The following is a 230686-nucleotide window of genomic DNA, read 5'->3' as shown; positions in this document are numbered from 1 at the left end:
GTCGGCGAGCTGCTGGAACGCGTCGGCCTTCCGGCGGTGGCCGCCACCCGGTACCCCCACGAGTTCTCCGGAGGGCAGCGGCAGCGCATCGCGATCGCCCGCGCCTTGGCCGCTGAGCCGGAACTGGTGGTCTGCGACGAACCCACCAGCGCTCTCGACCTGTCCACCCAGGCTCAGATGCTGAACCTCCTGAGCGATCTGCGCCGAGAGCAGGAGCTGTCCTACCTGTTCATCAGCCATGACCTCGCGGTCGTCCGGCACATCGCCGACCGCATTGCCGTTCTCTACCAAGGACGTGTCATGGAATGCGGCCCAGCCGACCAGGTGGGGCTCAGGCCGGCGCACCCCTATACCCAGGCTCTGCACGCCGCCGCGCCGATCGCCGACGTCGCCGCACAGCGCACCCGCCGGGCCGCCCGTACCGCAGCGATGATCCCCGCCGACGCGGCGCGGCGGCCGGGCGGCCGACCCGACAGCTGCCCGTTCACCTCCCGGTGCCCGCGCGCGGCGGACGTGTGCGGCAGCCGTCGGCCCCGCGAGGTCGTCCACGACGGGGTGACGCTGGCCTGCCACCTGTTCGATCCGGAGTCCGGACACCCCGACAGCGCCGTCCCCTCCAGCATCGCCCACGAGGAGATGAAGAAGTGACTCCAAAGGCGGCCGGACGGAAAGGATGGAGCGTGCCAGGCCCTTCGGGGCTGCGCGTCGAGCATCTCGATGCGCCGCTGGGCATCGGTGACCGGCAGCCGCGCCTGTCCTGGCGGCTCCCGCCCGAGGCCACCGGCCAGCGCGCCTACCGCATCCGCCTCGACTCGGGCCGAGAAACCGGCTGGCGGGACGGTGACGGCAACGTGCTCGTTCCCTGGCCGTTCTCCCCGCTCAGGTCCCGAGAGCGTGTGCGGTGGCAGGTCCAGGCACGCACCGACAGAGGGGAGTCGCAATGGTCGCCGTGGTGTGCCTTCGAGACCGGACTGCTCGACGCCGCCGACTGGACGGCGCGGTGGATCCACCCCGCCGAAAACGAGCCGCCTCCGGGGCCGGGACGTCCGACCTATGAGCTGGCTAGCACCGTGGTCCTCGACAGGCCGGTGGCTCACGCCCGGCTGTACGCCACCGCTCACGGCCTGTACGAGGCGTTCCTCGGCGGCCGCCGGGTCGGCGATCTGGAGCTGACACCCGGCTTCACCCAGTACACACGGCGTCTCCAGGTGCAGACCTACGACGTCACGGGGTTGCTAGCCGAAGGCGAGCAGGACTTCACGGTGCTGCTGAGCGATGGGTGGTTCCGCGGACAGATCGGTCTCACCCGGGATCAGGACCAGTGGGGCACTCGAACAGCGTTCCTCGCCCAACTCCACATCGAGCATCCCGACGGCGACGTGACCATCACCGGCACCGACACGACCTGGCTCAGCCGTACCTCGCCCATCCTCGCCGCCGACCTCATCGAGGGCCAGCGTGAGGACCGCCGACCGGCCGCCTCGCCCCCCTGGCAGCCCGTGGCCACCTCCGACCTGGGATACGAGCGTCTCGTCGTGTCCTCGGCGCCGCCCGTACGCGTGACCCAGGAGTTGAGGCCGGTCGCGGTGACCCGCCTCGGCGAGGGGCGCCACCTGGTCGACCTCGGCCAGAACATCACCGGACGCGTGCGGCTGTCGAACCTCGGCCCCGAAGGTACCCGCCTCACCCTCGTCCACGGCGAGGCCCTGGACGCGTCGGGTGATGTCACCACCGACCACCTGCGCCCCGAAGGACCGTCTGTTCCCCACCCGCTGCCCGCCGGAATGGTCGACCAGATCATTTCTTCCGGCCGCGACGGCGAGATGTTCGAGCCGCGCCACACCGTCCACGGCTTCCAGTACGTCCGCATCGAAGGCCATCCCGGCGAGCCCTCCCGCGAGGACGTCACCGGAGTCGTCGTGCACACCGACATGCGTCGCACCGGATGGTTCACCTGCAGCGACGACCGGATCAACCGGCTGCACGAGGCCGCGGTGTGGAGCTTCCGCGACAACGCCTGCGACATTCCCACCGACTGCCCGCACCGCGAGCGCGCCGGCTGGACCGGCGACTGGCAACTGTTCGCACCGACCGCTGCCTTCCTCTACGACGTCGCGGGATTCTCGTTGAAATGGCTGCGCGACGTCGCCGTCGACCAGTGGGAGGACGGCACCGTCACCAGCATCTCCCCGTCGGCCCCCGCTCACGGCAAGGACAGCCCCGCCGCGTTCATCCACGGCTCGGCCGGATGGGGCGACGCGATTGTCCTGGTCCCTTGGGAGCTCTACCGCGCCTACGGCGACACCGGCGTCCTCACCGAGATGTGGCCGCACATGGTGCGCTGGCTCGACCGCGCCGAACGCATGGCAGCGCATGGACGCCACCCTTCCCGTACCGGACCGGCAAGGCCCCACGAACGGTATGTGTGGGACACCGGCTTCCACTGGGGCGAGTGGCTCGAACCCGGGGCCGACCTCACCGGCTCCCTGGAGGCGTTCGTCGCCCTCGACAAATCCGATGTCGCCACCGCCTACTTCGCCCGCTCAGCCGACCTGGCGGGCCGCATCGCCGAGATCCTCGGCCTCGCGGAGGACTCCGATCGCTACACCGCTCTGGCCGGGCAGGTGCGGGCAGCATGGCGAGCAGAGTTCCTGGACGCCGACCGAGCCGTCCGCCCGGCGACCCAGGCGAACCTGGTCCGGGCCCTGCGCTTCGGTCTGGTCCCGGACGACCTGCGCGACCGAGTCGCCGCGCAGCTCGTGGCGCTGATCCGGGCGGCCGGGACGCACCTGGGCACCGGATTCCTGGCGACCCCCGACCTGCTGCCCGTTCTCGCCGACACCGGCCACGCCGACGTCGCCTACGAACTGCTGTTCCAAGACACTCCGCCGTCCTGGCTCCACATGATCGACTGCGGCGCCACCACGGTCTGGGAGCACTGGGACGGAATCCGCGACGACGGGACGCCACACGACTCCCTCAACCACTACTCCAAGGGCGCCGTGATCGGCTTCCTCCACCGCTACGTCGCCGGCATCCGTCCGGGAGCCCGTGGCGGATACCGGCATCTCCGGATCGAACCCGTACCCGGCGGGAGCCTCACCTCAGCCTCTGCCGCCCACGATTCTCCGCACGGGCGCATCGAGTCGTCCTGGTCCCTGGACCGGGACGTGCTGCGCCTGTCCGTCCTCATACCTCCCGGCACGACCGCCGACGTCGTGCTACCTGGCCGTCCGCCAGAGCTGGTCGGCCCGGGCCGCCACCACTTCACCACCGCCGAGACCGCCGAAACCGCCGAAACGGAGAGCGAAAGCGCATGATCGACCGCCTGCTGAGCAGCCTCGACCTGGACACCAAACTGCGGCTCATCACCGGAACGGGCCTGTGGTCCACAGCCGAGGCACCTGTGATCGGCCTGCGCGCGATGCACCTGTCCGACGGCCCGGTCGGAGTCCGCGGCTGGTCGGAGAACGAACGGAACACCTCCGCGAACCTGCCTTCTCCCACGGCGCTCGCCGCCAGCTGGGACGACGATCTGCTCCGGCGCGTCGGTGAGCTACTTGCCGCCGAAGCCGCGACCAAGGAAGTCGACGTCGTCCTCGGCCCCACCATCAACCTGCACCGTGCCCCGCGCGGTGGCCGCCACTTCGAATGCTTCTCCGAAGACCCGCTGCTGACCGGACGGCTTGCCGCCGCCTACGTCGACGGCATCCAGCGGCACGGTATCGCGGCCTGCCCCAAGCACTTCGTCGCCAACGACTCTGAAACCGACCGCAACACAGTCGACGCCCGCGTCGACGAGCGCACCTTGCGTGAGCTGTACCTCGCCCCATTCGAACACGTCGTCCGCGAGAGTCGACCGTGGTCGATCATGGCCGCCTACAACGGTGTCAACGGCGCCCCCATGACCGAGAACGCGCTCCTGGAGGACCCCCTGCGCAGCGAATGGGGTTTCGACGGCGTGGTGGTGTCGGACTGGGGCGCGGTGTACTCCACCGAGAAGTCCGCCCGCGCGGGCACCGACCTGGCGATGCCCGGCCCCGAGCCCCTGTGGTGCGAGGCCCTGGCCGAGGCCGTTCGCTCGGGCACGGTGCCCGAGGAGGCGATCGACCGCAAAGTGCGCCACCTGCTGCTCCTCGCCGAGCGGGTCGGAGCCCTCAAGGATTTCCCGGCCGATCGTCCACGCCCCACCGCGGATCCCGCCGCCGCGCTGGCCCGAGAGGCGACCGCCGCGGGCATGGTCCTGCTCCGCAACGAAAGCGACCTGCTGCCCCTCGCCACCGACATGACGGTCGCCCTGATCGGTCCCGGTTCCCGCGACCCGCGCACCCAGGGAGGCGGCAGCGCCGCCGTCACCGCCCCGTACATCGTGACGCCCGAGCAGGGCATGCAAGCCGTCTGGGGCGAGCGGCTGGTGCAGGCCGACGGTCTACGCCTGCACTCGGGTCTGCGCCGGCCCTCCGAGGGCGACATCGTCTCGGGCGCCGTGATCTGGCTGGCGCCCGACGGGTCTGCGCTGCTGACCGAGCCCACCAATGTTCCCGGTGTCTTCCGCAGCAAAGCCACCACACCCCCCGGCAGCACCTCCTGCATACTGCGGGCGACCTTCCGCGCATCTGAATCCGGTACCTGGCAGGTGGGCGGCTTCGGCGTCGGCGACCTGGAACTGCGCCTGAACGACGGGCCCGTCGTCGCCGAACACACCGTCACCGACCCCTGGACGCTGGTCTCACTGTTCTTCGACCCGCCGCAGGCCAGCACGAGCATCGAACTCCAGGCCGGTGAAGAGGTCACCGTGATCGTCCATTACACCTGGCCTCCCGAGCTCCCCATGTTCCGCGCCCGGCTGGGCCTGCGACGCCCGGAACTCCCCGCAGAAGAGGAGTTCACCCGGGCCGTCGAGGCCGCCCGCACGGCCGACGTGGCAGTGGTGGTCATCGGGACGACCGAGGCGATCGAGAGCGAGGGCTTCGACCGCACCGACCTCGCACTGCCCGGGCGCCAGAACGAGCTGGTCGCCGCAGTCGCCGAGGCCAACCCGCGCACCGTGGTCGTCGTCAACTCCGGCGCCCCGGTGGAGATGCCCTGGCGCGATGACGTCGCCGCCGTACTGCTCGGCTGGTTCCCCGGCATGGAGTTCGGCAACGCCCTCGCCGACGTGCTGTCCGGCGCCGTGGAACCCGGCGGGCGGCTGCCCACCACATGGCCCGCCGATGCCGACTCGGTACCGGTCGACGACGTCACACCATCCGACGGAACGCTGGCCTACACCGAAGGACTGCACATCGGACACCGCGCCTACCTCCGCGACGGAGCCACCCCCGCCTACTGGTTCGGCGAGGGGGTCGGCTACACCAACTGGGACCACGAGGAGTTCACGGTCGACGGGACCACCGCCCACATATCGGTCTGCAACACCGGAAACCGACCGGGCAAGCACGTCGTCCAGCTCTACCTCTCCCGTCCCGACTCCGCGATCGAACGCCCAGCCCGCTGGCTCGCCGGCTACGCCACCGTGCACGCCGAACCCGGTGAATGCGTCGACGTGACCATCCCCATCGCCGCACGAGCCTTCCAGCATTGGAACGGGCATGTCTGGGCGACCGAACCCGGCCCGTTCACCCTCCACCTCGCCAGCTCAGCCGGAAACACTCTCGCCGACCTGCCCATACAGCCCTGACCACTGCGCCGGTACCGCCGCACTCCACCACGACCGCCACCAGCAATCCGCCGGGAACGCTCCTCGTCCCATGAGGCCAGCGGGCCAGGCGCTGGCAGCAAGGTTCCAGATCTGCCTATGTCGCTCGTGGGATGTCTGGGCAGTTGCGGTGACCAGCCGATCAGGTGCAGCTTGATCACTTCTATGCATCGGGGCAGGGTTCGGCGCCGGCTGGTGGCCGCACCGCGTCCCATCTCACTAGGAGCTGCCCAGCCATCGAGGGTGGACACAACGGAAAGTTGCGGACAGTGATAGATCAGATACTCTGGGCTCATGGAGGGCTGGGGCCGTGAGAACGCCCGGGAGCTACTTGAAGGCGTGGTGTCTGAGCCGCTCCTGGAGGCGTATCTGCAGCTCGTGGACTGCGGCGGGTGCCTAGATTCTGAGGCTGAGGCACTTTTGGGAGGGGCTGAGGTAGTCCGCGCGCTGACACAGCGCGGCATGGCGCATCACTGGAACGGCCTTCCACCCCGGTTGGAGCCCTCGACTCCGGACCTGGCCTTGCACGGTGCGTTGGCCGAGCTGGAGGGGCGGCTCCTGGAAGATCACCGCCAGGTTTTGGCGGGGCATAAGCGCCTGGGCGAGATACATCAGGTCCGCGCGAGAGCGGGCGGCATCATCGAGGACTTGCTGGTCGAGGTCGTTAGCGACCCGATGGAGATCAAGCGTCGGTCGTACGGGCTGATCAACGAGGCCCGGCGGGACTGGATGACGCTGGAGAACCTGCTGAACGAGATCCCGCTGAGTGAGGCCAGTTCATGTCCGCCGCCTCCGTCGTTCGACGGCATGGTGCGGTGCCGGTCGATCTACGAGCTGAGCTTCATGGAGCAGCCTCTGACGGCGAAGTTGGTCGATGCGTGCGTGGAGGCCGGCGAAGAGGCACGGCTGCTGCCGCACGTCGGCATGAAGATGAAGCTCGCCGACGAGACGGTGGCGATGCTGCCCTTGACCCCGACCGGGATGGAGGGGGCATTGGTGCTGCGGTCGCCGGTGATCGTGCGTGCCCTGAAGCAGCACTTCGAGATGCTCTGGGCCAAGGCGACACCGATCGGGGCGACCGAGGCCGACGAGCTCAGCGAGAGTAAGCAGAAGGTGCTCGAGATGTTGGCCGCCGGGCTCCAGGACGAGACGATCGCGCGGCGAATGAACGTGAGCGTCAACACCGTGCGGCGGCACATCACAGAGATCAAGGGGCAGTTGGACGTCGGCACCCGGTTCGCGATGGGGGCGGCGGCGCTGCGGCGGGGGTGGATCAAATGACGCTGAGCTATCGCGACTTCGTACCGACGCAGCGCTTCCAGCCACGGGCCCTGGCCATCGCGCCCGACGCAGGCCACGTGGCGTACTCCTCCAATCAGTCCGGCCAGTTCAACCTTTGGGTACAACCGGTCACTGGCGGCCCGGCACGGCAACTCACCCGCTACGTCGGCTGTGCGGTACGGAACGTGGCTTGGTCACCCGACGGGCGATGGCTGGTCTACACGGCCGATCGCGACGGTGACGAGCAGGCCCAGCTGTATCGAGTCGAAGCCGAAGGCGGGGAGCCAGAGCCGATCGCTCAGAAGGAGGCGTGCCAGCACGCCCTGGCCAGGTTCCCCTTCGACACCGCAGGCCGACGCCTGGTCTACTCCGTGAACGATCGTGATCCAGCGACCCCGGACATTGTGGTCCGAGATCTCGTTGTGGGGTCTGAGCAACGATTCGTGCCTCCGGCCGGCGTCGTCATCGAGCCGATACAGATCTCACCTGATGGCCGATGGCTACTGGGCTGGGGACTCATATCAGCGGTCGACACCCAGGCATTCCTGATCGATCTAGCTGCGCCCGACGCGCAACCGCGGCAGGTGGGCCCGACGAGCGGCTACTTCGAACCTGTCGTTTGGGCGCCTGACTCCACCGGCTTCTACGTTCGGACCGATACGTGGGACGGCGAGTGGATCGGCGCAGGGTTCTTCGATTTGGGTGAGTCGACCGTGCTGCCACTGGCGCGAGTCGAGGGCGACCTTGAGCACCTGGCGGTCGCGGATGACCTGACCATCTGGTCGGTCAATGAGGGTCACTCGGCGCTTTACGCACAGCGGAATGGCACAGATATAGAGCTGCCCCCGCCCCCGGACGCAGTCATAACCGACATGCGGGTGTCGGACGGCGCGGAGCTGCTCGTCATGCAACTGGACGCGGCAGAGCGCCCGATGGAGATCGCCGTGCTCGATCTGCGCCGGGGAGACCTCCGGTATCTGACGGACAGCCGTCCCGAGGGCCTGCGCATGGTCCAACCGGTAAGCCCGCGCACCGTAACGTTCCCATCGCAGGGCGGACGTACGGTGGCCGCGCTTCAGTACGAGCCGCACGAGCAAGAGCAATGCCCCGTGCTGATATGGGTCCACGGTGGCCCGCACGAGCAGGTCCGGCCCGACTACGGCAGGTTCGGCATGTTCCAGTACCTGGCTGCCAAGGGCGTGCTCGTCATCTGCCCGAACTTCGCCGGTTCGACCGGCTACGGGATCGCGTTCCAGAAACTCATCTACCGCAACTGGGGCGGACCCGACCTGGAAGATCTTCAGGCCACTCTCGACTACCTGAGGTCCCTGCCAGGGATCGACAAGGCCCGTATCGCGACCGCCGGCGGATCGTACGGCGGCTTCGCAACGCTGTCCTGCCTGGCAAGGATCGACTACCCGTGGGCCGCCGGCGTCTCGCTCTGTGGCCCGTCCGACCTGGTGACGCTAGCGGCGAAGTGCCCACCCATCTGGCGCAGCTTCGTCGACACGATCCTGGGCAACCCCGACCGTGACGCGGACCTGCTGCGGTCCAGGTCGCCGATCACCTATGCCGACCGGATCAAGGCTCCGCTCTTTGTGATTCAAGGAGCCACAGATCCTCGGGTGCCTCAGGAAGAGTCCGACCAGATCGTCGGCAAACTGAGAGCCAACGGCAACGAGGTTCGGTACGACATCTATCCCGATGAAGGTCATGGTTTCACCAGCCGCACTAATGAGATCAAGGCCTACTCCGACATCGCGGAGTTCTTGCTCGCCCACCTGGAGCCTGCCGCGCCAAAATGAGTAAGAGTCTCCAATTGGTGAGAACTCACCCCTGACCGCACCCTCGCCCCGCAGGGGCTCAGAAGCCCTTGTCTACTTGCCTATACGGGGGAACGGTCAACCTGTCGATCTTGGCTGGGTTGGTGATTGTTGCCGTTGGCGAGTCCAGCCCTAGTGGAGAAGCACCTCTAGCGGGTTTCCTGAATACCGAATGGTCTCATCGACTCTCGGGGGTGCTCCTCACATGAAGAACAAGCAGAACCGCCTTCTCACGGCCCGGTCTCGCATCATTTCAATCCTCATCAGCGGCATGCTGGTCGCCGGTGGCTTCGTGACCTTGAGTTCAGGGCCCGGGTATGCGGAATCGCAGACGGCGGCAAGGTGCTGGCCTGTAGGGATTTGCTGGACGCCTGGCATGATGCCGTGGCTTAAGCTCCCGAAGAAGCACACCAACATGGGTTGAGCCAACGCCACATCGTGGCTCTCGCCTTGTAGCTGTCGCCCTTGATGCCGGTGCAGGACATCGTTCCTCGCGCCGGCATCGGCTTGCCTGAGGGTGCAGCGGTTCGGCTGAGGTGGACCAGGCGATCTGGCTCTGGCAGCGTCAGCAACAACCGAAGCTGGACCCGCATTTGAAGCTCCTTGGCCCATGCGCGGATCGCTTCGTGCCTGGCTCCTTCGATAGGCCCGAGACAGGCTCAGGCGCCCGGGGGTTTGGGCCATAGTCGCGCGACGTACAGCTCGGTACCCTCAGCTCGTTCCCACTCGGGGTCGCCGGGGCTGATGTCCCGTTCGTACAGGTCGGCCTCTCTCGCGGGCATGATGCTGCGGCGGTAGCCGAGCAGGTCCAGCCAGTACCAGCCCGCGGGCACTTCGAACACGCCTGGTTCGGCCCCGGCTGCGAGCGCCATCAGCCCGATAGACCCCTGGCTGGCATGGAACTCCAGCAGGGCCCGCACTTCCGGGTCGTCACCACCGTCAATGACGTAGGCGGATGGTTCGTTGTCCCACAGTTCGAACCGGATGGCGGGTGAGGGGAGCGTACAGGCTGGACGGACCTCCACCATTTCCGGGGACGCCGAGTACCAGCTTTCTGCAGAAATTGGTGGCTCGGGGCGCTCGGCGTCGATGTCGTTGTAGAAGCCGAACATGCCGTATCCGGTGGTGGTGAGCACCTGGACGGTGGACAGCAGGCGGGAGGGCATCTGCAGGACTCCGTTCGCTCGTGACTCTTCGTCATTTGGGCACAAGTCGCGGCGCGTGAAACGAGGCCTTTCCAGGGGCGGGCATGGTCAATTCTCGCAGGCGGGCAGTAGCGATCTTGTGGAGACTAGCGCTCGGCGCCTTTCATGACAGAAAGCTCCAACCAGTCATGAAGGGTGAATGTCGATGTCAGTCACGACGTCTGTTCCACATCTGCCGGTTCCGGCCGCGGGAAGTTCGGTCGAGGTCCGCGTGCTCGGTCCGGTTGAAGTGGTCCGAGATCCTGCGTGCTCGTCGGAGGGCATGGCGGCACGGGCGAGGGAGTTGGTCGTGTTCCTCGCTTTGGCTCGTTCTCGCAGGGCTTCCCGAGGTCGCATCTGTGAGCAGCTGCGCATCTCCGGCAGTGGTGCGATGGCGAACGGCTACTTTCGGCAGACCTGTACACGCGCACGTGGGTTTCTGGGCGCGGCGGCGGATGGCAGTCCCAGGGTGCTGCGCGATCGCGAGACCTACTACCTGAATCCTGATGTCGGCCTGGATTGGGCGACGTTCCAGGAGCTGGCCGGCAAGGGCCAGGCAAGGGGCAGGGACGGCGTCGAGAAGTTGCGGGCGGCCTTGGATTTGGTCCGTGGGGAGCCGCTGCAGGACTGCCCCTATGAGTGGATCGACCAGGCAATGGTCACCTACATGCGTTCCCGGATCGTGGAAGTGGCCGAGTGCTTGTCCGCGCGAGCCGAGGATCCTGTAGTCGCAGGGTGGGCCGCCTGCCGCGGGTTGTTGGCGGACCCTTACGCCGAGCAGCTGTACCGCGCGCTGATGCGTTCTGCTCATGTCGCTGGGCACACTCGCGCTCTGTTCGGCGCGTACGAGCTGTGCATGGAGGCGCTGAGCGGTCTAGGGCTGAAGCCGGATGAGCAGACCACGGGACTGCTGTACGACCTGACAGGCAGCCGCAGCGTTCCGCGGAGCTTTCGGCGGTGCATCGGGGGCCGGGGGAGCGGGGCATGAAGCGGCCGGTCTCTCTGGCGCAGGTCGCTGATCTGCCGCCGGCACTCGATCTTCTTGCCGCTGCGCGGATCCTCGGCATGGGCCGCACGAAGGCCTACGAGCTGGCGAAGCGCGGCGAGTTTCCGTGCAGGGTGATCCGGGTCGGTGGCAGCTATGTGGTCCCGACCGTTGAGCTTCTGGCTCTCCTCGGCATCCATGTGAATGCGGTGCCACGCCAGCGGAAGCCCGAACGGAACGCTTCATCATGACCGCCCAGCCAGAGTTCCCCGGGCTGGCCGCTGCGCTGGCGGACTCCCGGCGGTTGCGACAGCGCAAACTCGTTCAGCTGCCGTTGCTCGGCTCGCGGGCGGTGTTCACCGATGTGCAGGGGCGAGGTCCAGGCGAGTCGACCGCTCCCTCCGCGCTCGCTGATCTGATTTCGTCGATCAGCGAGATCGGGCTTCTCCAGCCGGTTCTGGTCGAGCAGCTCGACGAGCGGCATCTGCTGGTCGCCGGCGAGCGCAGGCTGCGGGCGATGCGTTGGGGGGCCACCTCGGCACCTGACAACCCGCACTTTCAGGCGCTGCCGGCGGTGGTGTGCCCGGGTCCGCTTGAGGAGGAGGAACGGCGTCGCTGGCAGCTGGTGGAGAACCTCGCCCGCGAACGGCTACAGCCCGGAGAACTCGCTTCCGCGTTGCTGTACGAACGTTGCGCTCTGCTGGCGCAGCGCCTGGCCGCCGCATCCATCTCCATCCCGGAGGCGGTACGGAAGGAACCGGACCCTGTAGCGAGATTCCGGCAGCTCGAGGGCTTGCGGGGGAGTAGCGCCGAGGCCGCGGCGCCATGGAGTGATGTCCTCCGCCGGGTGGGCGTGCAGATGTCCCCACGCAAGGCACGCGCGGTGGTCGCTGCGTTCCGCGCCTTGCCTCGCGAGCTTTCGGCCGAGATGGACGCCCATGAGATCGCGCTCACCACGCGGATGCGCTTCTTGGACTTGGCGGGTGGGAGGGCCGATGCTGCCTCGGAGATTTGGCAGGCGGTTCGTGGCAGGGGACGGGTTGATCTGTTGTCCGCTGCCGTACATGCTGCGGCTCGCGATCCGGCCTTGTCGGCGGAGGCGGCGGTGGAGGCCGCTGAAGAGCTCCATGAGTCAGCTAACACCTCCCGTGCCGCCAAGTTGTCCCGACCGGCAGGCGATGAGGGACATCTGGAGCCGAGGGCGATCGCTTCGAGCCTGGTTGAGCGCACATGCACGGTTCTCGGCGAGTTGGCGGAGCAGTTGCGGGCCGGCTGTCGTGCCGAGGGGTACGAGGCTGGATCGCTGCGGTTGCTTGTGGCTGACCTGCATCGCTTGCTGGAGGAGGCGGGGTCGTGAGCGCCGTGTCGCTTCCCTGGCCGACTTCTGGTCCGGTTCCCCTTCCTGGGAGAGCCTGCTCCTGCCGTGACTGCGCCTTCTGGACGGGCGACGGCGGGCACGGCGGGCCGGCCACGGTGGAGCCCTTGTGCTCGGGATGTAACAGCGATTGTTCGTATTGCGGATGCGCTCATGCAGAAGCGTCCGCGCCCCAAGGCGCGTGTGATCGTTGCCCGATCCGCTGTCCGTCCCGGTCGGACATCGCCGAGTGGATGGCCGACCTAGGCGGGACTCTCACCTTTGACGGCCTTCGGCTGGGCGGTCGCCTGCCGGCGGAGTTGCCGTCGTTCATCCCGCAGGTCGACGGGTCGGTGGTGTCTGAGCTCGACCGAGGCTTGCGCTGGCCCGCCTATGCCGTGGGGCTGCGGCGGGTGTTCTCGTTGGCCAGCCATGTGGTCTATCCGCGGTTTGCGGGCAACGACGTGCACAGAGTCTTGGGGTTGGCGCCCGGCCAGCTGGCGGTGCTCGCCGGGTACGGAGTAGACCCGCTGGTCGAGGCGTTCTGGACGTACCGGCGCCGTGACCGCCTGGTCGAACGGATCGTGGCGCAGGGCTGGGACGTCGTGCTCGCGCCGAACTACTCCATCTACGGCAACTGGCCTCGGATCGAGCATCTGATCAACATGCGCCGGTCGATCATGATGGCCGCCGAGTTCGCCGCCGCCGGTGCCGTGGTGGTGCCGAACGTGTACTGGTTCCGGCTGGAAGACCTGCGTCGATGGGCCGACTGGAGCCTGGAGGCGACTCCGCCGGCGATCGCCGTCAACCTGCAGACCGTGCGAGAAAACTCGAACTGGGAATCGTGGTCGCTGCCTGGCCTGTCCTGGCTGGCCGAAAACCTCCCGGCAACCCTGCCGGTCATCGTGACGGGCCTATCGCGCGCCGACCGTATCGCCGGTCTTGTCGAGCTGTTCGGGACGCGGTTGACGGTCATCTCGCAGAACCCGATGCAGTACGCCCTGCACGGCGCCGTCATGACCCAGGACGGACGGCAAGACCTCCACGCGCGTACACCGGACGCCTTCGCCGCGACTGTGCGGTACATGGCATCGCTGCTACCTGGAGGCGCGCCGTGACCACCTGGCGGGCCTTCGTCATGCTGGCCTGGGAACCGAAGTTCGGCGCCTATGTGTACCCCGTTGGGGTCTTCGGGGTCACAGCTGGCGCCGCTGCCGTCCTCGGCGAGCCGTACGTCTCCTGGGTGCCGATGACCTACGAACGCGGCCTGTCCTGGCGCCGCAGACTGGCCAACCCGATCACTGAGGAACTGGTCCAAGACTGGGCGGATCGTGGGCAGCTCACCGAGGTTCCGCTGCTGGCGGGGAGCGCCGAAGCCGTGCTGGCCGAGACTGTCGAGACGCTCCTGAACGGCCTCCTGATCGAGGTCCTGCCGGTCTTCCACGAGCGACGGGCCAAGTGATGGGTTCCAACTCGGCGACCGCGCACGCCAGCTACGGGGTGTCCCCGTCGGTGGCTGTGACCGTTCCCGCGGTAACGGCCTCCGAGCACCTGGCGGAAGCGAAGAAGCTGACCGCGCTCGCAAAGATCATTGCCCAGGGTGGCGCGGATCCCGACGACCCGCACGGCTCCCCGATCGTCGACCTCGATCCCGATGACCTGATGGGCCAATACGCGGCGTTCAGCCAAGCGATCAACGATTCCCGCGCGGAGTTCAAAGCCCTTCAGGGCAGCGACCTGCTGCACTCGGACGACGCGACCATCGCCTACCAGGACCTGCTGAGCACAGCGGAGGCTTACCTCTGGAATCTGGACAACAAGGACCTGCAGAAGCTTGCGACCGCCCACGGATTCGAACACCCCGAGCTTGCCGGTGGATTCAACGGGCATCCGGCTTTGGAGTACTGGCTGAACCCCGCGGTCCCCGCGGACTCCGACATCAAGGCCAAGATCCAGGCCAAGGCGGCGGAACGCTTCGGAGCTGCGGCGGCATCCGCCGAGGGCGTATGGCAGGCAACTCCACAGGAATTCGCTGCGGCTTGCTCCGACACCCTGGCCCAGGCGGACAGCCTCAAGCATTCAGCAGAAGCTGGCGCTGACAAGCCTGAGCAGATCGAGCAACTGCTGGCCGCAGAGAACAAGGTGTTCACCGCGACGGGTCCGGGCCTCCCCAGCGACGCGGACCAGATCAAAGCTGACGTACGGGAGAAGGTCACCGGTGCCCTGCTGAAGTCTCAGCTGCCCGGTGTCTACGACCTGGCCAAGACCGAGCAGGCCACGGGCAAGCTCACCTTGGACGAGTCCGTTCTGCTCTCACCGATGGAAACCGTGGCCCTCCTCCGCTCCAGCACACCCGCCGTGGAGGCAGAGTCCTTGAAGCACACGGCCGTTCAACGTGGAGCGGACGCCAAGGCCTTGATCCTCAGCCACACCGATCTGGTCTCCTTCACCGGCAGTCCAGTCGGCGGCTTCGTGCCGCCCCCGCTGACCGGGAAGAAGGAGTCTTGGGACGAACTCGGCTGCTACGCCTACGTCGCGGGCAGCTACGCGAACGCTCACAACGCCGTCGAGGCCTGGAAACACCTCAGCCCGAACATCAGCTCTTTGAGCCATCCTCCCGCCAGCGAAATGACAGCTGGGTTCGACGGCTGGGCCACAGCCCAGAAGCTGGCACATCTCCGCAAGGCCGCCGCTCATCTCGGGATGCCCGACGCAGGCACCGCAACACGCGCGCACATCTCGAACTGGATCTCCTCCGGTTGGGGACCGCCCACCGGGCACGCTGTGCCACCGACCGCAACCACGACCAAACCCACCACGACCACCAAGGCCTCGACGACCAAGCCGACCTCACCGGGCGGATTCATCGCCGAGCATCGGGCGCTGGTTGCCGCGCTCAACCAAGCCAAAGCGACGGCAGCGGACGTCCCCTCACGCCCTGCCGTCACCGAGATCGCGTCCTGGACCTTTGGGCCTGGGAAGGCCGCCCATCTGGGTGGTGGCCACTCCAAATTCCTTCACCAGGCCCCCGATGGATCCACGTGGCTCTTCAAACCCGACAAGTCTTTCGGTGGAGCCCGCGCTCACGCCGAGGCAGCAGCATCCCGCGCTTTCCACACGGCCGGGATTCCCTCGGTGCCGGTGTATGTGAAGACGTTGGGCGGAAAGACGGGATCCGTTCAACCGCTGATCAGCAATGCGCATGAGCTGCCGGACGCTCCGGGATCGTGGTCGCAGGCCGATGTGGACGCGATGGTCCGCTTCCACGTGGCTGCATGGATGGTGGGTGACCACGATGGCAAGAGCGACAACGTGTTGCGGACTCCGTCCGGGGGCTTGGTGCCCATCGATCAGGGACAGGCCTTCAAATTCTGGGGGCAGGACCGGCTTGCCCTCGACTACCACCCCAACAAGTCCTACGGCTCGGCGCGCCCGGTGTATCAACGCGCCTACGACGCTCAGCTGAGAGGCAAGCTCGGCGAGGGCGTGAAGATCAACCCAGCGGCCGCACACCCAGTGATCAAGGCGTTCGAAGCGGTCCCCGACGGCGAGTGGCGACGCATGCTGCACGACACCGCTCATTACGGTGCCAAGCAGGGCGTCGCATGGGTTCCAGCCATGCGGAAGCATGCGGCTCAATCTCTTGGCATTCCAGCGCAGAAGGTGAGCAACGAACAGGTCGCCGAGGCGTTCCTGGACCATGCCGTCGAGCGCAAACACGGCCTCCGTCAAGCCTTCGCCGACTTCTTCGCAGAGCAGGTGCACCTGAGCTCCGGGGCGCACTTGAAGGACGGAGCGTAGGTGATGGGCAGCAACTCCAGCGCCGCCCACTCCGCGTACACGATCGGGCCGACCATCCACGTGGCGATCAACCAGGGCCAGAACGACGACCACCAACCTGGAGATCTCCCGCAGGCGGATGGAACCGATCCCGTCCCTACCTCGAAGCCTCCAGACCAGTCATCCGCCGGCACAGGTCCTCAGTTGGAGCCGAAGGGAGTCAGCCGAGCGAGCCCGGAGGCCCTGACGCCCATCCCCGAGACTCCACCCGAGGGTCTTGGCGTCGGAGTGCCGGTACTGGTGGGAGGTGCGGACCTGGCCGACTCCACGGCGACGCTCATCTCCTACGCCTCGCCCAGCGGCCCACGCGAGGTCCTGCTGGCCACCGTGGAGCAGAACGCCGAACCCAAGCTGATGGAAGCCCTGGCCGTCTCCGCCACTGTCATGGTGCCCGTCCAGGTCACCGAGCAGGTCACCGGCCGACTGCCCCTCGACAAAGACAAGCAACTGTACGAACAGCTCGAGAAGGCCGTGATCAGCGTGAACCACAAGATCAAGAGCGGCAAGGAGATCCCTGAGCACACCAAGGACTACGTCACCACCGCGCTCGACGCCGTCACGGCGGTCAGCGGCAACGCCAACGTCTCCGACGCCGAGGTGGCCATGGCCGCCTACTACGGGGACCGCCTGGAGCTGATCCAGTCACACATCGCTGATACCGCACTTGGCAAGGTCCCTTTCATTGCGCCGTACGAGACCACCGGCGAGGTCACCATCACCAAACACGTCCCCGCCCCACTCGGTGACGAGGCTCAAGGCCTGCCCACCACGCTGCGCGACGCACAGCGCATCCGGGCCAAGGTCGATCCCACGACCGGCGTCGCCTCCTGGGACGGCACGTCTCGTACCACGGCGACCGGCAGCGAGTATCTCGTCGGCCTGGGTGACGGTTACACCGCCATCTACCGTCCGTACGCCGCCAACGAAAAGTCCGGCGCGGAATACTCACTTCGAGGCCAGCTGGAGATCCACGCGCCGGCTGGCGCGGGCCACGGTAAGCACCTGGTCCGCAACCTCGGCAACCTTCACCTGGTGAACCGGCCCATGAGCGCAGCCGAAGGCGAATGGACCTACCTGAACAACAACATCACCGCACAAGGCCTCGCGACCGCCCCCAGCGTCAGCAAAGCAGTCGCCCAGGCCAAGCATCTGGAGGAGCTCGAACTACAAGAGATCTTCCACACTCAAGCTCACCTTGCCGTCGGCCTGGACGAGCCCGCCCTCCAAAGTCTGGCTCGCGACTTCCAACTCGAAGCCGCCGCCCGCTGTCTTCCCAAGAAGGTCAAACTCCTACGCGCAGCCGTGGCCACCGCAACCGGCTTCCCTGACGGCGAGGCACTCGCCGCAAGCCCTAGCTACGACCCTGCCCCCAAAGTCAGTGGCGGCTGGCTCACCTGGGGCCGCTTCGACGTCGCCGGTTCCAGCGCCAAACTCACCCACGCGTGGTCCGGCAAGCGCCTTATCCACCACGTCAGTGGGGGCAACCTAGCTTCCATGCTCACCGCGGGCGTGCTGACCTCCACCGAGCGACGTGCCGTCATGGGCGTCAAGCCTGGTAAAGGCATGAGCGAGAGCTCGGACAAGCGCACTGGCGGCGCCAACTCGGTCTTCCTGCGCGCCACCTCAGCCCCCAACCCAACGGGGCCCGCGCTGGTGTGGGATGACCCCACGACCCTTCTGAGCCGCAGCGACTACTACGCCTATGGCAGCGACCACTTCGGCTGTCTCAACCCTAAGAGCGGCCACAGCACCTCCGGGCAGACCCGCGACCCGTACAAGATCGCCCAGTTCAAGGGCTCCAGCAACGAAATCATGTTCAAGCACGGCATCGACCTGCTCGGCACAGAGGCACCCAGCCGCATCGTCTGCTCGTCGCCGGCCCAACGCCAGCAGCTCTTGGACATCTTCGCCGCCAAGGAAATCACCCATTTGGCAGGGAAACCCGTAACGGAGATCGTCACATGAACATCGCAGCTGACAGCTGGCTTCAGCGCTTCCAAACCCTGTTGGAAGGCGGCCACACCGCCACCGGCGACGAACTCGACGCAGGAGCCCAGCTCGTGGTCACCGACCAGGACGGCACCGAATCCTTCCGTGCCTCTCTCGCACGGCACTGGCGGATCGACGACGAAGACGGCCACACCATCTGGGTCCGTCCCATTCTCGCGAGCTACCGCGAGGACGACGGCACCACTGCCTTCAACCTCAGCCTTGCCCGCCGCCGTGCACTCTCCTGGACGAACGCTGTCCTGGACGGTGACGGCCTGGTCTTCCACCTGCGTTCCGGCGAGACCGCCAATGTCCAGCCGGCCACTGATGCCGAGCTCGCCGAGCTCCGCCGCTGGGACGCCTTCTACTTCACGACCCTCGCCCAGGAAGAAGCCGAGGCGCTCGACGAACTGGCCGACGACTCCTGGCACGGACGCTTCGCTTAACGCGGCGGCGCGTGCCGCTTGCACCGTAGCGAGGGCAGTCCCGTCACCCCTGAAAGAGTGATGCTATAATAGCTATACAATGATGTTGGGGGGAGGCTATGACCGAGACTCAGGATCCAGAGAACGGCGCAGACCGTGCAGGGCGATGGCGTCCACCCGAGGCGCGCCAACTCCCCGAACTACGCGGCAAGCTGGCCGCCTGGCTAAAAGACAGCGGTCCGGCCTTCTACTTGGAGATGGCGCTGCGCGGCAGCCAGCAGGTCTTCCCGAAGGCGCCGAATCGCCGGGTGGCGGCGCAACGGCTGGCCAGCGAGGAACGGCAACGGATCCTGGGTGCCGAGCTGTACTGGGTCTCGGCCGAGATGACCGCGTTGGCCAAGCACGCCGGCAGCCAGCTCACCGAACTTGAGCTGTACGAACACGATCTTCCGAGCCGCAGCGGGTTCATGGTGTTCGCCGAGCCGATCGGCACCCTCCACCACGAGGACGTCGCTGTCGACATCGTCGCTGTCGGCTGGGGCGTTCGGCGCTCGGCCATCACTGTCGACACAGGATGGGCAGACATTGAGGTCGGACGGGACTGGGCTGATGGCGCGGTCTGGTTCACCTTCTACAGCGACCCGCTCGGCCCGATTCAGGCGATCTGCGGTGACGACCCGGACTGCCATCGCCAATGGCGTCGCAGCATCGGCCCGTTCATGCCCGACAACGAGCTCATCCTGCGGCTCGGCACGCGAGAGGAACTGCCCACGGAACCGGGCTTAACCACGGCGTGGGGACAAACCGTCTGCGCGGCATGGCTGCTGATGAGCCAACCGTGTGCCGCCCAGACGCTCGAGGACGCGCAGCGGGCCGCGCGCCGGAGATTGGCGAAGGCGGGACTTCCCACGGGCGGGGTCAGAGTCATTCACGTTCGCTCCCCGCAGCGCCGAGCCTCGGCAGAAGAGCGAGACCGACAACGCCGCCCGCGGAAACACCGAAGCTGGGTCACCGGACATTGGCGCCGTTACCACTGCGGCCCAGGCCGTACCCGAGTTGAACGCCGCTGGATCAGCCCCTACCTGTCCGGCCCAGCAGATCGGCCGATTCGCGGCACTACTGAACATGTCCGGGTGTGGGACCGATGAAGAGCCTCGGCCAGGCCCGCGCAGCCCTCCTCCGAACTCAATCGTCTGGCGCAAGGGGCGCCGGACGGCACAACCAGGAGGTTCGCAATGACCGACAACCTGTATCCCGTCGGAGTGAGCATCAAGCGCGATGCCCTCAACGGCAGCGGCTTCATAGCCACAGTCGAAGGTGGACATCCGAAGGTCCGGTATCTGTTCGCCTTCGGCGACAGCCGAAGGGCGGCCGGGAGGGCCTTGGCCAAGCTCATCTACGAGACCCTCGACAACTCCCGCTTCGACCTCTCCAAGGTCGGCTCGATCGCCTTGATCGAGGCACGCGTCATTCCGCTCAGGTCGCTCACCGCCAGCGACGAGGACCAGTCAGGGGACAAACAATGAAGCAGCCAGCCATCGCGCTGAAGACGGGCTGCACCATCTATGCCGGGAAGGACATGGTTCTGACGGTGACGCAGAAGCGCCTTCCGCTCTTCACCGAAGGCATCATCTACATCGTTGTCGAGGAACTGAAGTATCCACTCGTCATGCTCGAAAAGGACGAGGTCGAGGTGGTGGGCACGTGATGGACGCCATCGATTGGAAGGACGACATCCCGGCAAGCACGCCCGCGCACCACATCTCCACCGAAGACGAGGCGACGGCCGGCCGGTATCGCTACACCCTGCGAGGCCACGCGGGCCGCTGGTTCGTGGTGCGCGAACCCGTTTCGGGTGCTCTGCCTAAGCAGCGCACGAAGTTCTACCCGAACAAGCAGGAAGCCAGGGAAGTGTTCGAAGGACTGGTCAACGACTGACCCAAGCTCTCCCTTCTGAGGGGCCGACCAATGCGTCGGCCCCTCATCTTGTGCGTGCAGTTCGACCACTCACGTCATCAAGACGACGCGTGGCCCGGCAGAGCCTCATGCAGCTCGTGAAGCGCTACGGTCGTGCCGGACGGTCGTTCAGCAGGTTGGGGGAGACAGATGCCGCCAAGGTCGGTGCGTGGGTTCCGGCCCTCGGTGGTACGCGATCTGCGAGAACAACGAGGATTGTCGCTGGCGCAGCTGGGGGAGCAGCTGGGAGTCAGCCGGGCCCAGGTATGGCAATGGCAGGACGGACGGTCGGTCCCGACTCCCCACAATCTGGTCGAGTTGGCCAGGGTCCTGGAGGTCGACCCGTACGAGCTTTTCGACGCTGATCCGCAGGCGCCGTCCCTGCATGACCTGCGTGTGCGGCAGGGCCTGAGTGCCAAGGACCTCGCCGAGAAGGCCGGACTCTCGTATGAAGGTCTGGTGCACCGCCTAGACCTCGGGCGTGGCCCCGCGGAGGTCCCAGAAGAGGTCCTGGGAAAGCTGGCCGAGGTGCTGAAGGTCGACGTCAAGGCGGTGCGCGATGCGTGCCTGCGCAGCAGGGAACGGCGCCCCACCTGAGCACATCACCGGTGTGTGCGCGGCGCTGACGCCCAGCTGCTAGCCAGAATGCAGGTAGATCGACACCGACAGGCCGGCGCGCTGCGGCCCCCAGGCCAGGCCGCCGGGAACCGATTCCAACGCGACGCTTTGCCCGCGCCCCACGGCCAGGGCCCGGTTGAGCCCGAGCTCGGCGCACTGCTATGCCAGAGCGGTCGTCAACTCCCCGCGTCTCCTCCACACTCAGCGCGGTCGCGGCGTTGCCGTGCCAGGCGCTGATGGGCCTCTGCCGCCGCGTGGACCAGCTAGCTGGCAGCCTCTGAACGTGCGGGAACGTTGCGCAGCGCGGCGACCTTCTGCATCTCGGTGAGCCGAAGCGCAGCCTCGTCCACGAGGTTGGGCGAATATAGCGTCCGGTGACCAGCCAGGTACCGGCAGATCCGCGCCAGGGCAGCGTCCTCGCCGCCCCGACTGTCATGGTCTGCGGGGATGGGCGCGCTCGCCGATACCTCCTGCGGTCTGCCGGCCGAGTACGGGGCTCAGCCCGGGGTGATATGGGCGACCGCCAGGCGCACTCGTTCGACGAGTGGCAGAGGTGCGAGGTCGGTCCGGAGGTGGCGAAGGTAGGCGACTGGGTTGTTGACCAGGGTGGTTGATCGCTCCCGGCGTCGGATGGCAGTCCGCTACAAGCCGACCTCGCGAAGATAATGTGTCGCGAACTCGCTATCAAGAAGCGTGATGGGTGCTTCAAGTAGCAGCACGCCTACGGGTGTGCGCTCGACCCGCCGAAGGCGGTCGGATGGTGCGCCTCAAAGTTTGCGTAGACCTGCCGGTTCGAACGTGTTGTAATCGCTCGCAAGGAGGAAGTATGGAGCCTTCGAATCCACTGCGAGCTGTCACCTCAAGTGAAGTTCTTGCCATCGCGCACCGCCAATGGATGCGAGCGAACAGAATCAAGAGCTACTTCACTTCGGCGTTGGCTGAGACCGACGAGGCGGTGAGGAGTGACCCGGGGCAGTTCTACGTGAGCGATGCCGGCATCTTCGTGCTCACCTGGTATGGCTTGCTCTTCTCTGTCCTGGAGCGCCTCCGGGAGAAGGGGGTGGATCTTACGGGGCTCGATCCGAATATCAACGAGCTCTACAACGCACTTAGGCGTCTTCGTAACTCAGTCTTCCACGCAGAGAATCACTACTGGGACAACCGCCAGCTTGAACTCATGGCGCTAAGCGATGTGGTCACACGCATCAACTACGTTCATGCCACGCTGGGTGAGTACTTCTTGGATGCCGTGGGGCCCGGTGGCGGCTGATCTGTTCGGCGTGGCCCAACGTAGCGACTGAGCGGCCCCAGTTGACTGACGAGTGTCTCTGGAGCTCCAACCCCTGGTGGGGGGCACCAAATCCTTTGCGTGTGCTCAAGCGAGGCAGGATACTGGCTCTGTGCTACCGCGCATCAACGTTCGCACCATGGATTCTTCGTTCGCGTCTGAGTGGCCAGAGGCGCGGCGGCAGCAGTCAACGACGCTCTTTAGAGGTCGTCACGAGCCACCCCTTCGCAAACTCGTCGTACTGGTAGATGTCGATGTGTTGTCCCAAGAGGGTGAGCTGTCGGCTGGCTGGCAACTGTCCGGCGTCATCGAGCACGGTTACATCAGGTGCTACCGCTATGCGGATCAGGGGCCGCCTGTAGATGCAGACTGGCAGCTTTGCGGTCCCGGTTCAGAAGAGCGCTTCGCTGTGGGCTGGGCCATGCCGCCAGAGCGTGACAATGACGGTGGCTGGTCGTTCATCTACGCGCACGAGGATCGCGCCAGCTACACGGGCTTTAGCGGCAGCGTTGTCGAGACGGCCCGGCGGGATGCTGGCTCGACTTCCTATAGCAATCTCCCGCCAGAGGCGGCAGCCCAGCAGCGCGAAGCTGACACGCTGGCAGTCCTGGTAGCGGACCAGGCGCACGCTGACATCTTCATCACGAATCGCCCGTACCTGTTCGAATCGAAGCGGCACAGCTATAGCAACCTCACGGTCTGCCGGCCAGAAGAAGCCCTGGCGCTCATCGGGCTCTATCTGCGTGCGCAGGGCGAACGGGTCATCCCTCTTGCTCCGGTTGGCGGGCACTACCTCCGCTTGGAAGGTGGTCTGTACTCTTGGGTAGGGGCCCGCGAGTTGCTGCCATCTGCCTGGCGCTGGTACACCGCCTGTGTCCAGCATGCGAGCGCTGCAGGTGACGACAGTCTGCTCTACCTGGGGGGTTCCGCACTACAGCGCGTTCAGCGAGCTCTAGAGCATCGCGACAATGTGCATTGCTCCCTGAACCAAATACAGGACGGGGTTACGCTTGAGGCGGCATTGTCGAGCTTTGAAGTCGCGCTAATCCTTCTTCTGGGTGCAGTAGACGCGACGGCCCGTGTGGCCCACACCGTGCTTGGCATTAGTGGAAAAACCAGAGATGCTGGTTGGCAGAGCCCGGGGTGGCTGTCGAAGGTGGGGACGTCCGCCCCTGCGTTGGCTGCCATTTTCGCTTCCGGTACCGACGAACAGTGCACTCTTACTATCTTGCGACTTCTGCGCAACACTGTCCACGGTGAAGCGCTGCGAGGTATGCGTGTACAAAGTTCCTCCGCTGAGCGAAAGACCCTCTTCGGGATCCCGAGGGATGATGAGAGCATCCTCAGGGCCTCCTTCGCAGCCCTTGGTGGAGAGGAAAGCTGGGGAGTGGAACAGCTTCACCGAGGTTTTCACGCTGACCCTGGTGTGCTGCTGGAGGCTTTGTTTCCACGGGTGATCGCTCTGCTTAATCTGGTGATGGACGAAACGCCTGTCGAGCACCTGAGCCATGTCGTGCTCAAGCCGGCGCATATGCTGCCGCCCGAGGACAGACCCCTGGGTCCCTTTCATGAGCGGACGCGGCGCAGCGTCAGACTGCAGCTCGGAATCTAATCTAGAGCACCAAGGTTTACACGTGCTGAAGCGCCATGCCTGTACCACTTCATCGTCGGTGGATCAGTCCAGGTCAGCGACCCGAAAACCCAAGGCGCCGATAGGGCTTCGCGAGCATACTGGCGGTATGCCGCTTCTAGGGAGCATGCCTGCCGAGCGAGCCGACCTCCTGGTGGGTCATCCGCTGCACCGCCAAGCGTACCTCGATCTTGTGCAGATGATTGGTGACCTGCGTCGGGTCAGAACCCCAGCGGACAGATATGCGTTTCAGCAGGAGCTGCTAAGCAAGATCCTAGAGGTTGAGAACCATCGGGCGGCGTGTAGTCGCGTCGTCAAGCGGCTGTGCAGGGGGAAGGCCGTCCCGGTGGATTCGCCTGCGCTTCACAGCTCTGGCGACACGAACGGTCCAGAGCCCTGGGAGCTTGAACGCGATGTCTGCGAACGGGTTGCCCGCCAACTCCGCTCGATCGGCGATGGCTTGGCGTGGAAGGCGTTTGGCTACGACCGCGGCCCGATCCTGGCGCTCTCCCAGAACGCACCTCCTGGCCCTATGGCAAACAAGGAGGGACTGCTGGCGGAGCTTGCGTTTATGGAACAAGCGTGGAAAGAGCAGGGCCGCTTCGTTCTGCTGCACGACCTCACCTCGTGCCTGCGCATCGGGGACGCAACAGAATTCAGAGCACTGGAAGGCAGCAGCGCTTATGACGTGTTTCTGCACGAGATCAAGACCGATCCGAGCAGGAAGAGCCGTACCCAGCAGCGACGCATGCAGTTGGCTACCGCAGCCCTCTACGGCGAGGGTCACTTGCCGGGCGATGAGACCGCGCAACTGACACCGCTACGCACGCCATACAAAACTCACCTCCACAGCCTTCGCGACGCAGTCAGACTCGCTAGCGAACGAGGTGTTCAGGGGATGAAGATTCCTGGCGGAAGAGCACTGTTCGCTGCCAGCCTCCTCAGGTGTAACAGTCTGTGGAGCGGAGAAGAGCTACCTTCAAGGATTGGATCCGCCTTCGCGAGCACCTTGAGGCGGGTGGGCATCACCCAAGTTGGTAGCCGCGTCACATGCAACAGCAGCGACCAAGTTGGAAGATCACCAATGCTTGCGCCCTGGACGATCTACCCTCTTCCGTCCGAGATGTGTGCTGGTCTCGCCGCGGATACCGTGTTCTTCTCGGTGACGCTTTCGAGCGTACGTCTGGTTGAAGCGCTGGAGGCCGCCGGCCTAAGCGGGCGATGGCTACTGGCGGACAGAGAAGGGATCCTCCAGGCAGGGCAACCCGTTCTTCGGGTCGCTTACAACGGTCGTCGTGTGGAGATGAATCCTTCCGAGCTAGCTCGCCTACTCCTGGAGGTGGTCGACCTAGATACGTGGGTTCAAGGCGTCAAAGAGCTCTTGATCGGGGGCGACGTCGTGGGTAACCGTCCGTGGCCCTACTTCAAGAACGAGGCTCGGGTGTGGACCGGCCAGGAAACCTGACGCTCGGGGATCAGGGGCGACCTAGCCCCAAGGCACCGTTTCGGTGTGCGTTACCCACCGTGACGTGAGTTGCAGTCGCGGGAGGTACATGCCCTTGTAGTCCAAGAGGCGCAGGATCACGAGCTCCAAGTAGTGCATGCTCAGGCGCCAGGCTTCAGCCATCTCATCGCTGGTTGGCCACTCAAGTTGCGTCAGCTTCTTCGGTGGGTGCACGAGGTCGTTACGTATCTTGGCGAGCACGTCGGGTGCTTCCCAATCAGGCTGCCCATGGCTACGTCGACGTGCGTCCAGCGCAGTAAAGACACTCGGGATCTCTACAGGGATGCCTGCCCACTGGAGCAACAGGCGCAGGCTCGATGCCGCGGTGAGCTTGCTGTAGGCGTCGGTGGTGATCCACTGCCGGCTCTGGAGCACTGCCCAAGCCAAGAGTTCAAGCGCGGAACACGCAAGCGGGATGCGAGCGTCTACAGGCTGCGTGCCATTCGCCACCAGGTATAGGTTCATCGCGCGGTCGACGACCTTCTCCATGGTCGTATCTGCTGTAAGAAGCGCGTAACCGCGGGCCAGGTCTGGTAGCGCATCGTCGACAAGGTGATCAGGACACCAACGCCACTGCCCAGTCCCGATACGGGGAGTGCTCCACGTCGCCCACATAACTTCGTCCGAGCCGTCGAGGCCAGCAGTGAGCGCCAGGCCCACTTCGCGACCAGCCACGAAGCCCAGGATGACGAACAGCCGACGCTGCAGCTGCTCAACCGACTCACGGGTAACAGGCAGTGCGTCCGGGATCGCCTCGATGATGAACGGAAAGTCCTCGCCCTCGCGGTACTCATCGACTGCAACCAGACGAAGAGTCCAGTCGGGCAGGGCGAACGGGAGTTGCCCCTGCATTTCAACCTGCGTTGCGCACAGAGGGAAGGGATGGTCCGACAGTCGGCCGTTGAGATGGATCACGAAGCGCTCGACCGTTGCGAGGCTGCCAACAGTCATGTTGTTGATCGGGATCGAGCGATCGATCCAGGGCCGCGAGTCATCTGTGCGGGTCGGTAGCGCAGACGCGACGGGAGGTTTCAATGAGGGGTTCGCTGGCAGCGCCAGCGTTGGCCGACGTCCACCCACCACCATTTCTGCCAACCAGGCTTGGCCACCCGCAATGCGGCCATAGAGCTGAGGTCGAGGAGTCAGTCGGAAGGCAACGTCTCCTGCGAGCTGCTGAGTGTTCGCCTCCACGGATGCGAGAAGGTCACCCGCATACACGCGAAAGACACCGTCGTCCGCAGGCAGATAGATGGGCCGAATGTAGGGACCTGCCGTTGCCGGTGGCTGGCTGCTTTGCGCAGTCACGGAGAAACCTCGCTCAACACCTGTAGCTGGTAGAGCCCCAAACGCTACGCGACCGGCCTGGCGCCGGCGGCGAAGCGGCCGAGGTCGCCCGGCATCCCCGCGGCAAGCCCGGCGTGCCGATCATCGACGAGGCGCACTATCCACCGCGCGAGGATCAATTGGTTCGCCGGGGCCATCGCCTACGCCGCCCTGCGGGACGACCACAACCGTGACCATCCACACCTTCCAGGTGCACGAGTTCGAGACGCCCAAAGAGGCGATGCGCTTTCTACCGGAAGGAACTGGGAGAGCATGACGCCGATCTGGGGAGGAAACCGGATCCGAGTGACCTCCAAGTGGGAGGACATCGAGCCGGGAACCGAGGGCGTGAACCTAGGACAGCGCGAGGGCTGCCTGGCGTCATGACCCTGCTCATCGAGCTGGAGTACGGGCGTATCGAGGAGGAGCACGTGCCCGACGCCGTCACCTGGTTCAAGGACGTCCCGCCCACGATGGACGGCCCTTGGTACAACGGCGTCCAGGACCAAGCCGTGACAGGGGAGCATCGGATACGAGGTCCGAGGTCGATGCGGCCGCTGGTACGTCGTGCGGGCGCCGGCTGGCCCCAGTCCGCTCGACAAAGGGCTGGAGCGGCGGACGAGGTTCTACCCGAACAAGCGCCATGCCTGTGAAGTCTTCGAGCACCTGATCAGCGGCGCCTAAGGCGCGGCTCACGGGGACGGTGTGCGGCTGCTAGCGGGCTTCGCCCGCTTCTTCTTCCTCTTGGCCGCGCCCTGGTAGACAAAGCTGACCACCGCCAGGAAGGAGACGGCCACAGTGAGCCCCAGACCGACATCGCCCTTGCCCACGTGGTGTCCAGGGCTGGCCCATCCGATGGTGCACAAGAACAGCAGTGCGCTGATGGACAGGTAGAAGAATGTATCCTTGCGGCTCACGGCCTCTTTCTCCTTAATTTCTGGCCATAGAGCCTGGAGAGAGAGGCGTGCCTCAGCTCCACCAGGCTTGATCCTGGTTGGGCCGAGACCGCCATCCGGAACGGTCGTTCGGGTCAAAGCATTGTCGATCTGTGAATCGATCTGCAACGAGCGTGTCCCGCTCGTGCCCTCGGGCAATTCAGATCTTGCCCGGTGATCGCGGGTGTTGCCGGATGGCCTAGCCGCGATTCTCCTTAGTCGTCGCCCGAGTCGCTCGATCGGGTTGCCATCAAGTTTACGGCAGGGGACGGGGCGTTGGATGTTGCGATGGCCGGGAGTGACGGGAGCATGTCCCTGGGGTAAGGAACCCACACAATCAATCGAACGACGAAGGCCCCCTCGCACACGGCGAGGGGGCCTCTTTCTTACATAGACGAGAGCACCTGAAGAAGGTCGTCATGGCAGTCACCATGATCGCCCTGGCCGGGGCCTCGGGCTGACAGCCTGCGGCTGTGCCACGCAGCAGGCCACGAACGAGTGCGCGACCAAGCCCGCCATCCAGTCCGCGGAGCAGGGCGTCACCTTGACCGCGACGAACGCCGGTACGGGCAAGGTGAAGGTCTCCGTCACCAACAACCGGGCCAAGACGCTGGACGTGAATGCGGGCTTCTTCAAGGCCGTGGACTCCGCCGGCACCGAGACGCAGTCGTACATCACCAGCGAGCTCGGAGAGCTTCAGCACATCGAGTTGGTCACCGGCCGCACCGCGAAGGGCACCGTGGACTTCCGCATCTCCACCCCGCTCACCAAGGTCGTGTTCACCGACCCGCTGGGCAGAGAGATCGTCACGGCTAATATCAAGTAGTCCAGATACAACGAAGCCCCCGGCTCCTATCCCACTGAGGGGCGTGAGGCCGAGGGCTTTCGTGTTTCAGTAGGGCTACTGAGGCTGCTCCTCGGATCCTTCTTCTTTCTTGCGTACCAAAGACGCGTAGAAGGCGGCGATCGCCATCAAAAGGATCATGGTTGCACTGAACGCTCGAAGCTATAGAGCACGGCCGTTCTGAAGCATGTGATGTGGTGGGGGTCTTGAAGATCAGCGGCCTCCCTCACCCCCGGCCCAGAGGCTTAGTGACGGCTTAGGAATGTTCTCCGAACAGCGTGCCGCTGTCACCTCGATACCGGCGAGGAGGGTGTCAGTGACGGCGCTTTGATCGAGCGTGCTGCCGAGCTCGGCCCAATGACCGTCCAGGTCGTCCAACGACTGCATGACGGGGGTGAGTGGGTGCCGTTCTGTTGGCCGGCCCAGAGCCTGGGTGGTGAAGGCGACCGTGTAAGCGATGACGGCCGGCCACATCTCCTCGATCAGCCGCTGGCCCGCGTTCTCCTCGTCAAGCATGAGCTCGTAGTCGACGGGCGCGGCCTCGGCGAGGGCCCGCCGAGCGCGGTCGCGGAGATCGGGATAGGCGGCATCGATGGCGTCGATGACGGCGGCCAGGTGAGCACCGGGCCCGAAAGCTCTGAGCGCTTCTGGGCGGGCATCGGGGCTCGGCAGCCAGATTCAGATCTTGCCCGGGTCATTCCAATAGCCGAGCGGCACATAGAGGGTGCCGCGGTCATGCCACCACTGTTCGAGCTGGTCTCCCAGACCCGGCCTGGCGCAGGCCAGGAACGCGATGATGGCGGACCACCCGGCGGGCGCCGCAAGGTCGTCGTGCAGCAGCCGATCCACGAAGAAGGTGAGCTGGGCGGTGTCGGCTCCGCCCAGATCCTCGTCGAACGCGCAGGCCGGGTACACCGTGACTCCCTCCCCGCGCGGGGCGAGCAGATGACCGGCGGGATAGCGGTCATCGCAGATCGCGCAGGCACGGTCGTTGCGGAGCACGGCGACCGCGTCGGCGCGCGCGGCGGCCAGGAACCGGGCACCGTGCTCGACCATCGCTGCGGCACCTTCACTGGCCGGCAGCTCGGTCCAGGACGTCTCACCCGTGGCGAGTGCGTTCATGTCGATGCGCAGGGCCGGGTGAGGTCCAGCTCGGGGTCGTCTGGATCCTCCCGGTCCGCTAGGGAAGATCCGCCGACCGGGTGATCATGACGTGTGACGGGCCGGGGAACAGCATGTACATGCCGCCCTCAACGGCGTGCTCGGCCTCGACCGGCCATGCCTTGGCGGTGAACGCCTCGGCCAGAGCGTGCTGTGCGTCTCTGGCCAGGACGACGCCGGTGGCCGGTGTGGCGGTCTTGGTGAACGGCGATCGGGCCACCGCATCGGGGGGAGGAGAACCCATCACCTGCTGCTGTTTGCGCGTTCATCGTGCCGCGACCTCGCAGGCGATCTCGTGTGTCCGGATGATGCCAGTTCCCACCAGTGCGTGAACGACGCGTCACTCTCAGGCGTCCTACCTCGCCGACGGATCATTGGCCGACGCGGTCTGCTCACGACGTCGCCCACGCCCCGGCAGCCTCATCCTTCGCCTCCGGGAGTAGCACATGTCCCAGAACAGCCCCCTTCACAGCGCTGTCGTGTTCAGCGTTCTTCTGCCCGCGCTGGCCCTGGCTGCGGCCTGCGAAGACAGCAACACCGGCCGGACGCCGCCATCCGTTTCTCCGGCTCCGCCCTCCAGTCCAGGGCCGAGCGAGCAGCCGGCCGCCGGTCAACCCACGCCGCCCCAGCCGACCGCCAAACCGCAGTCCTATCGAGGCCATGGCGACAGGGTGCTGCGCATCAAGGACGGAGGTGAGATCTGGCTTGCCGCCATCACTCATTCCGGCTCGTCGAACTTCATCGTGGATACGGTCCAGCCAGGCGGCGAGGATGGTGAGGGGCTGGTCAATGCCATTGGCCGGTACAAGGGGACGATGCTGTTCAACATCGAGCAGGGGTCCACCACCCAGGCCCTCAAGATCAAGGCGGACGGTGCATGGACGGTGAAGCTGAAGCCGCTCGCCGAAGCGCGCCGCTGGGCAGCAACGAAAGTGACCGGGAAAGGCGATGACGTGCTCGCCCTTGACCCGCCGTCATCTGGCTTGGCGACGGCAAAGCTGAGGCATACGGGAGAGTCGAACTTCATCGTGGACGCGTACACACGGGACGGCGACACAGAGAACATGGTCAACGAGATCGGTGCCTACGACGGTGAGGTTCAGCTCCCGGAGGGAGCGTTCCTGTTCACGGTGCACGCTGATGGGCGGTGGACGATGACGAAGTGATCCGCGCCCCCAACGTGGCCGGTGCCACCGAGGGTCTTCCACAAGCGGTGTGGCCTCTCGCAGCGCGGCGGAGTCGGGCCGCCCTTGACCGTACAGAGTCGGCCTCGACGATCTACGCGCTACGCTGCGCTGAGTGAAGGCGCCAGGCACCCTTGGGTGGCTGCCTTCGTGGCCTGCCCAGGGCTTCAGTCGCTTGCAGACTCTGTCGTCTCACTGTCATCGTCAGGCGACACAATAAGCCGGACTCCAAGACCATGACCTCGGCGTTCTCGGTCCGAGAGCCAATCCATCGCACGCTGCTGAACATGGGTCTCTGGCAGGAGATCCACCAGCTGGGCACCACCGAAGAGGTTGCGGCTAGGGGCTTTCCGGTGCAACTCCGGCCGAGCAGTATTGATCGCGTCCCGAATGCGCAGCATCTCGATATCCAGCGCATACAGATCAAGGACTTCATCACCGAAGTAGAGGACGCCACCCGCTGGAAAGAAGACCCGCAGCCCATAGCCCTCCCGCAGCGAGTCTGAGGATGCCCCCGGAGTGACGAGCGCCCTACCCGACGAGATGTACCAGTCAGACAACGAGACAGCATCCGGAGTCATGAGCTGATCGAGACGTTCATCCACATGTTCAAATGGGTCACGAACGCTCCCCACCCGGAGCAGCGCGCTATCAGCACTGACGCCGAGCATCGCTCGAAGACGCTGCCCACGGAGGTCAGCAAAGTCTTGCGATTCTTGCTGACTCTGATGATGTGGGTGCCGGCGAACCCTACCCGGACGCAACACCCGCTGAACCACGATCGCTGCAAACAAGGCAGCCTGCAACGCCGCCCATACTTCCGGATCCGTCGGAGAACAACCACCTATCGCTCGACGCCAGGCAGCAACGATGTTGCTGTTAACGATGACCGCCTGGCGCTCAAGCTCGTCCAGATAGATGCCCTGGCGCACAGCTGCGGTCGCTTCCTCGGTCCGTCCCCTCAATGATCGGATCGGGATGCGTCTCAACTGCAGCTCATCCACTTCCGGGACATCCTCAGTCATGCACCACAGCATCTCGGATCGCCTGACCTAAAGCGACCAAATTCACGGCTGTGATACACCGCGACAAGACGCGCTCATGCGCCGTGGATGCAGACAGTCCTCCCTGCGCATCACCCTGCAAAATGGCTACGCCGCTGGCCCGTTCAGCGGCGTCCAGGCTTTCTGCTACAGCTGATGGCAACCGAGCGCACGGCCAAAGTAGTAGCCGCCAGCGCCAAGTACGGCATGACCCTCGACGAGATGACCGCGTTCGTCCGGGAAGCGATGCGCGCCGAGATCCCCGGCGACACAATCGTCAGGCAGGTCTCGACCTGGCGGTCCACCATCACAGAACTCAAGGCCAACGGTTGAGTCGTCAGCTAGCCTCGCAGCATGGCTGATTGGCTCTCCTTCGGCGCGGCGTGCGTCGCCATCGTCATATCCATGGTCGCCACGATCGTGGCGATTCAGGCACGGCGGGAAAGCCGACGTCAGGCTGACGCCGCAGAGGGCGAAGTTCACGCCATACGCACTCCCATTTTCGACGCTGAGCTCCTGCCAATCCACGGGTCGGCCGATTCCCAGCTGGCGCTCCGGCTCGCTCTCACGACGCAGTGGGCTGTCACCCAAGTGCGCGTGGAGATCCTTGATGAGGACGGCGTTTGGTTCGAGCCTGGCTCCGGTGATTCCCCGCCCTCAGTCTCACGTGAGGGGAAGACCGCCGAGCTTGGATGCCGCAAGATCCAGTCTGGCGAGCAGCTGAAGCTCACCCTGGCCGTCGACTCGGCGAACTATGCCGGGCCCATCAGATTTCGCCTCATCACCTACCCCGACGTGCCCGCCGACGCCTCTGAGATCACCAAGGCTCCTTGGGCACAGGCGCTCGAGCTGCCGCGCCCACCCGCCCTCGAAAGCTTCGTACGCCTACCTCGACGCACCCCACGGACTCAATAGACTGGTGGCTCGGCTTGGGGATACATTTTCCGCCGACCAGCACGAACCCATCGTCTACTGTTCGCCGTTCGGCGACCGGATCAAGATCGGCCGACGATCAACTTAAAGGCACGGTTCGTCCACGACGGGCGGGGGCAATGTGTCGTTGGGGCCGGTCGGCGCTTGGGGCACGCGCCTTTGGCCCGGCACCGCCCACCTTGAGGGCGGGCGCTTCACGGTGGGTGGGTGGGCCGCGCGCGCAGGCCTTCCCGGTGTTCGACTCGGCACCGCTTGGCCAAACTGACGCCGGTGAGTACACCGGGGCGCGGTTTCTGGCGTACACGCTCCGCGCGTTCGCCCTCGTCAGCCTCGGCGAGCTCGCTGCGGCGGCCACGGCGCTCGACACCTGCGTGCGGAATGCGTTGAGTGCGGTGAACGATTGAATTCGGGCTCACGCCCACTACGTGCAGGGGCTGGCGATGTGCGTCCGGGGGACGGCTGGACTAGGTGGAAGCGCACGCCCACACCGCCCTGGAAGACACGGCCCTGCTCGACTACAGCACCGGGTGACGGCGGCCATGAAAAGCTCCCCGCTGGCGGCCACTTAGATCCCCACAGGCGGCCACGGGATTCCCCGAGTACGGCTGGATAGCTCCCCGTTCGTTCACATCAGCACCCGCATGTGAAAGATCGTCCGGGTGAAGAACAGCAGGGAGATCATGGAGATTCTTGAGGCGTATGACCTCACAGGCAGTTACCGGGCCGCGGCGGAGCTGGCCGGGTGCGACCACCACACGGTGGCGCGTTATGTGAAGATGCGGGCGGCTGGGCAGAGCCCGGAGGCTCGCCGGCATCGTGAGCGACCGATCGATGCGTTCCTGCCGAAGATCGAAGAGCTGGTGGTCCGCTCGAACGGCAAGATCCGCGCCGATGTGGTGCACAAGCGAATCGTCGCGATGGGCTTCACCGGCGGGGAGCGCACCACCCGCCGCACTGTCGCCGAGGCCAAGGCCCAGCTGCGGGCCGGTCAGCGGCGTGTTTATAGGCCGTGGGTCACCGAGCCGGGGCTGTGGTTGCAGTGGGACTGGGGAACCGGTCCGGTGATCGGCGGCCGTCAGACCACGTTGTGGTGCGCGTGGCTGGCGTGGTCGCGATTCCGGGTGGTGATCCCGGTCTGGGACAAGACACTGCCGACGGTGGTGGCCTGCTTGGACGCGACGTTGCGGCGGATCGGCGGGGTTCCGGCCTATGCGCTGACCGACAACGAGAAGACGGTGTCGGTCGATCACATCGCTGGGATCGCGGTCCGCAACCCCGAGATCGTCGAGGTCGCTCGGCATTACGGAATGACGATCAAGACGTGTGTCCCGGCCGATCCCGAGTCCAAGGGCGGCAGCGAGGCCACCGTCCGCATCGCCAAGGCCGACCTGGTCCCCACCAGCGTGAATCTGCGCGACAGCTTCCGGAGTTTCGGTGAGCTGGAAACGGCTTGCCGGGATTTCTGCGACGAGGTCAACGGGCGGGTCCATCGCGAGACCCGGCGCAAGCCCGCCGAGATGCTCGCCACCGAGCGGCAGCGGCTGCATCTGCTGCCCAAGCAGGCCTTCACCGTCGCGTTCGGCACGACCAGGCGGGTCAACTGGAACGCCACCATCTCGGTCGAGGGCGTCCGCTACTCGGTCCCGCACGAGCTGATCGATACCCGGGTCTGGGCCCGGTTCCACGGCGACGAGCTCATCGTGACCGCGATCGGGGCCGACGGCGGCGCGGTCGAGGTCGCCCGCCACCTTCGCAGCAAGCCGGGGACACCGGTCATCGACGAGGCACACTACCCGCCGCGCGAGGATAAGGAACTCGACCGCACGCCCAAGGCCCGCTCGGCCGAAGAAGCGGCGTTCTTGATGATCGGACCTGGCGCCGCGTCCTGGCTGGTTGAGGCCGCCAACGCGGGAACACGACGGATGAAGGCCAAGATGGCCCAAGCGGTCTCGCTGGCCAAGCTCTATTCGCCCGAGCAGGTCGACCGGGCGCTGGGCACGGCCGCGATCACCGGCCGGTTCGCCGAGGCCGATCTGATGTCGATCCTGGACTACCAGGCCGCGCGAGAGTCCATCGAGCCCACCCGGGCCAGTGAAGACCACAGCCTGCAACCGGGCACCTCAGCCTGGGCCTCCTTCGGGCAGCCGCCCGTCACCAACTCCACTCCCGATGACGCCGCCGATTCTGTTGAGGACAACGCTTGATGGCCACCCCGCTCCGTTCCGTTCACGGCTCCACTGGCGACCCGCTCGCCGAGGCCATCGAGCTGACCAAACGGCTGAAGCTGCCGCACATGCGCCGCGCCCTGGCCGACCTGATCCCCACTGCCAAGGCCCAGCGCTGGGATCCGGCCGAGGTCGTCCGCGTCCTGCTCGCCGAAGAAGCCGCCGGACGAGACCGCGCCAACCTGCACACCCGCCGCAAGAGGGCCGGGTTCCCTGCCGGCAAGACCTTCGGCGACTGGGACGAGACCGCATCCTCGATCCCGCGGCCAACACAAGACGCCCTCAAGAGCCTGGAATGGGTCCGCCGCCGCGAGAACCTTTGCGTCTGCGGTCCGTCCGGGACCGGCAAGTCGCACTTCAGCGAGGCCCTGGGGCAGAACGCCGTCGAGGCCGGCCTGGCCGTCACCTGGTTCAACATCGAGGACCTGGGCTCGCTGGTCCGCCGTCACCGCGCCGACGACTCCATCGCCCGCGCGCTCACCCGCATCATCCGCTCTGACCTGATCATCGTCGATGACATCGGGCTGCTGCCGGTCTCCCCGGACGCCGCCGAAGGCTTCTATCGCCTGGTCGATGCCGCATACGAGCGCCGCGCGCTGGCGGTCAGCTCAAATCTTCATCCGTCGGGCTTCGACGAGATCATGCCCAAGACCTTGGCCACCGCTACCGTCGACCGGCTCATGCACCACGCCCATATCGTCGTTACACAGGGCGACAGCTTCCGGCTCACCCAAGCCACCTCCGGGCAGGGGGTGAAGCCCTTCACCTGATCCACCCACCAACCAACGACGGGGAAATATCTGGCCGTCGTCGGGGACCGCTAACTGGCCAAGATCGTGCTAACTATCTGGCCGCCAGCGGGGAGAGATAACAGGCCGTTGACAACCGGGATGGCCACGGCCATCGACCTGCTGGCCTCTGTGATCGCCACGACCGACTACGGTGAGGAAGCAGCCCGGTTGCTCGGCATCGGCCAGCAGACCTGGGAAGTCATCCGCCACCTCCAGTTCGGCATCCCCGAACTCCTCGCCGCACGCCAAGCTGCGGAGCATCAGGCCAGACAGATCGCCGGGGACACCGCCTACGAGGCAGTCTTCCGCAAGGGCCTGGAAAGCCGAGGTGACGACGGCATCACCTGGGCCCTGCACCAAGACCTGATCCTCCGCTCACCGGGGTCGGGGAATCGTCGGACGTATCCCCTTCAACGGCGACCGACCGCGCAGACCCGGGGACTCTGGTGTCGGGTGACTGAGGGACTCCGAGACTTCTTGCACGCGCCTTGAGCGCGTGGTGGAGACCCCTGAGGGCAGCAAAGCTGCAGGTCGGATGGTAGGTTCCGAGTAAGTGTCAGGGTTTTGGGTCTTGGTGATCTGGAGCCTGGCGGAGGCGAGGTTGGGCCGGGGACTCATAATCCCTGGGTCGCGGGTTCGAGTCCCGCCCGCCCTACAAACCGCCCTCCCACCAGGGAAAACCCCGGATCACCAGCCCTAAGGCCCCCAAAGGGGCCGTACGACCAGGGGAGTCCGGGACTCAAACCGCTCACCCGGCCGTCCGGATCCCGGAGGGTGATCATGTCGAGCAAGCCGCTGTTCCGCACCGGAACACCCGCGCCGCAGTCCCGGCGCAAGCGAGCGCCCAAGGCCGTGTCGCGGTCGTTGATGATCGAGCACTACGAGCAGCACCTGCGCACATCGAACAGCCGCCCATACGCGCCCGAGACGATCAACGGCTACCTCCGCTGCGCAACCTCTTCAAGCGGCTGGAGAAGGAGACGGGCACTACCAGCCCCTTCACCAGCGAGGACACCGACCGCTACGTAGCCCGCGAGCAGAAACCCCAGACCCTCGCCCGGGAATTCATCAAAGAACTCCTGGGCTCGTGCGACAGCACGTCCTTCACTGGGACGAGGGACGAGGCCATCACTCGTCTGCTGCTGGAAGGGATGCGGGTCGGTGAGGTCGCCGACATCGAGCCCGAAGACGTACCAGCCCTCACCGAGCCGATCTTGCGAGTGACGCCGAAGAAGGGCGAGCTGCGCTACGCCGACGACAGCGGCCGGCGGATCCTGCTGGAACAGGAGACCGTCAAAGCCATCCAGCGCTATCTACGCGTCCGAGCCGAGCATCCGCTCGCCGAATCCCATCTGGCCGAGCACCTCTGGCTAGGCCAGGGCTCAGCACTGCCGTTCGGTGCCAACGGCATCCGCCTGATGCTGATCCGCCGCTGCAAGCGACTCGGCTAAGACGCCCACGCGACACCCAAGATGTTCCGTCACACCTTCGCGCACGACTTCCGCGCCAACGGCGGCTCCATCGACGACCTGGTCCACCACCAGGGCTGGTCAGGCCCGGCCATGGCCTACCGCTACGGCAAGGACCTGGCCGAGGACCGCGCCATCCAGGCCAAACGCAGGCTAGGCAACATGTATTGACCTTGAGCCACGCCTTCCAGCGTTGGAGGCAGCACTCAGCACATGGGATCTCGTACTTCTCGCACACATCCGCGCACACAAAGGCCAACCGGCTGGAGTGACTCCCAACAGAACAGTCCGTGCGGGGCCAGGAGTCCGCCATCAGCACAGTGAAAAGGCCATCGATCACGCCCAGCGAACCGGCGTCTTAGGCGGGCTTGCCCATGTCGATCCATCGCTGGAGCTTCTCCAGGTGGGCCTCGGGCCACGCGCCGTCGCAGGGCATATGCCCGCTCAGCAGGGAGCCGATGATGGCATCGGCGTGCTCGGCGACATCGGCGTGCTCGAACAGATCGAAGCGGGCCAGCATCGCGTCTCGGTCCTTCGTTCGGAACAGGGGCTTGATGTCTTGCTCGAAGCTGAGCTTGCCGCTTTCGGGTGATCGCACGTCTTCCTCCTTCGTAGGGCGGGTGATCGGTCCTTAGAAAAGACAGGCCAGCTCGCTCATCGGTGACAGGTTCTTTGAAATCCCCACCTCTGCTGCACGCGGAACTCAGGTAGACGCTCGCTAGGTGCCCTGAGCAGTGGGTGGTGCGGAGAGCTGCGGAGCGTCCGCGACCAGCGTGTCCCGTTCTGGGGATGCGTCCCTGTTCCGGATGAGGGTGAGGGCGGTCATCGCGACGCAGATGGCCGTGATCGATGCGACGACCGTGACCACTCCGGTCTGGGCGGCCGCCGCGGGCAGGAGGAGGATGGCGGCGGTTCCGCACAGCGCCACGGCGGGATGCAGGATCGACGTGCCGAGGATGGGCATGTGGACTGTCCAGAGCAGCAGGACGAAAAGCGCGGTCGGAATCGCCACGGCGTAGCAGATGGCGAGGGGTGACGCCTTGAGGTCGTGTGCGGTCTGTTCGACTGCGACGTCAAGGCCGGCGCCGAGCGCGGCGAGGCTGGCGAAGATGCCGTAGTGGCCGTAGCCCCAGCGGTAGGAGAGGTGTCGGCGGTCGTTGAGGCCCGAGCCGGCGGGGGCGAGGAAGTAGAGCCACCAGAGGGCGAACAGCAGGACGAGGCCGGAACCGGCGATGACGACGAGCCGGCGGCTGACGTCTGCCTCGTCCAGCCCTCGGGCGACCGCGTTCGACGCGGCGAGGACGCTCTCCCCGAAGAGAATGATCGTGAACAGGCCGTAGCGTTCGGCGATGTGGTGCGGGTGCCAGGCGGTGGGACTGGTCCGCTCCGCCCATCGCGGCACCGCGAGTTCCAGGACGGCGAGGGCGGCGAAGCACGGGACCTGGGCCGCAGAAGGCAGCGCGCCTGCCTCCGCCGAGACCAGCCAGAGGATCCAGGCCGCCTGCGCGACGATGATGCCGAGGGCGTACCGGTGGGCGGTGCGGCGGCCCGCCGGGTCCTCGGCGCTGGCTCGTAGCCATTGCGCGACGAGTGCGGTCCGCATGACGAGGTAGCCGATCGCGACTGCGCGGTAGTCGGAGTGGTCTGCGGCGGCCGGCACGCCCGCGGCGAGGATCAGGACGCCCGCCATCTGCACCATGGTCAGCAGCCGGTAGGGGACGTCGTCGGTGTCGTATGACGAGGCGAACCAGGTGAAGTTCATCCACGCCCACCACACCGCGAAGAAGACCTGGAGGAACGGGACGAGCCCGGCCAGAGCGTGTCCGTCGGCGATGTGGTGCGCGAACTGGGCGGTGACGGCCGCGACCGCCACCACGAAGGTGAGATCGAACAGTAGTTCGAGAGGGCTTGAGGCGCGGTGCGGCTCGTCGATCGCGCGGGCGGTCATCCGGACCCGGATCCGGCAGGCGGCACCTGTTGATGGCACGGTCTTGCTCCCCTCGTCGCATGGGTTCGTCCAGCTGCAAAGACAAGGGAGAGCGCCCGGTTGTGACGGCCGGCGCCCGATCTGGCCTTTTCGGTGAATATTTCGCCGAAGTTGTCACAGCCCGAACGGGTGGCCTGTCTTAGCTGGCGACCGGGCGGTGATCGACGGCCTGGCGAACTGAAGGGGTACTCATGAAGATCGTGGTCATCGGTGGCACCGGCCTGATCGGGTCGAAGGCCGTGGAGATGCTCCGGCAGCACGGGCACGAGGCGGTGCCGGCCTCGCCGAACACCGGTGTGAATACGCTCACCGGTGAGGGGCTCACCGAGGTGCTGGAGGGCGCGTCGGTGGTGATCGACGTGTCCAACTCCCCGTCCTTCGAGGACGAGGCGGTGCTCGACTTCTTCCGGACCTCGACCGGCAATCTGCTGGAGGCGGAAGAGAAGGCCGGGGTGGGCCACCACGTCGCGCTGACGATCGTGAACACCGACCGGCGGCCCGACATCGGCTACTTCCGGGCGAAGCTCGCGCAGGAGAAGCTGATCGAGGAGTCGCCGATCCCGTTCTCGCTCGTGCACGCGACGCAGTTCTTCGAGTTCGGGCGCAGGATCGCCGACGAGGCGGCCGCAGGCGGGGACAAGGTCCCGATGCCGCCGGTGCTCTTCCAGCCCATCGCGGGCGAGGAGGTGTCCCGGACGGTCGCGAGGACCGCGGCGGGCGCGCCGCTGAACGGCCGGATCCAGATCGCCGGCCCCGAGCGGGTCCGGATGGACGAGTTCTTTCGCAAGGCACTGGCCGCGTGGGGCGACCCGCGTGAGGTGGTCACCGACCCGCACGCGCATTACTTCGGCGCCGAGATGCGCGAGCGTGACCTGGTGCCGGACGACGGCGCCGCGACGCTCGGCGAGATCAAGTACGCCGACTGGCTGGCGAGCAACGGCGCCCGCTGACGGCCTTTCGCCCCCGCACCGCACAAGCCAAGGAGGTACATCCATGTCCGTCACCGACCCCGCGGCGACCGGCCCGAAGACCCGATCGACCGCGTGGCAGACGGCGCTCACCACGATTCAGGAGGCTGAGCCGCCCTTCATCCCGACCGGAGCGCATGCGACGACCGTCGTCATCGAGTACCCGCCCGGTGACCACGGCGCGCCGCCGCACCGGCATCCCGGTCCGGCGTTCGGGTACGTGCTCGAGGGCGAGATGCTGCTGGAGCTCGAAGGGCAGGCGCCTCGGCCCGTGCCTGCGGGTGAGGCGTTCTGGGAGCCGGGCGGCGACGTCATCCACTACCAGGACGGCAACAACCGAGACGACATGCCGGTCCGGTTCGTCGTCACGATGCTCTGCGACCCGGGCAAGCCGATGCTGACCCTGGTGGACGAGGCGGAACTCGCCCAGCGCGCGCATCTGCGGGTTTCCGGGGATTCCTGACCGGCGTACGACGACCGCGCTGTCGAGAACATCGGCGCGCTCGACCTTACGGGGGAGATACACCATGACGGCATCGGCGATGGTCGCCGAGTTCGACGACGTCGCCGGGTGGACCGCCGACGCCGTCGAACGACTCGGGGAGCGGTACGCGATCCCGGCGGCCTGCCGCGGCAGCGCGAATCCGGCCGCGCTGGCCTGGCTGGGGGAGGCATGCGAGCTGAGGGCCGGATCGGTCCTGCTGGACGTGGGTGCCGGCGTCGGCGGGCCGGCCGCCTGGGCGGCCGAGCGGTTCGGGGTCCGGCCGATCCTGCTGGAACCGATGCCGGCCGCATGCCGCGCCGCGGCCCGGCTGTTCGGGCTGCCGGTCGTCACGGCGGACGGCGACCGGATCCCGCTGCGGGCGGGGTCGGTCGACGCCGCCTGGTGCCTGGGAGTGCTGGACACCGTCCAGGACAAAGCCGCGGTTCTGCGCGAGATCCACCGAGTCCTGCCGCCTGGGGCGCCCTTGGGCCTCCTGGTCGTCGTCGCCCGGGACCCACGGGCCCTCGCCCCGGAGGGCAACAGCTTTCCGACTCGGCGAGGGCTCGCCGACCTGCTCGACGGCGCAGGGTTCGACCTGGTCGAGCAGGTCGGCTGCCCTGGCGACGCGCCGCTGTCGTGGACACGGCGTGTCGAGCGGGTCGTCGCCGCTGTCGCCGGCAGGCACCGGGCCGACCCCGCTCATGCGCTGGCGCTCCGGCAGGGCGAGACCTTCACCCGCCTGTTCGCCGCTGGGCAGATCTCCATGCAGCTGATCCATGCGACCAGACGCCGGGCCGGGCGGTCATCCGAGCAATTTCTTTGTGGAGGACATATGAGCACGTCGACCGGCGATGAATTCGAGGTCGAGTTCGAGGCGGAGGTCGAGGCCGAACTGACCCTGGCCGAGTCGGGCGATCAGGAGCGGGCCTCCGAGATCCCGGCCTCGGAGTGGCTGTTCGATCCGATCGACGTCGAACGCGAGGAGGTCGAGCTCCGCAACCTTCTCGGCGCGGCTGGGGAACTGGAAGCCGGTTCCCGGCCCCGCAAGCCCTGCGCCGACGAAGGCGCCTGAGCACGCGCACCTGAGCAAGCACCTACGCGAGCGCCTGGTCCCTACCCAGCCGCGGCTGCGGCGCCGATGAACTCACCTCACGAGATCCGAAGCGAGAGACCATGAACCACCCACCCGGGCGGCAGCATGCCCCCGAATCCGTTCCGGCGACGGGGATCGCCACGATCGACGACCTCCGCGAGCACCTCCAATGGGCGATCGAGCTGGAGCACGCGACCCTGCCGCCGTACCTGTGCGCGCTCTACTCGCTCGACGCCGAACGCAATCCCGAGGCCGTCGAGGTGGTGGCGGGCGTCTTCATCGAGGAGATGCTGCACCTGACGCTGGCGGCGAACCTGCTCAACGCCGTCGGGGGTAGCCCGCGGCTGGACACGCCGCAACTGCTGCCGCCGCATCCCCGGCGGTTGCCGCACGGCGATCCGTCGCTGGAGTTGTCGCTGCTTCCGTTCGGTGACGAGGCGCTTGAGATGTTCTTGCGCCTGGAGCGGCCGGCGCCGCCCGGCGCTCCCGCCGAGGGCGACCGCTACGAGACGATCGGGCAGTTCTACGAAGCGATCGAGGACGGGCTGCGCGGCCTGTGTGATCGGCTCGGCGAGGCAGAGGTCTTCGGCGGCGATCCGGCCCGCCAGATCCACGCCGAGCAGTTCCGGCACACGGCCGGACGGATGATCGCGGTCACCGATCTGGCCTCGGCGCTGGCCGCGCTGGAGGAGATCGTCGAGGAGGGCGAGGGCACGTCCCGCGGCGCGGTCTGGGACGGCGACCCGGACGTCCACCATCCCGACCGGGACGAGGTCGCCCACTACTACCGCTTCCAGGAGCTCAGGGCCGGCCGCCGCTACCGCCGCGGCGACACCCCGCGGTCCGGGCCGACCGGCGAGCCGCTCGGCGTGGACTTCGCCGGCGTCCTTCCGATGCGGCCCAACCCGAAGATCACCGACCACCCCCCGGGCAGCGCGATCCGCAACGCCCAGGAGGAGTTCAACCGGACGTACTGCACCCTCCTGCACTTGCTGGAGCAGGCGTTCAACGGCAGCCCGCGGCTGCTCGCGGTCGCCGTCGCCACCATGCACAAGCTCAAGGCGCAGGCCCAGGCTCTGATGCGGACGCCCGACGGCGACGGCACGACGGCCGGCCCCACGTTCGAGTACGTCCCGCCGCCGGAGCGCGGATGGACCGCCGGCGACGAGCCGCAGCGCATCACGGTGCTCCCCGACGGCCCGTACCTCGTCCACGGCGGCGTCCCGCTCCGCCGCAAACGCAAGATCGTCTCCGCCGAGGGCAACGCGCTCACCTGGCAGACCGGTGACACCCTGCAGACCGAGCCCACCTACGCGCTATGCCGCTGCGGCCAGTCGGGGTCCAAGCCGTTCTGCGACGGGACGCACGCCCGGATCGGGTTCGACGGCACCGAGAACGCCGACGTCCGGCCCTACAAGGAACTGCAGCACGTGCACGACGGAGTGGGCATCTCCGGGCAGCGCGTCGGCGAGCTGTGCATCCACGCCGCGTTCTGCATCGGCCGCACCCGGCCGATCGCCGAGATGCTGGCCGACACCGCCGACAGCGACGTCCGCTCCAACATCATGGGGCGCATCGATCACTGCCCCTCCGGCTCCTACAGCTACGCCCTCCAACGCGGGGGCGAGACGATCGAAGCCGACCTCCCGCGGGCCATCTCGGTCCTGGAGGAGGAGGACGGACTGGCCAGTGCCCTGTGGGTCACCGGCGGCGTGCCGGTGCACCGTGCGGACGGCCGGCCGCTGGAGACCCGCAACCGAGTGACCCTGTGCCGCTGCGGCCACTCGGCCGGCAAGCCGCTGTGCGATGGCACGCACCGCAAGATCGACTTCCGTGAAGAGCACGCGGGCGACAGCCGTCTCTCCGGAACGGAGCACGACCGTGCCTGATTCCGAGCGGCGGATCGCGACGCCGGTGCTGGTGATCGGTACCGGCGGAGCGGGGTTGCGTGCCGCGATCGAGCTCGCCGAACGAGGTATGGGCGTCCTTGCGATCGGCAAGCGGCCGAAGGGCGACGCGCACACCACGCTCGCCGCCGGCGGCATCAACGCGGCACTGGCGACGATGGACCCGCAGGACACCTGGCAGCAGCACGCCGCCGACACCCTGCAGGAGAGCTACCTGCTGGCCGACCCGCGCATCGTGCGCATCGTGACCGAGAACGCGGCACGCGGCATCGACGACCTCGTCCACTACGGGATGCCGTTCGCACGCGAGGCCGACGGGCGGATCTCGCAGCGCTTCTTCGGTGCCCACACCTGGCGGCGCACCGCCTTCAGCGGCGACTACACCGGGCTGGAGATCCAGCGCACCCTCGTCAATCGGGCGGCCCAGCTGAAGGTGCCGATCCTCGACACCGTCTGCATCACCCGCCTGCTGGTCCGAGACAACGTCATCTTCGGTGCCTACGGGTTCGATCTGAACGACGGCGCCCGCTACGTCATCCACGCCGACGCGGTCATCCTGGCCACCGGTGGACACACCCGGATCTGGCGCCGCACCTCGTCCCGCCGCGACGAGAACACCGGCGACTCGTTCCGCCTGGCCGTCCTCGCGGGCGCCCGCATCCGCGACCCCGAGCTCGTGCAGTTCCATCCGTCCGGCCTCATCGAGCCCGAGAACGCGGCGGGGACGCTGGTGTCGGAGGCGGCCCGGGGCGAGGGCGGACGGCTGCTGAACGCTCTCGGGGAGCGGTTCATGGCGCGGTACGACCCCGAGCGGATGGAGCTGTCCACCCGTGACCGGGTCGCGCTGGCCGCCTACACCGAGATCAAGGAGGGGCGTGGCACCCCGGCCGGCGGCGTCCTGCTGGACGTCTCGCACCTGCCCCGGGCCACGATCATGACCCGGTTGCCGCGCGTCTACCAGACGCTGCTGGAGCTGCAGATGCTCGACATCACCAAGGACCCCATCGAGGTCGCCCCGACCGCGCACTACTCGATGGGCGGGGTGTGGGTCCGGCCAGAGGACCACGGCACCGACGTCGACGGCCTGTATGCGATCGGGGAGGCCGCCAGCGGCCTGCACGGAGCGAACCGGCTCGGCGGCAACTCCCTCATCGAGCTGCTGGTGTACGGCCGGATCACAGGGGCGGCCGCGGCCGCCTATGCGGCGTCCCGCGACACCCAGCGGCGCGGCGGGTCCGCGCTCGCCGAGGCCCGCCAGGAGGTGGACGACCTGCTTGCGTGCGACGGCCCGGAAAACGTCCGGGCACTGCAGCGCGCGGTCCGGGACATCATGACCGAGCACGGCGGCGTCGTCCGCGATGAGGCGGGGCTGCGCCAGGGACTGGTCGAGCTGGCGGCGGTCGAGGCTCGGATGGGCGACCTGGGCGTCCACCCCGACCTGGCTGGCTACCAGGACCTCGCGCACGCGTTCGACCTGAAGTCCACCGTCCTGGCCGCCCGCGCCACGCTGGAGGCGGCGCTCGAACGCCGCGAGACGCGCGGCTGCCACAACCGCTCCGATCACCCGGAGACCGACACCTCCTTGCGGGTCAACCTGGTGTGGTCGGGGCCCGGCAAGATCGAACGTGAGCCCCTGCCGCCGATCCCCGCCGAGATCGCCGCCCTCATGCGCGAGGTCTCCACCCACGGAAAGCTCGTCGAATAGCAGGCCGCTGCCGGGCGCGGTGGCCCGGCAGCCGCTGGGACCTCCCAGAAAGGCAGCATTATGAACGACATATTGAACGGCAAGGTCGTCCTCGTCACGGGAGCGTCGTCGGGCATCGGCGAGGCCACTGTGCTGGCCCTCTCGGCGGAGGGGACCCGCGTCGCGGCCGGGGCCCGGCGCGGCGACCGGTTGGAGTCCCTGGCCCGCAAGGCGCCCGGAGAGGTCCTGACCCTCGATCTGGACGTGACCGATCAGGAGTCGGTGCGAGCCGCGGTCGCCGCGACCGTCGAGCGCTTCGGCGCCCTGGACGTCCTGGTGAACAACGCCGGGGTGATGCTCAGCGGCCCGATCGCCGGTGCGGACACCACGGAATGGACGCGCATGGTCGAGACCAACCTGCTCGGGTCGATGCACACGGTCCATGCGGCGCTGCCGCATCTGCTGGAGGCCAAGGGCATCGTCGTGCAGGTCTCCTCGACATCGGGCCGGATCGCATCGGCCTACAACGGGGTCTACGCCGCGACGAAGTTCGGCGTCAACGCCTTCTCCGAGGCGCTACGGCAGGAGGTCACCGCCCAGGGCGTACGCGTGGTGATCATCGAACCCGGCTTCGTCGCGACCGAACTGGCCGGGCACATCACCGATCCCACGATGCGGGCGGCGGCGGGGGACATGGCCGCGTCCATGCGCACCCTGCAGCCCGGGGACATCGCCGACGCCGTCGTGTATGCGGTCACTCAGCCCGAGCATGTCGCGGTCAACGAGATCCTCATCCGCCCGACCGATCAGACGCGTTAGCTGAGAGCCATCCGCCCTCCGCGGAGGGCGGATCCGAACACGGGCCGAGTCCCTGGTGCCGCACCAGGGACTCGGCCCGTGTCGTGCTCTGGGGAATGCCCTTTTGCCCGGGGATCGGTGCGGCATACCCAGGGATCGAGAGCCCCCCGTGAATCGGCCAGGGAGCGACCCTGGTGCCTTTCCCTGCCTGGCCCGGCGAGCGTGATCGCTATCGGCGAGACGCCGATCGGGACCCGCGGAGCAGGACGGAAGGGACAACCGCCCATGACCAAGCACATGCCGGAACCCGAGCGGCTGGACGGGACGCTCGAACAGGCCACCTCCGTCTTCACGCGGACGCGCCCGCGCCTGTTCGGCATCGCCTATCGGGTGCTCGGCAGCGTCGCCGAAGCCGAGGACGTCGTCCAGGACACCTGGTTGCGCTGGCAGGGCGCCGACCGCCCGGCCATCGCGAACCCGACGGCCTTCCTGGCATTGATCACCACGCGGCTGGCCATCAACATCTCCAAATCCGCCCGATCACAGCGCGAGACCTCCATCGGCCCCTGGCTGCCCGAGCGCGTCGGCACCGGCACCGACCCCGCCCTCGAAGCCGAACGGGGCGAGGCGCTCGAACTCGCGCTCCTGCTGTTGCTCCAGCGGCTCACCCCGACCGAACGGGCCGCCTACATCCTGCGCGAGGCGTTCGACTATCCGTACGCACAGATCGCGGAGGTCCTGCAGGTCAGCCCGGTCAACACCCGCCAGCTCGTGACCCGCGCCCGCAAGCATCTGACCACGGCGCGACGTGGGCCGATCGACAGGGCCGAGCACCGCCGCCTCGTGGAGATCTTCCTCAGCGCCGCCCAGACAGGGGACACCGCCGCCCTTGAGGACCACTTCGCCGCTAACGCCGCCGGCCCGTTCAAAAGCCGCGGCAGAGGCGCGATGAGGTCGGCCGCCCTGCATGGCGACCGCGTGGCGTGATCCGGAGGCGGCGTACTGGAGCCGCCTGCGCACAGCGCGCGCCTGTGACGCTCGTCGGCGGATCTTGTGCCTGGTTCTCATCGGAGCACCCGCGCTCCCGGGGAGCGCCACGTGCCCAGGGACCCGCCCAGTGACTCACCCGGGTCTCACCCCATACCTGGTCAGACGACCTTTGTTGATGTCGCCCCGAGAACGAAGCAATGACTGGAGGGACAGTGACGACCGACGACGGCACCGGCACAGACCGCGCCGGACGATGGCTCTTGCCCGCGCGGGTACGGCCATGACCAAGACGACCTTGGACTGGGATGAGGCGGCGTCGTGCCGCTCGCTCGATCCCGACCTGTTCTTCCCGGTGGCCGGGGAGACCGTCTACATGACGCAGATCGAGGCGATCCGCCAGGTCTGCGCGGCCTGCCCCGCCGCGAGCCGCTGCCTGGAATGGGCCCTGGCCACCGGCGAGCCGGACGGTATCTGGGCCGGCACCACCCCTGGCGAGCGCCGCCGCCTCCGGGCGGCCCGGAGAAACCCCGGCCCCGCGACCGATCCCGCTCACTCCCGCGCCCGGAAGGCCGATGCCGCATGACCCGTCTACTCGTCGAGGAAGAGGCCCCGCGGCCGGGCGAGTTGCGGATCGATCACCGTGTCCTGCTGAACCGCGTCACGCTGATCGCCATCGCCGGTGAGATCGACATCGCCACCGCGCCGCAACTGCGCGCCTACTGCGAGCGGCACGCCCGGCCCGACCGCGGACGGCACCTCGTCCTCGACCTGACCGAGGTGACCTTCCTGGACTCCAGCGGCGTCAAGATCCTGGTGGACGCCCACCTCGCGGCTGAACAACACGGTACGACCGTACGGGTCGCCGCCCCGTCCCCGCTGGTCACCCGCGTCTTCGACGTGCTGCGGCTGGGCGACCACATCCCCGTCCACACCACGGTGCGGCAGGCGCTCGCCGCCGCCCTGGCCGCGTCGGGCCCGTCACGGGCCCCGCGACGGGCCCCGCTGCCGGACGGGATGCCGGTCGAGGCCATCAGGAAATGCAGGGCCGGAACGGCACCCAAGGAGATGAGAACGTCATGACGGAACAGGCCGATGTGGTGGTCCTGGGGCTAGGGCCGGGCGGCGAGTTCGCCGCGGGCGCGCTGGCCGAGGCGGGACTGGACGTGGTCGGGGTGGAGGCGGAGCTCGTCGGAGGCGAGTGCCCGTACTGGGGATGCATCCCCAGCAAGATGATGATCCGCGCCGGGAACGTGCTCGCCGAGGCCGGCCGCGTCCCCGACCTGGCCGGTGAGGCGAAGGCGGTGCCCGACTGGAGCCGAGTCGCCGAACGCGTCCGCAGGGAGGCCACCGGCGGTTGGGACGACCAGCTGGCCGCCGACCGCCTGGCGGCCAAGGGTGTGCGACTGGTCCGAGGGAAGGGGCGGCTCGCGGGCCCGGGCCGGGTGATCGTGGGCGACCGCACGTTCCGGGCCGGGCGGGGTGTCGTCGTGGCCACCGGGTCCGGCCCACGCATCCCCCCGGTGCCGGGCCTGGCGGAGACGCCCTACTGGACGAACCGGGACGCCATCGCGACCGAGGAGATGCCCGCCTCGATGCTGGTGCTCGGCGGCGGCGCGATCGGTGTGGAACTCGCCCAGGTCTTCGCCCGCTTCGGATGCGCGGTCACCGTCCTGGAGGGCGGGGACCGGCTGCTCGCCCAGGAGGAACCGGAGGCCGGGGAGCTGGCGGCGAAGGCGCTGCGGGCCGATGGCGTCAGCGTGCGCACCGGCGCCCGAGCCGTCCAGATCGAGCACGACGGCGCCGCCTTCGAAGCCCTGCTCGAAGGCGGTCTGGAACCGCTTCGCGCCGAACGCCTACTTGTCGCGACGGGCCGCCGGACGGACCTTGGCGCGCTGGCGGTCGACACGGTGGGCCTCGACCCGACCGCGCCGGCCGTGCACACCGACGGCCAGATGCGAGCGGGGGAAGGGCTATGGGCGATCGGCGACATAACCGGCCGCGGCGCCTTCACCCACGTCTCGATGTACGAGGCACGGATCGCCGTCCGCGACATCCTCGGTCAGCCCGGCCCGGACGCCGACTACCGGGCGCTGCCCCGGGTCACCTTCACCGACCCCGAGATCGGGGCCGTGGGGCTGACCGAGCAGCAGGCCCGCGATCGGGGCATGCGCGTGCGCACCGGCCTGGTGCCGATCGCCTCGTCCTCGCGCGGCCTGGTGCACGGACCCGGCAACGAGGGGTTCGTCAAGCTCGTCGAGGACGCCGGGCGCGGTGTCCTGGTCGGCGCCACCTCGGCCGGTCCCACGGGAGGCGAGGTGCTGTACGGGCTGAACGTCGCCGTCCACACCGAGACGCCCACCGACCGCCTCAAGCACATGATCTACACCTATCCGACCTTCCACCGGGCCGTGGAAGCGGCACTGGACGACCTCCACTGACCCCCGGTGACGGCGCCGCGGTACGGCCACCAGGGGATTTCCACCGCCCCAGGGACTCGCCCAGGGTCCCACCCGGGTGCCCCGGGATCCCCGGTCGGGCGACCGTGATGGACAACGGCCCGGAGAGGCCAATGACGATCAAGAACAGTTTCGGAAAGGAAGCACCGATGAGTGAGCACGTTCTAGAGCCGGCGGCGCAGGAGCTCGCCGACGCCACCTCCAAGCCCCCGTTCCTGTACGAGCTGGGCACCGAGGGGGCCCGCAAGGTCCTGGACGACCTCCAGTCCGCCCCGATCGGCAAGCCTGAGGTCGACGAGAAGTGGATCACCGTGCCGGCCGGGGTCGGCGACGTCCGGGTCCGCATCGTCAGGCCCGCTGGGACGGCCGGTGAGACCCTGCCGGTCGTGCTGTACGTGCACGGCGGCGGCTGGGTGCTCGGCAACGCCGGGACCCACGACCGGTTGGTACGCGAGCTGGCGGCCGGCACTGGCGCGGCGGTCGCCTTCGTCGAGTACGACCGGTCGCCCGAGGCTCGCTATCCGGTGGCGATCGAGCAGGCCTACGCCGCCGCGCAGTGGATCACCCGGCACGGCGCGGACGAGGGGCTGGACGCCTCCCGGCTGGCGGTCGCCGGGGACTCGGTCGGCGGGAACATGACCGCCGCGCTGACCATCCTGGCCAAGCGGCGCGGCGATGTGATCTTCGTCCACCAGTCGCTCTACTACCCCGTCACCGACGCCGCCCAGGACACGGGCAGCTATCGCGAGTTCGCCGACGGCCCCTACCTGACCGCCAAGGCCATGGCCTGGTTCTGGGACGCCTACACCACCGATCCCGCCGAGCGCGCCGAGATCACCGCCTCACCGCTGCGCGCCACCCTCGACGACCTGGCCGGGTTGCCGCCCGCCCTCGTCCTCGTGGACGAGAACGACGTGCTGCGCGACGAGGGCGAGGCCTACGCCCGCCGCCTCACCGAGGCCGGAGTGCCCACCACCAGCGTCCGCTACAACGGCACGCTCCACGACTTCATGATGCTCAACCCCGTCAGCGGCACCCGCGCCGCGCGAGCCGCCACTGCCCAGGCCATCACCGCCCTCACCTTCGCCCTGCACACCCGAAAGGAAGACCGTTGAACACCACAGAGCAGCCCGTCATCGTCCTGGTCCACGGAGCGTTCGCCGAATCGGCGAGCTGGAACCGCGTCATCGAGCGCCTGCACGGCCGCGGCCTGGAGGCCGTCGCCGTGGCCAATCCGCTGCGCAGCGTGGCGGGCGACGCCGCCTACCTGCGCGACGTGATCAGCGGGATCGGCCAGCCGGTCGTCCTCGTCGGCCACTCCTACGGCGGCATGGTGATCACCCAGGCGGCGGCCGGCGACCCCGCCGTCCAGTCCCTGGTCTACGTCGCCGCCTTCGCCCCCGAGACCGGCGAGAGCGCCCTGCAGCTGTCCGGCAAGTTCGAGGGCAGCACCCTGGGGGGAGCCCTGGCCGCCTACCCGGTCACTTCCGGCGGCAACGAGTTCCGGATCGCCGACGACAGGTACCACGCCCAGTTCTGCGCCGATCTGGAGGCCGGTGAGGCCGCCCTGATGGCGGCCACCCAGCGCCCGGTGACGGAGAAGGCGCTGACCGACGGGCTGGAGCCGAACGAGGCGGCCTGGCGCACCAAGCCGTCCTGGTTCGTCTTCGGCGATCAGGACCTCAACATCCCGGCCGAGCTGCAGCGATACATGGCCGAACGGGCCTCTGCGCGGGGGACCCGCGAGATCGCCGGCGCCTCGCACGCGATCGCCGCCTCCCAGCCGGAGGCGGTGGCCGCCTCCATCCTCGACGCAGTCGGCGGCCGGGAGGGCTGAACCAAGCCCTCTCATCGTCCCTCCTCACCGGCCCGCCCGGCGGTTTCTCCGCCGGGCGGGCCGCTGTCACAAACGCGCCGCTAAAAGGCTTCCACCAGGGCTGTTACGGAGGCCGCCGACTCTGGGATCATGGATTCGGAGCGGGCGATCATTCGGGGCACGATGGGGCCGTCCCGACACAAGGTCGACCGCAGTCCGGGCGTGCGACGGAGGCGGTAAGGGTGGAACAACGCAGGCACGGCGCGGGCCACGGGGAGAACGTCGCCTTGCTCGGGCGGGGACCGGAGCGCGCCGTCGTCGATCAGGTGCTCGCGGCCGTCGATACGGGTGAGAGCCGCGTGCTCGTGGTGCACGGCGCGCCGGGCGTCGGGAAGTCGGCGCTGCTCGGGTACGCGGAGAACGCGGCGACGGGCATGCACGTGCTGCGCGCGGTCGGCGTCGAGTCGGAGATGGAGCTGCCGTTCGCCACGCTGCACCAGTTGTGCGCGCCCCTGCTGGACCGGCTGCCGCACCTTCCCGCGCCGCAGCGGGCCGCCCTTGAGACGGTGTTCGGGATCCGGGCCGGGACGCCACCCGAGCGATTCCTGGTCGGGCTGGCGGTGCTCAGCCTCCTGTCGGACGCCTCGCAGGACCGCCCGCTGCTCTGCGTGGTCGATGACGCTCAGTGGGTGGACCAGGCGTCCTTGCAGGTGATCAGCTTCGTGGCCCGGCGGCTGCTGGCGGAGTCGGTCGTTCTTCTCTTCGGCGCACGGGAGCGCTCCCAGGGCCTGCTCGGGCTCCCCGAACTAGAGATCACCGGCCTCCGGGACACCGACGCCCACACCCTGCTGGACTCGGTCACCTACGGCCGTCTCGACCAGCACGTCCGCAATCGGATCGTGACCGAGACCAGGGGCAATCCGCTCGCCCTGCTGGAGTTGCCGCGCGGGCTGACCGTGACCCAGATGGCGGGCGGGTTCGGTCTCCTGCGCTCGGACACGCTGCCGGGCCGGATCGAGGAGAGCTTCCTGTCCCGGATCGGCGGCCTGCCCGAACAGTCCCGGCTGCTCCTGCTGATCGCCGCGGCCGAACCGGTCGGCGACCCCACTCTGGTCTGGGGCGCCGCGGGTCGGCTCGGTGTGACGCCGGAGGAGGCGCTCGCCGACGGCACGCGGGAATGGCTGTCGCTGGAAGCGCGCGTGACGTTCCGTCATCCGCTGGTGCGGTCGGCCGTGTACCGGTCGGCGCCGAAGGAGGACCTCCGGGAGGTGCACCTGGCGCTGGCGGAGGTGACCGACCCGAAGATCGACCCGGACCGCCGGGCCTGGCACCTGGCGTCCGCGGCGGCCGCACCGGACGAGTCCGTCGCCGCGGAACTCGAGCGGTCCGCGGGCCGGGCGCAGGCGCGTGGCGGGCTGGCCGCCGCAGCGGCGTTCCTGCAGCGATGCGTCGCGCTGACCGTCGACTCGTCGCGGCGCGCCGAGCGCGCGGCCGCCGCCGCCGACGCCACCCTTCAGGCCGGCGACCTCGAAGCCGCGCGCCGGTTCGCCGACATCGCCGACCGCAACGCCCAGGACGAGTTCCAGCGCGTCCGGGCGCACCTGGTCCGGAGCCGGATCACCTTCGCGGCCGGCCTCAACCAGGAGGCGCCGCCGCTGCTGCTGACGGCCGCGCAGCGGCTCGAGCCGTTCGACATGGACCTCGCGCGCGAGACCTACCTGATCGCGTGGGGCACCGCGGCGCTGCTCGCCGCACATTCCGACAGCCTCAAGGCGATCTCGGCGGCGATGAAAGCGCTTCCGGCCCCGGCGGGAACCCCGCAGACCCTTGACCTCGTACTCAAGGGCTACGCACTGCTCGTCACAGAGAGCCGGGCCGCCGCAGTCCCGGTGCTGCGGCAAGCGCTGGCCGCGCTCACGGACCTGCCGGTGCGCGAGGTCCTGAAATGGGGCTGGGTCGCCAACGCGGTGAGCGCCGCCGTCTGGGACGACCAGGCGATGCGCGTCCTCGTCGGCCGGGTCGTCGAGGGGGTGCGCGCCGCCGGCGCCCTGACCGAGCTCCCGTTCTGCCTGACCTCGCTCGGGATAGCCATCGCCTGGACTGGGGACTTCGACGCCACCGCCGCGATCATCGCGGAGATCGAGGACGTCTCCGCTGCGACCGGGGTGCCCATCGCCGCGCACGTCGAGCTCCGGCTGAACGCCCTGCGCGGCCGCGAGGCCGAGGCCGAGGCGCTGATCGCCGCCACGATCGAGGAGGCCGGCGCCGGCGGTCAGCTGATGGGAGTCACGGTCGCCCAGTGGGCGGCCGCGGTCCTCTACAACGGCCTCGGCCGCTACCGGCAGGCGCTGTCGGCGGCCCAGGTCTGCACCCGGATGGCCGAGCTCTGGGTGTCGGTCTGGGCGCTCCCCGAACTGGTCGAGGCGGCGGTGCGCGCCGGTGAGGACGATGTCGCCCGCGCGGCGATCGAGGACCTGGCCGAGGCGGCGCGGCCGTGCGGCACGGACTGGGCGCTCGGCGTGCTCGCCCGCTCCCGGGCGCTGCTGAGCGACGGGGCGGCCGCGGCGGAGCTCCATCGCGAGGCGATCGAGCGGCTGGGCCGCACGGAGCTGCGCCCGGAGCTCGCGCGTGCCCATCTGCTGTACGGCGAGTGGCTGCGCCGGAGCAGGCAGCGGGTCGAGGCGCGTGACCAGCTGCGCACGGCCTACGAGATGTTCAAGGCGATCGGGATGGAAGCGTTCGCCGAGCGGGCCCACCGCGAGCTGCTGGCCACGGGCGAGAGCGTTCGCAAACAGGCGGTCGAGGCCGCGTCCGGCGAGGAGCTGACGCCGCAGGAACGGCAGATCGCGCTGCTCGTACGGGAGGGCCTGTCCAACCCGGAGATCGGGACCCGGCTCTTCCTCAGCCCGCGCACGGTCGAGTGGCACCTGCGCAAGATCTTCGCCAAGCTGTCGATCACCTCGCGCAGGCAGCTGCGCGACGTCCTGCCGCCGAGCGAGCACGCCTCGACGCCTAGGTGAGTGCACGGCGGCCCGGTCCGGCTCCCTCATCGAGCACGCATCGGCCACATTTTCGGACATAATTGCACAGACAATAGTAATTAGCTGCAATGGGGGCGGGTGGCGGGTGGGCGTACAGACAGGCGGTGCCTGGCGCGGAGAGAATGCCGAGCTGCTCGGGCGAGGCCCGGAATGCGCCGTCCTCGATGGGACGATCGCGGCCGTCCGCACCGGACAGAGCCGCGTTCTGGCGCTCCACGGCGCGCCGGGCGTCGGGAAGTCGGCGCTGCTGAGGTACGCCGAGGGCGCGGCGACGGGCATGCAGGTGCTGCGTGCGGGCGGGGTCGAGTCCGAGATGGAGCTGGCTTTCGCCACCCTGCACCAGTTGTGCGCGCCGCTGCTGGATCGGCTGGGAGATCTGCCGGGGCCGCAGCGCCATGCGCTCGAGGTCGTGTTCGGGACGCGCGCGGACGCCCCGCCGGAGCGCTTCATGGTCGGGCTGGCGGTATTGAGCCTGCTGTCGGCGGCCTCCGAGAAGGGCCCTCTGCTGTGCGTGGTCGACGACGCGCAGTGGACGGACCGGGCCTCGGCTCAGGTACTCGGCTTCGTCGCCCGCCGGCTGCTGGCCGAGTCGGTCGCCCTCGTCTTCGGATCCCGGGAGCAGCCCCGGGACCTGCTCGGGCTACCGGAGCTGGCGGTCGCGGGGCTGAAGGACGCCGACGCCTACGCCCTGCTGGACTCGGTGACGCCCGTCCGGCTGGACCAGCACATCCGTGAGCGCTTCGTGGCCGAGGCCCAGGGCAACCCGCTCGCCCTGCTGGAGCTGCCGCGCGGGCTGACCATGACGCAGATGGCGGGCGGATTCGGCCTGCTGCACGCCGACACGCTGCCGGGCCGGATCGAGCAGAGCTTCCTGTCCCGGATCGAGGACCTGCCCGAGCAGACCCGGTTGCTCCTCCTGGTCGCCGCCGCAGAGCCGACCGGCGATCCGTCCCTGGTCTGGCAGGCCGCGGAACGGCTTGAGATCTCTCCGTCGGCGGCCCTGGCGAGCGGGACGGACGGGCTATTGGTGTTCGACACGCGCGTCGTCTTCCGCCACCCGCTCGTTCGCTCCGCCGTGTACAGATCTGCGAAGCAGAAGGACCGCCGGGCGGTGCATCTGGCGCTGGCGGAGGTCACCGACCCGAAGGCCGACCCGGACCGCCGCGCCTGGCACCTGGCGTCCGCGACGACCATGCCGGACGAGTCGGTCGCCGAGGAACTGGAGCGGTCCGCGGGCCGGGCGCAGGCGCGCGGCGGGCTGGCGACCGCGGCGGCGTTCCTGCAGCGGTCGGTGGCGCTGACCGCGGACGCCTCGCTGCGGGCCGAGCGCGCCCTGGCGGCCGCCGACGCGAGCCTTCGCGCGGGCGACCTCGACGTCGGACAGAACCTCGCCGAGATCGCCGACCGGGACGCCCAGAGCGAGTTCCAGCGCGTGCGGGCCCAGCTCGTCCGCAGCCACATCACCTTCGCCGCCGGCTTCAACAACCAGGCGCCGCCGATGCTGCTCGCCGCCGCGCAGCGGCTGGAGCCCTTCGACATGGCCCTGGCGCGGGAGACCTACCTCATCGCCTGGGGGAGCGCGTCGTACGGGGCCGCGAACCGGGACAGCCTCATGGCGATCTCCCGGGCGATCAGGAGACTTCCTCCCCCCGACGGCGAGCCGACCGCCGTCGATCTCGCGCTCGAGGGGTTCGCGCTGCTGGTCACCGACGGCCGGAGCGCCGCGCTTCCCACGCTGCGAAGGGGCGCGCGGGCGCTCATTGAGGCTCCGGCGGAGAACCTCATGAAGTGGAGCTGGGCCGCCGGCGCGCTGCCGGCGCTCGTCTGGGAGGACCGGCCCACGACCGAGTGGCCCATCAGGGTGATCGAGGAGCTACGCGCGGTCGGCGCCCTGTACGAGCTGCCCATTTATCTCCACTCGCGAGGGATAACGTCCTCGCTGGCCGGCGATTTCGACACCGCGGCCGCGATGATCGCGGAGGTCGACGCGGTCACCGCCGCGACGGGCGGGCGCATGACCCAGCACACCAGGCTCCTGCTGACGGCGATGCAGGGCCGGGCGGCCGAGGCCGTGACCCTGATCGCCGCCACGATCGAGGAGGACGGCGCCGCCGGCCAGCTGAACGGCGTCGCATCGGCGCACTGGGCGGCCGCGATCCTCCACAACGGCCTCGCCAATCACGAGCGGGCGCTGTCGGAGGCCAGGGCCACCATCGAGAGCGCCAACGCGCTCGTCTCCCAATGGGCGCTGCCCGAGTTCGTCGAGGCGGCGGCGCGCGCCGGGGACGACACGGCCGCCCACGAGGCGTTCGAAGACCTGGCGGACGTGGCGGAACCGTGCGACACCGACTGGGCCCAGGGGGTCCTGGCACGCTGCCGGGCCCTGATGAGCGACGACGCCGCCGCGGACGACCTCTACCGCGAGGCGATCGAGAGGCTGGGCCGGACGATCATGCGCCCCGAACTGGCGCGCGCTCACCTGCTGTACGGCGAGTGGCTGCGGCGGGGCCGGCAGCGGGACGAGGCGCGGGCCCACCTGCGGTCCGCCTACGAGATGTTCACCTCGATCGGGATGGACGCGTTCGCCGAGCGCGCCCGGCGCGAGCTCCTCGCCACCGGCGAGACCGTCCGCAAACGCAGGACCGAGACCCCGGCGAGCGGTGACTTGACCACGCAGGAGCGGCAGATCGCTCTGCTCGTGCGGGACGGCCTGTCCAACCCGGAGGTCGGGGCCCGGCTCTTCCTGAGCCCGCGCACCGTCGAGTGGCACCTCCGCAAGATCTTCGCCAAGCTCGGGATCAGCTCCCGCAAGCAGCTCCCCGAGGCCCTCCCGCGCGACGACTCCACACCCCGGTAGGGTCCCTGGCCCGTGTCGACCAGGGAGACACCCTGGTGCGGTCCGGCGGCGATCCCGGCCAGGCTGATCATGTAGCCGGGCGCAGATCATGGATCCGACTCCGTGATCGGGAAGGGAATGAGGCCGTCATGTCCGATCAGCCGCTGGACGGAGCTATCGCACTCGTCACCGGCGCCAGCAGCGGGATAGGCGCCGCGACCGCGCGCCGCCTGGCCCGGGAGGGCGCGGCGGTCGCCCTGGTCGCCCGCCGCCGCGACCGCCTGGACCAGGTCGCGAGTGGCATCGCGGAGTCGGGCGGACACGCGGTCGCGGTGCCGGCCGACATCACCGACCCCGAACGCGCCGAGGAGGCGGTGCAGGAGACGCTGGACCGGCTCGGGCGCCTGGACATCCTCGTCAACAACGCCGGGATCATGCTGCTCAGCTCGGCCCTGCACACCACCGTCGAGGAGTGGGACCGGATGGTCTCGCTCAACGTGGCGGGACTGCTGCACATCACGCATGCGGCCGTCCCGCACCTGATCTACGCGGCGTCGACCTCGCCCCGGCAGGTGGCGGACCTGGTGAACATCGGCGCGGCGGCCGGACGGGCCGCCCGGCCGGGGAGCAGCGTCTACAGCATGACCAAATCAGGCCTCGGCGCCTTCACCGAGTCGCTTCGCCAGGAGCTGCTCAGTGAACGGGTCCGGGTCAGCATGGTCGAGCCCGGCACCGTCGACACCGAATTGGTGGACCACCTGAACGAGACCGTCCGGGACCTGTCCCGCAGCCGGGTCGCGGGCATCGAGGCACTGCGACCAGAGGACATCGCGGACGCCATCGGCTACGTCGTCACGCGGGAGGGACGGGTCGCCGTCAACCAGATGCTGGTCCGCGCCAGCGACCAGACATGGTGACCGCGACCTGACCCTGCCGGCACCGAACGGTCGACGCGACCAGGCGCGCTAGATGAGGAGATCGAACAGGCTGGTGACGTGCTCCCAGTGGCGGGTCTGTGGGTTCTTCAGCTTGGGGTCGATGATCTTGAACGCCTCGGCGAGCGCGACCGACAGGCCGCCGGCGATCTCCGGGAGCCGGTGCTCGGTCTCCTCGCTCGGCGTCGCGTCCAGCGGGGGACGCCGGGCCAGCCGTTCCAGCAACGGCTCGACCTCGACCTCCTCGTCGAGCCTGCGGAAGCGGTGCACGCACTCCTGCAGGCCTTTGGTGATCGGCAGGTCGTGAGGCTCCAGGACGTCCCGCCGGTTGGCCTTGGCGACGGCGGCGCCCATCAGCAGTAGGTCGTAGAGCTTCTGGTCGATGAAGTCGTTGTAGCGCTTGAGGTCGCTCTTATCGATGTTGAGGCCTGCGGCTGCGCGGAAGAAGCGCTCGAACCGGGCCACTCCCATGACTGTCATGTTCTGAGCCTGATGGGGACCGGTGTCACGCACATCCTCAGCTTTGACAGAACTACGACTACACGGTCTGAGGATGTGGGCCGCGGGAGGACGGCGAAGCATCGGTAATCCGACGTCAGCTGAGGAGGCTTTGAGATGGCGCAGCAACCCGTCCGCCGGACCGGGAGGCAGGTGGCCGCCTACAGCCCGGCCCATCAGTTCGAGGATCTGTACGACCAGATGGGACAGCTCCTGAACTTCGCCTTCGGCGCTCCCGGCCAGGAGGCCCGGCAGGACTTCCCGTGGGTGCCGCCGGCCGACATCTCCGAATCGGAGGACGCCTACACCGTCGAGATCGAGCTGCCCGGGATCAGCAAGGACGACATCGACATCCAGCTCAACGACCGCGAGCTGGTCGTCGGCGGGGAGATCGTGGAAAAGGAGCGCGAGAAGGGCAAGCTCCGCCGCAAGACCCGCCGCGTGGGCCGCTTCGAGTTCCGCGCGATCCTGCCCGGTGACGTGAACTCCGACATGGTCGACGCACGCCTCAGGGACGGCGTGCTCACGCTCAACCTGCCCAAGGCCGAGACCGCCAAGCCGAGGCACATCGAAGTCTCGGCGTGATCCGAATGGCTTCCGGCCGGCCGCGTCCCGTACTCAGCGGCCGGCCGGCGGCTTTCTGGGAGGGGAGCCCATGACGGACGAGAGCAAGATCGTCGAACTCGAGGAGACGCCCGACCTGAACGGCGCGTTCCCCAGAATGAGCGACGCCCAGCTGGCGCTGCTGGCCGCGCACGGGACCAGGCGGACGACCGAACGCGGCGACGTGCTGTTCCGCGAGGGCGACCAGTGCCCGGACTTCTTCGTGATCCTCAGGGGCAAGGTCGCCGTCATCGAGCAGTCCGACGACAACGGCGAGCCCGTCGTGCTCAGGGTGCACGGGGAGCGCCGATTCCTCGGCGAGCTGGGGGTGCTCACCGGCCAGCGGTCGTTCCTCACGACGGTGGTGTACGAACCGGGCGAGGTGCTGGCCGTGCCGGTGGCCCGGCTTCGCGAGCTGCTCGGCCGCGATCCCGGGCTCGCCGACCTGATCCTTCGGGCGTACGTGATGCGCCGGGCGATGCTGATCGACGCCGGCACCGGGTTCCGCATCGTGGGGTCGCGGTTCTCGCCCGACACCCAGCGGCTGCTGGAGTTCGCCGCCCGCAACCGGCTGCCGCACCGCTGGATCGACCTGGAGGACGAACCGTCCGCCGAGTCTCTGCTGCGCCGCCTCGGCGTCACCCCTGAGGAGACCCCGGTGGTGGTCATGGGCGAGGCCGCGGTGCTGCGCAACCCCGGCAACGCCGAGCTGGCCAGGGCGATCGGGCTGCCCGCGCCCGCCGTCTCACCCGACACCGACATCGATCTGGCCGTGGTCGGCGCGGGACCGGCGGGACTCGCCGCCGCCGTCTACGGGGCGTCCGAGGGGCTGACCACTGTCGTGCTGGACGCCGTCGCCACCGGGGGCCAGGCGGGGACCTCGCCACGGATCGAGAACTATCTCGGCTTCCCGGCCGGGGTCTCCGGGTCCGAACTCGCCGAGCGCGCGGCGATCCAGGCGGCCAGGTTCGGCGCCCGGATCGGCGTGCCCGCCGAGGTCACCGGGCTGCGCAGGCGCGAAGGGCTGTTCGAGGTCGCGGTCGAGGGCGGCGAGCCGCTGCTCGCCCGTACCGTCGTCATCGCCACCGGAGCGCGCTACCGCCGCCTCGACGTGTCCGGCCTGGAGCGGTTCGAGGGCACGAGCGTCTTCTACGCGGCCACCATGGTCGAGGCCCGGATGTGCGGGTCCGATCCCGTGGTCGTGGTCGGCGGCGGGAACTCGGCCGGTCAGGCCTCACTCTTCCTCGCCAGGTCCGCGGCCCGGGTCACCTTGATCGTCCGAGGCCCGGACCTCACCGCGAACATGTCGCGCTACCTCGTGGAGCAGATCGAGCGGTCGCCGCTGATCGACGTGCGCCGGTCCACCGAGGTTCGCGAGGTGGTCGGCGACCGCGCGCTCGCGTCCGTCACGGTCGAGAACACCGGGACCGGGGAGAAGAACGAGATCCCCGCCCGGGCGATGTTCGTGTTCATCGGCGCGTCGCCGCACACGGGCTGGCTCGCCGGGAGCGTGGAGCTCGACCGCGCCGGTTTCGTGCGCACCGGCCCGCGCACTCCGCTGGGGACCAGCTGGGACGGGGTCTTCGCTGCCGGGGACGTGCGCAGCGGATCCACCAAGCGGGTCGCCTCAGCGGTCGGTGAAGGCGCCATGGCAGTACAGCTCGTGCACCGTCACCTGGGCGGACGAGTCCGCTAGGGAGGCCGCGCGGAAAGGCCGCGTGGGAAGGCCGCGCGGGACGGCCTACCCGACTTGGGGATGTGGCAGGAACCCCTCCGCGCCGACGGTGGAACTCACCGCAGGATGTGGGAGGTCCATCAATGACCATTTCGCAGTCCGGGCCACCGGTCCGGGACATCACCCGGTACGAACCGGTCGCCGCATTCACCGCCTACGCCGAGGCTCAAGAGGTCGTGGACGCGCTGTCCGACCGGCACTTCCCCGTGGAGAACACCCTGATCGTGGGCGTCGATCTCCGGCTCGTCGAGCGGGTGCTGGGGCGGCTCAACTACGGGCGGGCGGCGGCGATGGGCGCCGCGACGGGCGCCTGGTTCGGCCTCCTGATCGGCCTGTTCTTCGCGATCTTCACTCCCGACCTGAGCAACTCGCTGGGGGTGATCCTGTGGGGGCTGGTCTGGGGCGCGGTCGCCGGGGCGCTGTTCGGCCTGTTCTCGTACGCGCTGACCAGCGGCCGCCGGGACTTCTACTCGCAGAGTGGCCTGGAGGCCGGCCGCTACGAGGTCCTGGTCCATCCCGACCATGTCGCCGAGGCCCGCCGCCTCCTGGAGTCTCGGCGCTCCGATGCGGGCTGAGGCGGGGGAGGGACGACGGAACCGATGATGTTCTCCGAAGGTTTCCGCCCGGGACCCCCGAGATCGTACGGCCCGGTCCCGGGGGTCGCGCCGGCCGCCGGGACCCGGCGCCCGCGCCACTGGCCCCGCGTGTTCCTGGGCGGCCTGACGCTCTGGCTGATCAGCGTCATGGTCACCCTCCTGACCGGGAACCCGAACCTGGTGCCGACGCTGGTGCTGCTGGGCAGCTTCCTGATCCCGGTCACTTTCGTCGCCTGGGCGTTCGAGCGCTGGCGCGACGAGCACATCACGACGGAGCTCGTCGTCACCGCGTTCGTCGCGGGCGGCGTCCTCGGCATTCTCGGCGCGTCACTCCTGGAGACCTACCTCCTCGGTCCTTCCCCGTTCGTCTACCTCGGCGTCGGACTGATCGAGGAAGCGGCCAAGCTCGCCGCTCTGGTCTGGGTCACCCGTCACATGACTCGCAGGCACGCGCGCGACGGCATGCTGCTCGGCGCTGCTGTGGGTTTCGGCTTCGCCGCGTTCGAGAGCGCGGGATACGCCCTCACCGCGGCGCTGACCGTGAAGGGGCTCTCGCTGCGCGCTCTCGTCGAGACCGAGGTGCTGCGCGGCCTGCTCGCCCCGGTGGGGCACGGGCTGTGGACGGCGATTCTCGGCGGGGTGCTCTTCGCGGCGGGCCGGTACACCTGGTCCGTGCTGGGGGCCTACCTGTGGGTCTCCCTCCTGCACGGGCTCTGGGACTCCATGAACTCCATCGCGGTCGTCCTGACCTACCTGCTGACCGGCAGCTCGTGGCAGTACGGGCTCATCGAGTCCGGTTATGTACCCGACCCGACCGAAGAGCAGGTGCACCTGTTCACCGCGCTGTCCGTCGGTGGGCTCGCCTTGGTGTCCCTGCTCGGCATCGGAACGCTCCTGGCTCTCACGAGAGGAAGGCAAAGCCATGGCTAAGGCTGTAGGAATCGATCTCGGAACCACCAACTCGGTGATCGCCGTCAACGAGGGCGGCAAGCCGACGGTGATCCCGAACGCGGAGGGGTCGCGCACGACGCCCTCGGTGGTCGCGTTCACCGACACCGGCGAGCGGATGGTCGGCCAGCTGGCACGGCGTCAGTCGATCCTCAACCCCAAGGGCACCATCACCTCGGCGAAACGGTTCATCGGCCGCAAGTTCGACGAGGTCACCAGCGAGATGACCGCGGTCTCCTTCGATGTCGTCGAGGGGCCGGACGGCGCGGTGCGCTTCAAGGTGCGGGGCAAGCTGTACGCCCCGGAGGAGATCTCCGCACAGGTGCTCCGCAAGCTCGTCGATGACGCGAGCAAGCACCTGGGGGAGAAGGTCACCGAGGCGGTCATCACCGTGCCCGCCTACTTCAACGACGCTCAGCGGCAGGCCACCAAGGACGCCGGACGGATCGCCGGGCTTGAGGTCCTGCGCATCATCAACGAGCCGACCGCGGCGGCGCTGGCCTACGGGCTGGACAAGCGCGCCAACGAGACGGTGCTGGTCTTCGACCTCGGCGGCGGCACGTTCGACGTCAGCCTGCTCACCATCGGCGACGACGTGGTGGAGGTCCGCTCCACCGCCGGAGACGGGCACCTCGGCGGCGACGACTTCGACCGCCGGATCGTCGACCACCTGGCCGACGACTTCAAGCGCGACAACGGCATCGACCTGCGCGGCGACCCGCAGGCGCTGCAGCGGCTGTTCGAGGCCGCCGAGAAGGCCAAGGTCGAGCTGTCGTCGGTCACCCAGACGCAGATCAGCCTGCCGTTCATCACCGCCGACGCCTCGGGTCCCAAGCACCTCAACATGACGCTGATGCGTTCCACCTTCGAGCAGCTCACCGCCGACCTGATCGAGCGGTGCACCGGCCCGGCCGAGCGCGCGATGGCCGACGCCAAGGTCACCGCGAACGACATCGACGAGGTCATCCTGGTCGGCGGCTCGACCCGGATCCCGGCCGTCCAGGCGCTGGTCCGCCGCCTCACCGGCGGCAAGGACCCCAACATGTCGGTCAACCCCGACGAGGTCGTGGCGCTCGGCGCGGCGGTCCAGGCGGCCGTGCTGAAGGGCGAGGTCAAGGACGTGCTGCTGCTGGACGTCACGCCGCTCTCGCTCGGCCTGGAGACGCTCGGCGGCGTGATGACCAAGGTGATCGAGCGCAACACCACGATCCCGACCCGCCGCACCGAGACGTTCAGCACCGCCGAGGACGACCAGTCCGCGGTCGACATCGTGGTGCTGCAGGGCGAGCGTGAGCGCGCCGCCGACAACCGGGTGCTCGGCCGCTTCCGGCTGGAGAACATCCGGCCCGCTCCGCGGGGGGAGCCGCAGATCGAGGTCACGTTCGACATCGACGCGAACGGCATCTTGAACGTCTCCGCGCGCGACAAGGACACCGGCGCCGAGCAGCGGATCACCATCCAGGAGAGCGCCAACCTCGACACCTCCGAGATCGAACGCATGGTCCGCGACGCCGAGGAGCACCGTGGCGAGGACGCCAGGCTGCGCGAGGCGATCGACGCTCGCAACGAACTCGACACGGTGGCGTACCAGGTCGAGAAGCGTCTCGGAGAGCTCGGCGAGGCGGCGCCGACGCACGAGAAGGCACGCGCGGAGATGCTCGTCAACGATGCCCGGCAGGCGATCAAGGAGGAGGCCCCGATCGACCGGCTGCGGTCGCTGACCGGTGAGCTCCAGCAGGTGTACGCCGGCCTCCAGGTCGCCGGCCAGTCGCAGTCCGGGTCCTCGCAATCGGGGTCCTCGCAGTCCGGAGCCTCGCAGTCCGGCCAGGAAGGTGGTGACGACGATGTCATCGACGCCGAATTCACCACCTCCGACTGACCCGGCACAGGGGCGCCCCGACGAGCGCGTCGCCGAGCTGGAGGACCTGTGGCGGCGGACCGCCGCCGACCTGGACAACGCGCGCAAGCGGTTCGCCCGCGACCTGGAGCGCGAGCGCCGCAGGGAACGGGCGCGGGTGGCGGCTGAGTGGCTCCCGCTGCTCGACGATCTCGAACGCGCGCTGGAACATGCCCGTTCCGACCCCGAATCGATCGTGGCGGGCGTCCAGGCGGTCCGGGACCAGGCCGTCAGGCTGCTCGAACGGCTCGGCTTCCCGCGCCGCGACGACATCGGGGCGCCGTTCGACCCCGCCCGCCATGAGGCCGTGGTCGTGCGGGACGACACCGGCGCGGCGCCCGGCACGGTCGTGGAGGTGCTGCGGCCGGGTTATGGCGATGGCGAGGCACAGCTCAGGCCGGCGCTGGTCGCGGTCGCCTCGAAAGACGAGGTCGCCTCGGAGGACGCGAAGGATGACCGCTGATGGCCGTACGGGACCCCTACGAGGTGCTGGGCGTGTCGCGGACCGCGAGCCAGGACGAGATCCAAGGCGCCTACCGCAAACTCGCCCGCAAGCATCATCCCGATATCAACAAGGCCCCCGAGGCCGAGGAGAGGTTCAAGGACATCTCGGAGGCGTACGCGATCCTGTCCGATCCCGAGCAGCGCCGCCGGTACGACGCGTTCGGCGCGGACTTCCGGCAGGTGCCACCGGATGTGGACCCCGAGACGTGGGCGCGTTCGCGGCAGCGCGCGGGCGCGCGCAGTGGAGCCCGGTCCGGCGGGGCGAGCGGGTTCCGGGACGGCGGCGTGGGGGGCGCGGGGTTCCGGGACGGAGGCTTCGAAACACGCTTCGGTGAGGGCGTCGACGTTGATCTTGAGGATCTGCTCGGCGGCATGTTCGGCGGCCGGCGCGGCGGCCGCGGCTGGGGGCCGGTCCCCGGCGCGGACCAGGAGGCCGAACTGGAGCTCACCGTCGAGGATGCCTACCGCGGCGGCCGGCGCACGCTCACCTTCGACGGCCCCGGCGGCGGCCGCACCGTGGAGGTCGACATCCCCGCCGGCGTCACCGACGGCCAGCGCATCAGGCTGGCCGGACAGGGGGGCCGGGGCGACGGAGGAGCCTCGGACGGCGACCTGTATCTGGTCGTGCGGATCGCGCCGCATCCGCGCTACCGGGTCGACGGCCGCGACCTGACCGTCGAGCTGCGGCTGGCCCCGTGGGAGGCCGCGCTCGGCACGTCGGTGCCGATTGAGACGCCGGGCGGGCGGGCCACGCTCCGCGTACCGCCGGGTTCGTCGAGCGGGCGGCGACTGCGACTGCGCGGCCGCGGGCTGCCCAACCCCCGCGGGAAACCGGGTGATCTCTTCGCGGAGATACGAATCATGGTGCCGCCCAAGCCGACCGATGAGGAGCGCCGGCTGTTCGAGGAGCTGGCCAAGGTCTCGACGTTCGACCCGAGGAGGACGTGATGCCGTACGCGCTGATCCCTGTCGCACGCCCGGTGCGACTCGATCTGGATTCGTTCGCCCGGGCCACCGGCACGCATCCCGACCTTGTGAGCAGGCTCGTCGAGCTCGGCGCTCTGGACCCCGAACGCGACACGTACGGAAACCTTCGCTTCCCGCCGGGCCAGCTCGCCGCCATGGCCCGCCTCCAGCGGCTGCGCGCCGCGTTCTCCCTTAATTACGCCGCCCTGGGCCTGGTCGCCGATCTGCTCGACCGCATCGCCCTGCTGGAGGCGGCGCTCCGCGACCGAAACAGCCAGTACCGACCTACCGGAGGCCGAAGGTGGACGCCAACCGACTGACCCAGAAGTCCCAGGAGGCACTGCACGACGCGCAGACCAAGGCACTGCGGTTCGGGCACACGGAGGTGGACGGCGAGCACCTGCTGCTCGCGCTGCTCGATCAGCCCGACGGCCTCGCGCCCAGGCTCCTGTCGGAGGCGTCGGCCGATCCGGACCGGTTGCGCGCGGACCTGGAGGACGAGCTCGGCCGCAGGCCCAAGGTCGGCGGTCCGGGCGCCCAGCCGGGGCAGGTGTTCGTGACCCAGCGCCTGGCACGGCTGCTGGACTCCGCCGAAAGGGAGGCACAGCGGCTCAAGGACGAGTACGTCTCCGTCGAGCATCTGCTCATCGCGCTCCTGGAGGAGGGCTCGCAGACCTCGGCCGGACGGCTGCTGCACGCCCAGGGCCTGACCAGGGATTCGTTCCTGCAAGCGCTCACCAGGATCCGCGGCAACCAGCGGGTCACCTCGGCCATGCCCGAGGTCGCCTACGAAGCGCTGGAGAAGTACGGCCGCGACCTGGTGGCCGACGCTGCGGCGGGCAGGCTCGACCCGGTCATCGGCCGCGACACCGAGATCCGCAGAGTGATCCAGATCCTGTCCCGCAAGTCCAAGAACAACCCAGTGCTGGTCGGCGACCCCGGGGTCGGCAAGACCGCCATCGTGGAGGGCCTCGCGCAGCGCATCCATCACGGCGACGTGCCCGAGGGGCTACGGGACAAGGTCGTCTTCGCCCTCGACATGAGCGCCCTGGTCGCCGGGGCCAAGTACCGCGGCGAGTTCGAGGAGCGGCTGAAGGCCGTGCTCAACGAGGTCAAGGCCGCCGAGGGCCGGATCCTGCTGTTCGTCGACGAGCTGCACACCGTGGTCGGCGCCGGCGCGACTGAGGGCGCCATGGACGCGGGCAACATGCTGAAGCCGATGCTCGCCCGCGGCGAGCTGCACATGATCGGCGCCACCACCCTGGACGAGTACCGCAAGCACATCGAGAAGGACGCCGCGCTGGAGCGCCGGTTCCAGCCGGTGGTGGTCGACGAGCCGACCGTCGAGGACGCGATCTCGATCCTGCGCGGGCTGCGCGAGCGGCTGGAGGTCTTCCACGGCGTCCGGATCCAGGACGCCGCGCTGATCGGGGCGGTCACGCTGAGCCATCGCTACATCTCCGACCGGTTCCTGCCCGACAAGGCCATCGACCTGGTCGACGAGGCCTGCGCGATGCTGCGCACCGAGATCGACTCGATGCCGGCCGAGCTGGACGGGCTCACCCGGCGAGTCATGCGCCTGGAGATCGAGGAGGCCGCGCTCGCCAAGGAGGACGACCAAGCGAGCAAGGCCAGGCTGGAGGACCTGCGCCGCGAGCTGGCCGACCTGCGGGCGGAGGCCGACGCGATGCGGGCGCAATGGGAGTCCGAACGGCAGGCCCTCAAGGCCGTGCAGGCGCTGCGGCAGGAGATCGAGCAGGTCAAGCGGGAGGCCGACCAGGCCGAACGCGACTACGACCTCAACCGCGCGGCCGAGCTGCGCCACGGCACCCTGCCGGAGTTGCAGCGGCGGCTCCAGGCCGAAGAGGAGCGCCTGCTGGGCAAGCAGGGAACCCGCCGGCTGCTGCGCGAGACGGTGACGGAGGACGAGATCGCGCAGATCGTCTCGCGCTGGACCGGCATCCCGGTCAGCCGGCTCCGGGAGGGCGAGCGGGACAAGCTTCTGCGGCTCGACCAGATCCTGCACGAGCGGGTGATCGGCCAGGACGAGGCCGTACAGCTGGTCGCCGACGCCATCATCCGGGCGCGGTCGGGTATCAAGGACCCGCGCCGCCCCATCGGGTCGTTCATCTTCCTTGGGCCCACCGGAGTCGGCAAGACCGAGCTGGCCCGGGCGCTCGCGGCGGCGTTGTTCGACACCGAGGACAACATGGTCCGCATCGACATGAGCGAGTACCAGGAGCGGCACACCGTGAGCCGCCTGGTGGGCGCGCCGCCTGGATACGTCGGATACGAGGAGGGCGGCCAGCTCACCGAGGCTGTCCGCCGCAAGCCCTACTCGGTGGTGCTGTTCGACGAGATCGAGAAGGCGCACACCGACGTCTTCAACACGTTGCTCCAGGTGCTGGACGACGGGCGGCTGACCGACGCGCAGGGCCGCACGGTGGACTTCCGCAACACGATCGTCATCATGACCTCCAACATCGGCTCCGCCTACCTGCTCGAAGGGGTGACCGCCGAGGGCGAGGTCAAGCCCGACGCCCGGGAGAGCGTGATGGCCGAGATGCGACGGCATTTCCGGCCCGAGTTCCTCAACCGGGTCGACGACATCGTGCTGTTCAAGCCGCTCACGGAGCCGCAGATCGAGCGGATCGTCGAGCTGATGTTCAACGACCTCCGGGCGCGGCTGGCCGAGCGGCGGATGACGCTGGAGGTCGCGCCGGAGGCCCGCGCCCTCATCGCCCGCCAGGGCTTCGACCCGGTTTACGGAGCGCGGCCTTTGCGCCGCCATATCGCCCGCGAGGTGGAGACCCGGATCGGCCGGGCGCTGCTGTCGGGCGAGATCCGCGACGGCGCGACCGTCCGCGTGGAGGTCCAGAACGACGACCTGGTCGTCACCCACGACAATCCGCCAGAGGAGTGAACCTCACGGCGAAAGGAGGACGCCATGTCGGCGCAGATCGTGGAGTGCACCAACTGCGGGAAGAAGAACCGCGTGCCCGCCGTGGCGGACGGCGTTCCGCGGTGCGGGAACTGCCATTCGCCGCTGCCGTGGCCCGCGGAGGCGGGCGACGGTGACTTCGCCGAGATCGCGGAGAAGGCGGATCTGCCGGTCCTGGTGGATTTCTGGGCGCCGTGGTGCGGGCCGTGCAGATTCGTCAGCCCGGTGCTCGATCAGATCGCCCGCGAGATGGCCGGACGGATCAAGCTCGTCAAGGTGAACGTCGACGACTCACAGGGGCTCGCCGAACGCTTCACCGTCCGGCACATCCCGACCCTCATGATCATGCGCCGGGGCGAGGTGGTGGACCGCCGCCCGGGCGCGACCTCGGCGGCCGACATGCGGGCCTGGGTGGAGGCGGCGGTGAACCGCTCCGCCACTCCGCGATGAGCCGAGCCTCCGGGACACCTCAGGAAGCGAGCACGGCCCCGGGCGCACCTACGGTTCTACGGCCGGGAGACCTGATGAAGGCGGTCACGTATCTCGTCCGCGTGACCCTCTGTGGTCTCGCCCCTCTTCAGCCGCTCCGCCATCTGCTCGGGTGGCGTGTAGTAGGGGTTCTCGATGATCTCGGCGCCGACCAGTACGAGAGGATGGGTGGCGATGGCGTTCACCAGAGTGCGGCCGCCGAACCGGGTGAGGTCGTACAGGCACAGCACCCCGATCCGCTCGGGGATGCGCCGGGTCAACTCGATCTCGTAGCCGACAATGCTCCCGCCGGTGGCCTGCGGAAGCCACCAACTCGCTTCTCCTCCGAGGCGGATGAAGCCCTCTCCGTGTGGATCTTGGGCCTCGGCCATGGTCTCGTCCCACTGTGCGAGCATCTCGTCGACGTTGAGGCCCGCCGTTCCCCGCCTGGGCGGGACCGCCGTCCGCGTGTCAAGGCGACCGGAGGCCCGCCAGGACGCGACCTGGCTGCCGGTGCCCATTTCGGCGAGGACGGGGGAGGGGTCTTCGTCGTCCACGACGACGACGCAGCTGTCACCGTCCTGAAGGCCTGCGCGGAAGTAGGGGACCATCATCCGGTCCCGCTCGGAGTCCTTGGAGTAGAGGCCGCAGACGTGATGGCCGGGACTGATCGTCACTCCCGGCAGCCCGAATCTCACGCTCGCCGTCATGATGCGACGTTACGTTCTGCTCGCGGGTCGGGCAACAGTCCCGAGCCGGCCTCGGCGGGCTCAATGATCGCCATGGCGAAGCGCCGCCAGAGTGCGCCAGGCGCGCGTGGCGAACTGCAGATTGAACAGCGTGTCCGGATCCGAAAGATCATGACCGGAGATCTCCCTGATGCGCTGCAACCGGTACTTGAGCGTGCTGCGGTGGATCGACAGCGCGGACGCCGTCGGGTCGTACCCACCGCCGGATTCCAGGAACGTGCCAAGTGTGTTGACCAGATCGGCGTTCCGTCGGGCGTCGTACTCCAGCAACGACCCGAGCCAGCCGTCGACAAAGCGTTCCATCGCGCCGGGCGCACCGCTCTCCGCGAGGAGCTGATAGACCCCCAGCCGGTCGAACTCGCTGACCGGCCTGCCACCGGCCGCCGTCTGGATGCGCAGCGCCAGCCTGGCTTGCCCGTAGGAGCGGGAGATCTCGCCGGGGCGGGCGCACGAGCCGCCGACGCCCACGCGGCAGCCGACGATGCCCGCCTCCTCCTCGACGGCAGCGCGGAACCGCGACCAGTCCTCGTCCGCGCCGGCCAGGAGCACCACCTCCCGGCCCCGCCCCGCGAGCAGCGGGTCGGGGCGCGAGACACGGGCCACGCGCTGGACGGCCCGGCAGAGCGCGTCGATGTTTCGCACGCCTCCCGGGCGGTCTATCACCACGACCCGGTGGAAGGCGTTCAGATCGTGGCCGAGGGCTTGGGCGCGGGCGAGGGCGGTGGCCTCGTCGGCGCCCGACAGCAGCTCCTCCACCAGGTCGCGGCCGAGGCGCGACTCCGTCTCCGCGAGGTTCTGCAGATGGGCCAGCTCGACCGACAGGACGGTGGCGGCATGCTCCAGCGCCACCTGCTCCTGGGCGCCTGCCGTCTCGTCGGGGTCGATGAGCGCCAGCACGCCGAGCGCGGCCTCGCGCGGCCCGGCCACGGCGACCAGCCGACCCTGGTGCCGAACGGGGGTCTGTCTCTCGTGCATGTGCTCGAAGAGCCGCTCGCGGGACGTCGCGGACTCCTTCGGATACGGGTGAGGGGGACCGGGCCCGGCCCAGGCCTGCAGGTTGCCGCGCCGATCTTCGACCGCGACCGGCAACCCGGTCAGGTCGTGCAGCACCTCGGCGATCCCCGCCATACCGTCGCCGCCGACCGCGGCCCGGGTCAGCCGGTCGTGGATCGCGGTGCTGCGCTCCAGGGCGGTGACGGTCTCGGCGAGCTTGGTGTTGGTGGTGCGGAGCTGCTCGGCACCGGCCCGCTGCCGTTCGTGCACCCGGGCGTTGTTGACCGCGATCCCGGTCTGCTGGGCGAGCACTCGCAACAGGAACTGGTGGGCGACCTGCGGCTCGTCGTCGGCGGAGACGATCAGATACCCCAGGTCGTCCTCAAGGCTGCGCAGCGGATAGGCCCAGGTCCAGTCCTCGCCGACCATGGCGATCACGCCCCCCGCACTGCCAAGCACGGCGAACTGCGCCTCCAGATCCGCCCGCGAATCGGGCTCGGGCAGGGGGGTCCGGCACTCCTGCCACCCACCATCGGTGAGGTGGACGCCGGCCACCCGGTAGTCACCTAATGCTCCGACCGCGGTGCAGGCCAGCTCGACGATGCCGGCCTCGTCCGAACTCTCGGTCATGACCATGGACAGGGCCAGCAGCGCGCGAAGCTTGGAGAGCTGGTCCCGGAGCCCCGCCTTGGAGGCAGGGTCGGGCAGCCCCGACATCGCCACCGCACTCAGCTCCTCCGGTCGTCTCCCATCACCCTTCCCGCGGCGATCGCCCTGACACGCTCGTACCGACGGGACCAGACCTCGACTCGAATTGGTCCTGTGGGGACCAGATTCGATTGGTGACCGCTCGCTCCATGATAGGGCGAAGGTCCAGATTGGACCCGCCATGACCTGATATAGCGAGCCAGGTCAGCGCATTGTCGGGGCTATGCCGGGAATTCAGGGAAGGGCGCGTACTGCTCCGCTGCCGGGAACGCGGTCCGCGACGAGCCACCGTCAGCGCGGCCGCGAAAACGAATGGTGTTCGGTCCTTGCCTTTCTGGACCGTGTCGCCGCGGGTGAGCAGGGCAGCCTGCTCGTGGAGGGCGGGCGGGGGATGGGCCGGACGACCCTTCACGCCGAGATCGTCCGCGCCGCGAACGAACGTGGGGTTCAGGTCGCGGCCGGGCGGTCGTTCGAGCTGGGTCACCTCATCCCGCTGGAGCCGTTGCTCACGGCACTGGGCGAGGTCTCGGAGCCGGGGGACGAAGCCGGGCTGGTCGAGCGGCTCAGTGATCACCTGGCCGAGCGTGCCGCGGCCCGTCCCGTCCTGATCAATCTGGACGATCTGCAGTGGGCCGATCCGTTCACACTCGCCGTGCTGCGGGCGCTGAACGAACGCCTTGAGGACGCCCGCGTGAGCTGGGTGATCTCCCGCGCCACCCCCCGCGACGACTCCGCTCTCCTGTTCGATGCGCTGGAACGGCGCGGCGGCGAACGGATCACGCTCGGCCCGCTGGGGACGGCGGCACAGGTCGATGTGGTCGTCGACGCCCTGGGGGCCAAGCCGGGCGAAGGGCTCCGGGAGCTCATCGCCACCGCAGGAGGTAATCCATATCTGCTGACCGAACTGCTGGCGGGGCTGATGGAAGAGGACATGGTCGACGTCCACTCCGGACGTGCCGATCTGACTGGCCACGCTTTGCCAGTGCGAGCCCACGTCCTGCCGGCTCGGGCACGCGCCGCGGCGCTGCATGTGCTGGACCACCTGTCGCCGGCCGCCCGCCGGTTGACGAGCGTTGCCGCCGTGTTCGGCCGGTCGTTTAGTTTCGCCGACTTCGCGGACCTGGTCGGCGAGACGCCGAGCTCGCTCCTGCCCGCGCTGGAGGAGGCAAGCGATCTGGGGGTCCTCAGCGCCGATGGCGAGGAGGTCTCCTTCCAATACGAGCTCATGTGGTGGGCGGCCTGCGACGCCGTCCCGGCAGCGACGCGGTGGGCGCTGCATCAGCAGATCGGTGAGCTGTTGCTCAGCCAAGGTGATTCCACGGCGGCGGGCGAGCATCTGGCCGAGGCCGCACGGCAGGGCAACGAGCGGGCCTTGGCCGGCCTTGACCGCGCGGCGGCGCAGGCGAGCATTTCGGCCCCACGAACCGGAGCGAAGCTCGCCATGCGAGCACTGGCGCTCACCCCGCGCGCGCGGCCGAAGCGGGCGGGACGTGTCCTCGCCGCAGCCAAGGCGGTCGCCGCCGCCGGGCGCCTGGACACCGCCGCCGACCTCGCCCACGCGGCGGAGAACGAGCCGATGCCGGTCGCGGCGGCGGCCCGGCTTCGGTGCGCGCGGGCACGGATCCTGAGCCTGTCGGGATGCGCTGAGGAGGCGGAAGGAGCGGTGGAGGCGGTCCTGGCCGACCCGGACATCGGCGGGGAACTTCGCGACGAGGCCGAGCTGTGCCTACTGACACTGGGCTTGGACGGTGCCGATCCGGATGGCGGCATCCGCGCCGAACAGATCCTCGGCGACCGCGCCTCGTACGGTGACGGCCTGGTCGGCGGTGCGCTGCTGAGGCTTGCGCTTGACGCCTGGAACGCCGGGCGGCTGGATGAAGGACTCGCGAAGGCCAAGGAGGCCGTCATGGTCTCAGGCCAAGCCTCGCCGGACGACTGCACCATCCCGCCGAGGCTGGTCCTCGCCATCATGCTGAACGAGGTGGGCCCGGTCCAGGAGGCTCACGCCGCGCCGATCGGGTTCGGGGACGGTGTGTCGGCTCATCGGCTGTGGACGCCGTTCCGCCATCTACTGCAGGCGGGCATGCTCCTGGCTACAGGCAGCCTTGGTCCGGCCAAGGCAGAGGCGACGCTCGCCGTTACCCGTAGCAGAGTGCTTGGCAACCGCCTCCTTGAGGCGGCGGCCCTCCCGCTGCTAGCGACCGCCGGGCTTCGGATGGGCGACTTGGACGGGGCGGCGCTGGAGCTCAGGCCCGGCCTCCCGCTCACCCGCGCCAAGACCATGCTCGCCATGGCCCGTGCCACCGAAGCCAAGGACGGGCCCGCGCAGGCACTGACAGAACACGTCGACGTGTGGGACCGGCTTGAGGAGCACGAGGGCCTGCTCGTCGGTGACGTGACAGCCGCGCCGTGGCTCGCACGCGTAGCGCTCGCCGCAGACGACGCTCAACGGGCCGGCCACGCCGCCGCCGTCGCCGAACGCTTGGCCAAGGGAAACCTCGGTTTTCCCGGGCTGGCCGTGACCGCCACCCATGCCCGCGGTCTTCTGGACAGTGACATGGAAGCGCTCCGGCGAGCCTCTGCGGGGCATCGTGATCCGTGGGCCAAGGCCTCCGCGGAGGAGGACATCGGCGTCCTCATCGGATTCGGTCCGGGGGCCGTCAAGAGCCTGGAGGCCGCGCAAGCCGGTTTCACAGAAGTCGGCGCCGAACGTGACGCCGCCCGGCTGCGACGCCGACTCCGGCGGCTCGGCGTCCGGCACCGGCACTGGAAGCGGGACGACCGGCCGGCCACAGGCTGGGAGAGCCTGACCGAGACCGAGTCCAAGGTGGCCGAGCTGGTCGCCGAGGGTCTCACGAACCAGGAGTCCGCTGACCGGCTGTTCCTCAGCGTGCACACGGTCGCGTTCCATCTCCGGCAGATCTACCGCAAGCTCGGCATCGGCTCCCGCGTCGAACTGGCCCGGCTCGCACCCGAATCGCACGCCCGGTCCCGTAACGGTTCCTGACCCGAAACGTTGGCTCTCATTGAAGAGAGGAAGCTAGGTAGGGCGGAGGACACGCACGCCCCTCCCGAGGACTGCACAACCCTCCCAGGATGTCCTCCGCCCATCCGGATTTCGAGCGGCCGGGGGAGCCGCTCGAAGCCCGGAGCCCCAGTTAACGAGCAGCCGGGACGCCAGGCAAGCGTCCTCCTCGTGGGGCGGACTGTCCCTTCGCGCAATGGACAGTTGACCGCGGAGTCACCGACCGGCCACCCTGGGCATGCAGTCCGAACGTGCATTTAGAGGGTTCTCATGCCAGCAGCGTCAGACTCGGCGATGGTTCGTGCCGAATTCAGCACCACCGATACGGACGTGGCGCACGACTACCTGCGCTCTGAATACGCCGACCACGCCGCACGGCTCTCGGGCGACCGGGAGCGGTTCGAGTTCCGGGCCCATACCGTCCAGGAAGAACGGTTCGGCATAGAATTCGTCTCGCACTCGATGGAGTTGGACACGGTCGTCGAGCCCTACCGGGCGCTCCTCGTTCCGCATGTACTGGCCGGTCACATCCGATTGGCAAGCCGTCGCAACGAGGTGTGCGCAGGCGAGGGAGACGAGTTCCTCATCGCACCCGACGCCCGGCTGAACCTGCGCTGGCGGGGCCCCAAGCTGGGCATCGTCCGGCTCGACACCGAGGCGGTCGCCGGGATCGCGGCGGAGACGATCGGCGACGGTGCCCGTTTCCCACTCGCCCCGCCGGTCTCGGCCGGACGGGCCCGGTACTGGCGGTCGGTGGTCAGACATGTGTCCCGCGACTTCATGTCCGATCCGGTCGCCATGGCCAGCCCGCTGCTGCGCACAGAGCTGTTCCGCCTGCTCGCGACCGCCCTGATCGAGACCTTCCGGGTCACCGTGGACGACACCGCGCCGCACGGCCTCGTCGAGCCGGCCGCAGTACGGCGCGCGGTCGCGTTCATCGACGACAACGCCCACCGAGAGATCGGCCTGACCGAGATCGCCGAGGCCGCCCGGGTCGGCCCGCGTGCGCTCCAGGCGGCCTTCCGCAGGCACCGGGGCACGACCCCGACCGCGTACTTGCGCGAGGTGCGCCTCAACCGCGCGCATCTGGATCTGCAGGCGGCCGACCCGACGGCGGGCGACAGCGTGGCGGCGATCGCGACCGCGTGGGGGTTTCACCATCACGGCCGGTTCGCCGTCGCCTACCGCGAGCGCTACGGCTGCACGCCGCGCCGAACCCTCCACTCCTGAACCGCGTCGCCGCCGATCGAGCCGCTGTCGTGCCCATTCGCGGGCGGCTGCGGTTCCCAGGCGCCGCCGCAGTGACAGCGACTTCACGTGATCGTTGGACAGGTCAGCGAGCGCCGTGCCGATGTCCGCCAGATGGTGGGCGATAGAGCCACACCTCCGTACGACACCGAGACCTCTCTCCGGCTCAAGAGCTGGTCCGCCACGCGAGAGGCGTGGCGGACCGGCATGTACGGGCCGGATGCGGGGGTGAGTATTGCCTGCGCAGGTCGCTGGACGGGGTCGTCTCGCTGCCGCCGGGTCTGGGTGCGGATGCCCCAGGCGGAGGGGAGCGGATATCGCTGCGGTCGTCCGGCGGGCGGCGTGACGGGCGGGGCAGGCGGCCCGGGCCAGGCGGGCGGCGCGCCGCAGTTCGCTGTGATCAGGGCGTTGAATTCTGCGTGCAGCCACTGGTCATCGGCACAGATCAGCTCTGCGAACTCGCGCTCTGCCTGCCGTGGCGTCAAGGTCTGTATCTCGATCACTCCCGAACCGAGCAGCTTCACCAGGTCCGACCGATACACCCAATTCCTCTACCCATGCCCCCAGAAATCTGTCAACCCCAGCTGCAGGTTGCCGATCCCATGCTCACCGGGATCTTGCTCTCGGTCAGGGTAGACGCTCCCCAGGTTGGTCCAGGAAGAACAGTCTTGTAGATGTATTTGCTGTTCAGAGCCTTCTTCCGGTGCCTTTAGAGTCACTGCTTGACATCATGGGGAGGGGCTACCTATAAATTGAGTCGTAGGTTCTCTCAGGTGAACGACCCCGGTCTGGAGGTCCGGGGGATCCTTCGGAGGTGAAGCGACTATGTTGCTGACGTCGATCGACCCGTTCGTGCAGGAGTTCGAGCGCCAGTTCGACCAGGCGGTCCGCCAGCTCAGGAGCCAGTCCGGCGGTTCGGGCATGCCGATGGACGGGATCCGCCGCGCCGACGACGTCGTGCTGCGGTTCGACCTGCCCGGCATCGACCCCGGCTCGATCGAGGTGACCGTCGACCGCGGTGTGCTGTCGGTCAGCGCGCGGCGCGAGGAGGAGTTCGCCGAGGATGAGCGTGTGTTCGTCCGCGAACGGCCGATGGGGACCTTCACCCGCCGCGTTTACCTGTCCGAGCACCTGGATGCCGAAGCGATCGAGGCCGCCTACAACAACGGCGTGCTGGCCGTGCGGATCCCGGTGCTGGAGAAGGCCAAGCCGCGCAAGGTCTCCATCCAGCAGACCGGCGACACCGCCAAGTCCATCAAGGCGTGACAGAGACGTGACAGAGGTGACAGGCGTGGAGGGCGTGCCAGTCCGGCCCCACCCTCATCAGCACGCTCTCCACGCCTGTCACCTCTGTACGCGTGGCTCGTCGGCGCGAGCTGGACACACCGCCATGGCGGGCCGTCGCCGTCACCAGCCGACCGGCGACCCGTCGACCTGCCTGGAAGGTGCCCGTGACGCTTTCGATGGATGATGAGCACGCGGCCCTTTTCACCGTGGGACAGGTCGCCGACATGCTGCACGTGCAGCAGGCTTTCCTGCGCCGCATCGACGACCAGGACGTCGTCACCCCGCAGCGGTCGGCCGGTGGGCAGCGCCGCTACAGTCGCCGCGAGATCGGCCGCATCCAGGAAGTCGTGTCGATGATGAACGACGGCATGACCCTGCCCGGCATCCGCCGCATCTTCCAGCTCCAGCACGAACTCGCCGAGATGACCCGCGAACGCGACGAACTCACCCGCCGCCTGGCGGCCCACACGCAACCCGTTCCGCAGACCGACCCGCGCGAAGGTCCGGAGCACTGATGTCCGCAACCGCGACCCCCTCCCCGACGTCCCAGTCCCGGGCGATGTCCAAGCCGCGCCCTGTCGACTCGTGCACAGGACGGGCCGGTTCGAGCCCGCCGCTGAGGATCGACGGCCACCTGCACCCCGACTATCCCGGTTTGGCGATCGTGACCGTGGCCGGCCTGGTCGACCTCACCACCACCGGTCAGCTCCGGGACCGGATCGCGATCCTGTTCGGTCTCGGCGCCCGCTCTGTGATCCTCGATCTGTCCGCGGTCACCTTCATGGACTCCACCGGTCTGAGCCTGCTGACCGCCACCCACAAACTCCTGCGCAGCGGCCGTCTCACCGCATCCTCCGCCAGCCCGCCGGAGGACTGCGTGACGCTGGTCGGGCTGAACGACCGCATCCGTAAGCTGCTGCGCATCACCGGCATGACCCGGCTCTTCCCCATCTACCGAAGCGTGGACGCGGCCGTCCTCGCACACGCCCACCGGCAGCGCGATCCCAGCGACCACCAGGACCCCGCCCAGTCCAACTGAGGGCCCGCCCGATGCGGACCGCCCCAAGAGTGCGGCGCAGTGAGCGGCCGCGTCCGCGCGGGCCTGGTCGACCACACTGGCCACCGTGGTGGTGCGGTCCTCCGCGCCATGGCGCAGGCGGCTCGACACGAAGCATGGTCTGGTGCATGACGCATGTGTCGCGCGACTGCGGGTAGTCAGTCGTGTGATCTTTCCCGGCTGCCGGTGAGGAGCGTCCATGGCCACCAGTGATCAGCGTCGGCCGGAGATCGTCGTCGGACTCGTGGCCACCCCGCCCGACTATCCGGCCCAGGTGGTCGCGCGGTTCACCGCCGAGCTCGCCGACCTGCTCGCCGAGCGGGTGGACGCGGACGTGCGGTGGACCGTCAGGGAAAGCTGGGGTGAGGTGGCTCCGCGCCGCGACGGCGGCGTTGAGGCGCTACTGGACGATCTTGCCGACCGGCGCGCCGACGCCCGGTGGGACGTCGCGATCTGCCTGACCGACCTGCCGCTGCACACCGAGCGGGTGCCGCTGGTCGCGCAGACGTCCGTCCGGCGCGCAGCCGCGATGGTGTCCTTGCCCGCGCTGGGGCTGCGCCAGCTGCGAGCGGTCCGCGCAGCCGTTCCTGATCTCGTGGGCCGGCTGCTCGCCGACGCTGCCGAGGAGCGGGTGCCGCCGGCCGGCGGGGCACCGATGGACGGCCGGGTTGCCGCCATTCACCGCATGGTCGGCGAGACCGATGCCGGGGAACTGCGCTACGTCGCCTCGCGGCTGATCGGCCGGGTGCGGCTGGTGACCGGAATGGTCCGGGCCAACCGCCCGGGACGCGCCTTCCTGGGATTGTCCAAACTGCTGGTCGGCGCCTTCGGTACGGCCGCGTTCGCGCTCGCCACCAACACCATCTGGAAGCTGGGCGATGCACTCGGCGGACTCCGTCTCACCGCGATCATGCTTCTCGGGCTGACCGCACTGGTGGCCTGGCTGATCATTGCGAACGACCTGTGGGAGAAGCCGGACCGGGAGACCCCGGCTGAGCTGGCCCGGCTGTTCAACCTCGGCACGGTCCTCACCCTTACCCTGGCCACCGCGGTGTCCTATCTGGTGCTGTTCGCCGGAACGGCACTCGCCGCGGCGCTCCTGATCGACACATCGGTGCTGGAGGATACGCTGCAGCGGCCGGTCGATCCCACCGACTATCTGATGCTGGCCTGGATCATCAGCTCGCTGGCCACCGTCGGCGGCGCGATCGGCTCCGGGCTGGAGGACGAGGACACGGTGCGGGCCGCCGCCTACGGCTACCATCCCGAACCCGGCGGCTGGCGGGACGAGAAGGACGCGTAGCCCCCGCCCCGAGCCAGCGCCCGTCCGCACTGCCGAGCGCGGCACCTCAGGCCAGCACCGCTCACCCGCGATCCCGACGCGCTGGGCGCGGTCCTGGTGCTGGTCCACGCCCGGGTGATGCGGCCCTCGTAGAGGTTGCCGGTGGTGTGGTCATTGACTTCGCACCAGTCGAAGGACCCGTGCAACGGCTTGACGAGCTGCAGCATCATCGACGGCGTCGGGGCGCGGTTCAGGGCGCGGTCGATGTGTGGCGGCCTGAGTTCGTTGACCTGGAGGGCGCCGTCAGGGCGCATGCAGACGAACCGCACTCCTTTTCGCGTCCGCGATCGTGTCGCCCGCTGCGGCGACCGCCGCCCCGCCCAACGGACCCGACCAGCATTGGGCCGGGTCGGAGATCGCCAAGCACGAGACCGACCCGCCCGGTGAGGCGCCGCCGTACCATTTCGCGGTCCCCAGCAGCTCCAGCGGAGCGGCGTAGAGGCGAACTACTTCGTCGACCACGGTGGCGGCTGGTACCGCCGGACCTGCTACTCGATGAGCGCCAGCGCCCTGGTCAGCTGGATGCGCCGGTGGTTCGCGACCTACAAGTCGCGCACCGGCCGGGACGCCGTGATCTACACATCTACCAGTTGGTGGGAGACCTGCACGGGCAACTACAGCGGCTTCGGCGCGATCAACCCGCTGTGGATCCCGCGCTACGGCGCCTACGACCGGCTCCAGGCGCTGGCCAACGGCTGAGCCCACGCACCGCACCGCACGCGCCGTGCCCGCGCCCCGCGCAAGCAGGGCGCGGGCACGGCGGTCTGCCCTCTGCCCTTCGTCGCGGCCGGCACGCAGGGCGCACCACGGTCGGTTAGCGAGAGGCTCGGTAACCTGGGGTCAGCGAAGAGAGCGGAATGCGGCTCGTAGCTCGGCTGCGAACAGTTCCGGCTCTTCCCAGGCGGCGAAGTGGCCGCCTTGTTCGGCTTCGCCGAAGTAGGTGAGGGTGGGGTAGGCCTGCTCGGCCCAGCTGCGCGGTGTGCGCCAGATCTCGCCGGGGAAGGTGCTGAAGCCGACCGGGATCCGCGGCGGCGGGAGCGGCTTGCTGCCCGCGGCGGGCGCGTCGGGTCCGTAGGCCTCCCAGTACGAGCGGGCCGCGGAGGCTCCTGTGCCGGTCAGCCAGTAGGCCGTGATGTTGTCGAGGATGTGATCGCGGGTGAGGTTGCCCGAGGGCTTACTGTCGATGAACGCGCTGGCGATCTTGTAGTAGGCGTCGGTGTCGTGGTCGATCATCCAGGCGGCAAGAGCGGACGGCGAGTCCAGCAGCGCGTACCCGATCGTCTGCGGCCGTGTGGCCATCTCGACGAAGTAGCCGTTCCCGCTGGTCTGGAACGTCTTGATCGCCGAGAGCGCCGCGCGTTCGGCCTCCCCGTCGGACGGCAGCGACGCCGGGTCGTTGAGCGCCGGCACGAGCAGGTTGGTATGGATTCCGGCCAGCCCCTCAGGGCCCAGTCGTCCCATCGTGTCGGTGACGCCGGCACCGACGTCGCCGCCTTGGGCCACGTAGCGGTCGTAGCCGAGGCGGCGCATGAGCTCCGACCAGGCCCGCGCGGTCCGGGCCAGGTCCCACCCGACCTCGGCCGGCTGCGCCGAGAAGCCATATCCGGGCAGCGACGGCAGCACGAGGTGGAACGCGTCCGTGGCGGTGCCGCCGTGCGCGGTGGGGTCGGTGAGCGGGCCGACCGAATCGAGCATCTCGATGACCGAGCCGGGCCAGCCGTGAGTCATGATCAGCGGCAGCGCGTCCTGGTGCTCGGACCTGACGTGCACGAAGTGGACGTCCACGCCATCAATCTCAGTGATGAACTGCGGCAGCGCGTTCAACCGGGCTTCGACCCGCCGCTCGTCGTACTCCTTCGCCCAGTACTGCCACAGCGCTTCCATCGTGGCCAGCTGCACGCCCTGCGAGCGGTCGCCGACACGCTCCCTGTTCGGCCAGCGCGTCGTCGCCAGGCGGCGACGCAGATCATCGAGCGCCTCTTCGGGGATCTGCACGGTGAACGGTCGGATGATGCCGGCCTGCTGCTCGGGCGTGGTCATGTCAGGACCTCCCTGTCTTTGGACCCGGCGCGGGCAGCTGAAGCTGCCGCTCGCTCAGTCCACTCCCACAATCAACGGGCCGCAAGACGCAAATCCGACGCTTCTGGTCGAAATGGATCACTATCAGCACATCTCGGGCAATTCGGGGCTGTGTCCGGGACCGGTCCTGGCTCGTCCTGGCGCGGGAGAGGCGGCATCAACCCGCGGACGCCGCCTCTCCCCCGCGCACGGAACCGACGACGCGCAGAGGACCATGGGCGTCATCACGCTCGGCACCTACAGCGTCGGAGGGCGATGAGAAGAGCGCGTCAATCTCGATCGCTCCTGCCCTGGCGAACCTCAGCATGACCGTGCCGTGACGGCTTCACCGCGGGTCTGACCGGCGACTGGCCCGAGGATCCAATGAGCGCGCTACGGCTGGGAGGCGGTGGTGAGGTGGCGGCGGAGGTCGGCGGGGGCTTGGCCGTGCCAGCGGTGGACGGCTCTGCGGAGGGCGCGTAAGTCGGAATAGCCGATGCGGGCGGCGATGGCGTCGAGGTTGAGGCCGGTGCCGCGCAGGAGACGGGTGGCTTCGGCTTGACGGGCGCGTTCCACCTCTTCGCTCCAGGTGGTGCCCTCCTGGTGGAGCCGGCGCTGGAAGGTGCGAGGACTCGTCGCCAGGCGCCGGGCGACCCGATCCAGCGATGGTGATCCATCGGCGAACGCGGCGGCGATCTCGGCGTGGACCTTGTCGAGCCATCCCAGCACCAGCCGGGCGTTGCTGATCGAGTAGGCGGCGTACTCGCGGACGATGGCCACCAGAGCCGGGTCCGTGCCGGGGAGCGGTCCGGTCGAGTCCAGGACGGAGAAGGTGATGGAGGAGACCGGCGCGTCGAACTGAATGTTGTGGGTGCCGAGCGCCTCGACCAGGTAGTCGTGCGATCTGGGTGGCTTTCCGGGGATGTTGATGGCCTGGGGGATGACGGGTCGGCCAAGGGCGGCGGTGGCCTGCTCCAGGAGCAGACCGAGGACGAACTCGGCGATCAGGGAGCCGACCCGGCCGAAGGTCGGGACGGGAAGGGTGGCGACCCTCAGTCGCCCGGCCGGATCCTGGCAGACCTCGAAGGTGCTGTCGGGGTCGGTGATGGCGGGAAGAAGGTCGGTGGCTGACCGGAACGCCTCGGCCAGGTCGGCTGAGGACCGAAGCGCTTACGCCCTGTCCGGCAACGGCATGGTCGTCAGGGCGTGCGGGGTCGAAGTGGCTGTGCGCGGCACGAAATGTGCAGTGCCCTTGCGTGATACAGGTTCCTCTGACCGCGTGGCGAGATCCGTTTCCACGGATGGTGGGGCTGTTCGGGGGTGTTCACGAGCATCCCTGCCCCAGGGGTGACGGGGCGTGTCACAGATCACTTCCCGCGGGTGGGGTGATCGTTTCCCAGCGCTTTCAGCTGCGCGAGTGACACGCCGGTGCCGGGCACGGTGTGTGCCCCATCTCGCCCCGGCATCGGGCCTTCACGCGGGGCTGGGGCTTATTCGATCTCAGTCATGTGGCCGACCTGGCCTGAGCACCCGACATTGCCGGGTTCAGGGTTTGCGGGCCACGGCGCCGTAGGCGTCGATGGCCTTGGTGTTGGGGTCGTCCTGGCGCCAGAGGTTGATGGGCGTGAGGCCTGGTTCGACGAGCTCCAGGCCGGCGAAGCAGGTCGCGAGTTCGTCGGGGCTGCGCAGGATGTAGGGGACGCCGCCGGATTCGGCGAGCCGGTTGGCGCCATCGACGACGGCTTGGCTGGTGTTGGTGCCGTCCCACAGCACCAGGTGGCTGCCGGATGCCGTGTCGGCCAGCATCCGGGTCACGATGGAGCGCACAGCGTCCATGTCGGGTTCGTAGCCGAGCACGCCCATGAACATCACCGCGACGGGCTGGTCGAAGTCCAGCACGGTGCTGGCCTCGGCGAGGATGTTCTCTGGGTCGTGGTAGTCGGCGTGCACGTAGGTCGTGGTGCCCTCGGCGGTGGTGTTGGCCAGCAGGGCCCGCGCGTGCACGAGCACCAGTGGGTCGTTGTCGACATAGACGACCTGTGATTCGGGCGCGATGGCTTGGGCGACCTCGTGAGTGTTCTGCATGGTGGGCAGGCCGGTGCCCACGTCCAGGAACTGCCGGATGCCCACTTCGGCGGCCAGGAACCGCACGGCCTGGATGAGGAACCGCCGCGACTCGCGCGCCATGATCACGATCTCCGGGTACACCTGGGCGACGGCGTCCCCGGCGGCCCGGTCGGACTCGTAGTTGTCCTTGCCGCCCATCCAGTAGTTCCATATCCGCGCGGCGTGCGGCTCACCGAACTTCAGCTGTGCAGCAAGCTGGGGGTCCGAGTCACTCATGTCCGGTCCTGTCGACGAAGGGGAGGGACGGCGCGGCGGAGAGCTGAGCTGATCGTACGCCTACGGGCCGCCTGACTTGCCCTGCGGTGCCGGACCCGTGGGCGGCCACGGCTGATGCCGCGGTGTCGTTCCCGCGCGGTCTCGAGGAACGTCGCTCCCGGTGCGTCGGAAAGCGGATTGAGTAGGTCACCCGCCCCTGGATGAGCGTTGCTACTCATCTGCGCCCGCCCCGCCCCACCTAGCGTGAGGTGCGGGAACGTAAGCCGGGAGAGCCTTACAGATCCCCCAGCGCAACCGAAAATCGTCACCTGGCCGATCTGTGCCTACGTTGGCAACTCACGTACACCGGCGCCTGCCACGCGCGTCCCGCTCGCCGAGTGGTACTCAATGGTGGCGCGGCGGATCGGTAGGAGCGTGCTGTTTTCGTGTCCGCCTCCGGATCGGTTCGATCCCTTTCCGTGGCCGTTCGTTGCCAGGCGACGTGGGTCAGGCCAGGCTCTCGCGGAGGCTGCGTACCGCGGTGACCAGTTTGCGCAGGGACGCCTCGGTCTCGGGGAGGCGCGGTCTTCAGGCCACAGTCGGGGTTGCCCCAGAGCCGGTCGGGCAGACCCGACGGCCATATTTCGGAGGCCATCTAGGACGGTGTCGCTGGCTGCAAGCATCCGCTCGCCGCCGCGAGACCGCCTTTCGTGCGGGGTCAGCTGCGGGATGTCCTGGCAAGGGAGGGGATTAGGACTGTGGCCACGACCAGGTGCATCGAGATCAGGGTGGGGGTTGTGGTGAGGTTGGTGGCTTGGGTGAGCGGGCCGGTCAGTGACAGGAGGAGGGCCGTGGTCGCGGTGATCGTCCGGTTGCGGCGGGGGCGGCTGGTGAAGCGTTCGAGGAGGGTCAGGAGGGCCCAGCCGGCCAGGTCGGCGAAGAGCGCGGACATGACGACCGTGACCGGGCCGATCTCCTGGACGGTGCCGTTCCGGTGGATGGTCAAGTCCAGATGCGCGGTCGCGGCCCAGACCACGAAGGAAGACCGTGGTGGCGGCCAGCACGGCGGAGATGCGGCGGGGGCGGTGGTGGCGGACGCAGGCTGTTGAGGGCGTCATGGGAAGAGCCTCTCCGCCGGAGACGGTCGGAGACGTCGGACGCGTCGCCTTCGCTGGCGACGGTTACTGCTGGTCCAAACCTCGTAGACCGGGGGACTCTGGCGTTGGCCGACTGGGGGACTCCGAGACTTCTTGCACATGCCTAGAGCGCGTGGGGAATCTCCTGTGCTCGGCAAAGCCGCAGGTCCGGTGCTAACTTCGGGGTATATGTGACGGCTTCGGTTATTGGTGATCTGAAGCTTCGCGGAGGCGAGGTTGGGCCGGGGACTCATAATCCCTGGGTCGTGATGAATTGAGGCTCTGCAGCAGTCCCGTTGAGACGTTGTCGGTCAACTGCTGAGGAGCAGCTCCTCCATTGCGGTTGCTGCCGTGAGAAGCTCGGCTGTTTCCACGATGGTGTACCGGCTGTGTGTGTCCGCAGCCTGTCCGAGGAACCTGCGGCGGACGGCTTCTCGGATGCCGAGTTCTCTGTCGGCGAGGGTGGCCCATGTGCGTCGAAGGCCGTGGGGGCCGTCGAGGCAGGGGAGGGCTAGGCGTCCCTGGAGCCTGTTGAAGGCGTTCATGACGGTGTTGGGATGCAAGTGGATCCCAGGCTTAGCCTGTCCTTTGGCGGTTCGCCTGCGATCGAAGACCCAGCCGGCTGGATCCCAGGCCTCGAACCGCTCTCGGTACGCTTCCTGCTCTTTTTGGCGTGCTCGGAGGATGGCGACTGTGTGTTTGCCGAGGTAGATGTCTCGGTGGAGGCCGTTCTTGGGGGAGCCGGTGTTATGGACCTTCCCGGCGTAGGCGAGGTTGTCGGCCACCTTGGCGGTGTTGTGATCCAGTTGAACGTTCGGCCAGGTGAGCCCGATGCCCTCCCCATCGCGTGTCGCGGTGGTGGCGAGGGTCCACCACAGGTCTCGCCGCACGGGATCTTTCTCGGCTTTCCAAAACCGGCGGAACTGCTCGGCCGTCCAGACCTGCTTTGGTCGGCGGTTGTTGCGGGCTTCGAGATCGGCCCGCTTGGTCATCTTCTCGGCCTGCGACCGGCGGTAGAGGTTGCCGGTGGTGTAGTCGTTGACCTCGCACCAGTCGAAGAACCCGTGCAGCGGCTTGGCGAGTTGCAGCATCATCGAGGGTGTCGGGGCGCGGTTCAGGGCGCGGTCGACGTGCAGCGGCTTGAGTTCGTTGACCTGGAGGGCGCCGTCAGGGTGCGTGCAGACGAACCGTACTACCGCGCTTTCGTAGTGATGGCGGGTGGTCTCCTTGATGGCGTAGTCGGCGAGCCACGCGGTGATCAGGCGACTCCAAGGCTCAGTGGCTCCGTTCGCCGAGAGATCCTTGGCCTCAAGGCTGCGGAGGAACCGGACCGCTTCGTTCCAGGTGGCGCAGATCTTGCTGGTTCCAGGACCGCGCTCAGGCCCCTGGGCCCGGAACCGGCCGCCGCGGTGAGGGTAGATCGTCCCTCGGTAGGTATCAGTCATGGCGGTTGCCCCCTGACTACCTACGGCCTCGTGTGCAGTGCGTCTGCACACGGGGTTGTCAGGGACCGCCGCTGAGCTGGGGTTGGTGCCGACGTGAGTGGTTTCTCGTCAGTAACCACTGACCCCGCTACGCCATTGCCCAGGCAACCCCGAATCCCCGCCCCCACCAGCCCAGACGGCGTTCTAGCCACCGTTTCGTTACGTGATTTGACCATCACGATGCGCTGCTCTCCGCGGATTTGCGTAAGCCGTGTGCAGCGAGATTGCACACGGCCCGTCCGCGACCTGCACACAACTGCACACGATCTTCGGACGCCGTTGTGATGCTTGTATATCGATACAAGGTCGTGGCACCGCCTGGCTGCACCGTGACCGTCCGCCGATGACCGGCCGGTCCTGACCTATTGGTGCGCTCGAGTGGGGGTGTGGTGGGCGGGGAGGAGGGCGCGGGGGATGGGGCCCTTGTTGCGTTGGCCACCCTGGGATTCTTCCCATGCGTGGGCGAGGATGCCGATGCTGCGGCTGAGGATGAACAGGCCGCGGGCCAGGGGAGCGGGGAAGCCGAGTTCGGCGTAGATGATGGCGGTGGCGCCGTCGATGTTCATGGGGACGGGCTTGTTGCGGCCGCGGGCGAGGAAGGCTTCGATCGCCTTGCCGGCGCGGAGGTGGTCGCCCGGGACCACTCCGTCGCGTACGGCTTCTTCTACCAGGGAGAGCAGGGGGTCGCGGCGGGGGTCGAGCGGGTGGAAACGGTGGCCGAAACCCGGGAGGTAGCGGGGCCACTCTGCGACTGTCCGTTCGGTTGCCGTTTCCAGGTCGAGGCCGGTGGCCTCGCGGTCGAGGACGTCGTTGAGCAGCTGGACGCATTGCTCGCCGGCGCCGCCGTGGGAGTCGCCGAGGGTGTTCACCGCGCTGGCGACGGCGTTGTTGAGGCCGACACCGCAGGTCGCGGCCATGCGGGCGATGGCGATCGAGGGAGCCTGGGGGCCGTGGTCGACGGCCGCGACCTGGGCCGCTTCGAGGAGCGCGGCCTGGCGGGCGGTGGGGAGGTCCCCGCGCAGCATGAGCCAGATCATCGCGGGCAGGCTGGTGGTGCCGATCAGGTCTTGGACCGGGTGCCCGCGCAGCTCGATGACGCCCGGCTCCATCCGGGAGACCGAGGTCGCCCACCATTCGGCGACGGCGCCCGTCGGGTCGATCTCGCGCTGAGCGTTGGTGTCGTTCATGAGGTGATGACGTCTCCGGCAGGAGTGTTCCAGCGGGCCATGAGGGCGTCGCGTTCCGCGTTCTGCTGTCCGAGGAGCGGGGGCGGGGCGGAGGGACGGAGAGGTTCGCCGTTGTGGAGGACGCCGCTTCCGGCGACCTTCAGGATCCGGTCGGAGCCGTCCGGGAACGGCAGGTCTGTGAAGAAGCCGCGGTGTTCCAGCTGGTCGAGCCGGACGGTCTGCGGGACGTCGGCGACTCTGGCGGCCGGTACGCCTGCGGGAGTGAGGATCTCTTCCCATTCCCTGGTGGTGCGGCGGCGGAGCGCGGCGTTCAGTTCTGTGGTGAGCTGGTCGCGGTGCTGCTTGCGTCGCTCGCGGTCGGCGAACCGCGGATCGTCGATGAGGTCTCGCCGGTCCACGAGGTCGCAGAGCGTCTCGAACTGTTGTTGCCGGTTGGCGGCGATGTTGAGCGGACCGTCGGCGGCCTCGAAGGTGCCCGATGGTGCCGCGGTGGCGTTCTGGGTGCCCATCGGCTGGGGCGGGACCCCGCTGACCAGGTAGTTCGAGATCGCCCATCCCATGGCCGACACTGCCGCCTCGAGCATGGAGACGTCGAGGAAGGTTCCCTTTCCGGTGGTGGATCGGCCGGCGAGGGCCGCGGAGATGTGCAGGGCGGCCGTGAGCCCGCCGATGGTGTCGCATACCGGGAACCCCACCCGCTGCGGGGCGGTCTCGTCGGTGCCGGTGATGCTCATCATCCCGGAGAGTCCCTGGATGATCTGGTCGTAGGCGGGTGCCTGGCTCATGGGGCCGGTCTGGCCGAACCCGGAGATCGCGCAGTAGACCAGGCGCGGGTTGAGCTCGTGCAGCCGGGTCCAGCCGAACCCCAGCCGGTCGAGCACGCCGGCCCGGAAGTTCTCCAGCAGCACGTCCGCGCCCCGGACCATCGCCTCGAAGTCGGCGCGGTCGCCGGCGTCCTTGAGGTCGATCTCGACCGACTTCTTCCCGGCGTTCTGCGCCAGGAAGGACGCGCCCAGCCCGGTGCGGTTCAGCTCGGCCTCCGGGCCGAGGCGCCTGGCGAGATCTCCCTGGCCGGGCACTTCGATCTTGACGACCTCGGCCCCCAGCAGCATCAGCTGGTAGCTGCAGTACGGGCCGGCCAGGACGTTGGTCAGATCGAGTACCCGGATGCCGGTGAGCGGTCGCGTTGGCATGCGCTTGCTCCTTATGTCGCGCCCGTGGATGGGGCGGACGCGCGAGTGGTCAGTGCGTGGGGCTGAGCGGGTGATCGAAGCCGCGCTCTGACATTTCCTTGGCCACCTGCTTCAGGTCCTCGGCGAACCGTTCGACCACGTCATCGGGGAAGCGGACGGTCGGGCCGCTCAGCGACAACGCCGCGACGACGGTGCCGGACCGGCCCAGAACCGGGACGGCGACGGCGGACAGGCCGTTCTCCCGCTCACCGTGACTGGCGGCCCAGCCACGGTGTGCCGCCTCGTCGATCCATTCCTTCAGCCGGTGGACGTGGCCCTCGCCGTAGGGCGAGCTGACCGCGATGCGCCGGAGGAGTGCTTCGGGCGCGTCGCGCAGGAGGACCTTGGACGATGCGCCGGCCCAGAGCGGCAGCTCGTCTCCGATGTGGACGACGTGCCGGAGCGGTTGCGGGCTCTCCTGCTGGGCGACGCAGACACGGTAGATGTCGCGGAGCATGTAGAGGTTCACGGTCTCGCGTCGGCGTGCCCCGAGGTCGCGCATGAACGCACGAGTCTCGGGCGGCAGTTCCCAGCTGCTACGGGCGAGATGCGCCCAGCGCCAAAGGCCGGGGCCGGGCAGGTAGCCGTTGGGGGCGGCCCACAGCAGGCCGTTCTGCTCAAGGGTCTGAACGATCCGGATGACCGTCGTCTTCGCCAGGCCCGTCGCGTCCACGATCTCCCGGATGGAGATGACCGGGCGTTCCTCGCTCAGGAGCGACATGATCTCGAGGGCGCGCTGGACGCTGCGAACGCCCTGCGTGTCCGCCGGTGACTCGGCTCCGGTCTTCTTGGCTGGGCTCACTGGTCCGCCGTCTCCCCGATCTCCGCCTGGTGGCTGCTGACGCCCGTACGTTACACGGAGTCCGCATGGTGGTCTAGGTGGACCGTCAGCCGGTCTAGCTCGCTCGCTTTCGGAGAAGACTCACCTCCCCCTTCCCCTTGTGGGCTGGCTCACTTATAACTAACTCACTGGTTCGAACATTAGGAACGGGGCGGAACTTCCGGGCGGCCGCCCCTTGTCAGCCGTCTGGATGGCCCGTACGTTGACTCGAAGTCCGCACGATGGGACATGAGGTCCACTTAACGGTTCGGAGGGTTCGATGCTAGAAGCGGTACTCGCTGCTGCATCCAAGGATGAGCCCGTGCAAGCTGCCGCGCTGGTCGGCGGCGAATGGGGAACGGAAGGTCCGCAGAGCGGACGGATCGGACCGTACAAGAGGAAGCTGGTCAGCCAGGCACCGGTTGCGGGAGCCGCGGAGATCGACGCTGCCCGGGCCTATGCGCGAGCCTCCGCGCGGCAGATGGCACGGCTCGCACCGGCGGCCCGTGCGGACGTGCTGGAGCGGGCGTCCCTCACCGCCTCGGAGAACCGCGAGGACCTGGCCCGGCTCCTCGCCCTTGAGCTGGGCAAGCCGATCAAGGACGGCGGCGGTGAGATCGATCGCGTGGCCGACACGTTCGCCGTGTGCGCCGCCGAGGCACGGCAGATCGGAGGCGACACCCTTCCGATCGCCGGCTGGGGCCGCGGCGTCGGCAACACCGCGTTCACCTACCGGGCTCCGGCGGGGGTGGCGCTGGCCATCACGCCCTTCAACGCGCCGGCCAACCTGCTCGCGCACAAGCTGGGCGCGTCGTTTGCCGCAGGCAACACCACGATCGTGAAGGCGCCGCCCCAGGCCCCCGCGATCTCGACCGCCATCGTGGCGCTGCTGATCGACGCGGGGATGCCCTACGAGGCGGTCCAGCTCCTGCACGGGGACGGCGCCGTCGGCGCCGCCCTGTGCGCCGCGGACGAGGTGGACGTCATCAGCTTCACCGGTAGCGCCGCCACGGGCGCGGCGGTCGCCAGAGCCGCCGGGGCCAAGCGCCTGGTACTGGAGCTCGGCGGCAACGCCGCGACGATCGTGTGCGAGGACGCCGACATCGCAGAGGCCGCCCGTGTCTGCGCGCGCACCGGATACAGCAACTCCGGCCAGAGCTGCATCTCGGTGCAGCGGGTGTACGTCCAGCGGTCGCGATACGCCCGGTTCCTGGAGCTGTTCACCGACGAGGTCGCGTCATTGACCGTCGGCGACCCGCTCGACCCGCACACCGACGTCGGCTCGATGGTCGACGAGGACGCGGCCGAACGAGTGGTGCGCTGGAGCTCGGAGGCGGCCGCGGCCGGGGCCCGCGTCGTACTCGGCGGGCGCAGGGACGGCGCCACCGCGATGCCGACCGTCGTGGCCGAGCCCCCCGCGGACGCGTCGGTCGTTGTGGAAGAGGTCTTCGGGGCGTTGGTCGCGGTCATGCCGTTCGACGACCTCCCCGAGGTGATCGAATGCTGTAACCAGAGCCGCTACGGCTTGCAGGCCGGACTGTTCACCCGCGACTTCGACCGGATCATCACCGCCTGGCGAGATCTCGAGGTCGGAGGGCTGGTCGTCAACGGATCCTCGAACTTCCGCCTCGACCATGTTCCGTTCGGCGGCGTCAAGGACTCCGGCTTCGGACGGGAATCGCCGCGCTGCATGATCGACGACTACACCGTCATCAAGACGATGATGCTGCGCGGCACCTCCCTGTGGGGCGACCACCGGTGAGGGCCGTCGCGCTCGTCTCGCCGCGGACCGTCGCCGTGATGGACGACTGGCCGGAGCCGTCGTGCGGGCCGGACGAGGTCATCGTCACCATCCAGGGCGTCGGCCTGTGCGGGTCCGACCTGGCGGTCGTCTCCGGCAATCGCGAGGTTCCGGCCTTGCCCTGGGTCCTCGGACATGAGGCCTGCGGCGTCATCGTCGCCACCGGCGACGACGTCGCGCACCGCTTCCCAGGACAGCGCGTGGTCGTCGAGCCCAACTACCCCTGCCTTGCCTGCGGATTCTGCCGCTCCGGCGTCACGGCCGGATGCAGGAACCGCAGAGCCGTCGGCATCTCCGAACCCGGACTGCTCGCCGAACGCGTCGCCGTCCCGGCCCGCTTCACCTGGCCGGTGCCCGAGACATGGGACGTCACCGACGTGGTGTGCGTCGAGCCGTTCACCGTGGCTCTCAACGCGGTCCGCATGAGCGGCCTGACCGCCGGAGACACCTGCCTGGTGGTGGGAGCCGGTTCCCAGGGACTGCTGGTCCTGCTGGCCGTCCTTCATGCGGGGGGAGTGCCGTTCGTGGTGGACCCCCACGTGGGCCGCAGCGAGCTGGCCTTCCAGATGGGCGCGCAGGACCCGGCCGTCCTGCCGCCCGACGCCACCTTCCCGGCGGTGATCGAGACCTCGGGAGCGCCTGAGGCGTTCGAGCATGCTCTGGAACGCACCGCCCCCGGCGGGACGCTGATCGCCGTAGGCCAGAGCACCCGACCGGCCGGCATTTCCACCTTCTTGCTGGTGCAGCGGCGCCTCACCGTGCGCGGCTGCCTCATTTACGACCACCCCGCCGGCTTCGCGCACACGATCGCGACGCTCGGCGAACACGATCTGCGGCCCGGCCGCGTGCTGCGCGAGCGCTTCGACCTGGCGCAGGCACCCAAGGCGTTCGCGCAGGCGGCCGACATCGCCGGCAAGACCTGGATCAGCCTGCCCCGAAACGAGGAGATGGCCCGATGACCGTGGACGCGCCCGCGGGGACGAGGACCGCGGCCGGAGCGAGGACCGCGGCCGAAGCGCTGGTCGGCCAGCTCGAAGGCTACGGCGTCGAATACGTCTTCGGAACCTGCGGTCACACCAACATCGCCTTGCTGGACGCGCTGAGCCGCAGCCCGATCGAGTTCGTCATCGCCAGGCACGAACAGGCGGCCGCGCACGCCGCCGACGGGTACGCCCGCGCCTCCGGCCGTCCGGGAGTCCTGCTGCTGCACGTCGGTCCAGGGATGATGAACGCCGTCACGGGCGTGGCGACGGCCGCCCTGGACTCGGTGCCGCTCATCGCGATCGCCGGTGACGTGCCCTCCTACTATCACGGCAGGCATCCGCACCAGGAGGTCAATCTCCACGCCGACGCCGACCAGACCGCCATCTACCGGCCCTTCGTCAAGCGCGCCTGGCACGTGCACCGGGCCGAGGACCTCGGACGCTTCACCGAGCGCGCCTTCTGGACGGCCCTGTCCGGACGACCCGGGGCGGTGCTGCTGGACGTTCCCATGGATCTGTTCTCCCGGCCGGTCCGGCCGGCCGATCACCCGCTTCCGGCCATCGTGTCAGCGCCCGGGCTCCCCGCCGAGACCGCCGAACGGATCGCGCTCCTGCTCGCCGAGGCGGAACGCCCCCTGATCTACGTCGGAGGTGGTCTGCGCGAGGGGCCGGGCCGCGACGCCCTGCTCTCGCTCGCCGAGCACCTTGACGTCCCCATCGTGCATTCGCTGATGGGGAAAGGGATCGTGCCGGACACGCATCCTCTCCTGCTCGGCATGCCGGGGTTCTGGGGGCTGGAGACCACTAACGACTACACCCGCACCGCCGACGTCGTGCTGGCTCTGGCGACCAGGTTCGCCGAGACCGACGCCAGCTCGTGGGACCCGCGCTACACCTGGAACCTCGGCGGTCATGGCGAGGGCTCACCCGGGCGGCTCATCCAGATCGACATCGACGCGGCCGAGATCGGCCGCAACTACCCGGTCGAGATCGGCGCCGTCGCCGATGTGACGCACGCGGTCCAGGCCATCGCCGAGGCGGTGCGCGCCGTACGGCCCGATCCGGTGAACCGCCCGGCCTTGCGCGAACGGATCCGCGGCGCCCGTTCCGCTCTCTTCTCCGGCAGCCGCGAGCGAGGCCGGAGCGACGCTCTCCCGTTCCGGCCGGAGCGCATCCTGGCCGACCTGCGGGAGGCGCTGCCGGACGACGCGATCCTGGTCACCGACGTCGGCTGGAACAAGAACGGCGTGGCCCAGTGCTACGAGCTCCCCGCCACAGGACGCTTCATCACCCCCGGAGGGGCCTCGACCATGGGCTTTGGTCCAGCCGCCGCGGTCGGGGTCCAGGTCGCGCAGCCGGACCGGGTCGTCGTCGCACTCGTGGGCGACGGCGGGATGAGCGCCCAGCTCCCGGCCGTCCCGATGGCCGTCGAACAGGGCCTTCCGGTGATCTTCGTGGTGATGAACAACCGAGCCCACGGGACCATCGCTGACCTGCAGGCGGCCAACTTCGGCGCCGAGTACGGCTGCGAGTTCCGCGACCCGGACGGGCGCCCCTACAGCCCGGACTTCGCCGCGTTCGCCGAGGCGTGCGGAGCCGACGGATACGGCATTCCCACGACCGAGGCCCTGCTGTCGGCACTGCGGTCGGCGGTCCGCAGGCGGCGGCCCGCCGTTCTGGACGTGCCCATGGTCAACGAGCCGGTGCCGACACCCGGGCACTGGAACATCACCGACATCTACCAGGGTGTATTCCCCGCGGAGGTACAGAGATGATCCGCGTGATCGACCCGTTCGCCCAGGCGCGACCCACCTGGCTCGGCCTCGACGACACCGGCCACCGCCGCAAGGTCTTCAAGGTCGTCGATCAAGATCTGAACACCAGCGAGTTCCTCGTCGGCGGCCTCACCATCTTCGAACCAGGCGAGGCCAGCTCGCTGCACGACCACCCCGACTCCGAAGAGATCAACTACATCGTGCGCGGGTCGGGCGAGGTGGTGGACGAGGACGGCCACCACACCGCGTTCGAGGCGCACACCTTCATGTTCATCCCCAAAGGCGTCAAGCATCAGCACGTCAACACCGGGCGCGAGCCCCTGTGGCTGGTCTTCGTCTACGGCCCGCACAGCGAGCTGCCCAGCACGTAGCCCTGCGCCTTGCCGCCCCGACGCCCCACCCCCCGAGGTGACATCGATGCACACAACTTCCAGAGTCCGCCACTCCGCCGCGGCCGCGGTCACCGTCGTGGCACTGGCCGGAAGCCTCAGCGCCGCCTGCGGAGCCCCCGGTAAGTCGAAGGACGCCGGCTCCGGTGGATCCGGCCCGATCAAGATCGCTCTAGTCGACGCGCAGAGCGGGCAGTTGAGCTCGCTCGGCAAGTGGGAGCACAAAGGCGTCAAGCTGGCCATCGACGAGTGGAACAAGGCCGGCGGGATCAACGGCCGCACCGTGAAGCTCGACGTCTTCGACGACCAGGGCGACCCGACCGTCGGCACCAACATCGCTCGCAAGATCGACAGCCAGAACTACATCGCGATGCTCGGCACCGCCGAGAGCGCGGTCACGATCGCGATGGCCCCGTCGCTGAAGCAGGCCGAGATCCCCAACATCGCCTCGGGGCAGTCGCCGGGGATGGTGGCGCTGAAGAGTCCGTTCCTGTTCCTGAACGGCCCCACCAGCACGACCTACGACGAGACGCTCGCCAAGTACGTCGTCGACACCAAGAAGCTGAAGAAGATCGCGATGATCAGCAACAACGGCGCCTACGGCAAGGGGGAGCACGACGCCTTCCTCAAGGCCCTGACCTCGCGAGGCATCAAGCCGGTCGCCGACGAGGTCGTCACCGCCGACCAGAAGGACTTCAGCGCGCAGCTGACCAAGATCAGGCAGCGGTCGCCGGAGGTCGTCTTCCTCGGCGCCGAGGAGGTCGAGTCCGGTCTGATCGTCAAGCAGGCCCGCGACCTCGGCATCACCGCGCCGTTCGCCGGCGCCGCTCCGCAGGGCACTCCGGTGTACCGGGACACGGCGGGCGTGAAGAACGCCGAGGGCACCATCGTCAGCTCGCCCTACCTCAGCAACGACATCAGCGAGGCGTCCAAGAAGTTCGCCGCCGCGTACAAGGCCGCCTACGGAGAGGAAGCCGAGCTGCACGGCGCCAAGGCCTACGACGGCGCCCAGATCATGCTCACGGCGCTGAAGAACAGCAACGTCGGCACAGGCCAGAAACTGGCCGACGCCATCCGAGCCGTGAAGTACCAGGGACTGCTGGGCGACTTCGCCTACGACGAGACCGGCGTCGGCATCAAGGCCACCACGATCGGGATCGTCAAGGGCGGAAAGCTCGTCAAGGCCTAGGGCGGACCGGAGCACACGGAGGGCACGGAGGACACCGAGAACATGCAGGTCTTCCTACAGACACTGATCGGCGGGATGAGCCTCGGAGCGATCTACGCCCTGGTCGCGATGGGGTTCTCCCTCGTCTACCGCACCATGGGCCTGGTCAACTTCGCGCACGCCGACGTACTCATGATCGGCGCGTACGCCGCGTCGACGTTCTACATGTCGACCAAGCTGCCGTTCGCTCTCTCGATGGCCATGGCGATCGCGGTGACCGGCCTGATCGGCCTGTTCATCGAGCGGGTCCTGCGGCCACTGGAGAACAAGGACTTCACCCTGATGCTGATCGGCACGATCGGCTTCGGGATGGTGCTGCAGGCCGTTGCCGTCCTGATCTGGGGCGCGACGGGACGCGCGGTCCGCTCTCCGGTGGGCGGCGCCCCGCTGGAGTTCTTCGGGCTGCGCGTCCGCACCTACGACCTGGTCGTGCTGCTCATCGCGGCGGTCGCCGTCGTCCTGCTGGTGGGCTTCCTGCAGCGCACCAAGCTGGGGGCGGCGATGCAGGCGGTGGCCATGGATCACGAGGCAGCGACCGCCGTCGGCATCCACGTCGGCCGCAGCAACGCGATCGCGTTCGCCATCGGCGCCGGGCTCGCCGCCCTTGCCGGCGGGCTCGTCGGCCCGTTGCTGTACGTGAACCCGACGATGGGCGGGGCGATCGGGATCAAGGGGTTCGCGGCCGCCATGCTCGGCGGCTGCGGCAACATTCCCGGCGCGATCGTCGGCGGCTTCGCGATCGGTGTCCTGGACTCGTTCGCCGCGGGGCACTTCCAGGGCTACTCCGAGCTGGTCGTCTTCCTGGTGTTCACCGTGGCGATCATGATCCGGCCGACCGGGATCTTCGGTGAGACGACGGTGAGCCGCGCATGAGGGCTCTGCTCAGGAATCCTCGCGTCCCCAGGTTCGGGGTGATCTCGGTCTGCGTCGTCGTCGCCTGGATCCTGCCGTACCAGGTCAGCGGCTATGCCATCCATGTCGTGAACATCTCGCTGGTGTTCGCGCTGCTGGCGATCGGCATGGGCCTGGCCATGGGCATCGCCGGTCAGATCAACCTCGCCCAGGTCGCGTTCTTCGGCGTGAGCGCCTACGCGACCGCGATCCTCACCACGCACAGCGGCCTCGGCTTCTGGCCCGCCGCGGCGCTGGCGATGGTGGCCGCCGCGGCGATCGGGCTGCTGGTCGGAATTCCGGCGCTGCGCATGCAGTCGCACTACCTCGGCATCGTCACGCTGGGCATCGCGCTCGGGTTCATCAACTGGACGACCAACGCCAAGATCGCGGGCGGCGCCGAGGGCATCTCGGCCATTCCCGTTCCGCCCATGTTCGGCATCGATCTGTCCAGCGAATACCTGTACTACTACCTGGAGGTCGTGGTCTTCGCGATCGCGCTGGCGTTCGGGCTCTTCGTCGTCCGGACCGGGCTCGGGCGCCGGATGATGGCGATGCGGGACGACCCCCTGGCCGCGGGCGCCGTCGGCGCGGAGATCCCGCTGCTGAGGATGACCGCGTTCATGCTGTCGAGCGTGTTCGGCGGCATCGCGGGCGTCCTGTACGCGGGTCTCATCCGCTACGTGGCGCCGGACACCTTCAACATCTCCAACATGTTCCTGCTGCTGGCCATGGTCGTGATCGGCGGCCGGCAGAGCCTGGTCGGCTGCATCGTCGGAGCGGTCGGGCTCACGCTGATCCGCGAGCAGCTGGTCGACTACCCCACCTATGCCCAGCTGGGGTTCGGCATCGTGGTCGTGCTCATGGTGGTCTTCGCCCCCACCGGGCTGGCGGGAGTGCCGGCCAGGGCGAAGGCGGTCGTGGACCGGCGGCGCGGCACCTCCGCCGATCGCGCGACGCTGCGCCCCTTCCAGCCGTACGAGCCCGCCCCGCCGGACGCCGAGACCGACGACGAGATCAAGACCGAGACGCTGCCTCCCATGCTGGTCGTGGAGGAGGTCTCCAAGCAGTTTCGGGGCTTGAAGGCGCTCAAGGCCGTCTCCCTCACCGTCGAGCGCGGCGAGATCCGCGGGGTGGTCGGGCCGAACGGCTCCGGCAAGACCACCCTGTTCAATGTCATCAGCGGCTTCTACAAGGCCTCGGGTGGCCGGGTTCTCATGGACGGGCAAGTCATTTCTGGGGGCCGCCCCTACCGGCTCTCTCGGATCGGCCTGGCCCGCACGTTCCAGAACCTTCGCCTGTTCGGGGAGCTGACCGTACGCGACAACCTGCTCGTCGCGCTGGATCGGACGCGGACCTACGCCATCTGGCAGTACGTCCTGTGGCCGGTGGGGATCCTGCGTCAAGAACGCCGGCTCAACCGGCAGGCCGACGAGCTGCTCGAACGCTTCGGGCTGGCCGAGTTCGGTGGAGCGTTGCCCGGCTCGCTGCCGTACGGCATCCAGCGCCGCATCGAGATCGCCCGCGCGATGGCGGGGGAGCCGCGCCTGCTGCTACTGGACGAGCCGGCGGCGGGACTGAACGGCGACGAGGTCCGGAGGCTCTCGGAGATCGTCCGCTCCATCCGTGACAGCGGCGTCACCGTCGTTCTGATCGAGCACAACATGGGCCTGGTGATGTCGCTGTGCGAGCGGGTCACCGTCCTGGCCGGCGGCGAGGTGATCGCCGAAGGAACGCCCGCCGAGGTCGCTCACGACCACGCCGTCATCGAGGCCTACCTCGGCGACTCCGCCATGGCCGACATGCCGCTTCCGAACACCACCGAGGTGAGCCCATGAAGACCGGCACCACCGAACGCACCGCACCGGCCGATCGCCAGGCGGCGGCCCTCACAGTGGAGGACCTTTCGGTCCACTACGGAGGCGTCTGCGCCGTCAGGTCCATCGGGTTCACGGTGGCGCCCGGCCAGTCCGTGGGCATCATCGGCGCCAACGGTGCCGGTAAGACCTCCACGCTCAAGGCGTTGATGGGCCTGGTGCCGCGCAGTGGCGGCCGCATCCGCTTCGGCGACACCGACCTGACACGGGTCAAGGCTCGCGACATCGTCCGGCATGGAATCGGCTACGTCCCCGAGGGGCGGCACGTCTTTCCCGGCCTGACGGTCGAGAAGAACCTCATGCTCGGCGCTTACGCGCGTTCCTGGCGCGGGCCCGGCACGAGGGAGACCCTAGAGGAGGTCTACGACCTGTTTCCGGTGCTGGGAGAGATGCGCTCCAGGTTGGCAGGGGCGCTGTCGGGCGGGCAGCAGCAGATGCTGGCCGTCGGCCGGGCGCTGATGGCCAAACCCCGCCTGATGCTCCTGGACGAACCCTCCATGGGCTTGTCGCCCAAGCTCATCGAGGACATCCTCGCGGTTCTGGTCCGCCTGCGAGAGGAGGGTCTGAGCATGCTGCTGGTGGAGCAGAACGCCAAGCTGACCTTCGAGGCGACCAGCTCCTGCGTGGTCATGGAGAACGGTGAGGTCGCGATGACCGGGACCTCCCGTGAACTACGTGACGACGTTCAGGTTCGACGTATCTACCTCGGCCTTTAGAGAGGCAAGTGTTTTCGCCTCTCTAAAGGCCAAGCCGTCGTTACCGGCAGAAGGGCTTCTTACCCATCGCCGACTCGATACCGCCGAGGAGAAGACTGCGGAATTCCTTCGCGCCGGCGAAGCCCGTTCCGTCGTCGGTGAAGGCCTTGGCGTCGTGGCCGAGCGTGGTGACCCATGACCGGCCCCCGTCGTAGTACTGGCACCAGGCGACCGGATGGAACGAGCCATGACCCGGATGGCCCTGCGACCCTCTGACGCCCTTCGTCAGGGTCTTCTCGTCGACCGCTGCGAGGAACCTGACACTGGAGGGGAACGGGACGAGGTTGTACCACTCGTCGGTGAAGGCCCACCGGCTCGGCAGGCCCGCGGTGGACGTGTCCTTGCGATCCACCGTCTGTACGGTCCCCGGCTGACTCGGGCCGTGGTCGTAGAAGTTGGCGCCGCCGAGGAGCCCTTCGTACCAGGGCCAGTTGTATTCGGTGCCGAACGCGTTGTGCACTCCGACGAACCCGCCGCCACCCCGGATGTACTGGCGCAACGAGGTCTGCGCGGCGTCGTCGAGGGTGTCCCGGGACGTGCTCATGAAGACGATGGCGTTGTAGGCGAAGAGCTTCTGCGGGGTCGCCAGCTGGGCGACGTCCTCGGTCCAGTCGACCGCGAACCCGTTGTCCGCGCCCAGCTTCACCAGGGCTTTCTGCGCGACGTTGGCATCAGTGAGCGGAGGGTTGAGCCCGGCGGGGAGAACGGGGCCGAGGTTGGCGTGACGCGGCCCCGCGGTACGGCTGTAGACCAGGATCTTGTAGCCCTTCGCGGGATCGAAGTTGCCCCAGTCGTGATGGCAGCGGGCGTCGGTGCCGCGGCAGACGCCGTAGTCCGGGTCGCCGAGCTGCTGGGCACCGCCCCCCTTCGGCGCGGCCTGCGCACCTCCGGCGGAGGCCGGAAGCCCGCCGACAAGCGTCAGCGACACCATCGCGGCCGCAGTGGTCACCGACGCCGCGATCGCGCTGAGCAGAGGGGACGAGGGTCTCTTCATGCGCTCTTCCTTCCAGCTGAGGCCACAGGTCCATCTAGCGGACCATTCAAACCGTTCGCAGCTGCCTGAACATCTCATGCCGCGATGCCTCCGGCAATAGTTCTGCACAGGAGATTCGGGCCAAGAGATGGCCACGTGCCTCTTGTCACCGCGATCGTTGCGTCTTACGTTTACGTCCGACAGTTGGACTAAGAAGTCCATCTAGCGGATTGCGAGTCGGAGGGCAGAATGAAGAGACGGGACTTCCTGACCGGCGCTGCGGTCGCCGGCACGGTGGCCTTCAACCCGCTTCGCCAACAGCCCGCCGCCGCCGAGGGGGCCGGCTCCCGGCTCGCGCTGCCCGTGCCGCGCCAGCCCGTCGCGCTCGGCCGGGCAGCGCGGAACTTCCCCAAGGTCGGCGGCGACTACGGGAACCAGAACCACTCCACGCTCCGCACGATCACCCGCGGCAACGTCCGGCACCTCGGCGGTGCCTGGCACATCAACGTGGAAGGCGGCAGCACGACCGGGCGCGCCCAGCAGAGCACGATCGTCGCCCAGGACGGCGTGCTGTACGTCCAGTCCGCCCAGCAGAACGTCTTCGCCGTCGACGGCCGCACCGGCGAGATCAAGTGGAAGACCAACGTCGGCTCACAACAGACCAACATGCGCGGGGTCGGCCTGGGGGAGGGACTGGTCTTCACCACCTCGGGCGCCAACATCGTCTACGCCCTCGACCAGGAGACCGGTGCCGTGGTGTGGCAGCGGGAGCTGCTCATACCCGGCGAGGGCGATCCGGGCTGTGACCCGCAGAACGGCCAGTGCGGCGGCAATCGCGGGGGCCTCGCCGGTGCGATCGTCTACTGGGACGGCCTGATCTACGTCGGCACAGAAGGGAGCACCGCGGGAGCACGCGGCCGTGCCTATGCCCTGAACGCCAAGACGGGCGAGGTCGTCTGGACGTTCTGGGGCGCGCCGGGGCCGGGCGAGTACGGCAACGACACCTGGGAGGGCGAGAGCTGGAAGACCGGGGGCGCGGTGTGCTGGATCCACCCCGCGATCGACCCCGAACTCGGCCTCGTCTACTGGACGTTCGGCAACCCGTACCCGCGGACCAACGGCTCCACCCGGGGCGGCGCCAACCTCTTCTCCAACTGCCTGGTCGCCATCGACGCGAAGACCGGTAAGCGACGCTGGCACTTCCAAGCCGTGCATCACGACATCTGGGACTTCGACAACGTCATGGCGCCGGTGCTGGCCGACCTGCAGATCGGCCATCGCAAGCGCAAGGTCGTGGTGTACGGCAGCAAGAGCGGGATGTACTTCATCCTCGACCGCGAGAACGGCAAGCCCGTCCACGGCATCACCGAACGCCCCGTTCCGCAGGACGCGCGCCAGAAGACCTGGCCGACGCAGCCGTTCCCGGGCGGCGAGCCCTTCATCCACCAGGCGCCGAGCTACCACGACACCACCAGGCCCGTCCCGTACTACCCGACCGGGGCGATCTACACGCCGTTCTGGGACGAAGCCACCATCTTGTTCCCCGGCGCCGGTGGGGGCGCGGACTGGTCGTACCTCTCCTTCAACCCCCACACGGGATTCATCTACGTCGGGTACGGGCTCATCAACTCGTCCTACTCCAACACCAACGGCGGACGCGTGAACACCGCGCGGCCTCTCGGGGAGTACTTCTCCGGCGGCATCGTGGCCGTCGACCCGCGCACCAACCGGCCCGTGTGGCGCAAGGAAGGCGACTGGTCGCTCGCCCACGGCAACGGGATCCTCACCACGGCGGGCCGGGTCATGTTCCAAGGCGGCCCCGACGGGGTGCTCGTCGCCATGGACGACACCGACGGCCGCGACCTGTGGAAATGGCAGTGCGGCGCAGGCGTCCACACCAGCCCGATCAGCTACGAGATCGACGGCGAGCAGTACATCGCCGTACTCGCCGGTGGCAACAGCCTGCCCTATCCCGACATCCCCAAGGGCGACCACCTCTGGGCGTTCAAGCTCGGCGGCAAGGTCGGCCCCGCGCCCACCCCGGCCCCGCCGTCCAAGCGAAACCAGATCCGCACCCCGGCCGTCGCGGGATCCGCCGCGCACAACACCATCACGCTCGGGCGCATCTGGGACGCCGCGGCGAACGCCCCCGGAGCCGCGGAGAACACCGTCGCCCAGAACGCCATGTCACCTCAGCACATGACGGTGCCAGTGGGCACCGAGGTGACCTTCGCCAACCCGGCCGACAACGCTCACACGCACGGTGCCGCGTCGTTCTTCGAGCACGAGTTCACCACCGGCCGGCTGAAGCCGGGCGAGATGCACCAGCACACCTTCACCAAGGCCGGGGAGTACTTCTACAACGACCCCGTCTTCCCCCAGAGCACCGGCAAGATCGTCGTCCAGTGAAGCGGAGAGCCGATGCACGTCGGAATCCTGAACGGTCCCGATCTGAACCGCCCGCCGGTCGTGGCGGAAATGCCGCGGTGACGGCGGGCGGTCACTCGGGATGGTGTGCCCCCGCCTTGCTCCCGGCGCCGGTCAGGTAGGCGACGACCATCTCGCCGACCATCCTGCGATAACGGTCCCGGTGTTCCGGGGCGGTCATGTCCCGGCCGAAGAGAGCGCCGAAGGTGTGCTGATTGGCGATCCGGAAGAAGCAGAACGAGCTGATCATCATGTGCACGTCGACGGCGTCGGCCTCGGCGACGAAGTCACCGCTGGCACGGCCGGCCTCGAGGATCTGGCAGATGAGGTCGGTCACCGGCGCGCCCAGGTTCACCAGCGCCTGCGACGTGCGCAGGTGCTCGGCCTGGTGGATGTTCTCGATGCTGACGAGCTTGATGAAGTCCGGGTGCGCCTCGTGATGGTCGAAGGTCAGCTCGGCCAGCGTGCGGATCGCGTCCACCGGAGCCAGATGCTGGACGTCGATCGTCGACTCCAGCTCCCTGACCTCGCGGTAGGCCTTCTCCAGGACCGCGACGTACAGCTGCTCCTTGCCCCCGAAGTAGTAGTAGATCATCCGCTTGGTCGTGCGCATGAGCGCCGCCATGTCGTCCACCCGCGCGCCCGCGAACCCGTGCCGGGCGAACTCGCGCTGCGCCACGTCCAGGATCTCCGCTCGGGTCCGGTCGGCGTCACGCTGGCGCTCTCCAGTGGCGGGTCTGGTGGACTGCGGCGACATGGGACTCCACGAGGTGGTTTCGGAGTGCGACTCATCCTACGGCGGAAGCAGAGCCGTCCACCGCTCCTGACCGTGGCCGGACGGCGACGGCGGGGGAGCGGTCGGCCCGGCAGCTCAGGAGGAGCGGTGATGGGGCGACGTGTGCTGGGCGGCCAAGCGGATGGGCGCGTTGACCGCGCCGTAGCCCACATAGCCCCCGATGCGCTGAACGATCTCGAAGAACACCCGGCCTGCGGTGACGGTGTAGAACTGCAGGAACTCGCCGTGGTCGTCCCGGTCGTACAGCAGCCCGAGCTCGCGGAGGAGCCGGTGCCTTTCCGGGGGCAGGTCGTGCCTGGCCTCGAGGTCGTCGTAGTAGTTCGCCGGAACGGGCAGCGGGGCGAGCCCGGCGGCGCGGAGCCTGCGGGCGGTGGCGATGATGTCCCGGCTGGCCAGCGCGATGTGCTGCCAGGCCACGCTGAGATCGGTCTCGTGCGTACCGATGTAGGCGACGTTGAGCGCGATGCGGACACCGGAGTCCTCGGTAGAGACCGCCCTGCTGCGCAGCAGGCCGTAAGGGTCGGGCAGCTCGAGGCTCTCGTGGGGGCGCAGACCTAGGACGCTCTTGTAGAACAGGGACGCCTCGTCGAACTGGTGCCACGGCTGGGTGAGCGCGACGTGGTCGATATGAGTGATCTCGCCGGGGTCGCCCGGCGCGTCCTGCCGGTCTTCCGAGAAGTCGCCGGTCCAGCTCGGATGATCCGGCCGTCCCGTCCGGCAGAAGAACAGATCGGTGCCGTCCGGGGCGGCGACGGCGTCCAGCGGCGCGTCGTGCGGATCCCAGACGCGCGGCAGGACCGGGGACAGGAGCGCCTCGGCGCGTTTGACGGCCGCCGCGGGGGAGGGGGATTCCAGCCCGATCGCGGAGAGTGCCGGACCATCGGGGCTCTCGGGGCTTCCGTGGTTCAGCAGGATCCGCGCATCGCCTTGCTCCCACAGGCTGACGGACTTGTGCCGGTGCGTTCCGGTACGGACGAATCCGAGCGCGTTCAGCAGCCCGGCCAGCGAGCCGGGGTCCGGCGTCGCCAGCTCCGCGAACGCGAATCCGGTCGGAACGACCGGGGGAGGCGGCAGCGCCAACCCCGCAGCATGTGGCGAATCGCCGAGGCGGGCGCCGACCTGCTCCTCCAGCGCGATCAGGGAGCGCATCGCGTCCTGGGCCGTACGCATGGCTGCCGCCTGCCGGAAGATGTCGTTGAACACCTCCAGGGACAGTGGCCCGTCATAGCCTGCCCGCAGAACGTTGCACACGAGCCCCGCCACATCGAGGTCACCTTGACCAGGGAAGCAGCGATAGTGGCGGCTCCAGTGCAGGACGTCCATCGGCAGGGTGGGCGCGTCGGCGAGCTGCAGAAAGAAGATCTTGTCGCCGGGGATCGTCTCGATGGCGTAGGGGGCGACCTCGCGGGCCAGGATGTGGAAGCTGTCCAGGCACAGGCCGAGGTTCGGATGATCGGCCATCCGCACGATCCGCCAAGCGTGCAGGTAATCGCTGACGTGGCGACCCCATGCCAGCGCCTCGTAGGCGATCCGAATGCCGTGTTCGGCCGCACGCTCGGCAAGGATCCGCAGCTGTTGCGCGGCGAGCGCATCGTCGTCCACCGCCGCCGGCGAGACGCTGGAGCACACGAGCAGTTGCTCGACCCCCAGTCGCTCCATCACGGCGAACTTGTGCTCCGCGCGGCGCAACCCCGCGGCGAGGCGGTCGGGCGGAACGGCCTCGAAGTCGCGGAACGGCTGGTAGAGCAGGACCTCAAGTCCGAGGTCGGAGGCGCGGCGCCGCACGTCCTCCGGAGCCGGCGCGCTGGAGACCAGATCGTTCTCGAAGATCTCAACGCCGCTGAAACCGGCGGCATGGGCGGCTGTCAGTTTGTCGGCGAGAGAGCCGCTGAGGGACACGGTGGCGATGGACTTGCGCATGCGGCGGCCCGCCTCCCAGTAATGGACGAACTAGTACGTTATCTTACGCCCAGTCGCCTCATTGCAGGCCGACCCGGTTCAGTGGGCGTCGGGCCTTTGGGGATCCGGCCGGCGTTCGGGCACGGGGATGCCCGGGTCGGCGATGCGGAAGGTTCGCATCTGGAGCGCGAGGGTGGCGTAGTAGCCGACCAGGGTGGTCAGTTCGAAGACGGTTTCACGATTGAGCGGGGGGACGCAGGCCGACCATGTCGCGTCGTCGACGTCGCCGGTCACGAGCGCGCGGGTGAGGCGCAGGACCGCGGCCTCGTGCGGATCGTCGAGGTCGAGCGGTGCCTGTGAGGCGATGGCGGTCAGTTCGGATTCGGTGAGCCCGACGGATCGGCCGACGGCCTCGTGGGCGGACCGTTCGAACGCGCTGTCCCAGGCGGCGGCGACGACCAGGATCGCCATCTCGCGCGCGCGGCCGCTGAGGGAGCTCTCGTAGCGGATGGCCGCGCCAAGGTTTTGGAGGGCGTCGCCGAGCCGCGGACTCAGCAGGAATTCGTTGAAGGGGCCGAGGAGGCTCCCCGATTCGGAGACCAGCTCGAACAGTCTGGGGCCGCGAGCCCGAGGGCCTTCGGTGATCGAGCGGTAGACGGCCAGCCGTTCTCCGTCCAGCTCGTCGGGCGTAAAGGCCTGCTGGCGTGTCATCGCGTCCTCAGTCTCGTAGTGATGTCGGTGGCGGTCACCGGGGCGGTGCCGGGCGAGCAGGACCTTGCCCATGAGCGCCGCGATATCGCTGGTGCGATGTGGCGGCGTGAGCCTTCAGCGCTGGACGCGGCTGAGGAGGTCATCGCGATTCCTGCGGGAGTCGTGCGAGGGGCCGGCCTCTCGGTTGCTTGACGTGGTGAGCCCGGTCACTCCATACTCCTCAAATATTGAAAGTTACTTTCACTGAATGAAAGTAATCCGAAGGATGGGGACTCGCAAGTGGCAGAGGGGACTCAGGTGCCGGACGCGGGCACCGGGTGGCTGGGCCTGCACGGCGCCCGGGTGCTGGTGCTGGGGATAGGCGGGATCGGAGCGGAATGCGTCCGCGGCTACCTGGGGGCCGGCGCGGTCGTCACCGCCGTGGACCGGGACGCCGACCGGCTGGACGCGCTTCCCGCCGGCCCGAACGGCTCGGCGCCCCACACGATCCCCGCGGACCTCACCGAAGAGGGCGCCGGCGCCGCGGTGGTTCGCGAGGCGGCCGAGAAGATGGGTGGGCTGGACGTCCTGCTGCACTGTGTCGGCATCAACGACAGGCGCCCGGTTCTCGAGTTCAGCGAGGCGGACTGGGAGCGGATCCTGCGGACCAACCTGTTCACCGCGTTCGGCGCGGCGCAGGCGGCCGGCCGCCACATGATCGAGGCCGGTGGCGGACGCGTCGTCTTCCTGTCGTCGGTCTCGGGGCACCTGGCGCACCGGAAGCACGCGCCGTACGCCGCGTCCAAGGGCGGCATGAACCAGATGATGCGGGTCATGGCGGCCGAATGGGCCTCCCGCGGGGTCACCGTGAACGCGGTGGCGCCCGGCTACGTCGAGACGCCCCTGACCGCCGACTACCTGGAGCAACCGGGCGTACGTGAAGATCTGGTCCGGCTGGTACCCGCCGGGCGGCTCGGCACGACCGCCGAGGTCGTCGGCCCGATCCTGTTCCTGTCCTCACCGCACGCCGCGTTCATGACCGGGCACGTCATGTACGTCGACGGCGGCCGCACGCTCGTCTGAGCACACACCGGGAGAAGTCACATGGACAACACCGCGGAAGCCAAGATCTTCCCTCGCTTCGAGGGCAAGACCGTGCTGGTGACGGGCGCCGGCACCGGGTTCGGCGCCGAGATCGCCGTCCGCGCCGCGCGGGAGGGCGCCCGGGTCGGCGTGCACTACAACAGCTCCAAGCAGGGTGCCGAACGCACCGCCCAGCGGGTTCAGGACGCGGGCGGCGAGGCGTTCGTCGTGCAGGCCGACATCTCGTCATGGGAGGCGATTCGCCATCTGGCCGACGAGGCGTTCGAGCTGGCCGGCGAGCTGGACGTCCTGGTCAACAACGTCGGGGACGTCGCGACCGAGCAGATGTCGTGGCGCGCGCTGACCCAGGAGTCCCTCGACCGCGTCATCGACGTGGACGTCAAGGGCACGCTGCTGATGACGCACGAGTTCGGCGCGCGGATGCTGGAGCAGGGGCACGGCGCGATCGTCAACATCGGTTCCACGGTCGTGGTCCGTGGCAGCGCGCGGGCTCCGCAGTACGCCGCGGCCAAGTACGGCCTGCTCGGCATCACCAAGTCCTATGCCGCCGCGTTCGCGCCCGCCGTCCGGGTGAACACCTTCGCGCCCGGCTTCATGGAGACCGGCGCCACGCTGGAACGCGAGGACTGGAAGTCCGGCCGCCGCGAGAAGCTGATCGCGCAGACGCCGATGGGCCAGATCCCGCCGCCCGAGGCCGTCGCGGGCACCGCGCTGTTCCTGGCCACCGACGACGCCTCGCACATCACGGGCGCCTACATGCTCGCCGACGGCGGGTTCAACATGGTCGGCGCCTGACGCCGATGCCCCGGCAGCAGCATGCGGAAGGCGTCACCTCCCGGCGGGGACACGACTCTCGGTGAGGACACGACACGGCACCGCTGGAGTTCATCTCGACGCAGATCACCAACCACGGCGCCGCACCACTCGACGCCATGGTGCTGCTCGTCTGCGTCGGCGCGCCAGCCGTCAACGCCGTGCTTTCGGCACTAGAGAAACACGCCTCCAGAGGCCGTCCCGACCGCCTCTGAGCCGTTGATCCACTGGCAAGACAAGGAACGGGAACCAATGAAACTGATCACCTTTGACGAAGGCCGGGTCGGCCGGCTGGACGGCGACGACGTCATCGAGCTGGACGTCCCGTCCACCCGCGCGTACTTCGAACGCGAGGGCCGCGTCGGGGAGACCGGCGAACGGTTGAAGCTGGCGGACGTGCGGCTGCGGGCGCCGATCCAGCCGAAGAAGTTCTTCCACACGGCCGGCAACTTCGCCGACCACCACGAGGAGCTCCAGGCCGTCAACTGGTCGCACCCGGTGCACAAGGGCATCGTGTTCTTCCAGAACGTCGACGCCGTCATCGGGCCGGACGAGCCGATCGTCTACCCCGAGCACCTCACCAAGGAGCTGGACTACGAGCTGGAGCTGGCCGTCATCATCGGCAGGCCCGGCAAGTTCTTCGGGCCGGACGAGGCGGTCGAGCACATCGCGGGCTTCACGGTCTTCAACGACATCACCGCCCGCGACATCCAGCGGCGCGAGATGGAGTCCGGCGTCTTCTCCTTCAGCAAGGCGATCGAGACGTTCTGCCCGATCGGCCCCTGGATCGTCACCGCCGACGAGATCGACGACATGCAGGACCTGGCGATGCGGCTGCGCGTCAACGGCGAGGTCCGGCAGACCGGGCACACCAAGCAGATGCGCGTCTCGATCCCGCACCTGGTCGCCTACCACTCGCCGCAGACCTACAGCGCCGGCGACATCATCACCACGGGCACCGTCTCCGGCGTCGCCGCCGTCCAGCCGAACCCGTTCGACTTCTACCTGCGTCCCGGCGACGTCGTGGAGGCCGAGATCGACGGCGTCGGCACGCTGCGCAACCCCGTCGTCTCCTGGCAGGACGCCCACGGTGAGCCCGCGCCGGAACGGGTCGACTGGTGAGGATCGCCAACCTCAAGGGCCGCCTCGTCCTGGTCGAGGACGACACGGCCGTCGACGTGGCCGAGGCCAGCGGCGGCCGTTTCCCCGCCGACCCGCAGGCCGTCTTCGCCGAGTGGGACGCCTTCCGCGACTGGGCCGCGTCGCAGGACGCTGCTTCGCCGACCCCCGCGGGCACGCCGTTCGCGGTCGAGGATCTCGGCCCGCCCGTGCCGCGGCCGTCCCAGGTGTTCGCGATCGGCATCAACTACGCCGAGCATGCCCGCGAGGCCGGGTACCCGCCGGACTCGGCGCCCGTGACGTTCACCAAGTTCCCCAGTTGCCTGGCCGGGCCCGACTGCGAGGTCGAGCTGCCGTCCGGCACCGTGGACTGGGAGGTCGAGGCGGTCGTCGCGATCTCCCGGGAGGCGTGGCGCGTCCGGCGCGAGGACGCCTGGGACCGTGTCGCGGGCCTCACCGTGGGCCAGGACCTGTCCGAACGCACCTCGCAGCTCGCCGGCGCGAAACCGCAGTTCAGCCTGGCGAAGTCGTTCACGAACTTCGGGCCGACCGGGCCGTGGCTGGTCACCCCGGACATCCGGCCCGGCGAGGTCCTGGTCAGCGAGCTGGAGGGCGTCGGCCGCATCACCCAGCGATTCGTCCCCGCCGCCGACGCCTGACCTCGGACGGCGGCCCAGAGCCGGGCCCGGGTCCGGCTCTGGGCCGGGGTCAGGGCGCGCCGAGGAGCCGGGAGATCTCCGCACACGTCTCCTGGACGAGCGGACGTACCTCGTCCAGGAGCTCGGACGTGGAGACCTGGGTCGCGGGGACGGCCACGTTCACCGCGGCCACGACCGCCCCGGAGGCGCCTCGCACGGGCCCGGCCACCGACCGCAGGCCGTAGGCCAGCTCCTCGTCCTGCACCGCCCAGCCGCGTTCGCGCGTCTCGGCGAGAGCGGGGCGCAGCTCGTCCAGCGACCGCACCGCATTGGGCCCCGCCGCCCCGCCGAACGACGCCTCGGTCAGCAGCTTGTCCAGCTCGCCGGCGTCCAGGTGCGCGAGCAGCAGCTTGCCCATCGAGGTCCGCACGGCCGGGAGCCGCGACCCGACCTGGATGTTCGCTGTCACAAGGTCGTTGTTGCGCAGCCGGACCAGATACAGCACCTGGTCGCCGGACAGCACGCCGAGGTTCACCGTCTGCCCGGTCGCCTCGACGAGGCGGTGCAGCGGGGCGGCCGCGAGCTGGACCAGGTCCAGGCTGCGCAGCGCGGAGAAACCCAGCGTGAGGACCTTTGGCGCGGGCCGGTACGCCCCGTCCGGCAGCTGCTCCAGAAACCCCTCGGACGCCAGCGTGGCCGCCATCCGGAACGCAGTCGGCAACGGCAAGCCCGTCTCGGCGGCCATGTCGGTCAGCTTCATCGACGGGCGTTGCTCCGAGAACAGCTCAAGGAGGCGCAGCCCCTTCGCGAGCGCCCCTACGTGGTAGCCGTCGTTGGAGCGACCCTGGCCATCGGCCGGGCCCTGCGTCCCTTGCTTGCGCGGCGGCACACACACCTCACTCTCCGTGCTCATCTGCCAAAAGATGAACGTTCCATCCTACGGAAGTAGAGCAGAGTGCGGCCAACGCTCAAAGTGCCCCGAGGCTGGTCCGCCGCCCCGTGTTACTGATCTGCCGGGTCCAGGTTGCGGTGGCTCCGTTCGCTGAGACTTGCTCGGCTTCGAGGGACTGAAGGCAGCGGACGGCCTCGTCCCAGGTGTGGAAGGGGCGGACACTCGTCAGTCAAGGCTGAGCAAGCACTCGGCCTGGTCGTGCTTCCCGGTGGCGGGGTGAAAGCTCTCCGTTGAAATCCGGGAAGGTGGCGCGCGCTGTTAGTTCTGGCTGCGTTAATGGCTTGATTTCGCCTGATTTGCCATCCCGCTTTGAGGTTACTCTCGCCGGAGTGCAGAAATTCGATCCTCAGCGGTATATCCATCGAAGGGCTTCATCAATGAACTCTCGCTACCATTTCGACCACGAGCATCCGGGTTTGCTGTCGCTTCAGGAGTCGATCGCTCCGCTACGGGACGACATCGTCGGTCATCCGATCTATACGAGCCTGGACTCGGGCGGTGACGTGGCGTGCTTCATGGAGCACCACGTATTCGCCGTGTGGGACTTCATGTCGCTGCTGAAGAAGCTGCAGCGGGAGCTCACCTGCGTGCAGGTGCCGTGGGTGCCGTCCGGTCCCAGTTCGAGCCGGCGTCTGATCAACGAGATCGTGCTCATCGAGGAGAGCGACGAGTTCGGCGGGGGCTTCACCAGTCATTTCGAGCTCTATCTGCGCGGAATGAAGGAGGCCCAGGCCGACACCGCGCCGATCGAGGCGTTCGTCGACGAACTGCGGGCGGGACGCGACATCTGGGAAGCACTGGAATGCACGCCCGTTCCCGGGCCCGCCGCCGACTTCGTGAGCAGGACGTGGCACGTTCTCAGCGAGACTCCCGTCTACTGCCAGGCCGCCGCGTTCGCGTTCGGCCGGGAGGACCTCATCCCCGACATGTTCGAGCACATCGTCGGCATCGACGACCCCGACGGCCGGCTGGCGTCGTTCAAGGACTACCTGAGCCGTCACATCGAGGTGGACGCCGACGAGCACACGCCGATGGCGATGCGCATGCTCATCGACCTGTGCGGAGACGACGACGCGAAATGGCGGCACTGCGCGAACACGGCGCGGACGGCGCTCAAGGCCCGGCTCGCGTTCTGGGACGGGATCCTGGCGGCCGTCCGGGCCGGCTCCGGGCGGGTCGCGGTGGAGCAGGCCGGATAGGTCTGTTCGGGCCGTCCGTTCCGGAATGGCTTCCCTGAACGGTGCGACGAAGTGGGCGCGGGGGTTTTACATCGCCTTCTGTGGTGTCAAGCCGGGGCCTCGTGAACCCCGTGTTCGTCGGCTGTTCCGACTGGGGCGGTGTAGGGGTGCCGTCACGCTTGAGCTTCTGGTGGCTCATTACAGCCCGTGAGAATGTGATGTAAGTCACACAAGATCAAATGCACCCCTTGGCGCAGGTCGCATGATTCCGGTGACGGAAATCATTGCTGGCAGTCACGTTTGGTCAGTGTGATTAGTTGACAGGGAATCCGCCCTCGGCTTAGCGTATTTCCGATTAATTGCGTGCGCTATTTGCCAAATGATCAATCGGGGGTGGGGGCGACGTCTGGGCGGCGCCGCTTTCTCTGCTGTAAATGGTCAGTATGAGCCTTGTGGCACGGCGGACGCTCGGGTCAGAGTGGTCGCTGGAACGGGGTTCGTGACCGGGTTCGACTCCTGTGGCGCGCGGGGCGCCGGAGGAGGCTCGTCCAACTTGCCCGGCCGGCCGGTGCCTCGAGCATCGGCCCGAAGGGAATCCGCGGGGGAGTAGTCATCGCCGCAGGCCTTGCTTCGCGACTGCGGTACGGGGGAAGGAGCGCCCGATCAGCTCACGGCTGAGGTCGTTGCAGTCCGTGCTTCAGGGTGAGCGCGGGCCCTTGGGTTCGCCGCCCTTCGGTTTTCTCGATCTGCAGGCGCTCCGGGCCAACGCCGAGGAGCTGGTCGTTCAGGCGAAGGGGAAGCCCCTCAGGGTCGCCACCAAATCGATCCGCTGCCTGCCCGTGCTCGACGAACTGCTGGCGATGGGCGCGTTCCGGGGCGTGCTGGCGCTCACGCTCGGCGAGGCGCTCATGCTCGATCGCCTCGGCTACCGGGACGTCGTCGTCGGTTACCCCACCGCCGACCGGGAGGCGTTGAGCCTGCTCGTCGCGAACGCGGCGGCCTGCACGAACATCACCCTGATGTTCGACTCGCCCGACCAGCTCGATCTCGTCGACTCCGTGGCGCCCCCGCGCTCGCGGCCCGTGCTGCGGGCCTGCCTGGAGCTGGACGCGAGCCTGCGGGTCGGGCCCGCGCACTTCGGCGCGCGCCGGTCGCCGCTGTTCAGGCCGGCCGAGCTGCGGGACTTCGCCCGGCAGGTCGTGGACCGGCCCGGCTACGCGCCGGTCGGGATCATGGCCTACGAGGGACAGGTCGCGGGCGTCTACGACGCGGGTCGAAGCCCGCGCGCCGTTGCCGTCCGGGCGATGCAGCGGCTGTCCAAACGGGAGCTCCGGCCCCGCCGGGCGGCCGCGATCCGGGCCGTCCGCGAGGTGTTCGAGCCCGAGTTCGTCAACGGCGGCGGCACCGGCAGCGTCGGCTTCACCGCCGACGACCCCGCCGTGACCGAGATCGCGGCGGGGTCGGGGATCTACGCTCCCGGGCTGTTCACCCGCTACCGGAACCTGCCGTTGAGCCCTGCCGCGTTCTTCGCCTGCCCCGTCGTCCGCAAACCCCGCGCCGACATCGCCACCGTGTCGGGCGGGGGATGGGTGGCGTCCGGCACACCGGGAGCCGATCGCCTGCCCACGATCGCCTACCCGGAGGGCCTGAGCTTCGTCGCGAACGAGTCCGCGGGCGAGGCCCAGACCCCGCTGCACGGCGACGCCGCCCGCGGGCTGGCCGTCGGCGACCTGGTGATCTTCCGGCACGCCAAGGCGGGGGAGCTGTGCGAGCGCGTCAACGAGCTCCTGGTGATCGACGGCGAGTGCGTCGCGGACCGCTGGCAGACCTACCGAGGCCGGGGTGTGGCATTGCAGTGACAGATCCACAGTTCGACCTGACCTGGGCGGCTGTCGCGCGGCCCGTTCACCGGGCCGCCATTGACCGGAGTCGACGATGAGATTCCTTCTGCTCGGCAACCTCGAGATCTACGACGAGGACCTCCGGCTGATTCGGCTCAGCCGGACCAAGCACCGCCAGCTGCTCGGGCTCCTCCTGCTCCGGGCCAACCACGCGGTGTGCATCGACCAGCTCGTCGACGGGATGTGGCCGCTCCATCCGCCGCGTTTCGCCAAGGGCAACATCAAGACCTACGTGTCGGCGCTGCGGCCGGTCGTGAACCAGGCCGGGGCGCTGATCGAGACCGTTCCGCGCGGCTACCAGCTGACCGTGCGGACCGACCACGTGGACGTGCTGCGCTTCGAGGAGCTGTTCCAGGCCGGCGTCGGTCTCGGCGGCGACCATGACGCGCCGCTGCGCGCCGAGCTCCTCCAGCAGGCCCTTGGGCTGTGGCGCGGCGAGGCGATGCAGGACCTCACCGCCGACGGCGGGCCGCTCCGCGATGCCGCGACCAGGCTGCACGAGAAACGGATCGTCGCGATCCAGGATCTCGCGGGGCTGTCCCTGCTGCTCGGCCGCAACCATGAGGCGATCGACCACCTGCGGATGGCCCTGAGCTGGGAGCCGCTGCGCGAACGGCTCTGGCGGCTGCTCATGCTCGCCCTCTACCGGGACGGCCGGCAGGCCGAGGCGCTGTCGGCCTACCGGGAGTTCCGCACGATCCTCGTCGAGAACATCGGCCTGGAGCCGAGCGGCGAGCTGCGCAGCCTGCATTCCAAGATCCTCACCGGCGACGTGCCGCTCGGCGTGTGATCGGTGCCGCTCAGCGTGTGAGCGACAGGTCCACCGTGACGGTCTTCGGACGCCGGTACTCGGCCAGCGCGAGCACGCTGAGATCGGTACCGGTGCCCGAGTCCGCACGGCCGCCGTGCGGCAGCTCGGCGGTCTGCGCCAGGTGGCAGTTCACCCACACCTCCCCGGCGCGCAACGCCCGCGCGGCCCGCAGGCCCGAGTCGATGTCCCTGGTCCACACGCTCGCCGCCAGCGCCTGCGGAACGCTCGCGGCCAGGCGCAGCGCCGCGTCGACGTCGGCGGCATGCTGAACGGTGAGAACGGGCGCGAACACCTCCTCCCGGATCGCCGGATCGTCGCCGGGCAGGTCGGCCAGCACGCACGCCGGCCGCCAGAAGCCGCCCGTCTCGGACTCGGTGACGGTGACGCCCCCGGTGGCGCGGAAGCCGGCCTCCGCCTTGCCCACCAGCCTGTCGTAGCGTTCGGCCTGAGCGGGATTGTTGAGCGGGCCGAAGCCGGGGCCGGCCGACCTGGCCGTCAGCGCGGCGGCCAGCCGTTCCACCGCCTCGGTGTGATCGCCGCCGATGGTGACCACCCGGCTCGGCCCAGCGCAGCTCTGCCCGGCGTTGTAGGTGACGGCGTCGGCGAGCGCCTCCCACGTTCGGCCAGGGGCGTCGGCGAACACCAGGACGGGGCAGTTGCCGCCCAGCTCCAGGCTGACCCGGCGCACTCCCGCGCGCCGCGAGACGTCCTGGCCGCCGACCACGCTGCCGGTGAACGCGATCGCGTCGACCTCGGCCTCGACCAGCGCCCGCCCGCATTCGCGGCCGCCGGTCAGAGCGTTCAGCACCCCGGGGCCCAGGAGCTCCGCGGCGTCCTCGGCCAGCCGCCGGGCCGAATCCGGGGTCGACTCGGCCGGCTTGAGCACCACCGTGTTGCCGGCGGCCAGCGCGGGAGCGCACCGCCAAGCGGCCATGAGGAGCGGGTAGTTCCACGGGACGATCGCCGCCACCACCCCGCAGGGCTCCCAGCGGACCCAGCTCTCGTGCCCGTCGATCAGCGCCCCGGCCGCGGGTCCCGTCTCCGCCCGTGCCGCTCCGGCGTAGAAGCGGAACAGATCGGCGGCGAGGCCGACCTCGTCGAGGGCCTGTTGCCGGGGCTTGCCCGTTCCGGCCTGTTCGAGGCGGACATAGAGTGCGGCCTGCTCTTCGATCCTGTCCGCCAGCCTGAGCAGGCGGCGGGCGCGTTCACGAACCGTGAGCCCTTCCCACGCGCCGGTCGCCGTCCTCGCCTCGGCCACGGCCGCCGCGACCTCGTGAGCGCCGCCGTCCGGCGACCGCCCGCGAACGGCGCCGGTGCGCGGATCGAGGAGTTCCAGCGTGCTCATCGCAGGCCCGTGCAGGAGGCGCAGGGACAGTGCGGGCAGCCGAGATCGTGCGGCATCTTCGGCGCGGTGGCCGACACCCCGCAGATCAGGCAGTCGAGGTCGCCGTCCGGGGCCAGCACCTCGGTGTAGGGGACCAGCTCCATCCGGTCGTGGGCGTCGACGGGCTTGTGCGGCGCCCCGATCGCGAGGATCAGGTGGTCGGTGATGGCGCCGACGGCGTGCGGGACATCGCCCTCGATGATGTAGACCTGTCCCGCGCGCGTCTCGTGGATCCGGCCGCCATAGGTGATCGTTCCGGTGCCCGCGATCACGGTGAGCACATGGTGGCCCGGGTGGGTGTGCGGGGCGAAGCCCGCGCCGGCGGCCAGCCTGATCACGTCGGCGCCGACGGCGGTCCCGGAACGGACCATCGCCTCGCCCGTCGCGTTCACCGCTCCGGCCATCGTGGTGGGCCGGGGCGCGTGCGACACCGAGAGCCGCGTCATGTCGGCGCCGATCTCACAGTCGGCCCAGTTGACGATCTTGAGGTCCGGTTTCCGGACGGGGGTCGTCATGAGGCGTTCCCGCCGTTGAAGAACGCGTCGTTCTTGGCGATGTAGGAGTCCCACTCGGCGGGGACCTCGCTGTCCCGGTAGATCGCGTCGACCGGGCAGACGGTCACGCAGACGTCGCAGTCGATGCAGCGTTCCGGGTCGATGAAGTACTGGTCGGCCGCCTCGGTGGTCTCGATGCAGTCCGCCGGACACACATCGACGCAGGCGCCGTCCTTGACGTTCTCGCAGGGCTGGGTGATCACGAATGCCATCGGTGGTCACTTTCCGGGTGTCGGCAGGTTCGGGCCGGGTGTCGGCAGGTTCGGGCAGGCAGGTCCGCGCAGCCGCTCACCGGTGCGGACGTCGAACGTGGCCCCGTGCCAGGCGCAGCGCAGGAACGGGCCGTTCAGGTAGGCCTGGTCGAGGGGCGCACCGAGGTGCGGGCAGTGCTCGGGGATCTCGTACTCGCTCGTACCGTGCCGGACGACCAGGCGGCCGTCGGACAGGCGGACCGGGGACGCCGTCACTTCTCCTCCCCGGGCCGGGTGAGCTTCTTGCCGTAGACGCGGTCGAACTCCAGGCCGCGGGCGTAGGCGGCGTCGGCGATCCAGCCGAGCCAGGTGGCCAGGCGCGAGGCCAGGGGAACGTCGGACGGCCGGAACTCCAGGTGCTCGCGGTAAATGGTCCGGTTGAGCCTGACGTCGGCCAGCCCTTTCCAGGTGAGGCCGTCGTGGTGGATGTAGGTGGGGATGCGGCAGCTCAGCCTGATGCCGGCCGCGCGGTGGCCGCCGTGGTTGGCGTCCTCGGCGACGGCGATGTCGGGCAGGTTGAACGACTGCGCCTTGAAGCGGCGCAGCAGCGTGTAGTTCTGCGCCTTCTTCACCACGTTGTAGCGAAGCCGCTGGCCGATGGCGTTCTGGATGCCGACGTGATCGAACGGCACGCCCTCGGCGTCCCGGTCGAACCCCTCGTGGAACGCGGTGTAGCAGAACACGTCCTCGTACTCGAGCTCCCAGGGGGCGTCGAGCTTGACGCCGATCGGCGTCGTGAAGATCGCGTAGTCGACGGGGAGCGCGGTGTCGGCGGCCGCCCAGCGTGCCAGCTCCTTGATGACGTCCGTGGGAGTGGCGCCGGCCGCCGTCGCGGCGTCCATCGCGGCGGCCCACACGGGCGGGCCCTCCCCGGGAAGGGCGGCATCGAACCGGTCCTGCAGCTGCTCGCGCAGATCGCCGGGCAGATCCAGGATCGCCGAACAGGCCGAGCGCGGCACCAGGAACTCGCGCCGCTCCCAGTTGCTCCCGTCGAACTGCAGGCAGCGCAGGTGGTCGCGTTCGATCCGCACGCGCAGCCGGCCGAGCTGCCGCGCCAGCTCGATCGGGGACTCGGGCGGCTCCGCCGCCGCAACGCCCGCCGAGGCCGCGTAGTCGCGGATGCGCCGGACCATGAAGTCGATCACCAGCGGGAGGGAAAGGATCGACTGGTTGAGCTCCTGGAGGCAGAATCCGGACTCCCGCCACATCCAGGCGAGCGTGGCCACCGCGAGCGTGGCCTCGTCCCACTCCTCGGGCGCGGTCCGGGCGCAGTCGTGGAGCCGCGCGGCGACCTGCTTGTTCTCCAGCACCTCACCCCGGACGAAGAACCTGACCTGCTCCAGGCCCTGGATCCGCTGCTTGAGCTCCAGGAGCAGGACGGGCCGTTCCTCCTCGCGCAGGTCCGTCCACGGGGCCAGGGCGCGTTCGCGCAGGCCGGCGTGCCAGGGCCGCGGCAGCGCGGACCGGAACGGCGCGCGGGCGAGCACGGCGTCCGCGAACGCGTCCTCGCCGCCCTCGCGCGTCTCGCCGGTCAGCCCGAACTCGGTGCGGAGGACGGCGATCGGATCCTCGGCCGCCGCCATCCTCTGCAGGACGCCGGCGTGGAGCTCCACCGCCTTCGGAACGTCGCCCCCGGTCTTGCCGAAGGCGAGCGCGAGCACGTACCAGGAGTCCAGCGGGGCGTCCCCGAACGGGATTCGCAGCCGGTACCACAGGTCGTACAGCGCCGAGCGCCACTCGCCCGCCTGGTCGAGAACGGTCTCGACGGCCTTCTGGTCGAGGAGCGCGGGGGTCTCGGCCGGCGTGCCGGCGATGCCGGTCGCGAGCAGGCCGAGCGCGACCGCGCGGTCGTCGTGCGACGCGTCGTCGCGGATGATGCGGAGCCGATACTCGACGTCGGAGTCGAGCGTGTGGACGGCCGGTTCGGCTTCGATCACGAAGAACCTCCGACAGGCTGGGCGACGAGCGCTCTGATGGTGGCTGCGTCGAGGTCGTAGACGTTGAACTCGCCCGGGCCCGCGAGCCCGTCCGGGTCCTCCAGGTGGCCGGTCGAGGCCGGGCGCAGCCCGACGCTCCGCACGACACGGTTGATGCCGACGTTGCGGGTGCGCGTCTCCAGGACGAGCCCGTCGATCGGGTACTCGGTGAGCACGTGATCCGCCAGCACGGGAAGGCTCTGCAACAGGATCGCGGACACGACGCCGCGCCGCCGCGCCGCCGGATCCGTCAGATGGACGTGGAGATATCCCTTGGGGCGGCCCTGAATATTGATATTGGTATAGCCGATCACTGAGTCGTTCAGGTGAAAGGTGAAGCCGACGGCTCGGTCTTTCGGTTCGCCTCTACGGCAGAGGTCCAGAAATCTCTTCCGGGTGTCTTCCCTGGCGCCGAGCTTGTCCAGGTCGATGCCGAGGAAGGCGAGGTCCGCCCCGCCGTCATGCCAGTAGGACACGAATGGCTCGATGTCCTGCGGTTCCATGTCCCGGATGCTGAGCCAGTCTTCGCCGAATGCGAAACGTAGCAATTCCATCCTAGTCAGATGCCCCTTCGCGGTTGGCCATGTCTCGATGGTGCGGCACCGCGGTCCGCTTCCGGTTCGTGGCCGATCCACGGAGGGTTCACGGACGGTCCACCAGATCGCCGAGGGCTTGCCAGCCCGCCCGGCGGGTCCGCAGAATCGAGGCTGTCCAGGGCGGCCGAGCCGACGAAAGAGGTCACATTGATCACTCTGGAAGAAGTCCTGGGAATGATCAAGAAAAAGCTCCGCAACAAGCTTCCCGACGGCGTGGAGCTCAATGCCGATACGGAAATAGACCGGCTCGGTCTGTCCAGCCTTCAGATCGCCGACATCGTGTTCTCGCTCGAGGACAAGTACGACTTCGAGTTCGACCTGAACCAGGCGCTGGGAATCACCACGATCAGTGGAATCGTCGAGGTGGCCAATGAAGCGCTGTCCGAATACTCGGCCTGAACGGGCGACGGGCATTTCATGACGACGGCGAGCACTTCATGACGACGGCGAGCACTTCATGACGACGGCGAGCACTTCATGGACGAGTACTTCATGACTGGCAAGGGATGATGACGGTAATGCGCGAGGCCGGCTCCGATGGACCGGAGGCCCTTGCCGGACTGGCGGGAAGCTGGGCCGTCCCGGTGGGTGGTGAGGCGCTGTTCACCTGGGACTACGACCAGCGGTCCGAACGTCTGATCAGCCTCTACGCCAAGGGCAAGCAGCGGCAGTGGGACGCCGAGACCAGACTCGACTGGAGCCACGAGACCGATCCCGGCGACCCGCTGGGCATGCCGGACGAGCTGATCTGGATCGCCGACTCCGAGCTGTGGGACCGCCTGCCGGAGAAGGAGCGGTCGGTCGTCAGGACGCACACCGCCGGCTGGATGTACTCCCAGTTCCTGCACGGCGAGCAGGGCGCGCTCGTGTGCGCCGCGCAGGTGGTGCGGATGGTGCCGGACATGGACGCCAAGTTCTACGCCTCCACCCAGGTGATGGACGAGGCCCGGCATGTGGAGGCCTACGACCGTTACCTCCGCGAGAAGATCGGCGTCCGGTACCCGATCACCGACTCGCTGCAGGGCCTGCTCGACACGATCGTCCGGGACGCCAGGTGGGACTTCACCTACCTCGGCATGCAGGTGCTTCTGGAGGGCCTGGCCCTGGCCTCGTTCAGCATCCAGCGGGATCTGATGACCGATCCGCTGGCCAAGGCCTTCAACGCCTACGTGCTCGAGGACGAGTCGCGGCACGTCGCGTTCGGCCAGATCGCGTTGCGCCAGTACTACCAGGACCTCACCGAGGCCGAACGCCGTGAGCGGGAGGAGTTCGCGGTCGAGGCGTGCCATGTGCTCAGCGAGCGCTTCGCCGGTGAGGAGCTGTGGCGCAACCTCGACTACGGGGCCGAGGAGTGCATCCAGCTGACCCGGAAGTCCGCGGCGCTGCGGGTGTTCCGGTACCGGCTTTTCTCCCGGATCGTGCCTGCTCTGAAGAGCATCAACCTGTTCGGCCCGCGCATGCAGGAGGGCCTCGACCAGCTGCGGCTGCTGCGGTTCTCGACGATGGACCAGGACGAGATCTCGGCGGCGGACGAGGCCAGGGCACGCGAGATCGAGCAGGAGGAACTGCTCCGCCGGAGCAAGCAGATCGAGTCGACCATCGCGGCCGCGAACGGAGACGCCACATGAGCGCGGGCACGGGGACGGGGACGGGGACGGGGACGGCCTCCGGCACGGGCACGGGAGCGCCCCGGACGCTGACCTCCACGGAATTCCTTGTCTTCTACGGCATCACCGCCCGCGGCACGTTGCAGCAGGACGAGCTGTTCCGTTTCATGGAGGGCACCGGACCGCAGTGGTGGCTGCCGGTGTCGGGGATGACACGCGAGGAGTTCTGGCGCTCGCACATGCACGCGCTCGTCGCCCGTGGCACGACCGTGCGGATCCTGTCGGGCGGCTGCCGGCCGAGCGACAAGGTGACGGTCAACCATGTGATCAGGCACGGGCGGCGGCCACGGCCGAACCGGGATCCCGAGTACGGGTTCGTCGATTTCCTGGAAGTGGTCCGAGACGCCGATGGCGTCGTCCTCGCCGATCTGACCGCGAACACCGTCTGGGTCGACTTCGGCGGCGGGACGCCGAAGGTCGCGGCGCAGGCCCCGGACGGGCTCGACTGCCCGCTCGAGGAGCTGCCGCCGGTCGATCCGCTGCCGGTCATGACCGAACCGCTCGCCTCGTCGACATTCCGGTGGACGTCGCGCGAGTGCGACGTCACCAACGATCACGTGTCGTTCCCGAGCTATGTCGAACGCGCCGAGAACGCCGTCGCCGACGCCGGGCTCACCCTGCCCGAGAGACCGGTCTGGCAGGGCTGGTACCGCTACGAGTTCGCCTGCGACGTCCGCACCACCATCAGGGTCTGCGAAGTCGAGGACGGACTGCTGTTCGGATTCTGCAACGAGGACGAGCGCCGGCCCCGGGTCTTCGTCCGGCTGAGCGACGCGGGCTCGTGAACGGCCACGACGCGCCGGTGCGACCCGGACCGCGACCCGGACCGCGACTGGACCCGACGCTCAGGGCGATCCTCGCGCTGAGCGGCGGCGGCATGGGCGGCGGTACGGGCGGCGGGTCCGACGACCGGGGCTCCCAGGCGTTCGACCCAGCGCGGGCCCGCGCGGCGTTCCGCGCCCTGGCGGTCGACGCCCGAGCGCCGAGCGCGGTCGCACCCGTGGGAACGACGCAGGATCGCCTCCTCCCCGCGACCCCGGACGGCCTGCCCGTCCGCATCTACCGGCCGGAGACGGCCCTACCCGTCGCGACCGTGGTCTTCCTCCACGGAGGCGGCTTCGTCATCGGCGACCTCGACACCCACGACAACCACTGCCGATGGCTGTGCAGCGAGACGGGCGCCGTGGTCGTCAGCGTGGCGTATCGGCGTGCCCCCGAACACCCGTTCCCCGCGGCCGTCGACGACTGCCTCGCCGCCGTCCGCTGGGCCGCGGCCGAGCTGGACGCGCTGGGCGGCCGTACGGGCGGGCTCGCGATCGCCGGAGACAGCGCGGGCGGCTGCCTGGCCGCCGTCGTCACCCAGCTCTGCAGGGACTCCGGCGGTCCGGAACTGCGCGCCCAGCTTCTCGTCTATCCCGTGGCGGACCTGCGTGCGGACGGCCAGTACCCGTCCCGGGCGGAGTACGCGACCGGCTACCTGCTGACCGCCGACGCGATGCGCTGGTTCCGCGCCTGCTACCTGCCGGACGGAACGGATCCGGCGACACCCACCGCCTCGCCGATCCGGGGAAGGCTGGACGGCCTGCCCCCCGCGGTGGTCGTGACCATGGAACACGACCCGCTCCGGGACGAGGGGGAGGCCTATGCCGCCGCTCTGTCGGCGGCGGGGGTACGGACCCGCGCCCACCGGTTCGACGGCCTGATCCACGGCTCCTTCGAACTCCCCGTGCTGACCGAGGGCTGCGCCGACGCGATGCGCGAGGCGTTCGGTTCGTTCCGCGCACTGCTCGTCGATGGAATCGGAGACACGCGATGAAGCTCTTCCGCGGCAGGGACACCCGGAGCCGGGTGCTGTCGCTGCTGGCACAGACGCGGCCGGACCTGTCCGCCCGCGAGCTGCGCGGGGAGCAGCGGCTGCAGCAGGACCTCGGTCTGGACTCGTTGTCGGTCGTGGCGCTCGCGGTACGGCTCCACGAGGAATGGGGGCTCGACCTCGTCGTGCTCGCCGAGCAGGCCCCGTCGATCGTCACCGTGGACGACCTGGTGAGGACAGTGGAGAACCTGACCGATGGCACTGAATGAGATGGCTCTGAACGAGAGCCGAACGGCAGCCGGACCGCTGTCTCTCGCGGGTCTGGTTCCGCGCCTGCTGAGCCTGGAGGAGACCGCGCTCTTCCACCTCGACGGCGCGCGGCTGGTCAGGACGCCCTACCCGGAGTTGCACGCCGACGTACGCCGGGTGCAGGAGCGCCTCAAGTCCTGGGGGGCGGGCGTGGGCGTCCGCGTGGGCGTCTGGGGGACCAACTCCTACTCGTGGATCGTCCATGAGCTGGCTCTGCTCGACCTCGGATGCGTCACGGTGACGTTGCCGGTGACGGAGTTCGCGGGCAGCGCCCCCGCCGACCTCGCGGAACGGTACGGGCTTGAGCTCCTCCTGGCGGACAACGACCTGCTGTCCGCCGAAGGTGCCGAGCCCGCCGAGTGGGCGGCGCCCCTGAACCTGGACGGCGCGGGCCTGGACGGCGCGGGCCTGGACGGCGCGGAACGGGTGGTCGCGCCGCGCGAACCCGCGGCGCCGCTGGATCCCGACGTGTTCTCGATCGTGTTCTCCTCCGGCACGACCGGAACGGTGAAGGCGATCCAGCTCAGCAGGGTCGCCACCGAGGACTGCCTCGCCGAGTTCGGCGAGCACCACGCCTTCAGCCCCGACGACCGGATCCTGGTCGGCCTGCCGCTGTCCACGTTCCAGCAGCGGATCATGATGTACTGCGCGATCTGGTACGGCTTCGACTCGATCGTGGTCGAGCCGTCGCCGCTGATGTTCGCGGTGCTGAAGCAGGCCGAGCCCACCATCATGGGCGGTCCTCCGGCGTTCTACGAGATCCTCGAGAGCCGGTTCAGCGGCCGGCCGGCCGCGCTCAAGGCCGTGCTGCGCGCCCTGTCGGCGACGATCCGGACCGTTCTTCCGGCGTCGCTGCGGGACGCCGCGCTGCGCCGAGTCTTCGCCCAGGCGCACGACGCCTACGGCGGACGCATGCGGCTGATGCTGAGCGGCTCGGCGCCGCTCCGCCGTTCCACCGCCGAGGTGTTCGCGACCGTCGGGCTGCCGCTGTTCCAGCTGTACGGGCTCACCGAGTCCGGCTTCATCTCCTGGAACCGCCCGGACGCCAACCGGATCGGGTCGGTCGGCCGGCCGGTGTTCCCCGGCTCGGTGCGGATCTCGCCCGAGGGGGAGATCCAGGTGCGGTGGCCGCGCCCGCAGAGCCCGGGGTACCTGGGCGAGCCGGCGGAGGTGGAGCGGGCCACCTACCGGCCCGACGGCTGGATCGCGACCGGGGATCTCGGGCGCTTCGACGACGACGGCTTCCTGCACATCGTGGGCCGTAAGAAGGACCTGATCATCACCCGGGGCGGAGTCAAGATCGCTCCCTCGCCCTGGGAGCAGCAGGTGCTGACCGACACCGCGGTGGCCCAGGCGGTGATGGTGGGCGGTGAGGAGCCGCCCTACGTCGGGGCGGTGATCGTGCTGCGCGACCATGCCGGCGACGACGCGGCCGAACGGGTCCGACGCCGGATCGAGGAGCTCAACCGCGATGCGGTCCCGTCCCACCGGGTCACCCGGGTGGTCTTCACCCGGGAGCAGTTCACCAGGGAGAACGGCCTCATGACGACCACTCTGAAGATCAACCGCAGGGCGGTCGCCGCGCGGTTCCAGACGGCCCTCGACAACGGCGAGGACTGGGCCTGATGACGATCCCACGGGCGCCGCGGGGCTCGCTGTTCCGCACGATGCGCCGGCACCTGCCGCCGTCCCTGGCGATCGCGTACCAGCTCGCCGGCGACGGCGCGCACGAGGCGGCCGCGTCCGGCGCGACGGTGACCCTGTCCGACGGCAGGAACGTGGTCGACTTCGGCTCGTACGGCGTCACCCTGCTCGGGCACCGCCACCCGCGGGTCGTGGACGCCGCGATCGACCAGCTGCGCACCATGCCGACGGCGACCCGCGCCCTGGCCAACCCGGCGGTCGTGAAGTTCGCCGCGGACCTGCTGGGGCGCTGCGGCCTGGACCGGGTGTGGCTCGGCAGCGACGGCGCCGACGCCGTCGAGGTCGCGGTGAAGCTGGCGCGGCGCGTCACGGAGCGGACCCGGGTCCTCGCGGTCGAGGGCGCGTTCCACGGCAAGACGCTCGGCGCGCTCGCCCTGACCCACTCCCCGGTCTTCCACGCAGGGCTCGAACCGCTGCTGGGCCAGGTCACCCACCTGCCCGCCGACGACGCCGAGGCGGTGGCGCGGGAGGCGGAACGGGGTGACGTCTCGGCGCTGATCGTCGAGCCGATCCGCGGTGAGGGCGGCGTACGGCCGCTGAACCCGTCCGTACTGCGGCGGTGGGCCGAGGACGCGAGGGAGGCGGGGGCGTTCGTCATCAGCGACGAGATCCAGGTGGGGCTGCGCAGGTGCGGTGACTTCTCCGTCGCGCTCGCCCAGGGCTGGCAGCCGGACGCCCTGCTGTTCGGCAAGGCTCTCGGCGGGGGAGTGGTCCCGCTGTCGGCGATGGCCGCCACGACGGAGTTGTACGAGCCGCTCATCGAGAACCCGGCGTTCCACTCCTCCACCTTCGGCGGCCACCCGCTGGCGTGCGCGGCGGGCTCGGCGGCGCTCGAGGCCATCGACGAGCTGGCCGATCGTGGCCGCGAGGTCGGCGAGGTCATGGACGCGAGGCTGCACACCCTCGCCAAGGACCATCCCGGCCTGGTCTCGGAGGTACGCGGCACTGGCCTGCTGTGGGGGCTCGAACTCATCCCGGGGGCCACCGCGCCCGTCATAGCCGATTTGGCGGTCCGGGGCCTTCTCGTGTCGCCCTGCCTCAGCTCCCCGGAGACGATCAGGCTGCTGCCGCCGATGGTGTCGACCGGACCGGAACTGGACAGGGCGTTCGAGACGCTCGACGCCGCCTTCGAGGCCCACCGGGCCGACGCGGCTGAGGATTGATCCATGGAACCCACTTCGCCCATGAAGTCCAGGACGGTGCCGGCCGCGGCCCTCGCCGTCGGCGCCGCGTTCCTCGCCATGTTCGACGCCACCGTCGTCAACCTGGCGATCCCCGACCTCGCCAAGGACTATCCCGCCGCACCGGTCGCGGACCTGACCTGGGTCATCAGCCTCTACGTCGTGATGCTCGCGGCGTTCCTCGCGCCGGCCGGGCGGATGGCCGACGTGCTGGGCCACCGCGTGGTGTACCTGTTCGGAACGGGGCTGTTCACCCTCGCCTCGCTGCTCTGCGCGGTCGCTCCGAACCTCGCCACCCTCATCGCCGCCAGAGGCGTGCAAGGGGTCGGCGCCGCCGCCATGCTCCCCGCCTCTCTCGCGCTGCTGCTCCGCCACACGCCACCGGCCCGCCAGCCGCGGGCCATCGGCCTGTGGGGCGCGTCGAGCGCCGTCGCGGCGGCGGTCGGGCCGAGCGGCGGCGGGCTGCTGGTCGACGCGTTCGGCTGGCGGGCCATGTTCGCCATCAACCTGCCGCTCGGCCTCCTGCTGGTGCTCGGCTCCTGGCGCGCGCCGAAGACCGCGGGCGGCGGCGGACGGTGGCCTGACCTGCTCGGGACCGCCATGCTCGCGCTGGGCGTCGGCGGCGTCGTCCTCGGCCTGACCCAGGGGCAGTCCTGGGGCTGGGGCGACCCGCGCACTCTCGGCGTCCTCGGCGTCGGCGCCGCCGCCGTCGCGATCGCCCTGTGGCGGTCGGGGCGCCACCCGGTGCCCGCCGTCGAGACCTCCCTGTGGCGAAGCCGCCGGTTCGCCGCCGCGAACGTGATCTCCTTCGGCTACGGGATGGCCTTGCTGCCCTGGCTGCTGGTCGGCGTGCTGTTCCTCACCGAGGTCTGGCACTACTCCGAGCTCGAGGCCGGGCTGGCGCAGAGCCCGGGCGCGTTCACAGCGGCGGCGAGCGCGCTGCTGTTCCCGCGCCTGTTCGGCAAGTACGGGCCCAGGCTGCCGATCACCGTGGGCGCCGGGATCATGGTGCTGACGGCCGTGTGGATCTATCTCGGGCTGACCTCGGAACCGAACTTCCTCGGGTTCTGGCTGCCGACCGGGCTGCTCGTCGGCATCGGCATGGGCGCGCTCGCCACCGGCTCGGCCACCGCCGCCGCGCTCGCCGTCGAACCCGTGCGGTTCGCCGGAGCGATCGGGCTCAACACGGCCGCCCGGCAGGTGGGCGGTGCGCTCGGCGTCGCCTCGCTGGCCGCGATCCTTCCGCAGGGCGTCACCGCGGAGGTGGCCGACTACGTGCACGTCTACGAGTTCTGCGGAGGCGTCTCGCTCCTCGTCGTCATCGTCGGCGCCGTGCCGAACCTCAGCGCCGCGCGCGTGGCGCGGCCCCCGGAGACCGTCGCCGAACCCGGCACCTGACCACCGGGCCCGGTGCCGACCGCCGAGCCCGTACCTGACCGCTGAGCCCGGTGCCGGCCGCCGAGCCCGATTCCGACCAGCCTGAGCCAACGGAGTCCTCATGGATGGCAAGCAACACCGGCTCTTCATCACCGCCGTGTCGGTGGTGCCCGTCCTCGGCCTGCTGGCCGCGATGGTGCTGCTGTGGAACCGCGCCTTCGGGGTGAGCGACCTCGTCAGCCTCGTCGTGATGTACACGATCGCGGGCATCGGCATCAGCACCGGCTTCCACCGGCTGCTCGCGCACAGGTCGTTCAAGACCCACCGTCCGATCGCCGACGCGCTCGCGGTCGCCGGGACCATCGCGGGCCAGGGACCGGCGATCATCTGGGCCGCCCACCACCGCCGCCATCACCGCATGTCCGACCGGGACGGCGACCCGCACAGCCCGTACCTCTACGGCGGGCGCACCAGGATCGCGGTGCTGAGGGGGCTCTGGCACGCCCATCTCGGCTGGCTGTTCGACGAGGAGCTGACCTCCGACCCGATCCGCTACTGCCCGGACCTGGTCCGCGACCGGCACCTGCGATGGATCAGCGAGCACTTCGTCCTCATCATGATGCTCGGGTTGGTGGTCGTCCCGGCGGGCATCGGCTACGCCGTGAGCGGCGGCGACCCGATGAGCGCCCTCACCGGCCTGGTGTGGGGCGGCCTGGTCAGGCTGTTCCTGCTCAGCCACCTCACCTACGCGGTGAACTCCATCGGGCACTTCGCCGGCCGCCGGCGCTTCAGCACCGCCGACGAGTCCCGCAACATCGGCTGGCTGGCGATCCCGTCGTTCGGCGACTCGTGGCACAACAACCACCACGCCTTCCCGCGGTCGGCGAACCACGGCATGCGCTGGTACGAGGCCGACCTCAGCGCGCTGTTCATCAAGGCGCTCACCCGTACCGGCCTCGCCTGGGACCCGATACGGATCGACCGGGACCGGATCGAGGCGCGGGCGGCGGGCCTGTCGCGCGTCGGCGGCGGCCGGCACGTCCCGGCGCAGCCACCGGCGCCGCTCTCCGAACGCAGGCGGGCAAGGTCGGCCGCCGCGTCGGCGGCCGACGCCGGCGACATCGAATAGGAGTCCTGCGTGGAATCGCTCTGGGAGTCGTTGCTGAACGCCGGGCGCGGCCGGTTGCACTGCTGGACCGGGGAGGCGTTCGCCGAAGCGGGCTGGGACGAGGTCGCCGCCGACGCCACTCGCATGGCCGGTGACCTGCGGGCCCGCGGCGTCGGGCCGGGCACGGTCGTCGCGGCCATCCTCACCAACAGCCCGCTCGCCGTACGCGGGGTCCTCGCCGTCTGGCTGGCCGGAGGCGCCGTCGCGTCGCTGCCGGTCCCGGCCCGGGGCATGAGCGCCGAGGAGTACATCGAGCAGATCACCGGCGTCTGCGGGCGGACCGGTTCGCCGATGCTGCTCAGCGACGGCGCGGTGCTGTCGGCCTTCCCCGAGGAGACGCGCACGTCCCTCAACGGCCTGGCCTGGGAGTCGGTGGGGCGGGGGCGGCCGCTCACCGAGCCGCCCGCCGACGACGACGTCGCGTTCATCCAGTACTCGTCCGGCAGCACGGGCAGCCCGAAGGGCTGCATGCTCACCCCGCGCGCCATCACCGCACAGCTCGCGATGATCCTGGAGATGACCGGCGCCGATCCGCAGCGCGAACGGGTCGTCTCCTGGCTGCCGCTCTCCCACGACATGGGGATGTTCGGCTGCCTGCTGTTCCCCTGGGCGTACGACATGCCGCTCGCGTTGTCCACGCCCGAACGGTTCATGATGGGCGGCCGCAGCTGGTTCGGGGACCTCGCCGAGTTCGGCGGGACCATGACCGCGGGCACCAACACCGCGCTGTACATCGCCGCCCGGGCCCAGCGCGGCCGTCCGCTCGCCAAGCCGTTGAACCTGCGGACGGCGATCATCGGCGCGGAACGCGTGGAACGGACGACCCTGCACGCGGCCGTCGCGGCGTTCGAGGGCAGCGGCCTCACGCTCGACCGGTTCATGCCCGCCTACGGGATGGCCGAGGCGACGCTGGCGATCTCCGCGACCGCGCCCGGCGCCGAGCCGCGGTTCCTCGCGGTGGACGGCACCGCGCTCGCCGACGCCCGGATCGTCGAGGCCGCGCCGGACGACCCGGCCGCGTCGTGGCTCGTCGGCTGCGGCTCGCCCTGCCGCGGGACCGAGGTCACGCAGTCACAGCCGGGCGCCGTGAGCGAGCTGCTGGTCCGTTCGCCCAGCCTGGCCGCCGGCTACCACGGGGATCCCGAGCGGACCGGGAGCCGCTTCACCGAACGCGGGCTGCGCACCGGCGACCTGGGGTTCGTCCAGGACGGCGAGCTCTTCCTCGTCAGCCGGCTCGACGACGTGATCTCCGTCGGGGGCCGCAACGTGAACCTGCGGGAGATCGAGCTGGCGGTGGAGGCCCTGGACTCCGTTCACCACGGCGGCACCGCGGTCCTGGACGTCGGCGGCGAGCGCACCGCGCGGCTGGTCCTGGTGACCGAGCCGCGGCGCCGGAACGCCGACCTCGGCGAGATCGCCCGCGCCGCCGCCGGGATCGCCCAGGCCAAGGCCGGGATCGTGCTCGACGAATGCGTGTTCCTGCAGCGCGGGACCGTACCGAAGACCCCCAGCGGAAAGATCCAGCGCTTCCGCGCCCGCCAGCTCCTGCTCGCCGGCGAACTGCCGACCATCGCCACTCTCGACCTGGAAACCGGCTGACCTCATGAGGAGTACCCGATGACCACCCTGTCCACGGACGTCTCAGCCGAAGGGCAGTCGCCCTACAAGGGCGCCTCCGGTGAGGCGATCCGGCACCACTACGACCTGGGGAACGAGTTCTACTACCTGTGGCTGGACCGCAGCCGCACCTACTCGTGCGCGCTCTGGGAAGGCGAGGACGACGATCTGTACAGCGCGCAGCAGCGCAAGCTCGCCTACATGGCGACTGGGGCCCGCGCGACCGGCGCCAAGCGCGTGCTCGACATCGGCTGCGGCTGGGGCAGCATGCTGCGGCACCTGGTGGAGGTCCAGGACGTCGAGCACGTGGTCGGCCTGACCCTGAGCCCGGCCCAGCTGGAGTCGATGAAGGAATGGACCGACGAGCGCTACGACGTCCGCGTCCAGAACTGGCTGGACCACGAGGAGACCCGCTACGACGCGATCATCTCGCTGGGAGCGTTCGAGCACTTCGCCCGGCACGGCATGAGCCGCGAGGAACGGATCGAGGCCTACCGGACGTTCTTCGGCCGGTGCCGCGACTGGCTGGCGCCGGGCGGCCGGCTGGCGCTCCAGACCAACGTGGCGGGCCGGGCCCGGGCGGTGGACCGGCAGACCGTCAAGGAGATGCTCTTCGTCATCGAACGCATCTTCCCCGAGTCGGTGATGCCGCCGATCAGCGACATCATCGAGGCCAGCGAACGCACCTTCGACGTGGTCACGGTCCGCAACGACCCCGACCACTACGTGCGGACCTGCCGGTTCTGGGCGGAGACCCTCACCTCCCGGCGCGAGGAGGCCGAGGCGGTCGTGGGCGCCCAGACCGTGGCCGACTACCTCCACTACCTGGAGTCGTCGGCGCGCCAGTTCGAACGCCGCAACCTCGGGCTCGCCCGGATCATCTTCGAACGGGTCTGACCAGGCGCCATGATCCCCATCAGCCAGCGGACCGTCACCCACCCGAGCATCGTCACCGACGCGACCATCGTCCTGCGGGGCGCCTACGATCTCGACCGTCTCGAGGCGGCCGCCCACGAGGTCGGCCGCCGCCACGAGGCGCTCCGCACGACGGTCGACCTGGACGCCGACGAGCAGCGGGTCCACCCGTACACGCCGGAGACCGTGGCCTTCCACCGCCGTTCCGCCGAACCGGGCCACCTCCTCGAGACCCTGGACCGCTGGGCGCGCGTACCACTGGACCCGGCCGAACCGCCGGTCTTCCGCGTGGAGGCCGTCGCGGAGTCCGAGCGTTCGCTGGCCCTGCACGTGGCCGTCCCGCACGCCGTCGCCGACATCGCCTCGATCGAGATCGTCGTCCGCGAACTCATCCTGGCCTACCGCGACCTGATGTCAGGCGGCCCGATCACCCTGCCACCCGTGCCCGCCCAGTTCGCCGACCACCAGCGCCGGCGCGCCGACCTGATGGAACGCGAGGACCTCTGGTCACCAACCGGCGCGGGCGCCCGCGCCGTCGACTTCTGGTCCCACCGCCTGACCGGCGCCGAACCCCCCGCCTTCGGCCGCCCCGCCCGCGGCCGGCCGCCCGGCCCCCGCATGAAATTCCTCAACACCCGCCTAGAGCGCGGCCTAGTAACCCAGCTGGACCAACTATGCGCCTCGGCACACTGCTCGACCTTCCACGTCGTCCTAGCCGCGTACGAGGAGGCGGTCGCGACCCTGACGGGCTGCTCCGAGGTCACCACCACCTGCGTCGTCCACGGCCGAGGCCGCCCCGAGTTCCGCGACACCGTAGGCCTGCTCACCAACGAGATCGCCTTCCGCCGCCGCGTCACGGCCCCAAACCGTCAAGCCCACCTGTCCGCGGTCGCCACCGACGTCTACCTCACCTACGTCCACCAGGAATATCCACTGGAAGCAGTGGCCACCCGCTGCCCCGAGGCCGCGAGCTGGCTGGACAAACACCGTTTCCGCGGCCTCTTCCTCCAGTACCGCGCCGACAAGTACGGCCTAGGCCTGAAGAACGCCCTAGACGGCGTAGAGCTCACCTTCCCCCAAGAGTCCCGCGCGATGCTGGACTCCGTCATGCCAGGAATGGCCCTCCTCAGCGTCGACCGCGACGGCCCAGAACTCTCCCTAGAGCTCATGTTCGACACCCGCCGCTGGATCGCCACCGAAATGGCCGACCTCCACCAAGCCGTCCACAACGCCCTAACCACCTACGCCCTAACCCCCAACGCCCCCGTCCTACAACCCACCTAACCCACCCAACCAACGCCAACGCCCCGGGTCGACGATGTGAACGCCTGGATCTTTCACGACGGCGTCGGGTACGGCGTGGGGTCCTTCTTTCCGAAGGGCGACGAGTTGTGGGTGCAGGACAACACGCCCGAGGGTGGGTGGGGCGTCGCCGCGTCGGTCCAGAGGTACATCAAGGACAAGGACGAGTGGGCCGCCATCACCTCGTGCAAGGCCAACGATCAACTGAGCGGCGCCACGAAGTGCAAGCCGGTGAACATCGCCGAGGGCGCCCTCGTGCGCGTGCACGCCTGGATGGTCAAGGGCAGTGAGACCAAGTGGCACTCCTACAGCACCACCACCCACGCCTGACCTGCGAGAGTGGCCCGTCGTGCGCGGAGGGCCGTTCTCGGGGGTGTTAGCGCAGTTGGCGGAAGGCGGCTCGGAGTTCGGCGGCGAAGAGTTCTGGTTCCTCCCAGGCGGCGAAGTGGCCGCCTCGGGCGGCTTCGCCGAAGTGGGTGAGGGTGGGGTAGATGGCCTCGGCCCAGCTGCGGGGGGTGCGCCAGATTTCGCCGGGGAACGTGCTGAAGCCGACTGGGATGCGCGGGGGTGGGAGGGGGCTGCTGCCTGCGGCGGGTGCGTCTGGGCCGTAGGCCTCCCAGTAGGAGCGGGCGGCTGAGGTCCCTGTGCCGGTCAGCCAGTAGGCGGTGATGTTGTCGAGGATGTGGTCGCGGGTGAGGTTGCCCGAGGGCCTGCCGTCGACGAACGCGCTGGCGATCTTGTAGTACGAGTCGGTGTCGTGGTCGATCATCCAGGCGGCGAGGGCGGACGGGGAGTCCAGGAGGGCGTAGCCGATGGTCTGCGGCCGGGTGGCCATCTCGATGAAGTAGCCGTTCCCGCTGGTCTGGAACGTCTTGAGTGCGGCGAGGGCGGCGCGTTCGGCTTCTCCGGTGGCCGGTAGGGAGGACGGGTCGTTGAGTGCGGGGACGAGCAGGTTGGTGTGGATGCCGGCCAGGCCTTCGGGGCCTTGTCGTCCCATGGTGTCGGTGACGCCTGCGCCGACGTCGCCGCCTTGCGCGACGTAGCGGTCGTAGCCGAGGCGGCGCATGAGTTCTGCCCAGGCGCGGGCGGTGCGGGCGAGGTCCCAGCCGAGCTCGGTCGGCAGTCCTGAGAAGCCGTAGCCGGGGAGCGACGGCAGTACGAGGTGGAACGCGTCCGCGGCGGTGCCGCCGTGCTTGGTGGGGTCGGTGAGCGGGCCGACGGAGTCGATCATCTCGATGACCGAGCCGGGCCAGCCGTGGGTCATGATCAGCGGCAGCGCGTCCTCGTGCTCGGACCTGACGTGCACGAAGTGGATGTCCACGCCGTCGATCTCGGTGACGTACTGCGGCAGTGCGTTCAGCCGGGACTCGACCCGCCGCTCCTCATATTCCTTCGCCCAGTACTGCCACAGCGCCTCCATCGTGGCGAGCTGGACGCCCTGCGTGCGGTCGCCGGCGAGCTCCCGGTTCGGCCAGCGCGTCGTCGCCAGGCGGCGGCGCAGATCGTCGAGCGCCTCTTCGGGGATCTGCACGGTGAACGGTCGGATGACGATGCCGGCCTGCTGCTCGGGCGTGGTCATGTCAGGGCCTCCCTCTCTGTCGGACCGACGCTGGAAGCCCCCGCTCGCTCAGTCCACGCCGACAGCCGACGAGCGACAAGCCGGGAATCCAACACTCGGCCGAAGGTGGCCTTAATCAATACATTCTGGGTTATAGGTGACTCCATGCCCGAGGGGATGAGCGGAAGTCGAGAAGTCAGGCGGGGGTCCAGCCGAGGGTCTGCTCGAGGCGCTGGCCTTCGCAGTGGGAGTCGCTGGAGATGAAGTGATCGCCGTTGCCGGGGACCAGGCAGCGGTAGAGGGGGCGGGCGCCCGACACGGGCTGGGTGTAGATGCTGCCTACCGGGCCCAGCGGGAACTGCCCCTCGCAGTTGGGGTCCCGGGTGAGCAGGTTGTGGCCGCCGACCTTGCACTCGTACAACGGAACGGTGCCGGGCACTTCGCGGCGGAACAGGCGCCAGGTGGCCTCGGCGGTGAAGCCCGGGGGCAGCAGCCGGGAGGAGGCCCAGTGCCCGCGTCTGGGGTTGTTGCCCCGGACCAGGCGGGTGTACGGGAGGGACTCGAAACCGCAGGAAAGCTGGGCGGGGGACAGGTCGTTGCGGTTGGCCAAAGCCCAGGTCGCCCAGGCAGGCTTGGCGGCTTCCGAGGGGGCGCGCAGCCCCAGAGCGAGGCCCCCGGCCACCTCGTCAGGGTTGTCGCTCATGCGGTGGTAGACGTAGTTGCTGATGCCGGGGGTGCCCAGGACGTTCCGGAACGAGTCGCAGACGGCGGACGCCTGGCGTTGCGGGGTCGACGGGGCCGCTGAGCTGAGGCCGCTCTCGGTCAGCTGGATGTCCCAGGCGTGCGGACGGCTCGGGTAGCGGGCGTGCAGCCATCCGGACAGCACACCGAGATTGCCGTACGTGACGTAGGGATAGTCGTCCGGGCTGGACGTCGGGTCCCGCAAGTCCTTCGGGTACGGATGGAACGCCACGCGCCAGGATCGTTCGCCCGCCTTGGCGGCCAGGGACGCGAGCACCGTTTCGCCCGCGAGGGTGGCATCGGAGGCGGCGGGCCGCTGGAGGGCCGAGCCGAACTGGTGGTCCAGCGAGATCAGCACCTTGGCGGTGGACTGCTCGGCGGTGATCCGGTCGTAGGCGGCGTTGTAGTTGGCGGAGATCTCGTTCAGCCAGGCGGTGACGTCGCAGGGTGTGCCCTGCCCGCAGCCGATGTCGAACCAGGTGTTGCTGTTGACCTCGTTGAACACCACGAAGTCGGCGACCCTGCCGTGACCGTGCCGCCCGTCGTAGCGGCGCGCGAGCATGCCGGCGAACCGGCCGTAACCCGCGGCATCGTTCGGCGTACAGAAGATCTCGAAGCCGGCCGCCGCCGGTGAGCACGCCTTGCCGCTGCGGGCCCAGGAAGGCACGCCGTACGCGACGCCGGTCACCACCAGGCCACGCGACGTCCAGTCCGCGATGTCCGCGTCGAGCTGCGCCGGGACCTGGAAGCAGTGACCGTCGTAGGTCTCCTCGTTCGCCGCGCACGGCGCCTGCTTGCGGGTCGGCTCCCACTGCGACCAGACCAGGTTCATGGCCACGCCGCCGGTGTTGTTGCCCGCGATCTCGGCATGGTCGGGCCAGAAGTCCGGCTGGAGCGACTTGATCCGGTAGTCGGTGCGTTCGGGATAGGGCAACGGGGCGTCGGCCCAGGCCACCGGTGTCAGCGTTACCAGGAGCGAGAGCACGGCGACGAACGCGGCGGCCAACAGGCGGGGAGCGGTCACGGCAGCGTCCTTACGTAGCCGAGTGGACCTTCCTTTGTGTGACCTTCGCACGTGTCGCCCGCGGAGTCGATCAACCGGCCGCCGCGTGATCTGAAGGAGGACGGCTAGGGGGCGACGGTGGTCAGGGGGCGACGGTGGCCTCTACGGGGCTTGCGCGTAGGGCGAGCGACGTCGGGAACAGGATCGTCGCGAACGTCAAGGCCAGCGCGGTTCCGGCGATCGTCGGGTAGATCCAGACCGGTCCGCCGGGCAGTACCGAACCGTCCAGCGCCAGCCCGAACGGGACCAGCGCACCGGCGGCGACCGCGGTGCCGAGCAGGATGCCGACCAGCGCCGTCACCAGCGCCTCGACCGACATCATCCACATCACCTGGCCGCGGGTCGTGCCGATCAGCCGCTGCAGTGCGAACTCGCCGCGACGTTCGGCGGTCGCCACGAGCAGCGAGTTGATGAGCGCGATCACCGCGTAGCCGACCACCACGGCGGCCAGCAGGAAGCTCGCCACCCGGCCGGTCTGGTCGCCGTGCGCCTGTGCCCGTGCCCGGGCGCGGTCGGCGACGACGACGCCGGGGATGCCTGCGGTCGCGTTCCGTACGGCCGTGGTCAGGTCCGCGGGCGACACGCCTGGCTTGGCCTTCACCAGGATCTGCGGCAGCAGGCCGGACGTGGTGCGGGGTAGCAACGCGGTCGCGGGCACCATCGCGTAGCCGAATCCGCGTGGCGGGGTGAACGACGCGACGACCGTCATCGTGCTCGCCTCTCCGTTGCCCCAGCGCAGCCGCACGCGGTCACCGACGTGCGTGCCCCTGTCGCGCAGCACGTTCGTGGGCAGCACGATGCTGTCGCCGGTCAGGCGGCCGTAGTCGCCCTGCACCGCCGGGTGTCCGATCGTCTGGCGTGCGCCGGACGCGGTGACTCCTTGCAGGTCGATCCGGCTCGGCCTGACCCGGCCGGTCGCGGTGCCGCCGGAGCCGAGAACGGTCTCCAGGCGCGCCTCGCTGGACACCGAGGCGGACGCCCCGGCGACCTGCGGCAGGCGGGAGAACGTGTCCACGAGCGACGGCGGCAGTGCTCCGCTCTGGGAGCCGACCACGGCGTCGGCCTTGAGACCGTCGTTGAACATGCGGTCGGAGGCGTCGTCCTGAGTGGTCTGCAGGTAGATCAGCGCGGTGGCCAGGCCGGTCGCCAGCATGATCGGGATGACCGCCGAGGCCAGCCGGACCCTGCGCACCGAGGCGTTCATCATCGCCAGTTGTCCCGACAGGCCGGTGAGCAGGCCGACCGGCCGGCGCAGGGCGGCCGCCAGCCAGCGGCACAGGCCGGGGGACACCAGGGCGATCCCGACCGCCCACAGCATCGCGGCGGGCCCGGCCGTGCTCGCCGCGATCGGCCCGGTCATCACCACCGCCGTCACGATCGCGAGCGCGGTCGCACCGGCCAGGAAGAGGAACGCCAGGCCCATGCGGATCGGGCTGACCCAGCGGGTCTGCAGCGTCGCGTCCGCCATGGCCTCGGTCGGCCGGACCTTCGACACCCGGTAGGAGGCGATGAACGCGGCGGTCAGCGCGGCGACCAGCGTCACGCCGAAGCCGGCGAGCCGCGGGATGAACCCCTGCCTGAAGAGCATCTCGTCCGGGATCAGGTTCTGATCGACCAGGACGTCGTACAGGACGTGACCGAACGCGAGCCCGGGCACGAGTGACAGCCCGGCGGCGAGCAGCGCGATCACGAACGTCTCGGTCATCACCAGGCGGCGCAACTGCCCGGGCGTGACCCCGGTCGCGCGCATCAGCGCCATCTCCCGGCGGCGCTGCTGCACCAGCATGCCCACGGTGCTGCCCACCACGAAGATCGCGACCAGGGTGGCCAGGCCTCCGAACGCGCCCGCGAGCGGGATGAGGTTCTGCTTGCCGCTGATCGCGTCCGGGAACTCGGCGACCCCGCGGTCGTCGCCCCGGAGCACCTGGGCGCCATGGCCCGCGACGGCGGCGCTGATCGCCTTGGCGAGCGCCGCCGGGTCGGTGCCCGGGGCGGCGAGCACGCCGATGGCGTCGATCTTGCCGGGCCGGTCGTACAGCCGGGCGGCCTCGCCGTCGGAGAACAGCAGCGCCGCCCCGGTGGCGGTCCGGCTCTCGGCGATCCCGCTGACCCGGAAGGCGTGCGGTACGCCGCGTACCAAGGCCTTGAGCTTCGCGCCCGGACGTACGCCCAGCTTCCGCGCGGTCGCGCCGTCCACCACGACGTCGCCGGACGCGGCCGGCTCGGCGCCCGCGACCAGCGTGTACGGCGACAGCGGCGCGCTGGACCAGCCGTGCCCGGACGCCGAGACCGGCAGGCCGGCCAGCGCGGTGATCGGAACGGAGACGTCCGGCACGGCGGCCGCGACACCCGGCACCTTGGCCACGACGTCCACGAGGCGCTCGTCCAGCAGCACCCGTTCGGTCATCGGGTCGGTCGCGTCGCCGACGGCCTGCCCGGGATAGCTCTGGCTGCCGGTCACCACGACGGGCGCCGCGGCCAGCCGTTCCGCCCGGACGTCGGAGCGGATGCCGGTCTCCAGCAGGCCGCCGCACGCCTGAACGACGACGGCGCCGACGAACAGCGCGACCAGCGACGCCAGGAAACCGCCCTTGCGGAACCGCAGGGTCTTGAGCGCGAGACGCAGCATCAGCCCACTCGTTCCGCATCCGTGGGTGTAACCCCCGCGGGCCGCTGCGTGCGGGCCCACGCGCCGAGCCGGGTCATCTGCGTGGCCACCTGCTCGGCGGAGGGCCGCTCGAGTTCGGCGCTCACCTGGCCGTCCACCAGGAACACCACGCGGTCGGCGTGCGAGGCGGCCACCGGATCGTGCGTCACGATCACCGCGGTCTGCTCGCCGCCGTCCACGGCCTCGCGCAGCAGCCCCAGGATCTCCAGTGCGGTCTGGGTGTCCAGGGCGCCGGTCGGCTCGTCCCCGAACAGCAGCACGGGCCGGGTGACCAGGGCGCGGGCGATCGCCACGCGCTGCTGCTGACCGCCCGACAGCTCGCCCGGACGGTGCTTGCGGCGGGACGCGAGACCGGTGCGCTCGATGACCTCGTTCACCAGCCTGCGGTCGGGCCGCCTGCCCGCCAGCCGCAGCGGCAGCGTCACGTTGTCCACCACGTTCAGCGCGGGCAGCAGATTGAAGTTCTGGAAGACGAACCCGATCCGGTTCCTGCGCAGCTTGGTCAGCGCGCGCTCGTTCATCGCCGTCAGGTCCTGGCCCTCCAGGAACACGCTGCCGGAGGTCGGCCGGTCCAGGAGGGCGGCGCAGTGCAGGAACGTGCTCTTGCCCGAGCCGGACGGGCCCATCACGGCGGTGAACGTGTGGCGCCGGAAGCCGACCGAGACCCCGGCCAGCGCCGCCACGGCGTTGCGCGACCGCCCGTACACCTTGTGAACGTCCTGCAGACGCAGCAGCTCGTCCGCGGCCCGTCCCTGTGCCGAATGCATGCCCAGATCCTGAACGGCACATGATCGACGACGCATCGTCCTGCATGGGGAACCGGCGGCTCACCCCTGAGAGGGAGCCCGATCCGGTCGCCGGGGGCGGCGGAGGGAAACGACCGGAACGGAGGCGCGGTCGGGCCCCGTCGTGATGAGGAACCCTGACTCAGTCCGCGGTGTCGGAGAGGTCCTTGATGGTGGTGCGCAGCCACTCCATGTCGGCCTTCTTGGTCGTCGCGGCGAGCGTGAGCATCGCCTTGCGGAAGCGGTCTGTCATCTCCACCGCGCGGATCGGCCGGTCTCCGTCGTAGAAGTAGCTGGCGGGCTCCTCGTAGAACTCCAGCCGCCGGCGCAGCACGCGTACCTGATCGGCCGGGTCCGGCAGGAAGCCGAGGAAGGCGAGCAGGGTCAGGAACGAGTTGCGGTCGGTGATCTCCACTTCGGCGGGCTCGGCGAGGCGGCGCATGAGCTCTTTCTCGCCGGCGGGTGTGAGGGAGAGGACCTGCCGGGGTGTCGCTCCGCTGCCCGGCTCCTGGTGGCGGGTGAGGTGGCCCGCCTTCTCCAGCCTGGTGATCGCCGGGTAGAGCGCGCCGTCGCTGACCGGGCGGATGTGGCCGGACAGCCCGGAGATCTTCCGCTTGAGCTCGTAGGCGTGCGTCGGCTGCTCGTACAGGAAGCCGAGGATGCTCAGGGTCAGCATGGGGCCATCGTATCGACCCAACTCGAAAAGTGTTGCCTCTAATCGAGTGTCTCGATTAGAGTGCACCGCATGGAGACGAACTACCTCTCGACCCGTGATCACGTCCGCCTCGCCTACGTCGACAGCGGCGGCTCCGGCGAGCCGATCCTCGCCCTGCACGGCGCGTTCGGGCGCGGACGCGCGTGGATGACCCTCGCCGGCCACCTCGGCCCGGACTGGCGCGTCATCGGCCTGGACCAGCGCGGTCATGGCCTGTCCGACGAACCCGGCGACTACGGACGCGAAGCGTACCTCGCCGACACCGCCGACGCCATCGAGGTGCTCGGGATCGGCCCCGCGATCCTCGTCGGACACTCCCTGGGCGCCATCAACGCCTTCCAGCTCGCCACCCGCCGCCCCGACCTGGTGCGGGCCTTCGTCGCCGTCGACTTCCCCGCCGAGGCCGGCGACTACACCAACCGCTGGCTCGACGACTTCCCCGAACGGTTCCCGACGCTGCGCGCCCTCCGCGCGGCCATCGGCGAGCACATCGCGGGCTTCGGGTCACTCGACCACTTCCAGGAGAACGCCTTCGAAGACGAGCGCGGCTGGGGCTTCCACTGGCGTCCCGACACCATCCACGCGCTGAAGAAGGGCGTGATCGGCGACTGGTGGGAGGACTGGACCGGAAGCGATCAGCCCGCTCTTCTAGTGCGTGGCGGCGCCAGCCCCGTCGTCCCGTTGGACCACGCGAAGGAGATGGCCGAACGGCGTCCCGGCACCGAGCTGGTGACCATCGACGGCGCCGGTCACGACCTCTACCTCACGCATGATCGCGAGTTCGGCGACGCCGTCAGCGGCTTCCTCTCGCGGATCGCCGTTTCCGTTTAGCGAGGGCAGCGGAGCCCTTGGGGTGGCAGACGATCATGTCTGGTTGTGGCTACCATTTCCGGCTGTGGGTGATGATCTCGGGCGAATGCCGGCGGACCGCTACCGGATCGTCGCCCGGATCGGGCGCGGCGGGATGGGCACGGTCTGGCGCGCCGAGGACACCGACCTGGACCGTACGGTCGCGATCAAAGAGCTGCGGCTGCCCGAGGAGGTCGGCGAGGAGGAACGCCGCCTCTTCTACGCCCGGATGGAACGCGAGGCCCGCGCCGCCGCCCGCCTGAAGCATCCGGGCATCGTCACGGTGTACGACCGGATCAAGGGCGAGGACGGCCGCCCGTGGATCGTCATGGAGTACATCGACGGCGGTTCGCTCCAGGATCTGCTGTCCGCCGAGGAACGGCTGCCGGTGCGCCGGGTCGCCGAGATCGGCGTTCAGATGCTCGCGGCGCTGCGGCTGGCGCACGAGCACGGCATCGTGCACCGCGACATCAAGCCCGCGAACGTGCTGCTGGAAGGCGAGCGGGTGGTGCTGACCGACTTCGGCATCGCCGCTCTCGAGGGCGACGTCACCCTCACCAGCTCCGGCGCGATCCTGGGCACCCCAGCATTCATGGCGCCCGAGCAGGTGCGCGGCCGTCCCGCCACCCCGGAGTCGGACCTGTGGGCGCTCGGCGCGACGCTGTTCGCCGCCGTCGAGGGCGCCCCGCCGTTCAGCGGTACGAACCCCGGCTCGGTCTTCGTCGCCATCGCCACCGAGAACCCCGCGCCGAGCGTCCACGCCGGGCCGCTCGCCGAGGTCATCAGCGGCCTGCTCCGCAAGGACCCGGCGGCACGCCTGTCCGCCGGCCGCACACAGGAACTCCTCGCCGCCCTGACCGCCGCCTCGACCCCGTCATCGGCCGCGTCATCAGCCGCGGCCTCGACCGCGTCTTCGGAATCGCCCGGCGCGACGCGCGCGGAGGACGGGCGGCCGGCCCAGCAGCGTCCCCTCGTTCAGCTGCCGCCTCCCGGTCCGCCCCCTCCGCAGCCGAACGCAGACCTCGCGCAGGCCGGACACCTGCAGCAATCGATGAGCCCGCGCCTGATCGGGTTCGCCGCGGCGGTCGCCGTCGCCGTCATCGTCCTGTCGGTCTTCATCGTTCGATCGTCCGGCAAGGACCATCGGTCGGCCGGGACCGATCACAGCCCCGGCCCACGTTCCGGATCGTCGGCCTCGGCAACGACCTCGCCACCGGTCCGGGAGGCGGTGCGCGTGATCCACACCGGCACCTCGGCGCGAACGGTGGCGTTCAGCCCGGACGGCACGACCCTGGCCACCAACGCCGACGGTGGCGCGATCGGGTTGTGGAACGTGGCAGACGGCAGGAACACCGCGATCCTCAAGCACAAGGCCACCATTCCGCCCAGGCTGGCGTTCGGGCAGGACGGCGGGAGCCTGCTCAGCCTCGACTTCGAGGGTCCCGTGCGGCGCTGGGACCTGACCACGCGCGGCTCCAGGGTCGCCGTGCCCGCCCACGAGACCGTTCATCCCGCGGTGAGCAGGGACGGCACGAAGGTCGCCAGGGCCGAAGGGAACGACGTCACGATCTGGGACGCCGCCACGGGCCGCAAGATCCGTACGCTGAAGGGCCACAAGAAGGACATCGGCGCGGTGGTGTTCAGCCCGGACGGCAAGACCCTGGCCGGCCGGAGCGCCCTGGACAACACGACCCGCGTCTGGGACGTCGCGTCCGGCCGGAGCCTGCGCGTCCTGCCCAGCCCCGAGACCACGGTCCTCGCCGACGAACTGGCCATCAGCCCCGACGGCAAGCTGCTGGCCAGGACCAACGACAATGGAACGGCCGAGCTCTGGGACCTCGCCACCGGAAAGAAGACCCGGACGCTCGGAACCGCCGTCAGCTCCAAGCTCCGCCTCTACACCGCCACCGTCGCCGCGCTGACTTTCAGCCCCGACGGCACGAAGCTGGCCACCGTCGGCGGGCATGGCGACGTCAGGCTGTGGAATGTGGCGAACGCGACCCCGCCCGTCGTGTTCTCCGGCCATGACGGCCAGTCGCTCGTCAGCGGCGTCGCGTTCAGCCCGGACGGCAAGCTGCTCGCCAGCGCCTCCACCGACGAGACCGTCCGGCTCTGGAACGTGCCCTGACACCATGGGCGGCAGCATGGAGAAGGCACGCGAAGCCCAGGCCGATCCGCAATGGCACGCGACCGGTCATCCCGTGTTCCCGGCGGCCGCCAACATCGACGGCATCTGGTGGGTCATGCGGCTGAACGACTTTCCCGACCATCCGCTCTGGACGCTGTTCATCCATGGCAACACCAAGCGGTTCGACACCACCGAGCTGCCGGAGCACTGGGACCACCCGCTGAGTCCCGGCGGTGAACCGCTCTCTCCGCGCGAAGCGGCCGAGGTCCTTGCGCCCATCGAACAGTTCACGGTCTACGGCAGTGAGGTCGGCGACCCGTGCGACAACGGCTTCTGCTGCGGCCCGCCCCGCTGATTTCCTGCTGGCCGCGCGACCTCAACGCCGTCAACAACTAGACCGTGGTCGTTGGTCAGAGGTGCAGGTAGGTCATGACTGCTTTGCCTCTGGGGGAGAGGCGGTAGCCGGTTTCCAGGCTTTCGGTGAGGCCCAGGGCCTTGAGGCGGCGGACGTCGGCCTTGAACGGGAGCTTGTCGCGGCCCAGGTGTTCGGCCAGGTCCATGGCGCGCAGACCGGGATTCTCCTGGATGAGGTGCAGGACGTCGCGGGTCCAGGGGCCGCGGTGGCTGCGGGTGTCGATGGCGTCCAGGGCGGCCTTGACCTCGGCCAGCTCCTGGTCGCTCAGGTCGGCGTTCTCGCGCAGTTCGGCCTCGGGGCTCGGGCCGCCCAGGTGGAGCATGACGCGGTGGTAGCCGCCCTCCTTGGTGCTCTTGGACAGGGCGGTGAGCAGGGCCGCGCGGCTGGTGAAGCCCGCGTGGCGGGCGTCGTCCTCGGTGATCTCCTCGGGCGTGACGGGCGTGACCGAGTCGATGACGACGATCCCCGCCCAGGTGCGCTGGGTGCTGCCCGCCTTGACCCGCGGTACGGCCCAGACCCGGAACACCCGGTCGATCCGCCCGCCCGCGATCCCCTCGAGGACCTCACGCCTGAACAGCATCGTTCCCTCCCCGTGCCGCTTCCTCCTGGCAAGTATCCAGGGAAGGTCACCGGGACGGTCAGGCCTGGATGTTCTCCAGGTCCTCCAGGAGGCTCGGGTGCTTGGGCTCCCAGCCGAGCGCCCGGCGGGTGTGGGTGCTGGACGAGGGCTGGTCGGCCGAGAAGATCGGGCCGAGGGGGCCGTAGGTCTCCGGCGGGACCGACTCGACCGGCACGTTGAGGCGGCGGCCGATGACCGCGGCGATGTCGCGTACCGGGTCTCCCTCGTCGGCGACGGCGTGCCAGGCGGTTCCGGCGGGCGCCTGCTCCAGGGCGAGCCGGAGGAGGATCGCCGCGTCGAGCGCGTGCACGGCGGGCCAGCGCTGTGCGCCGTCGCCCGGGTAGCCGGACACTCCGGACTGGCGCGCGATGTTGGTCAGCAGGCCGGCGAAACCGCCCGTGCCCTCGTTGTGAACGGTGCGCGGCAGGCGTACGGCCGAGCTCCGGACTCCGCGCGAGGCCAGGTCCAGGACCTTGGTGACCGCGATGCCGCGGCCGCCGACCGGTCCGTCGGTGGGCAGCGGGTCGGCCTCGGTGGAGGGGCGGCCCTCCGCGCGGGGCGTGCCCGAGACGGTGACGAACGGGCGGTCGCTGCCGGTGAGCGCCTCGCCGAGCGTCGCGAGCGCGGCGCTCTCCTCGGCGACGGCGTTCGCGAGGGCCTCGGGGCTGCTGAAGTCGTTGGCGAACGCCAGGTGGATCACGCCGTCGGCCTGGGCGGCGCCGGAACGCAGGACGTCCAGGTCGGCGAGGGCTCCCCGGAGCGGCTCCGCGCCGGCCGCCTCGACGGCCTGGGCGGAGGCGTCGGAACGGGCGAGCGCGAGCACGGAGTGGCCGTTGCCGAGCAGCTCGGCGACGACGGCGGACCCGATCAGACCGGTGCCACCGGTGACGAAGACGCGCATGGGATCCTCCCGAATAGTGATGGGACTCTTGTCCCGTCACTCTACCAGGTGATGGGACAAGAGTCCCATCACCTATGATGGTCGGCGTGGGCCGATGGGAACCTGGAGCGCGTGAACGCCTTGTCATGGCGGCCGTCGACCTGTTCACCGAGCAGGGGTACGACGCCACGACCGTCGCGCAGATCGCCGAGCGTGCCGGGGTCACCAAGAGCACGTTCTTCCGGCACTTCCCGGACAAGCGCGAGCTGCTGGTGGCCGGGCAGGAGACGCTGAGCCGGCTGCTGGTCGAGGGGATCGCCGAGGCGCCCGGCGACGCCACGCCGCTCGACGCGGTCGCCGCCGGTCTCGAACGCGCCTCGACCGCGATGGGGCCCGCGACGCGCGAGCTCGCCCCGCGCCTGCGGGCCGCCGTCGCCGCCAGCGCCGAGCTTCAGGAACGCGACGCCCTGAAGATCGTGAGTCTCGCGGCGGCCATGACAGCCGCGCTGGTCGCCCGCGGCGTACCCGATCCGGCCGCGGCCCTCGCGAGCGAGATGGGCGTCCTGGCGTTCAAGCGGGGCTATGCCGAATGGTCCGAGGGCGACCGCGACGCCGATGACGAGCTCGCCGGTCACATCCGCGTCGCGCTGAACGAGCTGCGCACGGCGAGCGCCTCACTGGGCTGACCGGGCGTCAGGCGTCGGCGATCCGCTTCCATGCGGCGCTCTGACCACCCGTGGGTCGCTCGGATGCCACCGGCACGCCACCCTGAAGTTACTGATGGGTAGTCACTGACTGACTGTCAGGTCGACGGGTGCTCTTGTTCGGCTACTGGCGCGTAGGTACCGTGTCCGAAAGTGACCCGGAGGAGGACGCGGTGGTGCACGCCAGGCCCGCCTACCGTCCCGGACCGCTCCAGCGGATCGGGCACATCCGCGATCTCATGTCCCTGCTGCTCCGCACCGGGCTGCTGTTCAGCGGTTCGCCGCAGCGCTCGTTCCATCACATCGGAGCCCTCCGTGAGTGGGGGACCACGCTGGCCGGGCTGGTCATCTCCTCGGCCGTACGCAGCCCCACCAAGCCCGCGCTGATCGACGAGCAGGGCGTCATGACGTTCGCCGAGCTCGACGACCGGACCACGCGGCTGGCCGTCGGGCTGCCGGTGGACGGGCCGCGTCCGCGTGTCGGGGTGCTGTGCCGAAACCACCGGGGGATGGCCGAAACCCTGGTCGCGTGCAGCAAGCGCGGCGTCGAGGTCGTGCTGCTCAACACCGGGTTCGGTGCCGGGCAGCTGCGGGCCGTGATGACCGAGCTGCGCATGGATCTGATCGTCGCGGACGCCGAGTTCGCGCCGCTGCTGGCCGCCACCCCGCACACGCTGCGCCGCCTGGTGGTGTGGGCGGACACCCCGGGCGACCCGGCCGGGGCCGGGCTCACGGTCGAGCAGATCATCCACGCCAGCCCCGCGCCCAAGCTGTCGCCGCCGCAGGTGCAGAGCCGCACGATCGTGCTGAGCTCGGGCACGACCGGCCGCCCGAAGGGCGCCCGCCGCCCGCCCCGTCCCGGCCTGTGGCCGCTGGCGTCGATGACCTCGCGGATCCCGCTGCGGCACAAGCAGACGATGATCGTCGAGGCGCCGCTGTTCCACACCTGGGGGTACGCGGCGCTCCAGATGGCCTGGGGGCTGCGCGCCCCGGTCGTGCTGCACCGCCGGTTCGACCCCGAGGCGACGCTGCGCACCATCAGCACCCACCGCGAGGCCGTGCTGTACGCCGTGCCGGTCATGCTGCAGCGGATCATGGACCTGCCGCCCGAGGTGCTGCGCCGGTACGACACGACCTCGCTGCGGATCGTGGCGCTCAGCGGGGCCGCGCTGCCCGGCGAGCTGGCGACCCAGTTCATGAACGAGTTCGGCGACTGCCTCTACAACGTCTACGGCTCCACCGAGGCGTCGTGGGTGTCCATCGCCACCCCCAAGGACCTGCGCCTGGACCCGCGCACCGCCGGCCGCCCGCCCCGCAACACCCGGCTGGTGATCCTGAACGAGGAGAACCGCCCGGTCGGGCGTTCCACCATCGGGCGGGTCTTCGCCGCCAACGAGATGCTGTTCGAGGGCTACACCGGCGGCGAGCCGATGGAGGTGCGCGACGGGCTGCTGTCCACCGGCGACCTCGGCCATGTCGACCACCGCGGGCTGCTGTTCGTCGACGGGCGCCAGGACGGCATGGTCGTGTCGGGCGGCGAGAACGTGGTCCCGCGCGACGTCGAGGACGCCCTGCTGAAGCTCCAGGGTGTGCACGAGGTCGCCGTCGTCGGCGTGCCCGACGACGAGTGGGGCCAGCGCCTGGCCGCCTACATCGTGCCGATGCCCGGGGTGAAGGTCGACGCCGAGGCCGTCCGGACGTACGTGCACACCCAGGTCGCCCGCTTCGCCGTGCCGCGCGACGTGCACTTCCTGCGGGAGCTGCCCCGCAACGCGACCGGCAAGATCGTGCACCGCTGGCTGGCGGGCGCCGCCCGTACCGAGGCGGCGCGGGCCGAGGCCGCGCGCACCGGCGACACCGCCCCGCGGCCCGTGGAGGTTCCCGAGGGCCGGGTCAGCTGGCCGTCGGCCTGGCCGCCTCCGCCGTCGGCCGTTCCACCGGTGTCCGGCCCGGCGCAGGTGTCCGGTCCGCCGCAGCTGCCCGATCCGCAGCCCGGCCCGCCGCTGCCCGGCTCGGCGGCGTCGGCAGCAGGAGGGTGATCGCCAGGCCGCCGTCCGGACGGGCGGTGGTCTCGATCGACCCGCCGTGCGCGGCCACCACGGCCCGCACGATCGACAGCCCGAGCCCGGCGCCGGCGGCCGACCCGACCCGGTCGGCTATCCGGTCGTCCCGCAGGCGGCGGAACGGCTCGTAGAGCGAGGCGACCTCGTAAGAGGGCACCGGGCGCCCGGTGTTCTCGACCCGCAGCACGGCGTGCGGACCGCGGCGGCCGGTCTTGATCCACACCTGGCCGCCGGGCACGTTGTACTTCAGCGCGTTCTCCAGCAGGTTGACCGCGCACCGCTCCAGCAGCACCGGGTCGCCGGACGCGGTCGCCGGGGCCAGCTCGACGGTGATGTCGACGTCGGTCTCCCCGGCCAGGTCGTCCAGCTGATCGACCGCGCTGCGCACCACGTCCTCCAGGGGAGCGGGCACGGGCGCCTCCAGCTCACGTTCGGAACGGGCCAGGAGCAGCAGGCCCTCGATCAGCCGCTCGTGGCGGGCGGTGTTGCCGAGCAGGATGTCGGCCAGCGCCTTGGTCTCGGGTGGGTTCTTGCGGCTGGCGATCGCGACCTCCAGCACCGTCCGGTTGATCGTGAGCGGCGTGCGCAGCTCGTGCGAGGCGTTCGCCACGAACCTGCGCTGCGCGTCGAACGCCCGGTGCAGCCGGTCCAGCATCCGGTCGAAGGTGTCGGCCAGGTCCTTGATCTCGTCCTGCGGCCCGGCCAGCGCGATCCGCTCGTGCAGGTTGCTCTCCGACAACCGCCGCGCGGTCGCGGTCACCGTGTGGATCGGGCGCAGCGTCCGGCCCGCCACCAGGTAGCCGAGCACCACGGCCAGCGCCCCCAGCAGAACGAGCGTGAACAGCGAGCTCTGCAGCAGCTGCGTCAGCACGTCGTGCTTCTGCCTGGCGATGATCTGCTCGACCTGGTCGCGGATCTGCATGATCTTGGTGACCCGCTGGTCCGGCGGCAGCTTCTGCAGGCTGTTCAGGTCGTCGATCGTGCTGCTCTGCTTGGGCAGCTCGGTGACCATCTTGCCCGAGAAGCGGTCGTCCATCGCCCGTACGGTCAGCAGGTAGGTGACCGCCACCAGCACCGCCGAGGACACCAGGTAGAGCGACCCGTAGATCAGCGTCAGCCGCGCCCGCACACTCAGCCGGTTCACAGCCGGTACCCCGATCCCGTGACGGTCTCGATCACCCCGGGCGGGCCGAGCTTGCGCCGCAGCGTCGCCATCGTCACCCGCACGATGTTGCTGAACGGATCGATGTTCTCGTCCCAGGCCCGGTCCAGCAGCCGCTCCGCGCTGACCACGCCGCCCTCGGCCCGCAGCAGCTCCTCCAGCACAGTGAACTCCTTCTTGGTGAGCCGCAGCTCCCGCCCGTCGCGTTCGGCCGTACGGCGGTACGGGTCCAGGCGGATCCCGGCCCGTTCCAGGACCGGCGGGAGCGGCGGCGCGGACCGCCGCGACAGCGCCCGGATCCGCGCGACCAGCTCGCTGAACACGAACGGCTTGGGCAGGTAGTCGTCGGCGCCCAGCGCCAGCCCGTCCACCCGTTCCGCCACCTCGCCCGCGGCCGTCAGCATCAGGATCCTGCCCGTCCCGCGCTCGGCGACCAGCTCGCGGCACACGTCGTCGCCGTGCACGGTCGGCAGGTCCCGGTCGAGCACGATCACGTCGTAGTCGGTGTAGGAGGCGCGTTCCAGCGCGACGTCGCCGTCATAGACCACGTCGACGGCGATCGCCTCCTCGCGCAGCCCGTCGGCGATGGTGTCGGCGAGCAGCCGCTCGTCCTCAACGATCAGTACCCGCATCACCGCACCCCCTGGCCGGCAGGCCTTGCTGACCTGCCAGAGCATGCACGCGCGGGCGTTAAGCCGAGGTAAGCCGCCGCCACAGGCCCTGCCGCACCGGCCGCGGCGCGGGCTCGGGCGGCCGCAGCACCTCATCGATCTCCGGCGTCCAGAAGCAGGCTTCGAGGGTCTTGTGATTGGCCCAGTCGCGGAGCTTCTGGTTCTCCGGGACGGAGACCAGCGCGGCGAGCCCGAGCAGCACGGCGCAGACGATCGCGGTGGGCCGGTGATGATCGCCGACGGCCTCCACGATCGCCGCCACGCACCCGGCCAGGAACGGCGGGAAGCAGTTGCGGACCATCAGCCCGGCCGCGCGCAGCCGGAGGACCTCCAGGGCGGCGTCCTTGTCGTACCGCTCGATCGCGGTCAGCAGGACGGTGGCCGACACGTTCATGAAGGGCCGGTCGGCGGCCTGGGGCATCTTGTCGAGGAACCGCCGGCGGGCGTGCGCGGAGGTCTTCACCCAGAACGGGAAGACGCGGTCCACGATCGTTCCGGCCAGGTAGGTCAGGTGGCCGATCACGTAGCTGATCACCACGATCCCGCCGGCGAGCAGGAGGGTGGGGACGTCGTCGAGCTTTCCGGGGTCGATCCAGTCCATGCGGGCGCCGACGTAGAGGCCGAACGCCAGGTAGAGCGAGCCGGGTATGGCGTAGGTGAAGACGTCGAAGATGCCGAGGGACAGGCGCACGTGCGGCTCCGGGGTGCTGATGCGGACCTCCGATGATCCGACGCATTCCGGGCCGGTTGGGTTGCGCGGCAGAATTCGTCCAAGAGATTTCCGAGGGGCTGTCGATCCGGCGGCGCCTCGTTCGACACAGGGGTGAGCGGGGGAAGACCTCTCGCCGAACGAGAAGAATCGAGGAGATCGACGATGCCGCGTTTCCTGACCATGATCCGCCTGGAGGAGAACGCCGACTTCCCCGACCCGGGGCCGGAGTTCGGCGAGCGCATGGGCGCGCTGCTGGAGGAGATCACCAAGGCCGGGGTCATGCTCGACACCGCCGGGCTGCTGCCGACCGACCAGGCCACCCGGGTGACCTGGGAGGGTGGCAAGCTCCGCTACACCGACGGCCCGTTCACCGAGACCAAGGAGGTCGTGGCGGGCTACTCGATGATCCAGGCCAAGGACAAGGCCGAGGCGCTGGAGTGGACCAACCGGTTCCTGCAGCTCCACCCGGTGGGCTGGACGATCACCGCCGAAGTCCGCGAGATCGAGGAGGACACCACGCCCGAGTTCGACAAGGGGTGAGACAGGACAAGGGATGAGACGGGACAAGGGGTGAGGCAGGACAAGGGGTGAGACGGGCGGTGAACGCCGCGGGCGGCCGTGAACACCCAGGGCGGGGAGTGAATACCCTCTGATGGGTGGACGTGAGCAGGACGGTCGAGACGGTCTTCAGGATGCATTCGCCCCGGATCATCGCCGGGGTGGCCCGTGTCGTCCGTGACGTCGGCATCGCCGAGGAGCTGGCGCAGGACGCGCTCGTCGCCGCCCTGGAGCAGTGGCCTGAGTCGGGTGTCCCGGACAATCCGGGCGCCTGGCTCATGGTCGCGGCGCGCCGCCGCGCGATCGACCTCGTCCGCCGCAAGGAGGCCTACGCCCGCAAGCTCGCCGAGGTCGGCCGGGCGATGGAGGGCGTCGAGGACGCCCAGCCCGAGCTGCCCGATCCCGACGAGATCGACGACGACCTGCTCCGGTTGATCTTCACGGCGTGCCATCCGGTGCTGAGCACCGACGCGCGGATCGCCCTGACGCTGCGGCTGCTGGGCGGGCTGACCACCGAGGAGATCGCACGGGCGTTCCTGAGCACCGAGCCGACGATCGCCCAGCGGATCGTGCGGGCCAAGAAGAGCCTGGCCAAGGCGGGCGTGCCGTTCGAGGTGCCGTCGGGAGAGTCGCGGTCGGAACGGCTGTCGTCGGTGCTGGAGGTCATCTACCTGATCTTCAACGAGGGCTATTCGGCGACCGCCGGGGACGACCTCACCCGGCCGGCCCTGTGCGAGGACGCGCTGCGCCTGGCCCGCGTACTGTCCGGCCTGATGCCCAAGGAGCCGGAGGTGCACGGCCTGGCCGCGCTCCTGGAATTCCAGACCTCGCGCATGGCGACCCGCACCGGTCCCGACGGGGCGCCGACCCTGCTGGCCGACCAGGACCGAACGCGATGGAACCGCCTGCTGATCCGCCGAGGTATGGACGCGCTGGGGAAGGCGGGCACCGGCCCTTACTCGCTCCAGGCGGCCATCGCGGGGTGCCATGCCCAGGCGGTTCGCTACGAGGACACCGACTGGGCCACGATCGCCGCCCTCTACGGGGGCCTGGTGACGCTTTCGCCGTCGCCGGTGGTGGAGCTCAACAGGGTGGTCGCGGTGTCGATGGCGGAAGGGCCTGCCGCGGCACTGCCTTTGCTGGACGCCCTGGAGGATCCCCTCAAGGGCTACCACCTTCTGCCCAGCGTCCGGGGCGACCTCCTGCAGCGCTTGGGCCGGGACGAGGAGGCCCGTGCCGAGTTCGCGCGGGCGGCCTCTTTGACGCGGAACGAGCGGGAGCGCGCCCTGCTGCTGAAGAGGGCTGAAAAGCAGTGAGGCTTGTCGCCGGGGCGGCGTCGTCGCCTGTGATCCTGCATGTTCCGCACGCGTCGCGGGATATTCCTGCTCACGTACGCGGCGGCCTGCTGCTCAGCGACGCGGAGCTGGAAACCGAGCTGGACCATATGACCGACGCGTACACCGACCAGATCGCGGAGGGGGCTGCCGGGCGGGTGAGGCCGAGGCCCTGGATTTTTCAGAATGAGCTGTCTCGGCTGGTCGTGGACCCGGAACGCTTTCTGGACGAACGCGAGGAGATGCGTTCTGTGGGCATGGGGGCCGTCTACACCAGGACCTCCCACGGCCGCCCGCTGCGCGAAGCAGAAGACCTGGGGCTGGTCGAGGCTCACTTCCTCCCGTACGCGCAGGCCATGAGCGACCTGGTGGCCGACCGTCTGCGCGTCACCGGGCGGGCCGTCATCATCGACGTGCACTCCTACCCGGCCGATCCGCTCCCGTACGAGCTCCACGCCGACGGCCCGCGTCCCGAGGTCTGCCTGGGGACGGACGCCTTCCACACGCCGCCGGAGCTGGTGGCTGCGGCGCAGGAGGCGTTCGCGGGCGCGAGTGCGGGTGCGACCGCGAGTGCGGGTGCGGGCGCAGGTGCGGGTGCGGGCGCGGGTTGCGAGGTCGTGCTGAACACGCCGTTCTCCGGCTGCTACGTCCCGACCGCCTACTACGGGAAGGCCGCCCAGGTCACCGGGCTCATGGTCGAGATCAAGCGCCGTTCGCCGAACGGGCCGCCGGTCGCGGGCCTGGAGCCGGTCACCGCGGCGCTGGCCGAGCTGGTTGCACTCACCTGGAGGAACGTGCTCGGGAACGCGCCATAGCGAGCAGCTTGTTGCAGATTCTTCCGATCTCACCCTTGAACTTTGCGGCAGCAGCGTTCATAGTCAGGGCGCCGGTATGAGTCATTGTGCGTGAAAACCCCCGAAAACCTGCATGACTGCTCACTCCTCCGCTCCCCTCGCCAAGGAGTACCGATGCACCGACGCACCCTGCTGCGTGTCGCCGCCCTGACCCCTCTCGCCGGAATCGCCGCCATGCCGGGACGCGCGGACGCGGCCGGGCACACGTTCGCGTTCTCCGCGGACGGCGCGAACTTCCTCCTCGACGGCGCGCCGTTCCAGATCCGGAGCGGCGAGATGCACCCCGCCCGCATCCCCGTGAAGTACTGGCGCCACCGCATCCAGATGGCCAAGGCCATGGGGATGAACACCATCGCCCTCTACATCATGTGGAACTACCTGGAGGAGAGCCCGGGGGACTTCGACCTCACCACCGACCGGCGCGACTTCGTCTCGTTCATCAAGCTCTGCCAGGCCGAGGGCATGTGGGTGCTGCTGCGCCCGGGACCCTACGTCTGCGGGGAGTGGGACCTGGGCGGCCTGCCCCCGTACCTGCTCGCCAAGCCGTCGATCGCGCTGCGCGTGCGCAGGAGCGTCGACGCCGACTACATGGCCGCCGTGACGCGGTACGTCAACAAAATCGCCCCGCTGGTGAAGCCGCTGATGGTCGCGGCCGGCGGCCCGATCCTGATGGTGCAGATCGAGAACGAGTACGGCTCGTACGGCAATGACGGCGTCTACATGGAGGAAGTGCGCCAGCTGTGGCTGAGCGCCGGGATCAGCGGCCCGTTCTACACCCAGGACGGCCTGGGGCAGGTCCAGAACAACCACACCAACGTCACCGGCGGCGCGATCGGGCTGAGCGGCGGCGACGCGGCGTCGATCGCCAGCTGCCGCCGCTCGTTCCCCACGGTCCCCTCGATGGTCGGCGAGCTGTATCCGGGCTGGCTCACGCACTGGGGCGACGGAACGTTCGCCGGGCAGGGCACCGACATCTCCGGAACGCTGCGCGGGCTCATGGACGGCAAGCTGTCGTTCAACATCTACGTGATTCACGGCGGCACCAACTTCGGCTATTGGGCAGGGGCGAACGCCGCCGACAACGGGTCCTCCTATCAGCCCGACATCACCAGCTACGACTACGCGGCACCCATTACCGAGCAGGGACGTCCGGCGCCGAAGTACGCCGCGTACCGCTCGCTGATAGGCGGCTACCTGAGCACGCCGCTGCCGGCCGTTCCTGACCCGATTCCCACCATCACGCGCACGGGAAGCCAGGCCGTGAAGCCGACGGCCTACGCGTCCCTGTGGGACAACCTGCCCGCGGCCCTTCCGCCCGCCAAGACCGTCACTCCGCAGCCGATGGAGAACTACGGGCAGAACTCGGGCTTCATGCTCTACCGCAAGGTTCTGACCGGCTATTCAGGGGCGACCCTCAACGTGACGGCCGTGCATGACTACGCGACCGTTTTCCTGGGCGGCGTCTATCAGGGCGGCATGTCCCGGCCTGCGGTGCCCGCCGCGTACGCCACGCCGTTGAAGGTGACCACTGGGGCGAGCCTGGCGCTGGGGCAGGCGGGAGCGAACCCGACGCTGGACATCCTGGTCGAGGGCATGGGCCGCATCAACTTCGGCCACGGCCTGGTCGACCGCAAGGGCATCACCCAGCAGGTCACCCTCACCAACGCCGGACCGTTGAACGGCGCGCTCACCAACTGGCAGGCCTACGGCCTGCCGATCGACGAGGCGTTCGTCAAGGACCTGAAGGCGAAGATCACCGACCCGGGGCGTCCCGGCCTGTTCTTCCGCGCCACCGTGGACCTCAGCGAGATCGGCGACACCTACCTGGACATGTCCGGCTGGACCAAGGGCGTGGTCTGGGTGAACGGCCACAACCTCGGGCGCTACTGGTCGATCGGGCCGCAGCGGAGGCTGTACTGCCCCGCGTCCTGGCTCACCACCGGCGGCAACACGGTCCTGGTGCTGGACCTGCACCAGCTCAAGCCCTCGTCCATCACGTTCGAGTCCACGCTGACCAGCGACTACGTGCTGACCAACCGGCGCAGCGGCAAGGCGCTCGACGTGCCCGACCACTCCACCACCGCGGGCACCCAGCTGATCCAGTGGACGCGCAACGACGGCCCGAACCAGCGCTGGCTCCTCGGCTCGGTCGCGACCGGCGTCAGCACGCTCACCAACGTCAACTCCGGCATGGTGATGGACGTCTCGGGCGGCGCCTCCGCCGACGGCACCCCGATCATCCAGTGGCCCGCCAACGGCGCCGCCAACCAGCAGTGGAAGACCGTCGCCACCGACGGCGGCTACGTGAAGCTCGTCAGCGTCGCCACCGGCAAGGTCGCCGGCGTGACCGGCAGCTCCACCGCCGACGGAGCCAAGATCGTCGAGCAGACCGATACCGGCGACACCAGCCAGCAGTGGAAGCTCACCGCCCTGTGAGGGAGGCCCAGCCATGCCCCGAACCCATGCCTGGCGCCGCTGCCATGCCTGGCGCCGCTGCCATGCCTGGCGCCGCTGCCATGCCCGGCGCCGCTGCCATGCCCGGCGCTCTGCCCGGCACCGCCGAACCGCGGCCTTCCTCTCCGTGCTCCTCGCCGTCTGCCTGGCCCGGATCCTGACCGTCGCCCCACCGGCGTCCGCGACGACCATCGGCGCGGTCACCGGCTTCAGCCAGTCGGGCGACACCTTCACCGTCAGCGCGGGCCAGGCCAAGGTGCGCGTGGTGTTCGCGCGCGCCGACATCTTCCGGCTCTGGCTGGCCCCCGACGGAACGTTCACCGACCCGGTCGGCGGCAAGCTCGCCACCCGCACCGACTTCGGCAAAGTAAACCCGACCTGGACCGACGCGGGCGACCACTACCGCATCAGCACCAGCGCCCTGAACCTGCGGGTCTACAAGTCCCCGCTGAAGTTCGCGCTCTACAAGGCCGACAACAAGACGCTGGTGTGGGCCGAGACCGCCGGCTTGAGCTGGAACGGGACCAGCGCGACGCAGACCCTGTCGCGCGGGTCCGACGAGCAGTTCTATGGAACGGGCCTGCGGCTGGGGGAGTGGGCCCTGCGGGACAAGAGCGTTCCCATCAAGGTGTCCAACACCTGGCGGGAGAACACCCACGCCAGCCCGGCGCCGTTCTACATCTCCACCAACGGTTACGCGGTCATGCGCAACACCTGGAAGCCGGGCCAGTACGACTTCCTCTCCCCGGTCACGACCCGCCACGACGAGAACCGTTATGACGCGTTCTTCTTCGTAGGGGACACCCCCAAGAACCTCCTGGGCGACTACACAGATGTCACGGGCAAGCCGTTCCTGGCGCCTCTGTGGGGGCTGGAGCTGGGCAACGCCGACTGCTGGTCCACCTACAACACCGATCCGAACCAGGGGCCGCAGAACCGTCCCGGCCATCTCAAGACCCCGGACGTCCTGGCCTATGCCAAGGAGGCCCGGGCCAAGGACATGCCGTCCGGCTGGTTCCTGCCCAACGACGGCTATGGCTGCGAGTACGAGGATCTGCCCTCGACGGTCGCCGAGTTGAAGAAGCAGGGCTTCCAGACCGGTCTGTGGACCCAGCGCAGCCTGTCCAACATCGCCTGGGAGGTCGGCCAGGCGGGCACGCGCGGAGTGAAGACCGACGTGGCGTGGGTGGGCGGCGGCTACCAGACCGCGTTCGACGGCGTGCAGGCGGCGGTCAACGGCATCGAGGACAACTCCGACGCCCGCCGCTTCGTGTGGACCGTGGACGGATGGGCCGGAACGCATCGCAACGCGGTCGTCTGGACCGGCGACACCTACGGCAACTTCTCCGACATGCACTGGCACGTGCCCTCCATAGCGGGGGCAGGCTTTTCCGCTCTCAACTACGCCTCAGGTGACGTGGACGGCATCTACAGCGGTTCTCCGTTGACGTTCTCCCGAGACCTGCAGTGGAAGGCGTTCACCCCGTCGTTCATGACGATGTCCGGCTGGGGCAGCAGTAACCCCTCCTCGGGCTATAACGACAAGCAGCCGTGGCGCTTCGCCGACCCGTACCTGTCGGTCAACCGCAAGTACCTGCAGCTGAAGATGCGGCTGACGCCCTACTTCTACACGCAGTCCGCCGACGCTTCGCAGACCGGTGTTCCTACTGTGCGGGCGATGGCGTTGGAGTTCCCCAACGACGCGACCTCCCGGGGGAACGCGACGGCTCAGCAGTTCATGGCCGGTGACGCGTTCCTGGTGGCGCCCGTTACGGCCGACACCTCCACCCGCGACGACATCTACCTTCCGCCCGGCACGTGGACCGACTACTGGACGGGCAAGACCTGGACGGGGCCCGGCTGGCTGGACGGCTACAACGCGCCCCTGGACACGCTCCCGCTGCTGGTCAAGGGCGGCTCCATCGTTCCGATGTGGCCCAAGATGAACTATGCGGGGGAGAAGCCGGCCAACCCCCTGACGCTGGACATCTACCCTCGCGGCAACTCCACGTTCTCGCTGTATGAGGACGACGGGGTCACCCGCAAGTACCGCAACGGGGAGTCCGCCCGGCAGAGGATCGACGTTGCCGCTCCCGGCAGTGGCACGGGCGACATCACGGTCAACGTCGGCGCGTCCCAGGGCTCGTACACCGGCAAGCCGGCCAGCCGCGCCTACGAGCTGACGCTGCATGTGGCCACGGCGCCTTCGACGGTCGCGCTGGGCGGCGACGGTGCCCTGACCCATCACGCCACGCGGGCCGCCTACGACGCAGCCTCGACCGGCTGGTTCTTCGACTCCGGCGTCCTTCGGGTCAAGACCGGGACCAAGTCCACTGGCCAGCCGTTCAGCCTCACCGCCTCAGGCGCCGGCCTGCCGAGCGGTACGGCGCCCACCGGCAACCCGCCCGTCCAGCGCGAGATCCCCAAGACCGGCTGGACCATCAAGTCCGTCAGCAGCCAGGAGACCACCAACGAGAACGGCGCCGCCGCCAACGCCATCGACAACGACGCCGCGACCATCTGGCACTCCAAGTGGAGCGACCCGCCCGCGGCCCTCCCGCAGGAGATCGTCATCGACATGGGCGCGTCCCACACCGTCGACGGCCTGGACTACCTGCCGCGCCAGGACGGTGGTGTGAACGGTCGTGTAGGTGCCTACGAGGTCTATGTCTCCCAGGACGCCGCCTCGTTCGGGAGTCCTGTGGCCACCGGCACCCTGGCGGATACCTCGGCAGCCAAGCACATCGCCTTCGCCGCCAAGCAGGCCCGCTATCTCAAGCTCGTAGCCAAGACCGAGGCCGGAAACCGTGGCCCCTGGACCACCGCCGCCGAGATAGGCGCCACCCAACCTGCCTCGTGACACGAGTGCGGCCACCGTCGGATCGTCATCCGATGGTGGCCGCAGTGTGTAGTACGACTTGCTGCTGTTTAGCCTGCCTGCTTCACGCCCTCCTGGCAGGCGGCGATCCAGGCCTGCTTCCCGGCGGGGAACTTGCCGCCGTTCTGGAGCCCGCCGTTGTAGAAGGTCTCGCAGACCTTGGCGCCGGTCGGGTTGCCGCCGGACTTCTCGTCGAGGGCCATCTGCTTGGCCTCTTTGACGGCCTGCGTCCGGTCCCAGCTCTCCCCGTCCGGCGTGACCGCGATGGCCTGGCTCGAGGCGCTGGCGGAGGGGGACTTGGGGTCGGCCTTGGACTTGGAGCCGTCGTCGCTGCAGCCGGTCAGTGTCAGAGCCGCCGCGACCAGCGCCGCGGCGATGTATGTGAGCTTATGCACTTTATGTTTCCTTGCAGAGCGTTCTGGGGGTTTGATCGCCGAACGCTAACAGAGTGACCCCACCCCCGGGGCGGAGATCGTCAGCCCCGGACTACGTTGGAGAAGTGGACGACGACACGTGGGCCGACCTGGCTGACCAATTCGCCGACGAAGCGTATGCCTCGGTAAAGGGCCTGGTACGGACGTACGTAATGCACCGGCAGTTGCTGGAACATCTGCCCGCGCCCCCGGCTTCCGTTCTGGATGTGGGCGGCGGTGCGGGGCACCAATCGTTCCCTCTGGCCCAGGCCGGTTACGACGTCACGCTCCTGGACCCGTCGCCCTCCATGCTGGACAAAGCCAGAAAACGGCTCCAACGCCTTCCCGAGGAGACCCGGCAAAGGGTGACTCTGGTGGAGGCCGATGGCGAGAAGGCAGCCGAGGCGGTCAATGGCCGGCAGTTCGCCGCCGTCCTGTGTCACGGCGTTCTCGGCTACCTGGAGAACCCGGACCCGCTGATGGACCAGCTCTGCCAATGCGCGGCCCCTGGCGGCCTGGTCTCCATCATGGCGGGCAACGCCAACGCCTCAGCGGTTCGCCCGGCCCTGGAACGCCGCTGGGACGACGCGCTGGCGGCGTTCGACTCCTCTACCGAGATCGGTGTCCTGGGCCTGCCCACGAGAGCCGACACCGTCGAGGACCTCAGCGCCCAACTCCAGCGTCGTGGCGTGGAGGCGGTGCGCTGGTACGGCGTGTGGCTTTTCGTCGACTGGCTGGACTTCAGCGGTGCCGAACTGGACGCGAGCGACAAGACCCAGGTCGCCGCCACGGCCGCGGTAGAGCTGGAAGCCAGCCGCCGGGACCCGTACCGCCAGCTGAGCCGCGTCTTCCACCTGGTAGGCCGCAAGCGTTCATGAAGCCTCGTAAGCCCTCATAAAGCCTCGTTCTGAAAACCCAAGGGCGGCCGTCGCGGGTGCGACAGCCGCCCTTGTAGCGAGTCAGGAACTCGCCGGGACTTTCAGGGACTTGCGGAGTCTCGCCTAGGAGATCGGCGGTACTGAGGGGCCTTCCTGAGCGAGGAAGTCGCGGGCGAAGCCCTCCCACTGGGCGTACCGGTCGGGGTAGGCGGAACCCTGAACGGCCTGCGCGACCTCACCCGGAGGCCGGTTCTGCCAGTTGGGGATCTGGATCAGGCCGGGGTTGCTGCCGAACGGCGCGATCCCGTAGAAGGACTTCGTGGACGTCGGAACGTCGGTGATCTGCTCCGGCGTCCCCCATCCCGTGCTGGGACGCTGCTGGAAGATGCCCAGCGAGTCGTGGTCGACGGGCGTCGTGTAGTTCACGAACTTCGACTCCTGCATGGCCGTCATCAGCGCGATGACCTGGCCCTGCTCCGGGATGTTGCCGCCCTTGCCGACGCCGATCACCGTCCGGGCGTTCTCCTTCTCCGCAGGGCCCAGGTCGGTCGGGGACCGGAAGGCCTGACGGAGTTCGGACACGGGAGCCTTCTGCAGCGCCTTGGTCGTGGCCGCGTCGGCCTTGCCCGTGGCGTGCAGATGGTGCTTGGCCTGGAACCACTTGATACCGCGTTGCCCACTGTCGGCCGAGACCGTTCCTGCCTTGTGCGTCTCGGACCCGGACGCCGCCGCCGCGACGGTGAAGCCGGTCCCGACGGATGCGGTGACGACTGCTGTCGCGATGGCCACTGCACGCATGCGCATGACATTCCTCCGGTGGTTTGGCAGACCCTGAGGTCTGGGGTCCGCCCCGCTCTCGACAACGGGAATTCCCAAGAGCGGGGCGGACGGGCGGGGGGCGGAACGCCACGAACGTAATGCCAATGGACCGGCGGCTCCACGTGCACCTCTTGCCAAAATAGGAACCACGCCTATGGAACCTTTGCCAGTCCACTCTCCGCGATCGACTGGCAAGCCCATTGACCTGCGCATTCAGACCATGAAATCGACCCCTATAACCTTATGGGGAAGATCACCCTAACGGCTGCGCCATTGCTGAACATTGATCATTTAAGAGGTCGAGGTGTGTCGCGGGCTCCCTTGGAGCATACCGGCGAGGCCATTGCGATGAACGTCCGAGAAGCGCCCAGTTGCGCCCGATTCAATTAAATCGTTCGACGGTTTCGCGGCGTCCTGGCACAGTGGCGCACCATGGGCGACCGGAGTCTGGTGACCGCCGCGGACGTGCGGCTCATGCAGGGCTTGGCGCAGCGAGTCACGGCCGTCAGCCCCGACCTGGTGGGCACCGACGCCTCGTTCGGCGAGCTCGCGTGGAACTGGGGCAAGGACCACGCAAGCGCCGGCGAGAGCTGGCCGCGCAAGTTGTGGTTCGACAGCGACTTCGGCGACGGAGGCGGCGAAGCCGGCTCTGGTGGCGGCGACCTGGTCGCGTGGGGCTGGGCCCAGTTGCCGCGCCAGGTGCGGCGGAACGACGGGTCGGTCAAGGACGTCACCAGCGCCTACCTGGCCTACCAGGTCCATCCCGACCAGCGTGAACTGCTGGACGAGGTCATCGACTGGTACGACGCGACAGCCGCCGGTCTCGAGCGCACGGTGATCCCGCAGGCCGCCGACGACTTCGGCTTGGAACGCTGGGCGGCGCACGGCTACGAGCCTGATCCGGCCGCGCTGGGCGACAACGGCTCCTGGACCCAGCTCAACGCACGCGACCTCGACGACCTTGAACGGCCCGCGCTGCCGGACGGCTTCCGCTTCCGTACCGCCGACGAGGCCGGACCGCAGGCCGCCGTCCAGGCCCACGTGGCCGCCTGGGCCCCGTCGCCGTACACCGCCGAGAGCTACGAGGGCGTCCGGCGGACCCCGCCGTACCGCGGCGACCTGCACGTCCTGGTCGAGGCCCCGGACGGGACGATGGCCGCCTCGACGATCATGTGGCTGGACGAGGTGAACAAGACCGCCGAGTTCGAGCCGGTGGGAACGCATCCGGACTACCGGCGGCGCGGGCTGGGCCGGGCGATGCTCCTGCACGGCATGCACCTGGCACGCGATGCCGGGGCCACCCACATGACGGTCGCCTGCCTAGGCGCGCCAGGCCATCCCGGGGCGCGCGGGCTCTACTACAGCGTCGGCTTCCGCAAGTTCAGCCAAGACGTCCCCCTCATCAAGGCCTAGTGCGCCTGCAGAGCCTTGAAGTCGCGGAACCAGGGGCTACGCCCCGACAGCTGCCCGCGCGACTGCACCGTGTAGCGGGCGTAGACGCTGTTGATGAGCCACGGATCCTTCTTCGGGCCCCAGTTCTTCACCATCAGGTCGTCCTGCTTGAACGCGTAGGTCGCGACCGCCAGCCGCCCCGTACCGCGATACAACCGCATCTGGTCGCGCAGGAAGCTCGCATTGTTAGCGAACCAGGGGGACGCCGCCAGGAAGTCGGCCCACTTGCGCTCGGTGAACGGCTTGTTGATGGCGGCCTTAATCACCTGCCAGACCTTGGTTCCCTTGGCGAAGCCGTACTTCTTGGTGAACGACGCGGGGGCGACGTCGGTCATGTGCTTCCGCCAGAACGGCGTCAACGAGAACTCGGTGACGAGGAACCGCTGGTCCTTGCGCATCCGGGGCAGGATGTAGTTCACGTAAGCCTTGGCGTTCTGCGGCGCCGCCACGTGCGGGTGGATGTCCACACCCCGGATGGCGGGCGTCTTGCGTACAAAGGCCATCCAGCGCTCCACAGCGGGAGTGCGCTGAGAGGGCTGGTCAATATGATTCAGCGCGCCCATGTAGAGCGAGGTCTTGCAGTTGGCCCCGCAGCGCTTCCGGCGTACGTCGATCACATGCTTCGCAACGGTTTCGTAGAACGCGTTGAGCCTCTTGTCCCGCTCACCCGCCTTACTCTCGATGAACGGCTCGTTCCCGATGGCAACGATGTCCACCTTCCCCAGAACAAGAGGAAGCACCTTGTCCACCCTGGCAAGCTCCGCCTTCATCTGCGGGCTGCCGGCCTTGGGGAACGAGGTCTTGTTGTAGGGGAACTTCAGGCTCAGGATCGTGCCGTGACCGCGCTTGGAGGCGTCGAGAATGGTCCGGATCGCCACGTTCTTGCCCGGCGCGCCCTGATCGGCCGCGGGCATCGGGAAGAACCCGCGGAGCCACTTCACCCCGGCCTCGTTCAGCTCCCGGTAGTCGACCGCGTCCAGGTTCTGGTTGAAGTTGGCCCCCAGCGCCCCGAGCGCCGGGGCCTTCGCGGAACCGGCCGCAGGCTTCGCCTCCCCACTCCCCGCGCAAGCTGACGTTTGCGCGGCGACCACCAAGGTCAGAGCGACTATCGGAAGTCGGCGAAGCCTGCGCCCCCGCGAGCCCGCGGCGGCCGAGCGGCCCAAGACGTTGAATGCCATGGCGATCATCGTAGGAACACATCCACCCCAACACGCAACTTCCGCAACATCCAAGCCAGATCATCCGATACCGCCCACCCTTCAAATGATCTTCAGGGGTGGCTCATGATGTGGCACATCCACGAGCGTTCATCGCACACACGGGTACACGAGCAGGCGCGCGTGGGCATGCGAACACCGCACACGCAGGTACGCGGCAGGCGCGCGACTCCCGCCCTGATGCCGAGATCGGAGCCAATGGTGAAGGCAGCCCGTTTCAGCCGTTTCGGGGGCCCCGAGGTCCTGGAGATCGTGGACCTGCCCGATCCGCATCCCGGTCCCGGCGAGGTCCGGATCGCCGTACGCGCGGCCGGCGTCAACCCGAGCGACTGGAAGAAGCGCCAGGGCCTGATGGACCCCGAACTCCCGCAGACCCTGGGCTACGAGGCCGCGGGCGTCGTCGACGAGCTGGGCGAAGGCGTCACGGACACCGCCGTCGGCGACCGCGTCTTCGGCTTCTCCACCGAAGGCGCCGCCCAGGCCGAGCTAGCCGTCCTCTCCTACTACGCCCCGATCCCACCCTCCCTGGATTTCCCCGCCGCTGCCGCCCTCCCGGCCGCCGTAGAGACCGCCACACGCGCCCTCGACCAGCTAGGCGTCCAGAACGGCGCCACCGCCCTCATCAACGGCGCCTCCGGAGGCGTCGGCAGCGCCGCGGTGCAGCTCGCCGTCGAACGCGGCGCCCGCGTCATCGGCACCGCCAGCCCGGCCAACCACGACTACGTCCGCACCCTGGGCGCCGAGCCCGTCGCGTACGGCGAAGGCCTCCTGGACCGAGTCCGCTCTGTCGCCCCCAACGGCGTAGACCTGGCCCTGGACGTAGCCGGAAGCGGCGTCCTCCCCGAACTCATCGACCTCACCGGCAGCCCCGATCACGTCATCACGGTCGCCGACTTCGCCGGAGCCCAGGAGCACGGTGTCAGGTTCAGCCGCGGCGACTCCGGCCGCGCCCTCCACTCCATCAGCGAGATCGGCGACCTGATCGAGTCCGGCCGCTTCTCCCTCCCGGTCGCCCAGACGTTCCCGCTGGCCCAGATCGCCGAAGCGCACCGCCTCAGCGAGCAGGGCCACGCACGCGGAAAGCTCGTGCTCGTAGTCGCCTGAGCCCTGGGGGAGACCAAGATGACCAAGCTCGCACTAGTCACCGGAGCCACCTCGGGCATCGGCCGCGCGTTCGCCCGCCGACGGCCACGCCGTCATCGCGGTCGGCAGGCGTACCGAACGCCTGAAAGGACTCGCAGACGAATTCCCGGCAGCACCATCCGCCCGCTGGCCGCCGACCTCTCCACCGACCAAGGCATCGACGCGGTAGCTCAGGCGGCCGAGATCGAACCCCTGGACATCCTGGTCGACAACGCCGGAGTCGCGCACTACATGCCGCTGGCCGACCTGCCCGCCGACAAGGCCCGCGAACTGGTCACCGTCAAGGTCATGGCCCCCACCTTGATCACCCGCGCCGCCGTAGGCAGCAGCGCGGCCAGGGCGCCATCATCAACGTCGCCGGAATGATCGCGTTCAGCGCCCCGCCCCCAAAACCGTCATGCCCCGCCGCGCCGTCTACGCCGGCACCCTGGCCCACCTGGTCGCCATGTCCCAGACCCTCAGCGCCGAACTAGAAGACACCGGCATCCGCGTCATGGTCCTATGCCCCGGCGCGGTCGCCACCGAGTTCCACGAACGCCAAGGCCTGGACCTCAACGCGATCCCGCGCATGTCCGCCGACGACATGGTCACCGCAGGCCTACACGGCGACGCCCTACTCCACGCCCTCTTCGAAGCCGACCGAGCCGCCTTCAACGGCCAAAGCCCCGAGTTGGCCACCCGCTACCGCACCACCTGAGTCGCCTCAAAGATTCTTCCGCAGCAGTGTCGGGTTGTGTCGATCCGCTTCGTAGCCAAGGTGAGACCGGCAACGGGCCGGTCGCCCCTCACCGGAGGCAGCCAATGTCCATCACCACCACTCACACCGCGACCACCGTTCCCACCAAGTCCCTGATCGTCAACGGCCTGACCGCCGCAGCCATCGCCGCCGCCGCGACCGCGACCGTGGCCGCCGCAGGCGACGTCGCCGGAATCAACGTCGCCGTCAGCGCCAAGCCGATCCCGCCGTCCGGTTTCGCCGTGCTCACCGCCATCTTCTCCCTGGTCGGCCTGGCACTAGCCCTGATCCAGACCCGCGTCGCCCGCCACCCCCGCAGGACGTTCGTCCGCACCACCATCGCGCTCACCGCGCTGTCCCTGGTCCCGGACGCCCTAGCCGACGCCCCCGCAGCCACGAAGCTGCTCCTGATGCTGACCCACCTGGTCGCCGCCGTGATCGTCATCCCCGCCATCGCCCGCCGCCTGTCCGCCTAACCCCCCTCAGGAGCGCACGATGAAGAAGTACCTCCTAGCCGTTCAGTACGACGCCGCTGCCCTGATCAACAACAAGTAGCGCCGCTCTCAGCGCTCATCGAGCCTGGGCGACCTTCGCCAACGCGACCGCGCTCAACCATCTGAGAGAGACCCATGCCTTCACACCCTCCTTCCGCGCTGCCCCAGATCGTTCGCCGGACCAGGCTGTCGCTGCGGTGCGCGGACTGCCGATCGGAGCCGGCCACCCCCGCCGACGGCAAGGTGAGCCTGTTGGTCCGGTTCCCCCTGCACCGCCCGACCCGCGCCAGCTTCACCCTCCTACCCGGCGAACCATCCGCCTTGCCCCTGGCAGCATGAGAGACACAGCTGCCGAAGAACAGCAGGGTGGAGCCTCAAAGCCCACCCACTGACGCCATCCCGATCCCGCGTTCGGACATCCAAGACAACGCGTGAATTCATCGCGAACCGAAGGACTCATGGCACCGATCCGCAAGTCGCGAAGCTCGCCGTTCCTGATGTGCTGAAAGCCTCCAGTCCGGATGAGGCCGCAGAGCCTGTCGCGTCCGACCTGGAGGATCTCGGTGACCTGCACGCTCACCTCTCGTCTATGCCCATACATGCAGGCGCGCGTGTGAACACAGACGTAGACAACTCACGGCGCGTCGTCGTTCACGGCGCGCGATCGGCCTCGGAGACCTATGCATCGCGGTGTTCCGACTGTGGGTGACCGTGCGGGGCTAATGCGGGTTTAACCCCTTGGTGGGTGTCATGGCTGTCGCCGGGGTGAGGGCCTCGGGGAGAGGGGTCGGTCATGCGGGTTGGGGTTTTCGCGGCGGGTTTGGTGTTGGTGGGTGGGGTTGCTGGGTGTGGGGGTGGTGGGGGATCTGGAGTGGCGAGTGTGGGGGGTGTGAAGGCTTCGGCTTCGGCGTCCGCATCGCTTAGTGCTGAGGATGCGGGGGTGAAGTTCGCGCAGTGCATGCGGGCGAACGGGATTGATGTGCCGGACCCTAAGCCGGGGGACAAGGCGGGGTGGCGGCTGGAGAAGGGGCAGGACCGGGGGAAGCTCGAGGGTGCCTTGAAGAAGTGCCAGGGGTATCTGCAGGCGGGCGGGAAGATGCCTGACTTGAAGGACCCGAAGGTGCGGGACGCGATGACTCGGTTCGCGCAGTGCATGCGGGAACACGGGGTTGATATGCCGGACCCGGGCCCTGATGGGTCGTTCAAGGTCGGCGGGATGGCTGGGGTCTCGCAGGAGAAGGCGGAGAAGGCTCGGGACGCTTGCAGGAGCTTCCTGCCTGGTGACTTGGGGAAGCGGTGAAGCGGGCGCTGGTGGCTGGTGCGGTGGTGGTGCTGGCTGGGGGCGGTGCGGCATTTGGGCTTTCGCGAGGGGACGAGAAGGCGTCGGCTCGGGTGGCTCCTTTGGGGGTGGCTTCGGTTGCGCGGGGCGACCTGGTGGACACCGAGAAGGTGGACGGGACGCTCACGTACGAGGACGAGCGGGGGGTGGCGGGTCTCTCGGGGACCGTTACGGGGGTGCCTGCGGAGGGGGCTGTCGTTCGGCGGGGGAAGACGCTTCTGAAGGTTGACGGGAAGCCCGTCACCTTGATGTACGGGGGCGTGCCCATGTACCGGGCGTTGGGGGTGGGGAGCGAGGGGGCCGATGTTGAGGAGCTGGAACGCAACCTTGTGGCGCTCGGGTACGGGGAACTGACCGTCGATCGGGAGTTCACGTCGGCCACGGCGGATGCGGTGAAGGCGTGGCAGGACGATCGGGGGCTGGCCGAGAGCGGGGCTGTGGATGCTTCGCAGGTTGTCTTCATGGCGGGGGCCGTGAGGGTCAAGGAGGTTAAGGCCGCGGAGGGAGTGAGGGTTGCGGCTGGGCAGGTGGCGCTGAGTGTTACGGGGACTCGGCGGATGGTTCGTGTGGATCTGGATGCGGACAAGCAGGACCTTGCGGTGGTGGGGGAACGGGTGACGGTTGAACTGCCTGGCGGGCGCAGTGTTCGGGGGCGGATCTCCAAGGTGGGGAGCGTCGCGAAGCAGAGTGGGTCGGGGCAGGACGCCAAGACGACGGTGGAGGTGGATATCGGGCTGGACAAGGGGGCCAAGACTGGGCGGCTTGATGAGGCGCCGGTGAGTGTGGAGCTGGAGAGCCAACGGCGGCGGGGTGTTCTGTCGGTGCCGGTTGAGGCCTTGTTGGGATTGAAGGAGGGCGGGTTCGGGGTCGAGGTGGTGGAAGGCGCTGCGAGGAGGCTTGTGGCGGTGACTACAGGGGCGTTCGGGAGCGGGCGCGTTGAGGTCAGCGGGGGCGGGCTTCGGGAGGGGATGAAGGTCGGGGTGCCGGCGACATGAGGGTTGTGGAGCTGGCGGGGGTGAGTAAGGCGTACGCGGGTGGGGTTACTGCTCTGCGGGGCGTGGATCTGGTGATTGAGGCGGGCGAGCTCGTTTCGATCGTGGGGCCTTCGGGGTCGGGGAAGTCGACGATGCTGCACATGATCGGGACGCTGGATCGGCCTACGGCTGGGCTCGTACGGATCGCGGGGTTCGAGGTGGAGCGGCTTTCGGATCGGGAGCTGTCCGCGTTGCGGGCGAAGTACGTGGGGTTTGTTTTTCAGCAGTTTCACCTGGCCGATGGTGTCTCGGCGCTCGACAACGTTGCTGATGGGCTGCTGTACGGGGGAGTGGCGGTGAAGGAGCGGCGGCGCAGGGCGCGCGTTGCTTTGGAACGGGTGGGGCTGGGGGACCGCGTTCGGCATCGGCCGCATGAGCTTTCCGGGGGAGAACGGCAGCGGGTGGCGATCGCTCGCGCCGTGGTGGGGGAGCCGGAGCTGCTGCTGGCCGATGAGCCCACGGGGAATCTGGACTCGGCGGCCGGCGGCGAGGTGCTCGAGATTCTGGAGGAGCTGAACGAGGGCGGGACGACCGTTGCGATCATCACGCACGATGCGGAGATCGCGGCGTGGGCGCCTCGGCGGGTGCGGCTGCGGGACGGGCTCGTGGTGGCGGACGAGAGGGTGCGGGTCTCGTGAACGCCGGCTTGGTGCCCGCTCGGTTGGGGCCGCGGGATGTCGCACGGGTGGGGTTCGCGGGCCTGCGAGCTCGGCCTACGAGGGTGTTGCTGTCGGCGGTGGGGATCGCCATCGGGATCGCGACGATGGTCGCGGTGATTGGGATCTCGTCGTCGAGTAAGGAACAACTGCTGCGGAGGATCGATCGGCTGGGGACCAATCTGCTGACCGTCAAGCCAGGGAACACGGTCTTCGGGGACGGGGCGGATCTGCCCGAGAGCGCGCCAAAAATGGTGGGGCGGGTTGGATCGGTCACGGGCGTTGCGGCCACAGGGAATGTGGATGTGACGGTTCGGCGTACGGGGTTGATTCCGAAGGAAGTGACTTCGGGGATCGCGGTGCAGGCTGCTGGGGGAGATCTGCTGCGCACGCTGGGCGTGGGGGTGCGGTCGGGGACCTGGCTGAACGCGGGGAACTATCCGGAAGTTGTGCTGGGGGCCGAGGCCGCGCGGCGGATGGGGATGGACCGCGCGGGGGGTGAAGTGTGGATCGGCGGGCGCTGGTTCAGCGTGGTGGGGATTCTGAACGGTGCTGAGCTGGCGCCGGAGATCGATCGGTCCGCGCTGGTGGGGTGGGACGCGGCTGAACGGTATCTGGGGTTCGACCGGCATCCGACGATGATCTACGAGCGGTCTAGCGATGCCGCTGTGAATGACGTGCGGGGTGTGCTCGCTCGTACGGTCAACCCGGAGAAGCCCGAGGAGGTCGAGGTCAGCCGGCCTTCGGATGCCTTGGAGGCTAAGGCGGAGGCCTCAGGCGCGTTCACGGGACTGCTGCTGGGGCTGGGTGCGGTCGCGCTGCTGGTGGGTGGCGTGGGGGTTGCGAACACCATGGTCATCTCCGTGCTGGAGCGGCGGCGGGAGATCGGGCTGCGGCGGTCGCTGGGGGCCACGCGGGGACAGGTGCGGATTCAGTTCCTGGCCGAGTCGTTGTTGCTGTCGGCGCTGGGCGGGGTCGTGGGTGTTGTGTTGGGTGCCGGGGTGACCTTGGCGTTTGCCGTCTATCGCGGGTGGCCGCCGGTGGTTCCGATGTGGGCGCTGGGCGGTGCCTTGGGAGCGACGTTGGCGATCGGTGCTGTCGCAGGGCTTTATCCGGCGGTACGTGCAGCTCGGCTGGCTCCTACGGCCGCATTGGCAGCGGTCTGACGAACGCGGCGCGGGTGTCCCCCGATCTGGTGCCGTCGTCGTTCATCCCGTGGTGGGCGGTGCGGGCGGCCACGCGGGCGGTCCTGGGTGAGCGGCCTGCGTGGGCGATGTGCGGGTGGGCGCGGTGATGCGCGTGGCCGCGGTGCGGTGATGCGCGTGGCCGCGGTGCGGTGATGCGCGTGGCCGCGGTGCGGTGATGTGCGCGGGCGGGCGGCTTGGGGATGCGCGGACGGGGGGCGCGGTGATGTGGGCGCGGGTTGCGGCGGGTGTGTGCGGGGGGTGACTTTAGGGGGTGTGGGGTGGGGCGGTCCGATGGTCGCGGGGCATGATTTCCGGGCATGATTGGACACGGCCTACGAAGACCGTTCCTCGGGGAGGTGCATCCGCCGTCATGCCCGTTCCACGCCCGGTTCGGGACCGTTGCCGGGAGTTTCTCGGCATCGAGGACGACATCCGCTACATCTTCCCCGCCTTCAGTTATGGGGGCGGTGCGGGGTTCATCTTCGTGGTCACCGACAGTCAGGTCGCCGTCATCTCGACCGGTGCGATCAGCCGTACTAAGCCCAAGAGCATTTGGGGCAGCTACCCGCGCGGGACGCGGATCGGGCCGGTGGAGACGAACTCGGGGGCGCAGTTCGAGTTCGCCGGGGCGTTCTTCGAGCTGGACGACGAATATGTGCCGGTGGTGAACGCGGCGGACGCGGAAGTGTTCGCGCGCGACAGTCTGCCTCGGGATCCGCTTCCTGATCTGTGAACGGTCAGGACGAGGAGGCGGGCTCGGTGGTGGCCTTGGTGGACTTCTTCGGTGCGGGAGTCCCGGGGGTGGGGCGCAGGAAGAGGTACATCACCGGGATCAGGTAGGCCGCCCACATGATCAGCTGTAGCCAGGTGATCTGCGGGGTGACGTTCAGGACGCCCTGGAAGGCGGTCTGCAGCCAGTCGCCGAACGTGCCGAACTTGGAGAAGAACAGGTGCGGCTCGAGCGCGACGGAGTTCAGGCCGGGGAGGACGTCGGCTTCCTGGAGGTCGTGGAAGCCGTAGCCGAAGACGCCGGCCGCGACCACGATGAGGGCGCCGCCGGTCCAGGTGAAGAAGCGCTTGAGGTTGAGCTTGAGGCCGCCGCGGTAGAGCAGGTAACCCAGGACGACGGCGGTGGCGAGGCCCAGCAGGGCGCCGATGATCGGCTGGGTGGAGCCCTCGGACGAGTTGCTGATGTTGGTCCAGAGGAAGAGCGCGGTTTCCAGGCCTTCGCGGCCGACGGCTAGGAACGCGACCGTGGTGAGGGCGATGGGACCGACGTTCAGGGCGCCTTCCAGCTTGCCTTCCAGTTCGGCCTTCATGAAGCGCGCGGCCTTGCGCATCCAGAAGACCATCCAGGTGACCAGGCCGACGGCGAGGATCGACAGCAGGCCGCCGAACAGCTCCTGGGTCTTGAACTGCATCTCCGCGGACGCGGCGCTCAGTGCGATGCCGAAGCCGACGGCGAGCATGACCGCGACGGTGATGCCGGTCCAGACGGGGATGAGCGCTCGCCGGTTGCCCGTCTTCACCAGATAGGCGATGAGGATGCTCACGACCAGGGCGGCCTCGAGCCCCTCCCGGAGACCGATGAGGAAATTGCCCAGAAGCATCGCTGCTTTCCTCCAGGGGGTCGGAGTGGGACGAACCGGCAAACCACACCATTATGCGACGGACGCTTTGGTAAAGCTAACCTAACCCCCCGCGGTCCTGGGGCGCGACGGGGGCCGGTTAGAGCGGTGCGGAGGGGGCCTTAGATCTCGCCCTTGCACTCCAGGCGTACGAACGACTTGGCCAGCGGCTTGGACACCAGGCCGATCTGCCACGGGCGGGCACCCAGCTCGGCCAGCGACGTCCCGATGGACTCGGGGGTGATGTCGGCCGGGGGCGACCATGACAGGCGGCGTACGGAGTCGGGCTGGACGAGGTTCTCGGTGGGCATGGTGTGCTCGTCGGCCAGGGCCGCCACTACCGCCTTGGCCGCGGCCAGGCGCTTGGCGGCCTCGGGGTCGCGTTCGGCCCAGCGGTGGGCGGGCGGCGGGCCGTCGCCGGGCAGGTTGGAGTCGGGCAGGCCACGGTCGGGCAGGCCACGAGCCTTGGTCACCGCGCGCAGCCACGCCGACTGGTGGCGGCGGGCGCCACGGCCGCGCAGCGTGGACAGGGCCTGCAGCTCGGCGGGCGTCTTGGGCGAGTTCAGCGCCAGCTCGATGATCGCGGCGTCCTGCAGCACCCGGCCCGGGGACAGGTCGCGCTCGCGGGCGATCTTGTCGCGCGTCTCCCAGACCTCCCGTACGACGGCCAGGCCGCGCCGGTTGCGCACGCGGTGGATGCCGGACGTACGGCGCCACGGGTCGGCGCGGGGCGGCTTGGGCGGGGTGGCCAGGATCGAGGCGAACTCCTCCAGCGCCCACTCCAGCTTGCCGCTCTCGGTGAGCTCGACGTAGAGGGCGTCGCGGAGCTCGACGAGGAGCTCGACGTCCAGCGCCGCGTACCGCAGCCAGTCCTCGGGGAGGGGACGGGTCGACCAGTCGGCGGCCGAGTGGCCCTTCTCCAGCAGGAAGCCCAGCACGTTCTCGACCATGGAGCCGAGCCCGACGCGGGGGTGACCGAGCAAGCGCCCGGCCAGCTCGGTGTCGAACAGCTTCCGCGGAACGAGGCCGACCTCGGCAAGGCAGGGCAGGTCCTGGTTGGCGGCGTGCAGGACCATCTCGGTGCCGGCCAGGACGGAGTCCAGCTCCGACAGGTCCGGGCACTCGATCGGGTCGATCAGGGCCGTTCCGGCGCCGCGGCGGCGCAGCTGGATCAGGTAGGCGCGCTGGCCGTAGCGGTAGCCGGAGGCGCGCTCGGCGTCGACGGCGACTGGACCGGTCCCATCGGCGAACGCGGCGATCACCCGCGCCAGCTGCTCCTCGGTGGCGATGACGGCGGGCACCCCGTCTCGCGGCTCCAGGAGCGGAACGGCGTCGGACCGGTGCTCGTCCTCGGATTCCTTGGCGGCTTCCTTGGCGCGAGGTTCCTGCTTGCCGTTGCCGGACTTGGCGTTGTCCGGCTTGCCGTTGCCTGTTGTGGCCTGGTCCGCCTTCGCGTCGGCCTTGCCGGCCGCCTTGGCATTGCCGTCCGCTTCGCCGTCGGCCTTCGCCTTGGGCTCGGCCTCCGCGGCCGCCTTGGGCTCGGCCTTCGCGCTCGGCTTGGGCCCGGCTTCGGCCTTCGCGACAGGCTTGGCGGCCGCAGGATCCGGCTTGGCGGCTGCGGGGGCGGGCTTCGCGCCCGCCTTGGTGCTCGGCTTGGCGTCGGCCTTCGCCCTCGGCTTGGCACCTTCCACGCCTGCCGGGGCGGCGCCGGCCGTGCCGGGTTCGTCGGGGACGGCCTCCTGTTTGGGTACGGCCTTGGATCGGGGCGCGCGTCCGCCCTTGGGCTCGGGTTCGCCGCGGGACGCCGCCTGGCCTTCGGGTGCCGCCGAGGTGGCGGTGGATTCGGCGTCGCCTGCGGCTTCGGCCTCCCCAGAAGGGGTGCCGGAACTCGCGGACTGGCCGGATCGGGTCTCGGATGGTGCCACTGTCTCCGTGCTCTCGCCTGCCGCCTCGGTTTCGGACGCTGTGCTACCCACGCCCCCTACCGTACGTCGCTCAACCGGCGGACCCGCCCCTACGGTCCAGCAGAGCGCTGACGCCCGTGGGCGGAAGGCCCGCCGTGGTGCACATCACCTCGCACCATGCGGCCACGTGACCGGTGAGATCTTCGCCGGTCGGGGACCAGGAGGCCCGCAGTTCGAGCTCGGTCGTTGACGGTTCATCCTTTTTGTCGCCGAAGCTCTCCGAGACCGCACGAGTGATCGTTCCGGACTCGCCCGCGTAGCCGACCTGCTCCAGTGCCTCCAGGAGCCAGCTCCAGGCCACCGAGCCGATCAGCTCGTCGGCGGCGATCTCCGGCTCCAGGTCGGCCCTGATGTAGGCGACGACCCGGAAGTCGTTGGTCCAGCCGCTGCGGCCCTCCGGGTCGTACAGCACGATCAGGCGGCCCATCGCGATCTCGGAGTCGTCGTCGCGGTAGACGCTGCCCGACATGGCCGCCGCGTACGGGGCGAGCCGCTGGGGCGCGGGCATGTCCTCGAGCTCGAGCTCCGGCCGGAGCGCCGGGCCTTCGAGGATGGCGGAAAGGGTGTCCAGCGCGCGCTGGAAGGCGGGAGGAGTCATACCAGGACCGGCCGTGTCGGGAGGAGCGTGGGTCGCAGGGGCGGGTGACCCCCCGGATGCCACGCCGGGCGTGGTGACGGGAGGTGGGGGCGGGGAAGGTGACACGTCACAGGTTTCGGTTCGTGGGCCGCGCCGGTCAGGCGACGGCTCGCTCGTCGGAGGTACGGCGGGGAGACGACGCCGCGGGTGGCGCCTGGGTCGACGGCGGTGCGTGCCCGAGGATGGCGGGCGGCGCCACCGGCAGGCCGATCAGTATGGCCGTGCCGCACGCGGTGCAGGCCCGCTCGGGACAGTCCTCGCCGTGCCCGTCGGAGCACGGAGGCTGTTCGAACAGTCGTTCATCACCGCAGGTGGAACAGAACAAGGGGGACCTCCCTCGGCTATGACACCGGTCACGTTCGCATGAGCCGGGGACAGAATGCGGGACTTCGCTCGGCGTGTCCGGAAGTTCGATAGGAACGCCGCAGGAACGCCGCATCGGCGCGGTGGAGGCGGAACGCAGACGGGGCGTTGTCCTCACCCTGGTGCGTCTGAGCGGTGAGTTCGTGGGACGATCGGCGCGTGGCTGTCAACGTTGATGGATCGAACGGGGCCCCCGGGCACGAGGACGCGGCGACCGGGCGTGCGGGTGCGGCGTCGGGCCGTGCGGACGGGGTCTCTGGGGGAGCGGGCGCGGGGCGTGCGGACGGGGCCTCTGGGGCTGTGAACGGGGCCTCCGGGCTGGAGCAGAGCGCGTTCCTGCGGGCCTGCCGCCGGCAGCCGGTGCCCCACACGCCGGTGTGGTTCATGCGCATGGCGGGACGTTCCCTGCCCGAGTACCTGCGCGTACGCGAGGGCGTCCCGATGCTGGAGGCCTGCGCGCGGCCGGACATGATCGTGGAGATCACGATGCAGCCGGTGCGGCGGTACGCGGTGGACGCGGCGATCTTCTTCAGCGACATCGTCGTGCCGCTCAAGGCCATCGGCGTGGACCTGGACATCAAGCCCGGCGTCGGCCCGGTGATCGCCGACCCGATCCGCGACAAGGCCTCGCTGGAGCGGATCCGCCGCCTGACGCCCGACGACGTGCCGTTCACCACCGAGGCCATCCAGGGCCTGGTCGGCGAGCTCTGCGACACCCCGCTGATCGGGTTCGCGGGCGCGCCGTTCACCCTCGGCTCCTACCTGATCGAGGGCGGGCCGTCCAAGAACCACGACCACACCAAGGCCATGATGTACGGCGAGCCGGAGCTGTGGGCCGAGCTCATGGACCGGCTGGCCGACATGACCATCGACTACCTCAAGGTCCAGATCGAGGCGGGCGTGAGCGCGATCCAGGTGTTCGACTCCTGGGTGGGCACCGTCGGGCCGCAGGACTACCGCGAGTCGGTGCTGCCGTACACCCGCAAGATCTTCGACGCGGTCGCGTCGTACGGCGTGCCGCGCATCCACTTCGGCGTCGGGACCGGCGAGCTGCTGGGTCTGATGGGCGAGGCCGGGGCCGACGTCGTCGGCGTCGACTGGCGCGTGCCGCTGGACGAGGCCGTCAGCCGCGTCGAGCCGGGCAAGGCGCTGCAGGGCAACCTGGACCCGGCCGTCCTGTTCGCCCCCTGGGAGGTCGTCGAACGGCGCGCCCGCGACGTCCTGGCCAGGGGCCGTACGGCCGAGGGCCACGTGTTCAACCTCGGCCACGGCGTCCTGCCGCCCACCGACCCGGACGTGCTGGCCCGCCTGGCCGACCTCGTCCACGAGGCCTCGGCCGCCGACAACGCCTGACGCGCTACTCCTGATCCGACCCTGACCCTGACCCCGAGCGCGGTCCGGGCCCTGCTCCTACGCCCGCGACCGGGCGGTCGGGCTGCGCGGGAGGGGCGCCGGGGGCGTCCGTACGGCGGTCGCGGATGCGGTGCCAGATCGCGAGCGCGGGCAGGCCGATCAGGGCCAGCGGGATCAGGAACGGCAGCAGCCAGCCGAACACCAGCAGCAGGCCGCCGACGAACGTGGTGAACGCGTGCCAGCCGTTCTCCAGCCCGCCCATGAAGCCGCGGCGCTTGCCGTGGTGGGCCGGGGACGGCTTGCCGTTGGGCTCGATCGCCAGCGTGACGGTCGCGAAGCGGGTGCGCTGCTGGAGGGACTTCTGACGGGCCTGCAGCGCCTCCAGATCGGCCTGGCGCTGGGAGATCTCCTGCTCCACGTTCATGACCTCGCCGACCGTCCTGGCGCGGTCGAGGAGCTTGCGGAACGAGTCGAGGGTGGCCTGCGCCGAGCGGACCCGGCTGTCCACGTCGGCGACCTCGCCGGTGACGTCCTCGGCCTGCTGGCGCAGCGAGAGCTTGGTGCCGAGTTGCCCGGACAACTGGTCCAGCACGGCCGGGTAGCGGTCGGCGGGGATCTTGAACGTGACCGAGGCGCCGACCGGGTCGGAGGTGGAGGACTCGTTGTCCACGTACCCGCCTGCCGCCGTCACGAGCTGTTTGGCCCGAGCGGTCGCCGTGTCCACGTTCTTGGCCCGGACCCGCAGGTCCGACTGGTAGATGACGGCCCGGCCCGCCGGGTTGGGGTCGAGCTTGGCCTGGCTGGCCGCACTGCCCGCGCCGCCCGACCCCCGCGAGCCGGAGCCGGAGCCTCCGGCTGCGTTGCCGGTGTCCGCCTCGTTGTTGCCCGGCGCGGCGCTCGCTGCCTGCTTGGGAGCGCTCGCGGCACTGGAGTCGCCGCTGTCGCTGCTGCCTCCGCAGGCGGTCACTAGTCCGCCCACCAGAAGCAGGGCGGCCAGCGCACAGATCACGTATCCGACTTTCCTGACGGTCCGCATGGAACTTCGATGGTGTGGCGTGAATCACCGTTCCGGCGCCGTGATCGCGGTTAGGGCACGATGCGGGCGCGCCCAGGTCACGACGTCCCCATGAGGGACCGGACAGCGCTCGCCCTGTTACCGAGCGGTGTCCGGCATCTGGGATGGTGGAAGTCATGACGACCTCTGGGGAACGAGCCCACGCAGGGGACGACGCGGCGGACGAACGGGCCCATGTGGCCGTCATCGGGGGCGGTATCGCGGGCCTCGCGGCCGCGCGCTTCCTCGCCCGAGGCGGGGCCAGCGGCGGCAGCTCCGGTATCGGTACTGCCGGTACCGGCAGTACCGGAGACGGCGGTGGCCGTGGCGGCGTGCGCGTGACCGTTCTGGAGGGCTCACCGGCCGTCGGCGGCAAGCTGCGCATCAGTGAGATCGCCGGGCTGCCCGTGGACGAGGGCGCCGAGTCGATGCTGGCGCGCCGCCCCGAGGGCCTGGACCTGGTGAGCGACCTCGGCCACGGCGACGACCTGGTCAACCCCGGCACCACCTCGGCGGCGATCCTCAGCCACGGCTCGCTGCGCCGCATGCCCGCCGGGCAGGTCATGGGCGTTCCGTCCGACCTGAAGGCCCTCGCCGCCTCGCAGGTGCTGTCCCCGGCCGGGCTGGCCCGCGTGCCGCTGGACCTCGTCCTGCCCGAGACGCCGCGCGGCGACGCCGACGTGTCGGTCGCCGACTTCATCGGCGCCCGCCTGGGCCGCGAGGTCGCCGACCGCCTCGTCGAGCCCCTGCTGGGCGGCGTCTACGCGGGTCTGATCGAGCGCCTGTCGTTCGAGTCGACGCTCCCGGCGGTCGCCGCGGCCGCCCGCACCCACCGCTCGCTGATCTCGGCCGTACGAGGCGTACGCGACGCCGCGCCCAAGGACGCCGGGCCGGTCTTCGCCACCCTCCCGGACGGCCTCGGCTCGCTCCCGAAGTTGCTCACCGACGCGATCATCGCCGACGGGGGAACGGTCCGTACGACCACCGTGGTCCGCGAGCTGCGCCGCCGCCCTGACGGCTGGCGGCTCACCCTCGGTTCGGCCCGCGACCCCGAGGCCCTGGACGTGGACGCCGTCGTGATCGCCGTGCCCGCCGCCCCCGCCGGGCGGCTGCTGGCCGACGAGGTGCCCGCCGCGGCCCGCGAGCTGGACCGCATCGAGTACGCCAGCATGGCCATCGTCACCCTCGCCTACGCCACCACCGCGTTCCACCGCCTGCCGCGCGGCAGCGGCTACCTGGTGCCCGCCGTCGAAGGGCGCGAGGTGAAGGCCGTCACGTTCAGCTCGGTGAAATGGCCGCACCTGCGCGACAAGGCGCCCGGGGTCATCGCCGTGCGCTGCTCGATCGGGCGGTTCGGCGAAGAGCACACCCTCCAGCGTTCCGACGAGGACCTGAAGGCCGCCGCGCTGACCGAGCTCGCGACCACCTGCGGGGTGTCCGAGCTGCCGCTGGAGGCGCGGGTGACCCGCTGGGGCGGCGGCCTCCCGCAGTACAACGTGGGCCACGCCGACCGGGTGGCCCGGATCAGGGCGGCGGTTGCCGGCCAGCAGGGCCTGGCCATCGCGGGCGCCGCCTACGACGGCCTCGGAATCCCGGCCTGCATCGCCACGGCGCGCGCTGCGGCGGCCCGGGTGCTGGAGCATCTCGAACGTCGGGGAGAATTGAGCCATGGCAGCGACGGACAAGGCGACCGAGCAGGCGATCGCGCAGGCGGCGGAGCAGGTGACGGGTCAGGCGGCGGGTCAGGCGGCGGGTCAGGCGGCCAAGCCGAAGGCACGCGACCTCAACCAGGTGATCCGGTACACGATGTGGTCGGTCTTCAGGGTGAGGACTCCGGGTGAGATCCGCGAGCAGGACGCCGCCGAGGTGCAGGACCTGCTCGACCAGGCCGCCCAGAAGGACGTGACCACCCGCGGCGTCTACGACGTCGCCGGGCTGCGGGCCGACGCCGACTACATGTTCTGGTGGCACGCCCCGACCTCCGACGACCTGCAGGAGGTCTACTCCCGCTTCCGCCGTACGGCCGTGGGCCGCGCGAGCGAGCCGGTGTGGTCGCAGATGGCGCTGCACCGCCCGGCCGAGTTCAACAAGGGCCACATCCCGGCGTTCCTGGCCGAGGAGGAGGCGCGGGCCTACGTCTGCGTCTACCCGTTCGTGCGCTCGTACGAGTGGTACCTGCTGGAGGACGGCGAGCGGCGCCGCCTGCTGGCCGAGCACGGCATGATGGCGCGCGACTACCCCGACGTGCGGGCCAACACCGTCTCCTCGTTCGCCCTGGGCGACTACGAGTGGATGCTGGCCTTCGAGGCCGACGAGCTGCACCGCATCGTCGACCTGATGCGTCACCTGCGCGGCTCGGAGACCCGCCGCCACGTGCGCCTGGAGATCCCGTTCTACACCGGCCGCCGCAAGCCGGTCTCCGAACTGGTCGCCGACCTCCCGTAGCCGCCGCCGACATTTCCGCCGGTAACGCCATGGAGTTGCCCGTGGTGCTCCCGTAGCCGTCTGGGAAGCCTGGTGTGGCCCTTAGCAGACTGGTCCTGAACGGGTGCATGGTTCGTTCGGTCCAAGTTGTCCAATCTGGGCCGAACGAAAGGCAAAAGGCCAGTAAAGTGCTGGCCGTGACCAATGCTCCCCCGAAGCACGCCCGTGGCAGACATGCCAAGCCACCGTCCGAGATCTCGGTCAAATGGGATCGGATGATGAAGGTCAGGCCGGGGGAGCGTCATCGGCGCCGGCTGATCGCGGTCGGCACGGGCGCCGCCTCGGTCGCGCTGCTCGGAGTCGCCGCGCTGACCGCCATTTCGGCCACGGCGGGAACCGACGAGGCGCCCCGGGCCAAGGTCGCGGCGCGCAACACCACGCCGAAGCCCAAGCCGTCCGCCAGCGCCAGTGAGTCGGCCGACCCCGACGCCGATCCGGACGAGGTCACCGACGCGGTCCCGTTCATGGAGACCAAGGACCCGGACAAGAAGGTCGTCTCGCATGTGAAGGACGTCCGCCGCAGCGGCGAGTTCCTGCGCGTCTACACCGACCTCGGCGAGGGCGACGAGAACTCCAAGCCCGCCAAGTCGCTGTGCGAGTGGGCCACGCAGTTCCTGGAGGACTCCGGCGACTCGGCCCCCCGCGTCTTCATCCATGGCAAGAGCAGCGACAACGGCAGCGTCGTCCTCGCCAACAAGCAGAGCGACAAGGACGACTGCGGCGTCGAGGACACCCCCTAGGGGCTGGTCCTCCCTACTCGGACGGCTCCAGGGTCAGGCTGATGCTGTTGATGCAGAAACGGTCGTCGGTCGGGGTGTCGTAGCCCTCGCCGTGGAAGACGTGGCCCAGGTGGGAGTTGCAGTTGGCGCACCTCACCTCCGTACGGACCATGCCCAGCGACGTGTCCTCGATCAGGACGACCGACTCGGACTTGGCGGGCTCGAAGAAGCTCGGCCAGCCGCAGTGCGAGTCGAACTTGGTCTCCGAGCGGAAGAGCTCGGCGCCACAGGCACGGCAGCGGTAGACGCCGACCGTCTTGGTGTCGGTGTACTCACCGGTGAACGGCCGTTCCGTGCCCGCCTCGCGGAGCACGTGGAACTCCTCAGGGCTGAGCTGAGCCCGCCACTCTTCGTCGCTCTTGTGGATCTGTGCCATGTCTTGAAGTTACCTCGCGTGGGCGAATTCCCTGCGCGCCGCCCTCTGTCGTAAGCGGCCGTTAAGAGATCCGTCCCGGGGGCCTTCCCGTGGGCCGTCCCGGGGTCCGTTGCGGGGTCCGGTAAGACGGCCGTTGCGGGCCTTGCCTGGGATCTTGTCGTACGGGTGGGTTAACGTGCGGGTATGGCCTCGCCGTTCATCGAGATCCCGGTAGGGGATCGGCTCGTCAAGGTGTCCAATCCCGACAAGCCCTACTTCCCCGAGCACGGCTACACCAAGCGGCAGCTCGTGGAGTACTACCTGGCCGTCGGGGAGGGGATCCTGCGCGCGACCCGCAACCGGCCGACGACGCTGGAACGGTGGCCCGGAGGGGTCTTCGAGGGCGCCAAGCTGGCCACCCGGATGGACTACGCGCGGGGCCAGGCGGGCCATGGGGCCGGCAAAGCCGACGCGTTCTACCAGAAGCGCGTCCCCAAGGGGGCTCCCGACTGGGTCCAGACCGCCCGGATCGAGTTCCCCAGCGGGCGCAGCGCGGACGAGGTGTGCCCGACCGAGGTGGCGGTGATCGCCTGGGCGGCCAACCTGGGCACGCTGACCTTCCACCCCTGGCCCGTACGATCCGACGACGTCGATCATCCCGACGAGCTGCGCATCGACTTCGACCCGCAGCCCGGCACCGACTTCAAGGATGCCGTCCGGGTCGCGCTCGGGCCCGCCACCGACCTGCTGAACGAGCTGGGCTACACCGGCTATGTGAAGACCTCGGGCAAGGGCGGCCTGCACATCTACGTGCGGATCGAGACCCGCTGGACGTTCACCGAGGTGCGCAGGGCCGCGCTGGCCTTCGGCCGTGAGGTCGAACGCCGCGTCCCCGCCGAGGTCACCACCAAATGGTGGAAGGAAGAACGCGGCGAGCAGGTCTTCATCGACTTCAACCAGAACGCCCGCGACCGCACGATCGCCTCCGCCTACAGCGTCCGGCCGCTGCCGCACGCCCCGGTCTCGGCCCCGGTCACCTGGGACGAGCTGGCGGACGTGGAGCCCGAGGACTTCACGATCGCGACGATGCCCGAACGGTTCGCCAAGCTCGGCGACCTGCACGCCACCATCGACGACCAGGCGTTCTCCCTGGACCCGCTGCTGGAGATGGCCGACCGCGACGAGCAGGACCACGGCCTCGGCGACGCCCCCTACCCGCCCAACTACCCCAAGATGGCCGGCGAGCCCAAGCGCGTTCAGCCCAGCAAGGCCCGCCACGACGACGACTGAGCAGGTGAGTTAGGTCTTGCGGGCTACGCCGCAGTAGCCGGGGACCTCGTCGGGCTCGCCCCACTCGGTGGTCGCGGGACGCCAGCGGGACATCGAGACGACGCCGGGCTCGAGGATCTCCAGGCCGTCGAAGAGGCTGGTGACCTGGGCGCGGTTGCGGGGGACCATCGGGTTGGCCGACTTCTCGTTCCAGTCCTCCTGGGCCTCGGCCTGGGCGGTGCGGCCCTCGTCGAAGTCCAGGGTGGCGTGGGTGATGACCAGGTAACTCCCGGACGGGACGGCGTCCATCAGGCGATTCAGGATGCCCTTGGCCTCGTCGAGGTCGCGGATGAAGTGCATGATGCCCAGCAGCATGATCGCGACCGGCTGGTCGAAGTCCAGGGTCTCGGACGCCAGCTCAAGGATCTTGCCGGGCTCGTTCAGGTCGGCGTCGATGTAGTTGCAGACGCCCTCGGGCGTGCTGGTCAGCAGCGCGCGGGCGTGCACCAGGACCAGCGGGTCGTTGTCCACGTAAACGATGCGGGACTCGGGGGCGACGCGCTGGGCGACCTCGTGGGTGTTGTCCATGGTCGGCAGGCCGGTGCCGATGTCCAGGAACTGCCGGATGCCGACGTCGCCGGTCAGGTGCCGCACGGCCCGGCCCAGGAACGCCCGGTCGGCCAGGGCGATGTTGACGATCTGCGGGAACAGCGCGCGGAACTGCTCGGCGGCCTCCCGGTCCACGTCGTAGTTGTCCTTGCCGCCGAGCAGGTAGTTCCACACCCGGGCCGAGGTGGGGACCGTGGTGTCCACCTTGGGGTTCACGTCTTCGGACACGGCGGCTTCTCCTGGTTCGTAGTGTTTGCACCCAAAATATCCTCCTGATCGTCGAAGCGCAGCGTGGACGACGGCCTTGGGGCCGCCGCCCACGCGGCGTGATCAGTGCAGGACGGCCGTGGTCACGGCCCGGGTGATCTGGGTGCTGTAGACGCCGCGGCCGAAGGTGGCGGCGAGCAGGCGTCCGGAGCGGGCGTTGTACTCGATGTCGTTCACCGGGGCCAGGGGCAGGTCGCCGAGGCGGACCCATGTGCGGCCGGCCGGGGCGCCCGCGAAGACGCCGACGTCGGTGGCGACCAGCAGGACGCCGGCCGGGCCGATGACGACGTCGTTCACCGGCGCCTGCGGCAGGTTGCCGGTGACGTCCTGCCAGTGCCGGCCGCCGTCGGCCGTGCGCAGGACGTGCCCGCCGGTGCCCTGCGTCCGGTAGCCGGACAGGGTGGCGAACGCCCGGCGGGCGTCGCGCGGGTCGACGGCCACGCGGGTGACCCAGGGCTGGTCCTTGAGCAGCAGGTTCCAGGTCTTGCCGTCGTCGCGGGTGATCGAGATCCGGCCGTCGTCGGAGCCGACCAGGATGGTGGCCGGGTCCGAGGCGCTCGGCGCGACCGTGGTGAGGGTACCGAACGGGTAGACCTCGTCACGGCCGGGCCCGCCGGTGAGGTCGGGGCTGATCGGGGCGTAGTCCAGCCCGTTCGTCGAACGGTAGAGGCGGTCGCTGCCGAGGTAGACCGTGCCGGTCGCGGCCGGCTGCAGGGCGACGGGGCTGAACCAGTTGTAGCGGTCGTCGTCGGCCAGGCCGCGGAAATCGGTCAGGGTGTCGCCGCCGTCGGCCGAACGTGAGCAGGAGCCGAACTGGTAGCAGCTGTAGACGATCTCCTGGTTCGCCGGGTCGATGATGTTGGCCTCGCCGTCGCCGCCGTTGAACTCGTTCCAGCGCGGCCCGCCCCAGGTGCGCACCGAGCCGTTGTCCTGCGCGCCGCCGGCGATCCTGGTCGCGTCCTGCGCACTGGTGGTCAGGCCGTAGAACTGGGTGAACGGGTGGTTGACCGCTGTGACCCAGCTGTCGCTCTTGCCGTTGTCGTCGGAACGGTAGATCCCGCCGTCGTTGCCCTCGTAGATCCGGCCGGGCACCTTCGGGTCCCAGATCATGGCGTGGTGGTCGGGGTGCATGCCGTCGTTGACCGTCCAGCTCTTGCCGCCGTTCACCGACTCGCGCAGCGACGCCGAGGGCGTGAAGAGGTGGTCGGGGTCGGCCGGGTCCACCCAGACGTGACCGGTCCACCAGTACGGCACGTCCCCGTCGGGCAGGGCCCCGGTGGCGAAGGAGTCGCCGCCGTCGTCGGAGACGTAGAAGCCCAGGTGGTTGCCGAACTGGCTGTAGGTGGAGGTCTGCACGTACACCCGGTCGGGCCGTGAGGGGGCGACGCCGACGCCGATGCGGCCGAGTCGCGGGTCGCTCTTCAGCCCGACGTCGTCGCCGGGCGTCGGGGCGGTGACGTTCTCCAGCCGTTTCCAGGTCGTGCCGCCGTCGCCGCTGCGGTACAGGCCCGAGCCCGTTCCGCCGTAGCGGCGCAGGTCGGGCTCGCGGCGGCGGTCCCACAGCGTCGCCCAGACCCGCCGCGGGTTCTTGGGGTCGATGACGACGTCGTTGGCGCCGGTGGTGTCGTTGGCCCCGTTCAGCGTGCGGGTCCAGCTGCGGCCCGCGTCGGTGCTGCGGTAGACGCCGCGTTCGCCGCCCGGCCGGAACAGCGAGCCGGTCGCCGCGACGAAGATCCGCTTGGGGTCGGCGGGGTCGATCGAGATGAGCGAGATCGTGGCCGAGTGGGCCAGGCCGACGTTCTTCCAGGTCCGGCCGCCGTCGGTGGAACGGTAGACCCCGTCGCCCTCGTAGGTGATGGAGCCGCCGCCGGGGTTGGCCTCGCCCGTGCCGACGTAGATCGAGCCGTCGCTCGCGGTGGCGACCGCGCCGATGGCCTGCGGGTAGGACTCGGGCCAGGTCGCGACGAGGGTACGGCCGCGGTCGGTGCTCTTCCAGAGCCCGCCGCTGGCCGCCGCGACGTAGACGGTGCCGGCGTGGCGCGGGTCGACGGCGACGCCGGTGACGCGGCCGCCGACGTTGTCGGGGCCTTCCGAACGCCAGGGGACCTTCAGCCCGTGCACGCGCCGTGCCTGGCCGGCCGCCTGGACGAGAGCCCGTTCGGGCAGGCCGAGCCCGCCGGAGGTGTCCTGCAGCGCCTTGAACTCGCCGGGCGCCGCGGGGCCGAGCCCGTCGTCGGGCTCGTCGGGGTCGGCCGCGGCTGTGAGGGGACGGAGTGCGGTGAGCGTCAGCAGGGCGGCGGTGAACGCCGCGCAGGCCGCGCGCCCGCGTGAGGGGAATGGCATCGAGTGCCTCCAGGGATCGAAGCGATCGCCTACGGCGCACTCGTATGCCTGGGGCCTCAGCCGGTAAATGTCAGTGCTTCATAATCTTTGGTGTCGTTCACCCCAATTGTCGCGGTCCTCGCTGTTGTCGCACGGCGGGCGAGCGCCCCGCTGGCCGGGGCCGGACGGGACGGGGGCCGGACGGGACGGCCGGACGCGACGAGGCCGCCGCCCCCGGAAGGGACGACGGCCAGGTCGAGGTGATCGGTTAGTAGAGCTTCTTCTCCTGGCGGGGCAGGTTCACGTGCTGCGGACCGCGCCACGCGCCCTTGGACTCGTTCGGCGCGACCAGCGTGCTCGCCTCATCGCCGCCCGCGACGATCGGGACGGTGATGGACGTGCCGGACAGGTCGATCGTGACCTGCGCGCCCGTCGCCTTCTCGGTGTTGTAGTCGTAGTCGGCGCCCGAGAGGACCAGCGCCACCCGGTGGCCCTTCTTGAACACGTACTCCTGGGAGAGCGTGTTCCAGCGGACCGTGTAGAACGTGCCCGGGGTGAGCGGCGACGGTTTGCTCAGCGAGGACCGGTTCTGCAGGTCCATCCAGCCGCGCGCCACCACGTTGACGTCGGACGTGACGGTCTTGGTCCGGGTCTGCTTGTAGCAGGCGTCGTCGGTCGGGATGCTCTCGCCGTGGCAGTCCTCGGTGGTGAGGGTCTGGATGCCCGAGCCCGCGCCGAGGTAGTCCACCCGCGTGTCGGTGCCGTAGTCCACCAGCAGCGCCGTCACGTTGGCGTCCGGCTTGTCGAGCTTCACCTTGATCTTGGCGTCCGGGGTGCCGGACAGCCGTCCGGTCGCCGGTAGCGGCGCGGACACGTAGGCGAGCCTGTTCGGGTTGGCGGTCGTCGGGTCGGCGACCATGTCCGCCTCGGGCAGGCCGTAGCCGTCCGTGCCGGGACCGTCGGTGAACGCGCCGGTCGTGCCGTGCGGGGCGGGCTTGGTGCCGAGCGAACCGTCCGCGGCGGGCACCAGCGACACGCGCTTACTGTCGCGGGCGGGCCACGACGACTGCGTGATCCACTTGTCGGGACCGACCTCGATGTCGGCGCGCGGCTCGCGCAGCGCGTCGTTGTTGATCTTCTGCAGCTCGTGGTCGAACCACTTGTGCAGGGTGTTCACCCAGTCGTCGCGGCGGATGTCGAACGGGTCGACATGGCCGGTCTGCGACAGCCACACCTTGCGGACGACGCCGTTCTTGCCCAGGTCGGACCACCACTGGGCGAAGTGGTTGTCCTTGACGTTGAGGTCGTTCACGCCGTGGTAGAAGAACACGCTGGCGCGCACGTTCTTGGCGTTGCCGAACGTGCCGTTCCGGTAGTTGCGGTGGTTCCAGTAGTCGTTGTAGTCGCCGGTCGCGTCGTCCTCGCCGGCGTCGTGCGCGGCGACGACCGAGGCGCACTTGGCGGGTGGGTCGGTGTCGACCAGGTCGGCGAGGTAGGGCTGCTCGTCCTCCCAGTACTTCACGCCGTTCATGCGGCTGTAGTCGTACCAGCTGCTGATCGCCGAGATCGGGACGATGGTCTCCAGCCCGCGCACGCCCGTGGAGGCGACGCCGTTGGCCAGCGTGCCGTCCCAGGACTTGCCGATCATGCCGGTGCGGCCGGTGGTCCAGCTCGCCTTCACCGGCGTGCCGTCGGCCTTGGTGGCCTTGGCCCGCCCGTTCAGCCAGTCGATGACCGCCTTGGTGCCGAGCACGTCGGATTCGCCGACGCCCGGGCAGCCGTCGGACTTGTTGCTGCCGATCGCGTCCACCGCGAGGAACGCGTAGCCGCGCGGCACGAAGTAGTTGTCGTAGAAGAGCGGGAACTTCACCGGGTTGCCCGCGGCGTCGTAGACTTTCTTCTCGCTCTCGTTGCCGCGCCCGAGGTTGTCGTAGTACGGGCTGGCGTCCATGATGACCGGCACCTTGAGGCCCGCGTCGCTCTCCTTGGGCCGCACGATGTCGACGTTGACGCGGTCGCGCTTGCCGTCGCCGTCGGTGTCGAGGCCGGCTTCGACGTAGACGTGCTCGCGGATCGCGTCCTTGTAGGAGAAGACGGGCTGCGTCAGCCCGTCCTTCACCACGATCTTGGGTGGGGCTGCGGCGTGCGCGGCGCTGAGGCCGCTCACGCCTGCCAGGGCCGTGCCGGTGAGCACGGCGACCGCGACCGTCTGCGGGGTTCGTCTCAGGGATCTCCTAAGCAACCCGCACCTCCGAGGGGATTCGAAAATGATCTCTACGAGGTCGTACATTCCTCGCCAAAGGTCACAGAACAATCTCAGCGACCTGTACTGGCCGCACGGTTCGCCGCCGGCACAGCCGCACGGTTCGCCGCCGACAGAACGGCGTGCACGGACGCGGTGAGGATGGAGGTGTCGATGCCGACGCCCCACGAGACCGTTCCGTCGACGCGGCACTCCACGTACGCGGCGGCGCGGCTGTCGGAGCCGGGACCGGTGGCGTTCTCGGAGTGGTGCAGGATCTCGACCGGGATCCCGGCGGCGGCGAGCGCCGCGGTCAGCGCGGCCAGCGGGCCGTTGCCCGATCCGGCGTGCACGCTCTCCTCGCCGTCGATGCGCAGCTCGGCGGTGAAGTCGTGCCGCTGCGGACCGGTGTGTGCGGTGCGCCAGCCGGTCAGCACGACCGGGCCCTCGTCCGCGCGGTCGATGTACTCGGCCTGGAAGAGGTCCCACAGCTCCTTGGCGCTCACTTCCGTGCCGCCGTCGTCGGTCGCCCGCTGAACGATCTGGGCGAACTCGATCTGCAGGCGGCGCGGCAGGTCCAGCCCGTAGCCGGTCTGCAGCAGGTAGGAGATCCCACCCTTGCCGGACTGGCTGTTGACCCGGATGACCGCCTCGTAGTCGCGCCCGACGTCGGCCGGGTCGATCGGCAGGTACGGGACGTTCCACGGCGCCTGCCCGGCGGGCACGCCCAGCTCGGCCGCCTGCCGCGCGTGGTGCGCCATGCCCTTGCGGATCGCGTCCTGATGCGTTCCGGAGAACGCGGTGTAGACCAGGTCGCCGCCGTAGGGGTGCCGCTCGTGCACGCCGATCCGGTTGCAGTGCTCGACGGTGCGGCGGATCTCGTCGATGTCGGAGAAGTCGATCCGCGGGTCCACGCCCTGGCCGTGCAGGTTCAGCGCGAGCGTGACCAGGTCGACGTTGCCGGTGCGCTCGCCGTTGCCGAACAGGCAGCCCTCCACGCGCTGCGCCCCGGCCAGCACCGCCAGCTCGGCGCACGCGACGCCGGTGCCGCGGTCGTTGTGCGGGTGCACCGACAGGATGACCGCGTCGCGGCGGGCCAGATGGCGGTGCATGTACTCGATCTGGTCGGCGTAGACGTTCGGCGTCGCGATCTCGACCGTGGCGGGCAGGTTGTGGATCACGGGCCGGTCGGGGGAGGCGTCCCACAGCGCGGTCAGGCTGTCGCACACCTCCAGCACGTAGTCGGGCTCGGTGAGGTTGAAGACCTCCGGCGAGAACTCGAAGCGCACGCCGGGGCGGTCGCCCGCCAGGCGGGCCACGTGCGTGGCGGCGTCCAGGATGAGCGCGTGCAGGTCCTTGCGGTCGCGGCCGAGGACGACGTTCCGCCAGGTCGGCGCGGTCGCGGTGTAGAGGTGAACGACCGCACGGGGTACGCCTTCGATGGAGGCGAAGGTCCGTTCGATGAGGTCGCGGCGGGCCGGGGTGAAGACCACGATCGTCACGTCGTCGGGCACCACGCCGGGCTCGGCCAGGTCGCGGACGAAATCGAAGTCGGTCTGGCTGGCCGACGGATAGCCGACCTCGATCTCCTTGAAGCCCATCGTGACCATGAGGTCGAAGAAGCGGCGCTTGCGGGCCGGGTCCATCGGCTCGGCCAGGGCCTGGTTGCCGTCGCGCAGGTCGACCGGCACCCACAGCGGCGCCCGTTCGATGCGCCGGGCGGGCCATGCGCGGTCCTCGTTCAGGATCGCTACTCGTTCGTGCGCCGGGCGGTAGCGGTGGTACGGCATCGCGCTGCCGCGCTGCGGATTCCAGGCGGGCGCGTCGCCGGGAACGGGGCCGTCGGGCGTGCGCAGGGTCGGGAAGCTGTTCACGTTCGGTGGTGTCCTTGCCGTCGGTCTGAAGACCGGCAGCACCGAACCCCGCGGCGGGGTGCCGGTCGTTTCAGGCCCCGCCGCGGCGCCCGAGAAGCAGACCGAACAGCGTCATGATCCGGTACTCTAACCACATCTCAGCTCCTCAGACAACCTGATGACTAGGATCGTTGATGCCACTAGGTCCGCTCCGCCCCAGCCCGCTGGTCGAACAGGCCGCCCTGCACCTGCGCGAGCAGATCACGAGCGGGGAGTGGCCGGTCGGCACGAAGCTGCCGGGGGAGACCACGCTGGCGGCGCAGCTGGGCGTGGGGCGTTCGACCGTACGGGAGGCGATCCGGGCGCTGGCGGGGGCGGGCCTGCTCCAGGCGCGGCAGGGGTCGGGCGTCTTCGTCATCGCGACCGAGCCGGAGGAGGACCTCCAGACGCGGCTCCGGCGGGCCTCGGTCGGTGACGTCTACGAGATCCGGATGATGATCGAGGTCCGGGCCGCCGAGCTTGCGGCCGCGCGGCGTACGGACGAGGACCTGGCCGCGATGGACCGGGCCCTTGCCGCGAGGGGCGAGGCCGCCGGGGGGCCGGACGAGCCGTTCATCGACGCCGACATCGCCTTGCACGTGGCCGTCGTGGCCGCCGCGCACAATCCGCTGCTGGGAGACCTCTTCGGCGAGTTCCTACCGGTGTTGCGGGAGGGGCTGCTCGATCTGGTGAGGCTGATCGACGTCCCGACCGCCGAGGGGGACCACGGCCGCGCCGCGCACACCGGCCTGGTCGAGGCGATTCGCGCACGGGACGCGGCCGGGGCGGCGGCGACCATCGAGGAGGAACTGCGCCGCACCGTCGCCTACCTCAAAGCTCGTCCTTGAAGCCGCCGATGATGCCGCGCAGGCCGAGCTCGAAGCGCTCGTCCAGGCCGCGGTCGGTGACGGCGGCGGTGACGGCGACGAGGTTCGGGTACTGCTCAGGCGGCAGGCCCCGCACGTACTCCTGGATCTCGTCGAGCCGTTCCCTGGCCTCGGCGCCGGTGCCGAACGCGATCTCCTGGGTCACATAACCCACCGCGTAGTAGAGGAACACCAGGTAGCAGCGGTTGGCGAACGCGTCGCTCGCGCCCGCGCGCCGCAGCGTGCCGATCACGAACTCGGCGAGGCGCATCCAGTTCGGCCCGAGCGGCACGCGGCCGTTCAGTAGCCGGGTCGCCGCGGGGTTGGCCAGCAGAACGCGGCGGATCTCGCGGGCGGCGGCGGCCAGCCGTTCGGTCCACTCGCCTGCGCCTGCGCCCTCGTCGTCGGCGGGCAGCCGGCACTCGCCGAGCACGGCGTCGACGACCAGGTCGAACAGCTCTTCTTTGCTGCGGAAGTGCCAGTAGAGCGACGGCGACTTGATGTTCAGCTCCGACGCCAGCCCGCGCATGCTGAACGACTCGAAGCCGTCCCGCTCGAAGAGGGCGAGGGCGGCCTGCACGATCTCGGCCCGGCTCAGGCGGGGATCGGCCTCCCGCTCCTCCCGCCACAGGTGCGCACGGTCTGCCATGGGGCCTCACCCTAGCATTGATAGGGCTCCCTAGCGTTGCTAGTCTGCGCCTAGCGTTGCTAGGGAAGCCCCCGATTCGAAGGGTCAGGCGAGACCGATGACTGTGCAGAAGCCCGTCGCGGACGCGGTGGGAGCGGAGAACGGTGGTGAGCAGGCCGGCTGGTGGCCGCTCGTGGCGATCGTCACCGCCGTGTCGATGCTCATGATGAGCGCCACGATCGTCACCGTGGCGCTCCCGGACATCCAGCGCGACCTGGGCGCCGACCTCACCGACCTGCAATGGGTGGTCAACTCGTTCACCCTCGCCACCGCGGTCTTCCAGCTGACCGCCGGGTCGCTGGGGGACCGGGTCGGGCGCCGCCTGATGTTCCTGATCGGCGTCGCGGGCTTCGGGCTGGCGTCGCTGGCGTGCGGGCTGGCGCAGAGTCCCGGGGTGCTCATCTGGGCGCGGGCCGCGCAGGGGATCGCGGGCGCGATCATGTTCGCGACGACGCTCGCCCTCGTCGCGCAGGTCTACGACGGCCGGATGCGGGGCCTGGCGTTCGGGGTCCGCGGCGCCGCCGCCGGGGTCGCCGTGGCGCTCGGCCCGCTGCTGGGCGGCGCGCTGGTCGCGGGCATCGACTGGCGCTGGGTCTTCTACGTCAACATCCCGTTCGCGATCGTCACGCTGCTGATCGGCTGGCTCAAGCTGCCGCGCGAGGAGGAGCTCCGCCAGGGCAAGAGCCTGGACGTGGGCGGCCTCGTCACTTTGACGGCTTCCTTGATCCTGCTGATGGTCGGGCTGCTGAGGGGCGAGGACTACGGTTGGTCGAGTGCGCGGGTGATCGCGATGTTCGCGGGCGCCGTGGTCTTCATGGCGGCGTTCATCGTGGTCGAGGCGGTGCACAAGGAGCCGATGCTGGACCTGTCGCTGTTCCGCTCCCGCTCGTTCAGCGGAACGCAGCTCAGCACGGTCGCCACGCACGGCAGCTTCTTCGCGCTGCTGGTCTATCTGTCGCTCTACTTCCAGAACCAGCTCGACTACTCGGCGTTCAAGACCGGCCTGTGCTTTCTCGCGGTCAACATCCCGATCCTGCTGGCGGGCCCGGCTGCGGGCGCGTTCATGGACCGGCTGCCCACCTGGCTGCTGCCGACCGCCGGGCTGGCGCTGGTCGGTGCCGGCCTCGTGGTGATGCACGGGCTGACGGTCGGCTCGTCCTGGACGCACCTCGCGCCGGGCATGATCATCGCGGGGTTCGGGCTGGGGATGGCCCTGCCGGCGATCGGATCGCTGTCCATGGAGGTGGCCGACGGGCCGCGGCTGGGGATGGCGGCGGGCGTCAACAACACCGTGAGCCAGACGGCCATGGCGATGGGCATCGCGATCTACGGCGCGATCCTCGGGCGCCGGGTCACGCACACGATGGGACGGGACCTGGCGGGCAGGCACCTCCCGGTGCACGACCTCGCCGGGGCCGCGTCCGGTGGGCAGATCAAGGCGGTCGCCGCGCACCTGCCCGCCGGACTGCGCGGGCCTGTGATCTCCGCCGCCGAGCACGGCGTGGTGAACGGGCTGAACGTGCTGTTCTTCGTGGCGGCCGGGGTCGCTCTCACCGGGGCGGCGCTGTCCGTGATCTTGATCAGGACGCCTGGGCGTCGTTGAGCTGAGGCGGAGGGGAAGCCGAGGGAGAGTCGAGAGGGTGCCGAGGGGGAGTGCCCTTTTTGTGCCCACACGTCCCATCCGTACAGTAGGGGCGTGGAGATCACACCGATGCTGCCCGAGCACGCCGACGAGGTGCTCGCCATCTTCCAGGCCGGGATCGACGGCGGGAACGCGACGTTCGAGACCGCCGCCCCGGCCTGGGAGAAGTTCGACGCTGGGAAGCTTCCCGGCCACCGCTTCGTTGCCCGCGACGCCGAGCGCGTGCTCGGCTGGGCCGCGCTCTCGCCGATCTCCGACCGCGCCGTCTTCTCCGGCGTCGCCGAGGTGTCGATCTACATCCACCCCGAGGCCCAGGGCCGGGGCGTCGGCCGCACGCTGCTCGGCGCCTTGATCGACTCCACCGACCGCGGCGACGTCTGGACCCTGCAGGCGGGCATCTTCCCCGAGAACGCCGCGAGCATCCGCCTCCACGAGGCGTTCGGCTTCCGCATGGTCGGCGTCCGCGAACGGATGGGCCGTCACGACTTCAATGGCACGTCCGAGTGGCGTGACGTGGCCTTCCTGGAACGCCGCCGCGCCGACTGATCTTGTCGGCGGGCGCGCCTGCCGGAAATTGAGTGGCTCGGCCGGTTCGGGCCGGGTTACCTTGCGGCCGTGGCTGAGATTCGGGGCACGTTCGAGGGCCGCTTCGAGCCGGTGGCCGAGGCGCTGGCGGCCTCGCTGGACACCGAGGACGTGGGCGCGTCGGCGTCGGTCGTCGTGGACGGCGAGCCGGTCGTCGACATCTGGGGCGGGTACGCCGACCAGGCTCGCAGCGTTCCATGGGAGCGCGACACCATCACCGGCGTCTGGTCCACGACCAAGACGATGACCGCGCTGTGCGCGCTGATCCTCGCCGATCGCGGCGAGCTCGACCTGGACGCGCCGGTCGCGCGCTACTGGCCCGAGTTCGCGGCGGCGGGCAAGGAAGGGGTACTCGTCCGGCACCTGCTCGGGCACACCGCGGGCCTGCCGGACTGGGACAAGCCGGTCACGGCCACCGACCTCCTCGACGCGCAGGCCATGACCGCGCTGCTGGCCGCGCAGGCGCCCCAATGGGAACCGGGCACCGTGGGCGGCTACCACTCGATCACGTTCGGCTTCCTGGTCGGCGAGGTCGTCCGCCGCGTGACCGGCCGCAGCCTCGGCGCGTTCTTCGCCGAGGAGGTCGCCGGGCCGCTCGGCGCCGACTTCCACATCGGGCTGCCCGCCGAGCACGACCACCGCGTCGCCCCGCTGATCGCCGCGCCCGAGGGTGACCGCCCGGACGGCTTCCAGGTCGGGGTGTCCGACGCCAACACCGAGGCTTGGCGGCGGGCCGGGCTCGCGGCCATCGGCGGGATCGGCAACGCCCGTTCCGTCGCCGCCGTTCAGTCGATGCTGGCGAGCGGGGGAGTGGGCCGTGGCGCGGCCGGCGGCGTACGGCTGCTGTCGGAGGCGGGCTGCGAGCGCGTCTTCGAGGAGCAGTACGCGGGCGAGGACCGCATTCTGGGCATGCCGATCCACTGGGGCATGGGCTACCGCCTCGAAGGCCGAACGTGCTCGTGGGGCGGCTGGGGCGGCTCGGTGGTCCTGGTCGACGTCGACAACCGGATGACGGTGTCGTACGTGATGAACCAGGTGCTGTGGAACGACGGCTACGCGCGCGGGCTCGGCATCGTCATGGCCGCCTACGAGTCACTTACCGGGTGATGCGGCGCCAGGGGTAGGGGAGGGTGGACTCGGCGCGGAAGACGCCCGCGTCGGTGAGCGCCTTCAGGACCGTACGGGCGCACTGGCGGCGCAGCTCGACGCGGCGCGGCAGGCGGCGGACCTGCCGCCACGTGCGCCAGACCGGCAGGCCGACGGTCTCGTAGACGTACGGCTGGATCATCGTCAGGTCGAACATCGCGACGATCGCCAGCGGCACGATCCACCGCACGGCCAGGCGATCGCTCCAGGTCGCGGCGGCGTAGTGCTCGCCGAGCGTCGTGCGGGCGAACGCGATGTGCCGCGCCTCCTCGGCACGGTGATAGCGGTTGACCGCGCCGATGTAGGGGTCGGTGTCGGGATGCTCGGCGAGGAGCTTCTGCAGCAGGTCGGGGATCTCCTCGCCCGCGAGCACGAACGCGTCCAGCGTCGCGGCCCGCTTCATGAGCAGAGGCAGGCCCCACCTGCTGAGCAGGGTCGGCACCCGCCCGCCGATGAACGGGTTGCGCTGCTCGGGCTCCAGCTGCCGGTAGACGCGGATGAACAGCCGGGAGTGGCGGGTCTCCTCGCCGATCTCGTGCAGCGCGTAGGTGAAGCGCGGATCGGTGATGTCGGCGCCGAGCGCCATCTGGAAGGCGAACCCGGCGATCAGCGTCTGCTCGAACATCACCCCGGCATGGAAGATCGAGGCGAGCTCCTCCCGCGCTAGCCGTGCGCGCTGCTCGGGGGACAGGTCCAGGTCCAGGCCGGCCACCGACAGCAGCTCGTCCGGAACGAGCTGGTCCTTGGTGAAGGCGCCGGTGACCTCGGCGTCCGGCTCGATGAACTTGCGGGTCGAGGCCTTGTTGAGCCGTTCGATGCGCAACGAGTTGGTCGTCATGGAGGGTCCTTCCCCGGGTGTCGTGCGCCGCCGTGCTCCTCAAAGTAGAGGAATTGAGTGATTTACTCAATCGCTCAATTTGTCTTAGGCTTGTGAGCATGACCACAGCGACGACCAAGGGCGAGCGGACCAGGCAGGCGCTCCTGGACGCCGCGATCGCCCGCTTCGGCAGAGACGGGTACCGGCGTACGTCGATCGCCGACATCACCCGGGACGCGGGGCTCAGCGGCACGGCCTCCTACGCCTACTTCGCCAACAAGGAAGAGCTCTTCATCGCCGCCGCCGACGCCGACGCGGGCCCCGTCATCGAGGAGGGCCTGGCCGCGCTGACCGGCGACGTCTCCATCGACCACTGGCGCGGGTCGCTGATCGTCGGGCTGCTGGAAGGGCTCGAACGGCACCCGCTGGCCCGCCGCATCGTCGCGGGCCTGGAGCCGGAGTTCACGGTCCGGCTGCTCAGCATCCCCGCGCTCGACAAGCTGCGCGCCGAGAACGCCCGCCGCCTGCGCGAGCTTCAGCGGGCGGGCGAGATCCGCGCCGACATCGACCCCGAGCAGATCGCGCGGGGCATGGTGCCGGTCGTGATGTCCCTGCTGATGGCGCTCCTGCAGACCGGCGCCGAACCGGCCGAGTTCCTCGGACCCGACGTGGCCGCCATCTTCGACGCCGCAGTCCTACCGCCCCAGCCCTAGCCCGCGTGAAAATGCCCGTGGCGCAGACGCTGGTACGTCTGCGCCACGGCGTTCGGTGGGTCAGGTGCGACGGGTTGCGGACCCCCCTGCTTTCACCACGTCGCCGGGAGGCGGTCGGTTCGACGTGAGCGCGAGCGGGTCCGGTCAGTGGTGGCTCTCCTCGGGGGCGTGCTTGGGCATCAGCGCGACGACCGGGACGCTGAGCGCGGTGACGGCCAGCACGACGATGAGGCTGATCTCCATCGCGTGCGTCAGGCCCGAGCCCGCGGTCTGGAAGAAGATCGAGGTCACGGCGGCCGAGCCGATCCCGGCGGCGAGCTGCTGGATCGAGCTGAGCGAGCCGCTCGCACTGCCGGCCTCGTCGCCGCTGATGTCGCCGAGGGCCACGTCGAAGATCGTGGAGTAGCAGGCGCCCATGCCCACCCCGATCACGAAGATCGCCGGGGCGAGGGCCCACAGGCCGGGGTCGCCGTACGCCACCAGCGCGAGCACCCAGCCGCAGCCGGCCAGCACGACGGCCAGCCCGATGAAGATCAGCGTACGGCCGAGCTTGGCGACCAGGCCGCCCATCGCCGCGCCCGCCGCGACGATGATGCCGAGGGTCAGCGGCAGCAGTCCGAGCGCCGCTCCGCGCGGCGACGCGTGCAGGGCCTCCTGCATGAACAGCGACAGCACGTACACCAGGCCGGTGGTCACCGCGAAGACGGCGAGGCCGACCAGCATCCCGGAGGTGAAGCCCTTGTTGCGGAGCAGCGACGGCTTGAGCAGCGGGTCGGCGGCGGTCATCTGGCGGCGTGCGAACAGGCCGAGGAAGACCACGCCCGCGGCGATCGAGACGATCGGAACGGCGGTCCAGCCGTTGGCGGACCCGTCGACCAGCCCGTACAGCAGCCCGAACATCGCGCCGGCCAGCAGCCCGGAGCCGAGCCCGTCCACGACCGTGCTCCGGTCGCCGTCGTCGTGCGGCAGGACCTTGACGGCCAGCGCGAGACCGATCGCGCCGAGCACCAGGTTGACCAGGAAGATCGGCCGCCAGGCGAGCCCGAACAGGTCGGCGTCGATGATGAACCCGGCGAGCACCGGCCCGCCCACCGTCGCGACGCCGAGCAGCGGCCCGAACAGCCCGAACGCCTTGGAGAGCATGTCGCGCGAGAACGTCTTGGTCATGATCGCCATGCCCTGGGGGATCAGCAGCGCGCCGAACGCGCCCTGCGCGACCCGGGCCGCCAGCAGCAGCGCGGGGTCGGGGGAGAGTCCCGCCACGGCCGAGGCGATCGTGAAGCCGGTCATGCCGATCAGGAAGAGCCTGCGCTGGCCGAACTTGTCGCCCAGCCGCCCGCCGACCACGAGCAGCACGCCCATGGCCAGCATGTACGACGTTCCGAGCCACTTGATCAGGCCCTCGCCGCCGCCGAGATCCCGGGCGATCGTCGGCGCCGCGATGTTGGTGACGGTCGAGTCGATCATGTCCAGGGCGTCGGCCAGCAGGACCAGGCCCAGGATCACCCACATCAGCCTGGTCGAGGCCTTCGGGCTCGCGCTTGTGGTTGCCACGGCGGTCATCGCGGCCACCTCCTCACCTCAAAGTCAGAATCACTATGAAATTATAATGACTCTGACTTCAGAATAATTCCACCCCTCCGCTAGAATCGATGGCATGCCGCCGACCGGACGCCGTGAACGCAAGAAGGCCCAGACCCGCCAGGCCCTGGCCGACGCCGCCCGGGAGCTGTTCCTGGAGCACGGCTACGACGGCGTCACCGTCGCCCAGATCGCCGACGAGGCCGACGTCTCGATCGCCACGCTGTTCAAGCACGTTCCGGACGGCAAGGAAGCGCTGATCTTCGACGACGGCGTGGAACGCCGCGAAGCCCTGGTCAAGGCCGTTCGCGATCGCGACCCCGGCACCTCGACCCTCCGGGCCCTCCGCGCGTTCTTCGTGCGCCGCGGCCCGTTCGACCCCGACATGTCGCCCGACCTGAAACGCCTGCGCGACCTGATCGTGGGGACTCCCGCCCTCGGCGACTACCAGCGCAAGCTGTGGCAGTCGGCAGAGGGTGTCCTGGCCGAGGCCATCGCGGCCGAGTCCGGCCGCGACCCTTCCGAGCCCGCTGTACGAGCCCTGGTCCGCTACGTCCTTGAGGTCCCCGATCTGGCCGGCCGGGAGCCCGACCCCCTCCACGCCCTGCACGAGATCTTCGATCTCCTGGAATCCGGCTGGCACGACTAGGGGGTCCGCTTCCGGCCTGACTCCCGGTCTTTCACTGGGCAATGGCCCACTGTTGGGTGAGGATGCAGCCTCCCGCCAGGAAGGCAGGACCCGTGAGCATCCCCGATCACGCCCACCTGATCTCCAAGAAGTCCGGGATGGCCATCGACATCGAAGGCGCCTCGACCGACGACGGCGCGGCCGCCGTTCAGTGGTACCTCAGCGGTGACCCGAACCAGACGTTCGCACTGGAGCCCGCGGGCAAGGGCTACTTCCACATCCTCGCCAAGCACTCGGGCAAGTCCCTGGACGTGGAGGCCGCCTCCACCGACAACGGTGCTCGTGTCCTCCAGTGGTCTCCTGGCGGCGGCGACAACCAGCTGTTCGACATCAAGGACAACGGCGACGGCTTCTACCGGATCGTGGCGATGCACTCCCGCAAGGTCCTGGCCGTCTACGGCGCCTCCACCGACGCCGGTGCGGGCCTGGTCCAGTGGGACTCGGGCTCCGACGACAACGAGCTCTGGGAACTCCGCCCGCCCAAGGACGCCTCCGACTCAGGCGGCACCCTCATCTGGGACTCCTAAGCCTCACGCGTGAGCGAGCGCGTAGAGCAGAAAAGCAACGCCGCTCACAGTCACCGCGCACATCAGGGCGAAGTAGGCGAGCGGCCACCTCCGGCGCGCTACCAGCGCGACCACCAGTCCGGCGAACGGTGCGAGCCCCGCACCGCCCAGCGCCGCCCAGAACACCGTCACGACCAGCCAGTCGCCAGGATGTCGGCCGTCCAGCGCGAAACCGAGCGAGAACAACAGCGGCGACACGACCCACCACGCGCCCAGCCCGCCGATGACCCAGGACACGACGTCCCTGCTCGGCGAACGCGTGACCCCGGACACCATGACCTGGATCTTAGACAATCCGCCCATCCGGGACACTCGATCGTGCTTCGATGCTAGGTGCTCGAAACACCGCACATCGGAGGCGTTCCACCATGGCCGATCTCGACCCGACCGCCACGTTCAAAGAGTTCGACGCCGACGGCGACGGCTACATCACGCGCGAGGAGTTCGCCGCCGCCCTGAACGCGCGGGGCGAGGAGGTCACCACGGCCGAGCTGGACTCCATCTTCAAGAACGCCGACCAGCGCGACGGCGACATCGACGGCCGCATCTCCCTGGCCGAGTTTCTCGTCGCCTGGGACAAGTAGCTAGCGGCGGGCGGTCACGACCATCCGGCGACTCCCCGCCACCAGCGGACCGCCCCCATCGCCGTACCCCTCGACGTCCCGGAACCCGGCGCCCATCAGCCAGTCGCGCAGTTCAGGGAACGTGAACAGCCGTGTGAAGAACGGGACGCGGCGAATCCTCCCGTCCCGGATCACTGTCCGCGTCGCCAGGCTGCGCCCGGTGAGCGGATCGATCCGGTGCTGGTCGACGACCATGTCCTCGCCCCGTTCGATCACGACCGAGTTCTGGTACCTGGCGAGCAGCCCGGTGTAGTTGATCAGCTCGACCGCGAACCGCCCGCCCGGCCGGAGCGCGCCGTGCACCTGCTCCAGGACGCGCCGGTTGCCGTCGTCGTCGAAGTAGCCGAACGAGGTGAACCAGCAGACGACCGCGTCGAACCGTTCGGCGTACGGCAGGTCGCGCATGTCGCCGAGGACGTAGTCGACCTCGGCGCCAGCCTCCCGTCGCGCCCGCTCCAGGAACAGCGGCGTCGCGTCCAGCCCGGTGACCCGGCATCCCCGCGCCGCCAGCCGGTTGGCGATCCGCCCGTGGCCGCAGCACAGGTCGAGTACGTCCTGGCCGGGCTCCAGCCCCAGCAGCTCCCAGACCACCCCGGTCTCGGCGTCGCTGCGTTCCTTCAGCGCATCGGCGAAGAAGTACAGGTAGTCGTCGTCGAACATGCCCTCGGCATCGAAGATCGGCTCGCTCACCCCACCAGAATCTCCCACGCGGCCGCTCTTCCCATATATAGCCGTCCGTGTTTTTATAACGGCCGACGACGCAGCGAGGAGATGTCGTGCGACCGATCTTGTCCCTGTGTGCCGCGCTGGCTCTGGTCGCGGCAACGCTGACGGCCCAGCCCGCAGAAGCCCGGACGACCGCCGGTTTCTACACGCCGCCCGATCCGCTTCCGGCCGGTAGGCCCGGCGATGTCATCCGTGCTGAGCCGATGACCGCGAACCTACTGCCCGGCGTCGCGCTGCCCGCCCGCGCCTGGCGCATCCTCTACCGATCGACCACGGCCACCGGCAAGCCGACGGCTGTGTCGGGCGTGGTCCTCGTACCGACGGCCCCCTGGAAGGGCCCCGGCAAGCGTCCGATCATCGGGCACGCGGTCGGCACGCAGGGCATCGCCGACCGCTGCGCCACGTCGCACCTCCTGGACTACGGCCTGGACTACGAGGGCAGCTTCTTCGCTCTCGAACTCGCCCGAGGCTGGGCGGTCGCGGTCACCGACTATCCAGGCCAAGGAACGCCCGGCGACCACACCTATGTGGTCGGCCACGCGCTAGGGCCGGCCGTCCTGGACTCCGTCCGCGCCGCCCGCCGCCTGCCCGAGGCCGGCCTCCCCACGAACGGCCCCCTCGCCATCACCGGCTACTCCGAGGGCGGAACGGCCGCCGAGTGGGCGCTCCAGCTCCAGCCCTCCTACGCCCCCGACCTCCCTCTGGTCGGCGGCGCGGCCGGGGACGGCACCACCGACCTCATGCACACCGCCAACAGCCTCGACAACGGCCCGCTGGGTTTCCTCCAGCTCTATGCCGCCATCGGCCTGAACGCCGCCTACCCAGACCTGCATCTGGACAGTTACCTGAACGCCAAGGGCCGCGACCTCACCGCCCAGATGCGCGACAGCTGCATCTACAAGGCGGGCATCATCGGCGTCCCCCAATGGCTGCGCCGTTCCACTGTCCTGACCCAGGACGTCCTCAGGCTGCCGCAATGGCAGAAGCGGATAGCCCAGAACCGCACCGGCGCGATCGCCCCCAAGGCCCCCGTCCTCCTGGCTCACGCCCGCTACGACGAGGTCATCCCGTACTCCGAAACCGTCGACCTCTACCACCGCTGGTGCGCCCGCGGCGCCAACGCCCGCTTCCAGGAACTACCTCTGGAGCACGGCGTGGGCGGCATCACCGGCTTCCCCCTCTTCGTCGATTGGCTGGCCAGCCGCTTCGCCGGTGAACCCCTCCCACGCCCCGCCGACTGCCGTGCCGGATAGCTAAGAAGCAGTTGGCCGAGGAAGCCGGGCACTGGGGCACGGCCCGCGACGGAGAGCAGGCGCTCGCGGGCTCGATGGACCACCCATCCCCGGCCTCGCGGCGTCGGCGGTGTGTTCCGCCGGCAGCATGACCTTGTCGCCAAGGCGACAAGGTCATGCTCGTTGCCGCCTGTCAGGATCGTCCGGTGATGGCTTTCAGTTCCTGCTCGGCGATCTCCACTATGGGTATTTCGTCGTAGTTGCTGAGGATGACGCTGACCCAGCCGGTGTCGGGGTAGATGTTCCAGTTGGCGGTGCTGCCGCCGGTGCTGCCGCCGCGGCCGATCAGCCATTGGCCGCTGACGATCTTGATCGGTCCCGAGTAGCCGGTGAACGACGGGTGGGCCGGTGCGGAGCCGTCGCCGGGCACCCGGGGGAACTTGGCTCCGATCAGCAGGTCGGCGTAGGGCGGGTCCAGCACCGTGCCGTCGGCCAGTGCGTGCGCGAACCGGACCAGGTCCGGTGCGGTGGCGAAGCCGTCGTCGGTGGCGTAGCCGATGAAGTGTCGGCCCGGGTTCTTGCCTTGTTTCATGCTGCCCTTGTCCAGGTTGCGGACGGCGTCGACCCGGCTGCCGTCGGGTTGCAGCATGTAGGAGCGTGCGATGTGCTCGTCGGTGAGCCATTGCGGTCTGGTGTAGAACGCCGTGCCGGTCATACCGCAGCGTTTGAAGATGTGCTCGTGCACGTAGTCCCAGTACGTGGTGCCGGTCACGGCCTCCACGATCTGTGCGGCGATGGACAGGCCGGCGCCGGCGCCGTTGGTGTGGGCCTGGTTGCCTGAGCCCGGGGGCGCTACCAGCGTCGCCTGCCGGGTCCACTGCTGGTTGAACTCGTGCACTTCCTCCTTACTGCTGAAGATGCGTTGCAGGTCCAGCTCCGGGGCGTTCATCCCGCCGGTGGTAGTGAGCAGATGGTGGACGTTCACCTGCTCGGCGATGTCCTTGGCGAAGCCCGTCAGGTAGGTGCCAACCGTGTCCGGTAGCTTCACCTTGCCCTGCTGCGCCAACTGCAGGATGGCCACCGAGAGGAACGGCTGGATCCCCGAGGAGAGGTCGACCGCGACGCCCTCGTGGTTGCGGATGCCCTTCTCTTTGTCGGCCATGCCGTAGCTGCGTGACAGCACCGTCCGGCCCTTGTGCGACAACAGCACCACACCGGAGAACTTGTCCTGGGTGGCCAGCTTCGCCACGTATCGGTCGTAGGCTCCGCCGGGCCGGGTGTCCGGCGGGATCTGGCCGGTCGGGGCCTCGTCGGCCTGGCCTGGCCGGGCGCCCACGAGCGGCGCGCCCGCCGCCAGCACGCCGGTGGCCGCCAGCCCGCCGCCCCACCCCAGCAGCCGGCGCCGGTCGACACCACGTACGGAATCCGAGTCCATGATCACCTTTCTAGGCCTTCGTGGGGGACAACTCACGAGGGCATTTCTAGAAAGGGTGCGGTCACACTACGGTGCGCGAGCCTGTGACCCGGCTGTGACCGCGCGTGGGTGAGCACCGCGATCCGCAGTGCGTCGAGCCCGGCTTCGCGCACGCCCGACTTCGGGATCCTCCGGCCCGTCCCACCTAAGGCTGAACGGTGTAGGTCGTCGTGGCGCTGCGGCCCGATGTCTGGCCGGTGGCGCTGACCGTGACCGTTCCAGGCGCCGAGGCGCGCAGCAGTTGATACTCGAAGCTTCCGTCGCTTGCGGCGGTGGGCCGGTACTGGCTGCTCGTGCCCTGCGGCCAGGAGTAGGTCAGCTCGACGATCTCACCGGGCTTGAAGCCCCTGCCCGTGATCTTGCAGGCCACGCCACCGCTCGCGGTCCCGCACGAGGCCAGCTCCGGCGGCCCGGTGACTTCCACGCCGCCGGTCTGCTTGCTGCGCACGACGACCTCGGTGGGAGCCCCGCGAAGGTTCTGGTGGATGACCAGGCGGGCGGTGCCGGCGTTGGCCGTCTGCCGAGTGACGGTGATCTTGCAGGGATCACTGTGGGCGGGAAGGGTCTGGTGTTCGCAGCCGGTGTGGTTGTACGCAGCGGCGCCGGGGCCCAGGAGTTCGATCGCGCCGATCCGCAGCGGCAGGGTTCCGCTGTTGGACACGCTCACCGTGTCTTCACATGTCTTCCCGGCGTCGTCGCAGTCCAGTTCCAGCGATGAGGGATCTGTCTTGATGTGCAGGCCGGTCTGGGTGTCGTTGCCGGTCTGTGTGCCGAGAGTGCCGATGCCGCCGACCGAGGGCAGCGGAAGGTGCGGGTCGGTGCGCCCGGTGGCACGGTCGACGATGGTGAACCCGCCGTAGGTGATGGCCAGCGCGACGATCGTGATCAGCAGGCCGGCGCCTATGCGGAGCCGGTGCAGTCGGCCAACGGTGGAGATCATCGGTGCGACGGCCGCACCCGCCGCGGCGGCGATCACCCGGCTGGTGGGCGACAGGTGCAGCGAGGTGGTGATCAGCGTGACGACGACTGAACCGCAGATCGCACCGAGCATCGCCGGTACGACCGGGCCGAGACTGCCTGGACGCTGTTGCGGAATGGCCACGAGGGTCCTCCATCACGGGCGGGGAGGGGCATCACAGGCGATCAACTGACCGGGCACTTGGGCCGGGCCGCCCCGAATACCGGCTCTGACGGACGGCGCCCCGGCCCGGTTCTCGATCCACAAGCGTCCTGGCGGTCGCGTTCACCAGAACCCGCAGGTCCAGGCCTACGGCGGGTCCCCCGTGGCCAGATGAGGACACAGAGAGCGAGGGAGGCTAACACAAGGTGAACGCGCGGGCTCAGGCTCCCACGGTGCCGTCGACGGCTTCGCGGATGAGGTCGGCGTGGCCGTTGTGCCGCGCGTACTCGTGGATCATGTGCAGCATGATGAAGCGGAGCGAGACGTCCTGGTTCGAACGCGGCTGGTGGGCGACCAGATCCAGGGACGGCGCCGCCAGCTCGATACGGCGTGCGTGCTCGACCTCGGCCTGCCAGGCGGTGAAGGCCTCCTCGCGGGAGCAGCCCGCAGGGTCGTAGGCGGTCTGGTAGTCGTCGGCGTGCGACCAGACGTTGGGCAGGTCGCGTTCGCCGTTCACCGTCTTGCGGAACCAGGTGCGCTCGACCTCGGCCATGTGGCGGACCAGCCCGAGCAGGGAGAGCCCCGAAGGCTTCGAAGCCTGCGCACGCAGGGCGTCGTCGTCGAGGCCGTCGCACTTCCAGGCGAGCGTGGCGCGGTGGTAGTCAAGGTGCGCCCGGAGCATCGCACGCTCGTCGGCGATCAGCGGCACATCGGGACGTTGAGTGGTCACCGCCGTCACCCTAGTCCGGCGCCGAATGTCACCCCCGCCCACTAACCTGGAGTTACAGCTCGTGGCGGAGGTGGCGTCATGCGCGATGACCTGGCGGGCAGGCGGACTGGCGAGCGCATCAAGATCCTGCGTGAGCGCAAGGGGCTGTCACGGCCGACGCTCGCCGGACTGGCGGGCAAGTCGGCCGAGTGGCTGAAGGGGATCGAGAGCGGACGGCGGCTGCCGCCTCGGCTGCCTGCGCTGGTGCGGCTGGCGGAGGCGCTCGGCGTGGACGACGTGGCGCTGCTCGCGGGAACGGACCTCAACCTGGCGGACGGGGCGTCCATCCCCATCGCGTCGTTCGCGCGCATCCCGCACGAGGCGGTGCCCGCCATCCGCGACGCGGTGCGGGCGCCGTTGCTGAGCGTCGCACCGCGCCCGATCGACCTGAGGTCGCTGGCCGGACGGGTGGAGCAGGCTTGGCGGCTGTGGCACGGGTCGGCGACGCACCGGACCGATGTGGGGCGCGTCCTGCCCGCGCTGGTGACCGACTCCCGCATCGCCGTGCGGCTCACGCATGGTGCCGAACGCCGCACCGCGCATGCGGTGATGTCCGACCTGTACGCGCTCGTTCAGCACGAACTCGTGTGGGCGAGCGAGCCCGAGCTGACTTGGGTCGTGGCCGACCGGAGCGTGACCGCCGCGCAGGAGGCCGACCGGCCGGTGGCGCTGGCCGGGGCGGCGTGGACGCTCGCCATCGTGCAGCGCACGACGGGTGACCATCAGGGAGCGGCCGCTCTGGTGGACGAGGCCGCCACCCTCCTGCGGCCGGGGCTGGAGGACGGGCCGGCGGAGTTGCGCGCGATGTACGGCGCGCTTCACCTGCACGCGGCCACCACGCACGCCCGCGCCGGACGTGAGGGCGACGCTCTCCGCCATCTCGACCAGGGCAGGGCCACGGCCGAGCGCCTTCCGGCCGGATACCACCACCTCTGGACGCAGTTCGGCAGGTCCAACGTCGAACTGCACGCGGTCTCGGTGAACGCCGATCTCTCCCGATCGTCGGCGGCACGTGACAGGGCGCGGCAGATCGACCCGGACACGATCCCGAGTCGCGAGCGCCGAGCGCGCCTCATGGTGGAGACCGCCCGCTCGTACCACCAGCAGCGCGACTACGGGGCGGCCCTCGACTGGCTCGAACACGCCTATCCGGTCTGCAACGACTCGGTGCACTACTCGCCCGAGGCGCGTCAGATCGCCTCCGACGCCGTCGACCACGGCGGGCCGATGATCGACCGCCGAGCCCGCACGTTCGCCCACCTACTCGGCCTCCCCGCCTAGGCGCACTGGAGGTGGTGTTGTGTCTGATCAACGAGGCTCGATCGGAGGACGGATCGCCAGCGCACGGAAGTTGCGCGGGCTCACGCAGGGGCAGCTCGCAGAACGAGTGCCGTGCTCCAAGAGCCTGATCGCTCAGGTGGAGCGGGGGCACAAGCCCGCGACGCAGGCATTGGTGGCGGGCGTCGCGCGGGCGCTGCGGGTGGGCGTGGGGGAGCTGACCGGGCAGCCGTACGGGGATGAGAGCCGGCGGGCGGATCGCGTGCACGCGGCGGTGCCTGACATCCGGCGGGCGCTGCTCGGCTGGGATCTGCCGGATGAGGAGATCCGGCCGAGGGCGTTCGATGCGCTGGCGGCTGACGTGGAGCGGGCGTCGGCGCTGGGGCGGCAGGCGCGGTACGGGCGCCTGGGGGAGATGCTGCCGGGGCTGCTGGAGGAGCTCACCGCTGCGGTGCATGGCGCCGATCATCCGGAACGGCTCTATGCCTTGCTGGCGGAGGCGTACACCGGGGCCACGGCCATCGCCTACACGCTGGGCTATTTTGATCTGCGCAGCTTGGCGATGGAACGCGTGGACTGGGCCGCGCGGGCCTCGGACGACCCGTTGCGCATCGCGCGGACGCAGTGGCAGCGCTCGACGCTGTTCCTCGCCAACGCGTCGTACGACAAGGGCGGCAGGTTGCTCGCGCGCATCAGGCATGAGCTTGGTGAGGACGTGGCGCGGATGGACGCGCCCACGGTGAGCGTCTACGGTGCGGCCCACCTGCGTTCGGCCATCTTTGCCGCGCGTACGCCCAACGCCGCCGGGGCGTGGGCGCACATCGGCGAGGCGTGGGAGTGCGCTCGCCTCCTTGGAGAGGACGCCAACCACTACGGGTTGGAGTTCGGGCCGTCCAACGTCGCGATCCACGAGGTGGCGGTCGCGGTCGAGCTTTACGACGGTGCCGAGGCCGTACGGCGGGCCGGGCTGATCCGGCTGCCCGACACGGTCGCGCCGGTACGGCTCGGCCACTACTACATCGACCTCGCCCGGGGCTTTCTCTACAACGGGAACCGGACCAAGTCCCTGGAGGCGCTGCAGACCGCGCGGCGGGCCGCCCCTCAGCAGACGCGCAACCATCCCATGGTGCGCGAGACCGTTCGGATGCTCGTGGACCTGGAGCGGCGCCGACCCAAGGCGCTGAGCGGGTTCGCCTCATGGGTCGGCATGCCGTGAGTTTCACGCGGTCGTGAAACTTCACCTGGTCGCCGCACGTGCACTCTCGGTGCGTGACTGAGGAACCTGAGCAGGTCAAGGCGGAGCTGGGGGCGGAGTTTCCCGGGTGGCGGATCATTGTGAGCGATCGGCGGCGGTGGTGGGCGCTGCGGGGGCCGCTGCCGATGGACCGCATTCACGAGGTGGACGCCGTGGATGCGAACAGCGCTGAGGAGCTCCGGTCGCGTTTGGGGCGGGTGGGGCGGTGAGCGTTCACCTGGATGCGCTGGGGGAGGGGCTTGCGGCGGCGGGGCTGGTGGTGACGGCTCGGTATGGGGAGACGCCCGCTTTGTTGCGGGTGGTCAATCCGGCGTTGCCCGGGGTGGGGGAGAGCGTAAGCGTGGCGGAGGGCCAGGACGGGCTGTGGTTTCGCTGTTCGTCAGGGGGCTTGGTCGCGCCTTGCGGGGATGTGCGGGGTGCGGTGGGGGAGATCTGTGAACGGCTCAGTCCCGGTGGGCTTGCGAGGGTGGTGGGGTCAACTGGGGCGGAGGTGGAGGCCGCCGGTGGCGTCCAGGGCGTGGCCGGTGATCCAGCGGGCGTCGGTGGAGACCAGGAGGGCCACGGCGTCGGCTACGTCGGCGGGTTGGCCCACTCGGCCGAGGGCGGAGGCTGCGGCGGCGCGGGCGCGGGCCTCGGGGTCGTCGCGGAGGTGGGACATCATGTCGGTCTCGGTGAGGCCCGGCAGGACCGTGTTCACGGTGATGCCTCGCGGGCCCAGGGCTTGGGCGAGGGTGCGGCTCATGGTGTCCAGGGCTGCCTTGCTCATGGCGTAGGTGACCTCGGGTGGGGCGGTACGGGTGACGGGCGAGGAGATGTTGATGATGCGGCCTCCTTCGCCCATGAGGGGGAGGGCGCGCTGGATGATGAAGAACGGCGTCCGGGCGTTGATGGCGAAGACGTGGTCGAAGGCTTCGGGGGTTACTTCTTCTATTGGGCCTGGGCCGATGATCGAGGCGTTGTTGACCAGGATGTCCAGGTGGGTTTTGGCCGTTCGGTCGCGGAGGCCTGCTTCCAAGGTGGAGAACAGGGTCTCGATGGCGTTGTCAGTGCCGAACTGGGCTTGTAGGGCGAAGGCCTGGCCACCGGCTTGCTGGATGTCGGCGACGGTCGCGTCTGCGGCGGACTTGTTGCTGCCGTAGTGCACGGCGACCAGGGCGCCGTCGGCTGCGAGTTTCCGGGCTATTGCTCGGCCTATGCCGCGTGAACCGCCGGTGACCAGGGCTGTCTTCTCCATGCCGTCCTCCCGGGGAAGCAAAGATCCTTTCCTTCCCCGGGAGGGGCGGGCTTAGTCGAGCTGGGCTTGGAAGATTGCTTGGTTGAAGTAGGCCTTGGCTTCTTGGATCAGGCCTTCGGAGTCGAGTTCGTAGGTGTTGATGCCGGACCAGTTGATGGGGCGGCCGGTCTTGGTGACTGCGGAGCCTCGCCAGGTGACGGCTACGTGGGTGCCGGTGGTGTGGGCTTCGAAGGGGGTTAGGCCTAGGAACGGGTTGAAGGCGGGGATGACGCTTTCGATGAAGGACTGGATGGCGGGGCGGCCGATTAGGGGTGTGGAGCCGATGGGGTCGTGGAATTGGGCGTCTTCGGCGAAGGCGGCTGCCCAGGCTTGGGCATCGCCTGCTTGGGAGGCGCGGAAGAACTGGTCAACGGACTGCGGCATGGCTGGGAACGTCATGGGTCTCCTTCATGGGTGAGCGGTGCAAGAGATGGCGGATGAGGGCTATCGCGGCGGCAACGGCGACGAGAGCACAGACGCCGTGCCAGCCGAAGGTGGTGTAGGCGCGTACGCCGAGCCATGAGCCCGCGCTGCCGCCGAGGAACGAGCAGGTCATGTACGCGGTGTTCAGGCGGCTGCGGGCCTTGGGGTTGAGCGCGAAGATGCGGGACTGGTTCGCCACTTGGCTGGATTGGACGGCGACGTCCAGGAGGAGCATCCCCGCGCCGAGGATGACCAGGCCTGGGATGCCGCCGATCGTGCCCGGGAGCAGGAGCGCTGCTGCGGCCATGACTCCGATGGTGCAGGTCAGGTTGACGACATCGGGGCCTCGGCGGTCGATCCAACGGCCTGCGATGGGGGTGCAGAACATGCTCGCGGCGCCGACCAGGGCGATGAGGCCCACGGTCTGGGGGCCACGGTCGTAGGCCGGGCCGGTGACGAGGAGAGCGAGGCTCGTCCAGGCTGCGCTGAAGCCACCGAAGAGGGTCGCTTGGTAGAGGGCTGAACGGCGCAGCTCGGGCTCGGTGCGAAGCAGGCGGAGGCTTGCGGTGAGGAGGGAACGGTAGGGCTCGCGGGTCTGAGGGGCCGTTGCGGGGATGGACGCGGTCAGTGTCGCGGCCAAGAGGAGCAGCAGGGCGGCGGCTATCAAGTAGGGGGCGCGCCAGCCGAGCCAGGCGCCGACCGTTCCGCCGAACGTGCGGGCCAGGAGGATGCCGCCGATCAGGCCGCTGAGGAGCGTGCCGGTGACGGCTCCACGGCGGTCGTCGGAGACCAGGCCGGCGGCCATCGGGAGGATGACCTGCGGGACGACGGTGACCACTCCGATGAACGCGCCGGCGGTGACCAGGACGGGAATGTTGGGCGCTGCCCCGGCTGCTATGAGGCCTAGGCCGGTGAGGGCCAGGAGCGTGATGATCAAGGGGCGGTGCGGCAGGCGGTCGCCCAGGGGGACCAGGAAGAAGACGCCTGCGGCATAGCCGAGCTGGGCGGTGGTCGCCACCAGGGCGGCGGTTGCCGGGCTTACGTGGAGGCCGGTGGCGATGAGCGGGGTGATCGCTTGCGGGAAGTAGATGGTGGAGACGCTCACGCCGCAGGTGAGCGCGAGCAGGAGGGTCAGGCGGCGTCCCACGGGACTCCTTCCGAACGAACTGGATGGTTCGGAAGGTACTCTGATGAGCGTGGGCCAGTCAAACGAACTGGTTCGTTAGGGTGGTGAGCATGCCGTACGACTCCAGCGCCACCAAGGAACGGATCCTGGAGGCGGCCACCACCGAGTTCGCCGAGTACGGCTTCGCCGGGGCGCGGGTGGATCGGATCGCCAAGGATGCCGAGGCCAACAAGCGCGCCATCTACGACTACTTCGGCGACAAGCGGGCGCTGTTCGGTGCCGTTCTGGAACGGCAGATGCGCGTCGTCGCCGAGGCGGTGCCGGTCGATGGCAAGGACATGGCGGGGTACGCGACTGGGCTCGTCGATTACCACCTGGCACATCCGGAGCATTGGCGGCTGCTCATGTGGGAAGCGCTGGAGCTCGGGTCGGGCGAGGTGCCCGACGAGGCCGTACGGACGGCTCACTACGGCGACAAGGTGCGCGCTCTCGGAGAGGCGGGGGCGGCTGATGCTTCAGAGCTTGACGCCCGGGAGCTGCTGTTCTTCACGCTGGGTGTCGTGAACTGGGGATTTGTGGTGCCGCAGATCCGGCGCATGGTCCTGGGCGGAGAGCTCTCGCCCGAGCAGTTGCGCGACGCGGTTTCCAAGGCCGTTCAGGCGCTGGCAGGGAAATGAACGTGCCGGCTCGCCCGGGGGGTGACGAGCCGGCACGGGCTCAGAATTCGAACAGGCCGGCCTTCTCTCGGGTGTAAGCCAGCACCGAGTCGTTGCCGTAGCCGCTCTCCTTGGTGCCTTCCAGCGGGAACATCACCTTGCGGTAGGTGTTGACCCAGACCGTTCCGGTGTCGAGGCGGCGGAACATGCGCTGCGCGGTACCCAGGTTGGTGGTCCAGACGCCGGCGGCCAGGCCGTAGATCGAGTCGTTGGCCAGCTTGATCGCTTCTTCCTCGGTGTCGAACGGCAGGACGACCGCGACCGGGCCGAAGATCTCCTCCTGGCAGACGCGCAGCGAGTTGTCGTCGGTCGCGAAGAGCGTCGGCTCGACCCAGTAGCCCTCGGCGTGCACGTCGTCCACGAGCTCGGCGCCGAAGCGGCCGCCGGAGACCAGCTCGGCGCCCTCCTTGGCGCCGATCTCCAGGTAGGAGGTGACGCGCTCGTACTGGTCGCGGGAGACGATCGGGCCCATCGTGGTGTCGGGGGAGAGGGTGTCGCCGAGCTTGATGCCGGCGGTGATCTCCTTCATGCGCGAGAGCATCTCGTCGTACACCGGGCGCTGGATGAGGATGCGCGAGCCGCCGTAACAGATCTGGCCCGCGTTGGCGGTGAAGATGGCCTGTGTGGTGACGCCGGGCGCGGCCTTGTCGAGGTCGGCGTCGGCGAACACGATGTTGGGTGACTTGCCGCCGAGCTCCAGCGCGAGGGGCTTGAGCGTGTCGGCGGAGGCGCGGGTGATGATGCGCGCGGTGTCGGGTGAGCCGGTGAGGCTGACCTTGTTGACGCCCCGGCTGCGCACCAGCGGGTCGCCGACCTCGTCGCCCAGGCCGGAGACGATGTTCAGAACGCCAGGGGGAAGCACCTCGCGCAGGAGTTCGCCTACGCGGAGGGACGACACGGTCGCCTGCTCGGCGGGCTTGATGATGACGGTGTTACCCGCTGCGAGCGCGAACGCGGCCTTGGCGGAGAGCGTGGAGATGGGGGAGTTCCACGGAATGATGCCGAGCACCACGCCGTACGGCTCGCGCCGGGTGATGCCCTGGCTCGCAGGGCCGAAGTCCACGCTGCGGCCCTCGACCGCCGCCGCGCACTCGGCGGCGGCGTTGGTCCACAGGTAGGTCATGCCGGGCAGGTCGCGCTTGGCGGTCTCGGTGATGAGCCTGCCGTTGTCGAGAGTTTCCAGCTCGGCCAGCTCCTTGGCGTTCTCCGCGAACACCTGGGCCACCTTGCGCAGGAAGTGCGCGCGCCCGGCGGCGGGCATGCCGGACCACTTGGGGAACGCCTTGCGCGCGGCCTCCACGGCGGCCTCGGCGTCGGCCGCGGTGGAACGCGGGATCCGGGCCCAGACCTTGCCGGTCGCCGGATTGACCGAGTCGAGCGTGCCGCCCTCAGAGGCCGGCCGCAGCTCGCCGCCGATCAGGTTGGAGTAGTCCCGGACCTGTGTCATCGCCGTCCTTCCGAAATCCCGTCGTTCGACGACCAAGCGTACGCTTGGTCAACCTCGCAGCGGAACCCCGGGGTCGTGATCGGGCATTGCGCCTGCACATCCATATTCCCTACTATCTCGGTTGAGTTAATCGAATTGGTAGGGAAAGTAGGGTTTGCGTGTCCGAGAACGAGGGTGTGAGCAGGCGCGGGGCGATCGGTGCGGCGGCGGCCGTCACCGCGGCCGGCGCTGTGCTGGGATCGGAACGTTCCGCCGAGGCCGGGACAACGACGCCGACGCTGGAACGGCGGTTCCGTGCCGACCCGCGCGCCAAGGCCTCCCGCCGGCCGAACGTGCTCATCATCCTGGGCGACGACCTCGGCTGGGCCGACCTGAGCAGCTACGGATCGCCGCACATCCGTACGCCCCACCTCGACGGCCTCGCGCGCCAGGGCGTGCGCTTCACCGACGCTTACTCGGCGGCGGCCGTCTGCTCGCCCACCCGCTTCGGGCTCTACACCGGCCGCTACCCGGGCCGCCTGCGCGGCGGGTTGGAGGAGCCGATCGCCCGCCCCGACAAGCTCTTCGGCATCCCCGCGGGCCACCCCACCCTGGCCTCACTCCTCAAGGGCGCGGGCTACGACACCGCGATGTTCGGCAAGTGGCACTGCGGCTTCCTGCCCTGGTACAGCCCGCTCAAGTCCGGCTGGGACACCTTCTTCGGCAACCTGTCCGGCGCCGTCGACTATTACTCCAAGGTCAGCGGGACGACCGTCGACCTGTATGAGGGCGAGGTACCGACCGAGGACCTCGGCTACTACACCGACACGATCGCCGACCGGGCCGCGTCCTTCGTACGAGGCAGGCACGACGAGCGAGGCGAGCACGACAAGCCCTGGCTGCTGAACCTCAACTTCACCGCGCCGCACTGGCCCTGGGAGGCCCCCGGCGACCGCGAGGTGAGCAAGCAGATCACCGCCCGTTCCAAGGCCGGTGACCCGATGGCGCTCTGGCACCAGGACGGCGGGTCGCTGGACACCTACCGCCGCATGGTCGAGGCGATGGACGCCGGGATCGGGCGAGTCCTGAAGGCGCTGCGCGAGACAGGGCAGGAACGCGACACGATCGTCCTGTTCTCCAGCGACAACGGTGGCGAACGCTGGTCGTACCTGTGGCCGCTCACCGGCTCCAAAGCGAGCCTGAACGAGGGCGGCATCCGCGTGCCCAACATCCTGCGCTGGCCCGCCCGCATCCGCCCGCGCCAGGTCAGCCACGTCCCGGTCATCTCCCAGGACTGGACCGCGACGATCCTTGAGATCGTCGGCGTGAAGCCCGCCGCGAGCCACCCTCTCGACGGAACGAGCCTCGCCCCGTACCTCCTCCGAGGCACCCGCGCGCCCGAGCACGACCTGTTCTGGCGGACCAGGACCTCGCGGGCGCTGCGCCGCGGCAAGTGGAAGTACCTGCGCGCCCCGATCGAAGGAAAGGCGGCGGCCGACGCGCTCTACGACCTGTCGGCGGACCCGCGCGAGCAGGCCAACCTGGCCCTGCACCAGCCCGAACTGCTCAAGGAACTGAGCCGTCGCTGGGACGACATCAACTCCGATCTGCTTCCCTACGAGGCATGAACAAGATCGCCCCGACCCTGTTGCTGAGCCGGTCCGAGATCGAGCGGCTGCTGCCGCCCGCCGACTACATCGACCTGATCGAGGACGTCTTCGCCCGGTACGCGCGCGGCGAGACGATGCCGAGCCGGCTCGCGCACCTCGACAGCCCGCCCGGCGAGTTCCACATCAAGGCGAGCGGCCTCGCCGGGGTGGTCGCGGTGAAGATCGGCGGATGCTTCTACGACCGGCCCGCCACGCTCGGCTTGCCCAGCATCGTCGGGGTGATCGCGCTGTTCGACGGCACGAACGGGCAGCCGCTCGCGCTGATGGAGTCGGCCACGGTCACCCGGCTGCGCACCGCCGCCGCGACCGCCGTGGCCGCCCGCCACCTGGCGCTGCCGGACGCGTCGACCCTCGCGCTGTGCGGGGTCGGCGCGCAGGCGGCGGCGCACGTCGAGGCGATCGCGGCGGTACGGCCGATCGAGCGCGTGCTGGTGTGGAGCCGTACGCCCGAACGCGCCGAACGGTTCGCCGCACAAATAGGGGAGCAGTACGGCATCGAGACGACGGCGGTCGCCGACCACGCCGACGCCACTCGCCAGAGCCAGATCGTGATCGGCCTCACGCCGTCGCGCGAGCCCTACCTGCGCCGCGCCGACGTCGAGCGCGGCACGTTCGTCGCGGCGGTCGGCTCGGACGCGCCCGACAAGCGCGAGCTGCACCTGGACCTGCTGGAGGGCGCGGCCGTGATCGCGGACGTCCTGCACCAGTGCCGCGAGGTCGGCGAGCTGCACCACGCGCCGGGCGTCGAGGCGGCGGCCGAGCTCGGCCAGGTCGTGATCGGCGAACGTCCCGGAAGGCGGAGCGCGGAGGAGATCGTGGTGTTCGACTCCACCGGCACCGCCCTCCAGGACGTCGCCGCGGCCGAGGCCCTCTACCGGGCCGCGTCGGCGGACGGCTCCGGGTCGGCGCTGCCGCTCTGGGACTGAACGCCCGCCGCCCCCGGCTCGCCTTGAATCTCCTCCTGCGCCTTGACGCCGGACAGCATGGGCGGCAGGTCGCCGTCCTGGACGAGGGTCATGCGCCGGGTCGCGCGGGTGATGGCGACGTACAGGTCGTGTCCGCCGCGCGGTGACTCGTCGATGATCCCGGCCGGGTCGACCACGATCACCGAGTCGAACTCCAGGCCCTTGGACTCCTCGGGCGTCAGCACGACGACCGGCGAGTCCAGCGCCTCGGGCGTCGCCCCGGCCTCGGCGTCCGGCAGCGCGGCCCGTACCGCCGGGTGCGTCGCCGCCGAGGCGATCACAGCGAGCCGGCCCTCGCCGATCCGGTCGGTGGTGATCTGGATCAGCTCGGCGTCGACCAACGCCGGGAGGCCGCCGGGGATGCCCTCGGCGTCCATCCGCACCACGCCGGGCGGCGGGCCGTCGTCGCGTACGGGCTCGGGCGGGGTCTGCTCGGGCGCGACCTCGGCCAGCACGTCGGCCGCGATCCGCATGATGGCGGCGGGCGTGCGGTAGTTGACCATGAGCCGCTGCTCGCGCCAGCGGCCGTGCACGTACCGGTCGAGCATGTCGCCCCACGACCGCGCCCCGGCCGGGTTGCCGGTCTGCGCGACGTCGCCGACCACCGTGAGCGAACGCGTCGGGACCTTGCGCATGACCGCCCGCCAGGCCATCTCCGACAGCTCCTGCGCCTCGTCCACGATCACGTGCCCGTACGCCCATTCGCGGTCGGCGGCGGCGCGCTGCGCGGTGGTCAGCCGCAGGCCGTCGTAGTGCTGGCGTTCGGCCAGCTCCAGCGCGTCCTCGACGTGCCGCTCGGCCAGCTCGCCCGCGTTCAGCAGGTCGATCTCGGGGATGCCGATCTGCTCGACGCCGGTGGACTCGATGACCTCGCGCGCGTACTGCTCCTCGGCCTCCACCTCGCGTTGCGCCGCCCGCAGCCGGGCCCGTTCGGCGGCGTCGTCGGGCGCGCCGAGCAGCTCGGCGGCCTCGTCCAGCAGCGGAACGTCCGAGACGGTCCACTCCGCGTCCGCCGGGCGGAACAGGTCGGCGCGCTCGGCCTTGGTCAGCGCCGCCGCGCCCCCGACGCGTTCCAGCGCCGCGGCGTCGGCGAACAGCTCCGACAACAGCTGCTGCGGCGTGAGCTCGGGCCACAGATCGTCGATCAGCTGCCGTACGGCCGGCTCGGCCCAGAGCGCCTCCTTGGCGAGCTTGAGGTCGGTCCCGTCCAGCAGCGGCTGGTCCTCGGCCTCGTCGAGCAGCTCCTGGAGCCACTGCGGAACGTTGCCGGACCGGAGGATCTCCTGGAGCGGCTCGTCGGTCATCTTGTCGTACTGCTCGGCCCGGTCGACCGCGAGCGCCTGCAGCACGTCGTGCACGAAGAGGCGGCGCTGGACGTTGTGGGAGGCGCGCAGGTTGCGGGCGCGGTCGCGGATCTCCCGCAGCCGGGCCGGCTCCACCCGCAGGACCATCCCGTCGTTCTCGATCTCCAGGCCCTCCTGTGGCGCGCGCTGCCGGTCCCGTACGGCCGACTCGATCATGCCCGCCATCCGCAGCCCGCCCTTGAGGATGGCGACCTCCGGGGTCTCGGCGGCCGTCGCCCGCACGCCCGGGAAGAGCTCGCCGACCGTCGCCAGCGCCACGTCGCTCTCGCCGAGGCCGGGCAGCACCTGCTCGATGTAGCGCATGAACGTCGCGTTCGGCCCGACGACCAGCACGCCGCGGCGCTCCAGCACCTCGCGGTGGGTGTAGAGCAGGTAGGCGGCGCGGTGCAGCGCGGCGACGGTCTTGCCGGTGCCCGGCCCGCCCTGCACGACCAGCACACCGGGCAGGCCGGCGCGGATGACCTGGTCCTGCTCCTCCTGGATCGTCGCGACGACGTCCGACATCCGGCCCGTACGGCCGCGCCGCAGGGTCGCCAGCAGCGCCGCCTCGCCGACGATCGTGCTCTGGTCGGCGGTGCTCAGCCCGTCGAGGTCGAAGACCTCGTCGTCGATCCGGACCAGCTCGCGCAGCCGCAGGTGCAGGTGGCGGCGGCGCGCGAGGGTGCCGGGGGAGGTCGGCGTCGCGGTGTAGAACGGGCGGGCCGCCTCGGCGCGCCAGTCGATCAGCAGCGGCTCGCGGTGCTCGTCGCGCAGCCCGATCCGGCCGATGTAGAACGTGTCGCGCGGTCCGGCCTCATCGGCGTCCTCGCCTTCGGGGGCGGTGTCGTCGCGGCGGTGGTCGATGCGGCCGAAGCACAGGCCGCGTTCGACGCCGGTGAGCCGGTCGAGGCGGCGGGCGGCCTCGTCGGTCGCGACCGCGCGCTCGAGCCTGGCCTGGAACGCCCCGCCGCCCCCCGTGCCCCCGGGCCCCTCGCGCACCGTCCGCTCGGCCTCGTCGCGCTCGGCGTCGAGCCGGGTGTAGACACGGGTGACGTACTCCTGCTCCTCGCGAAGAGCGGCCTCTGGGGACTTGACATCCTCGACTTGACGGATTCCCATGTCTGTGGCTACACTTCCATTCATAGGATTGGTGTGCTGTATCCGTGTGACGCAATTACCCACGATACCACCAGTGTTGGTCCGCCGTCGCGCGGGCCTTTTTTGCTTCTCCGGGGACCTTTCTCCGCATCCGTCCAAAAGATCGTTTTTGTTGGACTGAGCGTCATCTGAGCGGTGCTCCGCGGTCACGGATCTTCGTGAGGCTGTCGGGCGATTTGCCCTACATCCCCCCGAAAGGTTCCCCTCCATGGCTGACGCTCCGCGCGCGCTCAACCGGAGATCCTTCCTCGTGACCTCGGGTCTGGCCGTCGGCACCGCCGCGGCCGTGACCGGTGTTCCCGGCACCGCACTCGCCGCTTCCCCCGCCGCACGCCGCGGCGCTGGAACGCTCCCGAGCGACCCGTTCACCCTCGGAATCGCCTCCGGCGACCCCGACCCCGACGGCTTCGTCCTGTGGACGCGGCTGGCCCTCAACCCGCATGCCGACGACGGCCTCGGCGGGATGCCCGCCAAGAACTTCCGCGTCGAGTGGCAGGTGTCCAGCGACGAGCACTTCCGCCGCATCGACCGCAAGGGCGCCGTCACCGCGCGCGCCGAGGCGGCGCACAGCGTGCACGTCGAGCTGAACGGCCTGCGCCCCGGACGCGACTACTGGTACCGCTTCAAGGTCGAGAACCACGTGTCGCCGGTCGGCCTCACCCGCACCGCGCCGCGCAGCGACTCGTTCGGCCCGGCGCTGGCGATGGCGTTCGTGTCCTGCTCGCAGTACGAGCACGGCTACTTCACCGCCTACCGCCGGCTCGCCGAGGAGCACCCGGACCTGATCCTGCACCTGGGCGACTACCAGTACGAGTACAAGAAGGGCGTCTACACCGTCCCGGGCGGCAACGTCCGCGACCACGACGGCCCCGAGACCGTCACGCTCGCCAACTACCGGCAGCGGCACGCCCAGTACAAGGCCGACCCCGACCTGCAGGCCGCCCACGCCGTCGCGCCCTGGCTGGTGGTCTTCGACGACCACGAGGTCGAGAACAACTGGGCCCGCGACGTTCCCGAGGCGGGCTCGGACACCCCGGACACCGCCGACTTCCTCAAGCGCCGCGCCGCCGCGTTCCAGGCGTACTACGAGAACATGCCGCTGCGCCGAAGCTCCGTGCCGAGCGGCCCGGACATCCAGATCTACCGGCGGATCAAGTGGGGCCGCCTCGCCAACTTCCACATGCTCGACACCCGGCAGTTCCGCGACGACCAGGCCTGCGGCGACGGCACCAAGGTCTGCCCCGAGGCGAACAACCCGGACCGTACGATCACCGGCGCCGAGCAGGAGAAGTGGCTGATCGACGGCTTCCGCCGTTCGACCGCCCGCTGGGACGTCATCGGCCAGCAGGTCTTCTTCGCCCAGCGCGACGCCGACGCCGGGCCGCTGAAGAAGACCAGCCAGGACGCCTGGGACGGCTACGTGGCCTCCCGCGACCGCATCACCAAGGGCTTCGTCGACGCCCACGTGCGCAACCCCGTCGTGCTCACCGGCGACGTGCACGCGCACTGGGCCAGCGACCTCAAGCTGAACTACGACGACCCCGCGTCCAAGCCCGTCGGATCCGAGCTGATCTGCAGCTCGATCACCAGCGGCGGCGACGGCGCGGACTCCAACCCGGCCGACCACCCGTACCTCAAGATCAACTCGCACCTGCGCTTCTACAACAACCAGCGCGGCTACGTGATCACGCGGATCGACAAGCAGCAGCTGAAGGCCGACTTCAAGACGCTGGCGACGGTCCGCACGCACGACGCGCCCGCCTCCACCAAGGCGACCTTCGTCGTCCAGGACCGCGTGCCGGGGCTCAAGCAGACCTACCTGCGCCCCTACGCCGCGCCCAAGACGTTCGCCGCCAAGTCCGACGAGCAGATCATCCAGGACACCATCAACGCCGAGGACGGGCGCCCGTAAGGTCGTTCAGGCCCTCGCGGCTTGGCCGGGCTCGCTTTCGCAGGACGAGCCCGGCCATTCGCGTTCCCGCTCAGCCCCCCGCCCAGCCCTCCCCGCTCAGCCCTCCCGCTCAGGCCTCCCGATCAGTCATCGACGAAGCCGGTGATCACCGGGGCGATCGCCTTGGCCTTGACGATGTGCATCTGGCCTTCCAGCGTGCGGTGCCGGGCATCGGGCAGCACGTCGGCGAGGGCCGTCATGGCGTTCTGCATCCACTTCGGGCTCTTGCCGCCCGCGACCACGAGGGTGGGGACCTTGCCGTCCGCCCAGCGGCCGGCCGGCAGCGCCTTGCCCGCGCCGGTGTCGCCGAGCCCCGCGACATCGTACGGAACGGTGTGGGCGACCTTCTTCAGCTTCGACCAGGCGGGCATCAGGCGCATCAGCATGACGAAGACGCCGGGAAGCGCGACGCCCTTGGTCATGAAGTACGTGATGGCCTCCGAACGGCGATCCTGCGCGATCAGAGCGTTCAGCCGCGCGAGGAAGTCGTCGGGGATGGGCTTGCGGGAGTCGTCCACGACGAAGGGGGCCTCGTAGACGACCAGCTTGGAGATGGGCAGGCCCGCCTGCGCCGCGTCCAGCGCCAGGGGAGCACCCGAGGAGATGGCGTACACGGCCACCGGCCCACTTGCGTCGCTCGTGCCGCCGGCTTCGGCGATGACCGCTTCCAGATCCTCGATCTCGCGCGTCTGGGAGAACGGCTGGGTGTCACCGCTGTCCCCCCGGCCCCGGCGGTCGTAGGCGTAGACCGTGTGGCTCTCGGCCAGCACGGGGGCGAGGTCCACGTTCGGGCCGAACCCGCGGTGCCCGAACGCGCCGTCGACCAGGACCACGGCGGGCCCGCTGCCGGTCTTGGTGTAGGCGATCCTGGTGCCGTCCTGCGAAATCACGTGGGGCATGACATTCCTTTTCAGTAGGGGGCGAGGACCCAACGCGTCCTCGCTCCTTTTCCCGATCAGTCATGCCTCGAACGGCGAACCCCGGATTCGACACGCTCCACGAACTTTTCTGCCCGATTCAGGCGTGGTCGTCGTGCATGGGGGCCGGCGGGCAGGGCTCCGGCGTGACGAGGACGTCGTCGACGGTGAACGTCGCGGTGCCCTTCGCGGCGTCCGGGCCGGGGGAGAGGGCCGCCTGGATCTTGGCGGCCAGGCCCGCGCCCTCGCCCAGCGCGCCCTTGGCCTGCTGGACGCCGTTCACCGACAGCTCGTACGCGCCGTCCTCGGGCCGGATCAGCAGCGAGACCGGGACCCACGCGTTCGGCGGGTAGGCGGCCGCCGACTGCTCCTCGTGCTTGCCGTCGGTGAACGCGACGTGGCCGCCCGGCGTGAGGCCGACGGCGGCGACCGTGCCGTCCTTGGCGTCCAGTACCTTCAGCCAGCCGGTGTGGCCGGTGTCGCTCGCACGCAGCCGGGCGCGTACGCGGACCACGCCGCCGCTGACCGGGAGCAGCCGTACCGCCGTGCTCGGGGTCGGGCGTTCGGTGAGGACGAGCGAGGAGCCGAGCCCGCCCGACGGGTCGGCGGCCGCGGCCGCAGACCCGGTGACCTGCCAGCCCGCCGGTGCCTGCCCGGGCGTGGCCGCGTTGAACGAGTCGGCCAGCCCGGCCGGGAACGCGGCGGGAGCCTGGACACCGCCGATGTTGGGTGTGGCGGCCGGGACCTTGGCGGGGGAGACCGGGAAGCCGTCGATCCCGCCCTTGGCCGCGCCCGCACCGACGCCCGCACCGACGCCCGCGCCGATGGCGGGGGAGCCTGCGATGAGCTGGTACGCGACCGGATCGGCGAGCCCGGGCGCCAGGAACCCCGGGTCGGCCTTGATCGTGGCCGTCGCGGTCGCCGGGACCGGGAAGCCGTGCAGGAGGTTGTGGTCGACGACCCAGGCGGGGCTGGCGACGTTCCAGCCGACCGTGCCCTTGGTGCCGTCGCGCTCGACCAGGTTGCCGGTGAACTTCACGTCCAGCTTCTGCTCGGTGTCGGCGTCCACGACCAGCTGCTCGACGCCGTCGGCGAGGTAGACGGTGTTGCCACGGATCGTGCCACCGGTGAGGGGTGCGTCGCAGACCTGGAACCCGTGGGCCCGGTCGTCGATGGAAACGTTTCCACTCAGGGTGAAGCCGCTGGCCGCGCACAGGTGGACGAAGCCGCCGCGGTTGTCGTGGGAGAGATTGGCCTTGAGGGCGAGGCCTTCGGTGCCCGTTCCGACGTCGTAGGCCATGCCACCCGCGGACGCCGCGCCGGTCCCGCCGGTCTTGCCGCCCGACACGTCGTTGCCGGAGACGCCGGTCCCGGTCGATCCGGCGACCGCCACGCCCGCGCCGAACGTTCCCGAACGGGCGTTGAAGCCCTCGATGTGGTTGCCGGTGATCGACGCGCCCTGCGTGGCCGCGACCTGGATTCCCGTGCCGCCGACGTCCCAGAGCAGGTCGCCGTTGATCGCCAGGCGCCGGATCGGCGTCCAGGCCTGCGAGCAGCCGTCGGGCGACGGCGTGTCCGGGCGGCGGCACCAGGACGACCAGACCGAGATCCCCGCGCCGTCCACCGCGTGCACCCGGTTTCCGTTGATCTTCAGGTCGTCGAACGTCGTCGGGGTGGCGCTGCCCGCGGCCTCGACCACGATCCCGCCCGACGCCGCCGCGCCGCCCGCGTTCGGGGCGCTCGGCTTGGCCTCGCCGCGCACGTCGTGGACATCGAGGCCGGTCAGCTGGATGCCGTGCATCGTCCCGGAGTCCTTGGCCAGCACGTACACCCCGCGGCGCGGCCTGGTGCCGTCACCGGGCGCGGTCAGCTCGAGGCCCGACACCTGCACGTACTGGGCGTCCTCCAGCAGGAGCGCCTGCTCGGCGCCGGTCGCCTGGACGACGGGCGCCTTGCCGCCGTCGCCGTACGGCCCGATCACGATCGGCTTGCCCGCCTCGCCCGCGCCCCGCACGGTCAGCGAGCCCTGGCAGGACGCGCCGCGCTTCAGCCGGATCGAGTCGCCCGCCTTCAGCTTCAGCCCGTTGACCGGGGCGAGCGAGCTGAACGGCGAGTCCTGCTTGCCGGTGCCGCCGGCCTTGGCCGCGCAGTCGACGTACACCTCGATCTTGGCGCACGGGCACGGTGCGGCGAGCGCACCGTTCTGCAAGGCGAGCACGAGCGCCGCACCCACCGGTGCCGCGGCGCCGAGCGTGCCCGCGGGCAGCACGAAACGGACCATCGATATCCCCCTGGGCCGCGGTGGGGACCGCGGCCGTGACCCTGACGACGGCGTACGGCATCGCACCGTAGGACCGCCGCCCGGTCACGTCCGCGGCCGACACGCGCCGCGATGGCCTGCCTTTACCTCAAGGGAGCTGATCCGAGGCCGTCGGGAGCCGACGCCGAGGCCCTCAGCGGCCGGCGCCGAGCCCGTCAGGAGCCGGCGCCGCCCGAGAAGATGTCGTCCAGGTCGTAGGCGACCGGGACCTCGAGCTGCTCGTAGGTGCACGACTCGGGGGTGCGGTCGGTGCGCCACCGCCGGAAGCGGGCCGTGTGGCGGAACCGGTTGCCCTCCATCGCCTCGTAGGCCACCTCGACGACCAGCTCGGGCCGCAGCGCGACCCAGCTGAGGTCCTTCTTGCCGGTCCAGCGCGAGACCGCGCCGGGCATCCGGTCGACCGTCGCCTCGCTCTGCTTGGCCCACTCGCCCCAGGGGTGCTCGGACAGGTCCTCGGCCAGGTAGGGCTTCAGCTCCTCCACCAGCTCCTCGCGGCGCTTCATGGTGAACGAGGCCGCCACCCCGACGTGCTGGAGCTGGCCCTGGTCGTTGTAGATGCCGAGCAGCAGCGAGCCCACGATCGGCCCGGACTTGTGCCAGCGGAAGCCCGCGACCACGCAGTCGGCGGTCCGCTCGTGCTTGACCTTGAACAGGGCGCGCTTGTCGGGCATGTACTCGATGTCGCGCGGCTTGGCGATCACCCCGTCCAGGCCCGCGCCCTCGAACTCCTCGAACCACTGCAAGGCCAGCTCGTAGGAGTCGCTCGCGGGCGTCACGTGGAACGGCGCCTCGACCCCGGACAGGGTGTCGACCAGCCGCTGCCGCCGTTCGCCGAGCGGCACCTCCATCAGCGACTCGTCGCCGAGCGCCAGCAGGTCGAACGCGACGAACGAGGCGGGCATCTCCTCCGACAGCATCTTCACCCGGGATGCGGCGGGGTGGATGCGCTGCTGGAGCAGGTCGAACTCGAGCTTGGCGCCCTTGCGCAGCACGATCTCGCCGTCCACCACGCAGCGCTCGGGGAGCTCTCGCTTGGCGGCCTCGACGAGCTCGGGGAAGTAGCGGGTGAGCGGCTTCTCGCCGCGGCTGGACAGTTCCACCTCGTCGCCGTCACGGAAGACGATGCAACGGAATCCGTCCCACTTCGGCTCGTACAAAAGGTCGCCCTTGGGCATTGCCTTGACCGCCTTGGCGAGCATCGGCGGCAACGGCGGACTGATCGGCAGGTCCATGGCCCTATCCTCCCCCACCCGTCTGACAGCGCCGGCAGGGTGGTCACGATCTTGTGACGGCCGACATAGGACGTCCAAAATGCACGATTAGTCGTGAAATGTGAATACTCTTCCGGCTCATGACGCAGCCACCCCCCACGGAGGAGCCCGGCTGGGCCCCTCCCGGCGCTCCCTCCGAACCGGCCCCCGAGGCCCAGCCGCATCCCGACCCCCAGCCATACCTAGGCCCCCGACCCCAGGCTGCTCCCGGCGCCTTCCCGCCACAGCCCGTCGCCGCGCCCTATCTGCCGGCCCAGTATCACAAGCCCAAGTTCAACGGCTTCTCGATCGCCGCGCTGGTCCTCGGGATCATCGGCGGCATCGGGCTGTCGATCATCTTCGGCATCGCCGCCCTCGTCCAGATCCGCCGCCGCGGCGGCCGTGGCAAGGCCATGGCGATCATCGGGATGGCGCTGTCCCTGGTCTGGCTGGCCCTGATCATCGGGGTCGCCGCCATCGGCGCCGCGTTCACCCCCGACCGCGACGACTCGGGCCACGTCACCCAGAAGGGCCGCGCCCTCCTGGCCGACCTCAAGGTCGGCGACTGCTTCAACGGCGTTCCCCACGACAAGACGGCCAGGAGCACCACCGCCCTCCCGTGCGCCCAGCCGCATGACGGCGAGGTGCTGGCGAGCTTCAACCTGCCGAAGGGCGGATTCCCGGGCCAGCAGGAGGTGATCCGGTCCGCGGAAAGCGGTTGCTACGCACGGGTCGGCGGACGGCTCGACGCCAGCCGGTATCGGACGTCGGTCAACCCGTACCTGCTCTACCCGACCCGGGCCAGCTGGGCTCTGGGCGACAGGGTGGTGCAGTGCCTGGGGGCGAGCACCGGAGCCAAGCTCACCGGCAGCCTCGATCTCTCCCCGGCCGAACCGGGCATGAAGAGCTGGAACGCTCTGAAGCCCGGCGACTGCCTCATCCAGAAGGACGGAGAGGGCGAGAGCACAGCGGTCAAAACGGTGCCGTGCTCCAAGCGGCACAACGCCCAGCTGGTGCTCACCTTCGATCTGCCGGCGGGAGACTGGCCCGGCTCCGCCACCGTGCGCCGGCAGTCTGAGAAGGGCTGCCAGACCCGGCTGCGCTCCTACTTCGACAAGCACCCCGTGAAGGTCGACGTCGGCTATGTTCACGCGGACCCCATCCAGGATGAGTGGAAGATGGGCTCACGGAACGTGAAGTGCTTCGCGGCCCCCATGAAGGGGGAGCTCACCCGTTCGGTCATGCCCTGACCGATAATCTGCAGGTCATGCGCCGTCTCTTGCCGGGTCCCGTCACCGACGTCGATCCGTACGACGCCTATGCCGACGCTCCGGGCCTGCGCCTGGGCATGGTGATGAGCGCCGACGGCTCGGTCACCGATGAAGAGGGCTGGACCGACGGTCTGGGCGGCGAGGCGGACTTCCGGGTCTTCCGTACGCTGCGCGCCCTGGCCGACGCGATCCTGATCGGCGCATCCACCGTGCGCACGGGTCGCGTCGGCCCGGCCCGCCTCCGTCCCGACCTTCGCGAACGCCGGGGCGCGCCGCCCGCTCCCATCGTCGTCTTCAGCCGCAGCCTGGACCTGGACTGGTCCCTGCCGCTCTTCACCTCAGCCGAGGCCCCGACCGTGGTCGTCACCCCTCAGCCGCGCGCCCCTCAGGTCCCCAAGACCGTTGAGGTGGTGAACGCGGGCAGCCTGCCGATCGCCATCGACACGTTGCGCGAATACCTGGGCTTCGACCGTCTCCTCTGCGAGGGCGGCCCGGAGCTGGCGACGTCCCTCATCCGCGCGGGCCTGGTGGACGAGATCTGCCTCAACCTGGCCCCCGCCCTCCTGGGCAGCCCTCGCCACACGCGCCTTGTCAACGGCCTGGAATCCCGTGTGGACCTGGACCTGACCGCCCTCTACGAAGACGAGTCCGTCCTCTTCCTCCGCTACGCCCTGAACGGCTATCGGCGGCTGTAGCGCAGGAAGAGAAAGTCCTCGTCGTCGCGGAACGCGTGGGTGAGGCGGAGTTCGGCGGGCTTGAGCGCGGGAGGACCGTTCACGATGCGCGGGCCGTCACCGGCGAGCAGAACGGGACTGACGGTGAGGCACAGCTCGTCCAGCACCCCGGCCGTCACCAGCTGCGCCAGGATCCTCGGCCCGCCCTCGCAGAGAATGCGCGAGAAGCCATGCGAGGCGAGCTCTTGGATGGCAACGGCGAGGTCGAGGCGGTCCTCGCCCGCCAGGATGACGTCCGCGTTCTCGCGGGCACGCCAGAGGCGGTTGGCAGGAGCGTTCTCCGGGGCGAGCAGGATCGTGCGTTGCCGGGCATCGGTGAAGAGGGGCGTTTCGAAGTCGAGGTCGAGGCGGCGGGAGACGATCGCCAGGCGAGGGGCGCGTCCGCTCGGCCCAGGCTGCGCGGGGCCGTAGCCTTCGGCGCGCGCCGTGCCCGCACCCACGACGACCACGTCGGCCAGGCCGCGCAACGTGGCGAACAACCGCCGGTCGTTGGCGTTGCCCAAGCCGCCGCTTCGCTCGTCGCGGGTGGCGGCGCCGTCGACGCTGGCGACCATGTTCGCGCGCACCCACACCCGGTCGTCGGGATAGGCGTACGCCTCGCGAAGGCGTTCGGGCTCCGCTGGTAGCTGCTCCACAGATCGAACGTTACCCAAGGAGCGGTGGCTGGGACCTGAGGGGGATAAGCGACCCAAGTCACGGTTTGTGTTGCCATCTTCACGAAACGGGCATGGTGGGGACGTGGGCCACGTCACACTGGGCCCAGGGGAGGGACACCACAGGAAGGAGCGGGGGTGGAGTTTGCTGCGCTCGTGGCGTGGGTCGGGGCTGCCATCGCGGGGGTCTATCTGTTGACGGGGTGGCTGCGGAACGGGGGCCTGAAGGAGCAGGCGACCAAGGTGACGCGGTTTCCGATTCTGGTCGTGGTGGGGCATCCGTTGTCGGCGGTGGTGGGGCTGGTCGTCTGGATCGCCTATTTGGTCTCGGGGGAGGTGCTGTACGCGTGGATCGCGTTCGGTGCCCTTTGGGTGGTCATCTTTCAGGGGTTCCTGATGTTGACGCGGTGGCTGGTCAGCCGGGGAGGGCGGCACGCGCGGGGAGCCGAGCAGGTGTTCCCCATGGTCGCGGTGCTGGTGCACGGGGCTGTGGCCGTAACGACGTTTGTGCTGGTTTTTCTGGTCGCGATCGAGGTCAGCCGGGGTTAGACGGAGCGGCGGAGGACGATCAGGGCGTGGCTGTGCACCTGGACGTCGTCGCGGGCCTTGAGACGGCTGCGTTCGCCGGTCATGGCGTCGGCGGTGTCCAGGACGAGTTCCCAGCGTTCGCCGTACTCGGGGCCGGGGAGGGTGAAGACCACCGGCTCGGAGTGCGCGGAGATCAGCATGAGGAACGAGTCGTCGCGGATGGGGCGGCCGCGGGGGTCGGGCTCGGTGATGGCGTCGCCGTTCAGGAACACGCCGATCGACTTGGCGTAGCCGGCGTGCCAGTCGTCGTCGGTCATGGCCTCGCCGGCGGGCGTCAGCCAGACGATGTCGGCCGGGTTCTCGTCGGACGGCTCGCCGGTGAAGAAGCGGCGGCGCTGGAAGATCGGATGGTCCCGGCGCAGCGTTGACAGGAGCCGGACGAAGTCGTCGGGGGAGTTCGTCCACGACACCCAGGAGATCTCGTTGTCCTGGCAGTAGGCGTTGTTGTTGCCGTGCTGGGTGCGGCCGAGTTCGTCGCCCGCCAGGAGCATCGGGACGCCCTGCGAGAGGAACAGCGTCGCGAGGAAGTTGCGGCGCTGGCGCCGGCGCAGCTCGTTGATGTCGGGATCGTCGGTCGGGCCCTCGTAGCCGCAGTTCCAGGAGCGGTTGTCGTCGGTGCCGTCCCGGTTGGCCTCCAGGTTGGCGTCGTTGTGCTTGACGTTGTACGAGACCAGGTCGTTCAGCGTGAAGCCGTCGTGGCAGGTCACGAAGTTGATGGACGCGAACGGGCGGCGGGCGCTGTGCTCATAGAGGTCGCTGGAGCCGGTGAGGCGCGAGGCGAACTCGGGCAGCGTCGCGTAGTGGCCGCGCCAGAAGTCGCGGACGGTGTCGCGGTACTTGCCGTTCCATTCCGTCCACAGCGGCGGGAAGTTGCCGACCTGGTAGCCGCCCTCGCCGACGTCCCAGGGCTCGGCGATCAGCTTCACCTGGGAGACGACGGGGTCCTGTTGAACGAGGTCGAAGAACGCCGACAGCCGGTCGACGTCGTGCAGTTCACGGGCCAGCGCCGAGGCGAGGTCGAAGCGGAACCCGTCGACGTGCATCTCCAGGATCCAGTAGCGCAGCGAGTCCATGATGAGCTGCAGCGAGTGCGGGCTGCGCACGTTGAGGGAGTTGCCGCACCCGGTGTAGTCGAGGTGGTAGCGCGCGTCGTCGTCGCGCAGCCGGTAGTACGAGGCGTTGTCGATGCCGCGGAACGAGAGGGTCGGCCCGAGGTGGTCGCCCTCGGCGGTGTGGTTGTAGACGACGTCCAGGATCACCTCGATTCCGGCCTCGTGCAGCGCGCGCACCATCGCCTTGAACTCCAGCACCTGCTCGCCGTACTCCCCGGAGGAGCTGTAGCGGTTGTGCGGCGCCAGGAACCCGATGGTGTTGTAACCCCAGTAGTTGGTCAGCCCGCGCGCCACCATCGCGTGCTCGGGAACGTGCTGGTGCACCGGCATGAGCTCGACCGCCGTCACGCCCAGCTCGGTCAGGTGGTCGATCATCACCGGGTGCGCCAGCCCCGCGTACGTGCCGCGCTGCTCCTCGGGAATCCCCGGATGCAGCTTGGTGAGGCCCTTCACGTGCGCCTCGTAGATCAGGCTCTGGTGGTACGGGACGCGCGGCGGCCGGTCGTCGCCCCAGTCGAAGAACGGGTTGATGACCACGTTCTTCGGCATGTACGGGCCGCTGTCGTCGTCGTTGAACGCGTCCGGGTCGCCGAACCGGTAGGAGAACAGCGACTCGTGCCAGCGCACCTCGCCCTCGACGGCCTTGCCGTAGGGGTCCAGCAGCAGCTTGGCCGGGTTGCAGCGGTGGCCGTGCTCGGGCCGGTACGGGCCGTGCACCCGGTAGCCGTAGCGCTGGCCCGGGCCGATACCGGGCAGGTATCCGTGCCACAGGTAGCCGTCGACCTCGGGTAGGTCGTAGTGCTCCTCGTTGCCGTCGGCGTCGAAGAGGCAGAGCTCCACGCGCGTCGCGACCTCGGAGAACAGTGCGAAGTTGGTGCCCGTGCCGTCCCACGTGGCGCCCAGCGGGTACGGCTCGCCGGGCCAGACCTCGGGCATGCTTCCCCACTCCTCCACCGAGTCGTCCTCGGACCCCGTTGATTTTGACTTACCCGCAGCCGATCCGTATGCCCCAATCCGAGATCGTGCTGTTACGCCTTGGTTTCGGGGACATTCGGCGTGCCCGGGAATCCGGGATCCATGCGCCAGATCGTCTCGCCGTCGGACGTCTCGTCCGTCGGACGCAGCCGCAACCTGCGCGCGACGCCCTCGGACGCGGAGTTCTCAGGGTGGATGGCCGCCTCGATCTCGGCCACCCCGTTGGCGCGCAGCCAGCCGGCCATCGCCTGGGCGGCCTCGGTCGCGAACCCGAACCCCTGGTACGGCATGCCGACGACCCAGGCGATCGAGGCCCGCAGCCCCTCCGCGCCCGGCGTCACCGTGGCCTGCACGTACCCCACGGCCTGCCCGTCGCGCCGCCGCCGGATGATCCAGTTGAGCCACCACTCCTGGTGGAACGGCGCCGGGCCCGCGACCAGGTGCTCGTACCTGCGTCGCATCTCCTCGACGGTGAGCGGCTCGCCGCCGATGAACTCGTGCAGCCGCGGATCGTTCAGCGCCTCGGCCATCTCACCGGCATGGTGAACGGCGAGCGGCTCCAGCTGGAGGCGCTGCGTGGTGATGTTTCCCGCGATCGGCCCGAACACCCGATGACCTTACGCCCTGAAGCCGCGTGCGCCAGCCCCTAGAGGTGGCGGGTCCAGGCTCCGTCGGGGTGCTGGGTGGGCGCGAGCCACAGCCAGGGCTGGGAGTGGCGAAAGGGAAGCTCGGTCCCTGGCTGCCACGGGAACAGGCCGCGCTGGTCGGGCCAGACGACCTGAAGAAAAGGGAGCGGCGGCTTGCGGTAGAACGACAGGGCGCCCTTGAACATCGCCTGATACCAGCGCGAGTCGACCGTGCGGAACGCGGCGGCCTGCCCGCGCACCACGGCATCGCGCCGGTCGCCGTCGCCGGGAGCCTCGCCCTCGGCGGCCTGCCTGCCGAGGGTGTTGAGGATCGCCTCCATCTCGTACACGTCGCCGCCGAACATGCCGAGCTCGGGGGTGCGATGGCTGTGCCACAGCCCGATCGTGTACGCCCAGCCGGGCCCGCCGTCGTCCCCGTGGACCAGCACGACACTCCACCCGTACTCGCTGATGTGCACGATCGTGCGGAGCTCGAAGTTGTCCATGCGGTCCCGATCACCGTAATCGTGATCGATGATGCAGTTGCACGGGGGACGGCCGTCGGACATGACCTTCAGCCTACGATCTTTTCGGTCCGGCATCTCACCGCGCCCGCGTCAACCGTCACTGTCGGCATCCAGTCAGGACGCCCGCCAGACCTCGTCGCGCAAGGCCCCGTCAACCCCCTCCACACGTGAAAGACCCTATCCGCCGGGCAAGTCGACCGGGCGGTCATCCCCGGAGAACATCGGAACGGTCGCTCACCGTAAAGTCGTGATGTGGGTGGAGATGGGGTGCGCATGCTCGACGCTGAGAGCATCGATCTGACGGACTGGGACTTCTGGCGGCGTCCCATCGAGGAACGGCACGAGGCGTTCAAAGCGCTCCGGTGGGCGCCGCAGTTGATCCGCTATGAGGAGCCCGAGG

Annotated in this window: 211 protein-coding genes, 1 tRNA gene and 3 pseudogenes (1 of these 215 cut by a window edge); 140 read left to right on the top strand and 75 right to left on the bottom strand. The window is 69.4% G+C overall.

Going from position 1 to position 230686, the window contains the following annotated elements; translation table 11 throughout:
- From J4573_RS16420 to J4573_RS16395, 6 genes are all read left to right on the top strand, one after another.
- A protein-coding gene (locus J4573_RS16420) for an oligopeptide/dipeptide ABC transporter ATP-binding protein (RefSeq protein WP_307796659.1) crosses the window boundary here: on the top strand, nt 1-648 show its 3' portion. 372 nt of this gene lie to the left of the window's left edge; the window shows 648 of its 1020 coding nt (coding positions 373-1020); its start codon lies beyond the left edge, outside the window; its stop codon occupies nt 646-648.
- Between the two features lie 32 nt (nt 649-680).
- Entirely contained in the window at nt 681-3320 is a 2640-nt protein-coding gene (locus J4573_RS16415) for a family 78 glycoside hydrolase catalytic domain (RefSeq protein ID WP_208256349.1), read from the top strand.
- Complete coding sequence (locus tag J4573_RS16410) at nt 3317-5680, top strand: glycoside hydrolase family 3 C-terminal domain-containing protein (protein WP_208256348.1); 2364 nt, start codon at nt 3317-3319, stop codon at nt 5678-5680. The genes J4573_RS16415 and J4573_RS16410 overlap by 4 nt, the downstream gene beginning before the upstream one ends.
- A gap of 312 nt (nt 5681-5992) precedes the next feature.
- Nucleotides 5993-6979, top strand: coding sequence for a helix-turn-helix transcriptional regulator (locus tag J4573_RS16405; RefSeq protein ID WP_208256347.1), 987 nt, complete (start codon nt 5993-5995; stop codon nt 6977-6979).
- Nucleotides 6976-8784, top strand: coding sequence for a S9 family peptidase (locus J4573_RS16400; RefSeq protein ID WP_208256346.1), 1809 nt, complete (start codon nt 6976-6978; stop codon nt 8782-8784). Before J4573_RS16405 ends, J4573_RS16400 begins: the two co-directional genes overlap by 4 nt.
- 223 nt (nt 8785-9007) lie before the next feature.
- Nucleotides 9008-9226 (top strand): hypothetical protein, encoded by a 219-nt coding sequence (locus tag J4573_RS16395; RefSeq protein WP_208256345.1) that lies wholly within the window; start codon nt 9008-9010, stop codon nt 9224-9226.
- Nucleotides 9227-9461: 235 nt separating this feature from the next.
- On the opposite strand, the gene J4573_RS16390 is transcribed toward J4573_RS16395, so the two are convergent.
- Nucleotides 9462-9968, bottom strand: coding sequence for a hypothetical protein (locus tag J4573_RS16390; RefSeq protein WP_208256344.1), 507 nt, complete (start codon nt 9966-9968; stop codon nt 9462-9464).
- A 328-nt stretch (nt 9969-10296) separates the two neighbouring features.
- On the opposite strand from J4573_RS16390, the gene J4573_RS16385 reads away from it, so the two are divergent.
- The 16 genes from J4573_RS16385 (at nt 10297) to J4573_RS16310 (ending at nt 25536) form a co-directional block, all read left to right on the top strand.
- Entirely contained in the window at nt 10297-10974 is a 678-nt protein-coding gene (locus tag J4573_RS16385) for an AfsR/SARP family transcriptional regulator (RefSeq protein ID WP_208256343.1), read from the top strand.
- Nucleotides 10971-11222: a helix-turn-helix domain-containing protein gene (locus J4573_RS16380; RefSeq protein ID WP_208256342.1), complete on the top strand. Its 252-nt coding sequence runs from the start codon at nt 10971-10973 to the stop codon at nt 11220-11222. The genes J4573_RS16385 and J4573_RS16380 overlap by 4 nt, the downstream gene beginning before the upstream one ends.
- On the top strand, nt 11219-12328 hold the full coding sequence (locus J4573_RS16375; RefSeq protein WP_208256341.1) for a ParB/RepB/Spo0J family partition protein: 1110 nt from the start codon (nt 11219-11221) through the stop codon (nt 12326-12328). Before J4573_RS16380 ends, J4573_RS16375 begins: the two co-directional genes overlap by 4 nt.
- Before the next feature lie 251 nt (nt 12329-12579).
- Nucleotides 12580-13443, top strand: a complete 864-nt coding sequence (locus J4573_RS16370; RefSeq protein WP_243773103.1) for a DUF4417 domain-containing protein — start codon at nt 12580-12582, stop codon at nt 13441-13443.
- A complete protein-coding gene (locus tag J4573_RS16365) occupies nt 13440-13787 on the top strand; it encodes a hypothetical protein (RefSeq protein WP_208256339.1) in 348 nt (115 codons plus the stop codon). The genes J4573_RS16370 and J4573_RS16365 overlap by 4 nt, the downstream gene beginning before the upstream one ends.
- Before the next feature lie 56 nt (nt 13788-13843).
- The gene (locus J4573_RS16360; RefSeq protein WP_208256338.1) at nt 13844-16126 is read left to right on the top strand and encodes a hypothetical protein; all 2283 of its coding nucleotides are present in this window, start codon (nt 13844-13846) and stop codon (nt 16124-16126) included.
- Between the two features lie 3 nt (nt 16127-16129).
- Nucleotides 16130-18130, top strand: a complete 2001-nt coding sequence (locus J4573_RS16355; protein ID WP_208256337.1) for a hypothetical protein — start codon at nt 16130-16132, stop codon at nt 18128-18130.
- Nucleotides 18127-18600: a hypothetical protein gene (locus J4573_RS16350; protein ID WP_208256336.1), complete on the top strand. Its 474-nt coding sequence runs from the start codon at nt 18127-18129 to the stop codon at nt 18598-18600. Before J4573_RS16355 ends, J4573_RS16350 begins: the two co-directional genes overlap by 4 nt.
- A gap of 98 nt (nt 18601-18698) precedes the next feature.
- Complete coding sequence (locus J4573_RS16345; protein WP_208256335.1) at nt 18699-19727, top strand: hypothetical protein; 1029 nt, start codon at nt 18699-18701, stop codon at nt 19725-19727.
- A gap of 87 nt (nt 19728-19814) precedes the next feature.
- A complete protein-coding gene (locus tag J4573_RS16340; RefSeq protein WP_208256334.1) occupies nt 19815-20105 on the top strand; it encodes a hypothetical protein in 291 nt (96 codons plus the stop codon).
- Entirely contained in the window at nt 20102-20287 is a 186-nt protein-coding gene (locus J4573_RS16335) for a hypothetical protein (RefSeq protein ID WP_208256333.1), read from the top strand. Before J4573_RS16340 ends, J4573_RS16335 begins: the two co-directional genes overlap by 4 nt.
- A complete protein-coding gene (locus J4573_RS16330; RefSeq protein ID WP_208256332.1) occupies nt 20287-20517 on the top strand; it encodes a hypothetical protein in 231 nt (76 codons plus the stop codon). Before J4573_RS16335 ends, J4573_RS16330 begins: the two co-directional genes overlap by 1 nt.
- A gap of 168 nt (nt 20518-20685) precedes the next feature.
- Complete coding sequence (locus J4573_RS55335) at nt 20686-21132, top strand: helix-turn-helix domain-containing protein (RefSeq protein WP_279575488.1); 447 nt, start codon at nt 20686-20688, stop codon at nt 21130-21132.
- An 847-nt stretch (nt 21133-21979) separates the two neighbouring features.
- Complete coding sequence (locus tag J4573_RS16320) at nt 21980-22423, top strand: hypothetical protein (RefSeq protein ID WP_208256330.1); 444 nt, start codon at nt 21980-21982, stop codon at nt 22421-22423.
- Nucleotides 22424-22580: 157 nt separating this feature from the next.
- Nucleotides 22581-24053 carry a hypothetical protein gene (locus J4573_RS16315; RefSeq protein WP_208256329.1) on the top strand — a complete coding sequence of 491 codons (1473 nt, stop codon included), beginning with the start codon at nt 22581-22583 and terminating at the stop codon, nt 24051-24053.
- A 145-nt stretch (nt 24054-24198) separates the two neighbouring features.
- A complete protein-coding gene (locus J4573_RS16310; RefSeq protein WP_208256328.1) occupies nt 24199-25536 on the top strand; it encodes a hypothetical protein in 1338 nt (445 codons plus the stop codon).
- A gap of 21 nt (nt 25537-25557) precedes the next feature.
- Here J4573_RS16310 and J4573_RS16305 read toward each other — a convergent pair whose 3' ends face one another.
- Entirely contained in the window at nt 25558-26880 is a 1323-nt protein-coding gene (locus J4573_RS16305) for a hypothetical protein (protein ID WP_208256327.1), read from the bottom strand.
- Nucleotides 26881-27281: 401 nt separating this feature from the next.
- On the opposite strand from J4573_RS16305, the gene J4573_RS16300 reads away from it, so the two are divergent.
- Nucleotides 27282-27551 carry a hypothetical protein gene (locus J4573_RS16300; RefSeq protein WP_208256326.1) on the top strand — a complete coding sequence of 90 codons (270 nt, stop codon included), beginning with the start codon at nt 27282-27284 and terminating at the stop codon, nt 27549-27551.
- 39 nt (nt 27552-27590) lie between these two features.
- Here J4573_RS16300 and J4573_RS16295 read toward each other — a convergent pair whose 3' ends face one another.
- A complete protein-coding gene (locus tag J4573_RS16295) occupies nt 27591-27815 on the bottom strand; it encodes a hypothetical protein (protein WP_208256325.1) in 225 nt (74 codons plus the stop codon).
- A gap of 562 nt (nt 27816-28377) precedes the next feature.
- Between J4573_RS16295 and J4573_RS16290 the strand changes: the two genes are divergently transcribed.
- Nucleotides 28378-28659: a DUF4352 domain-containing protein gene (locus tag J4573_RS16290; RefSeq protein ID WP_208256324.1), complete on the top strand. Its 282-nt coding sequence runs from the start codon at nt 28378-28380 to the stop codon at nt 28657-28659.
- A 231-nt stretch (nt 28660-28890) separates the two neighbouring features.
- On the opposite strand, the gene J4573_RS16285 is transcribed toward J4573_RS16290, so the two are convergent.
- The 3 genes from J4573_RS16285 to J4573_RS16275 form a co-directional block, all read right to left on the bottom strand.
- On the bottom strand, nt 28891-29193 hold the full coding sequence (locus J4573_RS16285) for a hypothetical protein (RefSeq protein WP_208256323.1): 303 nt from the start codon (nt 29191-29193) through the stop codon (nt 28891-28893).
- A 162-nt stretch (nt 29194-29355) separates the two neighbouring features.
- Nucleotides 29356-29733, bottom strand: coding sequence for a hypothetical protein (locus tag J4573_RS16280; RefSeq protein ID WP_208256322.1), 378 nt, complete (start codon nt 29731-29733; stop codon nt 29356-29358).
- Nucleotides 29734-29857: 124 nt separating this feature from the next.
- On the bottom strand, nt 29858-30082 hold the full coding sequence (locus tag J4573_RS16275) for a hypothetical protein (protein ID WP_208256321.1): 225 nt from the start codon (nt 30080-30082) through the stop codon (nt 29858-29860).
- 202 nt (nt 30083-30284) lie between these two features.
- Between J4573_RS16275 and J4573_RS16270 the strand changes: the two genes are divergently transcribed.
- Nucleotides 30285-31004, top strand: coding sequence for a hypothetical protein (locus tag J4573_RS16270; RefSeq protein WP_208256320.1), 720 nt, complete (start codon nt 30285-30287; stop codon nt 31002-31004).
- 185 nt (nt 31005-31189) lie between these two features.
- Here J4573_RS16270 and J4573_RS16265 read toward each other — a convergent pair whose 3' ends face one another.
- Nucleotides 31190-32047 carry a hypothetical protein gene (locus J4573_RS16265; RefSeq protein ID WP_208256319.1) on the bottom strand — a complete coding sequence of 286 codons (858 nt, stop codon included), beginning with the start codon at nt 32045-32047 and terminating at the stop codon, nt 31190-31192.
- Nucleotides 32048-32221: 174 nt separating this feature from the next.
- On the opposite strand from J4573_RS16265, the gene J4573_RS16260 reads away from it, so the two are divergent.
- The 9 genes from J4573_RS16260 to J4573_RS16220 all read left to right on the top strand — a co-directional run bounded on the left by J4573_RS16260 (nt 32222) and on the right by J4573_RS16220 (nt 37654).
- Nucleotides 32222-32398, top strand: a complete 177-nt coding sequence (locus tag J4573_RS16260; protein WP_208256318.1) for a hypothetical protein — start codon at nt 32222-32224, stop codon at nt 32396-32398.
- A 21-nt stretch (nt 32399-32419) separates the two neighbouring features.
- Nucleotides 32420-32980 (top strand): hypothetical protein, encoded by a 561-nt coding sequence (locus J4573_RS16255; protein WP_208256317.1) that lies wholly within the window; start codon nt 32420-32422, stop codon nt 32978-32980.
- A 251-nt stretch (nt 32981-33231) separates the two neighbouring features.
- Nucleotides 33232-33402 (top strand): hypothetical protein, encoded by a 171-nt coding sequence (locus J4573_RS16250; protein WP_208256316.1) that lies wholly within the window; start codon nt 33232-33234, stop codon nt 33400-33402.
- 255 nt (nt 33403-33657) lie between these two features.
- Nucleotides 33658-35202, top strand: a complete 1545-nt coding sequence (gene istA / locus J4573_RS16245) for an IS21 family transposase (protein ID WP_208256315.1) — start codon at nt 33658-33660, stop codon at nt 35200-35202.
- Nucleotides 35202-35993: an IS21-like element helper ATPase IstB gene (istB, locus tag J4573_RS16240; protein WP_208256314.1), complete on the top strand. Its 792-nt coding sequence runs from the start codon at nt 35202-35204 to the stop codon at nt 35991-35993. Before istA ends, istB begins: the two co-directional genes overlap by 1 nt.
- A 120-nt stretch (nt 35994-36113) precedes the next feature.
- Nucleotides 36114-36506 carry a hypothetical protein gene (locus tag J4573_RS16235; RefSeq protein ID WP_208256313.1) on the top strand — a complete coding sequence of 131 codons (393 nt, stop codon included), beginning with the start codon at nt 36114-36116 and terminating at the stop codon, nt 36504-36506.
- Between the two features lie 94 nt (nt 36507-36600).
- A tRNA-Ile gene (locus J4573_RS16230) sits at nt 36601-36669 on the top strand.
- Nucleotides 36670-37165: 496 nt separating this feature from the next.
- Nucleotides 37166-37465: a site-specific integrase gene (locus J4573_RS16225; RefSeq protein ID WP_208256312.1), complete on the top strand. Its 300-nt coding sequence runs from the start codon at nt 37166-37168 to the stop codon at nt 37463-37465.
- A gap of 21 nt (nt 37466-37486) precedes the next feature.
- Nucleotides 37487-37654 carry a site-specific integrase gene (locus tag J4573_RS16220; RefSeq protein ID WP_208256311.1) on the top strand — a complete coding sequence of 56 codons (168 nt, stop codon included), beginning with the start codon at nt 37487-37489 and terminating at the stop codon, nt 37652-37654.
- Between the two features lie 187 nt (nt 37655-37841).
- Here J4573_RS16220 and J4573_RS16215 read toward each other — a convergent pair whose 3' ends face one another.
- Together J4573_RS16215 and J4573_RS16210 are read right to left on the bottom strand one after the other, a co-directional pair.
- On the bottom strand, nt 37842-38081 hold the full coding sequence (locus tag J4573_RS16215; protein WP_208256310.1) for a hypothetical protein: 240 nt from the start codon (nt 38079-38081) through the stop codon (nt 37842-37844).
- Between the two features lie 120 nt (nt 38082-38201).
- On the bottom strand, nt 38202-39470 hold the full coding sequence (locus J4573_RS16210) for a low temperature requirement protein A (RefSeq protein ID WP_307796658.1): 1269 nt from the start codon (nt 39468-39470) through the stop codon (nt 38202-38204).
- 191 nt (nt 39471-39661) lie between these two features.
- Here J4573_RS16210 and J4573_RS16205 point away from each other — a divergent pair, with 191 nt between their 5' ends.
- The 15 genes from J4573_RS16205 (at nt 39662) to J4573_RS16135 (ending at nt 58460) form a co-directional block, all read left to right on the top strand.
- Nucleotides 39662-40420 (top strand): SDR family oxidoreductase, encoded by a 759-nt coding sequence (locus tag J4573_RS16205; protein ID WP_208256309.1) that lies wholly within the window; start codon nt 39662-39664, stop codon nt 40418-40420.
- A 43-nt stretch (nt 40421-40463) separates the two neighbouring features.
- Entirely contained in the window at nt 40464-40901 is a 438-nt protein-coding gene (locus tag J4573_RS16200) for a cupin domain-containing protein (RefSeq protein WP_208256308.1), read from the top strand.
- A 64-nt stretch (nt 40902-40965) separates the two neighbouring features.
- The gene (locus tag J4573_RS16195) at nt 40966-41994 is read left to right on the top strand and encodes a class I SAM-dependent methyltransferase (protein ID WP_208256307.1); all 1029 of its coding nucleotides are present in this window, start codon (nt 40966-40968) and stop codon (nt 41992-41994) included.
- 101 nt (nt 41995-42095) lie between these two features.
- Nucleotides 42096-43904 carry a ferritin-like domain-containing protein gene (locus J4573_RS16190; RefSeq protein ID WP_208256306.1) on the top strand — a complete coding sequence of 603 codons (1809 nt, stop codon included), beginning with the start codon at nt 42096-42098 and terminating at the stop codon, nt 43902-43904.
- Complete coding sequence (locus J4573_RS16185) at nt 43897-45627, top strand: L-aspartate oxidase (protein ID WP_208256305.1); 1731 nt, start codon at nt 43897-43899, stop codon at nt 45625-45627. Before J4573_RS16190 ends, J4573_RS16185 begins: the two co-directional genes overlap by 8 nt.
- Before the next feature lie 60 nt (nt 45628-45687).
- Complete coding sequence (locus tag J4573_RS16180) at nt 45688-46425, top strand: SDR family NAD(P)-dependent oxidoreductase (RefSeq protein ID WP_208256304.1); 738 nt, start codon at nt 45688-45690, stop codon at nt 46423-46425.
- Between the two features lie 264 nt (nt 46426-46689).
- Nucleotides 46690-47391: a sigma-70 family RNA polymerase sigma factor gene (locus J4573_RS16175; protein ID WP_243773100.1), complete on the top strand. Its 702-nt coding sequence runs from the start codon at nt 46690-46692 to the stop codon at nt 47389-47391.
- 283 nt (nt 47392-47674) lie between these two features.
- Nucleotides 47675-47977: a WhiB family transcriptional regulator gene (locus tag J4573_RS16170; protein ID WP_243773099.1), complete on the top strand. Its 303-nt coding sequence runs from the start codon at nt 47675-47677 to the stop codon at nt 47975-47977.
- On the top strand, nt 47974-48474 hold the full coding sequence (locus J4573_RS16165) for an STAS domain-containing protein (protein WP_208256303.1): 501 nt from the start codon (nt 47974-47976) through the stop codon (nt 48472-48474). Before J4573_RS16170 ends, J4573_RS16165 begins: the two co-directional genes overlap by 4 nt.
- Entirely contained in the window at nt 48471-49832 is a 1362-nt protein-coding gene (locus tag J4573_RS16160; protein ID WP_208256302.1) for a dihydrolipoyl dehydrogenase family protein, read from the top strand. Before J4573_RS16165 ends, J4573_RS16160 begins: the two co-directional genes overlap by 4 nt.
- 167 nt (nt 49833-49999) lie before the next feature.
- A complete protein-coding gene (locus tag J4573_RS16155; RefSeq protein WP_208256301.1) occupies nt 50000-50965 on the top strand; it encodes an alpha/beta hydrolase in 966 nt (321 codons plus the stop codon).
- Nucleotides 50962-51687 carry an alpha/beta fold hydrolase gene (locus tag J4573_RS16150; RefSeq protein ID WP_243773098.1) on the top strand — a complete coding sequence of 242 codons (726 nt, stop codon included), beginning with the start codon at nt 50962-50964 and terminating at the stop codon, nt 51685-51687. Before J4573_RS16155 ends, J4573_RS16150 begins: the two co-directional genes overlap by 4 nt.
- A 221-nt stretch (nt 51688-51908) precedes the next feature.
- Complete coding sequence (locus J4573_RS16145) at nt 51909-54686, top strand: AAA family ATPase (protein ID WP_208256300.1); 2778 nt, start codon at nt 51909-51911, stop codon at nt 54684-54686.
- A gap of 106 nt (nt 54687-54792) precedes the next feature.
- The gene (locus J4573_RS16140; protein WP_208256299.1) at nt 54793-57564 is read left to right on the top strand and encodes an ATP-binding protein; all 2772 of its coding nucleotides are present in this window, start codon (nt 54793-54795) and stop codon (nt 57562-57564) included.
- A gap of 128 nt (nt 57565-57692) precedes the next feature.
- On the top strand, nt 57693-58460 hold the full coding sequence (locus J4573_RS16135; protein WP_208256298.1) for an SDR family NAD(P)-dependent oxidoreductase: 768 nt from the start codon (nt 57693-57695) through the stop codon (nt 58458-58460).
- 48 nt (nt 58461-58508) lie between these two features.
- On the opposite strand, the gene J4573_RS16130 is transcribed toward J4573_RS16135, so the two are convergent.
- Nucleotides 58509-58958, bottom strand: a complete 450-nt coding sequence (locus J4573_RS16130; protein ID WP_208256297.1) for a DUF1931 family protein — start codon at nt 58956-58958, stop codon at nt 58509-58511.
- A gap of 135 nt (nt 58959-59093) precedes the next feature.
- On the opposite strand from J4573_RS16130, the gene J4573_RS16125 reads away from it, so the two are divergent.
- The 10 genes from J4573_RS16125 (at nt 59094) to trxA (ending at nt 69616) form a co-directional block, all read left to right on the top strand.
- Nucleotides 59094-59561 (top strand): Hsp20/alpha crystallin family protein, encoded by a 468-nt coding sequence (locus J4573_RS16125; protein ID WP_208256296.1) that lies wholly within the window; start codon nt 59094-59096, stop codon nt 59559-59561.
- A gap of 70 nt (nt 59562-59631) precedes the next feature.
- Nucleotides 59632-61275, top strand: coding sequence for an FAD-dependent oxidoreductase (locus J4573_RS16120; protein WP_208256295.1), 1644 nt, complete (start codon nt 59632-59634; stop codon nt 61273-61275).
- 122 nt (nt 61276-61397) lie between these two features.
- Nucleotides 61398-61889: a YflT domain-containing protein gene (locus J4573_RS16115; RefSeq protein WP_208256294.1), complete on the top strand. Its 492-nt coding sequence runs from the start codon at nt 61398-61400 to the stop codon at nt 61887-61889.
- Between the two features lie 129 nt (nt 61890-62018).
- Complete coding sequence (locus tag J4573_RS16110; RefSeq protein ID WP_307796657.1) at nt 62019-62840, top strand: PrsW family intramembrane metalloprotease; 822 nt, start codon at nt 62019-62021, stop codon at nt 62838-62840.
- On the top strand, nt 62833-64737 hold the full coding sequence (dnaK, locus tag J4573_RS16105) for a molecular chaperone DnaK (RefSeq protein WP_208256293.1): 1905 nt from the start codon (nt 62833-62835) through the stop codon (nt 64735-64737). Before J4573_RS16110 ends, dnaK begins: the two co-directional genes overlap by 8 nt.
- Entirely contained in the window at nt 64703-65218 is a 516-nt protein-coding gene (locus J4573_RS16100; protein ID WP_208256292.1) for a nucleotide exchange factor GrpE, read from the top strand. The genes dnaK and J4573_RS16100 overlap by 35 nt, the downstream gene beginning before the upstream one ends.
- Nucleotides 65218-66207 carry a DnaJ C-terminal domain-containing protein gene (locus J4573_RS16095; protein ID WP_208256291.1) on the top strand — a complete coding sequence of 330 codons (990 nt, stop codon included), beginning with the start codon at nt 65218-65220 and terminating at the stop codon, nt 66205-66207. Before J4573_RS16100 ends, J4573_RS16095 begins: the two co-directional genes overlap by 1 nt.
- Nucleotides 66207-66545, top strand: coding sequence for a chaperone modulator CbpM (locus J4573_RS16090; protein WP_208256290.1), 339 nt, complete (start codon nt 66207-66209; stop codon nt 66543-66545). The genes J4573_RS16095 and J4573_RS16090 overlap by 1 nt, the downstream gene beginning before the upstream one ends.
- Nucleotides 66527-69148 carry an ATP-dependent chaperone ClpB gene (clpB, locus tag J4573_RS16085; RefSeq protein WP_208256289.1) on the top strand — a complete coding sequence of 874 codons (2622 nt, stop codon included), beginning with the start codon at nt 66527-66529 and terminating at the stop codon, nt 69146-69148. The genes J4573_RS16090 and clpB overlap by 19 nt, the downstream gene beginning before the upstream one ends.
- A gap of 24 nt (nt 69149-69172) precedes the next feature.
- A complete protein-coding gene (gene trxA / locus J4573_RS16080) occupies nt 69173-69616 on the top strand; it encodes a thioredoxin (RefSeq protein ID WP_208256288.1) in 444 nt (147 codons plus the stop codon).
- 56 nt (nt 69617-69672) lie between these two features.
- Here trxA and J4573_RS16075 read toward each other — a convergent pair whose 3' ends face one another.
- Nucleotides 69673-70344 carry an MEDS domain-containing protein gene (locus J4573_RS16075; RefSeq protein WP_208256287.1) on the bottom strand — a complete coding sequence of 224 codons (672 nt, stop codon included), beginning with the start codon at nt 70342-70344 and terminating at the stop codon, nt 69673-69675.
- Between the two features lie 60 nt (nt 70345-70404).
- Complete coding sequence (locus J4573_RS16070; protein ID WP_243773146.1) at nt 70405-72093, bottom strand: PucR family transcriptional regulator; 1689 nt, start codon at nt 72091-72093, stop codon at nt 70405-70407.
- Between the two features lie 214 nt (nt 72094-72307).
- Between J4573_RS16070 and J4573_RS16065 the strand changes: the two genes are divergently transcribed.
- The 8 genes and pseudogenes from J4573_RS16065 to J4573_RS54030 form a co-directional block, all read left to right on the top strand.
- A complete protein-coding gene (locus J4573_RS16065) occupies nt 72308-75091 on the top strand; it encodes a helix-turn-helix transcriptional regulator (protein ID WP_208256285.1) in 2784 nt (927 codons plus the stop codon).
- A gap of 288 nt (nt 75092-75379) precedes the next feature.
- Nucleotides 75380-76339: a helix-turn-helix transcriptional regulator gene (locus tag J4573_RS16060; protein ID WP_208256284.1), complete on the top strand. Its 960-nt coding sequence runs from the start codon at nt 75380-75382 to the stop codon at nt 76337-76339.
- Between the two features lie 843 nt (nt 76340-77182).
- Nucleotides 77183-77623 carry an Hsp20/alpha crystallin family protein gene (locus tag J4573_RS16055; protein WP_208256283.1) on the top strand — a complete coding sequence of 147 codons (441 nt, stop codon included), beginning with the start codon at nt 77183-77185 and terminating at the stop codon, nt 77621-77623.
- A 185-nt stretch (nt 77624-77808) separates the two neighbouring features.
- The gene (locus J4573_RS16050) at nt 77809-78159 is read left to right on the top strand and encodes a MerR family transcriptional regulator (RefSeq protein WP_208256282.1); all 351 of its coding nucleotides are present in this window, start codon (nt 77809-77811) and stop codon (nt 78157-78159) included.
- Nucleotides 78159-78683 (top strand): STAS domain-containing protein, encoded by a 525-nt coding sequence (locus tag J4573_RS16045; RefSeq protein WP_208256281.1) that lies wholly within the window; start codon nt 78159-78161, stop codon nt 78681-78683. The genes J4573_RS16050 and J4573_RS16045 overlap by 1 nt, the downstream gene beginning before the upstream one ends.
- Nucleotides 78684-78900: 217 nt before the next feature.
- Nucleotides 78901-80004 carry a hypothetical protein gene (locus J4573_RS16040; protein WP_208256280.1) on the top strand — a complete coding sequence of 368 codons (1104 nt, stop codon included), beginning with the start codon at nt 78901-78903 and terminating at the stop codon, nt 80002-80004.
- 328 nt (nt 80005-80332) lie between these two features.
- Complete coding sequence (locus J4573_RS54035) at nt 80333-80482, top strand: hypothetical protein (RefSeq protein WP_243773097.1); 150 nt, start codon at nt 80333-80335, stop codon at nt 80480-80482.
- A gap of 14 nt (nt 80483-80496) precedes the next feature.
- A pseudogene (locus J4573_RS54030) lies at nt 80497-80742 on the top strand (GH25 family lysozyme); the annotation flags it as partial.
- Between the two features lie 141 nt (nt 80743-80883).
- Here J4573_RS54030 and J4573_RS16030 read toward each other — a convergent pair.
- The 9 genes and pseudogenes from J4573_RS16030 to J4573_RS56085 form a co-directional block, all read right to left on the bottom strand.
- Nucleotides 80884-82083 (bottom strand): epoxide hydrolase family protein, encoded by a 1200-nt coding sequence (locus J4573_RS16030; RefSeq protein WP_208256279.1) that lies wholly within the window; start codon nt 82081-82083, stop codon nt 80884-80886.
- A 411-nt stretch (nt 82084-82494) separates the two neighbouring features.
- Entirely contained in the window at nt 82495-82830 is a 336-nt protein-coding gene (locus tag J4573_RS56090; protein WP_504740197.1) for a helix-turn-helix domain-containing protein, read from the bottom strand.
- Between the two features lie 108 nt (nt 82831-82938).
- Nucleotides 82939-83259, bottom strand: a pseudogene (locus J4573_RS56680) (hypothetical protein); the annotation flags it as partial.
- Nucleotides 83260-83646: 387 nt separating this feature from the next.
- Nucleotides 83647-84444 carry an SAM-dependent methyltransferase gene (locus tag J4573_RS16015; protein ID WP_208256277.1) on the bottom strand — a complete coding sequence of 266 codons (798 nt, stop codon included), beginning with the start codon at nt 84442-84444 and terminating at the stop codon, nt 83647-83649.
- A 697-nt stretch (nt 84445-85141) separates the two neighbouring features.
- Complete coding sequence (locus J4573_RS16010; RefSeq protein ID WP_208256276.1) at nt 85142-85459, bottom strand: DUF6069 family protein; 318 nt, start codon at nt 85457-85459, stop codon at nt 85142-85144.
- Between the two features lie 411 nt (nt 85460-85870).
- On the bottom strand, nt 85871-87004 hold the full coding sequence (locus tag J4573_RS16005; RefSeq protein WP_208256275.1) for a tyrosine-type recombinase/integrase: 1134 nt from the start codon (nt 87002-87004) through the stop codon (nt 85871-85873).
- 401 nt (nt 87005-87405) lie between these two features.
- Nucleotides 87406-88230 (bottom strand): citryl-CoA lyase, encoded by an 825-nt coding sequence (locus J4573_RS16000; RefSeq protein WP_208256274.1) that lies wholly within the window; start codon nt 88228-88230, stop codon nt 87406-87408.
- Nucleotides 88227-89423, bottom strand: a complete 1197-nt coding sequence (locus J4573_RS15995) for a CaiB/BaiF CoA transferase family protein (RefSeq protein WP_208256273.1) — start codon at nt 89421-89423, stop codon at nt 88227-88229. The genes J4573_RS16000 and J4573_RS15995 overlap by 4 nt, the downstream gene beginning before the upstream one ends.
- A gap of 49 nt (nt 89424-89472) precedes the next feature.
- Nucleotides 89473-90264 carry an IclR family transcriptional regulator gene (locus J4573_RS56085; protein WP_307796656.1) on the bottom strand — a complete coding sequence of 264 codons (792 nt, stop codon included), beginning with the start codon at nt 90262-90264 and terminating at the stop codon, nt 89473-89475.
- Between the two features lie 340 nt (nt 90265-90604).
- On the opposite strand from J4573_RS56085, the gene J4573_RS15985 reads away from it, so the two are divergent.
- From J4573_RS15985 to J4573_RS15950, 8 genes are read left to right on the top strand one after another with little or no spacing between them, the layout of a single operon-like run.
- A complete protein-coding gene (locus tag J4573_RS15985) occupies nt 90605-92044 on the top strand; it encodes an aldehyde dehydrogenase family protein (RefSeq protein ID WP_208256272.1) in 1440 nt (479 codons plus the stop codon).
- Nucleotides 92045-92082: 38 nt separating this feature from the next.
- Nucleotides 92083-93042 (top strand): zinc-dependent alcohol dehydrogenase, encoded by a 960-nt coding sequence (locus J4573_RS15980; RefSeq protein ID WP_208256271.1) that lies wholly within the window; start codon nt 92083-92085, stop codon nt 93040-93042.
- Nucleotides 93039-94841, top strand: a complete 1803-nt coding sequence (locus tag J4573_RS15975) for a thiamine pyrophosphate-binding protein (RefSeq protein ID WP_208256270.1) — start codon at nt 93039-93041, stop codon at nt 94839-94841. Before J4573_RS15980 ends, J4573_RS15975 begins: the two co-directional genes overlap by 4 nt.
- On the top strand, nt 94838-95212 hold the full coding sequence (locus J4573_RS15970; RefSeq protein ID WP_208256269.1) for a cupin domain-containing protein: 375 nt from the start codon (nt 94838-94840) through the stop codon (nt 95210-95212). The genes J4573_RS15975 and J4573_RS15970 overlap by 4 nt, the downstream gene beginning before the upstream one ends.
- A gap of 46 nt (nt 95213-95258) precedes the next feature.
- Nucleotides 95259-96419: an ABC transporter substrate-binding protein gene (locus J4573_RS15965; protein WP_208256268.1), complete on the top strand. Its 1161-nt coding sequence runs from the start codon at nt 95259-95261 to the stop codon at nt 96417-96419.
- Between the two features lie 42 nt (nt 96420-96461).
- On the top strand, nt 96462-97331 hold the full coding sequence (locus J4573_RS15960) for a branched-chain amino acid ABC transporter permease (protein WP_208256267.1): 870 nt from the start codon (nt 96462-96464) through the stop codon (nt 97329-97331).
- On the top strand, nt 97328-99187 hold the full coding sequence (locus J4573_RS15955; protein ID WP_208256266.1) for a branched-chain amino acid ABC transporter ATP-binding protein/permease: 1860 nt from the start codon (nt 97328-97330) through the stop codon (nt 99185-99187). The genes J4573_RS15960 and J4573_RS15955 overlap by 4 nt, the downstream gene beginning before the upstream one ends.
- Nucleotides 99184-99942, top strand: a complete 759-nt coding sequence (locus J4573_RS15950; protein WP_208256265.1) for an ABC transporter ATP-binding protein — start codon at nt 99184-99186, stop codon at nt 99940-99942. Before J4573_RS15955 ends, J4573_RS15950 begins: the two co-directional genes overlap by 4 nt.
- A gap of 40 nt (nt 99943-99982) precedes the next feature.
- On the opposite strand, the gene J4573_RS15945 is transcribed toward J4573_RS15950, so the two are convergent.
- Nucleotides 99983-100975, bottom strand: a complete 993-nt coding sequence (locus J4573_RS15945; protein WP_208256264.1) for a ThuA domain-containing protein — start codon at nt 100973-100975, stop codon at nt 99983-99985.
- 228 nt (nt 100976-101203) lie between these two features.
- Between J4573_RS15945 and J4573_RS15940 the strand changes: the two genes are divergently transcribed.
- The gene (locus tag J4573_RS15940) at nt 101204-103363 is read left to right on the top strand and encodes an outer membrane protein assembly factor BamB family protein (RefSeq protein WP_208256263.1); all 2160 of its coding nucleotides are present in this window, start codon (nt 101204-101206) and stop codon (nt 103361-103363) included.
- 91 nt (nt 103364-103454) lie between these two features.
- Here J4573_RS15940 and J4573_RS15935 read toward each other — a convergent pair whose 3' ends face one another.
- From J4573_RS15935 to J4573_RS15925, 3 genes are all read right to left on the bottom strand, one after another.
- The gene (locus J4573_RS15935; RefSeq protein WP_208256262.1) at nt 103455-104138 is read right to left on the bottom strand and encodes a TetR/AcrR family transcriptional regulator; all 684 of its coding nucleotides are present in this window, start codon (nt 104136-104138) and stop codon (nt 103455-103457) included.
- A 114-nt stretch (nt 104139-104252) separates the two neighbouring features.
- Complete coding sequence (locus J4573_RS15930) at nt 104253-106097, bottom strand: bifunctional sugar phosphate isomerase/epimerase/4-hydroxyphenylpyruvate dioxygenase family protein (RefSeq protein WP_208256261.1); 1845 nt, start codon at nt 106095-106097, stop codon at nt 104253-104255.
- A gap of 78 nt (nt 106098-106175) precedes the next feature.
- Nucleotides 106176-106859 carry a carboxymuconolactone decarboxylase family protein gene (locus J4573_RS15925; protein ID WP_243773094.1) on the bottom strand — a complete coding sequence of 228 codons (684 nt, stop codon included), beginning with the start codon at nt 106857-106859 and terminating at the stop codon, nt 106176-106178.
- A gap of 207 nt (nt 106860-107066) precedes the next feature.
- On the opposite strand from J4573_RS15925, the gene J4573_RS15920 reads away from it, so the two are divergent.
- The 4 genes from J4573_RS15920 to J4573_RS15905 all read left to right on the top strand — a co-directional run bounded on the left by J4573_RS15920 (nt 107067) and on the right by J4573_RS15905 (nt 110461).
- On the top strand, nt 107067-107849 hold the full coding sequence (locus J4573_RS15920; RefSeq protein ID WP_208256260.1) for an SDR family NAD(P)-dependent oxidoreductase: 783 nt from the start codon (nt 107067-107069) through the stop codon (nt 107847-107849).
- Between the two features lie 21 nt (nt 107850-107870).
- The gene (locus tag J4573_RS15915; protein WP_208256259.1) at nt 107871-108665 is read left to right on the top strand and encodes an SDR family NAD(P)-dependent oxidoreductase; all 795 of its coding nucleotides are present in this window, start codon (nt 107871-107873) and stop codon (nt 108663-108665) included.
- A 270-nt stretch (nt 108666-108935) separates the two neighbouring features.
- Nucleotides 108936-109805, top strand: coding sequence for a fumarylacetoacetate hydrolase family protein (locus tag J4573_RS15910; RefSeq protein WP_208256258.1), 870 nt, complete (start codon nt 108936-108938; stop codon nt 109803-109805).
- Entirely contained in the window at nt 109802-110461 is a 660-nt protein-coding gene (locus J4573_RS15905; RefSeq protein ID WP_208256257.1) for a fumarylacetoacetate hydrolase family protein, read from the top strand. Before J4573_RS15910 ends, J4573_RS15905 begins: the two co-directional genes overlap by 4 nt.
- 49 nt (nt 110462-110510) lie before the next feature.
- Here J4573_RS15905 and J4573_RS15900 read toward each other — a convergent pair whose 3' ends face one another.
- On the bottom strand, nt 110511-111353 hold the full coding sequence (locus J4573_RS15900) for an IclR family transcriptional regulator (protein WP_208256256.1): 843 nt from the start codon (nt 111351-111353) through the stop codon (nt 110511-110513).
- A gap of 416 nt (nt 111354-111769) precedes the next feature.
- Here J4573_RS15900 and J4573_RS15895 point away from each other — a divergent pair, with 416 nt between their 5' ends.
- From J4573_RS15895 to J4573_RS15885, 3 genes are all read left to right on the top strand, one after another.
- The gene (locus tag J4573_RS15895) at nt 111770-112591 is read left to right on the top strand and encodes a DUF3050 domain-containing protein (RefSeq protein WP_208256255.1); all 822 of its coding nucleotides are present in this window, start codon (nt 111770-111772) and stop codon (nt 112589-112591) included.
- Nucleotides 112592-113286: 695 nt separating this feature from the next.
- A complete protein-coding gene (locus J4573_RS15890) occupies nt 113287-114429 on the top strand; it encodes an alanine racemase (RefSeq protein ID WP_243773093.1) in 1143 nt (380 codons plus the stop codon).
- A gap of 76 nt (nt 114430-114505) precedes the next feature.
- On the top strand, nt 114506-115261 hold the full coding sequence (locus J4573_RS15885; protein WP_208256253.1) for an AfsR/SARP family transcriptional regulator: 756 nt from the start codon (nt 114506-114508) through the stop codon (nt 115259-115261).
- A gap of 10 nt (nt 115262-115271) precedes the next feature.
- Here the strand turns inward: J4573_RS15885 and J4573_RS15880 are convergent, their stop codons facing one another.
- From J4573_RS15880 to J4573_RS15855, 6 genes are read right to left on the bottom strand one after another with little or no spacing between them, the layout of a single operon-like run.
- Entirely contained in the window at nt 115272-116627 is a 1356-nt protein-coding gene (locus tag J4573_RS15880) for an aldehyde dehydrogenase family protein (protein ID WP_208256252.1), read from the bottom strand.
- Nucleotides 116624-117181 carry a cupin domain-containing protein gene (locus J4573_RS15875; RefSeq protein WP_208256251.1) on the bottom strand — a complete coding sequence of 186 codons (558 nt, stop codon included), beginning with the start codon at nt 117179-117181 and terminating at the stop codon, nt 116624-116626. Before J4573_RS15875 ends, J4573_RS15880 begins: the two co-directional genes overlap by 4 nt.
- The gene (locus tag J4573_RS15870; protein ID WP_208256250.1) at nt 117178-117432 is read right to left on the bottom strand and encodes a ferredoxin family protein; all 255 of its coding nucleotides are present in this window, start codon (nt 117430-117432) and stop codon (nt 117178-117180) included. The genes J4573_RS15875 and J4573_RS15870 overlap by 4 nt, the downstream gene beginning before the upstream one ends.
- Nucleotides 117433-117438: 6 nt before the next feature.
- Nucleotides 117439-117687 carry a Rieske (2Fe-2S) protein gene (locus J4573_RS15865; RefSeq protein WP_208256249.1) on the bottom strand — a complete coding sequence of 83 codons (249 nt, stop codon included), beginning with the start codon at nt 117685-117687 and terminating at the stop codon, nt 117439-117441.
- Entirely contained in the window at nt 117684-119408 is a 1725-nt protein-coding gene (locus J4573_RS15860) for a hypothetical protein (protein WP_208256248.1), read from the bottom strand. Before J4573_RS15860 ends, J4573_RS15865 begins: the two co-directional genes overlap by 4 nt.
- Nucleotides 119405-119950, bottom strand: coding sequence for a hypothetical protein (locus J4573_RS15855; RefSeq protein WP_208256247.1), 546 nt, complete (start codon nt 119948-119950; stop codon nt 119405-119407). The genes J4573_RS15860 and J4573_RS15855 overlap by 4 nt, the downstream gene beginning before the upstream one ends.
- Before the next feature lie 267 nt (nt 119951-120217).
- On the opposite strand from J4573_RS15855, the gene J4573_RS15850 reads away from it, so the two are divergent.
- The 13 genes from J4573_RS15850 (at nt 120218) to J4573_RS15790 (ending at nt 133426) form a co-directional block, all read left to right on the top strand.
- Entirely contained in the window at nt 120218-120442 is a 225-nt protein-coding gene (locus J4573_RS15850) for an acyl carrier protein (protein ID WP_208256246.1), read from the top strand.
- Nucleotides 120443-120561: 119 nt separating this feature from the next.
- The gene (locus tag J4573_RS15845; RefSeq protein WP_208256245.1) at nt 120562-121671 is read left to right on the top strand and encodes a ferritin-like domain-containing protein; all 1110 of its coding nucleotides are present in this window, start codon (nt 120562-120564) and stop codon (nt 121669-121671) included.
- The gene (locus J4573_RS15840) at nt 121668-122495 is read left to right on the top strand and encodes a hypothetical protein (protein WP_208256244.1); all 828 of its coding nucleotides are present in this window, start codon (nt 121668-121670) and stop codon (nt 122493-122495) included. The genes J4573_RS15845 and J4573_RS15840 overlap by 4 nt, the downstream gene beginning before the upstream one ends.
- A 17-nt stretch (nt 122496-122512) precedes the next feature.
- Entirely contained in the window at nt 122513-123526 is a 1014-nt protein-coding gene (locus J4573_RS15835) for an alpha/beta hydrolase (protein WP_307796655.1), read from the top strand.
- Complete coding sequence (locus J4573_RS15830) at nt 123523-123792, top strand: acyl carrier protein (protein WP_208256243.1); 270 nt, start codon at nt 123523-123525, stop codon at nt 123790-123792. The genes J4573_RS15835 and J4573_RS15830 overlap by 4 nt, the downstream gene beginning before the upstream one ends.
- The gene (locus J4573_RS15825; RefSeq protein ID WP_208256242.1) at nt 123779-125458 is read left to right on the top strand and encodes an AMP-binding protein; all 1680 of its coding nucleotides are present in this window, start codon (nt 123779-123781) and stop codon (nt 125456-125458) included. Before J4573_RS15830 ends, J4573_RS15825 begins: the two co-directional genes overlap by 14 nt.
- Entirely contained in the window at nt 125458-126699 is a 1242-nt protein-coding gene (locus J4573_RS15820) for an aspartate aminotransferase family protein (protein ID WP_208256241.1), read from the top strand. Before J4573_RS15825 ends, J4573_RS15820 begins: the two co-directional genes overlap by 1 nt.
- Before the next feature lie 3 nt (nt 126700-126702).
- Nucleotides 126703-128115: an MFS transporter gene (locus J4573_RS15815; RefSeq protein ID WP_208256240.1), complete on the top strand. Its 1413-nt coding sequence runs from the start codon at nt 126703-126705 to the stop codon at nt 128113-128115.
- A gap of 100 nt (nt 128116-128215) precedes the next feature.
- The gene (locus tag J4573_RS15810; protein ID WP_208256239.1) at nt 128216-129223 is read left to right on the top strand and encodes an acyl-CoA desaturase; all 1008 of its coding nucleotides are present in this window, start codon (nt 128216-128218) and stop codon (nt 129221-129223) included.
- Between the two features lie 9 nt (nt 129224-129232).
- A complete protein-coding gene (locus tag J4573_RS15805) occupies nt 129233-130861 on the top strand; it encodes an AMP-binding protein (protein WP_208256238.1) in 1629 nt (542 codons plus the stop codon).
- An 18-nt stretch (nt 130862-130879) separates the two neighbouring features.
- A complete protein-coding gene (locus J4573_RS15800) occupies nt 130880-131776 on the top strand; it encodes an SAM-dependent methyltransferase (protein ID WP_208256237.1) in 897 nt (298 codons plus the stop codon).
- A 9-nt stretch (nt 131777-131785) separates the two neighbouring features.
- On the top strand, nt 131786-133078 hold the full coding sequence (locus J4573_RS15795) for a condensation domain-containing protein (RefSeq protein ID WP_208256236.1): 1293 nt from the start codon (nt 131786-131788) through the stop codon (nt 133076-133078).
- A 36-nt stretch (nt 133079-133114) separates the two neighbouring features.
- On the top strand, nt 133115-133426 hold the full coding sequence (locus J4573_RS15790; RefSeq protein WP_208256235.1) for a hypothetical protein: 312 nt from the start codon (nt 133115-133117) through the stop codon (nt 133424-133426).
- A 46-nt stretch (nt 133427-133472) separates the two neighbouring features.
- Here J4573_RS15790 and J4573_RS15785 read toward each other — a convergent pair whose 3' ends face one another.
- The 5 genes from J4573_RS15785 to J4573_RS15765 form a co-directional block, all read right to left on the bottom strand.
- Nucleotides 133473-134675 carry an epoxide hydrolase family protein gene (locus J4573_RS15785; RefSeq protein WP_208256234.1) on the bottom strand — a complete coding sequence of 401 codons (1203 nt, stop codon included), beginning with the start codon at nt 134673-134675 and terminating at the stop codon, nt 133473-133475.
- 175 nt (nt 134676-134850) lie between these two features.
- Entirely contained in the window at nt 134851-136419 is a 1569-nt protein-coding gene (locus J4573_RS15780) for a DUF5722 domain-containing protein (protein ID WP_208256233.1), read from the bottom strand.
- 121 nt (nt 136420-136540) lie between these two features.
- Complete coding sequence (locus tag J4573_RS15775) at nt 136541-139087, bottom strand: ABC transporter permease (RefSeq protein WP_208256232.1); 2547 nt, start codon at nt 139085-139087, stop codon at nt 136541-136543.
- Nucleotides 139087-139893, bottom strand: coding sequence for an ABC transporter ATP-binding protein (locus tag J4573_RS15770; RefSeq protein ID WP_208256231.1), 807 nt, complete (start codon nt 139891-139893; stop codon nt 139087-139089). The genes J4573_RS15775 and J4573_RS15770 overlap by 1 nt, the downstream gene beginning before the upstream one ends.
- A 160-nt stretch (nt 139894-140053) precedes the next feature.
- On the bottom strand, nt 140054-140587 hold the full coding sequence (locus J4573_RS15765) for a PadR family transcriptional regulator (RefSeq protein WP_208256230.1): 534 nt from the start codon (nt 140585-140587) through the stop codon (nt 140054-140056).
- A gap of 69 nt (nt 140588-140656) precedes the next feature.
- On the opposite strand from J4573_RS15765, the gene J4573_RS15760 reads away from it, so the two are divergent.
- The 3 genes from J4573_RS15760 (at nt 140657) to J4573_RS15750 (ending at nt 143958) form a co-directional block, all read left to right on the top strand.
- Entirely contained in the window at nt 140657-141457 is an 801-nt protein-coding gene (locus J4573_RS15760) for an alpha/beta fold hydrolase (RefSeq protein ID WP_208256229.1), read from the top strand.
- A 64-nt stretch (nt 141458-141521) separates the two neighbouring features.
- A complete protein-coding gene (locus J4573_RS15755) occupies nt 141522-143603 on the top strand; it encodes a WD40 repeat domain-containing serine/threonine protein kinase (protein WP_208256228.1) in 2082 nt (693 codons plus the stop codon).
- A gap of 16 nt (nt 143604-143619) precedes the next feature.
- Entirely contained in the window at nt 143620-143958 is a 339-nt protein-coding gene (locus J4573_RS15750; RefSeq protein ID WP_208256227.1) for a hypothetical protein, read from the top strand.
- A gap of 55 nt (nt 143959-144013) precedes the next feature.
- Here the strand turns inward: J4573_RS15750 and J4573_RS15745 are convergent, their stop codons facing one another.
- Nucleotides 144014-144598 carry an ASCH domain-containing protein gene (locus J4573_RS15745; protein WP_208256226.1) on the bottom strand — a complete coding sequence of 195 codons (585 nt, stop codon included), beginning with the start codon at nt 144596-144598 and terminating at the stop codon, nt 144014-144016.
- 58 nt (nt 144599-144656) lie between these two features.
- Complete coding sequence (locus J4573_RS15740; RefSeq protein ID WP_208256225.1) at nt 144657-145538, bottom strand: SDR family oxidoreductase; 882 nt, start codon at nt 145536-145538, stop codon at nt 144657-144659.
- 86 nt (nt 145539-145624) lie between these two features.
- Between J4573_RS15740 and J4573_RS15735 the strand changes: the two genes are divergently transcribed.
- Together J4573_RS15735 and J4573_RS15730 are read left to right on the top strand one after the other, a co-directional pair.
- The gene (locus tag J4573_RS15735) at nt 145625-146203 is read left to right on the top strand and encodes a TetR/AcrR family transcriptional regulator (protein WP_208256224.1); all 579 of its coding nucleotides are present in this window, start codon (nt 145625-145627) and stop codon (nt 146201-146203) included.
- 161 nt (nt 146204-146364) lie between these two features.
- Nucleotides 146365-148260: an AMP-binding protein gene (locus J4573_RS15730; RefSeq protein ID WP_307796654.1), complete on the top strand. Its 1896-nt coding sequence runs from the start codon at nt 146365-146367 to the stop codon at nt 148258-148260.
- A 37-nt stretch (nt 148261-148297) separates the two neighbouring features.
- Here J4573_RS15730 and J4573_RS54020 read toward each other — a convergent pair.
- The 3 genes and pseudogenes from J4573_RS54020 to J4573_RS15720 form a co-directional block, all read right to left on the bottom strand.
- Nucleotides 148298-149206: pseudogene (locus J4573_RS54020) on the bottom strand (sensor histidine kinase); the annotation flags it as partial.
- Between the two features lie 218 nt (nt 149207-149424).
- Nucleotides 149425-150078 carry a response regulator transcription factor gene (locus J4573_RS15725; protein ID WP_208256223.1) on the bottom strand — a complete coding sequence of 218 codons (654 nt, stop codon included), beginning with the start codon at nt 150076-150078 and terminating at the stop codon, nt 149425-149427.
- Nucleotides 150079-150136: 58 nt separating this feature from the next.
- Nucleotides 150137-150808: a hypothetical protein gene (locus J4573_RS15720; protein ID WP_208256222.1), complete on the bottom strand. Its 672-nt coding sequence runs from the start codon at nt 150806-150808 to the stop codon at nt 150137-150139.
- 183 nt (nt 150809-150991) lie between these two features.
- On the opposite strand from J4573_RS15720, the gene J4573_RS15715 reads away from it, so the two are divergent.
- The 5 genes from J4573_RS15715 (at nt 150992) to J4573_RS15695 (ending at nt 158889) form a co-directional block, all read left to right on the top strand.
- On the top strand, nt 150992-151369 hold the full coding sequence (locus J4573_RS15715; RefSeq protein WP_208256221.1) for a YciI family protein: 378 nt from the start codon (nt 150992-150994) through the stop codon (nt 151367-151369).
- A 116-nt stretch (nt 151370-151485) separates the two neighbouring features.
- The gene (locus tag J4573_RS15710) at nt 151486-152703 is read left to right on the top strand and encodes an RNA polymerase sigma factor (protein ID WP_307796653.1); all 1218 of its coding nucleotides are present in this window, start codon (nt 151486-151488) and stop codon (nt 152701-152703) included.
- Nucleotides 152704-152732: 29 nt separating this feature from the next.
- Complete coding sequence (locus J4573_RS15705; RefSeq protein WP_208256220.1) at nt 152733-153536, top strand: N-formylglutamate amidohydrolase; 804 nt, start codon at nt 152733-152735, stop codon at nt 153534-153536.
- 153 nt (nt 153537-153689) lie between these two features.
- Complete coding sequence (locus J4573_RS15700; protein ID WP_208256219.1) at nt 153690-156011, top strand: beta-galactosidase; 2322 nt, start codon at nt 153690-153692, stop codon at nt 156009-156011.
- Between the two features lie 13 nt (nt 156012-156024).
- A complete protein-coding gene (locus tag J4573_RS15695) occupies nt 156025-158889 on the top strand; it encodes a glycoside hydrolase family 31 family protein (RefSeq protein ID WP_208256218.1) in 2865 nt (954 codons plus the stop codon).
- A gap of 68 nt (nt 158890-158957) precedes the next feature.
- Here J4573_RS15695 and J4573_RS15690 read toward each other — a convergent pair whose 3' ends face one another.
- Nucleotides 158958-159302: a hypothetical protein gene (locus J4573_RS15690; RefSeq protein ID WP_208256217.1), complete on the bottom strand. Its 345-nt coding sequence runs from the start codon at nt 159300-159302 to the stop codon at nt 158958-158960.
- A 104-nt stretch (nt 159303-159406) separates the two neighbouring features.
- Here J4573_RS15690 and J4573_RS15685 point away from each other — a divergent pair, with 104 nt between their 5' ends.
- Nucleotides 159407-160198 carry a class I SAM-dependent methyltransferase gene (locus J4573_RS15685; protein ID WP_307796652.1) on the top strand — a complete coding sequence of 264 codons (792 nt, stop codon included), beginning with the start codon at nt 159407-159409 and terminating at the stop codon, nt 160196-160198.
- Nucleotides 160199-160321: 123 nt separating this feature from the next.
- On the opposite strand, the gene J4573_RS15680 is transcribed toward J4573_RS15685, so the two are convergent.
- Nucleotides 160322-161002 (bottom strand): hypothetical protein, encoded by a 681-nt coding sequence (locus J4573_RS15680; RefSeq protein WP_208256216.1) that lies wholly within the window; start codon nt 161000-161002, stop codon nt 160322-160324.
- 447 nt (nt 161003-161449) lie between these two features.
- Here J4573_RS15680 and J4573_RS15675 point away from each other — a divergent pair, with 447 nt between their 5' ends.
- Complete coding sequence (locus J4573_RS15675; protein WP_208256215.1) at nt 161450-162430, top strand: GNAT family N-acetyltransferase; 981 nt, start codon at nt 161450-161452, stop codon at nt 162428-162430.
- Here the strand turns inward: J4573_RS15675 and J4573_RS15670 are convergent.
- The gene (locus J4573_RS15670) at nt 162427-163647 is read right to left on the bottom strand and encodes a hypothetical protein (RefSeq protein ID WP_208256214.1); all 1221 of its coding nucleotides are present in this window, start codon (nt 163645-163647) and stop codon (nt 162427-162429) included. The genes J4573_RS15675 and J4573_RS15670 overlap by 4 nt on opposite strands.
- Before the next feature lie 240 nt (nt 163648-163887).
- Here J4573_RS15670 and J4573_RS15665 point away from each other — a divergent pair, with 240 nt between their 5' ends.
- The 9 genes from J4573_RS15665 (at nt 163888) to J4573_RS15625 (ending at nt 171008) form a co-directional block, all read left to right on the top strand.
- A complete protein-coding gene (locus tag J4573_RS15665) occupies nt 163888-164790 on the top strand; it encodes an NADP-dependent oxidoreductase (protein ID WP_372442845.1) in 903 nt (300 codons plus the stop codon).
- Nucleotides 164791-164808: 18 nt separating this feature from the next.
- On the top strand, nt 164809-165195 hold the full coding sequence (locus tag J4573_RS55320) for an SDR family NAD(P)-dependent oxidoreductase (protein ID WP_208256212.1): 387 nt from the start codon (nt 164809-164811) through the stop codon (nt 165193-165195).
- Nucleotides 165196-165226: 31 nt separating this feature from the next.
- Nucleotides 165227-165526 (top strand): SDR family NAD(P)-dependent oxidoreductase, encoded by a 300-nt coding sequence (locus tag J4573_RS55315; protein WP_208256211.1) that lies wholly within the window; start codon nt 165227-165229, stop codon nt 165524-165526.
- 104 nt (nt 165527-165630) lie between these two features.
- A complete protein-coding gene (locus J4573_RS15650; RefSeq protein WP_208256210.1) occupies nt 165631-166041 on the top strand; it encodes a DUF6069 family protein in 411 nt (136 codons plus the stop codon).
- A 958-nt stretch (nt 166042-166999) separates the two neighbouring features.
- Nucleotides 167000-167359, top strand: a complete 360-nt coding sequence (locus J4573_RS15645; protein WP_208256209.1) for a hypothetical protein — start codon at nt 167000-167002, stop codon at nt 167357-167359.
- A gap of 134 nt (nt 167360-167493) precedes the next feature.
- Complete coding sequence (locus tag J4573_RS15640; protein WP_307796651.1) at nt 167494-168393, top strand: peptidoglycan-binding protein; 900 nt, start codon at nt 167494-167496, stop codon at nt 168391-168393.
- Nucleotides 168390-169070, top strand: a complete 681-nt coding sequence (locus J4573_RS15635) for an ABC transporter ATP-binding protein (protein ID WP_208256208.1) — start codon at nt 168390-168392, stop codon at nt 169068-169070. Before J4573_RS15640 ends, J4573_RS15635 begins: the two co-directional genes overlap by 4 nt.
- Nucleotides 169067-170254, top strand: a complete 1188-nt coding sequence (locus J4573_RS15630; protein WP_208256207.1) for an ABC transporter permease — start codon at nt 169067-169069, stop codon at nt 170252-170254. The genes J4573_RS15635 and J4573_RS15630 overlap by 4 nt, the downstream gene beginning before the upstream one ends.
- Nucleotides 170255-170645: 391 nt before the next feature.
- Nucleotides 170646-171008, top strand: a complete 363-nt coding sequence (locus J4573_RS15625) for a hypothetical protein (protein ID WP_208256206.1) — start codon at nt 170646-170648, stop codon at nt 171006-171008.
- Between the two features lie 4 nt (nt 171009-171012).
- On the opposite strand, the gene efeU is transcribed toward J4573_RS15625, so the two are convergent.
- The 4 genes from efeU to J4573_RS15605 form a co-directional block, all read right to left on the bottom strand.
- Nucleotides 171013-171885: an iron uptake transporter permease EfeU gene (gene efeU, locus J4573_RS15620; protein WP_208256205.1), complete on the bottom strand. Its 873-nt coding sequence runs from the start codon at nt 171883-171885 to the stop codon at nt 171013-171015.
- A gap of 140 nt (nt 171886-172025) precedes the next feature.
- On the bottom strand, nt 172026-173222 hold the full coding sequence (locus J4573_RS15615; RefSeq protein WP_208256607.1) for a ribonuclease D: 1197 nt from the start codon (nt 173220-173222) through the stop codon (nt 172026-172028).
- A 676-nt stretch (nt 173223-173898) separates the two neighbouring features.
- A complete protein-coding gene (locus tag J4573_RS15610; RefSeq protein WP_208256204.1) occupies nt 173899-174465 on the bottom strand; it encodes a DUF3000 domain-containing protein in 567 nt (188 codons plus the stop codon).
- Nucleotides 174466-174601: 136 nt separating this feature from the next.
- Complete coding sequence (locus J4573_RS15605; protein WP_208256203.1) at nt 174602-174829, bottom strand: hypothetical protein; 228 nt, start codon at nt 174827-174829, stop codon at nt 174602-174604.
- 356 nt (nt 174830-175185) lie between these two features.
- Between J4573_RS15605 and hemE the strand changes: the two genes are divergently transcribed.
- Complete coding sequence (gene hemE, locus J4573_RS15600) at nt 175186-176220, top strand: uroporphyrinogen decarboxylase (RefSeq protein ID WP_208256606.1); 1035 nt, start codon at nt 175186-175188, stop codon at nt 176218-176220.
- A gap of 4 nt (nt 176221-176224) precedes the next feature.
- Here hemE and J4573_RS15595 read toward each other — a convergent pair whose 3' ends face one another.
- On the bottom strand, nt 176225-177256 hold the full coding sequence (locus J4573_RS15595) for a DUF4349 domain-containing protein (protein ID WP_208256202.1): 1032 nt from the start codon (nt 177254-177256) through the stop codon (nt 176225-176227).
- A 155-nt stretch (nt 177257-177411) separates the two neighbouring features.
- Here J4573_RS15595 and hemG point away from each other — a divergent pair, with 155 nt between their 5' ends.
- From hemG to J4573_RS15580, 3 genes are all read left to right on the top strand, one after another.
- The gene (gene hemG, locus J4573_RS15590; RefSeq protein WP_208256201.1) at nt 177412-179115 is read left to right on the top strand and encodes a protoporphyrinogen oxidase; all 1704 of its coding nucleotides are present in this window, start codon (nt 177412-177414) and stop codon (nt 179113-179115) included.
- Nucleotides 178997-179719, top strand: a complete 723-nt coding sequence (gene hemQ / locus J4573_RS15585; protein WP_372442844.1) for a hydrogen peroxide-dependent heme synthase — start codon at nt 178997-178999, stop codon at nt 179717-179719. The genes hemG and hemQ overlap by 119 nt, the downstream gene beginning before the upstream one ends.
- Before the next feature lie 176 nt (nt 179720-179895).
- Nucleotides 179896-180498: a hypothetical protein gene (locus tag J4573_RS15580; RefSeq protein WP_208256200.1), complete on the top strand. Its 603-nt coding sequence runs from the start codon at nt 179896-179898 to the stop codon at nt 180496-180498.
- 13 nt (nt 180499-180511) lie between these two features.
- Here the strand turns inward: J4573_RS15580 and msrB are convergent, their stop codons facing one another.
- Nucleotides 180512-180913, bottom strand: a complete 402-nt coding sequence (gene msrB / locus J4573_RS15575; protein ID WP_208256199.1) for a peptide-methionine (R)-S-oxide reductase MsrB — start codon at nt 180911-180913, stop codon at nt 180512-180514.
- Between the two features lie 183 nt (nt 180914-181096).
- Here msrB and J4573_RS15570 point away from each other — a divergent pair, with 183 nt between their 5' ends.
- A complete protein-coding gene (locus J4573_RS15570) occupies nt 181097-182182 on the top strand; it encodes a DNA polymerase domain-containing protein (RefSeq protein ID WP_208256198.1) in 1086 nt (361 codons plus the stop codon).
- A gap of 9 nt (nt 182183-182191) precedes the next feature.
- On the opposite strand, the gene J4573_RS15565 is transcribed toward J4573_RS15570, so the two are convergent.
- The 4 genes from J4573_RS15565 to leuA form a co-directional block, all read right to left on the bottom strand.
- Nucleotides 182192-182998, bottom strand: coding sequence for an SAM-dependent methyltransferase (locus J4573_RS15565; RefSeq protein WP_208256197.1), 807 nt, complete (start codon nt 182996-182998; stop codon nt 182192-182194).
- A 102-nt stretch (nt 182999-183100) separates the two neighbouring features.
- On the bottom strand, nt 183101-185380 hold the full coding sequence (locus J4573_RS15560; RefSeq protein ID WP_208256196.1) for a WD40/YVTN/BNR-like repeat-containing protein: 2280 nt from the start codon (nt 185378-185380) through the stop codon (nt 183101-183103).
- Between the two features lie 247 nt (nt 185381-185627).
- Nucleotides 185628-187601, bottom strand: coding sequence for a Xaa-Pro dipeptidyl-peptidase (locus J4573_RS15555; RefSeq protein ID WP_208256195.1), 1974 nt, complete (start codon nt 187599-187601; stop codon nt 185628-185630).
- 74 nt (nt 187602-187675) lie between these two features.
- Nucleotides 187676-189391, bottom strand: a complete 1716-nt coding sequence (gene leuA, locus J4573_RS15550; RefSeq protein ID WP_208256603.1) for a 2-isopropylmalate synthase — start codon at nt 189389-189391, stop codon at nt 187676-187678.
- 257 nt (nt 189392-189648) lie between these two features.
- On the opposite strand from leuA, the gene J4573_RS15545 reads away from it, so the two are divergent.
- Complete coding sequence (locus tag J4573_RS15545; RefSeq protein ID WP_208256194.1) at nt 189649-190341, top strand: FadR/GntR family transcriptional regulator; 693 nt, start codon at nt 189649-189651, stop codon at nt 190339-190341.
- Here the strand turns inward: J4573_RS15545 and J4573_RS15540 are convergent.
- Nucleotides 190325-191008: a TetR/AcrR family transcriptional regulator gene (locus J4573_RS15540; RefSeq protein WP_208256193.1), complete on the bottom strand. Its 684-nt coding sequence runs from the start codon at nt 191006-191008 to the stop codon at nt 190325-190327. The two genes, J4573_RS15545 and J4573_RS15540, sit on opposite strands and share 17 nt — an antisense overlap.
- A gap of 97 nt (nt 191009-191105) precedes the next feature.
- Between J4573_RS15540 and J4573_RS15535 the strand changes: the two genes are divergently transcribed.
- The 3 genes from J4573_RS15535 to J4573_RS15525 all read left to right on the top strand — a co-directional run bounded on the left by J4573_RS15535 (nt 191106) and on the right by J4573_RS15525 (nt 194381).
- Complete coding sequence (locus J4573_RS15535; protein ID WP_208256192.1) at nt 191106-192650, top strand: MFS transporter; 1545 nt, start codon at nt 191106-191108, stop codon at nt 192648-192650.
- A 93-nt stretch (nt 192651-192743) separates the two neighbouring features.
- The gene (locus J4573_RS15530) at nt 192744-193235 is read left to right on the top strand and encodes a GNAT family N-acetyltransferase (protein ID WP_307796650.1); all 492 of its coding nucleotides are present in this window, start codon (nt 192744-192746) and stop codon (nt 193233-193235) included.
- A 69-nt stretch (nt 193236-193304) separates the two neighbouring features.
- On the top strand, nt 193305-194381 hold the full coding sequence (locus J4573_RS15525; protein ID WP_208256191.1) for a serine hydrolase domain-containing protein: 1077 nt from the start codon (nt 193305-193307) through the stop codon (nt 194379-194381).
- Here the strand turns inward: J4573_RS15525 and J4573_RS15520 are convergent.
- A complete protein-coding gene (locus J4573_RS15520) occupies nt 194371-195258 on the bottom strand; it encodes a diiron oxygenase (RefSeq protein ID WP_208256190.1) in 888 nt (295 codons plus the stop codon). The genes J4573_RS15525 and J4573_RS15520 overlap by 11 nt on opposite strands.
- A gap of 98 nt (nt 195259-195356) precedes the next feature.
- On the opposite strand from J4573_RS15520, the gene J4573_RS15515 reads away from it, so the two are divergent.
- Nucleotides 195357-195950, top strand: a complete 594-nt coding sequence (locus J4573_RS15515) for a TetR/AcrR family transcriptional regulator (RefSeq protein ID WP_208256189.1) — start codon at nt 195357-195359, stop codon at nt 195948-195950.
- A 144-nt stretch (nt 195951-196094) separates the two neighbouring features.
- Here the strand turns inward: J4573_RS15515 and J4573_RS15510 are convergent, their stop codons facing one another.
- A complete protein-coding gene (locus J4573_RS15510) occupies nt 196095-197513 on the bottom strand; it encodes an MFS transporter (RefSeq protein WP_208256188.1) in 1419 nt (472 codons plus the stop codon).
- A gap of 94 nt (nt 197514-197607) precedes the next feature.
- Here J4573_RS15510 and J4573_RS15505 point away from each other — a divergent pair, with 94 nt between their 5' ends.
- Nucleotides 197608-198180, top strand: a complete 573-nt coding sequence (locus tag J4573_RS15505; RefSeq protein WP_208256187.1) for a TetR/AcrR family transcriptional regulator — start codon at nt 197608-197610, stop codon at nt 198178-198180.
- A 92-nt stretch (nt 198181-198272) separates the two neighbouring features.
- Entirely contained in the window at nt 198273-198746 is a 474-nt protein-coding gene (locus tag J4573_RS15500; protein WP_208256186.1) for an RICIN domain-containing protein, read from the top strand.
- Nucleotides 198747-198749: 3 nt separating this feature from the next.
- On the opposite strand, the gene J4573_RS15495 is transcribed toward J4573_RS15500, so the two are convergent.
- The gene (locus J4573_RS15495; RefSeq protein WP_208256185.1) at nt 198750-199088 is read right to left on the bottom strand and encodes a hypothetical protein; all 339 of its coding nucleotides are present in this window, start codon (nt 199086-199088) and stop codon (nt 198750-198752) included.
- A 23-nt stretch (nt 199089-199111) separates the two neighbouring features.
- On the opposite strand from J4573_RS15495, the gene J4573_RS15490 reads away from it, so the two are divergent.
- A complete protein-coding gene (locus tag J4573_RS15490; RefSeq protein ID WP_279575486.1) occupies nt 199112-199369 on the top strand; it encodes an EF-hand domain-containing protein in 258 nt (85 codons plus the stop codon).
- Here J4573_RS15490 and J4573_RS15485 read toward each other — a convergent pair whose 3' ends face one another.
- Nucleotides 199370-200098 (bottom strand): class I SAM-dependent methyltransferase, encoded by a 729-nt coding sequence (locus J4573_RS15485; protein WP_208256183.1) that lies wholly within the window; start codon nt 200096-200098, stop codon nt 199370-199372.
- A gap of 86 nt (nt 200099-200184) precedes the next feature.
- Here J4573_RS15485 and J4573_RS15480 point away from each other — a divergent pair, with 86 nt between their 5' ends.
- Complete coding sequence (locus J4573_RS15480) at nt 200185-201387, top strand: lipase family protein (protein ID WP_208256182.1); 1203 nt, start codon at nt 200185-200187, stop codon at nt 201385-201387.
- A 172-nt stretch (nt 201388-201559) separates the two neighbouring features.
- On the opposite strand, the gene J4573_RS15475 is transcribed toward J4573_RS15480, so the two are convergent.
- The 3 genes from J4573_RS15475 to J4573_RS15465 form a co-directional block, all read right to left on the bottom strand.
- A complete protein-coding gene (locus J4573_RS15475) occupies nt 201560-202801 on the bottom strand; it encodes a serine hydrolase domain-containing protein (RefSeq protein WP_208256181.1) in 1242 nt (413 codons plus the stop codon).
- Nucleotides 202802-202985: 184 nt separating this feature from the next.
- Nucleotides 202986-203942 carry a hypothetical protein gene (locus tag J4573_RS15470; RefSeq protein WP_208256180.1) on the bottom strand — a complete coding sequence of 319 codons (957 nt, stop codon included), beginning with the start codon at nt 203940-203942 and terminating at the stop codon, nt 202986-202988.
- Nucleotides 203943-204180: 238 nt separating this feature from the next.
- A complete protein-coding gene (locus J4573_RS15465; RefSeq protein ID WP_307796649.1) occupies nt 204181-204690 on the bottom strand; it encodes a DinB family protein in 510 nt (169 codons plus the stop codon).
- Between the two features lie 78 nt (nt 204691-204768).
- On the opposite strand from J4573_RS15465, the gene J4573_RS15460 reads away from it, so the two are divergent.
- Together J4573_RS15460 and J4573_RS15455 are read left to right on the top strand one after the other, a co-directional pair.
- Nucleotides 204769-206010, top strand: coding sequence for a helix-turn-helix domain-containing protein (locus tag J4573_RS15460; RefSeq protein ID WP_208256179.1), 1242 nt, complete (start codon nt 204769-204771; stop codon nt 206008-206010).
- Nucleotides 206011-206029: 19 nt separating this feature from the next.
- On the top strand, nt 206030-207223 hold the full coding sequence (locus J4573_RS15455) for a helix-turn-helix domain-containing protein (RefSeq protein WP_208256178.1): 1194 nt from the start codon (nt 206030-206032) through the stop codon (nt 207221-207223).
- 514 nt (nt 207224-207737) lie between these two features.
- Here the strand turns inward: J4573_RS15455 and J4573_RS15450 are convergent.
- From J4573_RS15450 to J4573_RS15440, 3 genes are read right to left on the bottom strand one after another with little or no spacing between them, the layout of a single operon-like run.
- Nucleotides 207738-208496: an SDR family oxidoreductase gene (locus J4573_RS15450; protein WP_208256177.1), complete on the bottom strand. Its 759-nt coding sequence runs from the start codon at nt 208494-208496 to the stop codon at nt 207738-207740.
- A 51-nt stretch (nt 208497-208547) separates the two neighbouring features.
- Nucleotides 208548-208934 (bottom strand): nuclear transport factor 2 family protein, encoded by a 387-nt coding sequence (locus tag J4573_RS15445; RefSeq protein WP_208256176.1) that lies wholly within the window; start codon nt 208932-208934, stop codon nt 208548-208550.
- The gene (locus tag J4573_RS15440) at nt 208903-210105 is read right to left on the bottom strand and encodes an MFS transporter (RefSeq protein WP_208256175.1); all 1203 of its coding nucleotides are present in this window, start codon (nt 210103-210105) and stop codon (nt 208903-208905) included. Before J4573_RS15440 ends, J4573_RS15445 begins: the two co-directional genes overlap by 32 nt.
- An 89-nt stretch (nt 210106-210194) precedes the next feature.
- Here J4573_RS15440 and J4573_RS55310 point away from each other — a divergent pair, with 89 nt between their 5' ends.
- Nucleotides 210195-210761: a TetR/AcrR family transcriptional regulator gene (locus tag J4573_RS55310; protein ID WP_208256174.1), complete on the top strand. Its 567-nt coding sequence runs from the start codon at nt 210195-210197 to the stop codon at nt 210759-210761.
- Between the two features lie 40 nt (nt 210762-210801).
- Here the strand turns inward: J4573_RS55310 and J4573_RS15430 are convergent, their stop codons facing one another.
- Nucleotides 210802-212247, bottom strand: a complete 1446-nt coding sequence (locus J4573_RS15430) for an aldehyde dehydrogenase family protein (RefSeq protein ID WP_208256173.1) — start codon at nt 212245-212247, stop codon at nt 210802-210804.
- 158 nt (nt 212248-212405) lie between these two features.
- On the opposite strand from J4573_RS15430, the gene J4573_RS15425 reads away from it, so the two are divergent.
- Both J4573_RS15425 and J4573_RS15420 read left to right on the top strand, forming a co-directional pair.
- A complete protein-coding gene (locus J4573_RS15425; protein WP_208256172.1) occupies nt 212406-213854 on the top strand; it encodes a sulfatase family protein in 1449 nt (482 codons plus the stop codon).
- Entirely contained in the window at nt 213851-214822 is a 972-nt protein-coding gene (locus J4573_RS15420; RefSeq protein WP_208256171.1) for an ornithine cyclodeaminase family protein, read from the top strand. The genes J4573_RS15425 and J4573_RS15420 overlap by 4 nt, the downstream gene beginning before the upstream one ends.
- Here J4573_RS15420 and J4573_RS15415 read toward each other — a convergent pair.
- The gene (locus J4573_RS15415; RefSeq protein ID WP_208256170.1) at nt 214768-217323 is read right to left on the bottom strand and encodes a HelD family protein; all 2556 of its coding nucleotides are present in this window, start codon (nt 217321-217323) and stop codon (nt 214768-214770) included. The two genes, J4573_RS15420 and J4573_RS15415, sit on opposite strands and share 55 nt — an antisense overlap.
- A gap of 247 nt (nt 217324-217570) precedes the next feature.
- Here J4573_RS15415 and J4573_RS15410 point away from each other — a divergent pair, with 247 nt between their 5' ends.
- Entirely contained in the window at nt 217571-219274 is a 1704-nt protein-coding gene (locus tag J4573_RS15410) for an alkaline phosphatase D family protein (protein WP_208256169.1), read from the top strand.
- A gap of 122 nt (nt 219275-219396) precedes the next feature.
- Here the strand turns inward: J4573_RS15410 and J4573_RS15405 are convergent, their stop codons facing one another.
- The 3 genes from J4573_RS15405 to J4573_RS15395 all read right to left on the bottom strand — a co-directional run bounded on the left by J4573_RS15405 (nt 219397) and on the right by J4573_RS15395 (nt 223782).
- The gene (locus J4573_RS15405) at nt 219397-220212 is read right to left on the bottom strand and encodes an alpha/beta fold hydrolase (protein ID WP_208256168.1); all 816 of its coding nucleotides are present in this window, start codon (nt 220210-220212) and stop codon (nt 219397-219399) included.
- Between the two features lie 118 nt (nt 220213-220330).
- Nucleotides 220331-222511 (bottom strand): right-handed parallel beta-helix repeat-containing protein, encoded by a 2181-nt coding sequence (locus J4573_RS15400; protein ID WP_208256167.1) that lies wholly within the window; start codon nt 222509-222511, stop codon nt 220331-220333.
- Nucleotides 222512-222705: 194 nt separating this feature from the next.
- On the bottom strand, nt 222706-223782 hold the full coding sequence (locus J4573_RS15395) for an ATP-dependent DNA ligase (RefSeq protein ID WP_208256166.1): 1077 nt from the start codon (nt 223780-223782) through the stop codon (nt 222706-222708).
- Nucleotides 223783-223901: 119 nt separating this feature from the next.
- Here J4573_RS15395 and J4573_RS15390 point away from each other — a divergent pair, with 119 nt between their 5' ends.
- Both J4573_RS15390 and J4573_RS15385 read left to right on the top strand, forming a co-directional pair.
- A complete protein-coding gene (locus J4573_RS15390; protein ID WP_208256165.1) occupies nt 223902-225050 on the top strand; it encodes a DUF4190 domain-containing protein in 1149 nt (382 codons plus the stop codon).
- Between the two features lie 17 nt (nt 225051-225067).
- Complete coding sequence (locus tag J4573_RS15385) at nt 225068-225766, top strand: dihydrofolate reductase family protein (protein ID WP_208256164.1); 699 nt, start codon at nt 225068-225070, stop codon at nt 225764-225766.
- Here J4573_RS15385 and J4573_RS15380 read toward each other — a convergent pair.
- Complete coding sequence (locus J4573_RS15380; RefSeq protein ID WP_208256163.1) at nt 225751-226440, bottom strand: pyrimidine reductase family protein; 690 nt, start codon at nt 226438-226440, stop codon at nt 225751-225753. The two genes, J4573_RS15385 and J4573_RS15380, sit on opposite strands and share 16 nt — an antisense overlap.
- A gap of 156 nt (nt 226441-226596) precedes the next feature.
- Between J4573_RS15380 and J4573_RS15375 the strand changes: the two genes are divergently transcribed.
- On the top strand, nt 226597-227007 hold the full coding sequence (locus J4573_RS15375) for a hypothetical protein (protein ID WP_208256162.1): 411 nt from the start codon (nt 226597-226599) through the stop codon (nt 227005-227007).
- Here the strand turns inward: J4573_RS15375 and glgX are convergent.
- The 3 genes from glgX to J4573_RS15360 all read right to left on the bottom strand — a co-directional run bounded on the left by glgX (nt 227004) and on the right by J4573_RS15360 (nt 230328).
- Nucleotides 227004-229094 (bottom strand): glycogen debranching protein GlgX, encoded by a 2091-nt coding sequence (gene glgX, locus J4573_RS15370; protein WP_208256161.1) that lies wholly within the window; start codon nt 229092-229094, stop codon nt 227004-227006. The genes J4573_RS15375 and glgX overlap by 4 nt on opposite strands.
- Before the next feature lie 92 nt (nt 229095-229186).
- On the bottom strand, nt 229187-229741 hold the full coding sequence (locus tag J4573_RS15365) for a GNAT family N-acetyltransferase (RefSeq protein WP_208256160.1): 555 nt from the start codon (nt 229739-229741) through the stop codon (nt 229187-229189).
- Nucleotides 229742-229779: 38 nt separating this feature from the next.
- Nucleotides 229780-230328 carry a DUF4262 domain-containing protein gene (locus J4573_RS15360; protein WP_208256159.1) on the bottom strand — a complete coding sequence of 183 codons (549 nt, stop codon included), beginning with the start codon at nt 230326-230328 and terminating at the stop codon, nt 229780-229782.
- Nucleotides 230329-230686 lie beyond the last annotated feature (358 nt).

Source organism: Actinomadura barringtoniae (assembly GCF_017573505.1).
In the GTDB taxonomy this organism is placed as follows: Bacteria; Actinomycetota; Actinomycetes; order Streptosporangiales; family Streptosporangiaceae; genus Spirillospora; species Spirillospora barringtoniae.
This window is presented reverse-complemented; position numbering and strand designations above follow the sequence as displayed.

Excerpts from the sequence above, each read along its gene's own strand:
- J4573_RS16410 (WP_208256348.1), top strand. The coding sequence starts at position 3,317 with ATGATCGACCGCCTGCTGAGCAGCCTCGACCTGGACACCAAACTGCGG.
- J4573_RS16405 (WP_208256347.1), top strand. The coding sequence starts at position 5,993 with ATGGAGGGCTGGGGCCGTGAGAACGCCCGGGAGCTACTTGAAGGCGTG.
- J4573_RS16400 (WP_208256346.1), top strand. The coding sequence starts at position 6,976 with ATGACGCTGAGCTATCGCGACTTCGTACCGACGCAGCGCTTCCAGCCA.
- J4573_RS16395 (WP_208256345.1), top strand. The coding sequence starts at position 9,008 with ATGAAGAACAAGCAGAACCGCCTTCTCACGGCCCGGTCTCGCATCATT.
- J4573_RS16390 (WP_208256344.1), bottom strand. The coding sequence starts at position 9,968 with ATGCCCTCCCGCCTGCTGTCCACCGTCCAGGTGCTCACCACCACCGGA.
- J4573_RS16380 (WP_208256342.1), top strand. The coding sequence starts at position 10,971 with ATGAAGCGGCCGGTCTCTCTGGCGCAGGTCGCTGATCTGCCGCCGGCA.
- J4573_RS16375 (WP_208256341.1), top strand. The coding sequence starts at position 11,219 with ATGACCGCCCAGCCAGAGTTCCCCGGGCTGGCCGCTGCGCTGGCGGAC.
- J4573_RS16370 (WP_243773103.1), top strand. The coding sequence starts at position 12,580 with ATGGCCGACCTAGGCGGGACTCTCACCTTTGACGGCCTTCGGCTGGGC.
- J4573_RS16355 (WP_208256337.1), top strand. The coding sequence starts at position 16,130 with ATGGGCAGCAACTCCAGCGCCGCCCACTCCGCGTACACGATCGGGCCG.
- J4573_RS16350 (WP_208256336.1), top strand. The coding sequence starts at position 18,127 with ATGAACATCGCAGCTGACAGCTGGCTTCAGCGCTTCCAAACCCTGTTG.
- J4573_RS16345 (WP_208256335.1), top strand. The coding sequence starts at position 18,699 with ATGACCGAGACTCAGGATCCAGAGAACGGCGCAGACCGTGCAGGGCGA.
- J4573_RS16340 (WP_208256334.1), top strand. The coding sequence starts at position 19,815 with ATGACCGACAACCTGTATCCCGTCGGAGTGAGCATCAAGCGCGATGCC.
- J4573_RS16335 (WP_208256333.1), top strand. The coding sequence starts at position 20,102 with ATGAAGCAGCCAGCCATCGCGCTGAAGACGGGCTGCACCATCTATGCC.
- J4573_RS16330 (WP_208256332.1), top strand. The coding sequence starts at position 20,287 with ATGGACGCCATCGATTGGAAGGACGACATCCCGGCAAGCACGCCCGCG.
- J4573_RS55335 (WP_279575488.1), top strand. The coding sequence starts at position 20,686 with ATGCCGCCAAGGTCGGTGCGTGGGTTCCGGCCCTCGGTGGTACGCGAT.
- J4573_RS16320 (WP_208256330.1), top strand. The coding sequence starts at position 21,980 with ATGGAGCCTTCGAATCCACTGCGAGCTGTCACCTCAAGTGAAGTTCTT.
- J4573_RS16315 (WP_208256329.1), top strand. The coding sequence starts at position 22,581 with ATGGATTCTTCGTTCGCGTCTGAGTGGCCAGAGGCGCGGCGGCAGCAG.
- J4573_RS16310 (WP_208256328.1), top strand. The coding sequence starts at position 24,199 with ATGCCTGCCGAGCGAGCCGACCTCCTGGTGGGTCATCCGCTGCACCGC.
- J4573_RS16300 (WP_208256326.1), top strand. The coding sequence starts at position 27,282 with ATGACCCTGCTCATCGAGCTGGAGTACGGGCGTATCGAGGAGGAGCAC.
- J4573_RS16285 (WP_208256323.1), bottom strand. The coding sequence starts at position 29,193 with ATGCTTGACGAGGAGAACGCGGGCCAGCGGCTGATCGAGGAGATGTGG.
- J4573_RS16280 (WP_208256322.1), bottom strand. The coding sequence starts at position 29,733 with ATGGTCGAGCACGGTGCCCGGTTCCTGGCCGCCGCGCGCGCCGACGCG.
- J4573_RS16275 (WP_208256321.1), bottom strand. The coding sequence starts at position 30,082 with ATGGGTTCTCCTCCCCCCGATGCGGTGGCCCGATCGCCGTTCACCAAG.
- J4573_RS16270 (WP_208256320.1), top strand. The coding sequence starts at position 30,285 with ATGTCCCAGAACAGCCCCCTTCACAGCGCTGTCGTGTTCAGCGTTCTT.
- J4573_RS16265 (WP_208256319.1), bottom strand. The coding sequence starts at position 32,047 with ATGACTGAGGATGTCCCGGAAGTGGATGAGCTGCAGTTGAGACGCATC.
- J4573_RS16260 (WP_208256318.1), top strand. The coding sequence starts at position 32,222 with ATGGCAACCGAGCGCACGGCCAAAGTAGTAGCCGCCAGCGCCAAGTAC.
- J4573_RS16255 (WP_208256317.1), top strand. The coding sequence starts at position 32,420 with ATGGCTGATTGGCTCTCCTTCGGCGCGGCGTGCGTCGCCATCGTCATA.
- istB (WP_208256314.1), top strand. The coding sequence starts at position 35,202 with ATGGCCACCCCGCTCCGTTCCGTTCACGGCTCCACTGGCGACCCGCTC.
- J4573_RS16235 (WP_208256313.1), top strand. The coding sequence starts at position 36,114 with ATGGCCACGGCCATCGACCTGCTGGCCTCTGTGATCGCCACGACCGAC.
- J4573_RS16225 (WP_208256312.1), top strand. The coding sequence starts at position 37,166 with ATGCGGGTCGGTGAGGTCGCCGACATCGAGCCCGAAGACGTACCAGCC.
- J4573_RS16220 (WP_208256311.1), top strand. The coding sequence starts at position 37,487 with ATGTTCCGTCACACCTTCGCGCACGACTTCCGCGCCAACGGCGGCTCC.
- J4573_RS16205 (WP_208256309.1), top strand. The coding sequence starts at position 39,662 with ATGAAGATCGTGGTCATCGGTGGCACCGGCCTGATCGGGTCGAAGGCC.
- J4573_RS16200 (WP_208256308.1), top strand. The coding sequence starts at position 40,464 with ATGTCCGTCACCGACCCCGCGGCGACCGGCCCGAAGACCCGATCGACC.
- J4573_RS16195 (WP_208256307.1), top strand. The coding sequence starts at position 40,966 with ATGACGGCATCGGCGATGGTCGCCGAGTTCGACGACGTCGCCGGGTGG.
- J4573_RS16190 (WP_208256306.1), top strand. The coding sequence starts at position 42,096 with ATGAACCACCCACCCGGGCGGCAGCATGCCCCCGAATCCGTTCCGGCG.
- J4573_RS16180 (WP_208256304.1), top strand. The coding sequence starts at position 45,688 with ATGAACGACATATTGAACGGCAAGGTCGTCCTCGTCACGGGAGCGTCG.
- J4573_RS16175 (WP_243773100.1), top strand. The coding sequence starts at position 46,690 with ATGACCAAGCACATGCCGGAACCCGAGCGGCTGGACGGGACGCTCGAA.
- J4573_RS16170 (WP_243773099.1), top strand. The coding sequence starts at position 47,675 with ATGACCAAGACGACCTTGGACTGGGATGAGGCGGCGTCGTGCCGCTCG.
- J4573_RS16165 (WP_208256303.1), top strand. The coding sequence starts at position 47,974 with ATGACCCGTCTACTCGTCGAGGAAGAGGCCCCGCGGCCGGGCGAGTTG.
- J4573_RS16160 (WP_208256302.1), top strand. The coding sequence starts at position 48,471 with ATGACGGAACAGGCCGATGTGGTGGTCCTGGGGCTAGGGCCGGGCGGC.
- J4573_RS16155 (WP_208256301.1), top strand. The coding sequence starts at position 50,000 with ATGAGTGAGCACGTTCTAGAGCCGGCGGCGCAGGAGCTCGCCGACGCC.
- J4573_RS16135 (WP_208256298.1), top strand. The coding sequence starts at position 57,693 with ATGTCCGATCAGCCGCTGGACGGAGCTATCGCACTCGTCACCGGCGCC.
- J4573_RS16130 (WP_208256297.1), bottom strand. The coding sequence starts at position 58,958 with ATGACAGTCATGGGAGTGGCCCGGTTCGAGCGCTTCTTCCGCGCAGCC.
- J4573_RS16125 (WP_208256296.1), top strand. The coding sequence starts at position 59,094 with ATGGCGCAGCAACCCGTCCGCCGGACCGGGAGGCAGGTGGCCGCCTAC.
- J4573_RS16120 (WP_208256295.1), top strand. The coding sequence starts at position 59,632 with ATGACGGACGAGAGCAAGATCGTCGAACTCGAGGAGACGCCCGACCTG.
- J4573_RS16115 (WP_208256294.1), top strand. The coding sequence starts at position 61,398 with ATGACCATTTCGCAGTCCGGGCCACCGGTCCGGGACATCACCCGGTAC.
- dnaK (WP_208256293.1), top strand. The coding sequence starts at position 62,833 with ATGGCTAAGGCTGTAGGAATCGATCTCGGAACCACCAACTCGGTGATC.
- J4573_RS16100 (WP_208256292.1), top strand. The coding sequence starts at position 64,703 with ATGTCATCGACGCCGAATTCACCACCTCCGACTGACCCGGCACAGGGG.
- J4573_RS16095 (WP_208256291.1), top strand. The coding sequence starts at position 65,218 with ATGGCCGTACGGGACCCCTACGAGGTGCTGGGCGTGTCGCGGACCGCG.
- J4573_RS16090 (WP_208256290.1), top strand. The coding sequence starts at position 66,207 with ATGCCGTACGCGCTGATCCCTGTCGCACGCCCGGTGCGACTCGATCTG.
- trxA (WP_208256288.1), top strand. The coding sequence starts at position 69,173 with ATGTCGGCGCAGATCGTGGAGTGCACCAACTGCGGGAAGAAGAACCGC.
- J4573_RS16075 (WP_208256287.1), bottom strand. The coding sequence starts at position 70,344 with ATGACGGCGAGCGTGAGATTCGGGCTGCCGGGAGTGACGATCAGTCCC.
- J4573_RS16070 (WP_243773146.1), bottom strand. The coding sequence starts at position 72,093 with ATGTCGGGGCTGCCCGACCCTGCCTCCAAGGCGGGGCTCCGGGACCAG.
- J4573_RS16065 (WP_208256285.1), top strand. The coding sequence starts at position 72,308 with ATGCCGGGAATTCAGGGAAGGGCGCGTACTGCTCCGCTGCCGGGAACG.
- J4573_RS16060 (WP_208256284.1), top strand. The coding sequence starts at position 75,380 with ATGCCAGCAGCGTCAGACTCGGCGATGGTTCGTGCCGAATTCAGCACC.
- J4573_RS16055 (WP_208256283.1), top strand. The coding sequence starts at position 77,183 with ATGTTGCTGACGTCGATCGACCCGTTCGTGCAGGAGTTCGAGCGCCAG.
- J4573_RS16045 (WP_208256281.1), top strand. The coding sequence starts at position 78,159 with ATGTCCGCAACCGCGACCCCCTCCCCGACGTCCCAGTCCCGGGCGATG.
- J4573_RS16040 (WP_208256280.1), top strand. The coding sequence starts at position 78,901 with ATGGCCACCAGTGATCAGCGTCGGCCGGAGATCGTCGTCGGACTCGTG.
- J4573_RS16030 (WP_208256279.1), bottom strand. The coding sequence starts at position 82,083 with ATGACCACGCCCGAGCAGCAGGCCGGCATCATCCGACCGTTCACCGTG.
- J4573_RS16015 (WP_208256277.1), bottom strand. The coding sequence starts at position 84,444 with ATGAGTGACTCGGACCCCCAGCTTGCTGCACAGCTGAAGTTCGGTGAG.
- J4573_RS16005 (WP_208256275.1), bottom strand. The coding sequence starts at position 87,004 with ATGACTGATACCTACCGAGGGACGATCTACCCTCACCGCGGCGGCCGG.
- J4573_RS16000 (WP_208256274.1), bottom strand. The coding sequence starts at position 88,230 with ATGAACGACACCAACGCTCAGCGCGAGATCGACCCGACGGGCGCCGTC.
- J4573_RS15995 (WP_208256273.1), bottom strand. The coding sequence starts at position 89,423 with ATGCCAACGCGACCGCTCACCGGCATCCGGGTACTCGATCTGACCAAC.
- J4573_RS15980 (WP_208256271.1), top strand. The coding sequence starts at position 92,083 with ATGGACGACTGGCCGGAGCCGTCGTGCGGGCCGGACGAGGTCATCGTC.
- J4573_RS15975 (WP_208256270.1), top strand. The coding sequence starts at position 93,039 with ATGACCGTGGACGCGCCCGCGGGGACGAGGACCGCGGCCGGAGCGAGG.
- J4573_RS15970 (WP_208256269.1), top strand. The coding sequence starts at position 94,838 with ATGATCCGCGTGATCGACCCGTTCGCCCAGGCGCGACCCACCTGGCTC.
- J4573_RS15965 (WP_208256268.1), top strand. The coding sequence starts at position 95,259 with ATGCACACAACTTCCAGAGTCCGCCACTCCGCCGCGGCCGCGGTCACC.
- J4573_RS15960 (WP_208256267.1), top strand. The coding sequence starts at position 96,462 with ATGCAGGTCTTCCTACAGACACTGATCGGCGGGATGAGCCTCGGAGCG.
- J4573_RS15955 (WP_208256266.1), top strand. The coding sequence starts at position 97,328 with ATGAGGGCTCTGCTCAGGAATCCTCGCGTCCCCAGGTTCGGGGTGATC.
- J4573_RS15950 (WP_208256265.1), top strand. The coding sequence starts at position 99,184 with ATGAAGACCGGCACCACCGAACGCACCGCACCGGCCGATCGCCAGGCG.
- J4573_RS15945 (WP_208256264.1), bottom strand. The coding sequence starts at position 100,975 with ATGAAGAGACCCTCGTCCCCTCTGCTCAGCGCGATCGCGGCGTCGGTG.
- J4573_RS15940 (WP_208256263.1), top strand. The coding sequence starts at position 101,204 with ATGAAGAGACGGGACTTCCTGACCGGCGCTGCGGTCGCCGGCACGGTG.
- J4573_RS15935 (WP_208256262.1), bottom strand. The coding sequence starts at position 104,138 with ATGTCGCCGCAGTCCACCAGACCCGCCACTGGAGAGCGCCAGCGTGAC.
- J4573_RS15930 (WP_208256261.1), bottom strand. The coding sequence starts at position 106,097 with ATGCGCAAGTCCATCGCCACCGTGTCCCTCAGCGGCTCTCTCGCCGAC.
- J4573_RS15925 (WP_243773094.1), bottom strand. The coding sequence starts at position 106,859 with ATGGGCAAGGTCCTGCTCGCCCGGCACCGCCCCGGTGACCGCCACCGA.
- J4573_RS15915 (WP_208256259.1), top strand. The coding sequence starts at position 107,871 with ATGGACAACACCGCGGAAGCCAAGATCTTCCCTCGCTTCGAGGGCAAG.
- J4573_RS15910 (WP_208256258.1), top strand. The coding sequence starts at position 108,936 with ATGAAACTGATCACCTTTGACGAAGGCCGGGTCGGCCGGCTGGACGGC.
- J4573_RS15900 (WP_208256256.1), bottom strand. The coding sequence starts at position 111,353 with ATGAGCACGGAGAGTGAGGTGTGTGTGCCGCCGCGCAAGCAAGGGACG.
- J4573_RS15895 (WP_208256255.1), top strand. The coding sequence starts at position 111,770 with ATGAACTCTCGCTACCATTTCGACCACGAGCATCCGGGTTTGCTGTCG.
- J4573_RS15885 (WP_208256253.1), top strand. The coding sequence starts at position 114,506 with ATGAGATTCCTTCTGCTCGGCAACCTCGAGATCTACGACGAGGACCTC.
- J4573_RS15880 (WP_208256252.1), bottom strand. The coding sequence starts at position 116,627 with ATGAGCACGCTGGAACTCCTCGATCCGCGCACCGGCGCCGTTCGCGGG.
- J4573_RS15875 (WP_208256251.1), bottom strand. The coding sequence starts at position 117,181 with ATGACGACCCCCGTCCGGAAACCGGACCTCAAGATCGTCAACTGGGCC.
- J4573_RS15870 (WP_208256250.1), bottom strand. The coding sequence starts at position 117,432 with ATGGCATTCGTGATCACCCAGCCCTGCGAGAACGTCAAGGACGGCGCC.
- J4573_RS15855 (WP_208256247.1), bottom strand. The coding sequence starts at position 119,950 with ATGGAACCGCAGGACATCGAGCCATTCGTGTCCTACTGGCATGACGGC.
- J4573_RS15850 (WP_208256246.1), top strand. The coding sequence starts at position 120,218 with ATGATCAAGAAAAAGCTCCGCAACAAGCTTCCCGACGGCGTGGAGCTC.
- J4573_RS15845 (WP_208256245.1), top strand. The coding sequence starts at position 120,562 with ATGCGCGAGGCCGGCTCCGATGGACCGGAGGCCCTTGCCGGACTGGCG.
- J4573_RS15840 (WP_208256244.1), top strand. The coding sequence starts at position 121,668 with ATGAGCGCGGGCACGGGGACGGGGACGGGGACGGGGACGGCCTCCGGC.
- J4573_RS15830 (WP_208256243.1), top strand. The coding sequence starts at position 123,523 with ATGAAGCTCTTCCGCGGCAGGGACACCCGGAGCCGGGTGCTGTCGCTG.
- J4573_RS15825 (WP_208256242.1), top strand. The coding sequence starts at position 123,779 with ATGGCACTGAATGAGATGGCTCTGAACGAGAGCCGAACGGCAGCCGGA.
- J4573_RS15820 (WP_208256241.1), top strand. The coding sequence starts at position 125,458 with ATGACGATCCCACGGGCGCCGCGGGGCTCGCTGTTCCGCACGATGCGC.
- J4573_RS15815 (WP_208256240.1), top strand. The coding sequence starts at position 126,703 with ATGGAACCCACTTCGCCCATGAAGTCCAGGACGGTGCCGGCCGCGGCC.
- J4573_RS15810 (WP_208256239.1), top strand. The coding sequence starts at position 128,216 with ATGGATGGCAAGCAACACCGGCTCTTCATCACCGCCGTGTCGGTGGTG.
- J4573_RS15800 (WP_208256237.1), top strand. The coding sequence starts at position 130,880 with ATGACCACCCTGTCCACGGACGTCTCAGCCGAAGGGCAGTCGCCCTAC.
- J4573_RS15795 (WP_208256236.1), top strand. The coding sequence starts at position 131,786 with ATGATCCCCATCAGCCAGCGGACCGTCACCCACCCGAGCATCGTCACC.
- J4573_RS15785 (WP_208256234.1), bottom strand. The coding sequence starts at position 134,675 with ATGACCACGCCCGAGCAGCAGGCCGGCATCGTCATCCGACCGTTCACC.
- J4573_RS15775 (WP_208256232.1), bottom strand. The coding sequence starts at position 139,087 with ATGCTGCGTCTCGCGCTCAAGACCCTGCGGTTCCGCAAGGGCGGTTTC.
- J4573_RS15770 (WP_208256231.1), bottom strand. The coding sequence starts at position 139,893 with ATGCATTCGGCACAGGGACGGGCCGCGGACGAGCTGCTGCGTCTGCAG.
- J4573_RS15765 (WP_208256230.1), bottom strand. The coding sequence starts at position 140,587 with ATGCTGACCCTGAGCATCCTCGGCTTCCTGTACGAGCAGCCGACGCAC.
- J4573_RS15760 (WP_208256229.1), top strand. The coding sequence starts at position 140,657 with ATGGAGACGAACTACCTCTCGACCCGTGATCACGTCCGCCTCGCCTAC.
- J4573_RS15750 (WP_208256227.1), top strand. The coding sequence starts at position 143,620 with ATGGAGAAGGCACGCGAAGCCCAGGCCGATCCGCAATGGCACGCGACC.
- J4573_RS15745 (WP_208256226.1), bottom strand. The coding sequence starts at position 144,598 with ATGCTGTTCAGGCGTGAGGTCCTCGAGGGGATCGCGGGCGGGCGGATC.
- J4573_RS15740 (WP_208256225.1), bottom strand. The coding sequence starts at position 145,538 with ATGCGCGTCTTCGTCACCGGTGGCACCGGTCTGATCGGGTCCGCCGTC.
- J4573_RS15725 (WP_208256223.1), bottom strand. The coding sequence starts at position 150,078 with ATGCGGGTACTGATCGTTGAGGACGAGCGGCTGCTCGCCGACACCATC.
- J4573_RS15715 (WP_208256221.1), top strand. The coding sequence starts at position 150,992 with ATGCCGCGTTTCCTGACCATGATCCGCCTGGAGGAGAACGCCGACTTC.
- J4573_RS15700 (WP_208256219.1), top strand. The coding sequence starts at position 153,690 with ATGCACCGACGCACCCTGCTGCGTGTCGCCGCCCTGACCCCTCTCGCC.
- J4573_RS15695 (WP_208256218.1), top strand. The coding sequence starts at position 156,025 with ATGCCCCGAACCCATGCCTGGCGCCGCTGCCATGCCTGGCGCCGCTGC.
- J4573_RS15680 (WP_208256216.1), bottom strand. The coding sequence starts at position 161,002 with ATGCGCATGCGTGCAGTGGCCATCGCGACAGCAGTCGTCACCGCATCC.
- J4573_RS15675 (WP_208256215.1), top strand. The coding sequence starts at position 161,450 with ATGGGCGACCGGAGTCTGGTGACCGCCGCGGACGTGCGGCTCATGCAG.
- J4573_RS15670 (WP_208256214.1), bottom strand. The coding sequence starts at position 163,647 with ATGGCATTCAACGTCTTGGGCCGCTCGGCCGCCGCGGGCTCGCGGGGG.
- J4573_RS55320 (WP_208256212.1), top strand. The coding sequence starts at position 164,809 with ATGACCAAGCTCGCACTAGTCACCGGAGCCACCTCGGGCATCGGCCGC.
- J4573_RS55315 (WP_208256211.1), top strand. The coding sequence starts at position 165,227 with ATGCCCCGCCGCGCCGTCTACGCCGGCACCCTGGCCCACCTGGTCGCC.
- J4573_RS15650 (WP_208256210.1), top strand. The coding sequence starts at position 165,631 with ATGTCCATCACCACCACTCACACCGCGACCACCGTTCCCACCAAGTCC.
- J4573_RS15635 (WP_208256208.1), top strand. The coding sequence starts at position 168,390 with ATGAGGGTTGTGGAGCTGGCGGGGGTGAGTAAGGCGTACGCGGGTGGG.
- J4573_RS15625 (WP_208256206.1), top strand. The coding sequence starts at position 170,646 with ATGCCCGTTCCACGCCCGGTTCGGGACCGTTGCCGGGAGTTTCTCGGC.
- efeU (WP_208256205.1), bottom strand. The coding sequence starts at position 171,885 with ATGCTTCTGGGCAATTTCCTCATCGGTCTCCGGGAGGGGCTCGAGGCC.
- J4573_RS15610 (WP_208256204.1), bottom strand. The coding sequence starts at position 174,465 with ATGACTCCTCCCGCCTTCCAGCGCGCGCTGGACACCCTTTCCGCCATC.
- J4573_RS15595 (WP_208256202.1), bottom strand. The coding sequence starts at position 177,256 with ATGCGGACCGTCAGGAAAGTCGGATACGTGATCTGTGCGCTGGCCGCC.
- hemG (WP_208256201.1), top strand. The coding sequence starts at position 177,412 with ATGACGACCTCTGGGGAACGAGCCCACGCAGGGGACGACGCGGCGGAC.
- msrB (WP_208256199.1), bottom strand. The coding sequence starts at position 180,913 with ATGGCACAGATCCACAAGAGCGACGAAGAGTGGCGGGCTCAGCTCAGC.
- J4573_RS15570 (WP_208256198.1), top strand. The coding sequence starts at position 181,097 with ATGGCCTCGCCGTTCATCGAGATCCCGGTAGGGGATCGGCTCGTCAAG.
- J4573_RS15560 (WP_208256196.1), bottom strand. The coding sequence starts at position 185,380 with ATGCCATTCCCCTCACGCGGGCGCGCGGCCTGCGCGGCGTTCACCGCC.
- leuA (WP_208256603.1), bottom strand. The coding sequence starts at position 189,391 with ATGCCGTACCACCGCTACCGCCCGGCGCACGAACGAGTAGCGATCCTG.
- J4573_RS15545 (WP_208256194.1), top strand. The coding sequence starts at position 189,649 with ATGCCACTAGGTCCGCTCCGCCCCAGCCCGCTGGTCGAACAGGCCGCC.
- J4573_RS15540 (WP_208256193.1), bottom strand. The coding sequence starts at position 191,008 with ATGGCAGACCGTGCGCACCTGTGGCGGGAGGAGCGGGAGGCCGATCCC.
- J4573_RS15535 (WP_208256192.1), top strand. The coding sequence starts at position 191,106 with ATGACTGTGCAGAAGCCCGTCGCGGACGCGGTGGGAGCGGAGAACGGT.
- J4573_RS15520 (WP_208256190.1), bottom strand. The coding sequence starts at position 195,258 with ATGACGACCAACTCGTTGCGCATCGAACGGCTCAACAAGGCCTCGACC.
- J4573_RS15515 (WP_208256189.1), top strand. The coding sequence starts at position 195,357 with ATGACCACAGCGACGACCAAGGGCGAGCGGACCAGGCAGGCGCTCCTG.
- J4573_RS15510 (WP_208256188.1), bottom strand. The coding sequence starts at position 197,513 with ATGACCGCCGTGGCAACCACAAGCGCGAGCCCGAAGGCCTCGACCAGG.
- J4573_RS15505 (WP_208256187.1), top strand. The coding sequence starts at position 197,608 with ATGCCGCCGACCGGACGCCGTGAACGCAAGAAGGCCCAGACCCGCCAG.
- J4573_RS15495 (WP_208256185.1), bottom strand. The coding sequence starts at position 199,088 with ATGGGCGGATTGTCTAAGATCCAGGTCATGGTGTCCGGGGTCACGCGT.
- J4573_RS15490 (WP_279575486.1), top strand. The coding sequence starts at position 199,112 with ATGCTAGGTGCTCGAAACACCGCACATCGGAGGCGTTCCACCATGGCC.
- J4573_RS15475 (WP_208256181.1), bottom strand. The coding sequence starts at position 202,801 with ATGGACTCGGATTCCGTACGTGGTGTCGACCGGCGCCGGCTGCTGGGG.
- J4573_RS15460 (WP_208256179.1), top strand. The coding sequence starts at position 204,769 with ATGCGCGATGACCTGGCGGGCAGGCGGACTGGCGAGCGCATCAAGATC.
- J4573_RS15450 (WP_208256177.1), bottom strand. The coding sequence starts at position 208,496 with ATGGAGAAGACAGCCCTGGTCACCGGCGGTTCACGCGGCATAGGCCGA.
- J4573_RS15445 (WP_208256176.1), bottom strand. The coding sequence starts at position 208,934 with ATGACGTTCCCAGCCATGCCGCAGTCCGTTGACCAGTTCTTCCGCGCC.
- J4573_RS55310 (WP_208256174.1), top strand. The coding sequence starts at position 210,195 with ATGCCGTACGACTCCAGCGCCACCAAGGAACGGATCCTGGAGGCGGCC.
- J4573_RS15430 (WP_208256173.1), bottom strand. The coding sequence starts at position 212,247 with ATGACACAGGTCCGGGACTACTCCAACCTGATCGGCGGCGAGCTGCGG.
- J4573_RS15420 (WP_208256171.1), top strand. The coding sequence starts at position 213,851 with ATGAACAAGATCGCCCCGACCCTGTTGCTGAGCCGGTCCGAGATCGAG.
- J4573_RS15415 (WP_208256170.1), bottom strand. The coding sequence starts at position 217,323 with ATGGGAATCCGTCAAGTCGAGGATGTCAAGTCCCCAGAGGCCGCTCTT.
- J4573_RS15410 (WP_208256169.1), top strand. The coding sequence starts at position 217,571 with ATGGCTGACGCTCCGCGCGCGCTCAACCGGAGATCCTTCCTCGTGACC.
- J4573_RS15405 (WP_208256168.1), bottom strand. The coding sequence starts at position 220,212 with ATGCCCCACGTGATTTCGCAGGACGGCACCAGGATCGCCTACACCAAG.
- J4573_RS15400 (WP_208256167.1), bottom strand. The coding sequence starts at position 222,511 with ATGGTCCGTTTCGTGCTGCCCGCGGGCACGCTCGGCGCCGCGGCACCG.
- J4573_RS15395 (WP_208256166.1), bottom strand. The coding sequence starts at position 223,782 with ATGGACCTGCCGATCAGTCCGCCGTTGCCGCCGATGCTCGCCAAGGCG.
- J4573_RS15390 (WP_208256165.1), top strand. The coding sequence starts at position 223,902 with ATGACGCAGCCACCCCCCACGGAGGAGCCCGGCTGGGCCCCTCCCGGC.
- J4573_RS15385 (WP_208256164.1), top strand. The coding sequence starts at position 225,068 with ATGCGCCGTCTCTTGCCGGGTCCCGTCACCGACGTCGATCCGTACGAC.
- glgX (WP_208256161.1), bottom strand. The coding sequence starts at position 229,094 with ATGCCCGAGGTCTGGCCCGGCGAGCCGTACCCGCTGGGCGCCACGTGG.
- J4573_RS15360 (WP_208256159.1), bottom strand. The coding sequence starts at position 230,328 with ATGTCCGACGGCCGTCCCCCGTGCAACTGCATCATCGATCACGATTAC.